This window comes from Streptomyces sp. NPDC085944 (genome assembly GCF_040686295.1).
GTDB lineage: Bacteria > Actinomycetota > Actinomycetes > Streptomycetales > Streptomycetaceae > Streptomyces > Streptomyces salinarius.
Genome location: NZ_JBFBJX010000001.1, coordinates 1 through 224835 on the forward strand (window position 1 = coordinate 1; position 224835 = coordinate 224835).

Below are 224835 nucleotides of genomic sequence, written 5' to 3' on the forward strand. Positions count from 1 at the left end.
CGCCCGGTTACATTTCGAACCCGGAAGCTAAGCCTTACAGCGCCGATGGTACTGCAGGGGGGACCCTGTGGGAGAGTAGGACGCCGCCGAACAATTATTGCGAGGAAGCCCCGCACCGGGAACGGTGCGGGGCTTTCTGCGTTTAGGGTCGGGGTATGTGCTACGACCTGGTTATCTTCGACAACGACGGTGTTCTCGTCGACAGCGAGCCGATTTCCAATCGGTTGCTCGCCGGCTATCTCACCGAGTTGGGGCACCCGACGTCGTACGAGGACTCGCTGCGGGACTACTTGGGGGGTGCCATGCACCGCGTGCACGACCTCGTGTGGGAGCGGACGGGGCGGCGGCTGCCGGAGGACTTCGACGACGTCTTCCACGGGCGGGTGTTCGCCGCCTTCGAACGGGAGCTGGAGCCCGTTCCGGGGGCCGTCGAGGTGCTGGAGAAGCTCGCCGCGGACGGGGTGGCGTACTGCGTGGCGTCCTCCGGGAGCCATGAGCGGATTCGGGTGGGGCATCGGAAGGCCGGGCTCGACCGGTGGTTCGACGACGAGCGGATCTTCAGTTCCCAGGACGTGGGCCGTGGGAAGCCGGCGCCGGATCTGTTCCTGCACGCGGCCGCGCGGATGGGGGTGGCACCGGAGCGTTGTGCCGTGGTGGAGGACAGCCCCCTCGGCGTGCAGGCCGCGGTCGCCGCCGGGATGGACGTGTACGGGTTCACCGCCATGACGTCGGCTGCGAAGCTCGCCGGAGCCACCCGGCTCTTCGGGGACATGGGGGAGTTGGCCGACCTGCTCGTACGCTGACGAACGTCGGCCGGGTCGACGCGACCATCGAAGCTGAGCAGAATTCACCTTTGGCTGGATCTACCCACGGGTAAGCCGGGGCCTTACGCTCGCCGCCATGACTGATGTGCTGCGGCGCGGCAGGGCTTCGCTCGCGTTCGGCTTCTTCGCCCAAGGGGTCGCCTTCGCGCTGCTGGTGACGCGTATCCCGGCCATCCAGGACCGGTACGGCGTCTCCGACGCGCTGCTGCCGGTCTTCCTCGCCGCCGTGCCGGTGCTGGCCGGGGTCGGCAGCGTGGTGAGCGAGCGCCTGGTGCGGCGGGTGCGGCCGAGCCGGCTGCTGCGCTGGTCCCAGCCGGTGGTGCTGCTGGCACTGCTCGGCGTCGGAGCGGGGGACCGGGTGGTGGTGCTGGCCGTCGCCCTCGCCGTCTTCGGGCTGTCCGTCGGTGCGCTGGACGCGTCGATGAACATGCTCGGGGTGAGCCTGCAACGGGCGTACGGGCGCAGCATCATGCTCGGGTTCCACGCGACGTACAGCCTCGGCGGGATCCTGGGGGCCTCGCTGGCGTGGGCGGGGGCGCACTGGGACCTGGCGCTGTGGGTGTCGTATCTGCCCGTGGTCGTCGTGCTGTTGCCGGCCGCGCTGGTCGGGAGCCGGTGGTACGTCGACGGGGACGGCGGCGGTCCGGCCGGGGCGGCGGTGGAGAAGGGGTCGGGCGGGGCCGGGGGCGGCTTCAAGGTGCTGTTGCCGCTGTGCCTGGTGATGACGTTCGCGTACATCGGGGACTCGACCGTGTCCAACTGGAGCGCCAAGTATCTGCAGGACGTGCTGGGGAGTTCGGAGCAGCTGGCCACCGTTCCGTACAACGTCTACATGGTGACCACGCTGGTGGGGCGGGCTCTCGGGGACTTCGGGGTGCGGCGGTTCGGGGCCGTGGCGGTGGTGCGGGGCGGGGCCGTGGTCGCGGCGGGCGGGTTCGCCGTGGTGGCGTCGGCGCCGGGGGCCCGGGTGGGGATGCTCGGGTTCACGCTGCTGGGGCTCGGGCTGTGTGTGCTGGTGCCGCAGACGTTCGCGGCGGCGGGGCGGCTGGCTGCGGAGCGGGACGCTCGTCCGGGGGCGTCCGACGCGGCGGTGGCTCGGCTCAACGTGTTCAACTACGTCGGTTTCCTGATCGGTTCGCCGCTGGTGGGCGCGCTCGGGGACGCCTGGAGCTATCGCGGGGCGATGCTCGTGCCCATGGTGTTGGTGCTGGTGACGGTCGTGTACGCCAGGTCGTTCGGGGATCGGCCGGACCGATACGGTGGCGGGCATGAGCGGCCGCGCACAGCTGATGTGGGACGAGGCAGTAACGGGCTATGACTTCGGTCCGGAACATCCGATGGATCCAATCCGGCTCGCGCTGACGCGAAGCCTGGTCGGCGCCCTCGGGCTCGACCGGGAGGTCGAGGTCGTCGCGGCGCGGCCGGCCGGGGAGTCGACGCTGCGCCTGGTCCACCGGGAGGACTACATCGACGCGGTGAAGGCGGCGTCGGCGGACCCGGGAGCGGCGGACGTGTCGTACGGGCTCGGGACGGTGGACGACCCGGCCTTCGCGGGGATGCACGAGGTGTCCGCGCTGATCGCCGGGCAGTCGGTGGGGGCGGCGGAGGCGGTGTGGCGCGGGGACGCGCTGCACGCGGTGAACTTCGCGGGCGGGCTGCACCACGCCATGCCGGGCGCCGCGTCCGGGTTCTGCGTGTACAACGACGCGGCGCTGGCGATCGCGCGGCTCCTCGAGCTGGGGGCCGAGCGGGTCGCCTACGTCGATGTGGACGTGCATCACGGCGACGGGGTGCAGGCGGCGTTCTGGGAGGACCCGCGGGTGCTGACGGTGTCGCTGCACGAGCATCCGCGGACGCTGTTCCCGCAGACCGGGTGGCCGGAGGAGACGGGCGCGGACTGTGCGGAGGGGTCGGCGGTGAACGTCGCGCTGCCCGCGGGGACCGGGGACGCGGGGTGGGTGCGGGCGTTCCACGCGGTGGTGCCGGAGGTGCTGGCCGACTTCCGGCCGCAGGTGCTGGTGACGCAGCACGGGGCCGACACGCACTTCGAGGATCCGCTGGCGCATCTCGCGGTGTCGCTGGACGCGCAACGGGCGGTGCAGGTGTCCTGTCACGACCTCGCGCACGAGTACGCCGGGGGGCGGTGGGTGGCGCTGGGGGGTGGCGGTTACGCCGTGGTGGACGTGGTGCCGCGGTCGTGGGCGCATCTGGTCGGGATCGCCGCGGGGCGGCCGGTGGAGCCGGAGACGGTGATTCCGGAGGGGTGGCGGCAGGAGGTGTACGCACGGACGCGGCAGCTGGGGCCGATGCGGATGACTGACGGGCGGTGGCCGGTGTCGTGGGCCTCCTGGGAGGCGGGGTACGACCCCGCGGACCGGGTGGATCAGGCGGTGCGGGCGGCTCGGCGGGCGGTGTTTCCGGTGCGGGGGCTTCTGCCGTAGGGGTGGGTGCGCAGCCCGGCGTGGCGGGGTGCCGCTGCGCCCACCCGTGCCGCCCCAGCGGCACGACTGCCCGCAGCTTGAGTGTCGTGTTACGCCGACCGTGCGTAGGTTCTTCCGTTTCTTGGGTCGGGCGCTGGATGACCCGGCAGCATCGGACGGGTGCTGACCCGTGGAGCTCTTCGGGCTCATCTTCTTGATGTTCGGCTGGCCGGGGTGGTGGCGACCTCTCGGGAGGCGAGTCTGCGGAGTTACCGGTTGTTCGCCGCGCGGGATCCCCGGGTGCTGATCGGGATCGATCCGGAGCGGGAGTGGGGGCAGCGGGAGCTGCTGGGGCTGATGGCGGAGAGGTGCGGTGTTTCGGCCGATCCGCGCGAGACCGCCGGTCCGGACCTGATCGACCCCGACCGGACCCTCGCGGCCCTGGACGCTTTCGCCGGCCGGCTCGCGGCGGTCGCCGAGCGGCGTGCTCCGGTGCTGCTGGGCACCGGGCACCCGCATCGACTGCTCGGTTTCTACGTCGCCTTGGCCGAGGCGCTGTCGGCGGCGGGATGTGCTGTCCTCACCCTCGCGCAGGGTCGCTCTGTCGACATAACGACCCGGTTCGGCCTACGCACGTACCACCTCGACTACGTCCGCGGAGTCGCGATGGTGCGGGAACCCGCTGCCGGGCGCGCCGGTGGTGAGCCCGGCGCGCACACGCACTCGCCGCTGCCGGTTCGTACGGCGCTGGCGGCGGCGGCCGAGGGCGGCGGGCCGCTGCCCGAGTTGGTGATCGGGGATCACGGGTGGGTCTGCGGTGCAGGTCAGCTGGGGTTTGAGGCCATCGGGCCGGCCGATACGGACGATCCCGCGCTCTTCGTGGGGGAGGCCGAGGGGCTGGTGTCCGTCGCCGTTCCGCTTGATGACGCTGTGCGGTCCGAGTACTACCGACCGCTCACCCGCTACGTACTCAATCGGGCGTGTCTGTCACGGTAGGGAAGTGATGGGTGCACCTCTTCCCCACTCGCATCACCCGCCCCTACATTGGGGAGTGAGCACGCAGCGACGAAGAGTCACCGGAAGGGGAAGCCGGTGGCCGTCGAGTGCGGAAGGTTCAGGTGTGTCATGGCTGCAGCTGGCGAAAGGCCTCTGAACGAGGTTCAGTTCCTTACCGTGGCGGAGGTCGCCGCGGTGATGCGCGTGTCCAAGATGACCGTGTACCGGCTGGTGCACAGTGGTCATCTGCCCGCGATCCGGGTCGGACGGTCGTTCCGTGTCCCGGAGCAAGCGGTTCATGAGTACCTCCGCGAGAGTTACGTGGGGGTGGAAACGGCCTGACGGACCTCGATTACGACCTCAGCGCTCGGACCGGTAGGCTGGCCCCTCGTAGGTCGTGTGGGCCCATGGCGCTCACCAACCGAGTGATGAGAAGTGAGCGAGGATAGTCGTGGGCTCTGTTATCAAGAAGCGGCGCAAGCGGATGGCCAAGAAGAAGCACCGCAAGCTGCTGAAGCGCACGCGCGTTCAGCGTCGCAACAAGAAGTAGGCGACGCCGCGCCGTCAGCGTGGTCTGTGGCCCCCCACCGCATCCGGTGGGGGGCCACAGTCGTACGGCGGCCCTTTTTCGTCATCTGCCGTGTCCGTCGGTCATCACCGCGCAACACCTACCGGCTAAGTTGGCCGGAGCAGGGCTGGAAGGGCTGGAGCAGGCGGAAGGAAGGCGCTGATCTTGGGCAAGGTCGTGCTCGTGACCGGAGTGGCCCGGCAGCTGGGCGGCCGGTTCGTCCGGCGGATCCAGCGTGATCCCGACGTGGAGCGGGTCGTCGGGGTGGACGCCGTCGCGCCCGAGCACCATCTGGGCGGCGCGGACTTCGTCCAGGCGGACATCCGGCAGTCGGCCATCGGACGGGTCCTCGCCGAGACGCGGGCGGACACGGTCGTCCACCTGGACGTGACGGGCACGCCGCTGGGCAGCGGCAGCCGCACGTCGGTGAAGGAGACCAACGTCATCGGCACGATGCAGCTGCTCGGCGCCTGCCAGAAGTCGCCGACGGTGCGGCGGCTGGTGGTGAAGTCCAGCACGAACGTCTACGGCTCCGCGCCGCGCGATCCCGCCGTCTGCGTCGAGACCACGGCACCCAAGTCCCTGCCCAGCGGCGGCTTCGCCAAGGACGCGGTCGAGGTCGAGGGGTACGTACGGGGCTTCGCGCGCCGACGGCCGGACGTGTCGGTGACCGTGCTGCGGTTCGCCAACATCCTCGGTCCGGCCGCGGACACGCCGCTCGCCTCGTACTTCGGACTGCCGGTGCTGCCGACGGTGTTCGGCTACGACCCCCGGCTGCAGTTCGTGCACGAGGACGACGTGGTCGAGGTGCTGCGGGTCTGCTCGCACGAGGCGCGGCGGGGCACGCTCAACAGCGGGACGTTCAACATCGCCGGGGACGGTGTGCTGCTGCTCTCCCAGTGTTCGCGGCGGCTCGGCCGTCCGACGGTGCCGTTGCTGCTGCCGGCGGTCACCTGGGCGGGATCGCTCGTGCGTACGCTGGGGATGACGGACTTCTCCCCCGAGCAGATCCGGCTGCTCACCCACGGTCGGGTGGTGGACACCACGCAGATGCGCGAGACGCTGGGGTTCCGGCCGACCTACTCGACGGCCGGGGCGTTCGCGGACTTCGCGCGCGGCCGGGGTGCCGGGCTGCTGCCGCCCGAGGCGCTCGCGGGGGCCGTCGACCGGATCGCGGAGCTGTCCCTGCGGGGCAGCGGTCACCTTTCGACGTAGAGCGCCAACTGAGGAGCGCAGCAACGATGGCGGACGCCAAGGTCATTCCGTTCGACGACGACCGTTCGCGGGGGAACCGGCACCGGGCGAAGACGGAGCCGGAGCCGGCGGGTGAGGTGCAGCCGCTGCCCCTGCGCGGAGCAGCCGCGCCCGAGGACGATCGCCGGGACGGTCGCGAGGACGGTCCCGTGACGCCGCCCGGACCGCAGGCGCCGGTGACGTCGTCGGTGCGGTCGTCGGCTGGGGGCGACGGCGACGGCGACGGGGACGGCGGCCTGGAGCGTCGCGTCGCGGCCGGGCTGTCCTTCCTGCGCCGCCGGCTCACCGGGGACTACGAGGTCGACGACTTCGGCTACGACGCCGAGCTGACCGACCAGGTGCTGATGTCCCTGCTGCGGCCGGTGTACGAGAAGTACTTCCGGGTCGAGGTGAAGGGCGTGGAGAACATCCCCGCCGACGGTGGAGCGCTGATCGTCGCCAACCACTCCGGGACGCTGCCGCTGGACGGGCTGATGATGCAGGTCGCCGTGCACGACCACCACCCGGCCGACCGGCACCTGCGGCTGCTGGCGGCGGACCTGGTGTTCGTGCTGCCGGTGGTCAACGAACTGGCGCGCAAACTCGGGCACACGCTGGCCTGTGCGGAGGACGCCGAACGGCTGCTCGCCCAGGGCGAGCTGGTCGGGGTGATGCCGGAGGGCTTCAAGGGCATCGGGAAGCCGTTCGGGGAGCGCTACAAGCTCCAGCGGTTCGGGCGGGGCGGCTTCGTGTCCACGGCGCTGCGGCAGGGGGCGCCGATCGTGCCGTGCTCGATCGTCGGGGCCGAGGAGATCTACCCGATGATCGGCAACTCCAAGACCCTGGCACGGCTGCTGGGCTTCCCGTACTTCCCGCTCACGCCGACCTTCCCGTGGCTGGGGCCGCTGGGCGCGGTGCCCTTGCCGACGAAGTGGACGATCCAGTTCGGTGAGCCGATCCCGACGGACGGCTACGCGCCCGAGGCGGCCGAGGATCCGGTGCTGATGTTCAACCTGACCGACCAGGTGCGGGAGCAGATCCAGCACACGCTCTACAAGCTGCTGGTGCAGCGGCGTTCGGTGTTCTTCTGAGCCGAGGGGGTGCGGTGACTCGCCGGACGGAGTCCGGCGCAGCCGGGCGAAGCCCGCGAAGCGGCGCGAGGCCGGCGGTGTGGGTGGGCTCCAGCACACGCTGTACAAGCTGCTGGTGCGGCGGCGTTCGGTGTTCTCCTGACCGGCCGTACGGCGCGTACGGCGGTGGGGTCGCCCCACCGCCGCACATCCGCCGCGTCGGCTCAGTCCGCGTCCTCCGCCTCGATGCCCAGGCCGGGCAGCAGGCCCGGGAGGAGCGGCGGGAGGGTGACGTCCGGCTTGGGAGCCGGGGTGTCGCCGCCCCCCGCGGGCGGGGAGGAGGTGCCGGTGTCGTCCTTGGGCGGGTCGAACAGGCCGCCGGTGCCGCCGCCGAGCAGACCGTCGTTCTCGTCGCCGGAGCCGGCGGACTCGCTGGGCCGGTCGGAGTGGGAACGCCCGCGCTCGGACGTGCCGTCGTCGGTGCGGGGCGTCGACGAGTGACCGGAGCCGGGGGCGTCGGTGGTCGTCGAGCCGGAACCGCCCGGCCGGCCGTCGTCCCCGCCGTCGTCGTCCTGGGCCGGTGACGACGGCAGCATGGACTCCAGCGGAGCCACGTCGTCGTCTATGGCGTCGAACACCGACGACACCTGCTCACTGACGTCCCCGAGCTGCACGGGCAGCCGGTCGCGCAGTGCTCCCCAGGTCTCCCGGTGGGACTGGGAGAAGGCCGAGAGGGCCTGCATGGGGGCCAGCGAGTCGGGATCGTGGGCGTAGGCCGCGCTGAGCAGGCGGTGGCCCTCGGAGGCGTCGTGCCGCATACCGGACAGGGCGCGCCGGATCTCGCCGAGGGACTCGTGGTCGAGGGGGCCGCCGCGGTCGCGCTCCATCAGTCGGCGTGCCTCGCTGAGCCGGGTCGAGGCGAGGTCCAGGTAGGCCCGGCCCCGCTCGTCGTTGCCGTCGGCGAGGCCGATGCGGAAGTCCTCTATGCCGCGCTTGAGGCCGTACAGCGAGTCGCCGGGCAGGGCGTCGGAACTGGCGGCGGCGACTCCGCCGAAGGCTCCCGCCGCCACGCTCACGCTCAGTCCGCCGGCGGTGAGCCCCTTGGCCAGCCGCGAGCGGGGCCGCAACCTGCTCAGCGGGGCCGCGCGATGGGTGCCGCGCGCCCGGCGCTGCTCAGGAACCGACGTGTCCGCCGCCCCGCCGCTCGCGGTGCCCTCCTGCAGCATGGCCTCGAAGGCGGCCACGAGCTGGGCCCGCTGGACGACCTTGACCTCGGGATCCAGCTCGGGCCGGGGCAGCGACTCCAGACCGCGCGCGAGGGTCGTCAGACGACCCTGCTCGGTCGGTTCCGCGGTGGCCCCGGCGGGTGCCGGCCCTCCGGACTGCTCGGCCGCCGCCCCGGGATCGGACTGCTCCTCCAGAGCCTGGGCGAAGGCGTTCGCCCGCCGGTGTGCCGATACGTTCGCGATCACTGGCGGCACCTCCTCTCGTCATCACGGTCGACTCCCCAGGGGGTCCTGAGGGTTGCACGCCCTGATCGAAACCATCCGATCGGGTGATCGGAGCCGGCCAGGGAGTGACCACAGGGAGCCTGCATCCCGCACAACGAGCGGCGCGGCACTTGGGTTACGGACGGCGGATGATCGGACCGCGGACTCAACAGACTCTCACCGAAGGTGATTTGGGGAATGCGGGCAGTGAACGCCCTCAGCGGGCGTCGTTCGGGAGCAGCCGGGCGAGGGTGCGCACGGCGCGGTACTGGAGCGTCTTGATCGCGCCCTCGTTCTTGCCCATGACACGGGCGGTCTCGGCGACCGAGAGGCCCTGGAGGAAACGCAGGGTGACGCACTCCTGCTGCTGCGGGTTGAGCCGTCGTACGGCCTCCAGCAGGGCGGCGTTGGAGAGCGACTCGAGGACGGAGTCCTCGGGGGAGCGCTCGACCTCGTTGGCGTCGAGCATCTCGCCGGTGGTGACCTCGAGGCGGAAGCGGCTGGACTTGAAGTGGTCGGCGACCAGGTTGCGGGCGATGGTCACGAGCCAGGCGCCGAAGTCGCGCCCCTGCCAGGTGAAGGTGCCGATGCGCCTGAGGGCCCGCAGAAAGGTCTCGCTGGTGAGGTCCTCGGCGGTGGCCTTGCCGCCCACGCGGTAGTAGATGTAGCGGTACACGGTGTCGCTGTACTGGTCGTAGAGCCGGCCGAAGGCGTCGGCCTCGCCGGCCTGGGCCCGCTCGACCAGCTCCATCATGCGGGCGCTGTCGCTGTCCGCGGCGGGGCGGCGGTGGGTGGTGGCGGCGGCCCCGGACGAGGACGACCGCGCTCGTCTGCCGACGGCGGCGCTCCCTTCGGCCAGCGCGTAGCACGGACCGGCGGGCACGGCGGCCGCGGCGAGGGCGGGGACGGCATACGCGGTGGGGACGAAGCCGCGCAACAGGTCTTGGGCTGATTTGACCGTTGCGCGCAGCGTAGCCAGGCCCGAGGCGTCAACCCCGACGTGTGGGTACACGGGACTCCCAGAGGCAGAGCTTCCATCACGTGCAGTACGGAACCATTCACCCGTCGTAGCGAAGGTGGGGCACCGGAATGCGTCTGAGGAGAATAACGCTTCGTACAGGCGCTGCTACGCCCAGTTGCTCAAATCGTCGATTACGTCGCTTCCGTGCCCGATTGACGACCGGTCGGATGCGTCAGATTGATCGATTGATGACCGGAACGGTTCGGATTCCTGGTGACTACAGAGCGTGTTGTGGTCGATGCGAGTAAGGGGGACTGGAGAGCCCGTCCCGCGGGTACGTCATCCCGATTGGGCCGACGCCCGGGTCAACGGCGGCGGCGGTGCAGCGCGATGGCCGCCGCGGTGCCGCCCGCCACCGCGCCGACGCCCGCGGCCGCGGGGATGCCGACCTTGGCCGCCTTGCGGCCGGTGCGGTAGTCGCGCAGCCGCCACTCCAGCTCGCGGGCGTGCTTGCGCAGTTTGGAGTCCGGGTTGATCGCGTACGGATGTCCGACCAGGGACAGCATCGGGATGTCGTTGTGGGAGTCGCTGTAGGCGGCGCAGCGGGACAGGTCCAGGTTCTCCGCCGCCGCCAGGGCACGCACCGCCTCGGCCTTGGCGGGGCCGTGCAGGGGTTCGCCGACCAGCTTGCCCGTGTAGACGCCGCCGATCGACTCGGCCACCGTGCCGAGCGCACCGGTCAGGCCCAGGCGGCGGGCGATCACCTGGGCGATCTCCACCGGGGCCGCCGTGACCAGCCAGACCTTCTGCCCGGCGTCCAGGTGGGCCTGGGCGAGGGCGCGGGTGCCGGGCCAGATCCGCTCGGCCATGTACTCGTCGTAGATCTCCTCGCCGATCGACCTCAGTTCACAGACGCGGTGGCCCTTGACGATGGAGAGCGCCGAGTCGCGGGCGTCCTGCATGTGCTCCGGGTCCTCGAACCCGGCCAGCCGGAACCACGCCTGCTGCCAGGCGAAGCGGGCGAGGTCGCGGGTCTCGAAGAACTTCCGCTTGTACAGGCCCCGGCCGAAGTGGAAGATCGCGGCGCCCTGCATGACGGTGTTGTCGAGGTCGAAGAAGGCGGCTGCTCTCTCGTCGCCGTGCACCGGGAACTCGGGCTCCGCGGCGCCGGAGTCGGTGTCCTGGACGGGCTGTGCGGCCTCGGCGGCCTCCGCGGACTTGCGCGCCGCCTCCGCCGAGGCCTCGCCTGCCAACACGCTCCGCGCCGTGGCGGAACGCCTACGGGGAGTGAGCCATCGAAGAACGGCCATGCCCGTGAGCATAGCCAGTTTGTTCGGGTGCTTCGGAGCCGAGAGGTTTTCGGACGGTGAACCGGGCTGTGAACTCCGGGCGACCCCGTCGGCGGGCGGCCTCCCGCCGTGGGGGCGTCCGCGCGCGCGAGAATGGCCGGCATGAGCCCCCTCTTCCGCCGGAAGCCCGCGCAGCCCGAGCCCTCTGAGCACTCCGAGAACCATCTCGTCACCCTCATCCGCAAACCCGGCTGTCATCTGTGTGATGACGCACAGTCCGTCGTCGAGAAGGTCTGTGCCGAACTCGGGGTCCCCTGGGAGGGGAAGGACATCACCGAGGACCGCCGACTCCACGACCAGTACTGGGAGCAGATTCCGGTCGTGCTGGTCGACGGACGGCAGCACACCTTCTGGCGTGTGAACGAGGAACGGCTGCGCAAGGCACTGACCGATCAGTACAAGTAGTCCGTATGGTCGCTTAGGATCGATGGTGACCAGGTCTCGGGGGCGTTGATCGTGAGGAGCGTGTACGGCTTTGCCCCCGATGAGTGAGGGACGAGGGTCTGTATGCGCCGGTTCCCGTTCGGTGCGCCGGGGGCGCGTGACCCCGGTCACGTTGGCCGGGCAAATCGGACACCATCTTTGTGCACGCGTTCACAAAGACATAGCCTGCATTCGACGGGGCGGTCATGTAGGGACGTATGACCGCCTACAGCCCCGCTCTACCCGCAGGAGCACCGTGGCAACTGGCCGAACACACCGACCGGCGACCCGCAGCCGAGGGATTCCCGAGGCCACCGTCGCCAGGCTTCCGCTGTATCTCCGCGCGCTGACCGCGCTCTCCGAGCGCTCGGTGCCCACGGTCTCCTCCGAGGAGCTGGCCGCCGCCGCGGGGGTCAACTCCGCGAAGCTGCGCAAGGACTTCTCCTACCTCGGCTCCTACGGGACGCGGGGCGTCGGCTACGACGTCGAGTATCTCGTCTACCAGATCTCGCGCGAACTCGGCCTCACCCAGGACTGGCCGGTTGTGATCGTCGGTATCGGTAACCTCGGCGCCGCGCTCGCCAACTACGGCGGGTTCGCCTCCCGCGGTTTCCGGGTCGCCGCACTCATCGACGCCGATCCGGGAATGGCCGGAAAGCCCGTGGCGGGCATCCCGGTGCAGCACACCGACGAGCTGGAGAAGATCATCCAGGACGACGGTGTCTCCATCGGTGTGATCGCGACCCCCGCCGGCGCCGCCCAGCAGGTCTGCGACCGTCTCGTGGCCGCCGGTGTCACCTCCATCCTCAACTTCGCGCCGACCGTGCTGAACGTCCCCGAGGGCGTCGACGTGCGCAAGGTCGACCTCTCCATCGAGCTGCAGATCCTCGCCTTCCACGAGCAGCGCAAGGCGGGTGAGGAGGCCGCGGCCGACGCCGGCGTCGCACCGCCCGTCGCCGCCCGCAAGCAGCAGCACGCCACCGGCTCCGCCGACCAGGGACCCGACGGGGACGTACCCGCCGTGATGCCGGCATGAGCCTCCTCGTCGTCGGGCTGAGCCACCGCAGCGCGCCGGTCAGCGTGCTGGAGCGGGCCTCCCTGAACGCGGACGCGCAGCTCAAGCTGGTCCAGGACACGGTCGCCGCCGAACCGGCCGCCGAGGCCGCGGTGCTGGCCACCTGCAACCGCATCGAGCTCTACGCCGACGTGGACAAGTTCCACGCCGGCGTCGCCGAGCTGTCCACGTTGCTCGCCCAGCACAGCGGGGTCGGCCTGGAGGAACTCACTCCCCACCTCTACGTGCACTACGAGGACCGGGCCGTCCACCACCTGTTCTCGGTGGCCTGCGGGCTCGACTCGATGGTGGTCGGCGAGGGCCAGATCCTCGGCCAGATAAAGGACTCCCTGGCCCGCGCCCAGGACCTGCACACCGCCGGACGGCTCCTGAACGACCTGTTCCAGCAGTCGCTCAGGGTCGGCAAGCGCGCCCACTCCGAGACCGGCATCGACCGCGCCGGACAGTCCCTGGTCACCTTCGGCCTGGAGCAGTTGTCCGCCGGGGCCGACGTCCAGCAGTGGGCTCGGGGCAAGAAGGCCCTGGTGATCGGCGCCGGTTCGATGTCCTCGCTGGCCGCCGCCACGCTGGCGCGGTCCGGGGTCGCCGAGATCGTGGTCGCCAACCGCACCTTCGAGCGCGCCGAGCGCCTCGCGCAGATCCTCTCCGAGGGCGACGACACGGACGTGCTGGCCCGCGCGGTACCGATGGACTCGGTGCCGGTCGAGCTGACACGTGCCGACGTGGCCGTCTCCTGCACGGGTGCGACCGGGCTGGTCCTCACGGCCGACGCCGTGGCGGCGGCGGTGGAGGGGCGCGTCGGCGCGCCGGCCGTCGAACCGGCCGCGGCCGGGCGGCCCGCCGAGGGCAGCGCCGTACGGGCGGCTGCCGAAACGCCACTGCCGGGTGCCGGGACGGCTGCCGCCGGCGACGAGAACTGCCCCCTGGACCTGTCCGCCGTCCCCTCCGTCCCCTCCGGTTTCTCCGTCATGGGCGAGGCCGCCGTGGCCGGCATGGACGCGGCGACGCTGGAGCAGCACGGGGCCTGGGCCGCGGGCGGTACGGCCGTGGACCGGCCGCGCGAGACGGGCCGGCCGGGACCGGAGGCGGACGCCGAGCTGATCGGGGCGCTCGCCGCGACGGCGACCCGCGTCGGCCGCGTCCCCGAGCGCCGCCGCCCGGAGCCGGTCGCCGAGGTGCCGCGTCCCGAGCCGGTGCTCTTCGTCCTCGACCTGGCGATGCCGCGCGACGTCGACGCCGCCGTGCACCGGCTGGCCGGGGCGCGCCTGGTGGACATCGAGTCGCTCGCCGACGCCTCCGCCGACGCACCGATGGCCGCCGACGTCGACATGGTCCGCCGGATCGTCGCCGACGAGGTCGCCGCCTTCGGCGCCGCCCAGCGCGCCGCGCGCATCACGCCCACCGTGGTCGCGCTGCGCAGCATGGCCGCCGAGGTCGTCGCCGGTGAGATCGCCCGCCTGGAGGGGCGGCTGCCGGGGCTCGACGACAAGCACCGCGCCGAGATCACCCAGACCGTCAAGCGTGTGGTCGACAAGCTGCTGCACGCGCCGACGGTACGGGTCAAGCAGCTTGCCGCCGAGCCCGGCGGCGCCGGGTACGCGGACGCGCTGCGCACCCTGTTCGACCTCGACCAGGAGACGGTGGCCTCCGTCTCCCGGGCCGGGAACAGCACCACCACTGAGAAGAACCGAGGGCCGGCATGACTGAGAAGGCACTGAGGCTGGGGACCAGGCGCAGCAAGCTCGCCATGGCCCAGTCCGGGCAGGTGGCGGACGCCGTGAGCCAGGTGACCGGTCGGCCCGTTGAGCTGGTCGAGATCACCACGTACGGCGACACGTCGCGCGAGCACCTGGCGCAGATCGGCGGCACGGGCGTGTTCGTCGCCGCGCTGCGCGACGCACTGCTGCGGGGAGAGGTGGACTTCGCGGTTCACTCGCTCAAGGACCTCCCCACCACGCCCCACGACGACCTGGTCGTGGCCGCGATCCCGGAGCGCGAGGACCCGCGGGACGTGGTCGTCGCCCGGGACGCGCGCAAGCTGACCGACCTCCCGCGCGGGGCGCGCATCGGCACGGGCGCGCCGCGCCGCATGGCGCAGCTGAACGCGTACGCCCGCACCCACGGCATGGAGATCGAGACGGTCCCGATCCGGGGCAACGTCGACACCCGCATCGGATACGTCCGCAGCGGGGAACTGGACGCCGTCGTACTGGCCGCCGCCGGGCTCAACCGGGTCGGCCGCATCGACGAGGCGACCGACTTCCTGTCGGTCGACACGGTTTTGCCGGCCCCCGGCCAGGGGGCACTGGCGATCGAGTGCGCGGCGGACGACGCCTCGCTGATCGCCGCGCTCGCCGAGCTCGACGACCCGTTCACGCGGGCCGCCGTAACGGCCGAGCGGTCACTGCTCGCCGCCCTGGAGGCCGGCTGCAGCGCACCCGTCGGGGCGCTGGCCGACCTTCTGGCCGACGGGCAGACTGTCAAGGAAATGCGCCTGCGCGGCGTCGTCGGCACGACCGACGGCTCGACGCTGGTGCAGCTGTCCACCACCGGTCCCGTGCCCGAGACGCACGAGGCGGCAATGGCACTCGGTCGCGACATGGCCACCGAGATGCTCGCCCAGGGCGCGGCCGGTCTGATGGGGGAGCGAGCACAGTGAGCCCCACCACCCTTCCCGCCGGTCCTGAACACGGGCACGTCACCTTCCTCGGTGCCGGACCCGGAGATCCGGGACTGCTGACTCTGCGCGCCGTGGAGGCGCTGGCCCACGCGGACGTCCTCGTCGCCGAGCACGAGGTGCTCGACGTCGTGCGGACGCACGCGAGGCAGGGCGTGTCGGAGGTGCACACGGATGCCGATCCGTCGGATCCGGGCACAGGCGCGCCCCAGCTGACGGTAGTTGACGGTGCGTCAACGACCCTCGGCGCCCCCGCTGTGCGGGATGCCGCACATCTTGTCATGGAGGCCGCGCGGGGCGGCAGGCGGGTCGTGCGTGCGGTGACCGGTGACCCCGGGCTCGACGCGTACGCCGCCGAGGAGATGCTGGCGTGCGCCGCGGCCGGGGTGCCCTTCGAGGTCGTCCCGGGCATCGCGAACGCCGTCGGCGTGCCCGCGTACGCCGGTGTGCCGCTGCGCGACGCGGAGGGCGCGGACGTGCGGTTCGTGGACGCCCGTACGGCGTCGGACCGCTGCTGGACCGAGGTGGGCGCCTCCGACGGCACGGTGGTGGTGTCGACGACGCTGGACTCGGTGGCCGCGGCGGCCGGCGAGCTGGTCTCGGCGGGCCGCAAGCCGGACACCCCGCTGACGGTGACGATCGCCGGTACGACGACGCGGCAGCGCACCTGGTCCGCCACGCTCGGCACGGTCGCCCAGACCCTGAAGCAGGCGAAGGTGCTGCCGTCCCCGGACGGCGGCCGCCCGGTGATAGCCGTGGTCGGCGAGCGCAGCGCGACCGCCCGGCGCGACCAGTTGTCGTGGTTCGAGTCCAAGCCGCTGTTCGGCTGGAAGGTCCTCGTCCCGCGGACGAAGGAGCAGGCGGCGTCGCTCTCCGACCAGCTTCGGTCCTACGGTGCCGTGCCGCACGAGGTCCCGACGATCGCGGTGGAGCCGCCCCGCACCCCGCAGCAGATGGAGCGGGCGGTCAAGGGCCTGGTCACGGGCCGCTACGAGTGGATCGCGTTCACGTCGGTCAACGCGGTGAAGGCGGTCCGGGAGAAGTTCGAGGAGTACGGCCTGGACGCCCGCGCCTTCGCGGGCATCAAGGTCGCGGCGGTCGGCGAGCAGACGGCCAAGGCCCTCATCGCCTTCGGCGTGAAGCCGGACCTGGTCCCGAGCGGCGAGCAGTCGGCCGCCGGTCTCCTGGAGGACTGGCCCCCCTACGACCCGGTCTTCGACCCGATCGACCGCGTCTTCCTCCCCCGCGCCGACATCGCCACCGAGACGCTCGTCGCCGGCCTGATCGAGCTGGGCTGGGAGGTCGACGACGTCACCGCGTACCGCACGGTGCGCGCCTCGCCGCCCCCGGCCACGACCCGGGAGGCCATCAAGGGCGGCGGCTTCGACGCGGTGCTCTTCACGTCGTCGTCCACGGTCCGCAACCTGGTCGGCATCGCGGGCAAGCCGCACAACGTCACGGTGATCGCCTGCATCGGCCCGGCGACGGCCAAGACGGCCGAGGAGCACGGGCTGCGCGTCGACGTGATGTCCCCCGAGCCGTCCGTCACCAGGCTGGCGGAGGCCCTGGCCGACTTCGGCATGCGCCGCCGCGCGGCGGCCCTGGAGGCGGGGGACCCGGTGACGCGCCCGAGCGAACGGCGACCGGGGTCGCGGCGACGGCGGTCTTCGACCTGAGGTGAATGCGGGGCGTCCCTGGTTCGGGGGCGCCCCGTTGTCGTCGCGCGGCTCAGGTGGTGCCGGGCCAGTCCGGCACGGTCGGCTCGGGCCACTGCCGACGCCGGTGGGCTGCCTTAGCCTCGTCCACCGCGCGTGGTGCGAGGACGGCCTTGAGCGCCGCGAGCTGCTCGTCCGACGGCAGGCGTTCGATCACCGCGTCAGCTCTGCGAGGCGTACGGCAGGAAGGTCGCCCAGGCGGCCGAGCCGAGGTCGAGGCGGGGGCCGGTGGGGTTCTTGGAGTCGCGGACGAGGACGTGGCTCTCGTCCGGGATGGCCACCTCGACGCAGTCGGGACCCTCGTCCGTGCTGTGGCTGCTCTTTATCCGCTCCGGCTTCATGTCTCTCCAAGCACAGTCTCGATGAGGGCCGTTGACTCCCGTGTACTGAGAGCCTGTGCCCGGATGTTCCCATAACGCATTTCGAGGAGCTGCACTTCCTTCGGGTCAGCGATGACCCGGCTGATGTGACCGACACCCGTGGTGACCGGCTGCCGGTCGGTCCTCGCGCGACCGCCGACGCGTGTGCGGAGTCGGGGTACGGACTGCTCCTCGTCGAGGAGTTGGCGGACCGCTGGGGTGTGCGGTGCGAGCCGGTGCCTGCGAAGACCCTGTGGGCCGAGTTGGACCTTTCCCGGTGATCAGCTCTCGGGGTGCTCGGTCGGCGCCGTGCCGCCGCCCGGAATCGCGGGCGGCGGGGCTTCGGGCGGTAAAAGACCAAAGAACCCGGGGAAAAAACCTACCCAACCGACCAAACCCGGTCCCGATCACACGGGCGGGTGAAAAGCGGCTGCATGGGTGGCGTTGTGGGTGCTTCGGCGTGCAGGCTCTGCGGCGAGGCACGTTGATGCCTCTGGAATATCCCAGACGACATGAGTCGGCCCCCACCCGGGACTAGCACTCCCAACGCAGGGGCCTGACCAACGAGGAAGAAGAGAGCTTCCCCATGGCTGAGCAGAAGCCTAACGCCGTCGCGCGCCCGCAGCAGGGTGTTCGCCGGACCGCCACCCACTCGGGAGTGAACCAGATGCGCGTCCATCAGCCGACGCAGTACGTCGTCATCGGCAATCACCTCGCCCAGCACGCCGAGTTGTCGCTCACCGCGATCGGGCTGGCCACGCACATCCTGTCGCTGCCCGATGGCGCGCTCGTCGACATCCGCACCCTGTCCGGGCGTTTCCCCGAGGGGCGGCAGCGGATCGCGGCCGCACTGCGGGAGTTGGAGGAACACGGCTACCTGGAGCGGGTGCGCGAGCGCTCGGAGACGGGGAAGATCGTGACCCGGACGTACGCTCACCACGTTCCCGAGCGCGCGCTGTCGACCGCGGTGGGACAGCGGCCGTTGTCCCTCGTCCGGGAGCGGGAGTCCGTGGCACGCCCCGCGACGTCTACGGCGCCCGAACCGTCCCCGGAGGACGACCAACCCGCCCCGGCACCGCAGCAGTCGCCGTCCCGGATCGATGCTGCCGCAGCCGCCCGCGTACGCGGGAAGGCGCCCGAGGCGGCCGTTGAGGACGTGGCACGGGGGGAAGACGGCGGCCCGTGTCAGGAGGAGGCCGTCGCCCTGCTGGCGGGGCTGCGCCGCGTGGACGAACGGCTCGTCCTCTCGGCCCGGGACGTGAACGCGTTGGTGCCGGGCGTCGTCCGGTGGTTCGAGCGGGGCGCCACGGCCGACGTCGTCCGTCGTGTCCTGACCTCCGGCCTTCCGTCGGACATGCGCCGCGCGGCCGGAGTGCTCGCCTATCGGCTCGTTGAGCTGCTGCCTCCGCCGCTTCCGGTGGCTCCGGCAACGGCACCGACACCGGGCCCGGTGCGCGTGGTCGGTCGGCCGGAGCCCTTCCAGACCTGCGACGGCTGCGAGCGGGCCTTCCGCGCCCCGCAGCCCGGTCGCTGTCGCGACTGCCGGTCGGGTCGGCCGGCGGACGGCCACGCGCCGCTGGCGGCTTGAGCGGGGTTACGGGCGCCCCGGCGGGCCGTGCAGCCCGGTCAGGTCCAGCGGTGGCGCGGGTGGAAGGGGCCCCGGGCGGGACGGCGGGTGGGCCTGGAAGGACTGGAAGAGGTAGGTGAGGAGGCGACGGGCGGCGGGGACGGCGGTTTCGGGCGGTTGGGACGCCAGGCCGGTCACCGCCAGGAGGAGGAGAGGGATGTCGGCGGGGGCGAAGTCCTCGCGGAGCCGGCCGGTGTCGCGGGCGCGCTGGACCAGGTGGGACAGGCGGTCCGCGGCGATGGCGCGTTCCCGGTCGTAGTCCAGGGCCTCGGGGAAGTCGGCCATGAAGACGGTCTCGAAGCCGCGGTCGGCGACCAGGGTGGTGCACACCTTTTCCAGGAGGGCGTACAGGCCGTGGCCCGGGTCGGGGTCGGCCATGGCCTCGTCGAACGCGGTCGCGCACACGGCCAGCTGGTCCTCGAAGGCGGCGGTGACGAGGGCGGAGCGGGTGGGGAAGCGGCGGTAGAGGGTGGCCACGCCGACGCCGGCCCGGCGGGCGACCGCGCTCATCGGGGCGTCCACACCCTGGGCGGCGAAGACCGCTCGCGCGGCATCCAGGACGCGTTCGCGGTTGCGGCGGGCGTCGGCGCGCAGGGCGTCCGGCGCAGGGGCCTCCGCGTCCTCGGTGGTGTGCGCCGAGGGTTTGTGAGAGGGCTGGTCCGGCATGTTTCTCACTTCCGGGTTAAGTGGAGGGCGCCGTCCACTTAGGCGTCTAGCGTGAGGTTAGCGGACGCGGACCCCGTCTCCGCACTTCCTGAACGCGACGTGGACCAGAGGCATGGGTGCGAGACATGGGTGAGATGAAGGCAGTTCTCTTCGACCGGTACGGGCCTCCCGAGGTGCTGTACGTCGGGCGGCGGCCGGTGCCGGGCATCGGACCCGACGAGGTGCTGGTGCGGGTGCGCGCCGCCGGGGTCAACGGCGGGGACCTGCACGACCGGACGGGCAAGTTGCGTCTGGTGACCGGCCGGGCCTTTCCCAAGGGGTGCGGCCTCGACTTCGCGGGGGAGGTGGCCGAGGTCGGGGCCTCGGTGCGCGGGGTCCGGGAGGGCGAGCGGGTGTGGGGGCTGCTGGGGCGCCGTACCGGCAGCATGGCCGAGTACGTCGCCGTCAGCCCCCGGCGGATCGCGCCCGCCCCCGAGAACCTCACCCCGGAGGAGGCCGTCTCGCTGCTCGCCGGTGCGACCACGGCGGTGACCGCGCTGCGCGACAAGGCCGCCCTGCAACCCGGTGAGCGGCTGCTCGTGCGGGGCGGGAGCGGCGGCGTCGGCAGTGTCGCCGTGCAGGTGGGAAAGGTGCTCGGGGCGCGTGTCGTCGCGCTCGCGGGCGGGCGGAACCTCGACTTCGTGCGGGGGCTGGGCGCCGAGGAGGCGCTGGACCACCGGACGACCGCGCTGTCCGCGCTCGGCCGCTTCGACGTCGTCCTCGACACCGTCGGTACCGAGCAGGCCCGGGTGCGGCGGCTGCTGGCGCCGGGCGGGCGCATGGTCGCCGTCGCCCCCGACCTCGACCGGCCGCTGGCGTGGCTCGGTACCGTGCTCGGTTCCGCCGTCCACGGGAAGGGGCGCATCCGCTTCTTCAGCGGCAATCCCGACGGCGCGCTGCTCGCCGAGGCCGCCCGGCTCGCCGAACGCGGTGACATCGTCCCCGTCGTCGACACCGTCCACCCGCTCGACGGGGCCGCCGACGCCCAACGGGCCCTGGCTGCCGGGGGCGTGCGGGGCAAGCACGTCGTACGGGTCGCGTAGGGGTGTGACCGAGATGCACGCCGACCCGGTCGGCTCCGTCGCTCCCGAGGGCTGAAGAGATGATCGAGATCCGGCCTCAGCCGGACCAGGCGTCGGCACACCCACCCGGGTCATGCCCCCGGGTCCTCCGTCACCGGCAGGCACTCGCTGAGCAGGTCGACGACGTCGCGCCAGGCGCGCCGTGCGTGTCGAGGGTGATGGCCGACGCCGGGGACCGTGGGATGGTCGACCGGCGGGTGGTGGAAGGCGTGCAACGCGCCGCCGTAGACCGTGAGGCGCCAGTCGACGCCCGCGGCCTGCATCTCGGCGGTGAACGCGTTCCGTTGCGCGGGCGGCATGATCGGGTCTTCCGACCCGACCCCGGCCCACACCGGGCAGCGGATGCGTGCCGCCTCGCCCGGCCGGCCCGTGGTCAGTGCGTTGACCGTCCCGATCGCGCGCAGGCCGACGCCCGCACGCCCGAGTTCCAGCGCGATGGCGCCCCCGGTGCCGTAACCGACAGCGGCGATCCGGTCGGGGTCGGTCCGCGGTTCGGCGCACAGCACGTCGAGCGCCGCACGGCCGATGCCCCGCATCCGGTCGGCATCAGCGAGCAGCGGCATGCAACGGGCCAGCATCTCCTCGGGATCACCCAGATAGCGCCCGCCGTGAAGGTCGAAGGCCAGCGCCACGTATCCCAGTTCGGCGAGAGCATCGGCCCGGCGGCGTTCGACGTCGCTGAGCCCCATGCCCTCCGGCCCGAGCAGCACCGCGGGCCGGCGGCCGGCATCGGCCGGGAGCGCGAGGTGCCCGATCATCGTCAAACCGTCGGCCGGGTACTCGACCGTACGCGTCGTAGTCGTCGTCATGAGACTGGACCGTAGCGATGGTCGATCCCGGTCCGGCCGTGTTCTGCCGCCGGCAGAGCGGCGCGGGTGCCGTGCGTTGACAGTCCGGTGGGCCGGTGCGTGTAATGAGGGCGGTGCCGCGTGGCGTCGGTCAAAGAGCAGTGGGCCGGCCGGCGATCGGGCGAGCGCCCTTCCTGCAAGGGGTACGCGATGCGTCCATACTCCGCGCCCTGATTCCGAGTCGTCCGACGCGTCGCTTTCGCGCGTCGGTCTCGTGCTTGCCCCCTCATTCTTCGCACGCCGCGGCACGTGACGTCGCCGTTGCCGCGGCCTGCCGTCCTGGAGACTCAGAACCGTATGCCCACGTCGTTCCATCAGTCCGTCATCGACGAATTCCGCGCCAACGAAGGGAAGGTCGGCGGCCCCTTCGAAGGCGGGGATCTGCTTCTGCTGACCACCACCGGTGCCCGGTCGGGGGCCCGGCGGACCACGCCGCTCGGTTACGTCCGCCACGGGGACTCCCTGCTCGTGGTCGGGTCCAACCTCGGCGGGCCGCGGCATCCCGGCTGGTACTACAACCTGCTCGCCCACCCCCTGGTCCGGGTGGAGGTGGGCACGGCGAGCTTCGAGGCGCTCGCGGTGCCCGCCGAGGGGGAGCGGCGCGAGGAGCTGTTCGCGCACGTCGTACGGGAGGCGCCCGGCTACGGCGACTACCAGGCCGGCACCAGCAGGCCGCTGCCGGTCGTGGTGCTGGGGCAGGCCGAGCCCGAGGAGTGGGTGGGGCGGCCCCGTGAGGTCCGCACCCTCGCCGACAAGCTGGTGGAGGTGCACACCTGGTTGCGGGGGCAGTTGCGGCAGGTGCGGGCCGAGGTCGGGGCCCACTTCGCGGCCCCGGGGGCGGCGGCCGGTGCGCCGCCGAGTCTCGGGCTGCAGATCCGGCAGCGGTGTCTGGCGTTCTGCCAGGTGCTGGAGTTCCATCACGACAGCGAGGACGGGCACCTGTTTCCCGGGACCGCCCGGCACCATCCCCAGCTGGCGGACGTGTTCGACCGGCTCGCCGAGGAGCACCGCACGGTCGCCCGAATCCAGGGAGAACTGGCGGCACTGCTGGCGGGCGTCGCCGTCGCCGAGCCGGGGCGCTTCCGGCACGAACTCGCGGCGATGTCCGCGGAGCTGAACGCCCACCTCGACTACGAGGAGGAGGTGCTGCTTCCGCTGCTGGCCGACGTGCCCTGGCCGCCGGTCGCGCCCCCGGCCGGGCCTCCGGCCGCACGTTAGGCGGACTCCAGCAGCTCCTTGAGCCGGGCCAGGTCGGCGGCCACCGTGCCCGCGTCGCGCTCGAAGTCGGCGTCGGTCGTCCCCGGCCGCCGGCGCAGGGTGAACACCACCTCGCTCGCCGTGCCGTCGGCGATGACGCGGACCGGGTTGTAGACGGTCTCCCCGGAGGGGAGCGTGACGTGGTGGTCGAGTACGCCCAGGTCGTTGCGGGGGGCGAAGGTGACCTTGACCCGGCCGAGGGGTGAGGAGTCCGCGATCCATGCGTCCGCGACCCTCTCGATCGTCCCGCCGAGGCCGTGGGCCCACGCGGGCAGGTTGGCCGGGTCCGAGGCGTAGGCGTAGACCTCGTCGACGGGGCGGTCGACGCGGATGCTCAGGTGGCGGGACTCGCTGCCGGTGCCGTTCATGGGGCCGACCGTAGCGGGTCGCCGTCGCCGGTCTCTTGAAGGAATCGGACAGGTCCGGGCCGGGCCGGACGGACCCTAGTGGTGCCAGGCCCGGCCGCCCGTGTTGCGGATGAAGCGCTGGAGCACCTGCATCGTGGTCAGGTACTCCTCGTCGGAGATTCCGGCGTGGCGTTCCTTCCACAGGTCGTCCTGGACGGCGGCGGCCCTCTCGAAGAACGTGCTGCCCTCCGGGGTCAGGGCGAGCCGGTTGCCGGGGGCGGTCTGGACGATCCAGCCCGCCGTGATCGTCGCGTCGATCTCCGACTCCATCGCCTCCGGGCCCGTGTCGAGGTAGTCCCGCAGGAGGCCGGAGACCTCGGCGCGGGTCCTCGGGGTGGCGGCACGGGCGACCTGGGCGAGCACCCACCACTGGGGCTGGGTGGTGCCGAGTTCGGCGAGGGCCGCCCGGGTGCGGGAGACGACGGCCCGGTACGTCGCCCAGCTCCAGTAGCCGACGGGCTGGCGGATCAGTTCGGCGTCGGTGTGCGAGTAGTCCATGGCGCCGACCGTAGAAGCTGAAGTTTGGTTGAGGTCAAGCGTCGCACGGGCGGGTGCGGGCCGACTCTCCGTCGGCAAAGGCACGGGTGGGGCGGGCGTAGCGTAGGTGGTATGACGACGTACGGATCCTTTCCCGGCGCCCGGCCCCGGCGGCTGCGGACCACCCCCGTGATGCGTCGGATGGTCGCCGAGACCCGGCTGCACCCCGCCGACTTCATCCTTCCCGCCTTCGTCCGCGAGGGCGTGAGCGAGCCGGTGCCGATCGCGGCGATGCCCGGTGTCGTGCAGCACACCCGGGACACGCTGAAGAAGGCGGCCGCGGAGGCGGTCGAGGCCGGGGTCTCCGGGATCATGCTCTTCGGGGTGCCGGAGGACGGGAAGAAGGACGCCGCGGGGACCGCCGGGACCGATCCCGACGGAATTCTGCAGGTCGCGCTGCGGGACGTGCGGGCCGAGGTCGGGGACGAACTGCTCGTCATGTCCGACCTCTGCCTCGACGAGTTCACCGATCACGGGCACTGCGGGGTACTGGACGACCGGGGGCGGGTCGACAACGACGCCACGCTCGAGCGGTACGCCGAGATGGCGCAGGTCCAGGCCGACGCGGGCGCCCACGTCGTCGGGCCCAGCGGGATGATGGACGGGCAGATCGGCGTCATCCGGGACGCGCTCGACCAGATCGGGCGGGAGGACGTCGCGATCCTCGCGTACACCGCCAAGTACGCCTCCGCCTTCTACGGGCCCTTCCGCGAGGCCGTCGGGTCGTCGCTCAAGGGCGACCGGAAGACCTACCAGCAGGACGCCGCCAACGCGCGCGACGCGATGCGGGAGCTGGCGCTGGACCTGGAGGAGGGCGCCGACATGGTGATGGTCAAGCCGGCCGGTCCCTACCTCGACATCCTCGCCAAGGTCGCCGAGGCCTCCGACGTGCCCGTCGCCGCCTACCAGATCTCCGGCGAGTACTCGATGATCGAGGCCGCCGCCGAGAAGGGCTGGATCGACCGCGACCGGGCCATCCTGGAGTCCCTCACCGGGATCAAGCGGGCGGGCGCGCGCAACATCCTGACGTACTGGGCGACCGAGGTCGCCCGCACGCTGCGCTGAGCGACCTGTGCCGGCCCTTGCGGCAGGGCGTGCTGGTGCGCTCACCCCTTCAGTACTCGAGGGCGTTCGACGCGCTGGTCTGCCAGTAGGTGACCGTCAGCGCGGTGTCGACGTACACGCCGCCCGAGGGCAGCTTGACCCGGGCGATGGAGCCGTCCTCGAAGGGGATGGTGAGGGCGGTCGTCTCGTAGCCGTTCTCGCCGCTGCCGTCGCCCGACGACAGGCGCACCCCGGCGTAGCCGGGCTCGCCGGGGGCCAGCGTCGTCAGCGACTGCGGCTTGCTGGACTCGGCGACGGGCGGCACCGCCTGGGCCTCGCCGAACCGCGCCGCCGGGTACGGCGGCAGCGCGCACGTCTTCGAGCCGGTGTTGGTGGCGGTCAGCAGCAGGTGGTTGATCGGGCGGGGGGCGTTCGCGGCGGTGATGCGGACGTCGGCGGCGGAGCACGTGCCGGGCGCCTCCGAGTCGGAGCCGTCGGTGCCGCCGGAGCCGGCGGAGGCGCTACCACCGGAGGCCTTGTCGGCTCCGGTGCCGGAGCCCGGTGCCTTGCCGTTCCCGGCGTTGCCGGCCGAGCCCGTCGAGCCGGTCGCCCCGGTGTCACCGGTGTCACCCGCGTCGCCCTTCGCCCCGCCCGCCGGCCGGGCGCTGTTGCCGCCCGCCGGCGCGGAGGTGGAGGACTCGGGAGCCGGGGATCCCGTGAGCTCGTCGCCCTCGCAGGCCGTCAGGGAGAGCGCGGCCAGCGCGACCGTGGTGGCGGCGAACAGACGGGTACGGGTGAGGCGGCGTGCGGACATGGACGTTCTCCTTCACACAAGGGACTTGGGGCGAGCCGCTCGACCGTTCGGCGGGAGCGGCTGCTTTGATGACCACAGCTTGCGGTCGTGCTCGTCCCGGCCGCCAGCGACGGGGGAAGAGACGGGACGGTGGGACGCCGGGAACGCCCTGACCTGCGGGAACGGGGTCCCTCTGGGATGCGGTACGGGGATGCGAGCACAGGGAGGAACGGTGGCGGGGGACGACTTCGCGGGACTGCTTCGGGAGCTGAAGGAGCGGTCCGGACTCAGCTACGGGGCACTCGGCAAGCGGCTGCACATGAGCGGCTCGACCCTGCACCGGTACGTCAGCGGGGAGGTGGTGCCGGTCGAGTTCGCGCCCGTCGAACGCCTCGCCCGGGTGTGCCGGGCGACGCCCGAGGAACTGCTCGAACTCCACCGCCGCTGGATCCGCGCGGACGCGCTGCGCGGCGTGAAGAAGGAGGAGACCGAGAGGTCCGAGGAGCCGGAGGGCCCCAAGGACTCCGAGGGCGCCGGGAGTGAGGAGCCCGAGGAACTGGAGGAGCGCGAGAAGCCGGAGGAGCCCGCGGTCGCGGACAGCGCCCCGGCCGTCCTCACTCCACCCGCCCCACCCGCCCCACCCGTCCCGCCCCGACGTCGCGTTCCGCGTGCCGCGCTCTACGCCGCGACCGGCGTCGTCGCCGTCAGTGCCGCCGTGGCGCTCGTGGCCAGCCTCGTGTCGTCCCCGGACGGCACCGAGGGGCGCCGCCGCCCCGCCGAGGCCGTCGCGCACTCCTCCGCGTCGCCGTCCGGCACCGCGCCGGCGTCCCCGAGTGCGAGCCCCTCCACCTCGTCCTCCCCGTCCGTTTCCCCCGCCCCGTCCGGGTCGCCCTCCGCGTCGCCGACGCGGACGGGCGGCGCCACGCCGAATCGGCAGGCACCGCCCACCGGGACCCCCTTCACCGTGGCGACCAACCCCTACTACTGGTACCTGCCCTGCGACCACGCCTTCCTGGTCGACCGCAGCCCCGAGAACGTGCCGAAGCCGCCGCCGCAGCAGGGTGCCGTCGGCTGGGCGGCTCCCCTCAAGGCGGTCTCCGCGAACCGGCAGGAGGTCGTCCTCACCGTGCAGGGCACCGGTCCGGAGACGGTGATCCTGCAGGATCTGCACGTCCGGGTGGTGAGCAGCGGGCCGGCGCTGGACTGGAACCAGTACGTGATGGGCAACGGCTGCGGTGGCCAGGTGGACACCGAGTCCTTCGACGTCTCGCTCGACCTGGGCACCCCGACCGCGACGCCCATCGGGGGCCAGCGGGACTTCCCGTACAGCGTCAGTGAGTCCGACGCGGAGGTCTTCCACGTCACCGCGCACACCGGCGGGCAGGACGTGCGCTGGTACCTGGAGCTGGAGTGGTCCAGCGGCGGCCGGCACGGGGTCACGCGCGTCGACGACCACGGCCGGCCGTTCCGCACCAGTGCCTCCCGGGACGCCTCCTACTACGCCTACCCGCTCGGCGGCGACGGCGGCTGGGAGCTGGTCGAGGGCGACTGAGGCGAGCCGGACGCCGCAAGTGCGTTCTGAGGATAGGTTGTTGACCATCGAACGGGTCGCTTCGTCAGACGACATGCGAAAGGTGGGACGCCCCGTGCCCGGTGACGCCCTCGGCCAGGACCCCGCGGAGCTGCGGAGGAGGATCGACAGCAGCAAGGCGCATCCGGCGCGCGTCTACGACGTCTTCCTCGGCGGCAAGGACCACTACCCCGCCGACCTCGACGCGGCGGCCGCCGGCCTCGCCGCCAACCCGCGCGGCTATCTCGACGTACGGCACAACCGCGACTTCCTGCGGCGCGCGGTGACCGGGCTCGCCCGCGAGGACGGCATCCGGCAGTTCCTCGACATCGGCACCGGGCTGCCGACCGCCGAGAACGTGCACCAGATCGCCCAGCGCATCGCCCCCGAGTCGCGGGTCGTCTACGTCGACAACGACCCGGTCGTCCTCACCCACGCCCGCGCCCTGCTCACCAGCGGTCCCGAGGGGCGTACGGACTACGTCGACGCCGACCTGAAGAGCCCGGCGCGGATCCTCGAACAGGCTGCCGAGACACTCGACTTCGACCGGCCCGTGGCGCTCTGCCTCGTCGCCGTCCTGCACTTCCTGGAGGACGCCGAGGCCTACCCGATCGTCCGCGAACTGGTCGACGCGCTGCCCGCGGGAAGCAGGCTCGTGCTCAGCCACCTCACGGAGGACCTCAACCCGGAGAACATCCGCGCGGTCCAGCGGACGTACACGGAGCGGGGGTTCACCTTCGTGCTGCGTTCCCGCGCCGGCGTCGAGCGCTTCTTCACCGAGTCCGGTCTCGAACTCGCCGAGCCGGGCGTCGTGCCGGTGCACCGCTGGCGGCCGGACCACGCGGCGCCGGTGCCCGAGCAGCCGGAGGAGTCGTACCTCGCCGGGCTCGACGACATCGAGAAGGTCCGGTACAGGGACATCAACGACGTCACGGACGCGGACATCAACGTGTACGGCGGGCTGGGCGCCAAGGTCTGACGCCCCGGCAGCCGCGCGTCGCGCCCCCCGGTGTCCGGATCGCGGAAAGGCGCTTGTAGGCGGCACGTACTTCTTTACGCTGCCCGCATGACCGTGACTGAGAACGCGCCCACCGCCGCCGCCCCCGTGACCGCTCCGCCGCCGCAGCCGGCCGCGCGGGTCCGGTCGATCGGCGGTTCGCCCGTACGGGACATCCTCGCCGTCACCGCCCGCCCCGAGGTGATCAACTTCGCGGGCGGGCTGCCGGCCCCCGAACTCTTCGACGCCGACGGCATCGCCGCCGCGTACCGGGACGTTCTCGCGGAGCAGCCCGCCCGCGCCCTCCAGTACTCCACCACCGAGGGCGAGCCCAGCCTGCGGGCCGCGCTCGCCGCCCGCACCTCGGCGCGCGGACTGGCCACGGACGCCGAGGACGTCCTCGTCACCACCGGCTCCCAGCAGGCCCTGTCGCTCCTCGCCACCGCGCTGCTCGAACCCGGCGACACCGTCCTCGTCGAGCGCCCCTGCTACCTCGCCGCGCTCCAGGCCTTCGGCTTCGCGGGCGCCCGGGTGGTGGCCGTCCCCGGGGACGAGGACGGGATCGACCCCCGGGCGCTGGAGGAGCTGGTGGTGCGCGAGCGTCCCAAGCTGCTTTACACGGTCCCGACCTTCTCCAACCCCACCGGCCGCACCCTGCCCGCCGCCCGCCGCGCCGCCGTCGCCGAGGTCGCCGGACGGTGCGGCCTGTGGATCGTCGAGGACGACCCGTACGGCGAGCTGCGCTTCGAGGGCGAGCGGGTGCCGTGGATCGCCTCCTACGAGGGTGCCCGGGACCGGACCGTGCTGCTGGGCTCCTTCTCCAAGGTCATGGCGCCCGGCCTGCGCCTGGGCTGGTTGCGGGCCCCCGCCGCCCTGCGCCGGGCCTGCGCGGTCGCCAAGCAGGCCGCCGACCTGCACACTCCCACCGTCAACCAGCTCGCCGCCGCCCGCTACCTCGCCGACCGGGACCTGGACGCCCACGTCGCCCGCGTCGCCGCCGCCTACGGCACACGCCGGGACGCCATGCTCGCGGGCCTCCCGGACGCGCTCCCGGCGGGCGCGACGTGGACCCGTCCCGAGGGCGGCATGTTCCTGTGGGTCCGGCTGCCCGACGCGTACGACACCACCGCCCTGCTCCCCGAGGTCGTCCGGCACGACGTGGCGTACGTCCCCGGCGCGCCCTTCTACGCCGACGACCCCGACCGCGCCACGCTGCGGCTCTGCTTCGTGACGCAGACCCCGGACGAGATCGCGGAGGGGCTGCGACGGCTGGGGGAGGGGCTGGGCGCGGCGTAGGGGCGTCCGGTGACCGCCGCCGGGGCCCGCCGGGTGCCGACGCGGGAGCCCGGCCCCGGCGCGTCCGACGCCGACGCTAACCGGGTGACGGCAGCGCCCGCGTGGTGGCCGATGCGACGTCCACGCGCGCCTCGACGCACTCCCGCTCGCCGTCGGCCGCCGCGGGCCGGAAGCAGGCCCGGATCGTACTGCCTGGACGCACGGCGGCCATGGCGGTGTACACGTAGGTCTCCGTGTCGTCCTGCCGCGCGATGCGCGCGATGTGGACCGGCCCGTTCACTGTCAGCTCCAGCCGGTCGCCGATCCGCGTCCCCCAGGTCCTGGCCCAACTCGCCGCGCACTTCTCGCTGTGCCGGATCTCCACGTGAGCACCCGTGGTGGTGCGGTACGCGGCGAGAGTGCCGGGGCCGATGGCGCAGGTCAGGCGCATGGGATCGCGGCCCTCGCAGTCGGCGCCGTGACACGGCGGGACGCGGGAGTAGGGGAGGGACGCCGACCGCGGCCCGTCCCGTCCGGGGTCCGGGACCGACAGCAGGAAGAGCGCCAGGGCCACGCCGCCGGCGACCACCGTGTACGCCGATGGCAGAACCAGCATCAGCCGCCTCCCGCGGCGGTGCGGCCGGCCGCTCTTAGGCGGCGCCTGCGGCTCCGGTCGATCCGTCGGCCCTGTCTGTTCCGTCGACTTCCACGGGGCCCCCGGGTCCGTGGAGCCTGTCGGTTCCGTCTGCTCGGGCGGGTGTCTCGGGCCCGGTGACTCCGGCGACGGTGGCCGTGGCCGCGTCTTCCCGGTGTCGGCTGCGCGGACCGCGGCGCGTCCCTTCCACTCCGACTCGGCGATCTCCCACAGGGCCGACAGCCGTCCGTCCGGTTCGTCGGCGATCCGGCACAGGTCCCGTACGGCCTGCCGGGGAGGCAGGCTCTTGCCGTTGAGGTAGCGCTCCCAGGACGACTTGCTGTACCCGGTCCGCCCCGCCAGCGACGCCATGCTCAGGCCCGTGCGCGTCCTCAACTCGCGCAGCGCCCCGGTCAGCCGCGCGTGCCCGGTGGTCACTCCGGCTCCACCTCCCGCAGCGCCTTCCAGGTGTGCGGGCCGACGACGCCGTCCACGACCAGCCCCTCCCGAGTCTGGATGCGCTGGACCGCGCGCTGCGTCTTCGGTCCGAACACGCCGTCGATGTCTCCCGGTGGGACGCCCGCCCGGCGCAACAGGCACTGCGCCTCCGCCACTTCGGGCCCGACGTGGGTGTAGGCCAGGATGGCGTCCGAGGTGCGGCTCAGGCCCGCGTACCAGCGGCCGTCGCTCTGCTCCAGCCGACAGGAGTAGACGACCGGCACCAGGGACTCCGACACGGTGGCCGGGGCCGCCGCGGCGGCACGGGCGTCCGCGAGCCGACGGTGCGCGTCGGCGAGCCGTACCGCCAGCAGGAGGCTGGCGGTCACCGACAGCACCAGCGCCACCGCCCCCGCAGTGATCCCCACCCGCAGCGCACGCCCGGACGGCTGCCGCCCGGCGGTCGCGGGTGCCGGTGGCTCCTGGCCGCGCTCCTTCGAGGAGCCCGGGGCGGAAACCGGCCCCTGAGCCCAGCGTTCGGCGGCGATCTCGTGCAGCACCAGGAGCCGGACCGGATCGGCACCGGCGACGCGGGCCATCGCCTCGACGGCGTCCCGGGGCGGCAGCGACCTGCCGTTCAGATACCGCTGCCACGACCTCGCGCTGTATCCGGTCTTCGCCGCCAGCTGGAAGACGTCCAGTTCACCGTGGTCCTTGAGTCTGCGCAGCCGCACGATCAACTGATGCACCTGCGGGTGCAGTTCGGCGGGCAGCATTTTCCACCGCGACATGTTCCCCCCACCACTCGCGTGCGGGGCGGTCGTCCCCGGCATCTCTTACCACGGTGGACGAGGAACGACGGTTCCGTCCACCGGCCCCCGGTCGCCCGCGGCGTCCCGTCGTCCCGCCACTGCGCATGACGTCCCAGCAGGTCGGAGCGCCAGGCGTCCCGGGACGGCGTCACTTCCCCGAAGACGGTGGCCGGGCCGTGCGCGGCTCCCGCAGTCTCGTTGCGGTGCCGGCCGGTGCGGTCGGCACCGCCCATCACGTCCACGGAGGGAACAACAGCATGCGGGCTCTCACGAAGGCTCTCGTCAGTGCCACCACCGCCGTCGGGATCGCGGCCGGCGGCCTGGCGGCCGCGGGCACGGCCACGGCGGCCCCCGAGCCGACCCGGCAGCAGGCGGTGAGCACCGAGGCCGTCGCACCGCTCGCGGTGGTCAACCTGGGGCTGTCCCGGGCGGAGGCCAGGAACGTCCAGCGCTGGCTGGCGAAGCACTGGAACTACAACGACTCGATCGACGGCTACCTGGGCACCAACAGCTGGAAGGCGTTCCAGCGCTGCCTGGCCGAGTACTGGGGCTACAACGACTCGATCGACGGAATCGTCGGCCCCAACACCGTCAAGGCGCTGCAGCGCCTGCTGAAGGCCAACGGCTACTACACCGGCAAGATCGACGGCATCGCCGGCGACAAGACCAAGGACGCGTTCAAGGTGTGGGCCAACAAGATCTGACCGGCCCGCCCGGGCACGCGCCCGTCCGGCCCGTCCTCGCCTGCGGGGCGAGGACGGGCCGCGGTCCGTCGTGCGGGGCTCAGAGCCGCTCGGGCGTCCGGATGCCCAGCAGGGCCATGCCCCGGTGCAGGGTGCGGGCCGTGAGGTCGCACAGGAACAGGCGGTTCTCGACCTGCGCCGGCGTCTCGGCCTTCAGGACCGGGCACTTGTCGTAGAACGTCGTGTACAGCGACGCCAGCTGGTACAGGTACGCGGCCAGCTTGTGCGGGGCGTACTCCGCGGCCGCCTCGAAGACCGTGTCCCCGAACGCGTCCAGGTGCAGGCCCAGCGCGCGCTCCGCCTCGTGCAGCGCCAGCTCCGGGTGGGCGGCGGGGCGGACCTCGCCGGCCTTGCGGAGGATGGACTGGATCCGGGCGTAGGCGTACTGGAGGTACACGCTGGTGTCGCCGTTGAGCGAGACCATCTGGTCCAGGTCGAACTTGTAGTCGCGGCTCGGCGAGGTCGACAGGTCCGCGTACTTCACGGCGCCGATGCCGACCTGCGCGGCCCGCTCCCGGATCTCGTCCTCGGTGAGGTCCCGCGCCTTCTCCCGCACGACCTCCGCCGCCCGCTGCACGGCCTCGTCCAGCAGGTCCTCCAGGCGCACGGTCTCGCCCGCACGCGTCTTGAAGGGCTTGCCGTCGGCGCCGAGCACCGTGCCGTAGCCCATGTTGTGCGCGGTGACCTCGTCGCCGAGCCAGCCGGCCCGGCGGGCCGTCTCGAAGACCATCTTGAAGTGCAGCGACTGGCGCACGTCCACGACGTACAGCAGCGTGGTGGCGTGCAGGTCCTGGACCCGGTTGCGGATCGCCGTCAGGTCGGAGGCCGCGTAGCCGAAGCCGCCGTCCGCCTTCTGCACGATCAGCGGCACCGGCTGGTCGTCCTTGCCGCGGATCTCGTCGAAGAACACCACGAGCGCGCCCTCGGAGCGCACCGCGACGCCCATCTCCTCCAGGAGGCGGGCGGTCTCCGGCATGCCGTCGTTGTACGCGGACTCGCCGACGATCTCCTCGTCGCGGATCTCCATGTCGAGCTTCTCGAAGACGGAGTAGAAGTAGACCTTCGACTCGTCCACGAACTGCTGCCACAGCTCCAGCGTCTCCTTGTCGCCGGACTGCAGGGCGACGACCCGCTTGCGGGCCCGCTCCTTGAACTCCTCGTCCGCGTCGAAGACCGCGCGCGACGCCTTGTACACCCGGTTCAGGTTCGACATGGCCTGCTCGCCGTCGACGTCCTCGGCCGGGGCCAGCTCGCCGGGGTGCTCGAACAGGTACTGGATGAGCATGCCGAACTGGGTGCCCCAGTCGCCGATGTGGTGCCGGCCGATGGTCTTCTCGCCGGTGAAGTCGAGCATGGCGCGCAGGGCGTCGCCGATGACCGCCGAGCGCAGGTGGCCGACGTGCATCTCCTTCGCCACGTTCGGCTGGGCGTAGTCGACGACCGTGACGCCCGCGTCCGCCTTCGGGGGCACGCCGAGGCGCTCGCCGTCCGCGAGGCGCGCGGCGAGGTTCTCGGTGATCGCCCGGTCGGCGACGGTGATGTTGAGGAAGCCGGGGCCCGAGACCTCGACGTCCTTGATCAGCTCGTCGCCGGTGGTGATGCGGGCGACGACCTCGGTCGCCAGCTCCCGCGGGTTGGCCTTCGCCTTCTTGGCCAGCGCGAGGATGCCGTTGGCCTGGTAGTCCGCCCGGTCGCTGCGTCGCAGCAGCGGGTCCGCGCCGGCGGCCTCCGGCCGGGTGGCCGTGAGGGCGGACGCGAGCTGCTGCTGGACGGAGGCGGTGAGGGACGTGACCGAGGCCATGGAGTGGCTGCCGTTCTGCTCGGGTTCGTGGAAGTAGTACAGAAGCCGAGTATCCCATGCGGTGAAAAGCGGTTTTCGCGGATGCGGGCCGGGCTGGGAGAATGGAGCGGTCAGCCGGGCGACCGTACCGGCTGTCTCCCGAGCAGTTCCGAAGACGTCAGAGAAGTTTCAGGGAAGAGGACGTGCCGATCGTGGCTCAGAGCACAGAGACCACCGACTGGGTCTCCCGTTTCGCGGACGAGGTCATCGCCGAGTCGGAGCGTCGTGCTTCGGGCAAACCGGTCGTCGTCGCGTCGGGGCTGTCCCCCTCCGGCCCCATCCACCTGGGCAACCTGCGCGAGGTCATGACCCCCCACCTGGTCGCCGACGAGGTCCGCCGCCGCGGCCACCAGGTGCGGCACCTGATCTCCTGGGACGACTACGACCGCTACCGCAAGGTGCCGGCCGGTGTCCCCGGCGTCGACGAGACCTGGGCCGAACACATCGGCAAGCCCCTGACCTCCGTCCCGGCCCCGAAGGGCTCGGCGTACCCGAACTGGGCCGAGCACTTCAAGGCCGCGATGACCGCCTCCCTCGCCGAGCTGGGCGTGGAGTTCGACGGCATCAGCCAGACCGAGCAGTACACCTCCGGCGTCTACCGCGAGCAGATCCTGCACGCCATGAAGCACCGGCGGGACATCGACGCCGTCCTCGACCAGTACCGGACGAAGAAGGCGCCCGCGAAGAAGCCGCAGAAGTCGCAGAAGCCCGTCGACGAGGCCGAGCTGGAGGCCGCCGAGGGCTCCGGCGCCGCCGCCGAGGACGACGGCAGCTCAGGCTCCGCCGGGTACTTCCCGTACAAGCCGTACTGCGGCAACTGCGAGAAGGACCTGACGACGGTCACCGCCTACGACGACGACTCGACCGAGCTGACCTACGCCTGCACCGCCTGCGGCTTCTCGGAGACCGTGCGGCTGAGCGAGTTCAACCGCGGCAAGCTGGTCTGGAAGGTCGACTGGCCCATGCGCTGGGCCTACGAGGGCGTGATCTTCGAGCCCAGCGGCGTGGACCACTCCTCGCCCGGGTCGTCGTTCCAGGTCGGCGGGCAGATCGTCGGCATCTTCGGCGGCAAGCAGCCGATCGGGCCGATGTACGCCTTCGTCGGCATCAGCGGCATGGCGAAGATGTCCTCGTCCAAGGGCGGCGTGCCCACCCCGGCCGACGCGCTCCGGATCATGGAGCCGCAGCTGCTGCGCTGGCTGTACGCCCGCCGCCGCCCCAACCAGTCCTTCAAGATCGCCTTCGACCAGGAGATCCAGCGGCTCTACGACGAGTGGGACCGCCTCGACGCCAAGGTCGCCGACGGCTCGGCCCTCCCGGCCGACGTCGCCGCCCACGCGCGCGCCGTCCGCACGGCCGCCGGCGAGCTGCCGCGCACGCCCAGGCCGCTGCCGTACCGCACGCTCGCCTCCGTGGCCGACATCACCGCCGGCCACGAGGACCAGGCGCTGCGCATCCTCGGCGAGCTGGACCCGGCCAACCCGATCGAGACGCTGGACGAGGCCCGGCCGCGCTACGACAGGGCCGAGGCGTGGATCAACACCCACGTCCCCGCCGACCAGCGCACCATCGTCCGCCGGGAACCGGACGCCGAGCTGCTGAAGTCCCTGGACGAGCCGAGCCGGCAGTCGCTGCGGCTGCTGCTCGACGGGCTGGCCGACCACTGGTCCCTGGACGGGCTCACCCACCACGTCTACGGCGTCCCGAAGGTCCAGGCGGGCTTCCCCGCCGACGCCACGCCGAAGGAGCTGCCGCCGGAGATCAAGACCGCCCAGCGGACGTTCTTCGCGCTGCTCTACCACCTGCTCGTCGGCCGCGACACCGGGCCGCGCCTGCCCACGCTGCTGCTCGCGGTGGGGCAGGACCGGGTGCGGACCCTGCTCGGGGAGTAGGGGGTACGCGAAGGGGGGCGCCCGGTGTTCGCCGGGCGCCCCCCTTCGTCGTCGGTCGCCCCTAGGCGATGTGCTCCTCCTGGAGCTCCCGCATGTGGCGTTCGCTGAACGCCTTCACCATGCGATCGGCCTCGCGCGCGGCCAGCGGCACTCCGAAGGTCGCCTCCACGTCGCCCCGGAACTGGGCGACCGTGGGGTAGCTGCCGTCGATCGACTTCCGGAAGACCGTGTAGTAGTCCTCCTCCGTCGGGGCCGGCTCGGCCGTGCCACCGCCCTCCCCCAGCTCGCGGGTGCGGCCCGGGGCGACCGGAATCGGGAAGCTGCCCGTCTCCTCCGGCGAGGGCTCCTGGAGCGGGGGCTCCTCCTCGTACTGGTCCCGGTACTGGTCGGCCTGCTGCTGCTCCTCGTACCACTGGGCGTACTGCTCGGCCGGGTCGTACGTGGGGTCGTAACCGCCCTGGTAGGCGACCTGGCGGGTGTTGAACCAGGGGCTCTGCTCGGGGTCGTCCGGGGCCGGCTGCTCCTCGGCGAGCCGCTGCTCGGCCTGTTGCTGCCGGGCTTCCAGCTCCGGGCGCTGCTCGGCGGCAGGCGCCCCGGCGCCCACCTGTGCCGCCTCGGCGGCTCGACCGTCCGCGACCGACTCCGCCTCGGGCGCCGGCGGGAGCAGGGCCGGTTCGATGCCCGCGGCCGCCAGCCCGGAGGGGGCGGTCTGCGCCAGCGGAACGCCGTAGCGGGCCAGCCGCAGCGGCATCAGGGACTCCACGGGAGCCTTGCGCCGCCAGGCGCGGCCGAAGCGGGAACGCAGCCGGGCCTGGTAGACCAGCCGCTCCTGCTCCAGCTTGATCACCTGCTCGTAGGAGCGCAGCTCCCACAGCTTCATGCGGCGCCACAGCAGGAACGTCGGCACCGGCGACAGCAGCCAGCGGGTGAGCCGGACGCCCTCCATGTGCTTGTCGGCGGTGATGTCGGCGATCCGGCCGATCGCGTGCCGGGCGGCTTCCACCGACACCACGAACAGGATCGGGATCACGCCGTGCATGCCCACGCCCAGCGGGTCCGGCCAGGCCGCCGCGCCGTTGAACGCGATCGTCGCCGCCGTCAGCAGCCACGCGGTCTGCCGCAGCAGCGGGAAGGGGATGCGGATCCAGGTCAGCAGCAGGTCCAGGGCCAGCAGCACGCAGATGCCCGCGTCGATGCCGATCGGGAAGACGTAGCTGAAGTTCCCGAAGCCCTTCTGCAGGGCCAGCTCCCGCACCGCCGCGTAGGAACCCGCGAAGCCGATCCCGGCGATGATGACGGCGCCGAAGACGACCATGCCGATGAGAACGCGATGCGCCCGTGTCAGCTGAAGTGGCGCGGCCACCCGTACTCCCCTCCCAGTGCCTGTTGTTGCGCGCAACAGAGTGGCACATGTGTACGGGGAACGGGTGGCCGGTGGGTCGAAGTGACCGTCAGCCCGACTTCTCGGGCGACGCCGAGGCCGACTGGGAGGCCGCGTCGGAGGGGGACTTCGAAGCCGAGGGCGAGCCACTGGACTTGCCGCCCGACGTGCCGCCGTTGGCCTTCGTCACCGCGGCCACCGCCTCCTTGGCCGCCTTCTGCGCGTCCTTCGCCAGGTCGTCGGCGTCCGGGGTCTTGTCGCCCGCCAGGCCCGCGCCGTTGTAGTCGAGGGTGATGACGACGTTCTCGACGCGTGCCACGACCGTCTGCTGCTTGAAGGTGCCTTCCTTCTTCTTCAGGTCGTAGCGCACCATCGACGCCTCGTCGCCCGTGCCGCTCACCGGCGCCGTCTTGACGCTCTTCGCGCCCTCGACGCCCTGCGCGTCCTTCAGCTGCTTCTGGTAGTAGTCATGCGCCAGCTTGTCGCCCTCGCCGCGCGTCACGTCCGACTCGAAACGCAGCATCGACACGCTCAGCCAGCGGAACTGAGAGCCCTTCACGCCGTTGTCGTCGAGACTGTCCCAGGAGCAACTGGCCCGGACCGCCGTGTCGTTGGAAGATCCCTCCTTGCCGGAGTCACTCTTCGGCACCAGGTCGTCCAGCGTCTTCTTGGTCACCACCGAGCACGGCTCCGGAAGCTTACGGAACGCCGCCGCCTGCACCGTGGGGGACGGACTCGCGGACTTGGACGCCGCGGACTCCTCCGCGGCCTTGTCCTTGCCGTCGCCGGAGCCGGAGTCCGAGGAGCAGCCGGCTGCCACCAGCATCACGGGTACGGCGGCCGCGCCGACAAGGACGCGGGTGAGTCGCTTCGCTCGCTTCGCTTGCTGGTCTCGCTGGTCACGCTGGGCTCGTAGCTGCATGGTTCCTTCACTCATGGCACTCGGTGGTTCCTGCGTTCGGAACGGGTCCGAGGGGCCACGGTACGCGGTGAGGAAATCGCGCGGTCGCGCTTCCGGCCCACCTCGCGCGGGCGCGGGGCGGACCGGGGCGGGCTCAGCCGCCCAGCGAATCCGCCAGCTGGGACGCCAGTTTCCGCGCCTTGTCCTGCATTTCCTCGCTGTCCGGCACGACGCCGAGCGTCGCCGACTGCTCCGCGTACTCGATGGTCACCATGACGTTCGACGTGCGGAACGCCACAGTCACGGTGCGCCGCTTCGCCGTCGAACCGGAGCTGCTGAGCGCGTCGTCGACGAACGCCTCCTCGCCCAGGTCGTCCAGGAGCCGGGGCTGGACCTCGGCGGGCGTCGCGTCTGGAGACCCGCTCGACGACGAGGAGGAGGAGGCCGGGGCGGTGCCGCCCGCGTCGGAGGACGGTTCGCCGGAGGACGGGGTGCCCGACGGGGAGTCCGACGGGGATCCGGACTCCCCGGGCTCCGCGGAGTCCTCGGACTCCGAGACCACCGGTTCCGGCAGGTCGGCCGCCTCCACCTGCTGCGCGAACAGCTGCTCGGCCTCGCTGTCGTCGCTCACGGCGCCGTCGTACGACACCACCCGCTCGAAGTCGACGAAGAGGTGGTTGGTGGCCTGTGCCGACTCCACCTTCCAGCGGCAGCCCACCTTGCGGTCGGTGTCGTAGGCGAGCGTCGGCTCACCCGCGTACGCCTTCTCCCGCCGCTCCTCGTCGGTGATCTCCTCGATGCCGGGCAGGAGGGAGTCGAGCGCCTTGTCGCCGACCGCGCCGCAGGGGTCCGGCAGGGTGCGGTACTTGCCCGGTTCGGCCGCCTCGGTCGCGACGCCGGGCTGCCCCGGATTCGAGTCGTCCGCCGTGGCACCGCCCTCCGGGCCGCCGGTGCAGCCGGCCAGCAACGCCGCGAGGAGGGCGGCGACGCCGGGTACGTAGGCCTTCCGCTGCACGGTGCGGCTCCTCTCGCCGGGGTGGCTGTGGTTCGGGAGATACGGGACTCCAGTGTCCCCGCCGGTTATTCGCTTGCCGCACGGGGGCGCTCCCTGCAGACAATGTGTATCGCACGCGCTGCCGTGAACGCCGGTCCATCGTCCCTTTGGCCGACCTTGGCGCCGGTTCTGCGCTTTAAGACTTCTGTATGTTTTCCGGGGGAATGAGGACGATATGTCGTACGTGGAGATACCGGGCGCGAAGGTGCCGATCCGGATGTGGACCGACCCGGCGACGGTCGAGGAGGGCGCGCTCCAGCAGCTGCGCAACGTCTCGACCCTGCCGTGGATCAAGGGCCTCGCGGTCATGCCGGACGTCCACTACGGCAAGGGCGCCACGGTCGGCTCGGTGATCGCGATGCGGGGCGCCGTGTGTCCGGCGGCGGTCGGCGTCGACATCGGCTGCGGCATGTCGGCGGTGAAGACGTCCCTGACGGCGAACGACCTCCCGGGCGACCTGTCCCGGCTGCGCTCGAAGATCGAGCAGGCGATCCCGGTGGGGCGGGGGATGCATGACAGCCCCGTGGAGCCGGGGCGGTTCCACGGGCTGGCCACGGCCGGGTGGGACGACTTCTGGGGGCGGTTCGACGGGGTGGCCGAGGCGGTCAAATTCCGTCACGAGCGTGCCGGAAAGCAGATGGGAACGCTGGGAAGTGGCAATCATTTTGTCGAGTTGTGCACGGACACGACGGGTTCTGTCTGGTTGATGCTGCACTCCGGTTCCCGCAACATCGGCAAGGAGCTGGCGGAGCACCACATCGGCGTCGCCCAGAAGCTCCCGCACAACCAGGGCCTGATCGACCGGGACCTCGCGGTGTTCGTCGCGGACACACCCCAGATGGCGGCGTACCGCAACGACCTGTTCTGGGCGCAGGAGTACGCGAAGTACAACCGCACGCTGATGATGGCGCTCTTCAAGGACGTGGTCCGCAAGGAGTTCAAGAAGGCCAAGCCGGTCTTCGAGCCGGAGATCAGCGCACACCACAACTACGTGGCCGAGGAGCGGTACGACGGGATGGACCTGCTGGTGACCCGCAAGGGCGCGATCCGCGCGGGTTCCGGTGACTACGGGATCATCCCCGGCTCCATGGGTACGGGGTCGTACATCGTGAAGGGCCTCGGCAACGCCAAGTCCTTCAACTCCGCGTCCCACGGAGCCGGTCGGCGCATGAGCCGGAACGCCGCCAAGCGTCGCTTCTCCACCAAGGACCTGGAGGAGCAGACGCGGGGCGTGGAGTGCCGCAAGGACTCCGGCGTCGTGGACGAGATCCCGGGCGCGTACAAGCCGATCGAGCAGGTCATCGACCAGCAGCGTGACCTCGTGGAGGTCGTGGCGAAGCTGAAGCAGGTCGTCTGCGTCAAGGGCTGACTCGAGCGGCCCCCGTCCACCCGGGGGTGGCTCGTCCGGTCACGTGCATCCCGGTCGGGGGCCGTCACGTTGGATGGTGCGGGGCGAGCCCAGGTCGCCGGTTCGACATCCGTTCGGGTCATCGGATCCGCTTCACCCCTGTGCGTTGCCCACCGGTGTCAGCCCTCCCGGTGCACCTTCGTGTTCGAGGCCTGGGCGCGGGGGCGGACGACCAGGAGGTCGATGTTGACGTGGGCGGGGCGGGTGACCGCCCAGGTGACGGTGTCGGCGACGTCGTCGGCGGTCAGCGGGTCGGCGACGCCCCGGTAGACCTTGGCGGCCTTGTCCCGGTCGCCGCCGAAGCGGGTCAGGGCGAACTCGTCGGTCTTGACCATGCCGGGCGCGATCTCGACGACGCGGACCGGGCGGCCGACGATCTCCAGCCGCAGGGTCTCGGCGAGGACGTGCTCGCCGTGCTTGGCGGCGACGTAGCCCGCGCCGCCCTCGTAGGTGGACAGGCCGGCGGTCGAGGAGACGACCACGACGGTGCCGTCGCCGCTCGCCTCCAGCTTGGGGAGCAGGGCCTGGGTGAGGTTGAGGGTGCCGATGACGTTCGTCTCGTACATGCGGCGCCAGTCGTCCGGGTCGCCGGTGGCCACCGGGTCGGCGCCGAGCGCGCCGCCCGCGTTGTTGACCAGGACGCCGACCGTCTTGAACGCGGTCGCGAACTCGTCGACCGCGGCGCGGTCCGTGACGTCCAGGGGGTACGCGGTCGCCTGGTGGCCGGCCGCCCGGATCTCCTCCGCCAGCGCCTCGACGCGGTCCTTGCGGCGCGCGGTGAGGACCACCCGGTAACCGGCGGCGGCCAGCTGCCGGGCCGTGGCGGCGCCGATGCCGCTGCTCGCGCCGGTGACGACGGCGATGCGGGAGGCGGCGGGCGGGGCGGCTGCGGTGGCCATGGGCTGCTCCTGGGTTCGTACGGCGGTGCCGGTCGCCGACCAGGGTAGTCAGCGTGCCGGCCGGCCCCCGGGGTCAGCCGCCGTTGCGCGGGGCCCACAGGAGCAGGGCCATCCCGGCGAGGCAGACCAGCGCCCCGGCGATGTCCCAGCGGTCCGGGCGGTAGCCGTCGGCGACCACGCCCCACAGGATCGAGCCGGCCACGAAGATCCCGCCGTACGCGGCGAGGATGCGGCCGAAGTGGGCGTCGGGCTGGAAGGTGGCGACGAAGCCGTAGGCGCCGAGGGCGAGGACCCCGCCCGCCGCCCACGGCCAGCCGCGCTGCTCGCGCACCCCCTGCCACACCAGCCAGGCGCCGCCGATCTCGAACAGGGCGGCGACGACGAAGAGGGCGGCGGAGCGGAGGACGAGCATGCGGGCAGCTTCCCACGCACCGCCTCCCCGGGCGGCGGACCTGCGGAATAACGGCCGGGGGCGCTCCGTTCCAGGGGTATAGTTGAAGCGTCAACAACCTGGAGGTTGAGCGATCATGCAGTTCGGCATCTTCACCGTCGGCGACGTCACGCCCGACCCGACCACGGGCCGTACGCCGACCGAGCGTGAGCGCATCAAGGCCATGGTCGCCATCGCGCTCAAGGCCGAGGAGGTCGGGCTCGACGTCTTCGCGACCGGCGAGCACCACAACCCGCCCTTCGTGCCCTCGTCGCCGACGACCATGCTCGGCTACGTCGCGGCCCGCACCGAGCGGCTGATCCTGTCCACCTCCACCACCCTGATCACCACGAACGACCCGGTGAAGATCGCCGAGGACTTCGCGATGCTCCAGCACCTGGCCGACGGCCGGGTGGACCTGATGATGGGCCGCGGCAACACCGGACCGGTCTACCCCTGGTTCGGCAAGGACATCCGCGAGGGCATCAACCTCGCCGTCGAGAACTACGCTCTGCTGCACCGGCTGTGGCGCGAGGACGTGGTGAACTGGGAGGGCAAGTTCCGCACCCCGCTGCAGGGCTTCACCTCCACCCCGCGCCCGCTGGACGGCGTCGCGCCCTTCGTCTGGCACGGCTCCATCCGCTCCCCGGAGATCGCCGAGCAGGCCGCCTACTACGGCGACGGCTTCTTCCACAACAACATCTTCTGGCCCGCCGACCACACCAAGCGGATGATCGAGCTCTACCGCAACCGCTACGCCCACTACGGGCACGGCACCCCCGAGCAGGCGATCGTCGGCCTCGGCGGCCAGGTGTTCATGCGGAAGAACAGCCAGGACGCGGTCCGCGAGTTCCGGCCGTACTTCAATGAGGCGCCGGTCTACGGGCACGGGCCGTCGCTGGAGGACTTCACCGCGCAGACCCCGCTCACCGTCGGCTCGCCGCAGCAGGTGATCGAGAAGACGCTCGCCTTCCGCGACTACGCCGGCGACTACCAGCGCCAGCTGTTCCTGATGGACCACGCCGGGCTGCCCCTGAAGACCGTCCTGGAACAGCTCGACCTGCTCGGCGAGGAGGTCGTGCCGGTGCTGCGCGAGGAGTTCGCCAAGGACCGCCCGGCGAACGTGCCGGACGCGCCGACCCACGCGTCCCTGCTGGCCGCCCGGAAGGACGCCCCGTCCCAGGAGGCCGGGGAAGAGGAAGGAGTACGCGCATGAAGCTCGTCGTCGTCTCCGCGGGGCTGAGCGTCCCGTCGTCCACCCGGCTGCTCGCCGACCGCCTCGCCGCGGCCGCCGCCCCGGCCGCCACCGCGCCCGAGCCCGCCCCGGCCGACGTCCGGGTGATCGAGCTGCGCGACCTCGCCGTGGAGATCGCGCACACCTTCACCAACGGCTTCCCGGCACCGGCGCTCGCGGACGCGTTCGCCGAGGTCGCGGCGGCCGACGGGCTGATCGTGGTCACGCCGGTGTTCTCGGCGTCGTACAGCGGGCTGTTCAAGTCGTTCTTCGACGCGCTCGGCGTCACCGACGAGGACGCCCTCACCGGGAAGCCGGTGCTGATCGGCGCGACCGGCGGCACCGCCCGGCACTCCCTGGTGCTGGACCACGCGCTGCGGCCGCTCTTCTCCTACCTGAAGGCGGTCGTCGTCCCCACCGGCGTGTACGCCGCCTCCGAGGACTGGGGCGCGGAAGGGCTCGACGCCCGCATCGGACGGGCCGCGTCCGAGCTGGCCGCGCTGATGGCGGGGCCGGCCGGGCGCTCCGCGGGCCGCCCGCTGCCGAAGCGGGACTCCTTCGAGGAGGTCACGCCCTTCGAGCAGCGGCTCGCCGCGCTGAGCGTTCCGGGCCCGAGCCCGGCGTCCTGAGCGCGGTACCGCCGTACCGCCGCCATTGCCGTACCACGGCACCGCCGTGTCGCACCGTGAGCCGTCGACCGGGTTCCACCGAGCCCGTCGGCGGCTCACCGGCATTCAAGCCCTGGTGAACGTTTCCGGAAACCGGCAATGCGCACGGGCGGCACGCTCACGCATCATGAGTGCACGGGGAGCACTGCGGAAGGGGGCGGACGATGACGAAACGGGTGACGACACACAGTCCCCACGTCCGTTCGCCCCATCCGCTCGACCGGCTCCGACCCGACGAACCCGGCCACGCCCCTTGCGTCGCCGGTGCCGCGGCACAGGACCGCCGCGCCGTCTGACAGCCGCTTTTCGCGCCCCTGCCGGGGCCCCGGCGCGGGCACGGCGAAGGCCTGCCCTCCCGGAACCACGCCTGTCCGCACGGGCGTCACCACACCAACAGTCGCGGCGGCCGGCCGCGCTCGACCGGCCGCCCGACAGCCGTCACTTGCCGTAAGGACGTGTCCCATGGAAGTCATCGGTGTCCTCGCCGTCGTCTGCGTGCTCCTGATCGTCATTGTGCTGTTCGGCGTCTCGCGGCTCTTCCGCAAGGTGGAGCAGGGCAAGGCGCTGATCGTCTCCAAGATGCGCAAGGTGGACGTGACCTTCACGGGTCAGGTGGTGCTGCCGGTGCTGCACAAGGCCGAGGTGATGGACATCTCGGTGAAGACGATCGAGATCACGCGGGCCGGCAAGGAGGGGCTGATCTGCCGGGACAACATCCGGGCGGACATCCGCATCTCGTTCTTCGTCAAGGTCAACAAGACCGTCGAGGACGTCGTGAAGGTCGCCCAGGCGGTCGGCACGGCCCGCGCCAGCGACCGGGACACGCTGCAGGAGCTGTTCCACGCGAAGTTCTCCGAGGCGCTGAAGACCGTCGGCAAGCAGATGGACTTCACCGACCTCTACACCAAGCGCGAGGAGCTGCGGTACCGGATCATCGAGGTCATCGGCGTCGACCTCAGCGGGTACCACCTGGAGGACGCGGCGATCGACTACCTGGAGCAGACGCCGCTGACCCAGCTCGACCCGGCGAACGTCCTCGACGCCCAGGGCATCCGGAAGATCACCGAGCTGACGGCCGTGGAGCACGTGCGCACCAACGAGGCGCGGCGCACGGAGGAGAAGGAGATCACCCGGCAGAACGTCGACGCGCGCGAGGCCGTACTGGAGCTGGAGCGTCGGCAGGCGGACGCCGAGATCAAGCAGAAGCGCGAGATCGACACCACCCGGGCCCGCGAGGAGGCCGAGACGGCACGCGTGGTGGAGGAGGAGCGGCTGCGCGCGCAGACGGCCTTCCTGCGCACCGAGGAGCAGCTCGGCGTGCAGCGCGAGAACCAGGCCCGTGAGGTCGCGGTCGCCGCGAAGAACCGCGAGCGGGTCATCGCCGTCGAGAACGAGCGCATCGAGAAGGACCGCATGCTGGAGGCCATCGGCCGCGAGCGGGAGACCGAACTGACCCGGATCGCCGCCGAGAAGGAGGTCGAGGCGGAGAAGCGGGACATCGCCGAGGTCATCCGGGAGCGCGTCGCGGTGGACCGTACGGTCGCCGAGCAGGAGGAGTCCATCAAGAAGCTGCGGGCCGTCGAGGAGGCGGAGCGCAACCGGCAGGCCGTCGTCATCGCCGCCGAGGCGGAGGCGCAGGAGCGGCTGGTCAAGGACATCAAGGCGGCCGAGGCCGCGGAGGCGGCGGCCACCCACCGTGCCGCCGAGGAAATCACCATGGCCGAGGCCCGGTTGAAGAGCGCCGACCTGGAGGCGCAGGCCAAGCTGCGGATGGCCGAGGGCGTCCAGGCCGAGGCGGCCGCGGCGGGCCTCGCGGCGGTCCAGGTCCGCGACAAGGAGGCCGAGGTCATCGAGAAGGCCGGCCGCGCCGAGGCGGAGGCCACCGAGGCCCGGATGCGTGCCGAGGCCGAGGGCGCGCGGGCCAAGGCGCTCGCCGAGGCCGAGGCGATCGGCGGCAAGCTGAAGGCGGAGGCCGCCGGACTCACCGAGAAGGCCGCGGCGATGGCCGCCCTGGACGACGCCTCGCGCGGTCACGAGGAGTACCGGCTGCGCCTGGAGGCGGAGAAGGACATCCGGCTGGCCGGGCTCGACGTGCAGCGGCAGGTCGCCGAGGCGCAGGCCACGGTCCTCGCCACCGGTCTGGAGAACGCGGACATCGACATCGTGGGCGGCGACTCGGTCTTCTTCGACCGGCTCATGTCCTCGGTCGCGCTCGGCAAGGGCGTCGACGGGTTCGTCAAGCACTCCGAGACGGCGCAGGCCCTCGCCGGGCCCTGGCTGGACGGCTCGTCGAGCTTCACCGACGACCTGAGCCGGGTGCTGGGCTCCGTCTCCACGTCCGACGTGCAGAACCTGACGGTGTCCGCGCTGCTGATGAAGCTGATGAAGTCGGGCGGCACGGACGCGGGGCAGGTGCAGCGCCTCCTGGACCGCGCGGGCGAACTGGGCCTCGCCGACACGCCGCTCACCGCGCTGAACGGCACGGCCAGGGTCTGACCGGTCACCGCGACCGGCCACCACAGACCGGGTGCCGAGGCCGCCGTACGGGGGTCGGCGGCTTCGGCACCCCTCGCATCCTGGAAGGGACCAACCGCTCATGGGCACCGCTGTGGAGACGGGCACGACGACGTCCGTCACGGGTACGGGCGGGTACGACACCGCCGACGCCGGCGCATACGAGGTGCTGCGCGACCGCCTGGCCGCGCAGACCGCGGACCTCGCCCACCGCGCCGAACTCCTCAACGCCCGCCGCATCGAGGAGTTCGGGTCGGCCCGGCTGGAACTCGCCTCCACCGAGCGGCTGCGCACCGAGCGCCCCGTCGTGCCCTGCGACGTCGCCGCCGTCGGCGACACCCTGCTGCTGGGCTCCACCGGCCGCCCGGGGAGCCGCGAACGGGTCGCCGTGGCCGACGTCTTCACCCTGTACGACCGCGACCTGAACCCGCTGCCCGAGTCGGCCGTGCCCGGCCTGCTCGACGATCCGTCCTTCGTGCGCGAGTTCACCGACCTGCACCGCTACTACCGGCAGGCCCGGCTGCTGCGGCTGCGCCCGGTGGACGGCCGGCTGCTCGCCGTCTTCCGCACCGGCGAGAAGGCCGACGACATCCGCGTCCTGCGCTGGGAGCTGACCGAGGACGGGCGGGCCGCCTTCCTGGACGCGCGGGGCGAACGCGACGACGTGTTCCCCCCGGCCCACGACTTCGAGTGGACCGCGGCCACCCGCGAGGACCACCTGCTGGGCCGCCACCCGCACGTGTCCGTGCGCGGCGAGTTCTACGTCAGCGCGGTGGGCGGCACCCTCACCGTCAAGCTGGAGGACGACACCGAGACGGCCGACGGCATCCACTCCGAGCCCGTCGACGAACCCCTCCAGTCCCTGGCCGACGCGGACATCGCGCACGCCCGGGTCGGCGCCCTGATCCTGCTGCGGGTCCGGCCCTACAAGGAGGACACCGACCGCCACCTGGTCTTCAACACCCTCACCAAGTCCGTGCTCCGCCTGGACGGCATCGGCGCGGCCTGCCGCCGGCTGCCCGACGACCAGGGCATCGTCTTCCCCGGCGGCTACTGCCTCGCCACCGGCGCCCACAAGGCGTACGAACTCGACGCGACGGGCCTGGAGTTCGAGCGGGAGATCCGCTCGCCCAACGGCGAGGACGTGTTGTACGCCTTCCATGTGCGCGGCGAGAGCCGGCGCCTGCTGCTGTCGTACAACACCATCCGCAAGGAGGTCGCCAACCCGCTGCCCTGCCGGGGCTGGGCCCTCACCGGCGACGGCACCGTCACCGTGCTGCGCGCGGACGGCGACGAACCGGCCCAGGTGCACCCGGTGCAGCTGTGGCACTCGCCGTACGTCTCCGACACCCACGCCGCGGCCGCGCCCACCGGGAGCGGTCCGCTGGCCCGGGTCGGCAACGCCGACCTCGTGCGCGGCATCTCCGCCTGCCTGTCCGTCGCCGGGGCCGTCGGCGAGGGGATCGGCACGGCCGAGGGCTACCGGGCGCTCGCCGCGTCCTGCGTGCGCGCCGCCGACGCCCACCACTGGCTGGACGAGGCGGAACTGGGCGACCTGGCCGGCGCGCTGGCCGCCGTACGGGAGACCGCCGAGCAGGTGCTGGCCGAGTTCGAGACCGTACGGGACCTGACCCGCCGGGCCGCCGAGGCCCGCGACGAGGCCGCCGAGCGGATCGCGGCGGTGGTGCGGCGGCTGCGCGGCGAGGCGCCCAAGGAGGCCGCCGCCTGGGTGCGGGGCCTGACCGAACTGCGGCACGCCCACGGGCACCTGCTGAACGTCAAGGAGATGCGGTACGCCGACGCCGCCGGCATCGACGCCCTCGCCGAGGAGGCCGAGGCGTCCCTCGCCGAGCTGGGGCGGCGGGCCGTCGCCTTCCTCGCCCGCGAGGACGCCTTCGACGCCCAGCGCGCGGACGTCGAAGCCCTCGTCGCCGACGCGGAGGCCGTCGCGACCGTCGCCGAGGCGGGCCCCGTCGCCGCCCGGCTCGACGAACTCGCCGACGGGCTGCGCACGGTCACCGACGTCGTCGCCGAACTCGACATGGGCGACGCCACCGTCCGCACCGCCCTGCTGGAGCGCGTCGCCGGCGTTCTGGGCGGCGTCAACCGCGCCCGTGCCACCCTCGACGCCCGCCGCCGTACCCTGCTCGACCACGAGGGCCGCGCCGAGTTCACCGCCGAGACGGCCCTGCTCGGCCAGGCGGTCACCGCCGCGCTCGCCGCCGCCGACACCCCCGAGCACTGCGACGACCAGCTGGCCCGGCTGCTGGCCCGCCTGGAGGACCTGGAATCCCGCTTCGCGGAGTTCGACGGCTTCCTCGCCGAACTCGCCGACAAGCGCACCGAGATCTACGACGCGCTCGCCGCCCGCAAGCAGTCCCTCTCCGACACCCGCGCCCGCCGCGCCGAACAGCTCGCCGCGTCCGCCGCCCGCGTCCTGGAGACGATCACCCGGCGGTGCGCCACGCTCGCCGACGCCGACGCGGTCAGCACGTACTTCGCCTCCGACCCCATGCCTGCCAAGGTCAGCCGCACCGCCGACGAACTGCGCGCCCTCGGCGACACCGTCCGCGCCGAGGAACTGGACGGACGCCTCAAGTCGGCCCGCCAGGAGGCCGCCCGCGCCCTGCGCGACCGCACCGACCTGTACGCCGACGACGGCCGCACCCTGCGCCTGGGCGCCCACCGCTTCGCCGTCAACACCCAGCCCCTCGACCTCACCCTGGTCCCCGACGGCGACGGACTCGCCTTCGCCCTCACCGGCACCGACTACCGCTCGCCGGTCACCGACCCGGACTTCGCGGCCACCCGCGCCCACTGGGACCGCACCCTCCCCTCGGAGTCCCCGGACGTCTACCGCGCCGAGTACCTCGCCGCCCGCCTGCTCCGCCGGCACGGCGCGAGCACCCTCGCCGAGGCCGACGACCTGCCCGCCCTCGTCCGCGAGGCCGCGCAGGAGGCGTACGACGAGGGCTACGAGCGGGGCGTGCACGACCACGACGCGACGGTCGTCCTGACCGCGCTGCTGCCCCTGTACGAGAGCGCCGGGACCCTCGTCCACGAGCCGGCCGCCCGCGCCGCCGGCCAGCTGTTCTGGGCGCACGGCACCACGCCGGAGGCACGCGGGGCGTGGACCCGACGCGCCCGCTCCCTGGCCCGGGCCCGGGAGACCTTCGGCCTGTCGGGCGCGATCGCGGACCTGGAGGAGGAGCTGGCGGCGGCCGTCCGGGCGTGGCTGCGCACGGGCCCGGCCGGCGGGCTCGCAGGTTCGGCGGCGAGCGCGGCCGGCGGGACGGCGGGGACGGCCGGTCCGCCCCCGGAGGCGGCTGGTCCGGCCGCCGTGGGAGCCACCGGCCGGGCGGCGGGCACGGTCCGCGCCGCCGGGCGAACGGCCCGCTCGGTCGCCGGCTCTCTCGGGCCCACCGGGATCGCCGGCCCCGTGACCGGCACGTCCGGGGAGCCGTCGGGCTCCCGCGAGGCCACCGCCCGCGCGTCCGCCGCGTACCTCTTCCACGAACTGACCTGCGCCCCCGAGGGCTTCGTCCTCGGCGCGGCCACGCGCACGCTGCTGGAGAAGTTCCGCCGTACGGTGGGCGGCCCGGCCTTCGACGAGGACCTGGCCGCGCTCGACGACCCGGCCGCCCGCGCCCAGCTCGCCGAGGCGTGGATCTCGTCCTACGCCGCCGCCTCCGGCACCGAACTCGCCCCCGGCGACCTGGCCGAGGCGGTCGCCGCCGAGCTCTGCCCGGACCTGCCCCGCTACGACGGCGACACCGCTCCGGCGGCCACCGCGGAGGGGCTGCTGGGCACCCACCCGCGCATCACGGGCGGCCGGCTGCCGCTGCGCCTGGACGAGTTCCTCGCCCGCACCGCGCGCTTCGCGGCCGAGGACGTCCCGGCGTTCCGCGCCTACCAGCGGCACCGCACCGCCCTGGTGGGCGCCGAACGCGAGCGGCTGCGGCTGGACGACCACCGCCCGCGCGTCATGTCCGCCTTCGTCCGCAACCGGCTCGTGGACGAGGTCTACCTCCCGCTCGTCGGGGACAGCCTGGCCAAGCAGCTCGGCACCACCGGCGACGGCAGGCGCACCGACACCGGCGGCCTGCTGCTGCTCCTGTCCCCGCCCGGCTACGGCAAGACCACCCTGGTCGAGTACGTCGCCGAGCGCCTCGGTCTGATGCTGGTGAAGGTGAGCGGCCCCGCGCTCGGCCACGCCGTCACCTCGCTCGACCCGGCCGACGCGCCCAACGCCACCGCACGCCAGGAGATCGAGAAGATCAACTTCGCGCTGGCGTCCGCGAACAACACCCTGCTCTACCTGGACGACATCCAGCACACGTCTCCGGAGCTCCTCCAGAAGTTCATCCCGCTGTGCGACGCCACCCGCCGCGTGGAGGGCGTGTGGGACGGCCGCCCCCGCACCTACGACCTGCGCGGCAAGCGCTTCGCCGTCTGCATGGCCGGCAACCCCTACACCGAGTCCGGCGCCCGCTTCCAGGTCCCCGACATGCTCGCCAACCGGGCCGACGTGTGGAACCTGGGCGACGTCCTGACCGGCAAGGAGGATGCCTTCGCGCTGAGCTTCCTGGAGAACGCGCTCACCGCGAACCCGGTCCTGGCCCCGCTGGCCGGCCGCGACCGGGCCGACCTGGAGCTGCTCGTCCGCCTCGCCGCGGGGGACCCCACCGCCCGCGCCGACCGGCTCGCCCACGCCTGTCCGCCGGCCGAGCTGGAGCGCGTCCTGTCCGTCCTGCGCCACCTCGTCGCCGCCCGCGAGACGGTGCTGGCCGTCAACGCCGCCTACATCGCCTCCGCGGCCCAGTCGGACGACACCCGTACCGAGCCCGCGTTCCGGCTCCAGGGCTCCTACCGCAACATGAACAAGATCGCCCAGCGCATCCGCCCCGTCATGAACGACGCCGAACGCGACGCCGTCCTCGACGACCACTACACCGCCGAGGCGCAGACCCTCACCCACGGGGCGGAGGCCAACCTCCTCAAGCTCGCCGAGCTGCGCGGCACGCTCACACCGGAGCAGGCCGCCCGCTGGGCCGAGGTGTGCGCCGCCCACGTCCGCGCCCGCACCCTCGGCGGCCCCGAGGACGACCCCCTCGTCCGTGCCGTCGCGGCCCTCGGCCTCCTCGCGGACCGCGTCGCCGCCGTGGAGTCCGCCATCACCCGGGCCGCCGACCCCCGCCACCTGCTGGCCAACCCGCACGCGCGGCACGCGGCCGGCGGAACGGAGCGGTGAGGCCGCCGTGCCGGGCGCCGCTCACAGTGCTGCGGCCTCCGTCACGTCGAACACGTGCATCAGGTCCGCAGCGTTTGCCGACGGACCTCCGTCGAGCCGCTGCTCGGACCGGATGGTCTTGGCGTGGCGGCTGTGCCGCACGCCCCAGTGGGTGCTGAGCCGCATCACGACGAACAGCCCGCGGCCGCCCTCGTCGCTCTCCCGCGCCCGGCGCAGGTGGGGACCGGCGCTGCCGGCGTCCGTCACCTCGGTCGGCAGCCGCCCCTGGTCGCGGATGAGCCGCAGCCGCGCCGGGCCCGTGCCGTAGCGGATGGCGTTGGTGACGAGTTCGCTGACGACGAGTTTCGGTGGTGCAGGACGCGTCCTCGAGCTCCCAGGCGGCGAGCTGCCCGTCGACGAGCCGGCGTGCCGTACCCACCACGGAGGCGTCGGCGGGCAGCGTCCAGTGCGCGACGTGCTCCGGCGGCAGGGCACGGGTGCGCGCGAGCAGCAGGACGGCGTCGTCGTTGCGGGAGGGCGACCCTTCGAGGCATGCTCCCTCACCTTCCTCACCTTCTCGCATCGGCACCGCCCGGCGACTCGGCCGGCGGGTGTGCTTGAGTCGAGGCGGCCGCGACCATCGCGGCGGGACCGGGACAAGCCGGGGAACCCGGGGAAGGGAAAGGCCTGCCGTGCACGTGCTGATCCTCGGCGGGACCACGCAGGCCCGCCGCCTGGCCGAACTGCTGGCGGCCGGGCGCCCGGCCGGGCTTCGCGTGACGAACTCCCTGGCGGGACGGGTCTCCGCGCCCAGAACCCCGCCGGGCGAGACCCGCGTCGGCGGCTTCGGCGGCGTGGAGGGACTCGCCGCCTGGCTCCGCGAGCACGCGGTGGACCTCCTCGTCGACGCCACGCACCCCTTCGCCGACACCATCACCCGCAACGCGGTCCACGCCGCCGCCGCGGCCCGCGTCCCCCTGCTCGCCCTGCGCCGCCCCGTCTGGCGGCGGGTCGAGGGGGACGTCTGGCACGACGCGGGTTCGCTCGCGGAAGCCGCCGCACTGCTGCCCGCCCTGGCCGCCCGCCGGGTCTTCCTGACCACCGGCCGCATGGGCCTGGCCGCCTTCGCCCCGCTGGCCGACCCGTGGTTCCTCGTCCGGTCCGTCGACGCGCCCGAGGGGCCCTGCCCGCCCCGCACGGAGGTACTGCGGGCCCGCGGCCCCTTCACCCTCGACGGCGAGCGCGAGCTGCTGCGCCGGCACCGCATCGACGTCCTCGTCACCAAGGACAGCGGGGGAGCGGCCACCGCCCCGAAACTGACGGCCGCCCGCGAGGCGGGGCTGCCCGTGATCGTGGTGCGCAGACCCCCGGTGCCGGAGGGAGTACCGGTCGTGGCCGACCCGGAAGAGGCGGCCCGGTGGGTGAGCGAGGCGCACACGAGGCCCCCGGGCGACCGCTAGCGCTCGTACGGGCCCACGTAGCGCTCGTACGGGCCCACGGTTTCGCCGCTCACTCCTCCTCGTCGGCGATCGCGTTGATCGCGGCGGCGGCCATCGCACTGCCCCCGCGACGGCCCCGTACGACGAGGTGCTCCACGCCAGAGGGGTGGGCGGTCAGCGCGTCCTTGGACTCGGCGGCGCCGACGAAGCCGACGGGGACTCCGATGACGGCGGCCGGGCGGGGCGCCCCCGCGTCGATCATCTCCAGGAGCCGGAAGAGAGCGGTGGGCGCGTTGCCGACGGCGACGACGGCCCCCTCCAGCCGGTCGCGCCACAGCTCGAGGGCGGCGGCGCTGCGCGTGGTGCCGAGCCTCGCAGCCAGCTCGGGGACGGCCGGGTCGGACAGGGTGCACAGCACGTCGTTGTCCGCGGGCAGCCGCTTGCGGGTCACGCCGCTGGCCACCATCCGCACGTCGCACAGGACGGGCGCACCCGCCCGCAGCGCCTCGCGGGCCCGGGAGACGACGCCGGGCGTCCAGGACAGGTCCCGGACCAGGTCGACCATCCCGCAGGCGTGGATCATCCGGACCGCGACCCCACCGACGTCCGCGGGCAGCCCGGAGAGGTCGGCCTCCGCGCGGATGGTCGCGAAGGACTGGCGGTAGATGGCCGCGCCGTCCTTCTCGTACGCGTACTCGTGCTGGTACTCGCGGTCGTGCGGGGTCACGGTGCTCTTCTCGCTGCTCTCGGTCGGCTGACGGCCACGCCGGGGAGCTTACCGACAGGGTCCCGGCGGCTGTTCGCGGTGTGCCGCACGGCGAAACCCGGCAGACATCGACGAGCCGACGTCCTGCTCGGAGAACTGCACACGGCCCTGGCCCGCCACGCCGCCCCACGCGCCGGTCCGTGGACCACGCGTTGACGGACCGCCGCAGGAACAGGCCGGCCTGTTCCTGCGGCGATCCGTCAGTGGTAGGCGTGGAGTCGGCGGACGGGCCGGTGCGGGGTGGACGGCTCGGCGTGCACCCCGCACCGGCGTGGTGCTGTCAGCCCTTGCCGAGCAGCTCGTTCATCTGCTCGATCTCCGTGCTCTGCGTGCTGATGATCGCGCCGGCCATCCTGGTGGCGGGTCCGTAGGCGCCGCCGGCCTGCTCGGTCTTCGCCATCTCGACCGCGCCCTCGTGATGCTTGACCATCATTTCCAGGAAGGCGGTGTCGAACGCCTTGCCCGAGGAGTTCTCGAGCTCGGTCATCTCGTCGGCCGTCATCATGCCGCCCATGTCGTGCACGGAGTGGTCCATGGCACCCTCGGCGGGCACTTCCTCGCCCCAGGAGGTCAGCCACCCGGAGAGCGTCTTGATCTCCGGGTCCTGGGCCTTCTTGATGTCTGCGGCGAGCTTTCGCACCTCGGCCGACCGCGCACGGTCGGGCGCGAGGTCGGCCATCTCGACGGCCTGGCGGTGGTGGGGGATCATCCCCTTCGCGAAGGCGACGTCGGCGGCGTTGTGCTGTCGCTGCGACATCGATGCCGACGCCGAGGCGGAGGGCGAAGCGGTGGCGCCGTGGCCGCTGTGTCCGGCCGTGGTGTCGCCGCTGCCGCCGCAGGCGGCCAGGACGAGTGTCGCCGCGCCCGCGGCAGCGACGGCGGCGGTACGGCGGACGAGGGAACGCGTGCGGATCATGTGCTGCAACTCCTTGGCGGCGGGCCGTTCGCGGCACGCCGTGGGAAGGGATGTCAGGGCATGCGAAGGCCCGGCACCCGTCACCGGGAAAGGAGACACCGGCTACGGGGCTACCGGGCGGGCCGCTCTATATCCGCAGAAGTTGCAGCTCGGACAGGTCGGGCGGGGCCCGGCCGTCATGCGGCGACCCCGACACCGCCGCGGCGGGCGCAGGGGCGGGCGGCGCGTCCAGCAGGGTGCCGGTCAGCGCGGGCGGCGCGTACGCCGACCCGATTCCGGTGGCCGCGCAAGTCCCGTCGGCGTGATCCGGGCGACCCGGTCCGCCGTCCGTGTGCGTACAGCCCCCGCCCGCATGCGGAACACCCTCCGCCGCGGCCGTCGCCCTCTCGTGGCCCGCGCCCTTCTGCGCAGCCGGCGCCGCCCCGGGGGCGAGGCCGTGCATGCCCAGCACGCCGGCCAGCACCGCCATCACCAGCAGCAGGAACAGCCGCCCGGCGAGGCGGCTGCTTGATCGGTTGCTGCTGGACACGCGCCCATCGTACGGGCCCCCCGCGGGGGCGCCCGGGAGCCTCACCACGGAACCGGAACCCGGTCAGCCTGCCGGTCAACGGGCGCCGGTGATCGGTGGGGGTCATGCACCAGTCGTCCGGCGACCTCACGCGGGGACGCCGAGGGGCGGGTGCTCGAGCACGCGGGGCTGGTACTCGACCAGCTGGATGCCGTCGTCGAAGGTGCGGTGCCCGGTCATCGTGAGGGCGACGTCCGGATAGCCGTCGTAGACGCGTTCCTCGCCCGTGGCCCCGGTGATCACCGGGAACATCACGACCCGGAAGCGGTCGACGAGTCCGGCCCGCAGCAGGGACCGGCACAGGCTGAGGCTGCCGATCGTGCTCAGGATCCCCGAACCGCCCGACTTCATGGCCCGGACCGCCTCGACGGCGTCGTCGCGCACGAGCGTGGAGTTGGCCCACGTCAGCGGCGCCTCGAGGGAGGAGGAGAACACCACCTTGGACGCCCGCGTGAGCTCGTCGACGGCGGCCTCCTCCTCGGGCCTGAACTCGTCCTGGCCGCTCGGGACGCTGCCCGCGGCGAAGCCCGACATCAGGCGGTAGGTGTTCGCTCCCATCAGGTAGGTGACCTCGGGCTGCTCACCGAGCCACGCGAGGTACTCCGGGCCCTCCAGACCCCAGAAACCGGGCCACCCCTGCCCCGACGCACAGCCGTCGAGTGAGGTGATGAAATCGACGAGAAGCTCCGACACGGCGGCGTCCTTTCCTCGGGTGTCACGAGCTTGGACCGCCCGGGCGCCGCGAACTCATCGGCCGGGCGCGGAGCAACGCGAAAACCCGTGACGTCGCGGACGATCGGCTCCTCCTCGGCGGGGCGTCACGCCCGTCGCTCCATGCCGATCTCGGCGATGAGGGACTCGACGCGGGTCCTGATCGCGTCGCGGATGGGGCGGACGGCCTCGACGCCCTGGCCGGCCGGGTCCTCCAGCTCCCAGTCCAGGTAGCGCTTGCCGGGGAAGACCGGGCAGGTGTCGCCGCAGCCCATGGTGATGCAGACGTCCGACTCGCGGACCGCGTCGGCGGTGAGGATCTTCGGCGTCTGCTTCGAGATGTCGATCCCGACCTCGGCCATGGCCTCGACGGCGGCCGGGTTGACCCGGTCGCCGGGGGCTGAGCCGGCGGAGCGGACCTCGACGCGGTCGCCGGCCAGGTGGGTCAGCCACGCGGCGGCCATCTGGGAACGGCCGGCGTTGTGGACGCAGACGAACAGGACGGACGGCTTGTCGGCCATGGTGATGGTTCTCTCTCGTCGCACGGCGGAACCCGGCCGCCGATGACTTCAGCCCTCGCTGGTATCAGCGAGTGATGATGTGAAAGTATCAGCGCATGCTGACTTCAGTCGACCCTGACGTGATCCGGGTGCTGGGCGATCCGCTCCGCCTTCGGATCGTGACCCTCCTGGCGCGCGAGACGCTCTGCACGACGCACCTGGTCGAGGAGACCGGAGCCAAGCAGACCAACCTCTCCAACCACATGAAGGTGCTGCGCGAGGCCGGGATCGTGGAGACCGAGCCCTGCGGCCGCTACACCTACTACAAGCTCAGGCCCGAGGTCCTGGCCGGCCTGTCCGAGCAGTTCGCCCAACTCGCCGCCTCCGCCCGCACCGCCGCCGAGAACAAGAGGGCCTGCCCGTGACCTCCACCGAGCCCACCACCCCCGCGCGGACCGGGGGCGGTGACGACTCGATCGTCAAGAAGCTCTCCACCCTCGACCGCTACCTGGCGGTGTGGATCCTCCTCGCCATGGCCGTCGGCCTCGGGTTCGGACGGGCCGTTCCGGGGCTGGACGACGCGCTCGCGAAGGTGGAGGTCGGCGGTGTCTCCCTGCCGATCGCGCTCGGCCTGCTGATCATGATGTACCCGGTCCTTGCCAAGGTCCGCTACGACCGGCTGGACGCCGTCACCGGCGACCGGAAGCTGATGATCTCCTCCCTGGTCGTCAACTGGGTCGTCGGACCGGCGGTGATGTTCGCCCTGGCGTGGATCTTCCTGCCGGACCTGCCCGAGTACCGCACCGGCCTGATCGTCGTCGGCCTGGCCCGCTGCATCGCCATGGTGATCATCTGGAACGACCTCGCCTGCGGCGACCGCGAGGCCGCGGCCGTGCTCGTCGCCCTGAACTCGGTCTTCCAGGTCCTGGCGTTCGGTCTGCTGGGCTGGTTCTACCTCGACCTGCTGCCCGGCCGGCTCGGTCTCGGCGACGGCGAGCACCTGGACATCTCGATGTGGAAGATCGCCCTGAACGTGGTCGTCTTCCTCGGCGTCCCGCTGCTGGCCGGCTTCCTGACCCGCCGGATCGGCGAACGGAGGATGGGCTGCGAGGGCTACGAACAGCGCTTCCTGCCGAAGATCGGGCCGTGGGCGCTGTACGGGCTGCTGTTCACGATCGTCGTCCTCTTCGCCCTGCAGGGCGGGACCATCACCTCGCAGCCGCTGGACGTCGCCCGGATCGCGCTGCCGCTGCTGGTGTACTTCGCGCTCATGTTCTTCGGCACCTTCCTCCTCGGGAAGGGCCTCGGGCTCGCCTACGACCGCACCACCACGCTGGCGTTCACCGCGGCGGGCAACAACTTCGAGCTGGCCATCGCGGTCGCCATCGCCACCTTCGGCGTCACCTCCGGCCAGGCCCTGTCCGGCGTCGTCGGCCCGCTCATCGAGGTCCCGGTGCTGATCGGCCTGGTCCACGTCGCGCTGGCCTGGCGAAGGAAGTTCGCCGCCGGCGCGGTGACGTCGGCGCCGTGACGCGGCACCCGGAGGTGGTGGCCCGCGGCCGGGCCGGGCTCGCCGCGGGCCACCTCCCGGGCCACCTCCGGCGGCCCGGCTCGGGCGGCCGTCAGCCGCGCAGGTCGAGCATCGCGGCCATGGCCGCCACCACGGACGGCGCGACCTGGTAGTAGACCCAGGTGCCACGCCGCTCGGAGGTCAGCAGGCCGGCCTCGCGCAGTTTCTTGAGGTGGTGGGAGACGGTCGGCTGGGACACGCCGACGTCCGCGACGTCGCACACGCACGCCTCTCCGCCCGGATGCGAGGCGATCTTGGAGAACAGGCGCAGGCGCACCGGGTCCGACAGCGCCTTGAACATGGCGGCCATCTTCTCCGCGTCCCTTCGGGACAGCTCTCCCGCGGTGATCGGCGGGCAGCACGGAACGACGTCACCGTCCGGCAAAACCGGAAGCTCCACGACCTCTGAATTCGACATGCGTCTATCTTGACACTCGTCGATGCGAGTGCCAAGCTCCGGGTCGTAGAGGGCATCGATAGGCATCGAATCAAGGAGGTCGTCGTCGCCACCGCCCTCCGCACCGCTCTCACCGCGGCCCGAGTCCGCCGCGCCGCCCGCCACCTGGCCGGCGTCAGTCTCTGCCGACAGCCGCGCCCGGGGCGGCGGCACCGCCGCCCCGGCCGCCGAACGCCGGCGGCACCCTGGCTGGCCGCCTTCGCCCACGCACGCTGACACCCTTCGCCCTTCGAGGAGACCGAGCATCATGAGCACCCAGCAGCTCCCTGTCGTCGTCATCGGGGCCGGCCCCGTCGGGCTCGCCGCCGCCACGCACCTCGTCGAGCGCGGTACCGAGCCCCTTGTCCTGGAAGCGGGCGGCCGGGCGGGCGCGGCCGTGCGTGAGTGGGGCCACGTGCGCCTGTTCTCCACCTGGGGCGAGGTCGTCGACCCGGCCGCCGAGAAGCTGCTGGCCCCCACCGGCTGGACGCGCCCCGACCCGGCGACGTATCCCTCCGGCGGTGAGTGGGCCGAGCAGTACCTGCAGCCGCTCGCGGACGCCCTCGGCGACAAGGTCCGCACCGGGGCCACGGTCACCGGTGTCTCTCGCGCCGGCCGCGACCGGACCGTCGACGCCGACCGGGAGCAGCAGCCGTTCGTCGTGCTCGTCGAGTACGCCGACGGCCGTGAGGAGCGTGTCCTCGCCCGCGCCGTGATCGACGCCTCCGGCACCTGGACCACGCCCGCTCCGGCCGGTGGCAGCGGCCTGCCCGCGCTCGGCGAGAAGGCGGCGGCCGACCGGATCACCTACCGGGTGCCGGACCTGAAGGACCCGGCCGTCCGTGCCCGTTACGCGGGCAGGCGCACGGCCGTCATCGGTTCGGGTGCCTCCGCCTTCACCGCGCTCGCGTACCTCGCCGAGTTGGCGGAGGCCGCCGACGGCGCGGGGACGAAGGGCATGTGGATCCTGCGCCGGGGGATCTCCGCGTCCACCTTCGGCGGCGGCACCGCCGACCAGCTGCCCGCCCGCGGGGCCCTCGGCCTCGCCGCGAAGGCCGCCGTGGACAAGGGGCACGCCGACGCGGTCACCGGCTTCCGCACCGAAGCCGTCGAACGAGGCGCCGACGGCCGCCTCGTCCTGGTCGGCGAGGACGGCCGCCACCTCGAACCGGTGGACGAGGTGATCGTGCTGACCGGCTTCCGCCCCGACCTCTCCTTCCTGGACGAGCTGCGCCTGGGCCTGGACGAACGCCTCCAGGCCCCGGTGGCCCTGGCCCCGCTGATCGACCCGAACCAGCACTCCTGCGGCACCGTCTACCCGCACGGTCGCCGCGAGCTCTCCCACCCCGAGCAGGGTGTCTACCTGGTCGGCATGAAGTCCTACGGCCGCGCCCCCACCTTCCTGGCCATGACCGGCTACGAGCAGGTCCGCTCCGTCGCCGCCGCGATCGCCGGCGACCTCGACTCCGCGGACCGCGTCGAACTCACCCTCCCCGAGACCGGGGTCTGCGGCGGCGCGGGCCTGTTCGACACCCCCGACGCCCAGCCGGCCGACGGCGGCGGCGGATGCTGTGCTGCTCCGGAGCCGCGGCTCGTGCAACTCGTCGCGCCCACGGCGGCGGGCACGGCTGCCGAGGAAGCACGGGAGGGCGGCTGCTGCGGTTCGTGACCGGCCCCGCCACCCGCGACAGCGGGGCCGCGACCGGACGGGGTGTGCTCGAAGGCCCGGCAGGGGCCGGTCAGGTGGTGGCGGGCTGTGCCGACGGACGGTCGACCGCCCGTTGCGTGCCAGCGCGGCGATCGACCCCTGCCGGGGTGTCAGGCGGATCCGAATGACCGCCGGGCCGGGTGACACGGGCTGCCTGGCCATGACCAGGACGGCCGAGGGCGCGACCTCGTGAACCAGGCCCGCCTGCCCCGGCAACCGCCGCCCGCCCGTGTCCCACCAGGGCCGCCGGCCGCCGGCACCGGCCGGGACGGAGCAGACCGCGTGCTCCGCAGTCACCGGGCCGCCGCGAGCGCGGCGCTGCGGCGCAGTGGCCACGGAGTCCGCGGGGGCGTGCGGCGACCACGGCGGCGTGCGGCGGCCACGGCGGCGAGGAAGGCGGCAGTGATCACCGCGGAGGAACTGATTCCTCTATACCCCGCCGGGTACCCGCAGGGCGCCAGGTGGCGCCTGAGCGGGATGGTTTCCACAGGCGGAATACCCCCCCAGGTATAGCTGTTATGGTAGGCATCAGATACCCCCCGGGGTAAATCGTCCGAGAGGAGTCGTGAGCCGTGTTCTTCGTCGACACCCTGGAGTTCGAGGGTCTGGGCAATCGGAGCTACCTGGCCGGCGGACCCAGTGCGGCGGTGGTCATCGACCCGCCGCGCGACATCGACCGGATCATCGCCGCAGCGGCCCGCCGCGGGGTGCGCATCGCGTACGTGGCAGAGACCCACGTACACAACGACTACGTCACCGGCGGCCTGGAACTGGCCCGCGTCACCGGCGCCCGGTACCTGGTTCCGGCGGGGGCCCGGGTGTCCTTCGACCGCACCCCGGTCGCCGACGGTGACACCGTGACGGTGGACCAGGGCCTGGTGCTGCGGGCGATCGCCACTCCCGGGCACACCCCGCACCACACCTCCTACGCCCTCGCGGAGGACGGACGCGGTGTGGCGGCGTTCACCGGAGGATCGCTGCTCATCGGTACCGTCGGTCGCCCCGACCTGGTCGAACCGCGACTGACCGAGCGACTGGCCCGAGCCCAGCACGCCTCCGCCCACCGCCTGGTCGAGGAGCTCGACGACGAGGTGCCGGTCCTGCCCACCCACGGGTTCGGCAGCTTCTGCTCCTCCTCCCAGGCCGAGGGGGACGCGACCACGATCGGCAGGGAGCGCAAGACCAACGACGCCCTGACTCTGGACGTGGACATCTTCGTCGCCCGGATGCTCGACGGCCTGGACGACGTACCCGCCTACTACGCGCACATGGGACCGGCCAACGCGGCGGGCCCCGCACCCGTCGACCTCACCCCGCCCAGGCGTGCGGACGCCGAGGAGATCGCCTCCCGGCTGGCCGCGGGCGAGTGGGTGGTGGACCTCCGCAGCCGCATGGCCTTCGCCGAGGGACACGTGGCCGGGTCGTTCAACTTCGAGGGCGAGGGCAAGCTCGCCACCTACCTGGCCTGGCTGATCCCGTGGGGCAAGCCCGTCACCCTGCTCGCCGACACCCCCGGGCAGGTCGCCGACGCACAGCGGGAGCTGGCCCGGGTGGGCATCGACCGCCCGGCCGCCGCCGCCACCGGCGACCCGGCCGGCTGGGTCCGCGCCGGCGAGGAGCTCGCCTCCTTCCCGCGGGCCCGTTTCGCCGACCTCGCCGGGGTCCGTGAGCGCGGCGACGAGGTGGTCGTGCTGGACGTGCGCCGGGACTCGGAGCGCGCGGGCGGCTACATCGAGGGCTCGGTCCACATCCCGGTCCACGAGCTGCACGGCCGTATCGGCGAGGTGCCGGAGGGGACGGTGTGGGTGCACTGCGCCGGCGGGATGCGCGCGGCGATCGCCGCCTCCCTGCTGGATGCCGCCGGACGCGAGGTGGTCGCCGTCGACGACGGCTTCGACGCGGCGGCGGATGCCGGGCTGTCACTGGTCGCCGGCTGATTCAGACCGTTCCCTCGCAAGGAAGGAAGCGTGTGATGTTCCTCTTTCGCCGAAACGGGCCCCGCGTCACCGTCGACGAGGCACGCAGCCGTACCAGCGGCGATCAGCCCGACGCCGTCCTGCTGGACGTGCGTGAGAAGCCCGAATGGACCGCGGGCCACGCTCCGGGCGCCGTGCACGTACCGCTGACGGAACTGGTCGCCGGTGCCGCCCTGCCCGACCGGGTGCAGGGGTGTCCGCTGGTGGTGATCTGCCGCAGCGGTCACCGCTCCCAGCAGGCGGCGAAGCTCCTCGCCGAGCGCGGAGCGCAGGCGGTGGACGTGGAAGGCGGCATGAACGCGTGGGCCGCCGCCGGGCACCCGGTCGTCGACGAACGCGGGAACAGCGGCCGGATAACGTGACCGTACTTGTTCTCGCCCTCGTCGCCGGGGCCGTCGTCGGTCTCGCCCTCGGAGCCCTCGGCGGCGGTGGCAGCGTCCTTGCCGTACCGGCACTGATCTACCTGCTCGGCTTCACAGCGGCCGCTGCCACCACCGCCAGTCTGATCATCGTCACCGCCACCTCCGTCACGGCCCTGTACGCCCACACCCGCGACGGGAACGTGGCGTGGAAGACAGGGGCGCTGTTCGCCGCGGCGGGCATCGTCCCCGCCTTCCTCGCCGGGTCCGTCGCCGGAAGCCTGCCCGAAGCCGTCCTGACGTCGGCGTTCGCCGTCATCGCCGCGCTGGCGGCCCTGCGCATGCTGCGTCCGTCCGCGGCCGCCCCGCCGGACCGGATCCGTCCCGGCAAGGCGGCCGGAGTCGGTGCCGGACTCGGCGCCGTGACGGGCTTCCTGGGAGTCGGCGGGGGGTTCCTCGCCGTGCCCGCCCTGGTGAGCGTCCTGGGACTGGCCATGCGGCGGGCGGTGGGCACCAGCCTGCTCGTCATCACGGTCAACTCACTCGCCGCGCTGGTCGCTCGCACCGGCACCGACGGCGGGCTCCACTGGGAGATCATCGGCCCCTTCACCGGAGCCGCGATCCTCGGCGCCTGGGACGGAAAACGGCTCGCGACGAAGATCTCCGGCACCACCCTTCAGAAAGTCTTCGCCGGCGTCCTGCTGGCGGTGGCGGCCTTCATGCTCGTCGACGTGATCGTCTGAACACGAAGGCCCTCAACAGCCCTACAACAGACACCGGGAGAGACACCCTGGCCGGCGCACGCATCTCGGGATCGCCTGCTGCCCGGCTCCGGTCTCCCGTCGGATCAAGCTCCACCACCACTTCCGCACCCGTAAGGACATCTGCCATGACCACACCCACGGCCCTCGCCACCGACGAGGCGCGCACCCGACTGCACGAACTGACCGTCATCGACGTGCGTACCCCCGCCGAATACGCCGGCGGTCACCTCCCCGGCGCGCTCAACATCCCCCTCGACCAGATCCGGCGCGCGCTGCCCGACATCCGGCACGCCGCCGAACGCGGCGACGTCCTGGTCGTCTGCGCCTCGGGCGCCCGCTCCGAGAACGCCGGCAGGATCCTCGCCGAGAACGGCGTCACGGCCGCCACCCTGTCGGGAGGCACCGGCGCCTGGGCGGCCGACGGCCACGAGCTGCACCGCCCGCAGGGCGCCTCACGTGCCACCTGGGGCATGGAACGACAGGTGAGGCTCACGGCAGGAGTGATCGTGCTGCTCGGCCTGCTGCTCGGGCTCGTCGTCCACCCGGCCTTCCAGTTGCTCTCCGCCGGCATCGCAGGTGGCCTGGTCTTCTCCGCCCTGACCAATACCTGCGGCATGGCCGCCATGCTCGCCAAGCTGCCCCACAACCGCCCCCGCGCCGCCGACCTCGACAACACGCTTGCCGCACTGCGCAACCGATGAGTCGCGCGAAAAGACGGGGGAGGGACCCGGAACCGGGCCCCTCCCCCGTCGCACGCCAGGCACGCGGCTGAGGGCGCACCATCCGGGGGCGGACGTCACTGCTCGCTTCGTCAGCGATCCCGAGTCCGCCCGGAGACTCAGGCGGATGGTCCGGACGCCGCGGTACCCAAGATCAGGCCAGAGAGAGGAACAGCTTCTCCAGTCGGGCACGCATCTGCTCCCGGTCGCCGGAAGCGGCCATGTCGGCGTCGGTCAGGCAGTGCTGCAGTCCGGTGGCGATGATCGCGAAACCGGCCCTGTCCAGAGCCCGGGACGCCGCGGCGAGCTGGGTGACGACGTCCTCGCAGTCCCGTCCCTCTTCGATCATCTTGATGACCCCGGCGATCTGGCCCTGTGCCCGGCGCAGCCGGTTGACCACCGTCCTCAGTTCCTCAGCCGCCATCGCCAGTTCCACAACCCACACTCCTTCGAGATACCCCCATGGGTACCCTGCGGAAGCGACAACCTCAGGCGGGCAAGGAGAAATTCCCTCGACCGCCTGCGCACCGCCGTGGGTGCCCTCAAGCCGGTCCGGCAAGGGCTGCCGACCCGCTTGCCCGGTCCGCCGTGTGCTGCGCGCTGGCACGTTGGTGACACAACGGACAACCGCCCTCGGCAAGGCGGTCGTTGCCAGTCCTGCCGTGTGGGAAGACGGCAGTCAGCCGAACGGCAGGCTCGTGGCGACGGCGCCCCATCGAGACGACGCCCCATCGAGACGACGCCCCGTCGTGGGGTGCGGCCCTCGCGTCGCGGCTCCGCCGACTGCACGTCCCGGACGTACAGATCGACTGTTGCCTGGTCCACTCGGATCCCGGCTTCATGCTCCGGTCGTCCACGCGCCTGCTGCCGTCCAGCGAGCCCCGATTCCGCAAGGCGACGTGCCCCGGCCGCCTGACGGCCCCTCCCCGGCACGAAAGAGGGCGGGCCCCGAAGAACCCGCCCGGCCCTGACGAAACCCCAGCTCAGGGCCACACCAGGCAGTACGGCTGATGCCCCGCGTCATGCAGCCGGTGCGAGAAGTCCTGCCACTCGTGCAGCAGCTGGTACACGTTGAACGCGTCCCGCGGCCCGCCCCGGTCGGGGACCGTCGACCAGATGAAGGCCGCCGCGCCGACCGCCTCCTCGCCGATGCCGCGCAGGGGGTCGACGACGGTCGTCGGGAGCTTCACGACCGCGTAGTCGGGGTGCAGGACGACCAGTTCCAGCGGGGGCACCTTGTGCAGGGGGACGCCCTCGATGCCGGTGAGGACCATCGCGGCCATGGTCTCCGGCTTGATCTTGGTGAACATGCCGTTCATCCCGAGCTCGTCCCCGCCCAGTTCCTCGGGGCGCATGGAGATCGGGACGCGGGCCGCGGTCGCGCCGTCGGGCGCGCCGAAGTACTTGTAGGTCACCCCCACCCGACCACCATTCCTGCTCCCCGCACCCAGCCGGTCGGCCCGTCCGGAGAGCCGGTCGGGCTCGCTCGGTGTGCCGTGTGCCTGACGTGCTTCGGACGCTTCCTCCGCCTCGCGTCGGTGCCTGCCCCGCCGGGCACGTCGAGGACCCAGGTCGTCGGTCCCCTCGCCCAGTCCGCCACCGCGATGCATATCTCCACCCGACTGCTTTTCTAGGACGCGTGGCCCCCGCCGCGCAACCCGATCATCGTGTCAGTGACCTCCCCCACGGCCGCTCGCCGAAACGTGCGGTGAAACATATGTACGTCATATGTCGGCCGTGCGTTCGCGGGACGGCCGACAGCCGCGCCCGTGCCGCCCCGAGGAGCTGCGTGGATGGGTTCCAGTCTGGCAGACGGCACGACGTTCGGGGCGGTTGTCTACCCTTGTCGAAGTCACCCTGGGCAACCAGCGGCCGAGCGGGACCCGCGCAGGGTCCGATACGTCGGAGAAGGTCGAGAAGGTCGGAGAAGTCGCAGGTCATGAGCGAACTGGCATATCCATACGAAGCACCGGCCTCGCAGGCTCTGTTCGACCGCGCGGCGGCCGTCACGCCCGGCGGCGTGAACTCCCCGGTGCGCGCCTTCCGCGCCGTCGGCGGCACGCCCCGGTTCATGGTGTCCGGCAGCGGGCCGTACCTGACGGACGCGGACGGGCGTGAGTACGTCGACCTCGTCTGCTCCTGGGGGCCGATGATCCTCGGGCACGCGCACCCCGAGGTGATCGCCGCCGTGCAGGAGGCGGTCGCGCGCGGGACGTCGTTCGGCACGCCCGCCGAGGGCGAGGTCGCGCTCGCCGAGGCGATGGTCGAGCGCGTCGCGCCGCTGGAGGAGGTGCGGCTCGTGTCCAGCGGTACCGAGGCCACCATGTCCGCCATCCGGCTCGCCCGCGGATTCACGCAGCGCACCAAGGTGATCAAGTTCGCCGGGTGCTACCACGGCCACGTCGACTCGCTGCTGGCCGCCGCGGGCTCCGGTGTCGCCACCTTCGCGCTGCCCGACACCCCCGGTGTCACCGGCGCCCAGGCGAGCGACACGATCGTGCTGCCGTACAACGACCTGGAGGCCGTGCACGCCGCCTTCGCCGCCCACCCCGGCGAGATCGCCTGCGTGATCACGGAGGCGTCGCCCGGCAACATGGGCGTCGTGCCGCCGCTGCCCGGGTTCAACCAGGGGCTCAAGGACGCCTGCGCGGCGAACGGCGCGCTGTTCGTGTCCGACGAGGTCATGACCGGCTTCCGGACCAGCCGCGCCGGGTGGTACGGGGTCGAGGGGGTCGTTCCCGACCTGATGACCTTCGGAAAGGTGATGGGGGGCGGGTTCCCCGCCGCCGCGTTCGGAGGGCGCGCCGACGTGATGGCGCACCTCGCTCCGGCCGGGCCCGTCTACCAGGCCGGCACCCTCTCCGGGAACCCGGTCGCCACCGCCGCCGGCCTCGCCCAGCTGCGGCTCCTCGACGACGCCGCGTACGAGAAGGTCGACGCGGTCTCCGCGCAGATCCAGTCGCTCGTGACGGAGGCGCTCGGCAAGGAGGGCGTCGCGCACACCCTGCAGACCGCCTCCAACATGTTCTCCGTGTTCTTCACCGACCGGCCGGTCCGCAACTACGAGGACGCCAAGGCACAGGAGTCCTTCCGGTTCACCGCCTTCTTCCACTCCCTCCTCTCGAGCGGCGTCTACCTGCCGCCGTCCTCCTTCGAGTCCTGGTTCGTCTCCACCGCCCACGACGAGCGGGCCGTCCAGCGCATCGCCGACGCCCTCCCGGCGGCGGCCCGCGCGGCAGCGGAGGCGACGGCATGAGCCACGAGAACGGCGAAGAGCTGACGGTCGTCCACGTCATGCGGCACGGCGAGGTCGAGAACCCCACCGGTGTCCTGTACGGGCGGCTGCCCGGCTACCACCTCTCCGAGCTGGGCCGGCGCATGGCTGAGCGGGTCGCCGAGCACCTCGCGCCCCGCGACGTGACGTACGTCGTCGCCTCCCCGCTGGAGCGGGCGCAGGAGACCGCGACGCCGATCGCCAAGACGCACGGGCTCGACCTCGACACCGACGCGCGCCTCATCGAGGCCGAGAACGTCTTCCAGGGCAAGACCTTCGGCATCGGCGACGGCGCGCTGCGTCGGCCCGCCAACTGGAAGCACGTGGTCAACCCGTTCAAGCCGTCCTGGGGCGAGCCGTACGTCGACCAGGTGGTGCGGATGAAGGGCGCGATCGACGCCGCCCGGGACCGGGCGCGCGGGCACGAGGCCGTGGTCGTCAGCCACCAGCTGCCCATCTGGATCCTGCGGTCCTACGTCGAGCGGCGGCGGCTGTGGCACGACCCGCGCAAGCGGCAGTGCACGCTGGCGTCCCTGACGACGTTCACCTACCGGGGCGACCGGATCGTCTCCGTCGGCTACACCGAGCCGGCCCGCGACCTCGTCCCGGCCCACCTCCTCGCGGGCGCCAAGCCCGCGAAGGGGCAGGGGAAGGCGTACGGGGCCTGACGGTCGCCCCGGCCACGAAACCCAGCCGGTTCGCCGCCGCGGAACCGTTTCTGTGTGTTCGCTGTTACCCAACCCGCACATATTTCCGGAACCCGTTCGTTCGTCGCGTCCTCTCACCTAGTGACCACCCAAGGACGCGACGAACGAGGTTGCGATGCGCACTACCAACCGCACTCTCACCCGCAGGGGGATACTCGGACTCGGCGCGGGGGCCGCGGCGGCGGTCGGGCTCGCGGGCTGCGGCACCGGCTCCCACCCCTCGTCGGACGGCTCGCACCAGGCCGGGGACGCCGGGAAGCCGTCGCCCTCCGGCAGCAGCAAGGCCCCGGCGAAGCCCATCGGCGACGGCTCCACGTCGTACACCGGCAAGCAGCCGCACCAGCCCGACGCGCCCGTGCCGCTGGAACCCGGCCAGACGCCGCCGCAGTTCGTCGTCTTCTCCTGGGACGGGGCCGGCGAGGTCGGCAACGGGCTCTTCCCGCGCTTCCTGGACCTCGCCCAGGAACACGGCGCGCACATGACCTTCTTCCTCTCGGGCCTGTACCTGCTGCCCGAGTCCAAGAAGCGCCTCTACGACCCGCCGAACAACCCGCGCGGCGCCTCCGACATCGGCTACCTCACCGACGAACACATCAAGGCGACGCTGAAGAACGTCCACCGCGCGTGGCTCGACGGGCACGAGATCGGCACCCACTTCAACGGCCACTTCTGCTCGGGCGGCGGCAGCGTCGGCAACTGGACGCCCGCGCAGTGGCGCAGCGAGATCGACCAGGCGAAGTCCTTCGTCAAGGAGTGGAAGACCAACAGCGGCTGGACCGACCTGCCCGCCCTGCCGTTCGACTACGACAAGGAACTCGTCGGCGGCCGCACACCCTGTCTGCTCGGCCAGGACAACCTGCTGCCCACCGCCCGCGAACTGGGCTGGCGCTACGACGCCTCCTCGCCCGGCGGCCGCCAGGTGTGGCCGGTGAAGAAGGACGGGATCTGGGACCTGCCGCTGCAGCAGATACCGTTCCCCGGCCACTCCTTCGAGGTCCTCTCGATGGACTACAACATCCTCGCCAACCAGTCGGTGAACTCGACCAAGGCCCCGTCGTACAACTACCCGGGCTGGCGCAAGCAGGCCACCAACTCGTACATATCCGGATTCAAGCGGGCGTACGAGACGAACCGGGCGCCCTTCTTCGTCGGCAACCACTTCGAGGAGTGGAACGGCGGCATCTACATGGACGCCGTCGAGAACGCCCTCAAGCACATCGCGCGGGAGAAGGAGAAGGGCGGGGACATCCGGCTCGTCTCCTTCCGGCAGTTCACCGACTGGCTGGACGTGCAGAAGCCGGAGGTGCTCGCGAAGCTCCGTACGGTCGAGGTGGGGCAGCGACCCGCCGGGGGCTGGAACGCCTTTCTCAAGGGCACGTCCTCCGCGGGCTCGACACCCCCGGGGAACGCCGCCTGAGATGCGGTTTTCCGCCCGCGAGGGGGGTGCGAAAGATCCCCGGAACGGACATGCGAAACTTTTCACATGAGTGCCGCCAGCCGCGCCCCCCTGCGCTCGAACCGCACGAACCGCACCGCCGACCGCACCACCGGCCACGCGTCCGGCCGTGCGTCCCGCCGGGGCCGGTCCCGCGTCCGTAGCCGGGCCGCCCTCGCCGTCGGCGCAGCCGCCGCGGCACTCCTCGTGTCCGCGTGCAGCTCCGGCGGCACCTCGGGCGGCGGCGGCCAGACGGGCTTCATCACCGGCTCGGACGGCATCGCGACCGCGAAGAAGGGCGAGCGCGCCGACGCCCCCGACCTCTCCGGCGAGACCGTCGACGGCGGCCAGGTCGACGTCGCCGACTACCAGGGCAAGGTCGTCGTCCTCAACGTCTGGGGCTCCTGGTGCCCGCCCTGCCGGGCCGAGGCCAAGAACTTCGAGAAGGTCTACCAGGACGTCAAGGACCAGGGCGTCCAGTTCGTCGGCATCAACACCCGCGACACCTCCACCGGCCCGGCCCGCGCCTTCGAGAAGGACTACGGGGTCAGCTACCCGAGCCTGTACGACCCGAGCGGCAAGCTCCTGCTCCGCTTCGAGAAGGGCACCCTCAACCCGCAGGCCGTCCCCTCCACGCTCGTCATCGACCGGGAGGGCAAGGTCGCCGCGCGCACCCTCCAGGCGCTCAGCGAGGAGAAGCTGCGCAAGATGCTCGCCCCGTACCTCGCCGACGAGTCCGACGGGTCCGCCGACTCCGCCACGTCGGAGAAGTGACGTGTCCGCAGCGATCACCCTCGCCGAGACGGCGGGCTACAACGACACGGTGTTCAGCGGCGCCCTGCTGGTGGCCCTCCCGATCGCCGTGCTCGGCGGCCTCGTCTCCTTCTTCTCCCCCTGCGTCCTGCCCCTGGTCCCCGGCTACCTCTCCTACGTGACCGGGGTCACCGGCACCGACCTCGGCGAGGCCCGGCGCGGCCGCATGGTCGCCGGCGCCTCCCTCTTCGTCCTCGGCTTCACCGTCGTGTTCGTCTCCAGCGGCGCGCTGTTCGGCTACTTCGGCCAGACGCTGCAGGAGAACCGGAGCGTGCTGACCGACATCCTGGGCGCGTTCATGATCCTCATGGGCGTGTTCTTCATGGGCCTGATGCCCTGGCTCACCCAGCGCGAGTTCCGCTTCCACAGGAAGCCGGTGAACGGCCTGGTCGGCGCCCCGATACTCGGTGCCCTGTTCGGCATCGGCTGGACGCCCTGCATCGGCCCGACCCTCGCCTCCGTGCTGGCACTCTCCGCCGACCAGGGCACCGCCGGCCGCGGCGCACTACTGACCGTCGCCTACTGCCTCGGCCTCGGCGTTCCCTTCGTCCTCGCCGCGGTCGCCTTCCGCAAGGCGCTCGGCGCCTTCGGCTGGGTCAAGCGGCACTATGTCTGGGTGATGCGCGTCGGCGGCGTCATGATGATCGCGACCGGCCTCCTGCTGCTGACCGGCGTGTGGGACACCCTCGTGCAGGACATGCAGACCTGGTCCAACGGCTTCACTGTGGGGATCTGACCGATGAGCACCACTTCGAAAACCACCCCCGGTACCGACCCCGGCAAGCAGCCGAAGGCCGACGGCGGCGACCAGGACCTCGGCGCCGCCGGCTCCCAGCTCTCCACCGCCCCGGCGGAGGAAGCCCCTAACCTCCCCTCGCTCGGCGTGATCGGCTGGGCCCGCTGGTTCTGGCGCCAGCTCACCTCGATGCGCGTCGCGCTGATCCTGCTCCTGCTGGTGTCGCTGGGCGCCATCCCGGGGTCGCTGATCCCGCAGGAGGGCATCGACGCCGTGAAGGTCGAGGACTTCCGCGACAACCACGACATCCTGGCGCCGGTCTACGACAAGCTCGGCCTGTTCCACGTCTACAGCTCGGTGTGGTTCTCCGCGATCTACATCCTGCTGTTCGTCTCCCTCATCGGCTGCATCGTCCCGCGCACCTGGCAGTTCGTCGGCCAGCTCCGCGGCCGTCCGCCCCGCGCCCCCCGGCGCCTGGACCGGCTGCCCGCCTACACCACCTGGCGCACCGAGGCCGAGCCGGAGGAGGTCCGCGAGGCCGCGCTGAAGCTGCTGAAGAAGCGCCGCTTCCGCGCGGACGCCGCCGGTGACGCGGTCGCCGCCGAGAAGGGCTACCTGCGGGAGGTCGGCAACCTCGCCTTCCACATCGCGCTGATCGTGCTGCTGGTCGCCTTCGCCTGGGGCCAGCTGTTCAAGTACGAGGGCAACAAGCTGATCCTGGAGGGCGACGGCTTCGCCAACACCCTCACCCAGTACGACGACTTCAAGTCCGGCAACCTCTTCGACCCGGACCACGACCTGGCCCCCTTCAGCTTCACCCTGAAGGACTTCCACGGCACCTACGAGGCGACCGGCCCCAACCGCGGCACCCCGCGGGTCTACGAGGCCAAGGTCACCTACACCGAGGGCGCCGACGGCGCCGAGAAGCCGAAGACCATCGAGGTCAACAAGCCGCTGGAGATCGACGGCTCCAAGGTGTACCTCGTCAGCCACGGCTACGCCCCCATCCTCACCGTCAAGGACGGCAAGGGCGACGTGGTGATGGACAAGCAGGCGGTGGCCCTGCTGCCGCTGGACGGCAACGTCACCTCCTCCGGTGCCGTCAAGGTCATGGACGGCTACCGCAACGCCGAGGGCGACAAGGAGCAGCTCGGCTTCAACGCCTTCTTCCTGCCGACCTACGGCGGCGCGGGCAGCGGCATGCGCTCCACCTTCCCGGCGCTGATCAACCCGATGCTCGCCCTCTCCGCCTACCACGGCGACCTCGGCGTGGACGCGGGCATCCCGCAGAGCATCTACCAGCTCGACAAGACCAACCTGGAAGAGTTCAAGGGCTCCGACGGCAAGCTCTTCAAGAAGCAGCTCAAGGTCGGCGAGACCATGACCCTCCCGAACGGCGCCGGCTCGGTCACCTTCAACGGCATCCAGGAGTGGGCCGGCTTCCAGGTCACGCAGCAGCCCGGCAGCGGCTGGGCGCTCGGCGGCGCCGTCACCGCCATCCTCGGCCTGGCCGGCTCCCTGTTCATCCAGCGCCGCCGCGTCTGGGTGCGGGCCGTGCGCGGCGCCGACGGCATCACCGTCGTGGAGATGGCCGGCCTCGGCCGCAGCGAGTCCGCGAAGGTCCCCGAGGAACTCGGCGACCTCGCCGGGGTCCTGTACGACCAGGCACCCGGCGCGCCCGGCGCGTCCGACGCGCCCGAGAACGACGACACCCCCGAATCCCCCGACACCCACGTCGTACCTGCCGAAGGGGCTGAGAAGTGACTCTCGCCGCCGCAACCGAGTTGGCCGCCGCGACCAACGAGCATCTCGCGAACGTCAGCAACACGCTGATCTACTCCGCGATGGCCGTCTACACCCTGGCCTTCTTCGCGCACATCGCCGAGTGGCTCTTCGGCAGCCGCAGCAAGGTCGGCCGCACCGCCGCCGCGCTCACCGCCACGAGCCGGGCCAAGGCGGGCGCCGCCAAGACAGGCCCGGCCGTCACCGTGAAGAAGGCCGGGGGCACCGCCGTACTGGAGCGCCCCGCGGTCGTCGTACGCGCCGCCTCCGGCTCCCGCGACGTGCCCGACGGGCCGGGCGCGCACGGCGGCACCGAGAAGGGCGACCTCTACGGGCGGATCGCCATCTCGCTCACCGTCCTCGCCTTCGCCCTGGAGGCCGGCGGTGTCCTCACCCGCGCCCTGTCGGTGAAGCGGGCGCCGTGGGGCAACATGTACGAGTTCAACATCACGTTCACGACGGTCGCCGTCGGCGTGTACCTCGCGCTGCTCCTCCTGAAGAAGAACATCCGCTGGCTCGGCCTGCCCCTGGCCACCACCGTCCTGCTCGACCTCGGCCTCGCCGTCACGGTCCTGTACACGGCGAGCGACCAGCTGGTGCCCGCCCTCCACTCGTACTGGCTGTACATCCACGTCTCGACCGCCATCTTCTGCGGCGCGGTGTTCTACGTCGGCGCGGTCGGCACCATCCTGTACCTCTTCAAGGACAACTTCGAGAGCAAGCTGGCCTCCGGCGGCACCCCCGGCCGGTTCGCCAGCTCCGTCCTGGACCGGCTGCCCGCCGCCGCCTCCCTCGACAAGTTCGCCTACCGCGTCAACGCCGCCGTCTTCCCGCTGTGGACCTTCACGATCATCGCGGGCGCGATCTGGGCGGGCGACGCCTGGGGCCGGTACTGGGGCTGGGACCCCAAGGAGACCTGGTCCTTCATCACCTGGGTCGCCTACGCCTGCTACCTGCACGCCCGGGCCACCGCCGGCTGGAAGGGCCGCAAGGCCGCCTACCTGGCCCTGGCCGCCTTCGCCTGCTGGATCTTCAACTACTACGGCGTCAACATCTTCGTCTCCGGCAAGCACTCCTACGCCGACGTCGGCCTCGGCGCCCTTCAGTCCGTGGGCTTCTGACCGACCGAGGTGATGATGTCCCGCAGCCGCTCGACGTACAGCCGCAGGTTCTTGTGGGCGACGTCGGTGTCCGGGTAGCGGCTGGCGAACCACAGGCCCTCCGGGAGTCGGGTGACCCAGGCGCACACCTGGTCGCCGTAGGAGACCCGCAGCAGCGCGTACGCCGTCCGGTCCGGCCAGCTGTCGGCGCCCGGGACGCCGCGGGCGTCGACGTACGACACGATCGAGTACAGGTCGGGCGAGGTCGGCCGGAAGTCCGTGCCGAGCAGGCGCAGCACCCGGTCGATCGGCATGCGGGACAGCCGCCGGTTGGCCCGGAGTTCGGCGTGCACAGTGCGCAGGGCGCCGGGGAAGTCGCGGGCCAGGTCCACCGGGACCTCGATCGGCGCGCCGCCCACGTACCAGCCGACGGACTCCGTCCACTGGGACCGCGAGCGGGTGTGGAAGGGCACGACGGTGCGGTAGACGGGCTCGCCCCCGATCTCGTGGACGATCAGCGCGGTGGCGGCCAGCACGCCGACGAGGCTGCCGCCGTAGGGACGGCAGTACGCCTCGAACGCGGCGGCGTCGGCCGCGTCCACCAACGGCTCGCGCAGCAGCCGCTGTTCGGGCAGCGCACTGCCAGGGGTCAGGCCCAGGTCGACGGGGAAGGACGGCAGCCGCCCGTCGCAGCGCCGGATGAACTCCCGCCAGCGGGCGACGATGTCGTGGTCGCCGTCGATCCGGTCCGCGTCCGCCCGCTCCGCCTCGCAGAAGTCGACGTAGGAGCCGACCCGGGGCTGCGGCACGGTCCGCCCCGAGACCCCCGCGGCGTACAGCTCGCCGACCTCGGCGGGGATGCGGTAGATGGAGTAGGCGTCGACGTTGCTGTGGTCGAAGGCCATGTAGACGCTGACCCCGTCGTCGCGGACGACCGCCGTGTAGATGAGGTTGGGCCAGCGCAGCGCGTCCGCGACCCGGTCGAAACGGTCCTGGAGGTGCCGGGCCAGGCAGGTGGCGTCAGTGAATTCGCCGACGTCCTCGCGGTGCAGGGTCACGGCGTCGGCGTCGAGCGTGAACCGCCGCATCGTGTCGCCGCTCTCGCCGCTCCACCGGAACCCGCTGCGCAGCGTCTCGTGGCGCAGGGTCCAGGCGCGCAACGCCTCCTGGAGCACGTCGAGGTCGACCGGGCCGGGGATGTCGAAGGCCGCGCCGAGCCAGGTCGGCACGAACAGGCCGTCCTCGCGCACCGACCGTGCCGTGCGGATGTGCGACTCCTGGATGTACGCGGGCGGTCGCGTGTCCTCGGGCAGCGCCGCCGCGATGTCGAGCGTGCCGGGGCTGAGCGTCCACTCGACGAGGCGCCCGGGACGGATCTCGCAGCGCTGGATGTCGGTCATTCGCACGAGGAGGTCTCCGTTCGCAGATGTACAGACCCGACCAAGGGAATGCCGTCTCCGCGACCGCGCACCGGGTGTGTCGACACTGTTCAACGGAACGGATGGCCTCTCGAACGCCGATACGCCCCCACCGCCCGGCCGCCCTTCACCTTTCCCCCGTGCACCCTTCACGCCTCGCCCGTCACTCCAGATACGCGTGCAGGGCGCCCGCCCCCGCCAGCATCGCCCGCGTCCGCGCGGTGAGGGCCCGCCCGCGCGCCTCGACCGCCGCCCGCAGCACCTCGCTGCTCCCCGCGCGCCGCAGGTCTTCCAGCACGGGCCGGATCTGCTCGAAGAGGTGGTGACTGCGGCGCAGCGCGCGCACCACCCGCGCGTCCCGCACGTCCGCGGGCCCGTACACGCGGTAACCCGTGCCGCGCTCCCGCCCGGGCATCCCCCTGCCGCTCGCCCGCCGCGGAACCGACCGCCGGTCGAGTCTGTCCCGGGTTCGGTCCCCTCAACAAGGACGGAGTCCGGCAGCCCCACCACTGGTTCGGCTTCCGGAACCCGACGGAGGCCCTGGGCTGTGGCGGGGGAGGCCACGGCCCAGGGCCGGTCTGTGGAGGGAGGGGCTGCTAGCGGGCGTCGGCGACGCGGGCGGTGACGCTCTGGACGGCCGTGAGCGCGAGGTCGGGGCGGTCGGTGTGGATGTAGTGGCCGGTGCCCTTGGCCGTGGTGACCTTGCTGTCGGTGGACAGCTTCGTCCACTCCTGCTGGCCGTCGGCCCACATCTTCTCCAGGGCGGCCTCGTACTCGGGGACGACGGAGTACTGGGACTCGTGCTTGAGGATCTCGACCGGGATGTCGCCGGCCGAGTGAACCGGTCCGTCGGCGATGACGAACTGCTCCGGGTTCTGGCCCGCGTTGGCCGCGATCGCGCCGTCCCGGACCTGGGCGGACGTGCCGGTGGCGTCGGCGGGAATGGTGCGCTTCATGTCACGGGTGAGGTGGGGGACGGTGGCGTCCAGAAGGACCAGGCCCTTGACGCGGTCGGTGTGGTCCGGGGTGTAGCGGGCGGCGATGCGGCCGTCCAGGGAATGCCCCGCCAGGACGACCGGGCGGTCGCCCGCGAGGTGGTCGAGGAGCTTGGTGAGCAGCACGCTGGTGTCGGTGATGGTCTGCAGTTCGTCCTTGGCGGGCTTGTCGCTCTCGCCCTCGCCGAGGCGGTCGTAGGAGCACACCCGGTCCGTCGTGCTCAGGGACTTCTGCAGGGCTGCCATGTCGCCCAGGCCCTCGCCGCCGCCCGCCATCAGCACCACCAGCGGCTGGTCCGCGTCCGAGTGGCCGGAGCAGGAGACGTTGACGGTGTGGCCGTCGACGTCGATCTTCTTCGTGCCGGTGAAGGAGGCTCCCGCGGAAGCGGTGCTGTCCTTCGCGCCGGAGTCGTCCTTGCCGTACTCCTCGTTCAGGACGAGTCCCGCGCCGGCCACGGCGCAGACGACGGCGATCGCGGCAATCGCCTTGGCGAAGGTGCGGAACATGGGGGGCCTCCAGCAGGCAAGGGTGGGGTAGGGACGCGGTGTCGGGGGGATTTCTCTCGGTCGGCCTCGGGTGCTCGGCGACTGATGAAGACTCTATGGATCCACCGGCCCCGGATCGTCACCCCGCGGCGGACACCTGCCCGTAGCTCCCTCGGGGGACAAGCCCCACCGCCCCGCGCACCCCCTACGCCCCGTCCGCGCCGATCGACCGCCAGATCCGCTCCGGCAGGATGCGCGCGGCCTCGTCCAGGTCGACGTCCCCGAGGGTCAGCCAGCGGCGGCTGACGCCGACGACGGGGCCCAGGAGGAGGGACTCCAGCAGGGCGGGGGACAGCGGTGCGATCTCGCCGCGCTCGACGTGCCGCAGCACCCAGGAGGTGAGCGGAGGCATCCGGGCCTCCTGGACGTCGCGGAGTTCCCTGCTCTGTTCCATGCCCACCCGGTCGGCTCGCGAGGAGTGCAGGAGTCGGCTCACGTCTGGATGCTCCCGAACGAAGCCGAGGTAGGTGCACACCAGCGCGCGGACGCCGGTGCGCGCGTCGTGGGAACTCCCCACCGCGTCGCCCAGTTCGCCCAGCAGCCGGCCGAGCCAGCGCGTCAGCAACGCGTTGACGAGCCCGTCGATGCTGCCGAAGTGGTGGTAGAGGCTGCCCAGGCTGACACCGCTCGCCCTGGTCACGGCACTGACCGTCAGCCCCTGTTCCCCCGCGTCCGCGTACACGCGCAGGGCGGCGTCCAGGAGGAGGTCGGCGGTGACCTCACCGCGGTGTTGTTTGGGGCTCATGGGCAGGCATGCTTTCATCCCTTTTCTAGAATAATTTTCTAGAACCTTCTTCCAATCCTAGGTCCGTCTGACCCAGACTGTCCCCTGCGGGACGCGCGAGTCCGCCCGGACTTCGGAGGGGAGCGGGCGGGCCGCGGGTCCCGGTCGTCGGGACAACGGGGGGACAGGGTCGACGTGCTGGAGCTGGACGGCAGCGGGGCGGAGCCGCTGAAGGACGGGGACCCGCGGTGGATCGGGTCGATCCCGCTGATCGGACGCCTCGGCTCCGGCGGCATGGGCCGCGTGTATCTCGGCGTCCACGAGGGCCGGTACGCGGCCGTCAAGCAACTCCTGCCCTCGGTCGTCGCCGAGGACGAGGACTTCCTGCGCCGCTTCGGGCACGAGCTGGACAACCTCGCCCGCTTACCCGGGGAGGCGACCGCCCCGCTGCTCGCCGGGGACCGGGAGGCCCGCCCGCCCTGGTTCGCCACCGCCTACGTGCCCGGCCTCACCCTGACCGAGGCACTGGAGGTCCACGGCGGCCCGCTGCCCGCCGGTGCGCTGTGGCTGCTGCTGCGGGAGGCCGCCGAGGGGCTGGCGGCGGTGCACGCGCTGGACATGGTGCACCGCGATCTCAAGCCGTCCAACGTGATGCTGACACTGGAGGGGCTGACCCTCATCGACTTCGGGGTCGCCCGGGCCGCGGAGCAGAGCCGGCTGACGAGGACGGGCATGGTGGTGGGCACGCCTGCCTACATGTCGCCGGAGCAGGCGTCCGGGCGACGGGCGTCCAGTGGAGCGGTGGACGTCTTCGCGCTGGGCTCGGTGCTGGCGTACGCGGCGTCGGGGCGCCCGCCCTTCGGTGACGAGTCCGGGCACGCGGTGCTGTACCGCATCGTGCACGAGGAGCCGGATCTCGGGCCGCTGCGGGAGCTGGACCCGGAACTGGCCGAGGTGGTCGCGTCCTGCCTCGACAAGGACCACGAGGGCCGCCCCACCGCCGCCGAACTGCTCGAGACCGCCGAGCGGCACGGGCCGTACGAGCCGCCGCTGTGGCCGCAGGCCCTCACCGAGCGGCTGACCGAACGGGCGGCCTTCGTCACGAACCTGCCGGAGCGGGCGGACCTCCCGGAGCCCGAACCCGAGCGCGATCCCGATCCCGGGTCCGCTGTCGTCGGGCGGCGGGATCCGGGCCGGTCCGACCGGCGGCGCCGGCACCGCGTTCTCTTCGCCGTCGTCCCGGTCGTGGTGGCCGCCGGGGCGACCCTCGCCGTGCAACTCCTGCCGTACACCTTCGCCCCCGATGACCGTGCGGACGCGTCGCCGTCGTCGTCCGCACCGGTGTCGAGCGCGCCCGTGGCGTCCCCGGCCGGGCCCGGGAAGGCCTCGCGGACGGCGACGCCGGACCAGTCCGCGTCACCCTCCCGATCGCCCGGGGAGCAGGGCGACCGACGGGGCGCCCCGGCCGGTGGGGGCGGTGCCGCGGGTGGTTCGCAGGGGGATGCGGATGCCGGTGGGGCAGGATCGGATTCCGGATCAGGTTCCGAATCCGGTTCCGGTGCCTCCGATGACGGAGGTGCTGGTGCTGGCGCCGGCAGCGGCGCTGGCCTGGGCTCCGACTCCGGTTCCGACTCCGAACCCGGATCTGGATCCGGTTCCGGAGACGGCGACGCGGCCGGATCGGGTGTCTTCATGCTCAAGAACGCCAAGAACGGTCGGTGTCTGACCACCGCCGTCGCCGACGCCCCGTACGACGGCGACTGTACGGGCGACGCGGCCACCTGGACCTTCCGGAGCAGGCCGAACGGCACCGTGTGGATCGTCAACGGGCTTTCCGGCCAGTGCATTTACACCGCTGCGATCGGGCACCCGGTCTTATCGTTCCCCTGCGGCCGCACCACGGGGCAGGAGTGGCGGGTGGGGTCCGGCGGCACCCTCAAGAACGTCGGGACCGGCGGCTGCGTCACCGTCAGCGCGATGAGCGGCACCGGCGTGCGCAACGAGGCTTGCGACCAGTCCGCGTCCCAGCGCTGGACGCGGACCTAGCGAGTGTCGTACACCGCGACCGCGAGCCGGACGAACAAGCGGATCAGCGGGTTCTGGTCGGTCCGGGGCCGGGCCGGTACCACCGGGCTCGGCGGCAGGCCCGTCAGCGGGACCACGGTGAGCCCTTCCGCGGGCACGTGGTCGGCGAGGGTCATGCCGACCGTGCCGTTCCAGAGCACGACCTGCTGACACTCCCGCACCGTCGCACCACCGGTCCCGCCGCGGCTCCCCGCCGTTCCGGTACGCCTGCCACAGCGGGTCCGTGCCCTCCGGGAAGCGGAACCAGCGGCGGTCGGCCGGCTCGGCCGGTGCCAGGCTCCCCCGGTCGGCCAGCGGATCGTCGGCGCGCAGCAGGGCGCCCACCGGCTCGGCGCCAAGGTGTGCGTGGTCAGGCCCGGCGTCGCGCCCTGGCCGGCCGCGGCCGCGGCCGTCGGGTTCGTGGTGCTGCAGATCGGCGCGACCGGGGTTCACCTGCGTCTCGGGGACCGGCAGATCGCCCTCAACCTCACCCTCCTGGTCACCGCCGCGGTCACCGTCTGGCTGGCCGCGGCCCGGCTGTGACCCGGCCTCCCCCGTCAGCCGCGCGGCGGTGGAGTGCCCCGGGCCGCGTCCATGAGCCGGCTCGCGAGGTCCGCGACGAGGCCGCGCAGCTCGTCCGGCCGCTCGACGACGAAGGGGCGGTCCAGCGACGCGAGGAGGCCCGGCAGCCAGTCGAGCCGCTCGGCCCGGATCTCGACCCGGCACCATTCCGCGCTGTCGCTGTCGCCGTCGCTGTCGCTGTCGCCGTCGTTGTCGCCGCGGCCCTCGTCGTCGGCCGCGGCGACAACGACGGCCACGCTGCGCGGCAGCCGGGCGCGGATTTCCTCGGCCGTCCCCCGGACCCGCACCGTGACCTCGTGCCGGTAGGGCGCGGTGGCCAGGGCCGCCAGCACGCGCTCCGCCGGACCGGGCCCCGGCGGCGGTTCGAAGGTGCCGGGCAGGACCCGCGCGCCGTGGACGCGGTCGAGGCGGAACGTCCGGTCCGCCCCGACCGAGAGGTCCCTCCCCGTCACGTACCACCGGCCGGCGTGCGCGACGAGCCCGTACGGGTACACGGTGCGTTCGCCGCTCCCGCCGCTCCCGCCGCTCCCGCCGCTCCCGCCGCTCCCGCCGCTCCCGCCGCTCCCGCCGGTGTAGCGGATCGCCAGCGGCCGGTGATGGCGCACGGCGTCCGCGACCGGGAGCAGGACTGCGGCCTCCGGGGCGGCGGACCCGGCCGGGGCGGTCGTGAAGGTGAGCGAGTCGAGCACCGCGTCCAGACGCCGGCGCAGCCGTTCCGGCAGCACCCGGCGGACCTTGGCCGCCGCCGTCTCGCCCGCCGTGCCCGCCGCCGCCGTGATCCCGGTCCGCCGGCCGGCGACCAGGCCCAGCAGGACGGCCAGCGCCTCGTCGTCGCTCAGCATCAGCGGCGGCATGCGGTGGCCGGGGGCGAGCCGGTAGCCGCCGTAGCGGCCGCGCACCGACTCCACGGGGACGTCGAGGTCGACGAGGTGGTCGACGTACCGGCGCACCGTGCGCTCGCCGACGCCGAGCCGGTCGGCGAGTTCGGCCACGGTCCGCACGCCGCCCGCCTGGAGCAGTTCGAGCAGGGTGAGCACACGGGACACGGGACGGGACATGCCCCCAAGTCTGCCGCCGATACCGGCCGGAAAGTGACCGGTATCGCTCCTAGCGTGTGGAGGACAGCACCGGCCGAACTGGAGTGAACCCATGAACCTCGTATCGATCCGCGTCATCACGGACGACGTGGCCCGCCTCGTCGGCTTCTACGAGCGCGCCACCGGACTGCGCGCGACCTGGGCCACCGAGGACTTCGCGGAACTGCGCAGCCCCTCGGGCACCCTCGCGATCGGCAGCACCCGCACCGTGCCGCTCTTCGCCCCCGGCTCCGCCCACCCCGCCGACAACCGCAGCGTGATCGTCGAGTTCCTGGTGGAGGACGTGGACACCGTGCACCGCAACCTGACCGGATGGGTCGCGGACTTCGTCAAGGAGCCCACGACCATGCCCTGGGGCAACCGGGCGCTCCTCCTGCGCGACCCCGACGGCAACCTGGTCAACTTCTTCACGCCGGTCACCCCGGCCGCCGCCGAGAAGTTCGCCGACGTCGCCCGCTGACCTCCCCCTATGCTGGATTCGCCCGCAGGGGCGAGAACCGCATGCCGGGAGGGATCTGTGTCAGCGCTGGAGCCGGACGACCCGCGCTCCGTCGGGGAGTACCGGCTGCTGGGCCGGCTGGGCGTGGGCGGCATGGGCCGGGTCTTCCTCGGCCGTTCCCCGGGCGGGCGGCTCGTCGCGGTCAAGGTGGTGCACGCCGAGCTGCTGCGCAGACCGGAGTTCCGCGACCGCTTCCGGCGCGAGGTCCAAGCGGCCCGTGCGGTCAGCGGCGCCTTCACCGCCCCGGTCGTCGACGCCGACCCGGACGCGCCCCTGCCCTGGCTGGTCACCAGCTACATCGCCGGGCCCTCGCTGGAGCAGGCGGTGGCCGAGCGCGGGCCGTTCGAAGCGCAGGCGGTGCTCACGCTGGCCGCGGGGCTCGCCGAGGCACTGGTGTCGATCCACGCCGCGCACCTCGTCCACCGCGACCTCAAGCCGTCCAACGTGCTGCTCGCCGAGGACGGACCGCGCGTCATCGACTTCGGCATCGTCCGCAGCGTCGACGCCGACTCCCTCACCGGCACCGGGCACATGGCCGGCTCCCCGGGCTTCATGTCCCCGGAGCAGGTCAACGGGGACGAGGTCACCTGGGCCGGCGACGTGTTCTGCCTGGGCGCCGTGCTGGCCTTCGCGGCGACCGGCGCCAACCCCTTCGGCGCCGGACCGACGCCCGCGCTGCTCTACCGCGTCGTGCACAACGCCCCCGACATGGCCGCGGTCACCGACCCCGCCCTGCGTTCCCTGATCGCCGACTGCCTCGCCAAGGACCCGGCCCGCCGTCCCGCCCCGCGCGAGATCCTCGCCCGCATCGGACCGCTGGGCGGTGAGAGCGCGACGGCCCTGCCGCACGCCCCGCAGTGGACGCCGGCCGTCCGCCCGACCCGCGCGGACGCCGTGCCCACCCAGGTCGTCCCACCGCCCGCCGTGCCCGCGGCCCCTCCGCGGACCAGGGTCGGGCCCGCACGCCCGCCGGCGCCCGCACCGTCGGAGGTACGCCCGACCTCGGCCGGGACCGACGGCCGCCGCAGCCGGCGGGCCTTCCTGCTCTCCGGCGCGGGCGCGCTCGCCGCCCTCGGTGTCGGAACCGGCTTCTGGCTCAACCGCCCGGCCGGCCCGGACACGGCCGACGACTCCGCGCCCGAGTCCTCGCCCTCCCCTTCCGCCGCGACCCCGTTGCCCCCGGGACCGGTCGGGCTCTGGCGCCTCGACGAGGCCTCCGGCCGGATCGCGCGGGACGCCGCGGGCGGCCACGACGGCACCGCGACCGGCGTCGCCTGGCAGGACGCCGGGGGAGGCGCCCTCTTCGACGGCACCGGCAGCCAGATCGTGACCGACGGCCCGGTGCTGGAGACCGGCGCGGGCCGCAGCTTCACCGTCGCCGCCTGGGTCCGCCTCTCCCTCGTGCCGGACCTCTTCGCCACCGCCGTCAGCCAGGACAGCGCCGACGCCAGCGGCTTCTACCTCCAGTACTCCAGCGAGGACCACGGCTGGGCCTTCGCCCGCCCCGGCCTGCGCGCCGTCGGCCGCAGCGCACCCGCCGCGCACGTCTGGACCCACCTGACCGGCGTCTGCGACGGCCCGGCCCGCACGCTGCGCCTGTACGTCGACGGCGTCCAGGAGGCCGTCGTCGAGGACACCGCCCCCGCCCCCGCCACCGGCGCCTTCGTCATCGGCCGGGCCTCCTTCGCCGGAGAGCCCCGCGACTTCTTCCCGGGCGCCGTCCGCGACGTACGGGCCTTCGACCGGGCGCTCACGGCGGGCCGGATCAGAACACTCGCGTGAGGAGCCTCAGTCCCTCCTGGGGTCCTCGTCCCGGTCGTCGTCCAGGGACTTCAGGAAGTCGGGGTTGTCGTCCGGCGCCACCCACTGCCGCCGCCCGCCGCCGCCCTGCCAGGGCGAGGAGCCGGCGGGCTGCCGCTTCTTGCCGGCGATGATCCACGAGATCGAGCCGACCAGCGGGAAGAGCAGCACGAGGATCGCCCACAGCGGCTTGGGCATGTGGCGGATGTCGGCGTCCTTCGTGCTGATGCAGTCGATGAACGCGTAGACGCTCAGGGCCAGGGGGACGAGGAACATCAGCACCCGGAGCATGGGGCCTCTCCAGCGGGAAGCTAGGGGTGGGGACGCGTCATGGCCCCCAGGTACAGGGCCAGGGTAGCCGCTCGGGGATACTGGACGGCATGGCTTACGACGATCTTCGCTCCCTGCTCAGGGCGCTGGAGCGCGAGGGCGACCTCAAGCGCATCAAGGCCGAGGTGGACCCGTACCTGGAGGTCGGGGAGATCGTCGACCGGGTGAACAAGGCAGGCGGCCCGGCGTTGCTCTTCGAGAACGTGAAGGGCTCCGGCATGCCCCTCGCGATGAACGTCTTCGGCACCGACCGCCGGCTGCTCAAGGCCCTCGGCCTCAAGTCGTACTCCGACATCTCGGACAAGATCGGTGGGCTGCTCAAGCCCGAACTGCCCCAGGGCTTCGTCGGCATGCGCGAGGCCTTCGGGAAGCTCGGCACGATGACGCACGTGCCGCCGAAGAAGGTGAAGCCGGGCACCGCGCCCGTCCAGGAGGTCGTCCTGCACGGGGACGACGTGGACCTCGACCGCCTCCCCGCGCTCTTCACCTGGCCGGACGACGGCGGCTCCTTCTTCAACCTGGGCCTGACCCACACCAAGGACCCGGAGACGGGCATCCGCAATCTCGGCCTGTACCGGCTCCAGCGCCACGACCGGCGCACCATCGGCATGCACTGGCAGATCCACAAGGACAGCCGCAACCACTACCAGGTCGCCGCCCGCCGCGGCGAGCGCCTGCCCGTCGCGATCGCCTTCGGCTGCCCGCCCGCCGTCACGTACGCCTCCACGGCCCCGCTCCCCGGCGACATCGACGAGTACCTCTTCGCCGGGTTCCTGCAGGGCAAGCGGATGGAGATGGTCGACTGCAAGACGGTCCCGCTCCAGGTCCCCGCGCACGCGGAGGTGGTCCTGGAAGGCTGGCTGGAGCCCGGCGAGATGCTCCCCGAGGGCCCCTTCGGCGACCACACCGGCTTCTACACCCCGCAGGAGCCCTTCCCGGCCCTGAAGATCGACTGCGTGACGACGCGCAGGCGTCCGCTGCTCCAGTCGATCGTGGTCGGGCGGCCCCCGACGGAGGACGGGCCCCTGGGAAGGGCGACCGAACGCTTCTTCCTCCCGCTCCTCAAGATCATCGTCCCGGACATCGTGGACTACCACCTCCCCGAGGCGGGCGGCTTCCACAACTGCGCGATCGTCTCGATCGACAAGAAGTACCCGAAGCACGCCCAGAAGGTCATGCACGCCATCTGGGGCGCTCACATGATGTCCCTGACCAAGCTGATCGTGGTCGTCGACTCCGACTGCGACGTCCACGACCTGCACGAGGTCGCCTGGCGGGCCCTCGGCAACACCGACTACGGCCGTGACCTCACCGTCGTCGAGGGCCCGGTCGACCACCTCGACCACGCCTCCTACCAGCAGTTCTGGGGCGGCAAGGCGGGCATCGACGCGACGAAGAAGCTGCCCGAGGAGGGGTACACGCGCGACGGGGGCTGGCCGGACATGGTGCTGTCCGACCCGGATACGGCGGCGAAGGTCGACCGCCGCTGGAAGGAGTACGGACTGTGACGTCGGCTTCCGCCGCCCTGCCGCAGCAACCGGGGCGCACCAGGGCGTTCCTGCGCCTGGTGATGATCGAACACTCGGTGTTCGCGCTGCCCTTCGCCTACATCGCCTCGCTCACCGCGATGTACCTGTGGGACGAGAACATCCACTGGGGCCGGCTGCTCCTGGTCACGATCGCGATGGTGGGCCTGCGCACCTTCGCGATGGCGGTCAACCGGATCATCGACCGCGAGATCGACGCCCGGAACCCCCGCACCGCCCACCGCGAGCTGGTCACCGGTGCCATGTCGGTCCGGCACGCCTGGACCGGCGCGCTGGTCGCCCTGGTCGTCTTCCTGGGCGCGGCGGCCCTGCTCAACCCCCTCTGCCTGGCCCTCGCCCCGGTGGCCGTCGTGCCCATGGTGGTCTACCCGTACGGCAAGCGGTTCACCAACTTCCCGCAGGCCATCCTCGGTCTCGCGCAGGCCATGGGCCCGATCGGCGGCTGGCTCGCGATCACCGGCGAGTGGTCCTGGGAGGCCGTGCTCCTCGGCCTCGCGGTCGGCATCTGGATCGGCGGCTTCGACCTGATCTACGCCTGTCAGGACGTCGAGACCGACCGGCAGGTCGGCGTGAAGTCCGTCCCGGCCCGCTTCGGCATCCCCGCCGCCATCTGGGGCGCCCGCGTCTGCCACGCGGTCACCACCGCCCTGCTCGTCTGGTACGCGCTCGCCACCGACGCGGGTGTCTTCTTCTGGCTGGGCCTGCTGATCGTCGCGGGCGCGTTCCTCTACGAGCACACCATCGTCCGCCCCACCGACCTGACCCGCCTCAACAGGGCGTTCTTCAGCGTCAACGGTTTCATCGGTATCAGCCTCTTCGTGTGCGCGCTGATCGATCTACTGAGGCGTGGGCTCACGCTGTAGCCCCTTCAGGCGAGGTCGGCAAGACCGTCGTGTTCACCCGCTCGAAGACTCGTGCGTTGAGCGGACCTCGATCGGTTCTGCTCCCCGCACCAGCGGGGATGGCCCGAGCGCTGTGCCCATGAACCGGTTGACGGTCAAGGTGCTCCCCGCACTTGCGGGGATTGCTGTCCGGCCGCCCGACACACACGGAGGGCGGCCGGATAGGCTCGAGATGTGAACCCAGGAAAATCGCAGCGCGTGCCTTGGATCGTGGGGGTGTCCGGGGCGTCGGGCACCCCGTACGCGGCCGCAGTGCTGCGTGCGCTGCTCGCCGCCGGCGAGAGCGTCGACCTGGTGGTCAGCCGGGCCTCGCGGCTCACCCTGCTCGACGAGACCGGCATCTCCTTCCGCGACGCCCACTGGCAGCAGGACCTGCGCGAGTGGCTGGCCCGCGGCGCCGACGGCAAGCCGGGCACCTTCGACCCGGACGTCTCCGGCGTACGGCACTGGAGCGCGGGCGACCTCGCGGCCGGGCCGTCCTCGGGGTCGTACCCGACGAAGGGCATGCTGATCGTGCCCGCCTCGACGGCCTGCGTCGCGGGCGTCGCGCTCGGACTGTCCAAGGACCTGCTCCAGCGCACCGCGAGCGTGACGCTCAAGGAACGCCGCAGGCTGGTCGTGGCCGTACGGGAGACCCCGCTGGACGGCCGGACGCTGCGGCACCTGGTGACCCTGGACGACGCCGGCGCGAGCGTGGTGCCGGCCTCCCCGGCCTTCTACGCGGGGGCGACGCACATCCAGGACCTGGTGGACTTCGTCGCCGGACGCGTCCTCGACGCGGCGGGCGTCGGACACGACCTCTACCGCCGCTGGCGCGGCGACCTCGGCGGGGCCCGCCCCACCACCTGAGCACCACCTCCCCCCACACGTTTGTTACCCACATCTTCAGAATTCTTCAGTGGAAGGCTTCGATCGCATGGACGCGGTGGACAGGCAGCTCATCCAGGCACTGAGGGAGAACGGCCGGGCCTCCTACGCCGAGCTGGGGCGCCTCGTCGGACTCTCGGGACCCAGCGTCACCGACCGCATCAACCGGCTGGAGGCGGCCGGTGTCATCACCGGCTACCGGGCCACCGTCGACTCCGCCTCGCTCGGCCTCGGCGTCACCGCCCTGATCGGCGTCTCGCTCTCCGACGCCGCCGACCACGAGGACGTGGCCCAGCGCCTCAAGGAGCTGCGGGAGATCGAGGACTGCTGGTTCATCGCCGGCGACGACTCCTACATGCTCAAGGTGCGCGCGGCCGACGTCGACGGACTGGAGAGCATCATCCGCCGGCTGTCGGGCACCAAGGGCGTGTCCCGGACCCGTACCACCATCGTTCTCTCCACCAAGTGGGAGAACCGCGTGGGCGAGCTGCCCGAAGAGGTCCAGTAACCGGGGCGTACGGTTGTCCCGTCTGTCTCAGAAAGAGGTATCGCATGGACGCCGGGCTCAAGCGCGAGCTGGAGCAGAAGGTCCGCTCCGGTGAGCGGCTGACCCGCGAGGACGGCATCGCGCTGTACGAGTCGGACGATCTCGCCTGGCTCGGCGGCCTCGCGCACGAGGTGCGGACGCGGAAGAACGGCGACGTCGTCCACTTCAACGTCAACCGCCACCTCAACATGACCAACGTGTGCACCGCCTCCTGCGCGTACTGCTCCTTCCAGCGCAAGCCGGGGGAGAAGGACGCGTACACGATGCGCATCGAGGAGGCGGTGAAGCTCGCCAAGCAGATGGAGGGCGAGAACCTCACCGAGCTGCACATCGTCAATGGCCTGCACCCCAACCTGCCGTGGCGCTACTACCCGCGCTCGCTGCGCGAACTGAAGGCCGCGCTGCCGGACGTCGCGCTCAAGGCCTTCACGGCCACCGAGATCCACCACTTCGAGACCATTTCCGGGATGTCCGCCTCCGACATCCTCGACGAGCTGATCGACGCCGGTCTGGAGTCCCTCACCGGCGGCGGCGCGGAGATCTTCGACTGGGAGGTGCGGCAGCACATCGTCGACCACCGCACCCACTGGGAGGACTGGTCCCGCATCCACCGCCTGGCCCACGAGAAGGGCCTGAAGACCCCGTGCACCATGCTCTACGGCCACATCGAGGAGCCCCGTCACCGCGTGGACCACGTGCTGCGCCTGCGTGAGCTGCAGGACGAGACGGGCGGCTTCCAGGTCTTCATCCCGCTGCGCTACCAGCACGACTTCGTGGACATGAAGGACGGCAAGGTCAGGAACCGCCTCCAGGCGCGGACGCAGATGGCGACCGGCGCGGAGGCCCTGAAGACCTTCGCGGTCTCGCGCCTGCTCTTCGACAACGTGCCGCACGTCAAGGTCTTCTGGGTCATGCACGGTGTCCAGACGGCCCAGCTGGCCCTCCAGCACGGCGCGGACGACATGGACGGCTCGGTCGTCGAGTACAAGATCACCCACGACGCGGACGACTTCGGCACGCCGAACAAGCTGACGCGCGAGGACCTGCTGGACCTCATCCGCGACGCCGGGTTCCGGCCGGTGGAGCGGAACACGCGCTACGAGATCCTCCGGGAGTACGAGGGGCCCGACCCGGCGCGTCGGGAGTCGCCGCAGCCGATGCGGGTCTGACACGGGCGGTTTCGCTTGTTCGCCGGCTGCGGACCGGTGGGGGTCGTTCGCGCAGTTCCCCGCGCCCCTGAGGGCATGTCCTCACGCCTGCTTGCAAGGCGCCGGGACCGTCCCGACCCAGGGGCGCGGGGAACTGCGCGACCAGCCACAGACCACCCGCGCCCGGCATCGGATCCGAACCGTCCACGGCGGGTACCCCCATGGCCGGTACCGAGGACGCATACACTGCCGAACCCTTCGTTCCACGGCGCGGCGGCCTCCCCGCCCTGCACCGGGCCGCCACCCAGACCGTCTTCGGCGCCGGCAAGCTCCTCGACCGGGCGCTGACGGACGCCGGCATCGACCCGGCGGACGCCTACGTCACCAACGCCGTCAAGCACTTCAAGTTCACGCGGGCCGAACCCGGCAAGCGCCGTATCCACAAGGCGCCCACCCTGCGCGAAACGACCGCCTGCGGTCCCTGGCCGGCGGCCGAGCTGGACCGGGTGGCGCCCGAGCCGGTCGTGGTGCTCGGTGCCACGGCCGGCAAGGCGCTGCTCGGCTCGTCGTTCCGAGTCACGCAGGTGCGCGGCACGGTGCTGGAGGAGGAGATCCACGGGCGCCCGGAACGGCTGGTGCCGACCGTGCACCCTCCCCCAGCTCTCGGCTTCGCTCGAGCCGGGAGGTGCCCCCAGGCGGTGCTGCGGTCCGACGACCGGGACGGGGCCTACCGGGGACTCGTCTCAGACCTCGAAATCGCCGCACGGGCACTTGGGTAATAGCTACAGTGGCTCTGTGTCCCTTACTTTCACTTTCGATCCGGCCGTCACCCCCGACCTCCGCGACGGCGTCCTCGACCTGTGGACCGACGTCTCCAACGCCGGCGGCTCCGTGGGCTTCGTGCCGCCCGTGACGCGGGAGGACATCCGTCCCGAGCTGGTCAAGCACCTGGTGGGCATGGCCGAAGGGCGCACCCGTCTGCTCGTCGGCCACGACGAGGAGGGGCGGGTGGCCGCCACCGCCTTCCTCGCCCTCAACACGCACCGGCTGATGCGGCACTGGCTGTGGCTCTACACCGTCATGGTCCACCCGCGCCACCAGGGCCGCGGCTACGGCCGGGACCTGATGACCGCCGCCGCGGACGCCGCCCGCTCCTGCGACGGCATCGAGGCGATACGGCTCACCTGCCGCGGCGGGCTCGGCCTGGAGCGGTTCTACGAGTCCTGCGGCTACAAGGAGGTCGGCAGGGTCCCCGGCGCGATCCGCGTCGCCCCCGGCGACGACCGGGACGACGTGTTCATGCTGCTGCCCCTGGGCTGACCGCCGCCCCTGCCCCACCCCCGTGCAAGATCGACGGTCCGGCATGTTTCACTGGACAGTGCCTCTTTGTGCCAGAAACGGAAGAGTGGATTGAGATGCTCCGCTACACGCTGATGCGCCTCGGGATCTTCGCAGGCTGCCTCGTGGTCGTCTGGGGGCTCGTCTACGCCGGAGTGTTCCCGCGCGGCCTCGGCGACTCCAACGGCATGTGGATCCTCCTGCTCTCCCTGGTGATCTCCGCCCCCATCAGCTACGTCGCGCTGCGCAAGGAGCGGGACCGGGCCTCGGAGCAGGTCGCCGGCCGCGTCACCCGCATGAAGGCCAACCTGGAGGCCAGCCGCGGCCAGGAGGACACCGCCGACGACACGGCACGGGCCCAGGGTCAGACCTCGTAACGTCCGTCACGCACACGCACGCCCCGGCTTCCGAATACACCGGAAACCGGGGCACTTTGCGTTCTACGGGCGGGAGGCCGCTCCCACCTCTCAAAGTATGGCTTTGAGTGTCCCAAAGCGCTGGTGTTAAAGTCGTGTGCATGAAGCAAGCAGCCGCGCCCACCACACCACAGCGCCTCGCGCTCGTGGCGCGCCTGCACGTGGACCTCTGCCGGAACGCGTCCGCGAACTGTCGCCCCTGACGTTCCCCCTCATCCAGTCGTTCCCACGTCAGCTCAGCGCATCCCATCCCGCGTCCCGTCCCCCTACGGAGCATGTCCGTGTCTTCGCCGTCTTCCTTCACGAAGTACCTCAAGGTGCCCTTCTGGGCCCAGATACTCACCGGTCTCGTCCTCGGCGTCCTGCTGGGCTGGCTGGCCCGCAGCCAGGACGTGTCGTGGCTGGTCACCACCCTGGAGAAGGTCGGTGACACCTTCATCGGCCTGCTGAAGCTGGCCGTCGCCCCGCTGGTCTTCTTCGCGATCCTCGTCTCGATCACCAACCTGCGGAAGGTCAACAACGCGGCCCGCCTGGCGTCCCGCACCCTCCTCTGGTTCATGATCACGTCGCTCATCGCGGTGGCCATCGGCCTCGTCATCGGACTGGTCACCAACCCCGGTGCCGGCACCGGCCTCACCCCGGCCGACGGCGCCAAGCCCGAGCACACCGGGTCCTGGATCGACTTCCTGACCGGCATCGTGCCGACCGACGTCATCACGCCGTTCACCGAGCTGAACGTCCTGCAGATCGTCTTCATGGCCGCCGTCGCCGGCATCGCCGCCCTCCAGCTCGGCGAGAAGGCCCAGCCGATCCTCACCCTGAGCGAGTCCGTCCTCGAACTCCTCCAGAAGGCCCTGTGGTGGGTCATCCGCCTCGCCCCGCTCGGCACCGTCGGCCTCATCGGCAAGGCCATCGCCACCTACGGCTGGGACCTCATCGGCAAGTACGCCACCTTCACCGCCGACATCTACGTCGGCTGCGCCGTCGTGATGTTCGTGGTCTACCCGACGCTGCTCGCCACCGTCGCCAAGGCCAGCCCGCTCCAGTTCTTCAAGGGCGCCTGGCCCGCCATCCAACTGGCCTTCGTCTCCCGCTCCTCGGTCGGCACCATGCCGCTCACCCAGAAGGTCACCGAGCGCCTCGGCGTCCCGAAGGAGTACGCGTCCTTCGCCGTGCCGTTCGGTGCGACGACCAAGATGGACGGCTGCGCCGCGGTCTACCCGGCGATCGCCGCGATCTTCGTCGCGCAGATCTTCGGCATCGACCTCGGGGTCGGCGACTACCTGCTGATCGCCTTCGTCTCGGTGGTCGGCTCCGCCGCCACGGCCGGCCTCACCGGCGCCACGGTCATGCTCACCCTGACCCTTTCCACTCTGGGCCTGCCCATGGAGGGCGTCGGTCTCCTGCTCGCCATCGACCCGATCCTGGACATGATGCGGACGGCCACGAACGTCGCCGGCCAAGTTGTAGCACCGTTGATCGTGTCGGCGCGTGAGGGCATCCTCGACCGGGACAAGTTCAACAACGTGGCCTCGGAACCCGTTGACGCAGGGGAACGACAGGCTTTGCCGGCCGCGGCGTGACCGCTGACTGACAGAACAGATGGCGCCCCGTACACCTGGTGCGGGGCGCCTTTGCGATCTCGCCTCCGGTCGCCGCCCGACCCGGCCCGAACGAACCGCCGCCCCCCCCCCGCACTTCCGGTGCGGGACGCCCGTGTCGGTCCCGGACGCGAGAGCGTCCCCGGCCCGGACGGGGGCCGGTGCACGCAGGACGTGCGCACCGGCCGCATGCCTCCGGCAGCCGAGTCTCGGCCGTCCCGCAGCCTGCCCGGCAGGGCCCTTCCCGGAGACCTCCCCGTCGCGAGGCCGCGGTCGCGGCCGTCCGGTCGGCCTGCGGCGCCGGCCGCGGACGCCCACCCGTGACGACGGCACCACCGCGTTGTCAGTCGGCCATGGCACGGTGACTCACATGATTGCGACCGCACGAGAAGCCGTCCGCGACGCCGGGCGGGCCCTCGGCATACCCGAGCCGGTGACGGAGGCGTACGTCCGTCTCCTGCGCCCCTGCGTCTACCTCTGCCCCTACGACCAACTGCCCCGGGAGCTGCGGGAGAACGCCCGTCCGGCCGCGCAGGCGGCGGGGACCGCCCGTCTGCCGGCGGGTGTGGACGTGCCCGCGTACGTACCGCACGTGGTGACCGTCGACTGCGCCGCCGTACCCACCGGCGTCCTCGACGTCGACTTCCCCGCCGACGGCCACGTGGTGGTCCTCGCCGACGTCACGGATCTCGACGAAGGCTTCGTCTTCCACGTGCCGGCGGGGGCCGAGACCGTCGAGCGCCGGCCGCGCACGGCGGAGCCGGACGCCCCGAAGCCCCACCCGGCGTTCCCGCTCTACCCGGTGCCCGGACTCACCTGCCCCGGCGCTCGCGGCCGTTGGCAGGTGGCGGAGGCCGTCGACTACGCCGAGGGGGACCCCGGGCGGGCCCGCCTCGTGGAGCAGCTGATCGAAGCGGTGCAGGCGGTCCTCGACGTGCGCTGGGGCCACGACATCCAGCTCGGCGGTTTCTCCCCGGCCTGGCACAACCCCGTGGAAGACCGCGGGAACGTGTTGTTCTTGTCCATACCGGAGAGCACGGTGTTCGACGGGGAGCACATCACCTTCGTCTCCGGGACCCGGGAGCAGCTCGCGGAGCGTCGCTACGACGCACTCGCATTCGAGGTCGAGTGCTGACCGGAGCCCCGGACCACGGCCCCGGAGGCCTCCGTGGTCCGCGCCGAGCCGTCCGTGGATACCGACGGGCCCTGGTCCTGCCGCGTTTTCCCGGGTGCGTCCGCGCCGGTGCCCTCCGCGTGCCTGCGGCCGGTTCGGCCACGGGCATCGGCGGCCGGGCTTGCGCGCCGGTGAGCGTCCCGGTCCGTGCGCGGGACCGCTCGGCCGGCGGGGCGCAGGCCGCTGCCCCGGCCTCGCCGACCGCGAGCCGGAGCGGGACGGGCAGATGCCTGAGCCGGTTCCGGTTCGCAGCCGGCCGTCCTGCCGGGGCGACGACGTCCCGGCCGCCGCGGCACGGACCGTACGCTGATGGGCATGGGTGCAGGGAAGACCAAGCGGATGCCGCGTGCGGTCCGTGAGCAGCAGATGCTGGACGCCGCCGTGAGCGTCTTCGGTCGCCGCGGGTACATGGCGGCCTCGATGGACGAGATCGCCGAACTGGCGGGCGTGTCCAAGCCGTTGGTGTACCTGTACCTGAACTCGAAGGACGACCTCTTCAGCGCCTGCATCAGCCGCGAGGCCCGCGCCCTCACCGAGGCGGTGCGGGCCGGCGTGCGTCCGGGGCTGCCGGCCGACGGGCAACTCTGGTCGGGACTGCGGGCGTTCTTCACCCACACCGCGCGGCATCCGGACGCCTGGCGGGTGCTGCACCTGCACGCCCGTACGCACGGCGAGCGGTTCGCCGCCGAGGTCGCGGCGATGCGCGAGGAGATCGTCGCGTTCGTGACGCAGCTGATCGCCGCCGCGGCGCGGGACGCGCACCGGGACCCGCATCTGCCCGAGGGCGAGGTCGCCGGCCTGGCCGAGGCGCTGGTCGGCGCCGCCGAGTCGCTCGCCGACTGGGCGGGCGCCACCGAGGGCGTCACCGCCAAGCAGGCGGCGGCGACCCTGATGAACTTCGCCTGGGCCGGCCTGGGCGACCTGATGACCGGACGGCCCTGGTCCCCGCCGGAGGAATCCGAGCCGGTGCCGGACCCGGATGCCGAGCCCGTGACTCAGGCGGCGGGGTAGGGCCCGACCTCGCCGGACAGATGCAGCCGCCCGTCGCGGGCGCCGCGCAGTTCGAACCGGCCGCCCGCGCCACCGCCCCCGTCACCCTCGGCGCCGTACGTCACCGTCCCCGGCAGCAGCACCGGGGCCCGGAACTCCGCCCGCACCACGGCCGCGTCCGGCGTCCCGTGCTCGGCGAGGCAGCGGGCCACGGTCCACATGCCGTGCGCGATGGCCCGGGGAAAGCCGAAGAGGCGGGCGGTGACCGGGTGCAGATGGATCGGGTTGCGGTCCCCGGACGCGGCGCCGTAGCGGCGTCCGACGTCACCGGCGAGCCGCCACTCGGCGCGGGCGGGCAGCGGCGCACGCGGGCCGGGAGCGGCCTCGGACGATGCCTCGGACGGGTGGGCGGCGGCAGCCGTGGTGGTCCGGTGCCGGGCCAGGTACGTGCTGCGTGACTCCCATACGACGTCCGATCCGTCCCGCAGCTCCGTGACCACCGACGCCTCGGTGCCGCGCCGGTGCGGGGCCAGCCCCTGGACGTACACGGTGAGTTCGTACTCCGCCGTCGCGGGCATCGCGGTCCGCCGGGTGATGCCGATCGAGGTGTGGACGAGCCCGAGCAGGGGCAGCGGGAAGTCCCGGCCGCTCATCAGGCGCATGGCGAGGGGGAAGCCCAGCACGTGCGGATACGTCGGCGCAAGCGCGTCCGCGCCGGTCGCGAACCCGCACACCCGTTCGTAGGCCGCCAGCCGCGCGAGGTTCACGCGCAGGCCGGGCAGCACCAGCCGGGTGCGGGGGAAGTCCGCGCCGGGGCGGGGGCGCTTCAGCGGGGACAGGAGGGCGCCGCGCGCGAGGAGCGGGGCGAGGGCGGGGAGGCCGGTCAGGGTGCTGGTGGCCGGGGCCGCGGTGGTCATCAGGCCCCCAGCAGGCTCTGGCCGCAGACCCGTACGACCTGGCCGTTGACCGCGCCGGAGGCCGGGTGGGCGAGCCACGCGGTGGTCTCGGCGACGTCGGCGGGCAGGCCGCCCTGGGCGAGGGAGTTCATGCGGCGGCCGGCCTCGCGGATGAGGAGCGGGACCGCCGCCGTCATCCTGGTCTCGATGAACCCGGGTGCCACCGCGTTCACCGTCACGCCGTGCCCGGCGAGCGCGCGCGGTGCGAGGGAGCGGACCAGGCCGACGATGCCCGCCTTGCTCGCGCCGTAGTTGGTCTGGCCGGAGTTGCCCGCGAGCCCGGCGATGGAGGCCGTCGCCACGATCCGGCCGCCCCGGTTGACGGCGCCCGCCGTGAGCAGCGCGTCCGTGGTGCGCAGGACGCTCGCGAGGTTGACGTCGAGCACGGAACTCCAGCGTTCGGCGGGCATGTTGACCAGGCGCCGGTCGCGGGTGATGCCCGCGTTGTGGATGAGGACGTCGAGTCCGCCGGGCAGTGCGGCGGCGATGCGCTCACCCGCGTCCGCGGCCGTGATGTCCAGCGCGAGGGCGGTGCCGCCGAGGCGTTCGGCGGCCCGGCGTGCCGCCTCCTCGGCCTGCGGTACGTCGAGGACGACGACCTGCGCGCCCTGCCCGGCCAGCGTCTCGGCGACCGCGGCGCCGATGCCCCGGGCGGCGCCGGTGACCAGGGCGGTGCGCCCGGCGAGCGGCAGGTCCCAGTCGTCCGGTTCCGGGCCCGCGCCGGACGTGCCGACCTCGATCACCTGGCCGCTGACGTAGGCGGAGGCGGGGGAGAGGAGGAAGCGCAAGGTGGACTCGGCGGGCGCCGCGTCGGTGAGACGGACCAGGTTGACCGTCCTGCCCCGCCCGATCTCCTTGCCGAGCGAGCGGGTGAATCCCTCCAACGCCTGCTGCACGGCGGCCTGGTGGTGGTCGGCGGCGTCGATCGGGGCGCCGAGCACGACGACGCGGCCGCTCGTGGCGACGGACCGTACGACGGGATGGAGGGCGGCGTGCACCTCGGCGAGGGCGTCGACGTCCCGTACGCCGGTGGCGTCGAGGACGACGGCGGCGGGGCGGCCGTCGTCCTCGACGCCGAGGCCCGTGCGGGCCAGGACCGGCGCGAGGGCGAGGTCCGACGTGCCCGCCGTGAGGTGGAGCAGGCCGCCGTCGAGCGCGTCCCGCCGCAGCGGAGCGGGCTGCGGCAGTCCCAGCCGGCGGGTGAGGAACCGGCCCGGTGCGGTGCCGGTGAAGCTGAGATAGCGGTCGGCCATGTCTGTCTCCCAGGCGGCTGATGGGGGTCCCCCGCGCGAGTGTGTTCGAGCGTGGGGGAGTGTCCAGGGGCCGGCGGTCGGGCTCGCGCCGCCCACTACTGCTTACTCTGGAGTAAGGTTACCGGAGGTAATCCTATGTCACGGGTGAGGAGCAGGTCGAGATGAGCCCTCTGGCAGCGCAGCCCACGCGCCGCGTCGCGGTCCTCGGCGGAGCACGTGTTCCCTTCGCCCGCTCCGACGGACCGTACGCCACCGCCTCCAACCAGGAGATGCTGACCGCGGCCCTGAACGGCCTGGTCGAGCGGTACGGACTCCAGGAGCCGGGCGCGGTCGGCGAGTTCGTGGCCGGCGCGGTCCTCAAGCACAGCCGCGACTTCAACCTCGCCCGCGAGACGGTCCTCGGCTCGGCCCTCGACCCGCGCACCCCCGCCTACGACATCCAGCAGGCCTGCGGCACCGGCCTCCAGGCCGTGATCGCCGCCGCCAACAAGATCGCCCTCGGCCAGACCGAGTCGGCGATCGCGGGCGGCGCCGACACCGCGAGCGACGCCCCGCTCGGCGTCAACGACCGCCTGCGCCGCATTCTCCTGGAGGCCCGCCGGGCCAAGTCCGCCGGTGGCAGGCTGAAGGCGCTGACCAAGATCCGCCCGGGCCACCTGGTCCCCGACATCCCGCGCAACGCCGAGCCGCGCACTGGCCTGTCGATGGGCGAGCACGCCGCGGTCACCGCACGCGCCTGGGGCATCTCCCGTGAGGCACAGGACGCGTTGGCCGCCACGAGCCACCAACGGCTGGCGGCCGCCTACGAACGCGGCCTCTTCCAGGATCTGGTGATCCCCTTCCGGGGGCTGGCCCGCGACCAGAACCTGCGCCCCGGCTCGACGGTGGAGAAACTGGCCGCGCTCAAGCCGGTGTTCGGCCTCGACGCCCCCGGCCCCACCATGACGGCGGGCAACTCCACGCCCCTGACGGACGGCGCCGCGACGGTGCTGCTCGCGAGCGAGGAGTGGGCCGAGGCCCGGGGCATCGAACCCCTCGCGTACCTCACGGCATACGAGACGGCCGCCGTGGACTTCGCCGGCGGGGACGTGGCCGGCGGGGAGGACGGGCTGCTGATGGCCCCGGCGTACGCGGTCCCGCGGATGCTGGAGCGGTCCGGGCTCGGGATCGGGAACTTCGACCTGGTCGAGATCCACGAGGCGTTCGCGTCCCAGGTGCTGGCCACGCTGGCCGCCTGGGAGAAGCGGGGCCTGGAGCCGGTGGACCGGGCCCGCCTGAACGTGGCGGGCTCCTCCCTCGCCACCGGCCACCCCTTCGCCGCCACCGGCGCCCGGATCGTGGCGACCCTGGCCACGCTGCTCGCCGAACGGGAGGGACCGGGACGCGGCCTGATATCCGTCTGCGCGGCGGGCGGTCAGGGCGTGACGGCGATACTGGAACGAACGTGACTTACGCTCAGGTATCCCCCAACACTGCACACGCCCGGCGCGGGAAGATCGTGAAACGCGCACCAAGCCCCCACGTGCGCACCGTACGATCCCGGAACTGACCGTCGGTAACCCTTGTCCGCGGGACCGGCGATGAACGCCTCGGCGCGCGAGGCACGTACGTCATGCAGCAGAGCGGCGACCGCAGAAGCAGTGACTGCAGGAGCAGCGACCGCAGAAGCAGAAGCAGTGTCTTTGCCGCACGTCCCAGGAGCCGCCCGTGTCCACCCCGCTTCCCTCCTTCGCCGCGTCCGCCGCCTACGCCGACTCGCCGGGCCCCACCCTGGTGGCGCCCGAGACGCGGATGCTGGACGGGGCCGTACGGGAGGCGTACGTACCGCCCTTCGCACCCCCGGTGCGCCGCGGGTCCCTCGCCGACCTGCCCTTCGACAACGCGGCGGCGGTCCCGGGCCAGGTGGTCCTCAGCCGCCGCTCGCCGGACGGTGCCTGGTCCGACGTGACGGCGGCCGAGTTCGCCGGGCAGGTGCTGGCGGTGGCCAAGGGCCTGATCGCCGAGGGCCTGACACCGGGCGACCGCATCGCGATCATGGCGCGGACGACGTACGAGTGGACGCTGCTGGACTTCGCCGCGTGGGCGGCCGGCCTGGTCACCGTCCCGATCTACCCGACCTCCTCGCTCTTCCAGACCCGCTGGATCCTCCAGGACTCCGGCGCCGTCACCCTGGTCACCGAGACGACCGCGCAGGCCGCCGCCCTCGGCCCCGAGCTGGACCGCATCCCCGACCTGGGGCACCTGTGGGTCATGGAGAAGGGGCACGTGGAGCGGCTCGCGGAGCTGGGCGCGCGGGTGCCGGACGCGGAGGTGGAGGTGTGCCGCGGCATGCTGAGCCCGAGCACCCTGGCCACCCTGATCTACACCTCGGGGACGACCGGCCGACCGAAGGGCTGCGCGCTCACCCACGGCAACTTCTTCGCCGAGGTCGACAACGCGATCGAGCTGCTCTACCCCGTCTTCAAGGCGGAGACCGGCGAGGAGCCCTCGATCCTGCTCTTCCTGCCGATGTCCCATGTCTTCGGCCGCATGGTCGCCGTGGCCTGCGTCCGCGCCCGGGTCCGCCTCGGCCACGCGCCGAGTCTGAAGCCGGAGGACCTGCTGCCCGACCTGGCGGCCTTCCGCCCGACCTGCCTGCTGACCATCCCGTACATGCTGGAGAAGGTCTTCAACAGCGCCCGCGCCAAGGCCGAGTCCGGCGGCCGGGCCACGGTCTTCGACCGCGCCGTCTCGGTGGCGGTGCGCTACGGCGAGGCCAAGGAGGCCCGCCAGACCGGCACCGGCGGCGGTCCCGGCCGCGGCCTGAAGACCTCCCGCTCCTTCTACGACCCCCTCGTCTACCGGAAGATCCGGGGCGCCATGGGCGGCCGGGTCAAGTACGCCATCTGCGGCGGCTCCCCGCTCGGCCGCCGCCTGGCCGCCTTCTACGCCGGGGCCGGCATCGAGATCTTCGAGGGCTACGGCCTCACCGAGACCACGGCCGCGGCCACCGTCACCCCGCCGCTCAAACCGCGTCTGGGCACCGTCGGCTGGCCCCTGCCCGGCACCCGCGTCCGCATCGCCGCCGACGGCGAGATCCTCGTCGCCGGCGAGCAGGTCCTGCACGGCTACTGGGACCCGCAGGCGGGCGGCGTCGTCCCGGCCGCCCCCGACGGCTGGTTCGCCACCGGTGACATCGGCAGCCTGGACGACGAGGGGTACCTGACGATCACCGGCCGCAAGAAGGAGCTGCTGATCACCGCGGGCGGCAAGAGCGTCGCCCCGGCCCCGCTGGAGAACTGGCTGCGCGCCCACCCCCTGATCTCCCAGTGCATCGTGCTGGGCGACCGCCGCCCCTACGTCTCCGCCCTGTTCACCCTCGACCTCGACGGCCTCACCCACTGGCGCCGCATGAACGGCAAGTACCCGGTGCCGCCGGAGCTGCTGGTGGACGACGAGGAGGTCCACGCCGTCCTCCAGCGCGCGGTCGACGAGGCCAACAAGCTGGTCTCCCGCCCGGAGTCCATCCGCCGCTTCGCGATCCTGCCCCGGGACTTCACCGAGTGGGAGGGCCATCTGACCCCCTCCTTGAAGCTGCGCCGCGACGTGATCATGCGGGACTTCGCGCGGGCGGTGGAGGGGCTGTACGAGGGGCAGGACGGCCGGGGGATCAGCGGCGGGCGATGAGGCAGGCCTGCGGGACCTGCGAGGACGTGCCCGCCTCCTGGACGCGCACCGTCCGGGACAGCACGGTGAAGCCGGCCTGCTCCAGCAGCCGAGCCATCGGCTCGGGCTGCCGCCGTTCGAAACCGAGGGCGACCGGATGCCCCCAGGGACGGTCGTGGTGGAGGGGCTCGTCGCCGACCTGGAAGCCGAGCAGCAGGTGCCCGCCCGGGGCCAGCACGCGCCCCATCTCCGCGAAGAGGTCGGGCAGCCGCTCCCACGGAGTGTGGATCGACGAGTACCAGGAGACGGCCCCCGCGAGCGCGCCGTCGGGCAGGTCCAGCTCCAGCATGGACCCCTGCTCGAACCGCAGCCCCGGATTCTCCCGGCGCGCGATCGCGAGCATCGACGCGGACAGGTCGAGGCCGAAGACCCTGAGGCCCAGCGAGGCGAGGTGCGCGGTGACCGGCCCGGGGCCGCAGCCGAGGTCGGCCACCTGCCCCTCGGGTCCCACCAGCTCGGCGAAGGCGCCCAGCAGCGCCCGGTCCAGCGGGGCGTCGTCGAGCACGGTGCGGAAGCGGGCGTGGTAGTCCTCGGCGACGGCGTCGTAGAAGGTCCGGGTGGTGGCGACGAAGGCGGGGTCGATGGTCATGGGCGGACCCTAGTGGCAGCCTCCGACAGCCACGGACACAGCCCCTGACACCGCCGTTGACAGCCCGGTTCCGGCGGGAATTCACGGAGAATTCAGAAAGGGCAGGAGCCCCGTCACCGAAAACGGCGCGGGGCTCCTTGGGTACTGCTGTCAATCAGACAGGAGTGACATTCTCCGCCTGCGGGCCCTTGGGGCCCTGCGTGACGTCGAAGGACACCTGCTGGTTCTCCTCGAGGGACCGGAAGCCGGTCGCGTTGATCGCGGAGTAGTGGACGAAGACGTCGGGGCCGCCGCCTTCCTGGGCGATGAAACCAAAGCCCTTTTCGGCGTTGAACCACTTCACGGTTCCGGTAGCCATAAGCCCTCCTTGGGCCCAAAGGGTTGCCCTGCTCCAGAACCAGCAAGTGTGAAGACTGTGAATGCCGCACAACTGCATACGTCTAGGAACGACGAGAGCCCGCGGTCACATGCTCCGCAGGCTCTGTACTGCAAGGGAAACCAAACTGCAACTTGCTGTGAGCCTAGCACGCAGGGGCCCCCGCGCAACAGAGGTCAAGATCACTTCACCCGAACGTTTGAACCCCTGCGCCGTTCGGCTGACGCCGGGGGTCGGCGACCGGCGGATCCGGGGGGAGGGCTAGCCTCGCGATGTGGACAATTCTCGCACCCGGCCGCGCGTCGGCCACATCCAGTTCCTGAACTGCCTGCCCCTCTACTGGGGGCTCGCGAGAACAGGCACGCTTCTCGACTTCGAGCTGACGAAGGACACCCCGGAGAAGCTCAGCGAGCAGCTGGTGCGCGGTGATCTCGACATCGGTCCCGTCACCCTGGTCGAATTCCTGAAGAACGCCGACGACCTCGTAGCGCTCCCCGACATCGCCGTCGGCTGCGACGGCCCGGTGATGTCCTGCGTGATCGTCTCGCAGGTCCCGCTGGACCGCCTCGACGGTGCCCGGGTCGCCCTGGGCTCGACCTCGCGCACCTCCGTACGGCTGGCCCAGCTCCTCCTGGCGGAACGGTTCGGCGTGCAGCCGGACTACTACACCTGCCCGCCGGACCTGAGCCTGATGATGCAGGAGGCCGACGCGGCCGTCCTCATCGGGGACGCGGCCCTGCGTGCCAACATGATCGACGGCCCGCGCTACGGCCTCGACGTGCACGACCTGGGCGCCCTGTGGAAGGAGTGGACGGGCCTGCCGTTCGTCTTCGCGGTCTGGGCGGCCCGGCGGGACTACGTGGAGCGCGAGCCGGTCATCGCCCGCAAGGTGCACGAGGCCTTCCTCGCCTCCCGGGACCTCTCCCTGGACGAGGTGGAGAAGGTCGCGGAGCAGGCCGCCCGCTGGGAGGCCTTCGACGAGGACACCCTCGCGAAGTACTTCACCACGCTCGACTTCCGCTTCGGCGGCCCGCAGCTGGAGGCGGTCACCGAGTTCGCCCGCCGCGTCGGCCCCACCACCGGCTTCCCGGCGGACGTGAAGGTCGAGCTGCTCCGGCCCTGACACGCCCGGGCACCCGGCCCGCGCGGCCCACTACCCTGCTGGCAGACACCGGCCGACGTACGGGGGAGAGGCGGCGCCGTGCGGCCGCACCGGCGGGGGCCGAAGGTACCGACGGCCGCGGGGACCGCGCCCTTCGGACCCCGGGAGGCGTCTGCCCCCGTTCCGCAGCCCTCCGGTCCCGGGGACGCATCCGCCCCGGCCCCGCCGCGCGCCGTGACCGACGGGCGGCTGAAGCCCACGGGTCCCGATGCCCCGGGCTCCCCCGACCCCGCCCCCGATGCCGCCCCCGCCCCCGATGCCGACGCCCGCGCCGCCTTCCACGGCGTCGCCCGTACCCGCGCCTGCGCCTTCCACGGCGTCGCCCGTACCCGCGCCTGCGCCTTCCTCCGTCCCCGGCCCGAGGGATCCGGAACCCGGCGCCGGCCCGGGCCCGTCGCACCCTCCGGGCAGCCTCGCCCTCTCCGTCGCGGCGACCTCCACGCAGGGTGCCGGCGGACGGGGCCGACGGCTCAGCTGCACGGTGGCGCTCGCGGTGGCGGGCGCGCCGGCGGCGGTGACGGTCGGGTCGGTGTTCGTCCTGGACCTGCTGCCGGGCTCGGGCGGCGACGCGAACAACGCGGGCGGCGACGACGGCTCCCACGAGCCGCCCGCCGCCACCGCCGGCACCCTGCCCGGGCGTTACGTCGGCACCTGACAGGGCCGGGCCGCCGCTCTGAACGGCAAGCTGCCGCTGGGCACCTTCCGCATCACCATCGAGCAGGCCGATGTCGGCGAGGAGCTGGGCAGACTCCGCCAGACCGACGCGCTGGGCGGCGTCCGCGTGGACGTGATCGCCCTCAAGAAGGTCACGAAGAAGCAGATCGTCGCCGATTCCGTCGGCGCCGAGGGCAACCACGACGGCTGCAACCCCGCGCCCACCACCGTCACCTTCACCCGGTCGGCGACGACCTCGACTACGCGTCGAGGAGCGAGGAGTCGGGGCACCCGAGGGCACGGCTGTCGAAGATCAAGTAGAGGGGCCGCGAGCGGTGCCGGCCGGCGCGGACTCCTCCCGCAGGACGTAGCGCCAGAGACATGCGACCAGTACGGCCGTCACGACCACGGCGGCCGCCAGCCCGACGGCCCACAGGTACGGGAACTCCTCGTGCACCCAGCAGGCGCCGCCCTCGCGGTGGCAGACCCCGTCCCAGTCGCGGCGGCTCCTGGGCCGCCAGGTCGCTCCGATCAGGCCCGCCACCAGCCAGCCGGCCACGAGCCCGGGCAGTCCGGCGACGGCCCAGGCGAGTGAACGAGGTCTGCTCGCGCGCCACTTCATGCGGGTCAGCGGCGCCACGAGGGCGGTGAACGTCAGCGGCAGGAGCGCCCCCAGGGTGGCGCCGAAGGCGTACCCGCCGCCCGGCCAGGCGGGTGCCAGGGCGCCCCACACCCGGTGACCCCATCGCATGTCGACGAAGACCAGCGGCAGCAGGAGGGCGAGGAACGCGGCAAGGAACCCGACGGCCCCCAGGCAGCCGAAGAGCCCGCCCCGGCCCCGACGCCGGGAGTCGGACCGACGTAGGGACGAACGCCCGTCGCGCCGGTGCTCGTACCGCAGGGCGGGCCCTGCCGCCCGTCGCCGCCTGGGCCGGGCGGAACCCCGGCCACTCACCCCGGCACCACGACCGTCCGCAACTCCCCGTCGCCGAGGTGCAGCATGCCCTTGCCCGGTGTGACCTGGCCGCCGACCATCTGGCGCGAGATGCGCAGCCCGATGAGGTCGCCGCTGGAGGACTCCTGCGGGGAGAGCAGGATGCCGCGGCGGGCCTTCTTGGCGTCGACCTGCCAGCCGGAGAAGCCGCTGCACACGTCCTCCTCGTCACCGGCGATGACGAGGGCGAGGCCGCGTTCGGCACCCCGGGAGACGATCTTCTTCATCTGGCTCTCGGCGTCGCAGTCCTCGAGGATCTCGCCGTCGTCGACGAGGACGGCGATGGGCTCCTCCGGGCTCGCCCCGTCGATCAGCTCCTCGAACTCGTCCTCGTCGATGTCGTCCCCGGTGAAGACCTTCAGCACGCCCTCCGCGCCGTCCAGTTGACGCACCGGCGACTGGCGGGGGGCCGCCACGACCAGGCGGGTGCCCTGGGCGAGGAGCGACTGGGCGACGTTCATCAGCACCGTGGAGCGGCCCGACTTGGCCGGCCCGGCGATGACGAAGGACGGCACGCCGTCGGCGAGGTCGGGGCCGAAGCCGACGATCTCGTCGCCGCCGATGCCGATCAGCGCCCACAGCTTGGAGCGGGACGCCTCCGGGTCACGCATCTCCCAGGCCTCGGGGAAGGAGATCCGGCTGGGCAGGCTGTCGACGCGGAACGGCCGCCGGGCGCGCGGAACGCCGGCGTCGCGCGCGGTGGCGGCCTCGCCGATCGCGCCGATCGCGGCGGCCTGCCCCTGGCCGGTGGTGTCCTCGGAGAGCAGCGCGAACTGCGTCTCCGTACCGGCCTCGTTGCGGAAGGCGCGGCCCGGCGGGATCTCCTCGGGCACCTTGCGCGCCGGGATGCCGAGCGAGGCGAAGTCGCTGCGGTCGGCCAGCCGCAGGCCGTACTTGTCCTCGGTGAGGGTCGCGATACGGCCCACGAGCAGGGTGCGGTCACCAGTGAGGATCAGGTGGATGCCGACGCTGGCACCCTCGCGCATCATGGTCTGCAGCTCGTCGGTCAGCGACCCGTGGTCGACCTCGCCGAGGGTGGGCACCCAGCCCTCCCAACGGTCCAGGAGCACGACGATGTGCGGCAGCCGTTCTCCCTCCGCCACCGAGGCGCGCTGCTCGCCGATGTCCGCGAACCCGGCGTCCGCCAGCAGGTCCTGACGGCGTGACAGCTCGCCCTTGAGCCGGTTGACGAGCCGCACGACCCGCTCGGTCTGGTTGCGGCCCACGACCGCGCCACAGTGCGGCAGCCGGGTCAGCGCGTTGAGCGCGCCGTTGCCGCAGTCGATGCCGTACAGGTGTACGTCGGCGGTCGAGTGGGTGCGGGCCAGCGAACCCGCGATGGTGCGCAGCACCTGGGAACGACCGCTGCGCGGAGCGCCGCCGATCATCAGGTGCCCGAAGCTCGCGAAGTCCACGACGACCGGGCGGCGGGCCTGGTCGGAGGGCAGGTCCTCGATGCCGTACGGGGCGGGCGGCAGCTTGCCCGGGGCGGCGCCGGCGAGAGCGGGGACCTCGATCTCGTCCAGCAGCAGCATCTCGTCGAGGGCCGGCAGCCAGGGGCTGTGCTGGGCGGGAATGCCCATGGACCGGTTGGCGTCGCGCACCGCGTCCACGAGCACCTTGAGGTCGGTGATCTCGTCGTCCTCGCGGGACTCCGTCTTCGGCCTGGTCAGCGCCGCCCGGCCCAGGTCCTCCCAGCCCAGCGGCCCGACCCAGGGCGCGAGGGCGGCGGGATCGGCGGCGCCGGGCCGACGGCCACCGACCCGCCCCGACTGGAACGGGACGAGGGAGGAGTGACCGAGGCGGACGTAGGCGCGGCCGGGGGTGTTCTTGGAGATGTGCCCGGCCTCGGGCGAGTCGATGACGTCGGACGACTCGCCGCCGTCGGTCACGCGCAGCGCGATGCGGAGGTTGGTGTTGGCGCGGATCTCGGGGGAGACCACACCGCTGGGCCGCTGGGTGGCGAGCAGCAGGTGGATGCCGAGCGAACGCCCTCGCTGGGCGATGTTGACGAGCCCGGTCACGAAGTCGGGCAGGTCCCGCACCATGGAGGCGAACTCGTCGATGACGATGAGCAGTCGGGGCACGGGAGCATGCGAGGGGTCGCGCCGTACGAGGTCCTGGTAGTCCTCGATGTCCTTGGCGTCGGCGGCGGCGAGGATGTGCTCGCGCCGCTTCAGCTCGGCTCCGAGCGACTCCAGGGCGCGCTCCACCAGGTGCGCGTCGAGGTCGGTCACCATGCCGACGGTGTGCGGCAGCTTCACGCAGTCCTTGAACGCGGATCCGCCCTTGTAGTCGACGAGGACGAAGGTCATGTTCTCGGGCGTGTTCGCGACGGCGAGGGCGGCCACGATGGTCTGCAGCAGCTCGGACTTGCCGGAACCGGTGGTACCGGCGATGAGGCCGTGCGGCCCGTCCTTGCGCATGTCGATGCCGAAGGGGCCGTCGTACGACTCGCCGATGACGGCCATCGTCGACTGGCCGCCCATCCGCCACCGCGCGCTGATCGCCTCGGCCGTCGGCGGCTCCAGCTGGAGCACGTCGAGCAGCCGGCTGGCGCCGGGCAGCGCGGAGTCCTCGGTCTCGCCGCTGATGTCGCGCAGCGCGGACAGCGACCGTGCCAGCCGCAGGCACCAGGAGGGCGTGACGAAGTCGGGCCGCACGTCGGTGATCCGCTCGACCCCCGCCTCCTCGACCCGAAGCCGCAGTTTCTCGGCGCGAGCCCGCTGCTCGGGCTGGGCGGGGGCGTTGGTGTGCCACGCCTGGAAGGACGGGAAGCCTCCGGCGGCCTGCCGGGCGGGCTGCGGCTCGTCCTGCCGCTGCCCCCCGCTCTCCTCGGCCTTCGGCTCGGCCACGACGAACGCCTGGCACTCGCCCGGCAGAAACCGCTCCTCGGCGTCCAGGCAGACGGCGAACATCGACACGGCCGGCCCCTCGCGCAGCAGTCGTACGACGCCGGGCAACGACCGCAACCGCCGCGACCCGTCCCACACCACCACGATGTCCGGATCGGCGAAGCTGGACCCCTGCGCGCCGCTGCCCTTCTGCTCGGCCGCCTTCTTGCGGGCGTCGAGGATCTGCGTCAGCTCGCCGATGCGGGCGCCGACGGTCTCGGCGTCGGTACCGATCAGGACGTTGACGTCCTGTCCGCCGGAGGGCCGGGAGTGCGGCAGCCACCGCACCCAGTCCCACTCGCTCCGCGCGGAGTTCTCGCTCAGCACGTAGAACTGCACGTCCATCGGGCTGTGCAGCGCGGCGGTCTGCGCGACGGCCCACCGGCCCAGCGACCTGGCCGAGTCCCCGGGCCCGGCGATGCCGACGACGCCGAGGCCGCGCAGCGACAGCGCGACGGGCGCGTCCTCGATCTTCCAGGTGACCTGGCGCCGGTGGTCGTCCTGCTCGGGGTCGTCGAGCACGACCTCGGACGGCAGCCGCCCGGTCCCCACCCGCAGCAACAGGTGATCACGGTCGGTCCGCCGCCGCTCCCAGAGCCGCGTCCGCGGTCCGGTCGCGACGGACAGGACGACCGCCGGGTCGGGGATGGCCTGCCGCCGGTCGTCCCGCTCGGCGACCAGCGCGTCCTGCGCGTCCTTCTCGATCCGCGCCTTCTGCTCCTCGTACTCCTTGACCTGCTTGGCGTGGGACTTGCGCCCGTGCTTCTTGTCGTTGAAGTAGTTGGCGAACAGCAGGATCGGGCTGAGCCCCGCCATGATCAGGTAGTACCAGCGTCCGAACACCGCCACGGCGACCACGGCGCCGACGAGCGGAGTCAACGCCATCAGCCAGGGCAGCGGCCGCGCCTCGTACTCGCGGGGCGGCGAGGGCAGCCGGAAGTTGGTCTGCCGCTCGGGCGGACGCAGCCGGGGCGGCCGGTTGTAGTCCAGTCCCACCCCGTCCTCGGACCACTTGAGCGCGGCGTTGGGCGGCGCGTACCGGGCCAGCTCGACGAGCGAGTTCCCGACCGCTATCTGTCCCCCGAGCGGCCAGTCGTCCCCGTCCCGTTCCTTGACGGACTCCCCGTCGAGGGTGACGCCCTCCTTGCCGCCGTGCACGGCGACCCTGCAGGTTCCGTCGGTGGCGACGGAGAGGGTGAGGGCGCGGGCGTCGACCTCGGGATCCTCGATGCGGACGTACGCGGCCGGTCCGCTCCCGATGTCGTACTTCCCGACCCCGAGCCGGTGCACGAACCCGGCCCCGGGGCCGCCGACGACCCGCAACTCCACGAGCCCGGTGGGCTCCCCGGGCAGACACCCCGAGGGATCCTGGAGACTGACGACGGCACCCTCGCGCAACGGCGACCCGACGACCGTGGCGGACGGATCGACGGCGTACCCGTCGACATAGACGAGCGGTGCGCTGCCGGCACCCGCCTGGCCCTGATGCCCGATCGGAATGACCTGCGCCCCCGCGACCCCGACCTGCTTGGCCAACTCCTCGGCGATGTCCCCGACGGTGGACTCGGGATCGGCGTCGAGCACGACGTCGGCGGTGCTACCGCCGTACGGATCGACGACGGTCAGGGTCAGTCGCACGCTTGTCCTCCCCGGGCGAGCCCCTGCGGCCGCTTCCACACCACGACTCACAGTCCAGGCGACGATATCCGCTGGGTGTCGCGGTCGGGCAACAGGGAGGTGACCGGACGTTCCCGTTGGCAACGCAGGGATGTGACACCACTGGCCTCCCCCGTAAGCTGCTGCCTCAAGAGCGGACGATCACACCGGTCGTGACATGCGACCGGCATGACCGGTGCGCCGGTTCGGTCCGCAAACGAAGGAGCCACGGGGGTTGGCCCTGCGGCGTTGTGAGAGGAAGCGGCTTCATGGCCAAAGACCTTGACATCACATATCAGGACATGCGGGATGCCGCCAAACATGTCGTGAAGGAGAAGGAAAAGCTTCAGGAGAAGCTCGACGGCCTCCGCAAGTACATCGCGAACCTGGTCGAGTCGGGCTACGTCACGAAGTCCTCCTCCAAGGCCTTCGACGACAACTTCGACGAGTTCACCCGCGGCGCCAAGGACACCCTCGACGGCCTCGACGGCATGGGCGACTACCTCACCACGGCCGCCGACAAGTTCGAGCAGATCGACGAGGAACTGGCGAAGCAGGCGCGGAGCAAGTGACTCGCCGCCGGTAGGCGTGCGCGTCTCCGCGCTCAGCGGCCCTTGGAACTCGGTTCCCGGGGCCGCTCGTCGCCGAGGGGCCGCCGACCGCCGGCGCGGGAAGGGCACCGACGGTCGGCGGCCCCTGCGGTGACCGCGGAACAGGACGGCCACCCAGTGCACCGGACCGGAGGGCGACTGCCTGACGGTTCCCGCGTACATCAAGGACGGCCGCGCGGAGCACACTTCCGGTGACGGCGACGTTCGTGCCGACCGCCGCCCAGATCCACCCAGCGGGTGCGGCGCGCTCCAACCGGGGGGTACCTCTCCTTCGGGGTCGTGCAAGACCCGGGCCCGGTCCCCGGGCTATGCGCCACGACAGCCACCGGCCGGTCCCCGCGACGACGGCGCCGCCGTTCCGGCACGGCTCACAGGTCGAGTTGGCCCTAGCCTGCGCCGTGGACGCCACGACGGCGTCGATCCACGTGCCACGCTGCTGCAGGGCACTGGCCGCGGTCGAGTCAAGAGGGCCCCGGCATCAGCGGGAGGTGGGGACGGGCCAGGTCTTCTCCTCCGAGACTCTCGCCCGGGCTTCCCGTAGCGCCCACGTGTAGTGCCGCAGCCCCTTGCCCACGCCCCAGAGGCCGACAGCGGCGATCGCGGCGCCCGCTCCTGTCACGGCCACCTGAGTGTAGGCATCGCCATTCTCCTGGCCGAGGCCCGTCAGGGCGACCAGGACCAGGAGGACCCCGGCCATGAGCGGCGCGACGGGCGCCATCATCCACATGAGGGCCTTGCCGGACAGGAAAACCAGATACCGGCGTCCGTCCAGGGGGACGGTGTGCTTCCAGGGCTGCCCCGCGCGCATCAGGTCCCATGTCGTGGCAAGTGGCGGCGGGATGTTGCCGGGCGGCAGCGCGCGGGCCGGAGGCAGGCGGTCGAGCACCGTCCACGCCTCCAGCAGCCGATGCGCGGCGCGGCCCCGCCGTACCACGCGCCTGAACACGGCGGCGGCCGCTGCCGCTGCCAGGAGCGAGACGATCACGAACACGCCGGCCACGAACAGGTCTGCTCCTTCGGGATCGTCCAGGTCGAGGTACCAGCCGAACCCCACCCACGCGCAGCACCAGCCTCCCGCAACCACCGCCGTGGCCAGCCAGGACCACAGCATGTTCCGCAGCGCCATACTGCGCGGGGCCAGGACGTCTGCCGCGGCGGACCGAGCGGTGAGGAGCGCGGCCCGGTCGTACCAGGCCAGGGTCCGCGGGTCGGGTGGCAGGTCGTGCGGGTTTCCAGGGCTCATGAAGACGCACCGTCCTCGGCGGATTCCGTCTTCTCCGGCATCTCGAAGTCGATGTACAGGGCACCCATGATTCCCCAGGTTCGCTGTCGTCCGTGCTCGCTCTTGCGAACCAACGCTATACAGCCCGTAGGTGGCGGGTCCGGGGGCCGTTGCGGAGCGGCATCGCCCGGCGGTTCTCCGCGCCGACTGGGCAGGCCGGTTGCCGGAGGCGTCGTATGCCACGATGGGCTACCCCGTGCGTGCCGAGGCAGGAGGTAGTCATGGACGAGCGGCATCTCCTGAACGAGCTGATGAAGGCGGTCGCGGAGGAAGCGGAAGAGTTCTCGGTCAGACCGTATTTTCCCGGTCTGAGTAAATTCGCAGCCTTCGCGTATGTTGCCCAGGGTTTCGGATACCGCTATGTCGGACACGCCCCCGGTACCGCGGCGCTGAACAATCCGTTCTTCCTTTTCGCGCGCATGCCCGATGCTCGTGAGCGGGTCGCCGCCCTTCAGGCGGTCCATGGTGATAGTCGAGGCAGGACCCCACTGCCGGGAATGCGCCCGGGACTCGGACTCACGCCGGTTCCGGAGGTGCGACCTCAAGTGGACCTTCTCCACTCGCGGATGGTCGTCGACGCGAGCGGTCGCTACAGTCCGCGCGTACTGAGCAACGTGCTGCTGCTTCCGCTGGTCATGGCCGTGTTTCTCCTCTTTCCGGGGTACACGGTGGAACGGGTGATCGTCGCCCTGGGCATCTGGCTGGTGTTCCTGTTCCTCTACTTCGTCGGGCTCGTCGTGACCCGGCTCCGTCGGGCGAGGCACCTCGCGCGGCTTTCCGCAGCGCTAGGCGAGTGAGGGGTCCGGGGGCCAGTCGACTCCGGAGTCCCGGAGTACGCGACTGTATTTCGCGTACCGGCGTCGCGCGATGACGAGGCCCGTCAGCCACAGTGCGGCGAAGAACAGCCAGATGGCGCCGCACACGAGCAGCGACTCGGCGCTGAAGCCGGTCTGGGACAGGGGAATGAGCATGGCCACGAGGAGGACAAGAAGAGCGGTCAGCCCCCGCCGCCGATGGGTGCGGCTGTAGTCGACCATGATGCGGGCGTGCAGGAGATCGACCTCTTGCTGCACCTCGGGCAGTGGCCGCAAGCGGCTGCCCCCGGGGCGCATGCCGGGCAGTGGTCCGCCCGCCGGGGCGGCGGGGTGGTGCTGCGCGCTCCGCGCCGCCCGCTCTGGTGCGTCCGGCAGCCGGCGGAAGGCGAAGTACGGGTTCGGGCTCCCTTTCGGAGAGAGTGGGGAGAGCCCGTCGTACCGGTACCCGTACTGCTCGGCGACGTAGGCGAAGGCGGCGAACTTCCGCCACGAGCGCTGCAGGTTGCGGGCGTCATGCCGTTCGACGTCCTGGGAGCCGTCCCGCAGCAGTGCTCTGAGCTGGGGCTGCAGGAACATCGGACCAACCTCCTGAGACCGGGTCGTTGTACGGCGCCGGAGCGCCGTTACCGTGTGGTCGGCGAGATGGTGCAACCACTCGCCCCACGGATAGCTTCCTATCACTGGGCCAAGCAAGCTCCCCGCGGTGGGAGGCGTTCGACACACAGGGACACACAGGGGGACAGAAGTGGGTTCGTCCAAGTACCCCAATCTGGGATTCGATCCGGCTCCGGGAGATCTGGAGACGGTGCGGCTGATGGTGGGCGCGATCGGCCGGGTCAGCCGCGAGAGCGGCACGGCGCACACACAGCTCAGCAAGATCGGCACCTCCGACGGTATCTGGTCGGGCAAGGCCGCCGACGCCTTCGCGAAGTCCGTCGACAAGATCCCGCCCTACCTCAAGAAGGCTCTCGACTCGGTCGGATCCGCCCACCGGGCCCTGTCCAACTGGGAGACCAGTCTGGACGGGTTCCAGTCGAGGGCCCGTGCCCTGGAGGAGGAGGCGGCAGCCGCGGCCCGGAAGGTCAGTACGGCCAAGGGGGGCCTGGACGGCTTCCCCGACGACACGTCGGGGATGACGGAAAAGGAGAAGGAAGAGCACGAGAAGGACAAGAAGGGCAAGAAAGCGGCCTACGACTCGGCGAACGGCGAGTTGGAGGCGGTGCGAGGACGGGCGCACACCCTGCACGCGGAGTACGTCATCGCGGCCGACGCGACGGCGCGCACGGTCAAGCAGGCCGCCGACGACGCCCCGCCCGAGCCCGGCTGGTTCGACGACCTCGTGGACGGCTTCACCGAATTCCTGTCCGACGCCTGGAACGTCCTCAGCGACCCCAACTTCTGGAAGCTCGTCGGCGACATCCTCGCCGACATCGCCATGGTCATCGGCGTGGTGTGCCTGGTCGCCCTGATGCTGGGCACCGGTGTGGGGGCGCTCGGGCTGATCGGGTTCATCGTCGGCGTCGGTGCGCTGGCCGCCCACGGTGCCGCTATGGCCGGCGGTGCGGAGGGCGTCACGTGGCAGACCCTGGCCTGGGACGCCCTCGGCGTGGTCGCGGGCGGTGCCTCCCTCGGCGGGGCGAAGCTGGCCCAGGCGGGACGGGCGCTGGTGCAGTCCGGACGCTCCCTGCGCGCTTCGCAGGGGCTCATGGCGACCCTGGGCAGGATCGGCCCCGGCGGGTGGGGCAACATCGCGAAGATCCCCAGCGGCATGGCGAACTCGATGCGCGGGTTCGCGACGGCCGGCAAGGGCTGGGTGCACGTCGCCACGGGCAAGACCCTGGACGTCGTCGGCACCGTGACCGGTGCGGGCTTCGCGTTCGGCTCCAACACCAATGAGGGCCGATGGCTGGACGGCGACTGGAACATCTCCGACATACCCGTCGTCGGTCCCGGGGCCGGTTTCGTAGACTACGAGGCGCCGGACAACGAGCCTAAGGCGATGGCGCCGGGTCCCCTGGGCCCCCGGTTCGACAGCACCGCCACGCTGACGTCGGCCGGCGAGAGCTTCACCAAGGGCCTCCAGCCCGACAACTTCGGGACCGCCGCATGACCCGCTCACCGATCGACGCGGCCGCTGCCCGCCAGATCCCCTACGCGTTCCAGTACACGGTCCCCGACGAATTCGTGCGGCTGCCGGACCCCGCGGCGGTCGAGGGCTGGGACGAGGCGCTCAAACGACTCGTCCCGGACGCCGACGACGAGCAGTTGGCTTCGGCTACGCAACAGATGCGGGCCACGCTCCCTGGACTCTCCGCGGGCGGGGACGACACCGTCGACCTGACGGCGATGTGTCTGGGCACTGAGGACGTCGGTGGCGAGGAGCGACTTTCGATGGGCCTGCTCGCGGTCACCGTGAAGCCGAGCGGGCACCACGACCGGTTGCTGACGGCCGAAGGCATCTACCGGTCCAAGCACCACAGGTTCTTCGCCGACGAGAGCGAGCCGCAGGAGCTGGACTTCGACCTGGGCAAGGGCGTGCAGGGACGACAGGACATGCTCCTGGCGGTCAAACTGCCCTCGGGCCCGGCCGTGATGTCGGCGTCACTGCGGCTGCTCACCCTGCCCGCGAGCTTCGTCACCGAGAGCGGGGTGCTGGACGACACGGGAGCCGACGAGGTCGTACGCCCGACCCTGCCGGTGGCTTCACTTCAGTTGGTCGTCCCCGCGCCGCGCGACTACTGCGTCTACGTGACGATCTCCACGCCGTCGGTGTTCCTGCTCGACTCGTACTGCGGGCGGCTCGCCCAGATCGGCCGGACCTTCACCTTCGACGTGGGGAAAAGCCACCGCTGAAGCCGGTTGCCCGAGGGAAGTGCCAAGCTGCTCGTGCTACTTCTGGCTACTTCTTGCCCTCGTTCTGCTTCTTCTTCAGTTCGTCGTACAACTTCCGGTCGAGCTTGGTGAACTCTTCCGAGGACTTCTTGGCGAACTTGGAGACGCCCTTGGTCAGCTTGGACAGCTGACCGAAGCCGTAATCCCAGGAGTCCGCGAAGTCGTCGCACGCGGACTCGAGCCCGCCGTGTCCGATCTGTTTGGAGTCGGCGTGCTTCATCTCCTTGGAGGCAGACTTCATCTGACCGCCGCTGGTCTCCAACGTGCCCGCCATACCAAGGACCTCATCGCTCGCGAAGCGTAGAAAGGACAACCGGCTCTCCCCTTCCTTGTTCTGTTCTCCCGATGAGCACGGTGGCCGAGCGTACCCCGGCCCATCGGTTGACGGATGGGATCTCCTGGACTGTCGCCGGTGTGGGGCGATGCACGAGTACTCCGCTTCATGGAGTGGGGTGGGGGTCAGTTGTGGCCGTCGAGCAGTGCGCGCAACTGCGGGGAGAGTTCCGGTACACGTGCACCCGCTGCCTGTGCCGCCTCCAGTGCCTTGACGTACCGCAGCGCCTCCTCGCGCAACTCCTCCTTCTCGCGCCCCTGGCGGCGGCCGGCCAGCCAGACCCAGACGGCCAGGGGAACGAGGAGAAGGGCCGCGTATCCGGCCCCGGTGCCCACGGTGGCGGCCCAGGTGGCGCCGCCCGCGCCGGCGAGGACCAGAAGACAGCCCGTCTCGTCGTGCCAGCCGCCCGCGTCTGCCATGTGCTCGTAGTACGCCACGGCCGAGGGCTTCGGCGGTACGGATGCGGAAGCGGTGGTCGGCGCCGGTGAATCCGTTGCCGGTCCCGGGAGCGCCTCCGTTGCCGGTTCCACCGGCGGGTACGTCGGGATCGGGGCCGCGCCCTTCCCGCCGTCGCCCGCAGGCCGGCCCTCCAGCCACGGCGGTATGTGTGCCAGCGGGATGCCGTGGGCCCGGGCGATGCCGAGGACCTCGCGGTAGCCGGCGAGGGGGCCGTTGCGCAGGGCGCGCTTCCACTGGGTTCGCGCGTGGACGAGCAGGGCCGCGCCGACGACGGTCAGGCCGCCCGCGGCACCCACCACGGCGAACAGGTGGGCGTCGAGCGCCGGGGACAGCGGGATGCCGACCGGCAGGAACAGGCCCGCCACCAGTGCCAGCAGCCCCAGCCAGGCCGCCGGTCGGCGATGTTCCCTCTCCAGGGCCTCGCGCCGGTCCGTCAGCAGCGCGGTCACGGCCGCGTCGTCGGTGTAGTCGACGTCGTAGCGGGCGCCGATGTCCCGCGCGGCATCCCGTACCCGGGCGTCGGACCTCAACGCCGCGCCGCTCACCGGCAGTAGACCCATCCCCGTCCCCGCTTCCTCCGCGTACGCGCTCCGTCACCGATCCGAGCGAAGATCATGGCACGGGCGGCCGGGGCCCTCGTGAGTGAATCGTGCAGGGGTCATGGGTGCACCGTGATGAACCGCACGTGGACGGCCTTCAGCTCTGGCCGTCCGTGATTCGCGCGAGCACAGTGGAAGGGGCTGCCCGGTGGGCGGTGCTCAAGGGGGTCCCGCGGGTGCGAAGTTGCAGCTGGGTAACGGTGTAGGGGGTGAGTGTGCAGAGACTGGGCGTGCCTTGAGGGGCCTATGTGCGGCTGATACGGTGCGATGGCTTGACACTCGCCTTACTGCTGGCTATTTACCCAGGTCGGGTGGGTGCGTCAGGGGATGTCCCGGGACGTCATCGGTCGGGCGGGCACGGGTGGAGTGTCCGAAATTGCGGATGATTCTGCTTACTTGGGCGATCGGTGCCCGAGGCGGTACGTGGCAGACAATTTCTTGGTTGTACGGGGAGCGGTTGCGTGAAGATCCAGGAGCGTACGGGGGCGGGCGCGGGACGTTCCGCGGCTCCGGCTCAGCCGTCGGTCGGTGACCGGCTTCCCAGCCCTCCTCGCGAGCGCAAACCGGCGCTGGCCGCGCTGGCGGTGCTGCTGATCCTGCTGGGTGCGCTGGGCGCGACGATGCTGGTGCTGCAGGTCGGTGAGCGGGTCTCGGTCGTCAAGGTGACGGCCGACATCCAGGCCGGCGAGTCCGTCGGTGACAACGTGACGTCCGTGATGGTGGCCTCCGACGACAGCATCAAGTACGTCAAGTGGTCGCAGCTCGAAGCCCTCAAGAAGCTGAAGGCCAAGTCCCCGATCTACGCGGGCACGGTCGTGGTGGGGCAGATGTTCGGCGAGAAGGCGCAGGTGCCCGAGGGGAAGGCGTCGGTCGGTCTGGCTCTCAAGGAGGGCCAGTACTACGCCGGCATCAAGAGCGGTGACACGGTCGCCGCGTACCGCGTCGGTACCAGCGGCTCCAGCGGCTCGGACTCGTCCGACAAAGACTCCTCGGCGTCCTCCTCCGGCAACGGTCTCATCGCGAACGCTTCGGTGGAGAGGGTCAAGGGCGACAGCGGCGCCACCGTGAGCACCGGCAGCACGTCCATCACCCTCCTCGTCGACGAAGGCGACGCGGCCGCTCTCGCGTGGGCCTCGGCCGCGGGCGAGGTCGCCCTCGTGCGCATCCCCGCCAAGTAGAAGGCGACGAAGAAGCCATGGCCCTCATCGCCCTCGCTGCCGACAAGGGTTCCCCCGGCGTCACCACCGCGGCCGTCGCCCTCGCGGCGGTCTGGCCGCGCCGTGTCCTGCTCGCCGAGGCCGATCCGGCGGGCGGCGACCTGGTGTACCGGTCCGCCGCCGCGCACGGCGGTCCGCTGAACCCGAACACCGGCATGCTGTCGATCGCCGCGACTGCCCGCCGCGGTCTCGTGCCCGACCAGCTCTGGGACCACGTGCAGCCGCTCAGCGGTGGCCTCGAGGTCCTCGTCGGACTCGGCATCTCCGAGCAGGCCGCCGGGCTCGCCGGCCTGTGGCCCACGCTCGGCCGGGCCTTCGCCTCGCTCGCCGACTCCCCGAACGCGCCCGCCGACGTCATCGCCGACTGCGGCCGGATCAGCGGGGACTCCCCGGCGACCGAGCTGTTCCCGCACGCCTCCCTCGTCCTCCTCCTCTCCCGCACCGAGCCGGAGGCCATCGCCCGGGTCCGGGACCGGGCGGCGGCGCTGTCCAACAAGCTGCACGGTGGATCGCGCGGGGCATCGAGCCTCGGTCTGCCGCTGATCGGCGTCGTCCTCGTCGCCGACACCAACAACGCCGCGAAACTCTCCGGCCAGGTCACCGACATGCTGGTGCACGCCCAGACCGGCGCCCGCGTGGTCGGCACGATCGCCGACGACCCGGCCGGCGCCGACCAGTTGGCCGGGCGCAGGCGCGGACGGCTGGAGAAGTCGCTGCTCATCCGCTCGGCCCGCAAGGTCACCTCGGACCTGTACCAGCAGTTCGGTGCCGCCTGGTCCGTGCCCACCGGCCCCGCCGGTCACGGTGCCCCAGGTCCCGCCGGGCCGGCCGGCACCGGCATGTCCGGCCACGCGGGGGCCGGCCGATGACCGCTGTCGACCACTCGTTGGTCAAGCGGTTCCGGCAGGACGCCGGCGACCGCATCGCCGAGCAGCGCCGCCAGGACCAGGTCGCCGGCGTCACGCCGATGTCCACCGAGGACGAACGGCACTACGCCCGCGCCGTCATCGCGCAGATACTCGAGGAGTACGCCCGCGCCGAGATCAACGCCGGGCGTACGCCGCTGGACGCGGAGACGGAAGAGGCGTACGCGGCCGCCGTGCACGCCGCGCTCTTCGGCGTCGGGCGGCTGCAGCCGCTCCTCGACGACCCCGAGGTCGAGAACATCGACATCAACGGCTGCGACCACGTCTTCGTCGGCTACTCCGACGGGCGCGAGGTGCGCGGTGAGCCGGTCGCCGAGACCGACGAGGAGCTGATCGAGCTGATCCAGATCCTCGGCGCGTACTCGGGCCTGTCCTCCCGCCCCTTCGACTCGGCCAACCCGCAGCTGGACCTCAGGCTGCCGGACGGTTCGCGTCTGTCGGCGGTCATGGACGTGGCCCGGCGCCCGGCGCTCTCCATCCGCCGCGCCCGCCTGGGCAAGGTCTTCATCTCCGACCTGGTCGGCAACGGCACCCTCACCCCCGAGCTGGGCCACTTCCTGGCCTGTGCGGTCCGGGCCCGCAAGAACATCATGATCGCGGGCGCCACCAACGCCGGCAAGACGACGCTGCTGCGTGCCCTCGCCAACGAGATCCCGCCGCACGAGCGCCTGATCACCGTCGAGCGGGCGTTGGAGCTCGGCCTCGACACCTTCCCCGAACTGCACCCGAATGTCGTGGCGTTCGAGGAGCGGCTGCCCAACTCCGAGGGGCAGGGCGCCATCAGCATGGCGGAACTGGTCCGCCGGTCCCTGCGTATGAACCCCTCCCGCGTCATCGTCGGTGAGGTGCTCGGCGACGAAATCGTGACCATGCTGAACGCGATGTCGCAGGGCAACGACGGCTCGCTCTCCACGATCCACGCCAACAGCTCCCACGAGGTCTTCAACCGCATCTCCACGTACGCCCTCCAGGCGACGGAGCGGCTGCCGATCGAGGCCAGCCAGATGCTGGTGGCGGGCGCCGTCAACTTCGTCGTCTTCGTCCAGCGGCGCAACGACTTCCAGAGCGGCGGCCGTCTCCAGCGCATGGTCACGTCGGTCCGCGAGGTCAACGGCGTCGACGGCCGCGTGCTGTCCAGCGAGGTGTTCGCCGAGACGCCCGACGGCCAGGTCGTCCCGCACGCCCCCATCGCCTGCCTGGAGGAACTCATCGCCTACGGCTACCGGCCCAACGGAACGTGGGGGTGACGGACATGAGTGACACGACCACCACACTCGCGGCACTGGACTCGCTCGGCTCCATGGGCGGACTGTTCTCCACCACGGTCGTCTACGCGCTCGCCTGCGGTGTCGCAGTGGGCGGCGGCCTCGCCCTGTTCCTCCTCGCCGTACGCGGACTGCCCGCCAAGCCCGAACACGAGAAGCGGCAGGCCAGCGAGCGGGTCAACGAGCTGATCCGCTGGGCCGGCCGGCGCGGTTCCGCCGCGGCCCTCGTCGGCCTCGCCGTCCTGCTCCTGACCCGCTGGGCGGTCCTCGGCATCGCGGCCGGTGTCCTCGTCTTCTTCTGGGACCGCCTCTTCGGCGGCGCCGCCGAAGAACGCGCCGCCATGAAGCGGGTCGAGGCACTCGCCTCCTGGACGGAGTCGCTGCGCGACACCATCGCGGGCGCCGTCGGTCTGGAGCAGGCCATCCCGGCGTCCGCCCGAGCCGCTGCGCCCGTACTCCGCCCCCACCTGGACGCCCTCGTCGACCGGCTGCGCTCGCGCACTCCGCTGCCCGACGCGCTCCAGCACCTCGCCGACGAGATCGACGACGCCTCCGCCGACATCATCGTCGCGGCGCTGATCCTCAACGCGCGGCTGCGCGGCCCCGGTCTGCGCCAGGTGCTGGGCGCGCTCGCCAAGTCGGCGCGCGAGGAGGTCGACATGCGCCAGCGGGTGATGGCCCAGCGCGCCTCGACCCGCCGGTCCGTGCAGATCGTGGTCGCGGTCTCGGTCCTCTTCGTGCTCGGCCTGTCCATCTTCAACCGGGACTTCGTCGAGCCGTACAGCTCGCCCGTCGGCCAGCTCGTCCTGGCCTGCGTGTGCGGCCTGTTCGCCCTCGGCTTCTGGTGGATGCGCAAGCTGTCGACCATCGAGACGCCGGACCGCTTCCTGGTCCGGGACGGCTCCGACGTCCGGTTCGTGCGTCCTCGCACACCGGGTCAGCCGGGACCCTCCGGCCAGCCGGGACAGCCCGTACAGCGCCTGCCGCAACCGGCACAGCCGTCTCCGGCGTCTGGTGACGAGGGGGTACGACGATGAACCTGACCATGCCGGTCCTGGTCGGCGCCGTCATCGGCCTGGGCATCTACGTCCTGGTCCGCGCCCTGATGCCGAGCAGACGCAGCCCGATCCAGCAGGTCGCCCGGATCGACGCGATGCGGGCGCGCGGGGCGGCGTACGAATCGTCGTCGTCGCGCACGGCGCAGGACACCGGTCGTCTCGACTCGCTGCGGGCCCGGGTCGGCGCCCGTGTCGCCGAGTTGTACCTGCAGCAGGGCTGGCAGCAGCGTTCGTTGCGGGCGGACCTGGCGGTCCTCGACCGCAGCTGGGAGAAGTTCCTGGCGACGAAGGTGCTGCTGGCCGTGGGCGGCCTGTTCTTCGGTCCGCTCCTGTTCGCCATCGTCTGGCAGCTCGGCTTCGGCAGCGGCCCGATCATCCCGGTCTGGCTGGCGCTGCTCTGCGCCGCGCTCTTCTTCTTCCTCCCCGACCTGGAGGTCCGCAGGGACGCCGCCGACAAGCGTCGTGACCTGCGGCGCGTGATCGGCGCCTACCTGGACCTGGTCTCCATGAGCCTGGCCGGCGGCCGGGGTCTGCCGGAGGCGCTGATGGCGGCGGCGGAGGTGTCGGACGGCTGGGCCACCCAGCGGATCCGCAACGCCCTGTCCGACGCGCGCATCACGGGCATCAGCCAGTGGCAGGCGCTCGGCCACCTCGGTGAGGAACTGGGCGTCGAGGAGCTCAAGGACCTGTCCACCTCGCTCGCGCTCGTGGCGGACGACGGTGCCAAGGTCCGCGAGTCCCTGGCCTCCCGTGCCGAGACCATGCGGCACCGCGAGCTCTCCGAGATCGAGGGCAGCGCGGGTGAGAAGTCCCAGTCGATGCTCGTGGCCCAGCTCCTGCTGTGCGCCGGGTTCCTGGTGTTCCTGATCTACCCGGCGGCGATGCGGGTGTTTCAGGTGTGACTCGACCCTTCCAGCTCCGAGCCGCTTCCAGAATCTGATTCGAGAGGACACATCACCATGAACGGACGGAACTTCCGCACCGGTATCCCGGCCGTGGACTTCCTGGTCACCTTCCTTCAGGGCCGCGTGCAGCGCGCCCGATCCGGCGAACTCGACCGCGGCGCGTCCGCCGTCGAGTGGGTCATCATCTCGGCGGTCGTCGTCGCGCTCGTCGGCGTGGTGGCCGCGATCATCACCAAGGCCATGAAGAAGGGCGCCGAAGGCGTCGGCGACTGCATCGAGGGCGCCGACGCGAGCGGCACCTGCTGAGGCCGGTCGGAGGTACGGGGTACACGGGGATGGCGGCAAGCGTGCTCGGACGGGTACGCCGCAGGGTGGAGACCGCGCGTGAAGCGGCGGCCACCCGCGGCGACTCCGGCATGACCGCGATCGAGTTCGTGTTCCTCACGCCGGTCCTGTTCTTCATGATCTTCGCGACGGTGCAGTTCGGTCTGTACTTTTTCGCCGACCACGTCGCCCAGGCGGCGGCCCAGGCGGGCGCGCGCAAGGCCCGCGCGACGGCGCACGACCAGCCCGGCGGCTGGCGGGGCGAGGCACGGGACGTGGTCGACAGCTACATCAGCCAGCTGGGTCCCCAGCTGGTTCTGGCCCCGGACGTGAAGACGCTCCAGCCCGAACAGGACACGGTCGGCGTGGAGATCACGGCCCGGGTCCCCACGGTCTTCCCGGGACTGGACCTGACGGTGCACGCACAGTCGATGGGCCCGGTGGAGCGGTTCGTGCCGGAGGGGGAGAACCGATGACCGCCCTCTCCCGCGCCGGCACGCGCACGGCCGAGACCGGCGTCGACACCGGCGTCGAGACCGACGACCGGGGCCTGTCCACCATCGAGGTGGTGATCCTCGCCCCGGTGATGATCCTCTTCATCCTCGTCCTGGTCGGCTTCGGCCAGCTCGTCGAAGGCCGCGGCGCCCTGGACGGCGCGGCCCGGGACGCGGCACGCGCGGGCTCGATCCAGAAGGACCACGGCACGGCGATGGCCGAGGCGAGGAAGGCGGCCCGGGCCGATCTGGAGGACGTCTGCTCCGGACCCGTCTCCGTGGTCCAGAAGAGCGCGGGCTTCGAGCCGGACACGCTCTTCACGGTCGAGGTCAGCTGCGAGGTGCGCGGCCTGTCGATGATCGGCCTCGACATCCCGACCACCCTCTCGGCGAGCTTCAGCTCGCCTCTGGACCCGTACCGGAGGACGGCGTGAGACACCTCGTCCCCGACTGGTTGGCGGAGCGCGGCGCCCGCCTGGACGACCGCGGTTCCGGCGCCGGCGCGGTCATCATCTTCGCCCTGGTCTTCCTCACTCTCGCGGCCTTCGTCATCGACGGCGGCATGTCCATCTCCAAGCGGGAACGCGCCGCGGACATCGCCGAACAGGCCGCCCGCTACGCCGCCCAGGACATCGACCGCGAGGCCCTCTACGACGACGTGGGCGGCCCCGCCCCCATCAACTACGAGAACTGCGACGCCCGGGTCAAGGCCTTCGCCGCCGAGATGGACATGACCGGCGCGGACATCGCCGCGACGCACTGCGTGGCAGCCGACGTCGACCGGGTGCAGGTCGAGGTCCAGCTCACGTACTCCCCGGTCTTCACGGGGGCGTTCTACGGCGGCGACGTGGTGGTCCACGGTCGGGCTGTGGCGGAGAACGAGGTGGGCTGACCGATGCCGCCCCGCCCGTAATCGCCTTCCATCCCCCCCACCAACGGAGGTACGACTTCCATGCGCACACGAACGACGACCGCGACCGCTGCCGCCGCCCTGACGACGGCGGTGGCCCTGCTGCTGACCGCCTGCGGCGGCGGCTCGGACTCCGACGACTCGGGCAAGGACGAGATCACGGGCGCGGACACGGGGGCTTCGGCGTCCGCGTCGCCTTCGCCGTCCGCGAGTGAGAAGGGGGTGGACCGGCCGGAGATCAAGCTGCCCGCCGATGTGAAGAACGTGTTCGAGGGCTCCAAGACCGGTGATCCGGTCAAGGACGCGGTGCTTGCCGACAATCAGCGGATGATCGACTCGGTCGACGAGGCGATCACCGTCGACGCCGAGGAACACCCGGCCCTGAAGTTCTACAGCAAGGACAACGCCCTGGTCGCGGCAGCGTCCTACGTCCAGTCCTTCTACGAGGGCGGCACGACCTGGACAGGAACCACGCGGTACTACGACCGCGAGGTCACCCTCGACGGGGAGAACACCGCCACGGTGACGTACTGCGGTGACGAGACGGAGTCGTACAGCAAGGACCGAAAGACCAAGAAGGTCAAGAAGACGCCCGGCGACGCGGACGACTACGTCTCCTACAACGCGCGCATGGAGAAGAACGCCGACGGCGTCTGGCAGACCGTGAACGTGGTGTCGGAGCGGGGAGCGGAGAAGTGCCAGCCGTGAACCGTACACGTCGACAGGTTTTCGTAGTCGCCGCACTCGTGCTCCCGATGGCCCTGGCACCGACGGCCGCGCAGGCCGGAGGGAAGACGGGGGACGGCAGCAGCCTGGGCGATGCCAAGGGCGGCGTCCAGGGCAAGAACCTCACGGTGCAGACCAGGGTCCGTACGACGGTCAACGGCTCGACCGGCTCTGGCAAGACCGGCACGCTCTCGTCCACCGACAGCAACTGGACGCCCCCGGCGTGCTGGTATGAGCCCGCCTTCTCACCCAAGCAGATCGAGGCCACGGTCAAGGCCATGCGGGGCATCAGCGAGCTGCCGTTCATCGGAGACATCGGCGATTTCGTCGGCGACACGCTGGACCAGCGCTTCAAGGACGGCAAGCCGTACAAGAACTACAACCTCGACAAACAGGGCGAGGGTATGTTCTGGGCGGCCGCGGTCAACCCCAACCGCAAGGACGACCCCGAGGCCAGCGCCTGCGACAAGCCGCCGTTCTGGGTGGACAACGGCACCACTCCCGACGAGCCCCTCGCCGTGTCGCCGAAGATCCTCGCCGAGTACGCCTACGACGAACTCCCGGTCCCCGGCACGGAGGTCGAGATGCGGCCGGCCGACGCCACCAAGGTGAACCTGCCCACCTGGCTCTGGCTGGACAAGGCGAGGTTCAAGAAGATCTCGGTCACCGCCGGCCTCCCCGGCACCGGCCTGTCCGCCACCACCACCGCCGAACCGGTCTCCCTGCACATCGACCCCGGCACGAGCGACGCCCGGACGTACCCGGCGTCCGGTGACTGTGAGCTGAACGCCGACGGCAGCATCGGGGAGCCGTACGCGGACGGAAAGGCGAACGACACCCCGCCCTGCGGTGTCACCTACCTGCGCTCCTCCGGCTCCGACGGCTCGTACCCCTTGCGGGCCACCGTCACCTGGAAGATCTCGTGGACCAGCACCACGGGCGAGCGCGGCGGCCTCCCGGACGGCACGTTCGGCGCGACGCAGGACGTGAAGGTCCAGGAGATCCAGTCGGTGAACCGCTAGGACTGGTCACGGCCAGGATCACTCCGGCTTCCACTGGGTGGCCGTGAGGACGTACGTACGCAGGTTGTCGTTCTCGGGGCCCTCGTCGTTGGCCCTGGTGACCCACAGCTGGGTCACCGTGCCCTGGCCGGACTCGATGCACAGGGCGGTGCCCACCTTGAGCAGCGAGTCGTCTCTGATCTTGCTGAGCGGGATCGGGTTCGGCAGTGTCGCCGCGCGGGCGGCGTCGCGGCACTCGGTGGGTGTGGGGCGGCGCTCGGCCAGGATGCCGAACGATCCGCCGCCGTCGGCGAGGCGGATGCCGTTCACCTTGATCGGGTCGGGGCAGTCCGTGTACGTCAGCCACTGCCCGGAGGTCGGGACGTAGGGCCCGTTGGTCTTCAGGTCGAGGTCGTTGACGTCGAGCGTGGTGACGTCGGCCGGGTTGCACAGTGTGCCCGAGCCGACGTCCTGGGCGTTCGCGTAGTACTTGGGCGCCCGCAGGACGAGGTTCTTGTCCCGCACGCTGACCTGCCATCCGGCCTCGGTCTTCGGCCCGTCACCGGCCGAGGACGCACCGGCCCCGGGGGCCTGCTCGACCGCGTCGGCACCGGCCGCGCCGGAGGAGGCCGGGTCCGTGGCGCCGCCGGACGCCGCCCGGTCGTTCCCGCCGGAGCCGTCGTCCGCGGTCAACCGGTAGGCGAGGACCGATCCCCCGCCGACGGCGAGAACACCGACGACGGCGAGAGCGGCGACCAGCGGCCCGCGTCGGCGCCCGGACGGCGTCCCGGGCTCCTGACGGGCCGCGGCGCCCGGGTGCGGGGGGTAGGGCGGAGCGGGGGGTGCCGAGGCCGTGAACGCCTCGCCCGGCGCGCCCGCGGGCCGCGTGGGCGCCGCCGCGGCGAAGGCGGCCCGGGGCGAGAGCCCGGGCTGTGTGGGCACGGGAGGGGCGCTCGGCACGGGAGCCGCGGGGTGCGCGGGCTGCGCAACGGCGTCGACCGGCCCTGGAGCGGCGGCCGAGTACAGGCGCAGCGTCTGCTCCTGCTGCGCGATCTGCTGGGAGACGGCCGTCGGCAGCCACCACCCCTCCTGGCGGGCCAGCCCCGACGTCCCGGCCAGAGTGTGACACGCCTCGACGACGTGCGCGGGAGTCGGCCGTGCGCCCGGCTCCTTGGCCAGGCAGGTGCCGAGGAGACCGCGCAACTCCTGCGGACAGGAGGTCAGATCCGGCTCGTTGGACACGATCCGGTACAGGAGCGCGTGGGAGGAGCCCTCACCGAAGGGGTGGCGTCCGGTGGCCGCGAAACAGGCGACGAGTCCGAGCGCGAAGACGTCCAGGGCCGGGGTGACGTCACCGCCCATGGCCTGCTCGGGCGCCATGTACGCGGGGGTACCGAGTCGTACGTCCGTCCCGGTCAGCGCGGTGGTGTCGGCGGCGCGGGCGATCCCGAAGTCGATGACGCGGGGCCCGTCCGAGGCCAGCAGCACGTTGGACGGCTTGAGGTCGCGGTGGACGACACCGGCCGCGTGGATGGTCTGGAGAGCCTCGGCGATGCCGGCGACCAGTTGCAGCACGGTGGGCAGTGGCAACGGGCCGTGCTGGTACACGGCGGAGGCGAGGGACGGGCCGGGAACGTAGCCGACGGCAAGCCAGGGCTCGGGACCGTCGGTGAGACTGTCGAGGACGGGAGCGGTGTACGGGCCCTGCACACGCCGGGCCGCCGCCACCTCGTGGGTGAAACGCTTGCGGAACTCCGCGTCCTGCGCGTATTCGGGCCGTACGACCTTCAGGGCGACAGGTTGCCCGCCGCGGGTGTGCGACAGGTACACGACTCCCATGCCGCCCTCTCCCAGCCGCGCACGCAATGGGTAACCGGCTATCTCCCGGCGGTCGTCGGGTGACAGGGCTTCCATCGGGGGAGTCCTTCCGCGAGTGGGTCGAGTGAGTCATGGTACGGAAGCCGGGCAGCGGCTTCGTGTCCCCACCGCGATGTGGCCGCCGGGGGAGGCCCAGGTACCGCGCTCACCGCATGGGTGTCCCGAGATCCCCGTCAGAATGTCGACGAGCCTGCTCTCCGGGACCTCCGGGGGCGGTGGTCCAGCCCTTTCACATGCGTGACGAAGTCGTCGGGGAGAGCCAGGTGGTACCTGCCCACGTAGTACGCGAGGTCCTCCCGCCACAGCCGGACACCGTCCGTGGCATCCGGGTGCCCTCGGCCGGGGCGTGGTAGCCCGTCGGTCCGCGCGAGGTCGAGTGCTCGTGCAACGCCGGCCTCCGGGGCCGGGAAACGGGGCGAGGTGTCGTGCCGGATGTCCGCCGAGTCGGAGAACGGGTCCGGCGCAGTTCCCGGCGAGATCAGTACGGGTTCGGCTTCCTCCGGGCTACTTGTCGCCGCCCTTGCCGCCCTTGCCGCCTCTCTTGTCCTCCGTCTTCACGGCGTCGTTGACCTGCTTGGTGAGTTCGTCGTCGAGCTTCTTGAACTCGCGGACCACGGCGTCCGACATGCCGGCGAGGGCGTCGAGCTGCTGGGTGATGTCCTCGCGGCCGTCCTCCCAGTTGGACTCGAAGTCGTCGAGGGCGTCGTTGACGCCGCCGTCGCCGATGTCGTCCTTGTAGGACTCGAAGAGCTTCTTCGTGTGGTTCAGCCGCGTCTTGAGCGACCGCAGCCGGCGCCCGTAGTCCTCCAGTTCGGTCAACGGCAGTGCGAGGTCGCTCTTGCCCATGGCCCGAAGTCCTCTCTGCGGGGCAGACGAAACGGAACGTGCCGGGCACAGCGGGACCTGGCACCGGGCCGACTCCGCCGGCACCCTACGAAGGGTACGACTGACGCCCCGACGGCCTCCGGGAAAACCGCTGGGCGGACGGACTGTCCGTAGCCGGGGCCGGGGCCGGGGCGGAGGTCGCCTCCGTCGCGGGTCCCGGAACGGGCCCGGTGACTCCGACCACCGGAGGGGCTCCCGTGGAGTCCAGGGCGAACTGCCCGACGGCACCTTCGAGACCACACAGGACATGGCTGTGCGGGAGATCTCTTGTCCATGCCGGGGCAGTACGACGGCTTTACGGGTGAAGAGGGAGAAAAGGTGCAGGAGTTGCGGGTCCGGTTCTTCGGGGCCTTCTCCGCTGTCGGCGCCAGTCCATAGGATCTCTGTAGGCTCGACGAGCCCCCGACAGCTCACACAGTTGACTCCTCCCACACTCGACACAGGACACCCGCCATGCCGCGACGCCGCACCACCAGCTCGTCAAGCTCGACGGCTTCCTCGGCACCGAGAAACCGCACGCCCCAGCCCGTGCGGGTGCGGCGGCGGTCGTTCGGGGACTTCGTCAAGGCGTTCCTCGCCTTCGTCGTGCTGGCGGGGCTGGTTCTCGGGGTGCCGTTCGCGCTGGCCGTGACCGCCGGGTGGCCGTTCCCCGGCGGCGCGCCGAGCCTCGACTGGCTCCAGCGCGAGATCACCGTGCAGACCTTCCTGCACATCCTCACCGTCATCGTCTGGCTCGCCTGGGCGCAGTTCACCGCCTGCGTGCTCGTCGAGGTCAAGGCCGCGGTGTCCGGTGTCGGCGTGCCGGGGCGGGTGCCGGGGTCGGGGCCCAGTCAGCTGCTGGCCCGGCAGCTCGTCGCCGCTCTCCTCCTCGTCGGTGCCACCGCGGCGAGCCTCACGCCGGGGCTGTCGCAGCTCGGGCAGAGCCTGGAGGGAAACCAGAAGCCGTCCGTCGCCGCGGCCCAGCAGACGCCGGGACTCTTCGCCCAGCAGCAGGAGCAGGCCGCTGCCACCGCGAGCGCCCTCGCCGAGCAGGCCGGGCAGGCGGGGCAGGCGGCCGCCCGTGCGGACGGCGGGACCTCCGCCGCGCACGGCGACACGAAGTACTACCGGATCCAGCCGCCCGAGGGCCGTCACCACGACTCCCTCTGGGAGGTGGCCGAACGGCACCTCGGTGACGGGCGGCGGTACAAGGAGATCTTCGAGCTCAACAAGGACCGGGTGCAGCCGGACGGGTCCCGGCTGTCCGAGGCCTCCCTCATCCGGCCCGGCTGGATCATGGAGATGCCCGGCGACGCCCGCGGCGGCGAGCTGGTCGAGATGCCCGACGAGGCGCCGAACGTCTCCGAGCAGGTGCAGCAGCAGATCAGCGACTACGCCCGGACCGGGGACCACGCCCAGGGCGGCGGAGCCCAGGGCGGCGGTGACGTCCAGGTGTCCCTGCCCGAGCAGCGGCCCGCGCCGACGCCCGCGAACCCCGTCACGCCCGCGACCCCCGCGCCCGGCCCCGGTCAGGAGCACGCCGCCCCCGCCGCCGGACAGGCCGGCGACTCCTTCGGGCTGCCCGAGGCGCTGCTCGCCGCGCCCCTGCTCGCCGCCGGTCTCCTCGGCGCTCTCGGACGCCGGCGCCGGCAGGCGCTGTGGCAGTCTGCGCTCGGCGCGGTCGGCGGACGGCGTGGCATGGAGCCGCCCACTCCGACCGGCGACGCCCAGGACGTGCAGGACGCGCTGCTGGTCGGCGCCGATCCCGAGGGCGTACGCCTGCTCGACCGGTCGCTGCGCGGGCTGGCCGCCTCCCTCGCCGCGGAGTCCCGCCCGCTGCCCGTCGTCTACGCGGCGTGGCTGAGCGGCAACGGCGACCTGCACCTCCAGCTCGCCCAGCCCGCCGGGAAGCCGCCTGCGCCCTGGCAGCAGGGGCAGGACCAGACCTTCTGGATGCTCGCCCGCTCCGACGCCGAGGGGTACGAGGAGGCCGAGACGGCCGCGCCGTACCCAGGGCTCGTCAGCCTCGGCACCATGGACGACTCCCGGCTGCTGCTCAACCTTGAGGCCGTGCCCGGCATCGTCTCGCTCAGCGGCACCGAGACCGACCGGGCCGCCGTGTTCGCGTCGGTCGCCGCCGAGCTGGCCACCAACGGCTGGTCGGACCGCATGACCATCACCCTGGTCGGGTTCGGGGACGACCTCACTCCCCTCGCGCCCAACCGGATCCGGCATCTCGACGGGTTCGAGGACCTCTTCGAGACCATGTCGGCCGAGACCCGGCAGCGGCGCGGCGCGCTCGGCGCCGCCGGGCACGACTCCGTGCTCACCGGCCGCACCGGGCCCGCCCAGCACACGCGCTGGGCCCCGCACCTCGTCCTGTTCGCCGCCCAGCCGTCCGACGAACAGGCCCTGCAGCTCGCCGAGCTGGCGGCCGACGCGGGCCGGCTCGGCATCGGCTACCTCGTCGGCACCGGGGGCACCGACCTGCCCGGCGCCGCCTGGGAGATGGAGATCACCGGCGAGGGACGGCTGCTCGCGCCGCTGCTCGGGCTGGAGCTGGACGCCCAGCTGCTGCCCGTCGCGCAGCAGCGTGCCGTCGTCGAGCTGTTCACCGACGCCGATCCGGGTTCGGGTCCTGGCTCCGGTCCCGAGGGCGGGCCCCGGCGGGTGGCCAACACCCCGCCGTTCCTCGTCGACATCAGCGAGCAGGGGCGGCCCGCCGTGTACGCCCGCCTCGTCGGCTCGTACGAGATCATCGGTCTGGACGCGCCCGACGGCGAGCGCAGCGCCCTGCTGCACGAGGCGCTGGCGCTGCTCCTGCTGCACCGCGAGGGGGTCCACCCGCGCGTGCTGTCCTCCGCGCTGTGGCCGCGCGGCGTGACGGCGGACGTGCGTGACGCGCTGCTGGAGCGGCTGCGGGCCTGGCTCGGCACCGACCCCGACGGCACGCCGCGGCTCGCCACCGACGCCACCGGACGGCTCACCCTCGCCAAGTCCGTCGTCTCCGACCTCGACGTGTTGCGCTCCCTCTACTACGAGGCCACCCAGGGCCGGGGCGCCGACAGCCGCCAGGTGCGCGGACGGCTGCTCACCGACGCGCTGGTGCTGGTGCGCGGGCCGCTGCTCGCCGACCGGCCCGAGGGCCGCTACCGCTGGCTCACCCACGAGATCGTCGACGCCCAGCTCCCGCTGCTCGTCGCGGACACCGGGCTCGCGCTCTCCGAGTTCCACCTGGAGAAGAACCGCGCGGAGAAGGCCATCGAGGCGCTGAACGCGGCCCTGCGCACCGCCCCCGCCGACGAGCGCCTGTGGCACGAGCTGCTGCGCGCCACCCACGCCACCGACGACCCCGACCGGCTGCGCGCCCTCGCCGCCGACCTCGTCGCCCGCAGCGGGGCGCGCGGGGTGCCGCCGCGCACCGAGGCACTGCTCGACGAGCTGCTGCCGACCTGGCGCGAGGGCGTCGCCGCCGCCGGATGAGCACCGACACCGTCGTCGACATCGATCTCGTGGTCGTCCTCCTCGCCGCGTTGTGGGGCGCGGCGACGGGTGCGGTGCTGCCGCGTGCCGCCTACCGGTTCTCCGCCCCCGCCGGGGAGGCGTGGCACGAGCGCTGCCCGGAAGGGCACCCCGTCCGGGGCTGGCTCGGCCCGGCCGGCTGCGGGCGGTGCGCGGACGGCCCCGCCTCCTACGGCCCCCGCACCGCGTCCCTCGCCGCCGTCACCGCCCTCGTCTGCGCCGCCCTCGCCGCCGCCACCGGGACCCGGCCCGAGCTGGCCGTCTGGCTGCTGCTCGCCCCGGTCGGCGTACTGCTGGCCGTCGTCGACCTGAAGGTACGGCGGCTGCCCGACCCGCTCACCCTGCCGCTCGCCGGCGCCGTGCTGGTCCTGCTCGGGCTCACCGCGCTCGTGCCCGAGCACGCGGGGGAGTGGACCACCGCCCTGCTGGGCGCCCTCGCCCTGGGCGTCGGCTACCTCGTGCTGTTCCTCGTCAACCCGGCCGGCATGGGCTTCGGCGACGTCAAGCTCGCCCTCACGGCCGGTGCCGCCCTCGGCTGGTACGGCTGGCCCACGCTGATGCTGGGCACCTTCGCCGGGTTCCTGCTCGGGGCGTTGTACGGCGGCGCCCTCCTCGTCGCCCGGCGCGCGGACCGCAAGACGGCCATCCCCTTCGGCCCGTTCCTCGTCGCCGGGGCCTTCCTCGGCGTCCTGGCCGGGGCGTACGCGGCCTGACCACGAGCGGGCCGAAGGCCTGGCGTACGCTGGGCAGGTCCGCCCACCCGTCTCCCACCACCCTTGCACCGAGCGCTTCGCGCGCACCTACTGATCAACCCTTACGAACCCTGCGAAAGGGACGCCGGTGACCGAGAAGGCCGACCTTCAGCCCATCCTCGACCGCGCCGCCGCCGGTGGGCGGATCACCCCCGAAGAGGCGCTCGACCTGTACCGCGACGCCCCGCTGCACGCGCTGGGCGCCGCCGCCGACGCCGTACGCCGGCGCAGGTACGCCGGTACCGAGCACATCGCGACGTACATCATCGAGCGCAACATCAACTACACGAACGTGTGCGTCACGGCGTGCAAGTTCTGCGCGTTCTACGCGGCCCCCAAGGACACCGCGAAGGGCTGGAGCCGCGACCTCGACGACATCCTGCGCCGGTGCGCGGAGACGATCGAGCTGGGCGGCACCCAGATCATGTTCCAGGGCGGCCACCACCCGGACTACGGCGTCGAGTACTACGAGAAGCACTTCGCCGCCATCAAGAAGGAGTTCCCGCAGCTCGTCATCCACAGCCTGGGGGCGAGCGAGGTCGAGCACATGGCGCGGATCTCGAAGGTGTCGGTCGAGGAGGCGATCCAGCGCATCCACGCCGCGGGGCTCGACTCGTTCGCCGGGGCCGGTGCCGAGCTGCTGCCCGAGCGGCCGCGCAAGGCCATCGCGCCGCTCAAGGAGTCCGGCGAGCGCTGGCTGGAGATCATGGAGATCGCGCACAACCTGGGCGTCGAGTCGACCTCCACCATGCTCATGGGCACCGGCGAGACCAACGCCGAGCGCATCGAGCACCTGCGGATGATCCGGGACGTGCAGGACCGCACCGGCGGCTTCCGCGCCTTCATTCCGTACACCTACCAGCCCGAGAACAACCACCTGAAGGGCCGCACCCAGGCCACGCTCTTCGAGTACCTGCGGATGATCGCCATCGCCCGCGTGTTCCTGGACAACGTCGCCCACATCCAGGGCTCCTGGCTGACCACCGGCAAGGAGGTCGGCCAGCTCTCCCTGCACTACGGCGCGGACGACCTCGGCTCGATCATGCTGGAGGAGAACGTCGTCTCCTCCGCCGGTGCCAAGCACCGGTCCAACCGGATGGAGATCATCGACCTCATCCGGAAGGCGGGACGGGTGCCCGCCCAGCGGGCCACCACCTACGAGCACCTGGTCGTGCACGACGACCCGGCGAACGACCCCGTCGACGAGCGGGTCGTCTCCCACATCTCGTCCACGGCCATCGAGGGCGGCACAGCCCACCCCGAGCTGAAGCTGCTGGCCTCCAACTGACGTCGCCGTGCAGACGATCCACGTCGCCGAGGCCTCTCCCGAGACGGCCGTCGTGGCCGACGGTGCGCAGCTTGCCGCCGTCGGCCCGTACGAGACACTGGCCGCCGACCACCCGCGGGCGCGGGTGCGCCGGTGGCCCGGCATCCTGACGCCCGGGCTGCTCAACCCGTACGGCCCGGAACTGCTGGAGCAGGCGTACCACCCCGACCCGCGTGAAGCGGACCGGCTGGGCACCGAGCCGGTCTTCGGGGAGCGCGCGCAGGCGCTCCTTGCCGCGAACGCGTCCGCGCGGGGCGCCAGCGCGCGCCGCGGGGTGCAACGCATGCTGGCGCACGGCACGGTCGCCGTCGCCGGTGATCTGCGCAGCCGCGCGGCGCTGGACGCGGTCCGGGGAGCGGGGCTCGCCCTGGCGGGGCGTCCGGCAGGACTGCCCGGGCCCGCGTCGTTCTCACCGGTGCCGCTGGTGCTGCTGCCCGGGCTCGCTCCGGGCAAGCCGGCGCGGTTCGCGGTGTTCGACGTACCCGACCGGGCCGCGCTCGTGCGGGACGGCGCGTCCACGTGCGTGGCCACCGTCGTCGGTGGCCGGCTGGTCTACCGGGGGCGCTGAGCGCGCGGCCCCGCGGCCCGACTCAAGCCGGTCGCCGTCGTCGGCCTGTCGCTCGCGGCGCTCGCCTGCGGTGCCTGGTACGCGTTCGCGCACCGGGCCGAGTGCGGCACGTACGACCTCGACGACATCGCGTTCGCCCAGGCCTTCTGGCCCGCCGGGTTCGTGACGCTGCTGATGTACTCCAAGGCGCGGCTCGGGGTGGACTTCTCCGGACTGGTCCGGCTGCGACGGCTGGACCGGTCGGTGACCGTGTTCAACGCCCGAGCGGTGACGGTCTGCCTCTGGCACGAGCCGGCCCTCGTCCTGGCCGTGCCGCTGATCGACGGGCCCCGGGACGTACCCGCCTTCGAGGCGTACCTGCCGCTGGAGAGCCGGTGGTTCCTGCTGGGCGTCGGGGCCTGATCGCGGTGTTCGTGCTGCTCTTCGGGTGGGTGGAGGACGTCGCCGCGCGCAAGAGGGCCCGGCTGCTGCCGTGAGCCCGTCCGCGGCGGCAGGGGGAGGTGCTGCAACAATGGGGCCGTGACCCGCGCTTCCCTGAACAAGCAGCCGCACGAAGTCGCCTCGATGTTCGACCACGTCGCGGAACGGTACGACCTGACGAACGCCGTGCTCTCGCTCGGCCAGGACCGGGCGTGGCGCAAGGCGGTCGCCCAGGCCGTCGACGCCCGCCCGGCGCAGAAGGTCCTCGACCTGGCGGCCGGTACGGCCACCTCCTCGCTGCCCTTCGCCCGCACCGGCGCCTACGTCGTCCCCTGCGACTTCTCCCAGGGCATGCTCCAGGTCGGCAAGGAACGGCACTCCTGGCTGCCGTTCACGGCCGGCGACGCGACGCGGCTGCCGTTCAAGGACGACGTCTTCGACGCCGTCACCATCTCCTTCGGGCTGCGCAACGTGCAGGACACGGACGCCGCGCTGCGTGAGATGTACCGGGTGACGCGGCCCGGCGGCCGGGTCGTCATCTGCGAGTTCTCGCACCCGACCTGGGCGCCGTTCCGCACCGTCTACACCGAGTACCTGATGCGCGCCCTGCCGCCGGTCGCCCGCGCGGTGTCCTCCAACCCCGACGCGTACGTCTACCTGGCCGAGTCCATCCGGGCCTGGCCCGACCAGGCCGCGCTCGCCGGGCGGCTCGGCAAGGCCGGCTGGTCGAAGGTGGCCTGGCGCAACCTGACGGGCGGCGTGGTGACGCTGCACCGCGGGTTCAAGACGGGCTGAGCGCGGCCCGCCCGGGGCACCTCACGGCAGGCCGGCGGCGGCGCAGCAGGGCGGTGCTTCCCCCGGCTCCGCCAGTTCCCGGCGCAGCCCGCCCAGCGGCGGACGCGGCACGCGCGGCTCGCGGATGTCCCCGCCGCCCTCGCCCTCGCCGAAGTCGAACCACACGTACACCGTCGACTCCCGCGGCACCTGCGCCCCGGGCCGCGGATACCGCCGTACGACGTGGTCGACGACGGCGGCCCGGAGATCGGGCCGGCCCGGCGCGTGCAGGGACAGGCCCCGCACGTGGGCGGTCTCGTACGCGTCCACGGCCATGAGGCCGACCGGGCGCGGGACGCGGACATCGGGCTTCTCGGACACCAGGCGCACGGACGTCACCCCCAGCGGTACCCGGCGGAGTAGCGCAGCAGGCACCACCCGGAAGCATCAAGTTGCCGACTGTGACCGTTTGTTGCGCTGTGTTACGACGGGCTCCGGCTACGGGTGCAGGGAGAGGCGGTAGCAGTGCCCCCGCCGCTCGGAGGACGGGATCGTGAAGACCTCGCCGAGCCGCATGCCCAGGCGCTCCGTGACCGCGATGGACCGGGCGTTGCGCGCGTCGACCATCGCGACCACCTCCGCCACCCCGGCCGCCCGCACCCGTTGGAGGGTCTCCCGCGCCGCCGCCGTGACGTAGCCCTTGCCCCAGTGCGCCCGCCCGAGCCGCCAGCCGATCTCGATCTCGCCCTTGGGGCCCCAGTCCCTGGGCCACGGCTGGGCGCCGGTGAAGCCTATGACCTGCCCGGACTCGTCCACCACGGTCCACAGGCAGAAGCCGTGCTCGGCGTCGTGCCGGCGCTGGCGGGCGGTCAGTTCCTCGTAGACGGACAGCTCCGCGGGCCGCCCGCCGTGGAACTCCATGACGTCCGGGTCGTCGAAGATCCGGTGCCAGACGACGGCGTCCTCGTCGGTGGGAACGCGCAACCGTACGGCGGGGAGAGGTCGCTTCACTGGGCAGCCCTTCAGCCGGGTGATCGGTGACGCTGAATAGACTGCCCATGACCAGTGCCGGTCGGCACGCAGATTCCGAACTTGGGGAGATCCCGCCGTGACCGTCGAGACTGAGCCGCTCTCCGAGAACACCGCCGACGTCATCGTCGTGGGCGCGGGGCCGGCCGGCTCCACCACCGCGTACCACCTGGCCAAGTCGGGACTCGACGTCCTGCTGCTGGAGAAGACCGCCTTTCCCAGGGAGAAGGTCTGCGGCGACGGCCTCACCCCGCGCGCCGTCAAGCAGCTCGTCGCCATGGGCATCGACATCTCCGAGGAGGCCGGCTGGCTGCGCAACAAGGGCCTGCGCATCATCGGCGGCGGCTCCCGCCTCCAGCTGGACTGGCCGGATCTCGCCTCCTTCCCCGACTACGGACTCGTCCGCAAGCGCGACGACTTCGACGAGCAGCTCGCCCGGCAGGCCCAGAAGGCCGGCGCCCGGCTGTACGAGCGCTGCAACGTCGGCGGGCCGATCGTCGACGACCGCACCGGCCGCATCACCGGCGTGAAGGCCAAGCTGGGCGAGGACAAGCGCGAGGTCGCCTTCCACGCGCCGCTGGTCGTGGCCGCCGACGGCAACTCCACCCGGCTGTCCCTGGCGATGGGCCTGCACCGCCGCGAGGACCGTCCCATGGGCGTCGCCGTCCGGACCTACTTCACCTCGCCCCGGCACGACGACGACTACCTGGAGTCCTGGCTGGAGCTGTGGGACCGGCGCGGCCCGCAGGACCGCCTGCTGCCGGGCTACGGCTGGATCTTCGGCATGGGCGACGGCACCTCGAACGTCGGCCTCGGTGTCCTCAACACCTCCGCCGCCTTCAAGGAGCTGGACTGGCGTGAGATCCTCAAGGCCTGGTGCGCGTCCATGCCGGAGGACTGGGGCTACACCCCGGACAACATGACCGGCCCGATCCGCGGCGCCGCACTGCCCATGGCCTTCAACCGCCAGCCCCACTACACCAAGGGCCTGCTCCTCGTCGGCGACGCCGGCGGCCTGGTGAACCCCTTCAACGGCGAGGGCATCGCCTACGCCATGGAGTCCGGCCAGCTCGCCGCCGACGTCGTCGTCCAGGCCCACGCGCGGGCCACGCCGGCCCAACGCGAGATCGCCCTGCAGCGCTACCCGCGTGTCCTCAAGGACACCTACGGCGGCTACTACAACCTGGGCCGCGCCTTCGTGAAGCTCATCGGCAACCCAAAGGTCATGCAGATCGCGACCCAGCGCGGCCTCACCCACCCGGTCCTGATGAAGTTCACCCTGAAGATGCTCGCCAACCTGACGGACCCGACGGGCGGCGACGCGATGGACCGCATCATCAACGGACTGAGCAAGGTCGCGCCGAAGGCCTGACCGGCTGCCCGGTCAGGCGAACGCCGCCGCGTTGGCGGCCCGGCGCGCGAAGACCTCCTCGCGCCGGTCCGCCGACTGCCGCAGCGCCGCCTTCCGTTCCCGGCCGGAGAGCCGGTCCAGGTAGAGGTGTCCGTTCACATGGTCGGTCTCGTGGGCGAGGCAACGCGCGAAGTAACCGGTGCCCTCGACTACGAGGGGAGCGCCGTCCTTGTCCAGGCCCCGCACGACGGCCCGGTCGGGCCGCGGTACGGCCATGACGGCGCCCGGCACCGACAGGCACCCCTCGCCCTCGTCCAGCAGTCGGCGCGCGGCCGGGCCGAGGGGTTCCAGCACCGGGTTGACGATGTGCCCGACATGTCGGACACCTTCGTCGTCCGGGCAGTCGTAGACGAACAGGCGCAGGTCGACCCCGACCTGATTGGCCGCCAGCCCGGCCCCCTCCGCGACGTACATCGTGCGGAACATGTCGTCGACGAGCGCGGCGAGGTCCGGCCCGAACTCCGTGACGTCACGGCACGGCCGGTGCAGCACCCCCTCGCCGACCTCGGTGACGCGCCGCACCGATCCGCGCCGGGCCTCGGGCGCGAACGGGGGGTAGGAGGCGGTGGGCCGCCCCTGTACGAACACACTCGGCATGACGTTCTCTCCTGGACTCGTGGACGGGCCGGAGGGAACCGGCCCGCGCCCGAGCATGCCAGGAGCCCGCGAAGGGCCGCAGCCCCCGAGCGGCTGCGGCCCTTTTCGCGTGTACGAGCGGGTACGGGTGGGTGCGGGTTACAGCACGCGCACCGCGCCGCTCGGCGGGTCGTACGACAGCGGCCTCTCGACGACACCGGTGGAGGAGTTCTGCGCGCCGACGAACATGCCGCCGCCGACGTAGACGCCCACGTGGTAGGCGCTGCCCGCGCCGCCCCAGTACAGGATGTCGCCCGGCTGGAGGTTGTCCAGGCCGACCTGGGTACCGGCCGTCGACTGGGCCTGCGAGACGCGGGGCAGGCTGATGCCGACCTGCTTGAAGGCGGCCTGCACGAGACCGGAGCAGTCGTAGGCGGACGGGCCGGTGGCGCCGGAGACGTACGCCTTGCCGACCTGGGCCTGCACGAAGGAGACGACGGCGGCGGCCGAACCGGTCGCCGTGCTGGTGCTGGTGCTGCTGCCCGTGCCGGTGGAGGAGCCGGTGTCCGAGGAAGCGCTCAGGGTGGTGCGCTCGGCGGCACGCGAGGCGCGCTCGGCGGCCTTCTTGCGTGCGGCCTCCTCGGCCTTCTTCCTGGCTTCGGCGGCCTTCTTCTTGGCCTCGGCGAGGTCCGCCTTGGCCTGCTTGGCGGCCTTGGCGGCAGCCGCGTCACGCTCGGCCTGCAGCTGGTAGCTCGCGGCCGCCTGCTGCGTGACGTCCGCGGACTGGGCGACCTGAGCGGCCAGGTCGGCCGTCAGGGTGGGCAGTTCGAGGGTCTGCGTCACCGGTTCGGCCGCGTGGGCCGCACCCGACGCACCGGCCACTGCCAGGGTGCTGAGGACGCCACCGGCAACTCCGGTCCGCATCGCGATCGTCGACGCGCTGCGGCGGGGCTTCCGGTGGCTGCGTATGTGAGCGGTGTGGGACATAGGGACAACCGGTATCAGTAGCTCCTCCATACCTTCAAGAAACGTGTGCTGCACCACAGTTGTTCAATCAGGCCGCCGAATCCCGGGCGTGTCGCTCTTTATTGACGCCGTAACGGACATTACGGACGGGCTGTAATCGGCCTGTGATCACGGTCTTTGATCGTTACGCCCGAATTGCCCCGCGCTTACCACTTGTTGGGACACTTGGCCAAGCCCGGTTCCCAGACGCCTCTCATGAATGTGGCACAGGTCACGAAACGGTTACCCCGGTGCACGCGTCCGTCGCGTGCGAGGCGCTCGGCCTGCCGCGGCCCACGGGCGGCCGCGCGCTCGTGAACGCGTGCACGTGTCCACATCCCCCCGATCCTCCCCCTCACGTGTGACCGCCTCCTGTATCAAGGGCGGACGTCCGGCGCCAATTTGCATGCAAGGGAACCATCTTGATATTGAGACGCCCCTTGCCCGCCCCCTCTGGCCAGCGGCGACGAGCGAAATTGTCACCTCTGGTGATCAGGTGAACGCTTCTTGTGTGAAGATCACTGCTCATCCGACTTCATGATCGTTCGTCAGGTGGTGGAGATCACAAAGCTTGTGCAATACCCCGTGTCGCAGATCACAGAGCGTCGGGCATAGGATGCGAGGCAGTTGGGCTTGTGACCTGCTTCACATGTTCGCGATCTTCGTCGGGACGGGCGTGGCTCGTGGGGCTGTTGGGGCGGCTGCGAGTCCAGTGCAACCGCCAGCAGTCAGTGCCGACTGAGAGGAGCGAGGAGCGGTGAACGCGTATGCGCCCATCCTCGTACTGGGAGCCCTCGGGGCAGGCTTTGCGATCTTCTCCGTGGTGATGGCCACGCTGATCGGTCCGAAGCGGTACAACCGGGCGAAGCTCGAGGCCTACGAGTGCGGCATCGAGCCGACCCCCACGCCGGCCGGCGGCGGGCGCTTCCCCATCAAGTACTACCTGACGGCGATGCTCTTCATCATCTTCGATATCGAGATCGTCTTCCTCTACCCCTGGGCCGTCACCTTCGACGCCCTGGGGATTTTCGGGCTCGTGGAGATGCTGCTCTTCGTGCTCACCGTCTTCGTCGCGTACGCGTACGTATGGCGGCGCGGCGGCCTGGAATGGGACTGAGGGGCCTTTGACATGGGACTCGAAGAAAAACTGCCGAGCGGCTTCCTGCTGACCACCGTCGAGCAGGCCGCGGGCTGGGTGCGCAAGTCGTCCGTCTTCCCGGCCACGTTCGGCCTCGCCTGCTGTGCCATCGAGATGATGACCACCGGCGCCGGCCGCTACGACCTGGCGCGCTTCGGTATGGAGGTCTTCCGCGGCTCGCCGCGGCAGGCGGATCTGATGATCGTCGCGGGCCGGGTCAGCCAGAAGATGGCGCCGGTGCTGCGGCAGGTCTACGACCAGATGCCGAACCCGAAGTGGGTCATTTCCATGGGGGTCTGCGCCTCCTCCGGCGGCATGTTCAACAACTACGCCATCGTCCAGGGCGTCGACCACGTCGTCCCGGTCGACATCTACCTCCCCGGCTGCCCGCCGCGGCCCGAGATGCTGATGGACGCCATCCTCAAGCTCCACCAGAAGATCCAGGGCTCCAAGCTCGGGGTGAACGCGCAGGAAGCGGCCCGCGAGGCGGAGGAGGCGGCGCTCAAGGCCCTGCCCACGATCGAGATGAAGGGGCTGCTGCGGTGAGCGACGCGAACAACACCGCGGGTGACGCGGGCGACGTCAATCCCGAGAAGGAACTGTCCGCCGAGAACCTCCCGGGCCAGCGCGGCCAGGGCGGCGAGGAGATCCGCGTCCAGCGCGGCATGTTCGGCGCCAACAACGGCGGCGACACCTCCGGCTACGGCGGCCTGGTCCGCTCCGTCCGGCTCCCCGGACCGGCGACCCGCCCCTACGGGGGCTGGTTCGACGAGGTCGCCGACGAACTCGAGGGCGCGCTGGAGGAGCAAGGGCTCCTGCCGGACAACGCCATCGAGAGGACGGTCGTCGACCGCGGCGAGCTGACCTTCCACATCGAGCGCGAGCACCTGGTCCGCGTCGCCCGCACCCTGCGCGACGACCCGGCCCTGCGCTTCGAGCTGTGCACCGGCGTCAGCGGCGTCCACTACCCGCACGACAAGGGCCGCGAGCTGCACGCCGTCTACCACCTGCGCTCGATCACCCACAACCGGCTGATCCGCCTCGAAGTCAGTGCCCCCGACGGCGACCCGCACATCCCGTCGCTGGTCTCCGTCTACCCGACCAACGACTGGCACGAGCGCGAGACGTACGACTTCTTCGGCATCGTCTTCGACGATCACCCGGCCCTGACGCGGATCATGATGCCGGACGACTGGCAGGGCTTTCCGCAGCGCAAGGACTACCCCCTCGGCGGCATCCCCGTCGAGTACAAGGGCGCCCAGATCCCGGCTCCGGACCAGCGGAGGTCGTACTCGTGAGCACTTCCCACGCCTCCCCGAGGGAGACGACCGAAGGCACCGTCTACACGGTCACCGGCGGCGACTGGGACGAGGTGGTCCAGTCCGCGGCCCGCGCCGACGACGAGCGCATCGTCGTCAACATGGGCCCGCAGCACCCGTCCACGCACGGCGTGCTCCGCCTCATCCTGGAGATCGACGGCGAGACGGTCACCGAGGCCCGGTGCGGCATCGGCTACCTGCACACCGGCATCGAGAAGAACCTCGAGTACCGGACCTGGACCCAGGGCACCACGTTCGTGACGCGCATGGACTACCTGACGCCGTTCTTCAACGAGGCGGCGTACTGCCTGGGCGTCGAGAAGCTCCTCGGCATCGAGGACCAGATCCCGGACCGGGCCACGATCATCCGGGTCATGCTCATGGAGCTGAACCGGCTCTCCTCGCACCTGGTGGCCATCGCCACCGGCGGCATGGAGCTGGGCGCCACCACGATCATGATCTACGGCTTCCGTGATCGTGAACTGATTCTCGACATCTACGAGCTGATCACCGGCCTCAGGATGAACCACGCGTACATCCGCCCGGGCGGGCTCGCCCAGGACCTGCCGCCGGGCGCGGTGGACCAGATCCGCGAGTTCGTGAAGAAGATGAAGAAGAACCTCCCGGAGTACGACAAGCTCGCCACCGGGAACCCCATCTTCAAGGCCCGCATGCAGGACGTCGGCTACCTCGACCTGGCCGGCTGCATGGCGCTGGGCGCCACCGGCCCCGTCCTCAGGTCCACCGGTCTCCCGCACGACCTGCGCAAGACCCAGCCGTACTGCGGCTACGAGACGTACGACTTCGACGTCCCGACCGCCGACACCTGCGACTCCTACGGCCGCTTCCTGATCCGGCTGGAGGAGATGCGCCAGTCGCTCCGCATCGTCGAGCAGTGCCTGGACCGGCTCCAGCCCGGCCCGGTCATGGTCGCCGACAAGAAGATCGCCTGGCCCGCCCAGCTCGCCCTGGGGCCGGACGGCCTGGGCAACTCCCTCGACCACATCAAGAAGATCATGGGCACCTCCATGGAGGCCCTGATCCACCACTTCAAGCTGGTCACCGAGGGCTTCCGGGTGCCGCCGGGACAGGCGTACACGGCGGTCGAGTCGCCCAAGGGCGAACTCGGGGTGCACGTCGTCTCCGACGGCGGAACCCGCCCCTTCCGGGTCCACTTCCGCGACCCGTCCTTCACCAACCTGCAGGCCATGGCGGCGATGTGCGAAGGCGGCCAGGTCGCCGACGTCATCGTGGCCGTGGCGTCCATCGACCCCGTGATGGGAGGCGTCGACCGGTGACCACCTCTTCTTCGGAGCGGGGCGTCAGCCTGGGCATGCCGGAACTGCCCGCGCCCGCCTACCCGGACGACGTCCGGGCCCGGCTGGAGACCGACGCGCGCGAGATCATCGCCCGCTACCCGGACTCCCGGTCCGCCCTCCTGCCGCTGCTGCACCTCGTGCAGTCGCAGGAGGGACACGTCACGCGCACCGGGATGCGGTTCTGCGCGGACATGCTGGACCTCACCACCGCCGAGGTCACCGCGGTCGCCACCTTCTACACCATGTACCGGCGCGGGCCGAGCGGCGACTACCAGGTCGGCGTGTGCACCAACACGCTGTGCGCGGTGATGGGCGGCGACGCCATCTTCGAGTCCCTCCAGGAGCACCTCGGCGTCGGAAACGGCGAGACCACCGAGGACGGCAAGGTCACCCTGGAGCACATCGAGTGCAACGCGGCCTGCGACTTCGCCCCGGTCGTGATGGTCAACTGGGAGTTCTTCGACAACCAGACCCCGGAGAGCGTCAAGGCCCTCGTCGACGACCTGCGCGCGGGACGGCCGGTGACGCCCACGCGCGGTGCGCCGCTGTGCACCTTCAAGGAGACCGCCCGGATCCTGGCGGGCTTCCCCGACGAGCGGGACGGCGCCGTCGCGGCCGGCGGCAGCGCGGGTCCCGCCTCCCTGGCCGGGCTCAAGCTCGCCAAGGGCGAGGCGTCCGCCGCGCGCGTGGTGCACCCGCGGGACGGCGGACCGCACGACGCGTCGCAGGACCGGGCCGTGCACGACCCGTCCCCGACGCAGCACCTCAGCTCGCACGACGCGCCGCAGGACACATCGGCATCCGACCCTTCCCACCCGGCAGGGCCCACCGCCGAGGAGGGGGAGTGATGACCGTGGCAGCCGAGATCAGGGGCAGCAGCCCGGAGAAGCTGCTCGCACCCGTGCTGTCGGCCTTCTGGGACGAGGACGAGTCGTGGACTCTCGACGTCTACCGGAGGCACGAGGGGTACGAGGGGCTCCGCAAGGCGCTGGCGATGGCGCCGGACGACCTGATCGCGTACGTCAAGGAGTCCGGTCTGCGCGGACGCGGCGGTGCCGGGTTCCCGACGGGCATGAAGTGGCAGTTCATTCCTCAGGGGGACGGCAAGCCTCACTATCTAGTTGTCAACGCCGACGAATCGGAGCCGGGAACGTGCAAGGACATCCCGCTCCTCTTCGCGAACCCGCACAGCCTCATCGAGGGCATCGTCATCGCGTGTTACGCCATCAGGTCTTCGCATGCCTTCATCTACCTGCGTGGTGAAGTCGTCCCAGTGCTGCGGCGGTTGCACGAGGCCGTGCGCGAGGCCTACGCGGCCGGCTTCCTCGGCGAGAACATCCTGGGCAGCGGACTCGATCTCGAACTCACCGTGCACGCGGGCGCGGGCGCGTACATCTGCGGTGAGGAGACCGCACTGCTCGACTCGCTCGAAGGCCGCCGGGGTCAACCGCGGCTCCGTCCCCCCTTCCCTGCCGTCGCGGGCCTCTACGCGTGCCCGACTGTGGTGAACAACGTCGAATCGATCGCTTCGGTTCCCGCGATCCTGAACAAGGGCAAGGACTGGTTCAGGTCGATGGGCAGCGAGAAGTCCCCGGGCTTCACGCTCTACTCGCTCAGCGGCCACGTCGCGGGCCCCGGCCAGTACGAGGCCCCGCTCGGCATCACGCTGCGCCAGCTCCTCGACATGAGCGGCGGCATGCGGCCCGGCCACCGCCTCAAGTTCTGGACGCCCGGAGGCTCCTCGACGCCGATGTTCACCGACGAGCACCTCGACGTCCCCCTCGACTACGAAGGGGTGGGCGCCGCCGGATCCATGCTCGGCACCAAGGCGCTCCAGTGCTTCGACGAGACGACCTGCGTCGTGCGGGCCGTCACCCGCTGGACCGAGTTCTACGCCCACGAGTCCTGCGGCAAGTGCACGCCCTGCCGCGAGGGCACGTACTGGCTCGTCCAGCTGCTGCGCGACATCGAGGCCGGCAAGGGACAGATGTCCGACCTCGACAAGCTGAACGACATCGCCGACAACATCAACGGCAAGTCCTTCTGCGCCCTCGGCGACGGTGCCGCCTCGCCGATCTTCTCCTCGCTCAAGTACTTCCGCGAGGAGTACGAGGAGCACATCACGGGCCGCGGCTGCCCCTTCGACCCGGCCAAGTCGACGGCCTGGGCCGACCGCACGGAGGTGAAGGCATGACCGTGACCACCAATACTCCCTCGGGAGGGGGAGCTGCGGCGGTCCCGCCGGAGGACCTCGTCACGCTGACCATCGACGGAGCCGAGATCAGCGTGCCCAAGGGCACCCTGGTCATCCGGGCCGCCGAGCAGCTCGGCATCGAGATTCCCCGGTTCTGCGACCACCCTCTCCTCGACCCGGCCGGCGCCTGTCGCCAGTGCATCGTCGAGGTCGAGGGCCAGCGCAAGCCCATGGCGTCCTGCACCATCACCTGCACCGACGGCATGGTGGTGAAGACGCAGCTCACCTCGCCCGTCGCCGAGAAGGCCCAGCACGGTGTGATGGAGCTGCTGCTCATCAACCACCCACTGGACTGCCCGGTCTGCGACAAGGGCGGCGAGTGCCCGCTGCAGAACCAGGCCGTGTCGCACGGCCAGGCCGACTCCCGCTTCGACGGCAAGAAGCGGACCTACGAGAAGCCCGTGCCGATCTCCACGCAGGTCCTGCTCGACCGCGAGCGCTGCGTGCTGTGCGCCCGCTGCACCCGGTTCTCCAACCAGGTCGCGGGCGACCCGATGATCGAGCTGATCGAGCGGGGCGCGCTGCAGCAGGTCGGCACCGGCGAGGGCGACCCCTTCGAGTCGTACTTCTCCGGCAACACCATCCAGATCTGCCCGGTCGGCGCCCTGACCTCGGCGGCCTACCGGTTCCGCTCCCGCCCCTTCGACCTGATCTCCTCGCCGTCGGTGTGCGAGCACTGCTCCGGCGGCTGCGCGACCCGTACCGACCACCGGCGCGGCAAGGTCATGCGGCGCCTCGCGGCCAACGAGCCCGAGGTCAACGAGGAGTGGATCTGCGACAAGGGCCGCTTCGGCTTCCGGTACGCCCAGCAGCGCGACCGGCTCACCACGCCGCTGGTGCGCAACGCCGAGGGCGAGCTGGAGCCCGCCTCCTGGCCGGAGGCGCTGCAGATCGCCGCACAGGGACTGCTCGCCTCCAGGGGCCGCACCGGCGTCCTGACCGGCGGGCGGCTCACCGTCGAGGACGCCTACGCCTACAGCAAGTTCGCGCGCGTGGCGCTCGACACCAACGACATCGACTTCCGCGCGCGCGTGCACAGCGCCGAGGAGGCCGACTTCCTGGCCTCCTACGTCGCCGGGCGCGGCCGTGACCTCGACGGCACCGGCGTCACGTACACGTCGCTGGAGAAGGCGCCCGCCGTCCTGCTGGTCGGCTTCGAGGCCGAGGAGGAGGCGCCCGGCGTCTTCCTCAGGCTGCGCAAGGCCTGGCGGGGGCACGGGCAGAAGGTGTTCTCCCTGGCCACGCACGCCACGCGGGGCCTGGAGAAGGCGGGCGGCACCCTGCTCCCCGCCGCCCCGGGCACCGAGACGGAGTGGCTGGACGCCCTCGCCGCCGGCGTCGGCCTGGAAGAGGGAGGCTCCCAGGCGGCCGAGGCGCTGCGCGCCGAGGGCGCCGTGATCGTCGTCGGCGAACGGCTGGCGTCCGTGGCCGGCGGCCTCACCTCCGCCGTACGGACCGCCGCCGCGACCGGCGCCCGGCTGGTGTGGATCCCGCGCCGGTCCGGGGAGCGCGGCGCGATCGAGGCGGGCGCGCTGCCGTCGCTGCTGCCCGGCGGTCGCCCGGCGACCGACCCGCGCGCGCGTGAGGAGGTCGCCGCCCTGTGGGGCCTGGCCGACCTCCCGCACCGCTACGGCCGCGACACCGGCGAGATCGTCGAGGCCGCGGCCCGGGGCGAACTCCAGGCGCTGCTGGTGGCGGGCGTCGAGGTCGCCGACCTGCCCGATCCCATGCGCGCGCGTGCGGCACTCGACGAGGCCGGGTTCGTGGTGTCGCTGGAGCTGCGGCCCAGCGAGGTCACCGAACACGCCGACGTGGTCCTGCCCGTCGCCGCGGTCGCCGAGAAGCCCGGCACCTTCCTCAACTGGGAGGGCAGGGTGCGCTTCTTCGAGGCCGCACTCAAGCCCGACCAGATGACCCGCCGTCTCGCCCCCACCGACGCCCGCGTCCTGCAGATGCTGGCCGACGCCATGGACGTACATCTGGGCCTGCCCGATCTGCGCACCACGCGCGCGGAGATCGACCGGCTGGGTGCCTGGGACGGGCCGCGGGCCGGCGAGCCGCTGCAGACCGCGGGCGCGCTGCCGCGGCCGGCCGCCGGAGAGGCCGTACTGGCCGGGCACCGGCTGCTCCTCGACCAGGGGCTGTTGCAGCAGGGCGACGAGGCGCTGGCCGGCACCCGGCACGCCGCACGCGCGCGCGTGTCGGCCGCCACGGCCGCCGAGGCGGGCGTCAAGGACGGCGACGTCCTCGCCGTGACCGGCCCAGCCGGAGCCGTCGCGTTCCCGCTGCAGGTCACCGAGATGCCGGACCGGGTGGTCTGGCTCCCGCTGAACTCGGCCGGCACCGGCGTCGCCTCCGACGCCGGTGCACTGCCCGGAACCCTCGTCCGCATCGGTCCGGCGACGCCCGAGGGCGCCGCCCCCAAGGAGGTGGAGGCATGAGCCCGTACCTCGCCGCTGAAGACCTGTCGATGTTCGGCACCGACCCCTGGTGGCTGGTCGTCGTCAAGGCGGTGTTCTGCTTCGCCTTCCTGATGGTGACCGTGCTGTTCTCCATCGTGTGGGAGCGCAAGGTCGTCGCCTGGATGCAGCTGCGCATCGGCCCGAACCGGCACGGCCCCTGGGGCATGCTCCAGTCGCTCGCCGACGGCATCAAGCTGATGCTCAAGGAAGACGTCGTCGTCAAGCGCGCCGACAAGGCGGTCTACGTCCTCGCGCCGATCGTCGCGGCCATCCCCGCGTTCATGGCGATCGCGGTGATCCCCTTCGGACCGGCCGGCAACGAGATCTCGATCTTCGGCCACCGCACCGCCATGCAGCTGACCGACCTGCCGATCGCCATGCTGTTCATCCTGGCGGTCGCTTCCGTCGGCATCTACGGCATCGTGCTCGCCGGCTGGAGCTCCGGATCGACCTACCCGCTGCTCGGCGGACTGCGTTCCTGCGCGCAGATGATCTCCTACGAGATCGCGATGGGCGCCGCGTTCGCCTCGGTGTTCCTCTACTCCGGGTCCATGTCCACCTCGGAGATCGTCGCCCAGCAGAGCGACCGCTGGTACATCGTGCTGCTGCCGGTCTCCTTCATCCTGTACATCGTCACGATGGTCGGCGAGACCAACCGCGCCCCCTTCGACATGCCCGAGTCCGAGGGCGACCTGGTGGGCGGCTTCAACACCGAGTACTCGTCGATCAAGTTCGCGATGTTCATGCTCGCCGAGTACGTGAACATGGTGACGGTCTCAGCGGTCGCCACCACGCTGTTCCTCGGCGGCTGGCGGGCTCCCTGGCCGATCAGCACCTTCTGGGAGGGTGCCAACCACGGCTGGTGGCCGCTGCTCTGGTTCGTGGTCAAGGTCCAGTTGCTGCTGTTCTTCTTCATCTGGCTGCGCGGCACCCTTCCCCGGGTCCGCTACGACCAGTTGATGAAGCTCGGCTGGAAGGTCCTCATCCCGGTCTCCCTGGTCTGGCTGATGCTCGTCGCGACCGTACGGGCCCTCAGGAACGAGAACTACGGCTTCAGCGACATCGCCCTCTACATCGGCGGCGGCGTCCTGGTCCTGCTGCTGTTGTCCTTCCTCGTGGACATGTACCGCGACAAGGGCGCGAAGGCCGCCGACCAACCGGCCGAGAGCGAGGCCGCGTTCGACCCGATGGCCGGCGGATTCCCCGTGCCGCCGATGCCCGGACAGCAGATGCCGCCGGTGCCCAGGCGCCGTCCCCGCCGGGAGCGGGAGCTGATTGCCAGTGGTGGGCCCGATACTCACAGTGACGGACCTGTGGGCGGATCTACGGATGGAAAGGAGGCGTCCGATGGCTGAGGAAGACAAGGGACACGAAGCAAACGCGGAACACCGGGACCACGCGGAACACGGTGAACACAAGGGAACCGACCCCGGTTTCCTGAATCCGGTGGCCGGCTTCGGCGTGACCTTCAAGGCCATGTTCAAGAAGCGGCTGACCGAGCAGTACCCGGAGCAGAAGAAGACCACCGCTCCGCGCTTCCACGGACGGCACCAGCTCAACCGCCATCCGGACGGCCTGGAGAAGTGCGTCGGCTGCGAGCTGTGCGCCTGGGCCTGCCCCGCCGACGCCATCTACGTGGAGGGCGCGGACAACACCGACGAGGAGCGCTACTCGCCGGGCGAGCGGTACGGCCGCGTCTACCAGATCAACTACGCCCGCTGCATCCTGTGCGGCCTGTGCATCGAGGCGTGCCCCACGCGCGCGTTGACGATGACCAACGAGTTCGAGCTGGCCGACTCCAGCCGCGCCAACCTCATCTTCACCAAGGACCAGCTGCTCGCCGGTCTGGAGGAGGGCATGGTCGACTCGCCCCACGCCATCTACCCGGGCACCGACGAGCAGGACTACTACCGGGGCCTGGTCACCGAGGCCGCACCCGGCACGGTCCAGCAGGTCGCCCACTCCAAGGGCGAGGTGGTCCAGGAGGGCGACTCGACCTTCGGCGGGACCGAGCCGGCGTCGGAGGAGGTGATCCGCCGATGAGCGCCCAGCTCGCCGCCTATTCGACGTCCACCGGAGAGGCCGTCCAGTTCTGGATCCTCGGCACCGTCGCGGTGATCGGCGCCCTGTGCACCGTCTTCATGAGGAAGGCCGTGCACAGCGCGCTGTGCCTCGCCGGGACCATGATCGTCCTGGCGGTGTTCTACCTGGCCAACGGCGCCTACTTCCTCGGCATCGTGCAGATCGTCGTCTACACCGGCGCCATCATGATGCTGTTCCTGTTCGTGGTGATGCTCGTCGGCGTCACCGCGGCGGACTCCCTGAAGGAGACCATCAAGGGGCAGCGCTGGCTCGCCCTGCTGTCCGGGCTCGGCTTCGGCATCCTGGTGATCGCCGGCATCGGCAACGCCTCCGTCACCGAGTTCACCGGACTCGCCCAGGCGAACGCGAACGGCAACGTGGAGGGCATCGCGTCCCTCATCTTCACCAAGTACGTCTTCGCCTTCGAGATCACCGGCGCGCTGCTCATCACGGCCGCCGTCGGCGCCATGGTGCTCACCCACCGCGAGCGCACCGAGCGCGCACGCACCCAGCGCGAGCTGTCCGAGCAGCGCGTCCGCGACGGCAAGTACCTGCCGCCGCTGCCCGCCCCCGGCGTATACGCCCGGCACAACGCGGTCGACATCGCGGGCCTGCTGCCCGACGGCACTCCGTCCGAGCTGACCGTCAGCAAGACGCTGCGGGAGCGCGGCCAGATCCGCGACGTGTCGACGGAGGCGCTGAACGACCTGAAGGCGCTGGAGCAGCGGGCCGAGGAGCGGCTGGAACGCAAGGCCGTCGGTCCCGCGGGCTCCGGGCGGCCCGACACGCGGCCCGACTCCAAGCGGTCCGAGGAGGCGTCGAAGTGAACCCCGTGAACTACCTGTACCTCGCGGCCCTGCTGTTCACGATCGGCGCCACCGGCGTACTGATCCGGCGCAACGCGATCGTGGTCTTCATGTGCGTCGAGCTGATGCTCAACGCCTGCAACCTCGCGTTCGTCGCGTTCTCCCGGCTGCACGGAAACCTGGACGGCCAGATCATCGCCTTCTTCACGATGGTCGTCGCCGCCGCGGAGGTCGTGGTCGGGCTCGCGATCATCGTGTCCCTGTTCCGTTCCCGCCACTCGGCCTCGGTCGACGACGCCAGCCTGATGAAGCTGTGAGGGGCTGAAGTGGAGAACCTGATTGCGCTGCTGGTGGCGGCGCCCCTGCTCGGAGCGGTCGTCCTGCTGTGCGGCGGACGCCGACTGGACCGTGTCGGCCACTGGGTCGGCACGCTGCTGGCCGCCGTGTCCTTCGTGATCGGCCTCGTGCTCTTCGCCGACCTGCTCGGCAACGGCGCCGAGGACCGCACCCTGACACAGCACCTCTTCAGCTGGATCCCGGTGGAGGGCTTCCAGGCCGACGTCGCCTTCCGGCTCGACCAGTTGTCGATGACGTTCGTCCTGCTGATCACCGGCGTCGGCTCGCTCATCCACCTGTACTCCGTCGCGTACATGGAGCACGACGAGCGCCGCCGCCGCTTCTTCGGCTACCTGAACCTGTTCCTCGCGGCGATGCTGATCCTCGTCCTCGCCGACAACTACCTGCTGCTGTACGTCGGCTGGGAGGGCGTCGGTCTCGCCTCCTACCTGCTGATCGGCTTCTGGCAGCACAAGCCCAGCGCCGCCACCGCCGCGAAGAAGGCCTTCCTGGTCAACCGCGTCGGCGACATGGGCCTGTCCATCGGCATCATGCTGATGTTCCTGTGGTTCGGCACCTTCGCCTTCGGGCCGGTGCTCGGCGGCCACGGGGAGGCCGGGCTCGCGAGCGGGGCGGACGAGGGCAAGCTCACCGCGATCGCCCTGATGCTGCTGCTCGCCGCCTGCGGCAAGTCCGCCCAGGTGCCGCTGCAGTCCTGGCTCGGTGACGCGATGGAGGGCCCGACCCCGGTCTCCGCCCTCATCCACGCCGCGACCATGGTGACGGCGGGTGTCTACCTGATCGTCCGCTCCGGCGCCATCTTCAACGGCGCGCCCGACGCGCAGCTGGTGGTCACCATCGTCGGCGCGGTCACGCTGCTCTTCGGTGCGATCGTCGGTTGTGCCAAGGACGACATCAAGAAGGCGCTGGCCGGCTCGACCATGTCGCAGATCGGCTACATGGTGCTGGCCGCGGGCCTCGGCCCCATCGGCTACGTCTTCGCGATCATGCACCTGGTCACGCACGGCTTCTTCAAGGCCGGGCTGTTCCTCGGCGCCGGCTCCGTCATGCACGGCATGAACGACGAGGTCGACATGCGCCGCTACGGCGGACTGCGCAAGTACATGCCGGTCACCTTCGTCACCTTCGGCCTCGGCTACCTCGCCATCATCGGCTTCCCGGGCCTGTCCGGCTTCTTCTCCAAGGACAAGATCATCGAGGCGGCGTTCGCCAAGGGCGGCACCGAGGGCTGGATCCTCGGCGCCTGTGCCCTGCTGGGCGCGGCCATCACCGCGTACTACATGACGCGCGTGATGCTGATGACGTTCTTCGGCGAGGAACGCTGGCGCAACGCCCCGACGCCGTCGCCCGCGAAGCCCGACGTGGAGCCCGCCGCCGAGACCCGCGGCGCATACGAGCCGCCGCACCCGCACGAGTCGCCGGGGCTCATGACGATCCCGATGATCGTGCTGGCCGTCGGATCCGTCGCAGGCGGTGCCTTCTTCAGCATCGGCGACCGCTTCCTGCACTGGCTGGAGCCCATCACCGGGCACAGCCACGGCGACGCGCCGATCAGCGCCGGTGCGGTCACCGGGGCGACGGTGGCCTGCATGGTCGTCGGCGTCGCGCTCGCCTGGGCGCAGTACGGGCGCCGTCCGGTCCCGGCCGTCGCCCCGCGCGGATCGCTGCTCACCCGGGCCGCCCGGCGCGACCTGCTCCAGGACGACTTCAACCACGTCGTCCTGGTCCGCGGCGGCGAGCACCTCACGCGCTCCCTGGTCTACGTCGACCACACCCTGGTCGACGGAGTCGTCAACGGCACGGCGGCCTCGTTCGGCGGCCTGTCCGGGCGGATGCGCAAGCTGCAGAACGGCTTCGCGCGCTCGTACGCGGTCTCGATGTTCGGCGGTGCGGCACTCCTCGTCGCCGCGACCCTGCTGATGAGGGCGGTCTGATACCGATGTCCTTTCCCCTGCTGACAGTCACGGCGGCCCTCCCGGCCGTCGGGGCGATCGCCACGGCAGCCGTGCCGGCCGCGCGTCGCACCGCGGCCAAGTGGCTGGCGCTGCTGGTCTCGCTGGCCACGCTCGCTCTGGCGATCACGGTGCTGGTCCGCTTCGACCCCGACGGCGACCGCTACCAGCTCACCGAGTCCCACTCCTGGATCGCGGACTTCGGTGTCCGGTACGAACTGGGCGTGGACGGCATCGCGGTGGCGCTGATCGCGCTGACCGCCCTGCTGATCCCGTTCATCATCCTCGCGGGCTGGCACGACGCCGACCCGCTGGAGACCGGCAGCAGCCGGTGGCGGCCGACGCAGGGCTTCTTCGCCCTGATCCTGGCCGTCGAGGCGATGGTGATCATCTCCTTCGAGGCCACCGACGTCTTCCTCTTCTACATCTTCTTCGAAGCCATGCTGATCCCGCTGTACTTCCTGATCGGCGGCTTCGGGGACCGGGCGCACGAGCACGGCGAGAAGACGGCGGCGACCCAGCGCTCGTACGCCGCGGTGAAGTTCCTGCTCTACAACCTGGCCGGCGGTCTGATCATGCTGGCCGCGGTGATCGGCCTGTACGTGGTCGCCGGGAACTTCTCCCTCACGGAGATCGCCGAGGCGCGGGCCAACGGCTCGCTGGACATGGCGACCAGCACCGAGCGCTGGCTCTTCCTCGGCTTCTTCTTCGCCTTCGCGGTGAAGGCGCCGCTGTTCCCGCTGCACACCTGGCTGCCCAACGCCATGGGGGAGTCGACCGCGCCGGTCGCCGTGCTCATCACGGCGGTCGTCGACAAGGTCGGCACCTTCGCGATGCTCCGCTTCTGCCTCCAGCTCTTCCCGGAGGCCAGCAAGTGGGCGACGCCGGTCGTCCTGGTCCTGGCGGTCATCAGCATCATCTACGGCGCGCTGCTCGCGGTCGGCCAGCGCGACATCAAGCGGCTGATCGCCTACGCGTCGATCTCGCACTTCGGGTTCATCATCATGGGCATCTTCGCGATGACCAGCCAGGGCCAGTCCGGCGCCACGCTGTACATGGTCAACCACGGCATCTCGACCGCGGTGCTGATGCTGATCGCCGGATTCCTGATCTCGCGGCGCGGCTCGCGGCTCATCGCCGACTTCGGCGGTGTGCAGAAGGTCGCCCCGATCCTGGCCGGCACCTTCCTGATCGGCGGCCTGGCGACCCTCTCCCTGCCGGGGCTCGCGCCCTTCGTCAGTGAGTTCCTGGTCCTGGTCGGCACGTTCACGCGCTATCCGGTGATCGGCATCATCGCCACCCTCGGCATCGTCCTCGCCGCGCTCTACACCCTGGTCCTCTACCAGCGGACGATGACGGGCCCGGTGAAGGCCGAGGTGAACGGCATGGCCGACCTCCGGGTGCGCGAGCTGGTGGTGGTGGCACCGCTGGTGGCGCTGCTGATCTTCCTGGGCGTCTTCCCGAAGCCCGTGACGGACATCGTCAACCCGGCGGTGGAGCAGACCATGTCCGACGTACACAAGACGGACCCCCAGCCTGAGGTGGAGGCGGCCAAGTGAGCGCAACAGCCGTCCACAGCCTGTGGACAACGGCGGCGACGGCGGCCGACCCGATCGCCAAGATCGACGCGCCGAAGATCGAGTACGGGCAGCTGTCGCCCGTCCTCATCGTCATCGGTGCCGCGATCATCGGAATCCTGGTCGAGGCCTTCGTGCCGCGCAGGTCCCGGTACTACGCCCAGATGTTCGTGTCGGCCGTCGCCCTGATCGCGGCGTTCGCGGCGGTCGTCGCGCTTGCGGCGCGCGGCTACGGCACGACCAAGGCCGGCATCACGGCGATGGGCGCCGTCGCCGTCGACGGACCCGCCCTGTTCCTTCAGGGCACCATCCTGTTGACCAGCCTGGTCGGCCTGTTCACCTTCGCCGAGCGGCGCCTCGACCCGGAACAGCACGGCAACCGCGTCGACTCCTTCGCCGCGCAGGCGGCCGCCGTGCCGGGCAGCGAGAGCGAGCAGAAGGCGGTCAAGGCGGGCTTCACCACGACGGAGGTGTTCCCGCTCCTGCTCTTCGCCGTCGTCGGCATGCTGGTCTTCCCGGCGGCCAACGACCTGCTGACGCTCTTCGTGGCCCTGGAGGTCTTCTCCCTCCCGCTGTACCTGCTGTGCGCGCTGGCCCGCCGCAAGCGGCTCATGTCGCAGGAGGCCGCGGTCAAGTACTTCCTGCTCGGCGCCTTCGCCTCCGCGTTCACCCTGTTCGGCATCGCGCTGCTCTACGGCTACGCGGGCTCGATGTCGTACGGCACGATCGCCCGGGTCGTCGACGGCACCGTCCAGAACGTCACCCCGGCGCTCGCGAACACCATGGGCAACGACGCGCTGCTGCTCGTCGGCTCCGCGCTGATCGTCATGGGCCTGCTGTTCAAGGTGGGCGCCGTGCCGTTCCACATGTGGACGCCGGACGTGTACCAGGGGGCGCCGACGCCGGTGACCGGCTTCATGGCGGCGGCGACCAAGGTGGCCGCCTTCGGCGCCCTGCTCCGCATCCTCTACGTCGTCCTGCCCGGCCTGCGCTGGGACTGGCGGCCGGTGATGTGGGGCGTGGCGATCGTCACGATGCTGGCCGGTGCGATCGTCGCGATCACCCAGACCGACATCAAGCGGCTGCTGGCGTACTCGTCGATCGCGCACGCGGGCTTCATCCTCGCCGGTGTCATCGCGACCACGCCGGAGGGCATCTCGTCCGTGCTCTTCTACCTGGCTGCGTACTCCTTCGTCACGATCGGCGCCTTCGCGGTCGTCACGCTGGTGCGCGACGCGGGCGGCGAGGCGACGCACCTGTCGAAGTGGGCCGGGCTCGGCCGCCGGTCGCCGCTGGTCGCGGCGGTCTTCGCGGTGTTCCTGCTGGCCTTCGCCGGTATCCCGCTGACCTCGGGGTTCTCGGGGAAGTTCGCCGTGTTCAAGGCGGCGGCGGAGGGCGGCGCGGCTCCGCTGGTCGTGATCGGTGTGATCTCCTCGGCGATCGCGGCGTTCTTCTACATCCGGGTGATCGTGCTGATGTTCTTCAGCGATCCGCGCCCGGAGGGCCCGACGGTCGCGGTGCCGTCCCCGCTGACGATGACGGCGATCGCCGTGGGCGTGGCGGTCACGGTGGTGCTCGGTGTGGCACCGCAGTACTTCCTGGACCTGGCGGGTCAGGCGGGGGTGTTCGTGCGCTGACGCCGTGCTCGCGGCTTTGTGGCCGCACGGCTGTGGTCCGGCCCCTCTTCGAGGAGGTGCCGGACCACAGCCGTGTGTGCCGGGGCTACTCGCCGCCGCGGCGCGGCTTGATGGCCGTCAGGTCCAGATCCATCGGGAAGGGCGCGCTCACCTTCATGCGTTCGTGGAAGATGCCGACGCTGGTGTAGGCGCGGGTGGTGGGCTCCAGCTCGAAGGCGTGGACGACGGCGAGGCCCTTCTCGTTCTCCACCCGCCAGTAGTGGGCGATGCCCGCCCGGGCGTACTTCAGGGGCTTGGTCTCGCGGTCGCGGGACACCGATTCGGGGGAGACGACCTCGACGGCAAGGGTGATGGCCTCGGCGGGGAAGCGGGTCTGCTCCGAATCCCGGACCACCTCTTCCCGCACGACGATCACATCTGGCTCGGGCCGGTTCTGCCGGTCGATGTCGATGGTGAACTCGCGGATGACGTCGAACTCCGCCGGGGCGAGAGAGTGGAGCTGCCACTCGAAGAAGCTCACAGCACGTGAGTGAAAGATGGTCTGGGGGCTTACGAAGACGAGGCTCCCGTCGATCAGCTCCGTGTGAGGAGGCAGGTTCGGAAGCCGGTCCAGGTCGTCCGCGGTCCAGCCGCCCTCCGGCGGGGTCGGCCAGTCGGGTGTGGACGCCTTCGGTGCGAGGCTCATCAGTGCTCCCATGGGACGGAGTCTCACGGGTGCAATCAGACTATCCGCCGGAAACGGGCGGGTCTCCCGCGAACGTGTGAACGATCGTCGTGTCCTGGACGCGGGGCCGCATGGGCAACCTGTGGATAAATCCGGGGCTGTCGGCGCGGACCCCTATCGTTGAGGAAGTGGTCGGGGCAGGACGGACCGGACGGGCGAGGCAGTACGTACGGGGGACGAGACGATGGGCGGGACGGGCGTGATCGGCGAGATGGCAGAGACGGCGCAGGTGAGGGACGGGGACAGCGAGGCGCTGGCCACCCTGCACCGGGTCTTCGGATACGACGCCTTCCGCGGCGAGCAGGAGGCGATCGTCGAGCACGTGATCGCCGGCGGTGACGCCGTCGTGCTCATGCCGACCGGTGGCGGAAAGTCCTTGTGCTACCAGATTCCTTCCCTGGTCAGGCCCGGCACGGGCATCGTGGTCTCGCCACTGATCGCGCTGATGCAGGACCAGGTCGACGCGCTGCGGGCGCTCGGCGTGCGGGCGGGGTTCATGAACTCCACGCAGGACTTCGACGAGCGGCGCGTGACCGAGGCCGAGTTCCTCGCCGGGGAGCTGGACCTGCTGTACCTGGCGCCCGAGCGGCTGCGCCTGGACAGCACCCTCGACCTGCTCTCCCGCGGCAAGATCTCCCTCTTCGCCATCGACGAGGCGCACTGCGTGTCGCAGTGGGGCCACGACTTCCGGCCCGACTACCTCGCCCTGTCCCTGCTCGGCGAGCGCTGGCCGGACGTGCCCCGCCTCGCGCTCACGGCGACGGCCACCGACGCCACCCACCGCGAGATCACCGAGCGGCTGCACATGCCGGCGGCGCGGCACTTCGTGGCCAGCTTCGACCGGCCCAACATCCAGTACCGGATCGTGCCGAAGTCCGACCCCAAGAAGCAGCTCCTGAGCTTCCTGCGGCAGGAGCACCCCGGGGACGCCGGCATCGTGTACTGCCTCTCGCGGAACTCGGTCGGGAAGACCGCCGAGTTCCTCTCGCGCAACGGAGTCGAGGCGGTGCCGTACCACGCGGGCCTGGACGCGGGCACCCGCGCCGCGCACCAGTCGAGGTTCCTGCGCGAGGAGGGCCTGGTCGTCGTGGCGACCATCGCCTTCGGCATGGGCATCGACAAGCCCGACGTGCGGTTCGTCGCGCACCTGGACCTGCCCAAGTCGGTCGAGGGCTACTACCAGGAGACCGGCCGCGCGGGGCGGGACGGCCTGCCCTCCACGGCATGGATGGCGTACGGCCTCAACGACGTCATACAGCAGCGCAAGCTGATCCAGTCCGGCGAGGGCGACGGGGCCTTCCGGCGCCGCGCCCAGTCCCATCTGGACGCCATGCTCGCCCTGTGCGAGACCGCCCGGTGCCGTCGCGGCCAGCTCCTCGCCTACTTCGGACAGGACCCGGACGGGGCCGGCTGCGGCAACTGCGACACCTGCCTGACCCCGCCCGAGACCTGGGACGGCACGGTGGCGGCGCAGAAGGTGCTGTCGACGGTGGTGCGGCTGAAGCGCGAGCGCGGGCAGAAGTTCGGCGCCGGACAGATCATCGACATCCTGCTGGGCAAGCGCACCGCCAAGGTGATCCAGTTCGACCACGACCAGCTCTCCGTGTTCGGCATCGGCGAGGAGTTGACCGAGGGCGAGTGGCGGGGCGTCGCCCGGCAGCTGCTGGCCCAGGGTCTGCTCGCGGTCGAGGGGGAGTACGGCACGCTGGTGCTGACCGAGGCCAGCGGCGAGGTCCTGCGGCGCGAGCGGGAGGTGCCGCTGCGCAAGGAGCCCAAGAAGCCCGCCGAGGCCAGGTCGGCGGGCGGTGGACGCGGCGAGCGCAAGGCGAAGGCGGCCGCGGCCGAGCTGCCCGCGGAGCTGGTCCCCGCCTTCGAGGCACTGCGCGCCTGGCGTGCGGAACAGGCCCGGGAGCAGGGCGTCCCGGCGTACGTCATCTTCCACGACGCCACCCTCCGGGAGATCGCCACCGTCTGGCCCACCTCGGTGGCGCAGCTCGGCGGCATCAGCGGGGTCGGTGAGAAGAAGCTGGCGACGTACGGGGAGGGCGTGGTCGGTGTGCTGGCCGCACTGGAGGGACCGGCCACCGGCGGGGGAGCGGTGGCGGAGGAGGAAGGGGGCCCCGAGCCGGGACCGGAGCCCGAGCCCGACGACTGGGCGTAGGCGACGGGCCGTCGGGCGGTGCCGTCGGGACCGTGTGCTCAGGCCAGGGCGGTCAGGCCAGTGCCGTCAGCCCCGGGGCGAAGGTGATCAGGAGGGGAAGGAGGGGGACCAGGGCGGCTGTCGCCGTGGTCAGGGCGCGCCGGCGGCGGGGCAGGCGGGGCCGGGGCTCCAGCAGGCGGTCGACCCGCTCGCCGAGCAGGCGGTGGCTGGACGCGCAGGAGAGGACGCCGCGGTGCTGGTTCAGCTCGATCAGGGCCAGCGCGGTGGTCAGGTGGCCGCAGCGGCGGGAGGCGGTGTCGTCGGCCGAGAGCTCGACCAGGCGGTGGGTCTGGTCGCAGAAGTGGGCGAAGAGCGGCACGCTGGGGAACCCGGTGGCCAGGGCGGTGGACAGGTGCAGCAGCCAGTCGTGGCGGGCCCGGGCGTGGCCGCGCTCGTGGGTCAGGACCGCGTCCAGCTGATGGTCGGTGAGCCGGTGCAGGGCACCGGTGGTGACGATCAGCTGGGGCGGGTTGCCGGGCATCCACCAGGCGTCCGGGTACTCGTCCTCCAGGACCAGCAGGGGACCGCGGGCGGCGGGGAGCCCGGCGGGCAGGTCGGGGGCGCGCTCGCGCAGATGGGCGCGTGAGCGGGCGCGCCGGCGGCGGGCCTCGACGAGTTCGCGGGCGAGCATCGCGGTCGTCCAGGCGGCACCGCCCGCCAGCAGGAGGGTGAGGACGGCCGCCCAGACCGGTCCGGCGGAGAGGTTGTACGCCGCGGTCACCGCGGGCGGCGCCGGAGCGAAGAGCTGGGCGCGCACGGTGCCGAAGACGGCGGTGGCGCCCAGGACGAGAGCCGTCAGGCAGCACAGCAGCACGGTGGCGACCAGGCACTGCCACACCCACAGCGCGACCACGGGATCCCGCTCGGGCCACGCGGAGCGGGTCAGCGCGCGGGGCACCGGCACCGCGGCGGTCACGGCGACGACGAACAGCAGGAGCAGGCAGACGGTCATGCCACTGGCTCCGGATCCTGGTCGAAGGATGGGCGGCTCTGGCTGTACTGGGGCTGTGCTGTGCTGAGTCGGGTGGTGCCGGCCCGGGTCGTGCGGGACCCCGGGCGCACACCGCCCGACGCCAGTATGACGGGGTCGGGCGGTGTGAGTCAGGTGGCGGCGGGCACCGGACGTGGAATTCGGACGGGGCCCTGTGGGTATGCGCGGGCGCACGGAGGGGGACGCCCCGTCGGACGTCCGTCAGGCCTCCCGGCCGACCACCCGTCCGGTGACCTCGCCCAGTCCGACCCGGACGCCGTCCGGTCCGGGTGCCCAGGCCGACAGGGACACCACGTCGCCGTCCTCCAGGAACGTCCGTTTGCCGTCGGGGAGTTCCAGCGGGTCGCGGCCGTTCCAGGTCAGTTCCAGCAGCGACCCCCGCTCACGCTCGGCGGGCCCGCTCACCGTGCCCGAGCCGTAGAGGTCGCCGGTGCGCAGCGAGGCACCGTTGACCGTCATGTGGGCCAACTGCTGGGCGGCCGTCCAGTACATGGTGGAGAACGGTGGCTCGGAGACGACGTGACCGTTGACGGCGACGGAGATCCGCAGGTCGTAACCGCCGGGTCCGTCCTGGTCGTCGTGCGTGTCGTCCAGGTAGGGCAGCAGCTGGTGCGTACGCTCGGGCGGTGCCACCCGGGCCCCCTCCAGAGCGTCCAGCGGCGTGATCCACGCCGACACGGACGTCGCGAAGGACTTGCCGAGGAACGGGCCGAGCGGGACGTACTCCCAGGCCTGGATGTCCCGCGCCGACCAGTCGTTGAGCAGGCAGAGCCCGAAGACGTGCTCGCGGAAGTCGCCGAGCCCCACCGGGCGGCCCAGGGCGGACGGCGTGCCCACCACGAAGCCCACCTCGGCCTCGATGTCGAGACGGACGGACGGGCCGAAGACGGGAGCGGCGTCGGCAGGGGCCTTGCGCTGCCCCGACGGGCGTACGACGTCCGTGCCGGAGACGACGACCGTGCCGGAGCGGCCGTGGTAGCCGATCGGCAGATGCTTCCAGTTCGGGGTGAGGGAGTCGGCGGCGTCGGGGCGGAAGATCCGGCCGACGTTGCGGGCGTGGTTCTCGGAGGCGTAGAAGTCGACGTAGTCGGCCACCTCGAAGGGCAGATGCAGGGTCACCGACGACAGTGGGTGGAAGAGGGGTTCGAGGACCTCGCGGTGGGAGGGCACCGTCACCCACGCCGTCAGCGCCCGCCGCACGTCCGACCAGGCCGTACGCCCGGCGGCCAGCAGCGGGTTGAGGGTGGGCCGCGCCAGCAGGGACGCGTACGGCGAGCCGAGCGCGTGGGCCGCCGCTCCCGCGTCGAGGACGTGGTCGCCGAGCCGGACACCCACCGTCGGTTCCGTCCGCTCCTGCGAGCCGGGGATCGAGAACACGCCGTACGGAAGGTTGTGCGGGCCGAAGGGGTCGCCCTCGGGGACATCGAAGGGGGGCATCGGGTGCTGCCTCGCTTTCGTGCTCGCCATGTGCGCCGTGCGCGCTGTGTGTCGTGCGGGCCACGTTACGGGTGACCCACCGGTCTTGGGCAGTGCGGCCGGAGGCGGCGTCCGGGCAGGTCGTGCCGTCGTCGACCGGTGCACGGGGCCCCGAGCCGGCCCCGGCCGAGGATGCGTCAGGTTGTGAGCACGATCGGGCGTCGGTGTGCATCGGTGGCCGGGTCCGAACGCACTCGCTACGTCCTCGTTCGGAAGCGGTCGCGGGTGAGTCGGACGGGTGCGGTGTCCGTATTCTCTGATCATGGACCGCACCGCATATTCACTCGTCGCCACCGATCTGGACGGCACGCTGCTCCGCGGCGACGACACCGTCTCCGAACGGTCGCTGGCCGCGCTGGCGCGGGTCGCCGGGGCGGGTGCGCGGCACCTGGTGGTGACGGGGCGGCCGGCCCCCCGGGCGCGCTCCCTGCTCGACCGTCTCGGCTGCACGGGGCTCGCGGTGTGCGGGCAGGGCGCCCAGGTGTACGACGCCGGCGCGCACCGCATGCTGTGGTCGGTCACCCTGGACCGGGAGCTGGCCGAGACCGCGCTCGGCAAGATCGAGGCCGAGGTGGGCCAGGTGCACGCCGCCGTCGACCAGGACGGTGTCGACGGGCTGACGCTCATCGAGCCGGGCTACCTGATGCCCCACCCCGCCCTGCCCGCGGTACGCGTCGAGCGGCGCGAGGAGTTGTGGCGCACGCCCATCACCAAGGTGCTGCTGCGCCACCCCGAGCTGACCGACGACGAGTTGGCGGCGACGGCGCGTGCGGTGGTCGGTTCCCTCGCGACGGTCACCATGTCGGGGCCCGGGACAGTCGAGCTCCAGCCGTGCGGCATCACCAAGGCGACCGGCCTGGCGCTGGCCGCCGAGCACCTGGGCCTGCGGCGGTGCCACACGATCGCCTTCGGGGACATGCCCAACGACATCCCCATGTTCCAGTGGGCGGCCCACGGCGTCGCCATGGCCGGAGCCCACCCCGAACTCAAGGCGGTGGCCGACGAGATCACCACGACGAACGAGGACGACGGCGTGGCCGTCGTCCTCGAGCGGATCTTCCCTGCGTCTTAGGAGCGCACCGCCTTGGAAGCGCACCGTATTGGGGTGCGCACCGTCTCGGGCGCGCGGTGCGGCTCAGTACGCGCTGAAGACGTTGTCCATCGAGCCGTAGCGGTCGGCCGCGTAGTTGCAGGCGGCGGTGATGTTGGCGACCGGGTCGTACGGGTTCCAGGAGGTGCCGGGCACGTGGTACGCCTGGAAGGTCGGGTCGATCACCTGGAGCAGGCCCTTGGACGGGGTGCCGTTGATGGCGTTGATGTCCCAGTTGTTGATGGCGTTCGGGTTGCCGGAGGACTCCCGCATGATGTTGCGGTAAATGCCGTCGTAGGTCCCGGGGATGCCGTGCTGGGCCATGATGTCGAGCGACTCGCGGATCCAGCCGTCGAGGTTGTTCGGGTACGTCGTCGCCGCCGTGGTGGCGGTCGTGGCGGCGGCCGGGGTGGCCGCGGAGGCGGTGGTGGCGCCGATGAGCGGCAGCGCCAGCACCGCGGCACCGGTGCCGGCCACGGCGAGCTTGCGGGCGAGGCGGCCGGTGAAGGCGTGACGGATCTGACCGTTGGCAGACATGTTGTGTCCCTCTCCTTACGCCTACGAGGTGAGCTGTCGGGTTCGGGCGGGGAGGTGCCCGGCCGCGCCCTGACGGGTACGGCTTCACCCCTAGCCGCTCCGGTGCTGACCGGTGCGGCGACTTACCTGGGTCCCCCGCTCCTGCCGGCGAGTGTGTTGGGTGGATGACTGTGCGACGGGCGGTGGCAGGATTCGGCGTCCGCCCGACAGGCCGGGAACGTATGCGAGAGCACATGTCCGGAACAAGTGCAGGAATCACCCAACGCGGCTGTTGACCTTGATCTGGGGTGTTTGTGGCTCTTGATCCTTTGCGGCTGTCAACCCTCAACTGGCTTGCGGGGCAAAGGGAGGGCACAGGTTCAGGCGAGGTTGCCCGTGGAGGGGCCCGAGTGAGCCAACTCACTGGTCTCAATAAGCACGGCAAAACGGGCATTAAACTCAATCGTGGGCCAACCGGCCTTCGCTCGGGACGGCTTCGGGTGTCGAGGGAGGGTGAGGGGGAAGCGGGGAAGGGTGGGCCTGTGGGGCGGGACCGGCGGAAGGGGGGGGTGGCGGGGCGGGGTCGGCAGGGCGGGCGTGTCGCGTCTGCGGGGCGGGCGCGCGTGTCGATCGGGTGACGTTCTCGCAGTGCGGGCCGTTGGGAGGGGTGGTGGGGTCTCGGGCGGCGGCCTCCGGCCCGCTCGCCCCCGGGGTCAGGCTCATCCTCTGGCGATATCGATCAAAATCTGCTCATATCACCTGATCAAAAACATACCGTTCATGATCTGATACCGACCGGCCTGTAGCGGTGGGCGCTAGCGGTGATCGAAACGTGACCGGATACGCTGACTCGAGTGGTGGCAGCGACCTATCGACAAACCAGGTAATCGCCAGTAGACACCAGCAGACAGGAGACCCCTCGTGACCGTCGTCGGGCCGTTCGGGCTGAGCGTGCGGGACCAGGCTCTGGAAGCCGATGTCCAGGCCGGATTGGTTGCTGTCGAGGAAGGGTTGCTTGAGGCAACCAAAAGCGAGGTGCCGTTCATCACGGAGGCCGCCCAGCACCTGGTGCGGGCCGGCGGGAAACGGTTCCGTCCGCTGCTGGTGATGCTCTCGGCCCAGTTCGGCGACCCCTACGCCCCCGGGATCGTCCCCTCGGCCGTGGTCGTGGAGCTGACCCACCTCGCCACGCTGTACCACGACGACGTGATGGACGAGGCCGCCGTGCGGCGCGGGGTGCCCAGCGCCAACACCCGCTGGGGCAACTCGGTCGCGGTCCTCACCGGCGACTTCCTCTTCGCCCGTGCCTCGCAGATCCTCGCCGACCTCGGACCCGAGGCGGTCCGCGTCCAGGCCCTCGCGTTCGAGCGGCTGGTCACCGGCCAGATCCTGGAGACGGCCGGCCCGCAGGACGGCCGCGACCCGGTCGACCACTACCTGGACGTGCTGGGCGGCAAGACGGGCTCGCTGGTGGCGGTCTCCTGCCGGTTCGGCGCGATGATGTCCGGCGCCGACGAGACGGTGGTCGACGTGCTCACCCAGTACGGCGAGCGGCTCGGCGTCGCCTTCCAGCTCGCCGACGACGTCCTGGACATCGCCTCCGACTCCGACGAGTCCGGCAAGACGCCCGGCACCGACCTGCGCGAAGGCATCCCCACCCTGCCCGTGCTGCGGCTGCGCGAGCGGGCGGCCCGGCTGGGGCTCCCCGAGGACATCGCCCTGTGCGAGCTGCTCGACTCGGACCTGAGTGACGACGCGCGGCACGCCGAGGCGCTGCGCCTGCTGCGCGCCCACCCCGCCCTCGAACAGGCGCGCCGGGACACCGTCCGGTACGCCAAGGAGGCCCGGGCCGCGCTGGCCCCGCTGCGGGAGTGCGACGCGAAGGCCGCGCTGGTGGAGCTGTGCGACGCGGTGGTGCACCGCGCCGGGTGACCGCCCCCTGCCCCGCACCCTCCCCAGCCGTCCGCCCCGCCCTCACTGACACGTGCCGTCCGCCGGGTGCCGTACACCGGCCCCTACGGGCCGGGGGAGCCGTCGCCCCTCCGTGTCATCCCGCAGGAGTAGGCGGAGTTGAGTCCGCGGTCTGACGCCTGCGCTCCGGTGATTTGGTCAGATGGACACTACGGACACACACCAATCCTCACCGATTCGGGTGAGAATGGCGGCTCACGGGTGAACACGTGCGAGGTCGTGAGACAGCCGCCGCCGACGACGGAGGTAGGGCACACATGGCACCGATCGATTCCGACGACAACAGGACCGCCGGGGAGGGCGAGGAGCTGCGCGCCGGGCGGCGCAAGGCCGCGCGGTACGTCGTCCCGGTCGCGGTGATGGGAGTGGCGGCCGCGACGATCGGGCTGGTTCCCGCGCTCGCCGACTCCGGGGACCCCGACCTGCCGAAGGTCACGGCGGAGCAGCTCATCGAGAAGATCGCCAAGTCGGACGTCCAGCAGATGTCGGGCACGGTGCGGATCAACACCGATCTGGGCCTGCCGGACCTCGGCGTGCTGGAGAGCGGCCTGATGTCCGGCATGTCCGGAGGTCCGGGGGCGGGCGGGGACGGCGAGGGCTCCGCCGCCGACCCGTCGGCCAAGCTCACCGAGCTGGTGTCCGGCAGCCACACGCTCCGCGTCGCGGCCGACGGCCCCGACCGGCAGAAGCTCTCCCTGCTGGAGAACGCCGCCGAGTACAGCCTGATCCACAACGGCGACGACGTCTGGGGCTACGACAGCAAGTCCAACGAGGTCTACCACTCCACCACCTCCGGCAGCGACGGGCGGCCGGAGAAGGACGTGCCGGACAAGGACGTGCCGGCCACCCCGAAGGACTTCGCCGACCAGGCGCTCAAGGCGGTCGACGACACCACCTCCGTGACCGTCGGCGGCACCGCCCAGGTGGCCGGCCGGGACGCGTACCGCCTCGTCGTCGAGCCCAGGCAGGACGGGTCCACGGTCGGTGCGATCACCGTGGCCGTGGACGCCGAGACCGGCACGCCGCTGAAGTTCACGCTGACCCCGGCGAGCGGCGGCGCCGCCGTCGTGGACGTGGGCTTCACCAAGGTCAGCTTCGCCAAGCCGGACGCGTCGACGTTCGACTTCACGCCGCCCGAGGGGGCGAAGGTCACCGAGGCCGACGAGAGCGCCAAGGCTCCCGAGCACGGGCGCCCGGCCGGGGGCGGGCTCGCCGAAGGGCTGGACGACCTGAAGGTCGTCGGCGAGGGCTGGAACGCGATCGCCACCTTCGACACCGGCGCCCGGGGCGGCCTGCCCACGGCATCCCCCGACGGCGACCTCGGCGCTCTCGGCGGCTTCCTCGGCTCCTTCGGCGACCAGGTCAAGGGTGACTTCGGCTCGGGCACGGTCTTCAAGACCCGCCTCGTCAACGCCCTGATCACCGACGACGGCAAGATCTACGCCGGTGCGGTCACCAAGGACGCGCTGGTGAAGGCGGCCGACACCGCGCAGTAGGACGTACACGGCACGCCCACCGGCGTATGGGGCGCAGGACGAAGCGAGGGAAACGAGGGAGCCGATGGCCGTACCGTCCGCCACGGAGCCGAAGCGCCCGGACCGCGAGCCGGACCGGGGTCAGAGCGCGGACGGCGCCGTCATCGCCACCCGCGGGCTCACCAAGCGCTACCGCGGCGGGCAGCTCGCCGTCGACGGTCTGGACCTGACCGTCCCGGCGGGCAGCGTCTTCGGCTTCCTCGGGCCCAACGGCTCCGGCAAGACCACCACCATCCGCATGCTGATGGGGCTGATCGAACCCACCTCGGGCAGCGCCCGGGTCCTGGGCCTGCCCATGCCGCGCGCGTCCCGCACCGTACTGCCCCGGGTCGGCGCCCTCATCGAGGGCCCGGCCCTGTACGGCTTCCTCTCCGGCCGCGACAACCTGCTGCGCTACGACGCCGCCGACCCGACCGCCGACCCGCGCACCCGGCGCGAGCGCGTCGGCGCGGCGCTCGACCGGGTCGGCCTCGCGGCCGCCGGCGGCAAGAAGGCGAAGGCGTACTCGCTCGGCATGAAGCAGCGGCTCGGTCTCGCCGCGGCGCTGCTCCAGCCGCGCCGGCTGCTCGTCCTGGACGAGCCGACCAACGGGCTCGACCCCCAGGGCATGCGCGAGATCCGCACCCTCGTGCGGGAACTGGCCTCCGACGGCACCACCGTCTTCCTCTCCTCCCACCTGCTGGACGAGATCGAGCAGGTGTGCACCCACGCCGCCGTGATGGCGCAGGGGCGGCTGATCACCCAGGGCGCGGTCGCCGACCTGTCGGCCGGGGCGCGCGGCCGGCTGGTGGTGACCACGCCCGACCCGGGCGACGCGGCCCGGGTGCTGAAGGAACAGGGGGCGGCCGACGTGGTCGTCGACGGGGACCGGGTGACGGCCGAGCCACCGGAGCGCGACCTTGCCGAGGTGAACGCGGCGCTGGTCGCGGCCGGGGTCCGGGTCAGGGGCTTCGCCCTGGAACGCGCCTCGTTGGAGGACGCCTTCGTGGCGCTGACGGGAGAGGGATTCGATGTCGCGGGCTGACGTGCAGGGCGAGCCGGTGGAGGAGTCCGAGGCCACGGCGCCCGGTACGGTGCCGGGCCCGGGCGCCGTGCGGGCCCTGAGCCCGCTGTGGTCGCTCGGGCTGCTCCGCAGCGAACTGCTGATCACATTCCGGCGCTGGCGCACCCTCGCCCTGCTGGCCGTGCTCGCCGCCGTGCCGGTCCTGGTCGGCATCGCCGTGAAGATCGAGACGAGCGACGGGTCCTCGCTGGGCGGTGGCGGCGGTGGCGAGGGGCCGGCGTTCATCTCGCAGATCAGCAACAACGGGCTGTTCCTGGTCTTCACCGCGCTCGCCGCGACCCTCCCGTTCTTTCTGCCGATGGCCGTCGGCGTCGTGGCGGGCGACGCGATCGCGGGCGAGTCGAGCGCGGGCACGCTCCGCTACCTCCTGGTCGCCCCGGCCGGCCGCTCCCGGCTGCTGCTCACCAAGTACGCGACGGTGATCGCCTTCTGCCTGGCCGCCACCCTGGTCGTCGCGGTCTCGGCGCTCGCGGTCGGCGCGCTGCTGTTCCCGGTCGGCGACCTGATCACCATCTCCGGCACCCGGATCACCTACGCGGAGGGTCTGGGGCGGGCGCTGCTGATCGCCCTTGTGGTGGCCGCCTCGCTCGTCGGCGTCGCGGCCCTCGGCCTGTTCGTCTCCACCCTGACGGGCAGCGGCATCGCGGCGATGGCGACCACGGTGGGGCTGCTGATCACCGTCCAGATCCTCGACCAGATCCCGCAGCTCGACGCCCTCCAGCCGTACTTCTTCTCGCACTACTGGCTGTCCTTCGCCGACCTGATGCGCGAACCGGTCTACTGGGACGACCTGGTCAAGAACCTGGGCCTCCAGGCCCTCTACGCGGCGGTCTTCGGCTCGGCGGCCTGGGCCCGGTTCACCACCCGCGACATCACGGCGTGAGGCGGTGCGGCCTCAGCGGGCCTGCCGCACCGACAGGAGCAGGGCGTCGTCGTCCCCCCGCCGGACGAACAGGGCCCCCTTGCCCAGCGCGGCGGCCGGCACCAGGGTGTCCCCGGGCAGCGCCTCGGGCGTCCCGGAGCCCTTCGGCACCACCACGCCCGCACCCGGGCCCGTCATGCCGTACGCGGTGCCGTCGTCGGTGACGGCGGTGACCGTGACGCCCGGCCGGTCGCCCTCGGCCGCCAGGCACCGGCCCGTGCCCGCCCGGACGTCGAACAGGACCGGGCCCAGGCCCAGACGGGTGCCGTTCGGCGAGGCCACCGGCGCGCTCGGGGTGTCCGGGCCGTCGTCGTCGCAGACGGTGCTCGCCAGCAGCCGGCCGCTCGCCAGGTCGTGCGCCGACCACACGTAGGAGCCCGCGGAGCCGGTCGCCCGCCAGCGGGCGACGAACATGCCGTCGCGGACGCCGGCGAGGGTGCCGTTCTGCTCCCCGCCGACGAACGTCCGGCCCGTCTCGACGCCCTCGGGCGCGATGTCCTCGCCGCTCCAGCCGTCCGGCACCCGGATGCCGCCCGACGCGCCGCCCACCACGGGCCCGTCGGGGGTGACCGCCACCACGGTGCTGCCGGCGCACATCGCCGAGTCGCAGTCGGGGATCAGCCCGGCGGGATCGTCGTACCGTGTCACGCGGCCGGTGCCCAGGTCCACGACGGCCCGGTGATCGCCGGCCGAACGCCAGGAGAGCAGCAGCCCGGCGCCGCCGTCCCGGGCCTGGACGGAGCCCTCCTGCGTGTTCACCGGGATCTGGACCTCGTGGAGCGGGGCGACGGAGTCGCCGGAGGCGTCCAGCGGGTAGACCCCGATCCGGACGGTCTCCTTCTCCTTGGTCAGGGCGCCGTCGGTCCGCTCACCGACCGCCCACGCGGCCAGATACGTGCGGTCGCCCTGGCGCACGGCGGTCAGCCGGGGCGCCGAGGGGCCGCCGGGGGCGTCGGGGTCCGCCGCGGGGACCCGGTAGGCGGCGCCGGTCCAGCGCACCTCGCCCGTCGCCGCGTCCCGGACCCGGACCGCGTAGCCGTCACCGGAGGGCTCGACGTAGGCGACCGTGCCGCCGACCGCGACGACCGGCTCGGCCCCGGTGTCCGAGGGCGCCCGGCCCGCTTCCTCGTCCCAGCCCTTCGCCCCGTCGAAGGCGGGGGGAACGGGGAGCCGGGGCGTGGCGTGGCCACCGTCCGGGCCGTGCCCCGCGCCGTCCCGATCCCCGTCGTCGCCCGAGCCGCACCCGGCGAGCAGTACCGCGGCCAGGGCGGCCGCCAGTGCGGTCCTCGTGGTGCGCATCTTCCGTTCCTCCGTGCTGGCTCGTCGTCAGGTGGCCCGGACGCGGATGCGCCGGGCGGCGCGGCCGTCGGCCGTCACCGGGCGGGCCCGCCGCCCCCGCCCGGCTGCGGCGGTTTCGGAAGCCGGGGCGGCGTCGCCGGGCCACCGCCGGCCGGCCCGGTCCCGGGCGCGGTGCCCGGACCGGAGGGTCTGCGCCCGGACTGGAGGCGGGCCGCGCCCGCGATCGGGTTGGTGCCCGCACCGGCGACCGGGTTGCTGCCCGTTCCGGCGGCCGGGGGAGTGGTGCCGGTCCGGGCCGTCGGCGCGTTGCCGGACTGCTCCGCGCGGTGCTTGGCCAGGTGGGAGCCCTGGAGGGCGGTGGCCATGAAACCGGCCGCCACGTTGCCGCTCTCCGGTGGCGCCGTCCTGCGGTCGACGACGGCCAGCCTGGCCATGTCCTTCTCGCTGAAGACGTTGCCGGGCAGCATCCGGGAGGCGGCCCCCGTCACGTCGACGGTGTGCTGCCGGTCACCCGCCTGGAAGTGCAGCCGGTAGCCGAGGTACTGCTCGCTCTTGTCGAAGAGCAGCTCGCCCTTGACCTGGCCGCCCCGCTGCCTGGCCCAGGCGTCGAGGGTGTCCGCGGCCTGCGGCAGCCGGGCCACCCGGCCGAGGCAGGCGACGTAGGCGTCCCCTTCGACGTCGCGGGCCTTGAGCCGGACGCCGCCGTCCGGGGCGCGGACCGTCTCGACGGCGCCCAGCCGCTGATTCGGCACGGTGACCAGGCGCCCGTTGCCGCCGAGTTCGGCGTCGTACTGCCGGCGCATCGCCAGGTACTGGGAGTCGTTGTGGAGGACCCAGGGCGCCGCGGTGCCCACCATGGTCACCCGGGCGTTCGGATTGCCCTCCAGGATGATCTCTGTGTTGGCGATGGCGCCGCCGCCGATGCCGGCGATCACCCAGTTGTCCGCGACCGTCGGGTCGTAGGCACCGTCGCCGACCTCGTCCCCGAGCAGCACCCGCCCGGGAGCCTCGGCGGTCGCCTGCTCCCACTTCGCGGTCGCCTCGACGGTCTCCCTGGCCCGCGCGGCCGGCGAGTCGTCGCCGGCCGCCCGCAAGGCGTCGGCCACCGCCGGCTCGGCCAGGATGTCCAGGGCGGCGGCGGCCCGGCCCTGGCCCTGCGGCAGCGCGGCCAGCCGGTCCCGGGCCTGGAGCGCCTCGGGGGTGGCGACCGTGCCGAGGTGGTCCCCGAGGGCCCGGGCGGCCTCGTCCATCGTCGGCACCTGCCGGTTCACACCCGGTACGACCTCGGGGGGAACGCCGGTGGCCACCAGCGGGGTGCCCACCACTTCGACGGTGACCGGGGGCGAGCCGTCGGCCGGGGAGATCTCGGCGAGCAGCCGCCCGTCGTCGGCGAGGTTCAGCGAGGCACGTCCGTCGACCAGCGGGCCGCGGGCGGCCGCGGTGTCCTCCCACAACTGGAGCGCCGCCAGCGAGACCCGGTCCTTCGGGTCCCCGAACCGGTACGGGTCCCAGCCCACCTCGCGCAGGTGCCGCACCTGGTCGGCGGACTGCACGATGCCCTTGATGGGGTCCACGTGCCAGCGGCCCCGCGAGTCGACCAGCAGGACGTCGGGGTCGCGGCCCGCGAGCGCGGCCCCGCCGCCGATCATGACCTCCCGCTGCGGGTACCGGCCCTCGGGCAGCGCGGCCGCCTCGGCACGCAGCTCCGCCAGCGTCCGCAGCCCGGTGTCGGTGCGCTGCCGGGCCGCCTCGTCCCGGGCGGCGCCGAGCTGCTCCCGGGGGATCGGCGTGCCGTCGGGGCCCAGGCCCGGCAGCGGGAAGGCGGGGGCGGAGCCCAGCGGGGCGCTGTTCGCGCGGCCCTCCGCCACCCGGGACCGGTGCTCCTGGAGCACCTGGGCGTCGGCGGGGGCCAACTGGTCGAGGGGCCTGCCCAGCTCCCGCAGCGCCCGCCGGGCGTCCGTCGTCAGGTGCCGCCCCACCGTGTCGGTGCGGATCGCGACCGCGTACTGCTCCAGCGTCCGGGCCGCCGCGTCGTCGGCCGGCGCGCCCACCCGCAGGCCGGTGTGGTCGATCAACTGGGACAGCTCACCGCGCGCCTCCAGGCGTTGCGCGGCCGTCAGCGCCCCGTCGTTCATGCGTTCCGTGAGGTAGTTCAACTCGCCGACCCGGCCCAGGTCCTCGTCGGACAGCCGCGGTCGTTCCGGCAGCGCGGCACCGCGGCCCAGCATGTCCGCGGCGGCGGGCGCCTCGGCTCGCTCGGCGCGGTCCCGCACGGAGAGCAGCTCGTTGACCTCGTGACTCAGCGCGCGGCCGATCTGCTCGGGCGCGATGCGGTCGGAGAGCTGGACGACGTGGTTGTCGGAGGCGGTGTTCACGAAGCTGCGCGCCACGGTGCGCTCGGGCAGCGACGCGGACTCCAGCCGGACGGTGAGGGTCCTGGCGTTGTCGTCGGACAGTGAGAAGAAGCGGCGTCCGTCCTCCTCGACGAGGCCGTTCACCCGCAGCCGCTCGGAGTACAGCGCCTGGACCACCACGGGCAGTGCCGCCTCGGCCTCGGCGAGGACGCGCTCGTGCGGAAGGCGGGTGCCGCTGTCCGCCCGGAAGCCGGTGCCGAGGACGTCCGTGGCCGTGATGACCGTCTCCTCGGGACGTTCCCTCTCGTCGCGCTGGTTCACTGACGTCTCCCCCCTGCGCCCATGAGCCCCGTAGAATCCTGCCATGTTGATCGCTCGTTCGTTGCAAGAGGCGCACCTCTACATCGACCTCCACCCCTGTGCGTGCGGGGCCGAGCAGTTCGCGCGCGAGCACCGGCTGGAGGATCACGACGGCGTCCTGACCGCGGTCTTCGAGGGCACCTGCCCCCAGTGCGGGCGCGCCCGGTCCTTCGCGTTCCGCATGGCGGACGAACTCCCGCCCGCGCCGCCCGCGTTCGGCGGCGAGGAGCCCTCGAGCATCGTGGACCCGGGCGAGTTCATGTGGGTCAGCGACGAGATCTCCACCGAATCCGGCCTGCGCCTGCTCAACACCGCGCCGGCCGAGCACCGGGCGATGCGCCCGTCGACGGCGTACGCGATCGCCGCGCTGGAGGAGGTCGCCAAGTTCCTTCCCCCGGGCCGCGACCGGGTCCCCGAGGACCGCTTCGTCTCGGAGCGCGGCCGGGCCCTGTACACCAAGGACCCCGAGCGGTTCACCCGGGAGGAGATCGGGGCGGCCCTCGAGCTGAAGCGGTCCATCCTCGCCGGCATCGACCACTTCAGTCCGCCGCGGGGCTGAGGTCCAGCAGCAGTGCCATGACGCCGACCAGCGTGGCACTGCTGACGATCTCCCGGCGGGCGATCATCGCGCCGATCCGGGAGAGGGGTATCCACTCCAGCCGGTCCGACTCGTTGCGCTCGGTCGGTTCGCCGATCCGCACGGCGTCGTCGGTGCGGAAGACGAAGTGCCGGGCGTCGGTGATGCCGGCCGCGGGCTCCGCGCAGACCAGTTCGTGCACCGTTCCCGCACGCCATCCCGTCTCCTCCTCGAGCTCGCGCGCGGCCGCCCGTGCGGGCTTCTCGCCGTCCTCGACCAGCCCCATGGGCAGCTCCCAGGCCCAGGTGTCCGTGACGAAGCGGTGCCGCCACATCATCAGCACCCGCCGCTCGCCGTCGACCGCCGCCGTCACGGCGACGTCGCGCAGCCTGACCACGTGGTAGTCGGTGCGGGTGCCGTCCGGCTGCTCGACGTCCAGCGCGCGCAGCCGCACCCACGGGGTGTCGTGGACGACGCGTTCGGAGTGGACGGTCCAGCGCATGAGGTCCTCCCTGGTCTGTTCGCCGGATGTGTGCCGGGGGCGCGTCAGCCGTCGTACGCCTCGACCGACGGCGCCTCCTTGGGCCGGTGGCCGCCGGGCCGGCACCCGGCGAACGGGCCGTTGGGAGAGCGGAGTTCGCTCATCACCGGGCCGAGGTGGTCCCGGTGCCAGACGGCCGGGCCGGAGACGCCCGCCTCCGGGTCCGTGTACTCCTGCCAGGCCAGCCACAGGCCGTGCAGCCGGGCGACGGCTTCGAGGTGTTCCCACCAGCGCGGGCACCAGGGCTGCGCGGAGGTCACCTCCCGGCCGTAGACGGGCAGCAGCAGGTCGCAGACCCACAGGGCCAGGTTCCGCATCTCCTCGGCGTACTCCTCGCCGTCGAGATAGAGGATGAAGGCCGGCGCCTGCGGCTGCTCCGGCGTGGGGTCCGCGTCGTGGGCGGGGGTCATGGTGGTCACGGGAACGCCTTCTCTGCGGCTCGGGCGGTGATGGCCTTCACTTCGGCCTGGGCGGCGGCCTGGATGCGGTCGGCACCCGGCTCGGCGTACCAGGGCCGAAGCCGTACCAGGGCCGGCCGGACGCCGGTGGCCAGCAGCAGCGCGGTGCCCTTGGGCAGGGCACGGATGCGGTCGGCGGGCATGATGCGCTCCAGGCGGTAGGAGGTGGAGCGCGACCGGCCGTCCCTGCTGCGGGAGACGCTGACCGTCGACACGTCGTGCTCGCCGACCAGCCGGGAGACCTTCTCCACGAAGTCGGCGTCGTCCAGTCCGGCGCCCAGCAGCTTGATGGTGGCGGCGCCCCACAGCGCGTCCATCCCGGCCTCCCCCCAGACCCGTACCCCCTGCCGGTAGCTCTGCAGCAGCGTGACGATGTTGATGCCGCGCGAGCCGAGGTGGGAGTAGAGGTCGGGCAGGTCGGAGATGCGGCAGACGTTGGCGGCCTCGTCCAGCACGGCCGTCATCGGCGGGTCGAGGCGGCCGCCCAGCCGCTCGGCGGCGACCACACCCGCGCGCAGCACCGAGTCCGCCGCCGCCGCGATGACGCCCGCCGCCGAGCCGCCGCCGTCCTTCGAGAGCAGGTACAGCGTGTCGCGGGACAGCGCGTGCTGGTCCGGACGGAACTGCGGCACCGCCGCGTCCGGCGTCACCCAGGCGGCGATGGCCGGGTCGAGGAGGCAGGCCACGCACTGGCGGGCCGTCTCGTAGATGCCGTCCCGGGTCTCGACGGCGCCCTGGACGGTGCCCTGCAACTGGTCGGCGAGGGCCGGCATGGCGGCGTCGCGCAGCAGGTCGACGGGGGTGCGGTCGGCCGGGTCGGCCAGCCAGGACAGGACGTCGACCACCCCGCGCCCGCCGCGGTTGGCGGCGTGGAAGAGCGCGGTGAGCGTGTTCTGCGCCGCCGAGATCCAGAAGTCGCGCTTGGAGGCGTCGTCGTTGACCGCGCCGACGAAGTGCCCGGCCAGGCGCCGGGCGCCCTCGATGGTGGCGGCGTCGGCCAGCATGTCCCACCACATGCCGCGGTGGGTGTGCGCGATGCCCTGCGGATCGAACACCCAGACCCGGCCGGTGCGTTCGCGTTCGGCCCGGGTGACGCTGTAGACGTCGGACTTGTTGGAGGTCAGCAGGACGCTGCCCTGGGCCCGCAGCACGCGGGGGACGGCGATGCCGGTGGACTTGCCCGCGCGCGGGGCCATCAGGTCCAGTTCGACGTCCTCGAAACTCGACCGCAGTTCGGGGCCGTTCGGCTCCAGGTCGCCCAGCAGGTTGCCGGTCTCGTCGGGTTCCAGCCCGGCGGCCTTGGACAGAGACGGGCGCAGCTCCCTGGCCCGGGCCCCGGCGCCCTTGGGCAGCAGCCCGGCCAGTTCCTTGCGGCCGGCGAGACCGTCGGGGCGCCGGCCGCGGCCGCGCACCAGGACCACCACGGTGACCACGAGGGCGAGGAAGGCGCCGAAGACGACGGCGATGCCGGCCGCCACCGCACCGCTGGACGCGTCGGGCCACAGCGCCCCCGGGCCGTCCTGGACCAGGGTGGCCAGGGCGGACAGGGTGAACGGCGGCGGGTTCCAGCCCCCGCCGGCCAGCGCCGCGCCGAGTGTGCCGCCCAGCCAGGCGCCGGCGAAGACGCCGCCGACGAGGACGGCCACGGCCGGGACGATCCACGCCAGCAGGTCGTCCCCGGTGCCGTGACCCTTGCGCGTGGGGCGTGTGCTCATCTCGCTTCCTCCCCTTGCTTGGCGAGGTTCAGCTCGTTGCCGGTCCAGCGGGTGTTGGTGTTGTGCAGGGCGCGCTCGGTGTCGGTGATGGACACCTTGATGGGGATGCCAGGGCGTCCGCCGACCTTGATCAGGAAGCGGCCCCGGCCCGGCGGCTCCTCGTTGATGCCGGTGCCCGCCCAGCCCGGCGGGGACGACCAGGAGGAGACCAGTTCGATCTCGCGTTCCGACATGCCGACGATCTCGCCCAGCTCCCGCATCTCCGTGCGCGGCAGCCCCGCGCACACGACCATGCCGGCCCGCTCCACGAAGCCCCGCGCCTTGGCCCGGTCGGCCTCGCTGCCCAGTGCCTCGGCGTCCTTGAGCGTGTGGGTGATCTTGGCGTCGCCGAGTCCGAGGGAGCGGTTGAGGCGGGTCAGGGCGTCGATCCGCTCGACGATGCCGGAAGCGGCGCGCAGCGGTCGCCACAGCTCGTCCAGGACCGTGAAGAACCAGCGCTGCGGGGCGAGCCCGGCGTCCGCGAGCGCGTGCGCGGCGGCCACCGTGCCGAGCCCGTCGGACCAGGCGGCGAGCATCGCCGCCGCGGTGAGCTGGGTGTCGGCCTCGCCGATGCGGGAGATGTCCACGCAGACGGCCGGTGACGCCGGGTCGATCCGCGTCGAGGTCTCGGTGGCGAAGGTGTCGCCGAGCGGACCGTCCAGGATGCCGAGCAGCGAGCGGTGCAGCGGGTCGACGGCTTCCTGGTAGCGGCCGATGTCGCCCCGGTCCAGCGTGACGGCACGCACCCGGTCGGGGCCCTCGTCCAGGACCCGCAGCAGGTCGGGCAGGAGCGGGGCGCGACCGCGCGCGGTGCGGTCCACGAGGTGGTGCAGGCAGGCCGAGAGCACCGACTGCTCGTGGTCGTCCATGGGCCGGCCGCGGACGATGGTGATGAGCGCGGCGACCATGTTGAGTACCCGGCCGTGGGCCTCGGCGGCCAGGATCCGCCCGCGCTCGCCGCCGAGCCGTACCGCGGCCTCGCCCATGGCGCCGGGGTCGAGGACGTTGATGCCGCCGACGCCGCGCCCGATGGAGATGACCTGGCCGCCGAGGGCGCGCACGGTGTCCGCGTAGTCGGGCTTCAGGTCCCCGAGCACCAGCGGGGTGACGCCGGTCGCCGTGAGACCGATGAGCATCCGGTTGACCAGCGTCGACTTGCCCAGCCCCGGCATGCCCAGCATGAACAGGGAGGGGTTGGAGATGTAACGGGCCCGGGTGAACCAGGAGATGGGGTCGCCGCAGACCGTCGCACCGGTCTGCAGGTGCTGGCCGAGCGGCACGCCGGTCATGGGGGCGCCCGATCCGGCCGCGAACGGCCACAGACCGCAGGCCTGCACGGTGGTCGCCCGCCACATCGCGGGCGGGTCCACATGGGAGACCTGGCCGCCGCCGGGGCCCGGCCAGCCGCGTGCGGGCACCGCGGGCGCCCGGGGCGGTTGCTTCTGCTTGCTCACAGGGCCTCCCGGATCTGGTACGGAACGAGGGTGTGCTCCCACGGCAGCAGCCCGACGGGCAGCGTGCAGGTGAACGCCGATGCCTGCATCCGGTCGGCGGGGCGCAGCACGATGCGGGAGGACGCCTGGAGGTTGCGCATGGTGACGGCCGCGTCCTCCAGGTCCTGCTCGGAGTCGACGGTGACCGTGGCCATCAGCGAGAACTCCACCAGCCCCGCGCCGGACGCCTCCTCGGCCGCCGTCTGCTCGGCCGCCCGCACCTCGGAACTGGCGCGGGCCTGCACCAGCCCGCCGCGCGAGCCGGCCATGAAGTGGGCGGAGCGGCGGTCGGACTCGACGATGCGGGCGGAGGTCGCCGGGTCGATCGGCCGGTAGATCAGCGAGATCCGCTTGCGGCGGGTGCCCGCGGCGGGTTCCAGCAGGCCGCGCAGCACGCTGGAGCGGACGGTGCCGCGCGGCGCGAGCGTCAGCATCCAGGTGCGGGAGACACCGGAGTCGTGCTTGTAGGCGTGCACGGTCTCGACGGCGGCCGCCGGCCCCGCGTCGTCCCACTCGATGCCGGTCGAGGTGTGCTCGGCGCGGGTGCTGAGCACGTCGGGGGCGACCGCGGGGTCGTAGGCGACGCGCACGATCTCGGCGAGCCGCTCCGCCGAGAGCGGGTACGCGGAGCCGCCGCCCGCGGCGATCAGGCCGGACAGCAGGCCCGGCAGCCGCATGGACAGGTCGGTGACGACGTCGTCGGTGCTGCGCCTGGGTCCGGTGGTCGGGCCGTAGGTGAGGGCGACGTAGGTGTGCATCTCCGACGAGGCGGCGGGATAGCGCTCGACGACCTCCTCCATGACGGCACGGGCCGCGGCCGGGGCGTCGGGCGTGATGCGCGGCAGGACCTCGGCCGCGAGCCGGGTGCCGGTGTCCGGGGCGGTCTCGACCACGACCTGGGCGCCGCGCAGACCGGGCTCGTGGGAGAGCCGGGCCAGCCAGTCGCCCCAGGACGCCACCCAGATGTCGACCTGCTCGGGGTCGACGAGCGAGCCGCCGTCCGGATCACAGCCGATGACGAGCGTGTAGAGGTTGCGGCCCGGGTGGTGGAGCACGCCGAACGGACGGTCGTACGCGTCCCGGCCCTCGTGCATCTTGGTGCGGGCGAGGAGACCGGGGGGCTGGAAGCGGCCGCCGGGGCGCCGCGAGAGCGGGCCGGAGACGTACGTGGTCGAGCCGTTGGCCTTGCGCCTCATCCAGCCGATCCGGACGGCCAGGACCTGGTAGACGTTGCGTCCGTCGGCGGTGCGCAGCGCCAGCGGGGCCAGGAAGATCCCGACCGGGACGAGCACGGCGACGGCGAGCATCAGGGAGACCAGCGAGGCCAGCAGTGCCAGCAGGAGCCCGCCGAAGGCGACGACGGTGCCGAGCAGGCCCAGCGGGCCAAGACCGGGGCGGCGCGGCCGCCGCCAGTTCCCGTAGGTGGGACGCGTCATGGCGTCGGTGGACATGGTTTTCCTTCTTCCGGCTTCTGCTCGGTGAGCGCAGTGGTCGGGCGGGTGGAACGGGGCGGTGGCGGCGGGACGGGGGCAGGGGGCGGGGAGCCGGGCCGGGAGGGTGTCCCGGCCCGGTCTCCGCGCCGCCGGACGGCTACTGGTTGTGGCCCTTCATCCCGTCGTTGTCGTCCAGGGAGTTGACGACCTCCGAGGCTGCGGCGACCTGGGTCTGCACGACGACCGCGGCGGCCTGTGCGGCCAGCGCCACTCCTCCGGTGGCAGCTCCGGCAGCCGCGCCTCCCGCGGCGCCTCCCGCACCTCCCGCGGCGCCACCCGCGCCCCCGGCTCCGGCGCCGCCTCCCGCTCCGGCCCCGGCGGACGGGGAGCCCTGCGGGGCCGCGGACGAACCTCCGCCGCCACCCCCGCCCCCGCCTCCGCCGGCGGATCCGCCCGCGATGCTCACGGCGCCGCTGGCGAGGTTGTTGACGGCATTGAGGGCGACCGTGCCGCCGGAGGTGCCACCGAGTGCCGCGGTGGCCGGGACGATGAGCTTGAGCAGCGCGGGCAGGGCGAAGACCGCCAGGATCAGCATGCCCATGCCGGCGATGGTCCGGGTGAGGTCCTTGGTGCCCCTGGCGTCCTGGGTCATCGCCGTCGCCGAGAAGATGATGAGCGCGGCGGCGGGTTTGTAGAGCAGCCAGGCGGCCAGCCAGCCGACGTGCTTCTTCCACCAGCCCTCGCCCCAACCGGTCATGGAGGCGGACGCGGCCAGCGGAAGAGTGCCGATCAGCATGATCATGACGCCGATGCGGATGTACATCAGGACGATCTGGACGAACGCCGACAGCATCACGAGCAGGCCGAAGACCAGCACGAGCCCGGGCTGGCCCAGGGTCATCACGCCGAGCATCTCGGAGGCCTGGCCGCCCAGGTCCGACTTGGCGTAGACCTCCTCGGCGTAGGCGTCCGAGGCCCGCATCAGCGCCCCGGCCGCCGGGACCGCGACGGCCCCGGCGAGGAGTACCTTCCACATGCCCATGAAGGCCACCTTCATGGACTGGCCCCGGCGGTCCAGGGCCATCCGTATCGCCGCCATCAGCAGCGAGGCCACGGCCACGTAGCCGACCAGCCAGTTGAGCTCGCCCTGAATGGTGTTGATGGGTCCGCCGGTCTCGCCGGCCTTGATGCCCAGCCACACGCCGTTGAGCGACTTGAGCACTTCGGACGCGGCCTCGCCGATGGCCTTGGCGAACACCTCGACGGCTCCGCTGGTGACGCCCTCGCCGATCTCGCCGAGGCCCCACTCAAGGCCCTCGCCCACACAGTCGTAGACCTTCCAGGTGCAGGCCATGTCAGGCCTCCCAGGTGACGAAGCCCTGGGTGCCACTCACCTGCGCCATGCCGGAGTACACCGATCCGTCTGCACCGGGCACGATCTTCCAGTCGCCCTCGTGCCACCGCACGGTGACAGAGGCCGTGCCGTACACACCCGCGTTGGGTCCGCGGAGCAGGAGCATCACTGTCGCCTCTTCCTTGTCGTACGCCAGGATCGAGAAGCCCGCGTAGCCACCGGCGTCGGCCTTGCCCGAGGTGGGCTTGTCCTCTTCCTGCGAGCGGCTGGAGACCAGCGCGTCGCGGCCCGGGCCGGGGACGACCTGCCGCTTCATCACGTCACGCCAGCCCGGATAGCTGAAGTGGTCCGTGATGGCCTGGGCGGCGAGCACCGCACCCGTCGGGGTGTGTGCGTAGCAGGACCAGACGGGGCCGTCGTAGGTGCGCGGCCCGGCCGTCCTGGAGACCGGCACGAGGCCCGTTCCGTTGGCCTTCCACTCGAAGTCCTCGGGAACGGCCGTCGGCTTGGTCTGGTCGCTGTCGTCGGTGCGGCAGCCCGCGGGCCGGGCGTCCGGCTGCGCGCTGCCGCTCGGCGTGGGGGTGGCCGGCGGCGGCGTCGGACCGCCGTCGGCGCCCTCCGGCGTGCCGCCGCCGCTCATCAGCGCGATCAGCCCGATGACCAGCAGCGTCGCCAGGAACCCGGCCGACAGGATCCAGCCCCGCTGCTGCCAGAAGGGTTTCTCCCACTCCCCGCTGCCCCCTCGGGATCGACCGGGGTTCACCATGTCGGTACTTCTCTCTGTTGGGACGCGGGGCGCGTCAGCCGAAGACGAAGGTGACGACGGGGCCGGCGGTGGCCACCAGGACACAGCCGCCCAGCACCATGCCGAGGCGGCCCATGTGCTCGGAACCCTCGCCGCGGCGCATGGAGATGGCCATCATGGCGCCGGTGATCAGCACGCCGGCGACACCGGCCGCGGTGCCGGCCCAGGCGAGGATGCCGAGCACGGTGTCGACCTTGCCGGTGAGCGCGCCCGGGGCGTCGCGGGTGGGGTTCGGTACGTCACCGTCCGCCAGGACTATGGTCCGGTGTGCCTTGGTGACGAGCGTGTCCAACATGTTCTCTCCCCGATGCGGTCGGCCTGACGGCCAATCAGATGAACGCTGTCTGCTGTGGTTCGGCCGGTAGTGCTGCCGGCCGGCGGCGTCGACGTGAGTCTTGTGATCCCAGTGGCGTCGCGCCATGTCGTGTGACGAATCAGCACCACGCTGTGACATGTACGTGGCATTCGAGACGGGAAGGTTCCCGTCCGGGGTGCCGACTCGATGCCGACTCGGTGCTGGTGCTGGTGCTGGTGCTGGTGACGGCGTCGGTGTCAGTGCCGTCGTGCGGCCCGTCGTCCGGTCATCCGTTCAGGAGGAACGACACGAGCGGCCCCGCGGAGGCGCCGATGACGCAGGCGCCCATCACCATCAGGAACTCCCGCAGGTGCTCCTCCACGTCGCCCGTCTTCACGGCGAGCGCCATACGGGTTCCGACGATGATCAGTCCCGCGACGCCGGCACAGGTGACCAGCCAGGCCATCCAGCCCAGCACCGTGTCGAGTTCACGGGTGACGTCCGCACCGACGGCGAGTACGGCCGTCGCTCCAGTGCTCATCGGATGCTCCTCATGACATGCGTACGGGTGGGGCGGCCAGCAGGGCGGCCAGGGCGGCCGTCTCCCTGGGCGCCGGCGCGTTCAGGTCCCCGGTACGCCACGCCGGCGTCCAGGGCACGCGGTGCACGTCCGCCGCCGAGCCGATGACCTTGATGCGCTGGTGCAGCGACCGGGGGAGGCGTCCCGGCGCGTCCGCGACCAGGACCACGGCGACGAGTTCGAGGCCCGGCGGCTGGTCCCCGCACCGGAACACGTCCAGGGCGCGGGAGACCGCCTGCAGACCGGCGGCGTGTGTGCGGCCGACCAGCAGTACGCCGTCGGGCTCCCCCTGCTCGGGCCGGGGCCAGGTGCGTCCGCCGTCGACGCCGCCGAGGACGGCCGCGAGAGTGGACGTACCCGCGCCTCCGTGCGCGCCGACCCAGGCCAACTGCCGGGCCGGGGGCGCCGCACGGGGGTCCGGGCCGACGTCCTGCGACGGGGTGCTCCCGTCGAGGGGGCCGCGAGTCCAGATCTCCGGTCCTGTCAGCGCGTTGCTGCTCACCGCCAAATCTCCCCCCGTGTCGGTTCAGCGGAACACCGCGATCATCACTGATGAGCGGGTGGCTGATAACGCCCTGTGAGGCTCTGGGACGAGTCTGTGACGAAGCGGTGACCTGACGGGGCATCGCCTGCGGGGAGACTCAAGCAGGCTTTTCACGACCGGAGTTGGACCCGAGGGGGGTTGATGTCGCAGAACGGGGGAAGCGCGGCGGCCTGGGTGATCGGTGGTTCGGTCGCCCTGGTGCTGACACCCGTGATCATGATGGTCGCGGTCAGCGGCGGCTCGAGTGCCGCGAACGGCGGCGCCGGCAGCGGGGTCGGCGGGGGCCTGAAGGGGGGTGCCGTGCCCGCGCAGTACGTTCCGTGGGTGCTCAAGGCCGGTGCCCTGTGCGACGTGATCAAGCCGGCAGTCGTGGCCGCGCAGATCGAGGCCGAGTCCGGGTGGAACCCGAACGCGGTGTCCCCGGTGGGCGCCGAGGGCCTGTCCCAGTTCATGCCCGGCACGTGGAAGACGTGGGGCCGCGACGACGACGGCAACGGGCGTGTGTCGCCCTACGATCCCGGCGACGCGATCATGGCGCAGGGCCGCTACGACTGCGCGCTCGCCGAACAGGTGGAGGGCTACAAGAAGCGGGGCGAGGCCTCCGGCGAGACGCTGGACCTGGCCCTGGCCGCCTACAACGCGGGCCCCGGAGCCGTCCAGCAGTACCACGGCATCCCGCCGTACACCGAGACGCGCAACTACGTCGCCCGCATCAAGTCCCTGATACCCAAGTACGAGTCGGTCGACGACCCGCCCGGCAAGGTGCCGCCGGGGCAGCGGATGGCCATGCCGCTGCGCGGCAACCCGCCCGTGACCTCGCCCTACGGCATGCGCTTCCACCCGATCCTGCACGTCAACAAGCTGCACACCGGCATCGACTTCGGCGCGACACAGGGCACGCCGTTCCTCGCCGCGCGGGACGGCAAGGTCACCTTCGCCGGCTGGTCCAACGGCTACGGCAACCGGGTGGTCATCTCGCACGGAACCATCGACGGCAAGGAGGTGTCGACCACGTACAACCACATGTCGGCCTTCAGCGTCTCGGTGGGACAGCGCGTCAAGGTGGGCCAGCAGGTCGGCGCGGTGGGCTCCACCGGCTACTCGACCGGTCCGCACGCGCACTTCGAGGTGATCCAGAACGGCGACTACGTCGATCCCGCACCATGGCTGGGGTTGAAGTGACGGCACAGGCCAGGGGGACACGATGAGAAGACGCTCCGCACGGGCCCTGCGCGGGTCCGCGGCCACCGTGCTCACGGTGGCCACCGGCCTCGCCCTGCTCTCCGGGTGCGGCCTGTCCGACCACCGCGAGACCGGCGCCCAGCGCGCGGGCACCGGATCGGCGCAGCCGTCCATCGCCCCGAAGGCGCCGGTGCCGCCCGGAAAGCCGCTGGGGCCCGACGCGCACGTGCCCGACACCGGGGTCGTCGACGACAACGACGCCACGGCGGTCTCCACGGCCTGGGCCGAGACGACGTACGGCTACGACACCGAGTACGACACGAGTCCCCAGGACGCGGTGCTGCGCGGCGTCCGGTGGTGCACGGAGCGCAAGGCGGCGGGCGAGCGGGGGTACCGGCCCGCCGGCGGCCCCGGGAACGAGTGGATCACCTGGGCCCGCCACCGGGCCTGGACCACCGTGGACGTGAGCAGTGAACTCGAGGACGACGCCCCGCCGGACGGGGAACGGATCGCCTACCGGTCCCTGGTCGTGTCCGGCACCGCGCACGGCCGCGACGGCTGGGAGGGAACCGGACCCCGCCTCAACGCCTACGTGAAGCTGGTGCGCGCGGGCGTCGGCAAGCCGTGGCGGGTGGACGACGTGACGGTCGTCGAGGCGGCGAGACCACCCGCGCCGAGCACGTCGGCGACCGCCGGTTCACCGTCCGACGATCCCAGGCAGTGAGGGAACCGATGCCCAGATTCAGTCGCAGCGAGAACAAGCGGCGGAGGAACCAGGCCGCACGGGAACAGGCGCCCGCCTCCGGACTCAAGCCCATCGAGGTGCACGTCACGGCCGACGGGAGGGCCACCGTGGGCGGCCTGCCGGTCGTCGCCGGCGTCGGTGAGAGCGTCCAGAGCGCCGTGCTGGACTACCTCCACCGCCTGGTGCTCGCCACCGGTCACGCCGTCGCGGCCACCGTGCACGACGAGCGGATCGGCTACCTCACGCCCGTCCGCGTCGAGGCGGACGGGTCCAGTGCCTTCGCCGGGGAGCCCGTCCCCCTGTCCCGGGACGTGATGGCGGCCGCGCGGGCCGTGGCCGAGGAGCACGTCTCCGAGCGCGCCCAGGCGGTCGGCGCGCCGGCGGCCGCAGCCGTGTCGGCGGCGGCAGCCGTGCCGGACGAGCACCCGGTGGTGCGCGAGCAGCCGTCCACCATGCCGCTCAGGGCCGTCGCGGAGTCGGCGCAGCCCGTCCGGGACAAGTCGACGAGGGCCCTGCGCGCGGTACCGGACCCGGCTCCAGGCGCACCGCTTCCCACGGTGCGGGAGCCCGAACGGGGCTCGGCGACGGCACCGGTCCCGGCGGCGGAGGCGAAGCCGGTCCCCCGGCCCGGGGCGGCGTGGGGCGAGACGCGGCGGGAAGCCCGGCCGGAGGTGCGGTCCGAGACGCGGCGGGAAGCCCGGCCGGAGGTGCGGTCCGAGGCCCGGCCGGAGGTGCGGCCCGAGACGGTGCCGTCCGGGCCGACGGCACCGGTGGACCCGGCGCCGGCGGATGTCAGGAGCCCGTCCCTGCTGGCGGAGCCCGTCCAGCGGATCAACGAGGCCGTGCGCATGGGCCGGATCGAGTCGGCCGCGGCCATGGCGGAGCAGACCATCGCCTCCGCGGTGCAGCGGCTGGGCGCCGAGCACCCGGAGGTGCTGCAGCTGCGGGAACTCGCGGCCTACATCGCCTACCTGGCCGGTGACGCCCACCGCTCCTTCGTGCTCTCCATGGCGCTCGCACGGGTGCGCCGGGGCAGCGACGACCAGGGCGCCTTCGGCAACGTGATGAGCGCGGCGGCCGCCTGGCGGGCGCTGCGGGACCCCGCGCTGGGGCTGGCCCTCGGACACGAACTGATCGCGCTGTGGGACGCGATGGCCGCAGCAGGCGGTGCCGCGGCGGCCGACCCCTCCCAACTGGAGGCCGCCCGGGCCCGGATGGGCCGCCTCGCCGAGCGGGCGGGCGGCGTGGGCGAAGGCCGGAGCGAAACGGAGGGACCGCGTGCGCAGGACCGGTGACACCGCTCCGGGCCCGGGCGGGGGCCGCCCCCGCACGCCGCCCCCGCGGGGCCCCTTCACGCATCAGGGCCCACCGGGGCGGTCCGGTCCGGCGGCCGCTGCCCCCGCCGAGCAGCGGCACCGGAGCCCTCGGCGGGAGGCCGCCCTGAGACGCTCGCCGCGCCCGCGCGTCGAGGTGACGTTCAACGAACTGACCGGAACCGCGAGCTGGCGCCCCGTCACACCCGGCGGCGGCCCGCCCCGGCACGGACGTGCGCGGGCGGGCGGCGGCGAGGCGTACGCCGGTGCGTCCCGGGCGGCGGCACTGCGCTCGCCGGGCAGCGGCGCGCCGGGGGCAGCCGCCCGGGGTGCCGCGCCGATCCCCGTGCGGCCCGCGACCGTGCGCGCGGTCGTGAGCACGGCAGGGGTGTCCGCCTCGGGGGACCGGCAGGGCGCGCGGCCGGCACAGACCGCCCTGCTCCGGTCGCAGGTCCAGGGCGACCTGTCCCGGGCCGCGCGCATGCCGCGGGCCGTGGCGGCCCGTCTCGGCACCACCGTGCCCGCCCACCTCACCGCCCTCTCCGCGGCCCGTGCGCACACCCTCCGCACGGCCGCCGGCATCCCCCGCCCGGCCGCACCGGCGCCCCCGTCCCCAGCCCGCCCGGGCCCGTCCGGCCGCTGATGCCCGGGAAGCCGCCGACGGGCGGGGCGTGCCCGCCGACGGCTTCCCCGCACCTGGAACGAGCCTGTGACACCCCGGTGACCTGAGAACCGGGAGCGAGCGGAGAGACTCGACGGTAGGTGCACGACAGGCATGACAGGCTCTGGACGGCAGGGAACGAAACCGCCGACGGAAGCCGCCGATGAGTGGGGGAGCGATGTCTCGACTCGGCAGCGACAACCAACGGGAGCACGAGCACGCCGAGCGCTCGCCCGATTCCGTGGCGACGCCGATCGACGTCCGCGTACCGGAGGGGGGCCCCGGCGTACGCGGCGCCTCGGTCGACGGCGCACTGGTGGTGGCGGCCCCGGGCGAGGAGATCCAGAACGCCGTTCTGAACCGCCTCCACCGCCTCGCCCTCGCCGCCGGCCACCCCGTCCTCGCCACCATCCACGACCGGCGCGTCGGCTACTCCGTCCCCCTCCGGGTCGACCCGGACGGCTCCAGCCACCTCGCCGCGGACCCGGTGCCGACGGACCCGGTGCCGACGGACCCGGTGCCTACGGGCCCGGTGCCGACGGGCCCGACCCCGGAGGAACCCGAGGAGGCTCCCGTACGGCAGGACCGGCGCACGCGCGTACTGCGCTCGGTGGCGCCGGTCGGGGACAGCGCGCCGACCTTCACGCTCCGCGCTCTGCCGACACCGGCCGGGGGCACGCCACCCGGCACGGTGGCACCGCCGAGGGGCGTCTTCGGGCCGCCGCCCCGCATGGACGGTGCCGCCACGACCGGCGCCCCGGAAGAGGCGGAGCCGCTGCCCGTACCCGGCCCGGTCGCCGTCACCCGGCCGCCCGCCGGCCCGAAGCCGCCCGCCGACTCCGCACCCGCACCCGTGTCCACGGGGGCCGCCCCCGCCCCGGACCTCGGCCCCCGACCCGACCTCCATCACGACCCGGACCCCAAGCCCACCCCCGCCCGCGGGTTCGACGCCGTGGCCGAGGCCGTGCTCGGGGACGCGCCGCTCACCGCGCCGGGCGACGCCACCAGTCCCGCGCTGCTCGCGGAGCCGACGGCCCGTATCAACGAGGCCGTCAAGGAGGGCCGTACGGAGGCCGCGGCGGGGCTGGCGGAGCGGACGGTGACGGAGGCCTCGGCCACGCTGGGGCCGGAGCACCCCGAGGTACTGCGGCTCCGCGAACTCGCCGCGTACATCGCCTACCTGTCGGGCGACCCGGACCGTGCCTTCGAGCTCTCCCTGGAACTGGCCCGGATACACCGGCGTTCGGGCGATGCCGAGGCCGCGTACGGCAACGTGCAGAGCGCGGCGACCGCCTGGCGGGGCGTACGCGACCCGGCACGGGGCCTGGAACTGGGGCACGACCTGGTCGGCCTGTGGGGCGAACTCGCCGCCGAGGACGGCCCGGCTGCCGAGGACGCCGAGGAACTGGAGTCCGCCCGTACCCGCATGGGCCGCCTCACCGAACGAGCCCGCGCCCGCGCCCAGGTGGGCTGACCCGGGCCGGGCGGGGCCGCCGTTCCTACTGCGACAGTTCCCAGACCGCGTACGCGACGGCGTCGCTGTTGTGGTCCAACGCCGTGTCGTCGATGTTGGCGGTCGTGTCGCAGGACGAGTGGTAGCAGCGGTCGAAGGGCCGGCCCACGGTGCCGCCCCACTTGGCCGCCTGCGCGGACGTCTTGCGGTAGTCGGCGCCGCTGAACAGGCCGCCCACGGGGACGCCCGCGTTCTTGAAGGGCGCGTGGTCGGAGCGGCCGTCGCCCTCGGTCTCGATCTCCGTGGCGATGCCGAGGCCGGCGAAGTAGTCCTTGAACGTCTGCTCGATCGTGGGGTCGTCGTCGTAGACGAAGTAGCCGGGGTTGGGGGAGCCGATCATGTCGAAGTTCAGATAGCCGCTGATCCTGGCGCGTTCGGCCGAGCCGAGGCTGTTGACGTAGGTGCGGGAGCCGACGAGCCCCAGCTCCTCAGCGCCCCACCAGGCGAAGCGCAGGTGCTTGCCGGGCTGGTAGCCGGACCGGGCGACGGCGAGCGCGGTCTCCAGGACCGCGGCGGAGCCGGAACCGTTGTCGTTGATGCCGGGCCCCGAGGTGACACTGTCCAGATGTGACCCGGCCATGACAACCTGATCCGCGTCGCCACCGGGCCAGTCGGCTATCAGGTTGTAGCCGGTGCGGCCGGAGGCGGTGAACCGCTGGACGCGGGTGGTGAACCCGGCGGCGTCCAGCTTGGCCTTCACGTAGTCGAGCGAGGCCCGGTAGCCCGCGCGGCCGTGGGCGCGGTTCCCGCCGTTCGCCGTGGCGATCGACTGCAGTTGCGCCAGGTGGGCCTTGACGTTGGTGAGCGATATGTCGGGCGCCGCGGCGGCCGCCGGGTGCGTCGGCGCGGACGCCGCGCCGGCGGCGGAACCGCCGGTCACCAGTGTGGCGACGGCGACGGCGGCGGCTGTCAGCGCACGCCCGGAGAGGAGGAGCTTCATGTGGGGGGCTCCGAATTCCTAGGGGGTCCCTGGGGGAGGACTCCGCAGTGAATGGGGTGCCTGGATGGTGCGGGCGTGACTGACCCGCCGTCAAGACCGCTATTCGGCCACGGAGTCTCGCATACCGGAGCCCTCTCGCCCCGCCCCGGACGGCGCCGGTCCCTAGTGGACGCAGAACTCGTTTCCCTCCGGGTCCGTCATCACCACCCACTCCCCGCCCGGTTCCTTCACCTCTCGCTGCACGCTCGCCCCCAGCGCCTGCAGCCGGGCGACCTCCTCCGCGCGCCGCCCGTCCGCCGCGTGCACGTCGAGGTGGAGCCGGTTCTTGCCGGTCTTGGCCTCCGGCACGCGCTGGAACAGCAGCCGCCGTCCCAGTCCGGTGCCGCTCTCCTCCTGGACCGGGTCGTCGGGGTGTCGTACGGCGGCGAGGTCCCGCCAGGCGCGGCGGCCGTGGGACTCGACGGTCAGCTCCGCCGGTACCGCCCCGAAGCCGAGCAGTTTCTCGATCAGCGCGCTGTTGTCCTCCACCTCGTAGTGGAGGGCCGCGGCCCAGAAGTCCGCCTGTGCGTGCGGGGCGGCCGCGTCGACGACGATCTTGAAGTGCAGGGGAGCAGGTCTTGAGGTCGATGTCATGTAACCACTTATACTGGTTTCATGAGGGAGCGGGTAGTGGAATCGCCGATTCGGGCGGAACGGCGGGCGGGGGCGGTACGACCGGGGACGGACCGGCCGGAAGCGTCGAGCCCGTCCCGGGGGCGTCCACCCGGACTGACGCTCGTGTCCCACGAGGGCAAGCCGTACCGCTTCGACCCGGGCGCGCTCTGCCTCGAACTGCTGACGACCGGAGGGCCCGGCGCCTTCGCGCGCTGGGAGGTGCTGCACGAGCCCGCAGACCTGGTGGCCTGGACCGACCGCAGTCGGCTGCCGGAGGGACTGGACCTGACCGTGGACCGGACGGACGTGGCACGGGCCAGGACCCTGCGCGACGCCCTCTTCCTCCTCGCCGCCGACCGCGCCCACGGACGGCCGCTCCGCCCCGGGCACCTGGACGCCGTCAACGCCGCGGCGGCCGAGCCCTCGCTCGTCACCCGCCTCGAACCGGACGGCACCCGCGGCTGGGCCCCGGGTGCCACGGGCCCCCGCCTGCTGTCCACGGTGGCGCGCGACGCGATCGAGCTGTTCACCGGTCCGTACGCGGACCGGATCCGCGAGTGCGGCGCCCACGACTGCCATCTGCTGTTCGTCGACACCTCGCGCCCCGGACGCCGCCGCTGGTGCGCGATGGAACACTGCGGCAACCGGGAGAAGGTCCGGGCACACCGCGCGCGGCAGACACCAAAGAAGCGCTGATCCGGCGCCCCGCCCGGAGCTACGGCCGGGCCGCCCCGACGTCGTGCTGCTCGGACGCGTCCGACGCGTCCGACGTGTCCGGGGCGGTGAGGGAGGCCGGGGCCGGCGCTCCGGAGGCCACGACGCCCTGCTCGCGCGCCGCGGCGTCCCCCTTGGCCGGCGCGACGCCCGCGCCCGCCCGGTCCAGCTGCTCCCGCAGCGCCCGCGCGGTCCGGCGAGCCGTGCGCAGCGCGTCCCAGGTGAGCAGCGTCAGCGCCAGCCAGACCAGCCCGAAGCCCGCCCAGCGCTCGGGCGGCATGGCCTCGTGGAAGTACAGGACGCCGAGCGCGAACTGGAAGACCGGCGCCAGGTACTGCAGCAGCCCCAGCGTGGACAGCGGTACGCGGATCGCCGCCGCGCCGAAGCAGACCAGCGGGATCGCGGTGACGACGCCGGTCGCGGCGAGCAGGGCCGCGTGGCCGAGGCCCTCCGTGGTGAAGGTCGACTCGCCCTGCGAGCCCAGCCACAGCAGGTAGCCGAGCGCCGGCAGGAACTGGATCGCCGTCTCGGCGGCCAGCGACTCGACGCCACCCAGGTTGACCTTCTTCTTCACCAGTCCGTAGGTGGCGAAGGAGAAGGCGAGGCAGAGCGAGATCCACGGCGGCTGCCCGTAGCCGATGGTGAGGACGAGCACGGCCGCGAAGCCGGTGGCGACCGCCGCCCACTGCGCGGGCCGCAGCCGCTCCTTGAGCAGCAGCACGCCCATCGCGATGGTGACCAGCGGGTTGATGAAGTACCCGAGCGAGGCCTCGACGACGTGGCCGCTGTTCACGGCCCAGATGTAGACGCCCCAGTTGACGGTGATGACCCCGGCGGCCACCGCGACCAGGGCGAGCCTGCGGGGCTGGCGCAGCAGCTCGCCGGCCCAGGCCCAGCGCCGTACGAAGAGCAGGGCGACGGCGACGAAGGCGAGGGACCACACCATCCGGTGGGCGAGGATCTCACCGGCCCCGGCGGGCTTGAGCAGCGGCCAGAACAGGGGGACGAGCCCCCACATCCCGTACGCCGCGATGCCGTTCAGCAGGCCTATGCGCTGCTCGCTCCTGGACGACCCGGCCACGGGCACCTCCTTCTCGCACACGGCATGCCGGGGACGGGGAGGCATGCCAGGACGAAGGTAGCGCCGTACCCGGCCGCCTGTCATGCCCGTATCGCAATACGGTCATGACAGGCGGGGGGGTGGGGAAGGGCGGAGGTCAGTCCTTGAGTGCGGTGGCGACCGCCTCGGCGAGCGGCGTCGTCGGGCGGCCGGTCAGCCGGGACAGGTCTCCGGTGGAGACGACCAGCTCGCCCTTGGCGATGGCGGCGTCCACGCCCGCGAAGACGTCCGCGAGCGGCCCGGGCACCCCGGCGCCGGTCAGGATGCCGGTGTAGGCCTCGACGGAGACGGGGTTGTAGACGATCTCCCGGCCCGTCTGCCGGCTCAGCTCGGCGGCGTACTCGGCGAAACTCCATGCCTCGTCGCCGCCCAGCTCGTACGAGGAGTTCTCGTGTCCCTCGCCGGTCAGCACGGCGACGGCGGCGGCCGCGTAGTCGGCGCGGGAGGCGGAGGAGACCCGGCCCTCGCCGGCCGCCTGGACGACGGCGCCGTGCTCCAGGACCGGGGCGAGCTGCTCGGTGTAGTTCTCGTGGTACCAGCCGTTGCGCAGCAGTACGTACGGCACGCCGGAGCCGACCAGCACCTCCTCGGTGGCGCGGTGGTCGTCGGCGAGCGCCGCCTTGAGGCTCTCGGGGGCGCTGGTGTAGGCGAGCAGGGCGACGCCGGCCTTCTTCGCCGCGTCGATCACGACCGTGTGCTGCCGCACGCGGCCCTTGTCGAACTCGTTGCCGGAGATCAGCAGGACCCGGTCGCCGGCCGCGAACAGGCCGTCGAAGGTCTCGGGGGAGTTGTAGTCGGCGACCGCGAGCCGTACCCCGAGGGCGGCGAGGTCGGCGGCCCGGTCGCGGTCCCGGACGACCGCGGTGACCTGGTCGGCCGGCACCTTCTCCAGCAGCTGCCGCACGACGTGGCGGCCAAGGTGTCCGGTGGCTCCGGTGACGACGATGCTCATGGTTTCAGGGCTCCTAGTGGGGGTGTGTTGCCACTAACCCTAAGAGCAACGCTAACTAAATGAAAGTGCCCACTTTGAAGTAAGGTACTTACCTTGAAGTAAGCACGAGGGGCCCGGACGGGATGCGTCCGGGCCCCTCGTGCGTGCTGTGAACGGCGGGGTCCTGTGTCAGCCGACGACCGTCCAGGTGTCGTTGCCGGCGAGCAGCGCGGCGAGGTCGCCCTTGCCGTCCCGCTCTACGGCGGTGTCGAGCTGCTCGGACATGAGCGTGTCGTAGACCGGGCGCTGGACCGAGCGCAGCACGCCGATCGGCGTGTGGTGCAGGGTGTCCGGGTCGGCGAGGCGGGAGAGCGCGAAGGCCGTGGTGGGGGACGCGGAGTGGGCGTCGTGGACCAGGACGTCCGCCTCGTTGTCCGCGGTGACGGTGACCACCTCCAGATCACCGGTGCGCGGATCCCGTACGACGCCCTTGGCCCCGTCGGTGCCGAAGCGGATCGGCTGCCCGTGCTCCAGGCGGATCACCGCCTCCTCGGCCTGCTCCCTGTCCTTGAGGGCCTCGAAGGCGCCGTCGTTGAAGATGTTGCAGTTCTGGTAGATCTCGATCAGGGCCGTGCCCGGGTGCTCGGCGGCCTGCCGCAGGACCTCGGTGAGGTGCTTGCGGTCCGAGTCGACGGTCCGCGCGACGAAGGACGCCTCCGCGCCGAGGGCCAGCGAAACCGGGTTGAACGGCGCGTCCAGCGACCCCAGCGGCGTCGACTTGGTGATCTTGCCGACCTCGGAGGTCGGGGAGTACTGGCCCTTCGTCAGGCCGTAGATCCGGTTGTTGAACAGCAGGATCTTGAGGTTGACGTTGCGGCGCAGGGCGTGGACCAGGTGGTTGCCGCCGATGGACAGCGCGTCGCCGTCACCGGTGACCACCCACACGCTCAGGTCCCGGCGCGAGGCGGCGAGCCCGGTGGCGATGGCGGGGGCGCGGCCGTGGATGGAGTGCATCCCGTAGGTGTTCATGTAGTACGGGAAGCGGGAGGAGCAGCCGATGCCGGAGACGAAGACGATGTTCTCCTTCGCCAGGCCGAGCTGGGGCATGAAGCCCTGCACGGCGGCGAGGATGGCGTAGTCGCCGCAGCCGGGGCACCAGCGCACTTCCTGGTCCGACTTGAAGTCCTTCATGGACTGCTTGCCCTCGGCCTTCGGCACGAGCTGGAGCAGTGCGTTGCCGTCAGCCATCGATGGCCTCCTTCAGGACCGTGGCGAGCTGTTCCGCCTTGAACGGCATGCCGTTGACCTGGTTGTACGACTGGGCGTCGACCAGGTACTTCGCCCGGATCAGGGTGGCGAGCTGACCCAGGTTCATCTCCGGGACCACCACCTTGTCGTACCGCTGCAGCACCGCGCCGAGGTTGGCGGGGAAGGGGTTGAGGTGACGCAGATGGGCCTGGGCGATCTCCTCACCGGCGGTGCGCAGCCGGCGCACGGCCGCCGTGACGGGGCCGTACGTCGAGCCCCAGCCCAGCACCAGCGTCCGCGCGCCGTCCGGGTCGTCGACCTCCAGATCGGGGACCTCGATGCCGTCGACCTTGGCCTGCCGGGTGCGGACCATGAAGTCGTGGTTGGCCGGGTCGTAGGAGATGTTCCCGGTGCCGTCCTGCTTCTCGATGCCGCCGATCCGGTGCTCGAGACCCGGGGTTCCCGGCACCGCCCAGGGCCGGGCGAGGGTCTGCGGGTCGCGCTTGTACGGCCAGAACACCTCGGTGCCGTCGTCCAGGGTGTGGTTGGGTCCCTGCGCGAAACGCACCGCCAGATCCGGCAGCTCGTCCGGCTCGGGGATCCGCCACGGCTCGGAGCCGTTGGCGAGGTAGCCGTCGGAGAGGAGGAAGACGGGCGTGCGGTAGGTCAGGGCGATACGGGCCGCCTCCAGGGCGGCGTCGAAGCAGTCGGCCGGGGTGCGCGGGGCCACCACCGGCACCGGTGCCTCGCCGTTGCGCCCGTACATCGCCTGCAACAGGTCGGCCTGCTCCGTCTTGGTCGGCAGACCGGTGGACGGGCCGCCCCGCTGGATGTCCACCACCAGCAGCGGCAGCTCCAGGCTCACCGCGAGCCCGATCGTCTCGCTCTTGAGCGCCACGCCCGGACCGCTCGTCGTCGTCACCGCCAGCGAGCCGCCGAAGGCCGCGCCGAGCGCCGCGCCGATCCCGGCGATCTCGTCCTCCGCCTGGAAGGTGCGCACGCCGAAGTTCTTGTGCCTGCTCAGCTCGTGGAGGATGTCCGAGGCCGGGGTGATCGGGTACGAACCCAGGAACAGCGGCAGGTCCGCCTGCCGGGACGCGGCGATCAGGCCGTAGGCCAGGGACAGGTTCCCGGAGATGTTGCGGTAGGTGCCGGGCGGGAACGCCGTCGCCGCCGGAGCCACCTCGTAGGAGACCGCGAAGTCCTCGGTGGTCTCACCGAAGTTCCAGCCCGCGCGGTAGGCCGCGATGTTGGCGGCGGCGATGTCGGGCTTCTTCGCGAACTTCGACTTCAGGAACTTCTCCGTGCCCTCGGTGGGCCGGTGGTACATCCAGCTCAGCAGCCCGAGCGCGAACATGTTCTTGGAGCGCTCGGCCTCCTTGCGGCTGAGGTCGAACTCCGTGAGCGCCTCGACGGTCAGGGTCGTCAACGGCACCGGATGCAGCCGGTAGCCGTCGAGGGAACCGTCCTCCAGCGGCGAGGTGTCGTAGCCGACCTTCTGCATCGCCCGCTTGGTGAATTCGTCCGTGTTGACGATGATCTCCGCGCCGCGCGGCAGATCGCCGACGTTCGCCTTCAGCGCGGCCGGATTCATCGCCACCAGCACGTTGGGCGCGTCGCCCGGCGTGAGGATGTCGTGGTCGGCGAAGTGCAGCTGGAAGGACGAGACACCCGGCAGGGTGCCGGCGGGCGCCCGGATCTCGGCCGGGAAGTTCGGCAGCGTCGAAAGATCGTTGCCGAACGACGCCGTCTCCGAGGTGAAACGGTCGCCGGTGAGCTGCATCCCGTCGCCCGAGTCCCCCGCGAACCGGATGATCACCCGGTCCAGCCGGCGGACGTCCTTCGCCCCGACCGGTTTGCGCTGCGCTCCCACGACGGTCTCGTCGGTTCCGTCGGTCTGCTCCGCTGGGCTGCTGACCTGGCTGGTCACTTACTGGACCTCCCTCGGGACGGCTGTCCGGGGACTGGTCTCCCACCGACCGTCCCGGGGTCAACACTACGTCCGCACACCGTGACTTCCGGTGGACATTCGCATGATGGACACGACTTCGAGACGGCCCGCGGCCCTGTGTTTCCAAGGCTTCCCGCCCCTGGCACCGACGAGGACGCACCCTGCCGTCCTCCGGTTTCTCATTCGTCCGGATGAGCGTCGAGGTACCGGGCCCGGGCCGGTGCTTTTGAGGCGTGCGCCGCTGATGTCAGGAGTTGAGATACGTGAGCACGGCGAGCACCCTGCGGTGATCACCGTCGCTGGGGGACAGGCCCAGCTTCATGAAGATGTTGCTGACGTGCTTCTCGACGGCCCCGTCGCTCACGACGAGCTGCCGGGCGATCGCCGAGTTGGTCCGGCCCTCGGCCATCAGCCCCAGCACCTCCCGCTCGCGCGGGGTGAGCCCCGCCAGCACGTCCTGCTTGCGGCTGCGCCCGAGCAGCTGCGCGACCACCTCCGGGTCCAGTGCCGTACCGCCCTGCGCCACGCGCACGACCGCGTCCACGAACTCCCGCACCTCGGCCACCCGGTCCTTGAGCAGATAGCCGACGCCCCGGCTGGAACCGGCCAGCAGCTCCGTCGCGTACCGCTCCTCCACGTACTGCGACAGCACCAGCACGCCGAGACCGGGATGCGCCTTGCGCAGCCGCACCGAGGCCCGCACCCCTTCGTCGGTGTGCGTCGGCGGCATCCGCACGTCCGCCACCACGACGTCCGGCAGCTCGCCCTGCGCGTCCAGCTCGGTGATGGTCTTGATCAGTGCCTCACCGTCGCCGACACCGGCCACGACCTCGTGCCCGCGGTCGGTCAGCAACCGGGTCAGCCCCTCTCGGAGCAGCACTGAATCCTCGGCGATGACCACCCGCACCCTGTCCTCCACGATCCTCGGCCCCCCACAGCCCCTGCACCTCCCGGTCCGCGCGGCCCGCGCCGCGTCCACGAACCGTCCGTGCGACAGGTCCAGCATTCCAGCATCCGAGGCCCGACGCCTTCAGGCAACGGAAAGGGAACGCGAAGTCCTGGGCGACGGTCCGGGTTCGACCGCACGATGGCCGATTCTCGACCACGCCGAACCAGCCGGGACGGCCGGGGGAGGGGCCGAGGGGGAGGAGCCGACGGGAGGGGGAGTCGGGGGCGTGGAGAGGGGGAGGGAGGAGGAGCCGGGGCGGGCCGGCGGCGGTAGGGGCGTCCGGTGGCGGCCGCGGCTTGCGCGGCCCGTGCGACACGACGGCCAGACGACGGCGTCCGCGCCGGGGCCCGGGACCGGGGCCCCGGGCCGCCGAACCAGCGCCCGGGTCAGCGCGGGCGCCCAAGCCGGAGTGGGCGCCGCCGGGGCCGGGGACGACCCCGGCGAGGGCCCGGTCTCGGCGGCTCAGCCGGTGGTCGGCTCGGGGCGCCACGGCAGCTCCGCCGTGATCCGCGTCGGCCCTCCGACCGGCGAGTCCACCACGAGGATTCCGTCCACCGCGTCGAGCCGTTCCGCCAGGCCGGCCAGCCCGGAGCCGGCGGACGCGTGCGCGCCGCCCACGCCGTTGTCCACGACCTGGAGCAGCAGCCGGTTCTCCACCCGCCACACCTCCACCGCGGCCGACGTGGCCCGCGCGTGCTTGCTGATGTTCTGGAGCAGCTCCGAGACCGTGAAGTAGGCGATGCCCTCGATCGCCGACGCCGGGCGCTCGGCCAGGTCGACCTCCACCCGCACCGGCACGGTGCAGCGCGAGGCGACCGCCGACAGCGCCGCGTCCAGACCGCGGTCGGTCAGCACCGCGGGGTGGATGCCCCGAGCGAGATCGCGCAGCTCCTGGAGCGCCGTCTTCACCTCGCCGTGCGCCTCGTCCACCATGACGGCCGCGGCCCGGGGGTCCTCCTTCAGCTTCTCCTTGGCCAGCCCCAGATCCATGGCGAGGTTGACCAGGCGGGCCTGCGCCCCGTCGTGCAGGTCGCGCTCGATGCGCCGCAGGTCGGCCGCGGCAGTGTCGACCACGACCCCCCGGTCCGACTCCAGCTCCACGACCCGCGTCGCCAGCCGGGACGGCCCGAGCAGCCCGTGCACCATGACCCGGTCCACCGTCGTCAGCGCCCGCACCAGCCACGGCGTCGCCAGCGTGACCAGCAGGCCGACCAGCGCCGTCACGGTGATCTCGAACGGGTTGTCCAGGTAGACCCGGTGCGTCTCGTCGCCGTACAGCTGAAGCCCGTCCTGGCCGGCGTACATCGGGAACACCCAGAACCACAGCGGGTACGTCAGCATCGCCCACCCCACCGCCCAGAAGTTCACGGCGACGACGAACGAGAACACCGACCACGGGAACTGCACCAGCGCGTACAGTAGGCTCCGCCAGGAGACGCCGCTCTTGAGTACGGCCCCCATCCAGCCCATCGCGCCCTGCTTCTTCGGCCGCAGCGGTTCCGGGTCGGACACCCGCAGCCCCAGCAGGGCCCGGGCCCGCGCCCGCTCCATCGCCCCGAAGCCCCTGCACCCGGCGAGCGCGGCCGCCAGCACCGGCACGCCCAGGAACGTCACGAGCAGGCCCGCTCCCAGCGACACCATCGTGACCGCGTAGGTGAAGAGCAGGATGCCGACCGGCAGCCCCGCCAGGACATAGCCGAACTCGCGCCAGCTGCGCGCCTCGAACGGCGCCCGCAGCCCCACCGGCAGCCGGTGGCGCCGCGCACCGGTGTCCCCGGGGAAGCCGGACCCGTCTCCGAGTCCGTAACTCTGTCCGTAATCCGTGGCCATCGGTGCCGTCCCTCTCCTCGTCGCCCTACGGCTGATCCGTCGTATCTCCACCCTCCTGGACCGCCCCGCCCCGGCCAATGGAGCCCGTCGGCGTCCGGGAAGGGGGGTTTTCCCTACCTCCCGGGTGCGGAGCCGGCCGCGTCGGCCTGCGTACGGTCGCGCCACGGCAGCTCGGCCGTGATCGTCGTCGGGCCGCCCTCCGGCGAGGCGACCACGAAAAGACCGTCGACGGCGGACAGCCGGTCGGCGAGGCCCTTCATCCCCGTCCCGCCGTCGAGGCGCGCGCCGCCGCGGCCGTCGTCCCCCACCTGTATGAGCAGCCGGTCGGACGACCGCCACACCTCCACGGAGGCCGACCTGGCGCCGCTGTGCTTGCTGACGTTCTGGAGCAGCTCCGAGACCGTGAAGTAGGCGATGCCCTCGATGGCGGCCGCGGGGCGCTCCGTCAGGTCGACGGTCACCTTGACCGGCACGGTGCAGCGGGAGGCGACCGAGGAGAGCGCCGCGTCCAGACCCCGGTCGGTCAGGACGGCGGGATGGATGCCGCGGGCCAGGTCCCGCAACTCCTGCAGGGCCAGCTTCACCTCGCCGTGCGCCTCGTCCACCATGGCCGCCGCCGCGTCCGGGTCCTCCAGAAGCTTCTCCTTCGCCAGACCGAGCCCCATGGCGAGGTTGACCAGGCGGGCCTGTGCCCCGTCGTGCAGGTCGCGCTCGATGCGCCGCAGGTCGGCCGCGGCCGTGTCGACCACGACCCCCCGGTCCGACTCCAGCTCGGCGATCCGCCGCTCCAGCTCGTCGGACGGCGACAGCAGAGCGCGTACCATCGCCCGGTCGACGTTGGTCAGGGCTCGTGCGATGAACGGGAGCACCGGCCACAGCACGAACAACGACGTCAACGTGGTGACGAAGGTGAGAACGCCCCAGGGAAACCGGATGACGTCGTACAGGACCGTGCGCCAGCCCACCGGGTCCTTCAAGGACATCCACAACTGCGCGAAGAAGCCGCGCCTGCCCCGCCACGGCAGCGGACTCGGTTCGTCCACCCGCACTCCGAGCAGCGCCCGGGCCCGCGCCCGCTCCAGCTTGCCCAACTGCCGCGCGCCCAGCAGACCGGCCGCCAGCAGCGGGAGCCCGATCACCGTGACCGTCAGTCCCACACCGACGGACAGCATCGTCACGACGTAGACGAAGCCGAGCAGCGCCGCCGGGAAGTTCGCCAGCAGGTGGGCGATCTCCTTCCAGGTGTGCCGGTCGTAGGCGAAACGGGCCGGCGGAAGGCGGTCGTCGGCCGCTGCGCCGGTGGCCCGGGCGAGGCTCGAGGTCGAGAGGCGTTCGGTCATACACGTCAGCGTGCCGTGCGGCGCGGCGCGGCGCCATGAGGTGGACCGCCGGGACGCACTGAGGAAAACCCCACCCCCGTCTCAACGTACGACGGGCTGCTTACCGTCTCTTTATCAGGCTCTAGACTCCCGTGCGTACAGATCGTCGAACGGCAGCACCAAGAGGAACAGCGGCTTCACGACGTTTCACAATGTTCGTGATGTTCACGACGTTCACGACAGGGAGCGAGGGCGCACGTGCCGGAACCGACCGTCGGCGGGGCGACCGCCGGCGCCGTGACCACCGCCGATGCGACCGTCGGGCTCGCCGCGGACTACTTCCAGTCCTACTCGGTCGTCGGCCTGCTCGCCGTCGTCGGGGTGCTCTTCGTCACCGTCGCCTTCGGCGCCGGGCGCCTGCTGCGACCCGTGGTCCCGACGCCCGAGAAGCTGCTCACCTACGAATGCGGCGTCGACCCCGTAGGAGAGGGCTGGGCGCACACCCAGGTCCGCTACTACGTCTACGCGTTCCTCTACGTCATCTTCGCCGTCGACTCGATCTTCCTCTTCCCCTGGGCGACGGTCTTCGCCGACCCTGGTTATGGCGCCACGACCCTCGTGGAGATGTTCATCTTCCTCGGGTTCCTCGCCGTGGGCCTGTTGTACGCATACAAGAAGGGCGTCCTGTCGTGGACGTGAACCCCTCATCTCCCGCACCCGCCGCTGGACCGGTGCCCGCCACCGCACCCGGGCCCGTGCCGCTGCCCGAGCCCAAACGGCTGGGCACGCTCGCACGCCTGGCCCCGGAGCCGATGAAAGTCGTCCTGAACTGGGGCCGCCGCTACTCGCTCTGGGTCTTCAACTTCGGTCTCGCCTGCTGCGCGATCGAGTTCATCGCCGCGTCCATGGCCCGGCACGACTTCATCCGGCTCGGCGTCATCCCGTTCGCACCGGGCCCCCGCCAGGCCGACCTGATGGTCGTCTCCGGCACCGTGACCGACAAGATGGCGCCCGCCGTCAAACGCCTCTACGAGCAGATGCCCGAGCCGAAGTACGTCATCTCGTTCGGCGCCTGCTCCAACTGCGGGGGCCCTTACTGGGATTCCTACTCCGTGACGAAGGGCGTCGACCAGATCATCCCCGTCGACGTCTACGTTCCCGGCTGCCCGCCGCGCCCCGAGGCGCTGCTCCAGGGGATCCTCAAGCTCCAGGAGAAGATCGCGCGGGAGTCCCTGGGGGAGCGGTACGGCGCCTCGCCCCGGCCGTCGACGGCCGCGCTCCAAAGCGGCCCGGTGCGGCCGCCCGCCCCGCCCTCCGACGCGGGGGAGGGACGATGACCGCGGTCGGCTGGCTGCCCGCCGGCGCCGAGGAACTCTTCGGTGCGGACGCCGCGGCGGAGGAGTCGTACGACCTCCTGACCGTCGACGTGCCGCCCGGTTCCTGGATCACCGCCCTGGAGACGGCGCGTGACCGGCTGGGCTGCACGTACTTCGACTGGCTGAGCGCGGTCGACGAACCGGGCGTCGGCTTCCGCGTCGCGGCACACGTCGCCGCGCTGGGACCGGTACGCCGGCTGCTGCTGCGTACGACCGTCCCGCACGAGGCACCGGTCCTGCCCACCGCCGTGGGGGTGTACGCGGGCGCCGCCTGGCACGAACGCGAGACCCACGAAATGTTCGGCGTCGCCTTCGAGGACCACCCCGCCCTCGACCACCTGCTCCTGCCGGAGGGCTTCGAGGGCCACCCGCTGCGCAAGGACTTCGTCCTTGCCGCACGCGTCGCCAAGGCCTGGCCCGGGGCCAAGGAGCCCGGCGAGTCCGACCACGGTGGTCCCCGCCGGCGCCAGATGCTGCCGCCGGGTGTCCCCGATCCCAACGAGTGGGGCCCGCTGAAGGGCCAGCTGCCGCCCGCCCCGGCCCGCCCGGCACGAGGCGCGGGGCGGGCGGCGGGCGAACGCCCGGCCCGCCGTACCCGTACGGCCGCCGAGGGCTCCGTCGGTCAGCAGACGCCCGGCACCGAGACCCCGGCCGCACCGCGCCGCTCCCGTACGGCGGCCGAGGGCTCGGTCAGCCAGGCCTCCCCGGCGGGCGAGCCGACGGCCGCACCGGCGCCCCGGCGGTCGCGCAGCGCGAGCCAGGGCTCCGCGTCCCAGCGCGCGACCGGCCCGACCGGCGGCGCGACCGGCCCGACCGGCGGCGCGACGGACAGCCCGACGGGTAGTCCGACGGACGACTCGGCGGGCAGTCCGACGGGTAGTCCGACGGACGGTTCGATGGCCGGACCCACGGACGGGCCCACGGTCGGCACCGGGTCCGAGCAGCGGGACGTCGCCGGGAACGTCCGCCCCCGGCGTGCCCGGAGCGCGTCGCAGGGTTCGGCGAGCCAGCGGGAAGCCTCGCCCACCGAGGAACCGGCCCGCGAGCCGGCGACCTCGACACCGCGCAGTCCGGACGCCCCCTGGCACCACGCCCGCCCGGCGTTCGACGAGCCTGCGGCGGCGGAGGGGGAGCCGGAAGCATCCCAGCAGCCGCCGGACACTCCCGACGGGACGGAGACCCCCAACGAGCCGGCCCCCTCCGGACAGCCGGACACTCCCAACGAGCCGGCCCCCTCCGGACAGCCGGACACTCCCAACGAGCCGGCCCCCTCTGGAGAGCCGGACACCTCCGGACAGCGGGCCCCCTCCGGAGAGCGGGCCCCTTCCGGAGAGCGGGCCCCCTCCGAAGCGTCCGGCCACTCCGAGGAGTCGGACGCCCCCGAGGAGCCGGGCACATCCGCAGGTCCGGACGCTTCCGGAGCGTCCGACACCGCCGGTGAGTCCGACGTCCCCCGCACTCCACCGAACCCGCCAGGAGGCCCGCAGTGAACGACGCGCTCGACGTCACCCTGCGCCTCCTGGCCGTCTTCGTCGTCTTCCTCGCGTTCCCCCTGATCGTCGGCCAGACCGAACACAAGGTCATGGCGCACATGCAGGGCCGCCTGGGCCCGATGTACGCGGGCGGCTTCCACGGCTGGGCCCAGCTCGTCGCGGACGGCGTGAAGTTCGCGCAGAAGGAGGACGTGGTTCCCGCCGACGCGGACCGTCGCATCTTCCAGCTCGCCCCGGCCGTGGCCCTGCTGCCGTATCTCCTGGTCCTCCTGGCCATCCCCGTCGGGCCCGGAGAGGGCGCGGTCGGTCAGGTCGTCGACGCGGGCGTCTTCTTCGTCCTGGCGGTCATGGGTGTGGGCGTCCTCGGCTCGCTCATGGCCGGCTGGTCCTCCGCCAACAAGTTCTCCCTCCTCGGCGGTCTGCGTACCGCCGCCCAGCTCCTCGCGTACGAACTCCCGATGCTGCTGACCGCGGCCTCCGTGGCCATGGCCGCCGGTACCGTCTCGCTCGTCGGCATCCTCGACGCCTTCGAGTGGTGGTGGCTGCCCTGGCAGATCGTCGGGGCGGTCGTCTTCTTCGTCGCCGGGCTGGCCGAACTGCAACGGCCCCCGTTCGACATGCCGGTGGCCGACTCGGAGATCATCTTCGGTGCCTACACCGAGTACACCGGTCTGCGCTTCGCCCTGTTCCTCCTCGCCGAGTACGCCGGGATCGTCGTCCTGTGCGGTCTGACCACCGTCCTCTTCCTGGGCGGCTGGCACGGACCCTGGGGGGCCGACGGCCTCGGCTGGGTCTGGACCCTGCTGAAGGCGGCCGTCCTCGCCTTCGTCGTGATCTGGCTGCGCGTGACCTATCCGCGCCTGCGCGAGGACCAGCTCCAGAAGCTGTCCTGGACCCTCCTCGTCCCCCTGTCCCTCGCCCAGATCGCCCTCACCGGCATCGTCAAGGTGGTGATCGCGTAATGGCCCCCGTCCCCGGCAGCGGCCTGGCCAAGGGCCTGGCCGTCACCCTGCGCACGATGACGAAGAAGACCGTCACCGAGCAGTACCCGGACGCCCAGCCGGAGCTGCCGCCCCGTACCCGCGGCGTGATCGGCCTGTTCGAGGAGAACTGCACGGTCTGCATGCTGTGCGCCCGGGAGTGTCCCGACTGGTGCATCTACATCGACTCCCACAAGGAGACGGTCCCGGCGGCCACCCCGGGCGGACGCGACCGCAGCCGCAACGTCCTCGACCGCTTCGCCATCGACTTCGCCCTGTGCATGTACTGCGGTATCTGCATCGAGGTCTGTCCTTTCGACGCCCTGTTCTGGTCCCCGGAGTTCGAGTACGCCGAGACCGACATCCGCGACCTCACCCACGAGCGCGACAAGCTGCGCGAGTGGATGTGGACCGTGCCGGCCCCGCCCGCCCTCGACCCCGGAGCCGAGGAGCCCAAGGAACTCGCCGCCGCCCGCAAGGCCGCCGACAAGCTGGCCGCGCAGCAGGAGACGGACGGGCCCGGCCAGGAGGACCGGACATGACCCTTGCCGCCGCATCACACGGATTCCTCTCCCCGACCGGTGTCGAGATCGCCTTCCTCCTCGTCGGCCTGGTCACCTTCGGCGCCGCCGTCGTCACCGTGACCACCCGTCAGCTCGTCCACGCGGCGCTCTGGCTCGTGGTGGCCCTCGGCGGCCTGGCCGTCGAATACCTTTTGCTCACCGCCGAGTTCATCGCCTGGGTCCAGGTCCTCATCTACGTCGGTGCCGTCGTCGTCCTCATCCTGTTCGGGCTGATGCTCACCAGGGCGCCCATCGGCCGGTCCCCGGACGCCGACTCCGCCAACCGCTGGGCCGCCCTCACCGTGGCCGTGGCCTCCGCGGCGGCCCTGGTGTGGGTCGTCGTGGACGCCTTCCGCACCACCTGGATCGACCTGGACGGTCCGGCCACCGGCTCCACCGCCGCCACCGGAGCGAGCCTCTTCCAGAACTGGGTCCTCCCCTTCGAGGCCCTCTCCGTCCTCCTCCTCGCCGCCCTGGTCGGCGCCATCGTCCTGTCCCGCAAGGCCAAGTCGACCCGCGCCGGCGAAGCGTCCCGGGGCGGCGAAGGGTCCCGGGGCGGGGCCTCCCCGTCGGGCACCTCCCTGTCCGGCGTCTCCCGCTCCGGCACTTCCCAGACGGGAGGTGCCCGCTGATGCACCTCGCCTATCCCGCCGTCCTCTCGGTCCTCCTCTTCTGCACGGGCCTCTACGGCGTCCTCGCCCGCCGCAACGCGATCCTGGTCCTGATGTCGGTCGAGCTGATGCTCAACGCCGTCAACCTCAACCTCGTCGCCTTCGACGTCTGGCTCAGCAGGGCCGCGGAGGAGACCCTGCACTCCGGCCAGGCCCTGACCCTGTTCACGATCGCCATCGCGGCCGCCGAGATCGGCATCGGCCTGGCGATCGTCCTCGCCGTCCACCGCAACCGCGGCACCTCGGACATCGACAAGCTCCGCGACACCGCCGAGGGCCACGAGCCGGACGGCCCCGACACCGACACCCCCGCGACCGGGACGGCCGCCGAGAAGGCTGAGGCCACCGCGTGACCACGACCACCCTCGCCGTACTCGTCCCCCTCCTCCCCTTCATCGGGGCAGCCGCCGGTCTCCTGCTGGGCCGGGCGGCGCCCGGATTCGTCCGTCCCCTCGCGGTCCTGCCGGCCCTGGCGGCCCTCGCCCTCGCCGTGGTCGTCGCGGCCCGCCAGGGCGGCGGCGGGGCCGTCAACGCCGTCACGGAGCTGACGCCGACCGGTTCGGTCCCCGTCGAACTCGCCCTGCACATCGACGGCTTCGCCGCCCTCGTCGCCGTCCTCGTCGGCACCGTCGCCACCTGCGTGCAGATCTACTCGACGGGCTACCTGCGCGACGACCCGCGCTACGCCTCGTACGCCGCTCTCGTCTCCCTGTTCACCTCCGCCATGTTCCTCGTCGTCTACTCCGGCGACCTGATGGTGCTGCTGGTCGGCTGGGAAGTCATGGGCATCTGCTCCTACTTCCTGGTCGGCCACTACTGGGAGACCCCTGAGGCGCGCGCCGCCTCCCTCAAGGCCTTCCTGGTCACCAAGCTCGGCGACGTCCCCTTCCTGATCGGCCTGCTGGCGCTGGCCACCGAGGCCGGCTCCTTCCGCATCACCAGAATCCTCGGCGCGGTCGCGAGTGGCTCGCTCGACCACCCGACACTGATCGCACTGCTCCTCCTGGCCGGTGTGGCGGGCAAGTCGGCGCAGTTCCCGCTGCACACCTGGCTCCCCGACGCGATGGCCGGCCCGACGCCCGTCTCGGCGCTGATCCACGCCGCGACGATGGTCGCCGCCGGTGTGTACTTCGTCGCCCGGCTCCTTCCGCTCTTCGAGGCCTCGCGGGCCGCGATGGTCGTCCTCGCCGTCATGGCCGCCGTCACGATGGTCGGCTCCGCACTGGCCGCCCTCGCCCAGGACGACATCAAACGCGTCCTGGCCTACTCGACGATCGGACAGCTCGGGTACATGACCGGCGCCCTCGCCACGGGCGACCGGGGTGCCGCCGTCTTCCACCTCCTGACCCACGGCGCCTTCAAGGCGCTCCTCTTCCTCGCCGCGGGCGTGATCATCCACGCCGCCGGCACCAACTCGCTGGCCGCCATGTCCCGCATGCGGGGCCTGCGCGACCGTGTCCCGGACGCCTACTGGACGATGACCGTGGCCCTGCTCGCGCTCGCCGCGATCCCGCCCTTCAGCGGCTTCTTCTCCAAGGAGTCCGTCCTCGGTGCCGCGGAGCACGTGGCCACCGGCCACACCGGGCACGCGCCCGGCGCCGCGGGCTGGACCGTCCTCGTCGCCGGTCTGATCACGGCCCTGCTGACCGCCGCGTACGCGACCCGCCTGTGGCTGCTTGCCTTCCGAGGCCGGGGCGCCGAGGCCCCCGACCACGGCAGGCAGCCGGTGGTCATGAACGCCGTGCTCTGGGCGCTCGCCATCCCCTCCCTCGCACTGGGCGGGCTCACCTTCCGCCTCCTGCCCGACTGGTTCGACGGCCACGCGCTCACCCCGACCCTGACCACCTCCGTGCTCGGCACGGGAGTGGCCCTGGTGGGCGGCATCGTCACCTACGCCGCCTGGCGGCACACCACGGCGCTCGCGGCCCGCACCCCGCTGGGCGCGGTCGCGGCCCACCCCGAGGGCGACGCCGGCCTGGTGGAGGCCGAGGCCATCGCCAGCCACCGGCCCGCCTACGGCGACCTCGCCTCGGCACCGGACCCGTCCGACCCGGGACGGCTCCTGCTGGGCCCGGTGCACCGGCACGCGGCGGCCGGCTTCCACCTGGACGCGGTGTACACGGCCCTCTTCGTCCGCCCGGTCCGGGCCGGAGCGAGCCTCGTCCGGTTCCTCGACCGCGAGGTCGTCGACACCTACGTACGCGCGGCGGGCGCCCTGCCCCGCTTGCTCGGGGCCGCCGTACGGCGTGCCCAGACCGGCAATGTGCAGACCTATGTGAGCGCGCTGCTCGCCGGCACCGTCGTCCTCGCGGTCGCCGCCGTCCTCGTCGCCACGGGAGCGTGAGCAGGCGTGATCGATATCAACGAGTCCGTGATGCGGGTCCTTCTCGCGTTTCTCGTCGTCGGCCCGCTCCTCGGTGCCGTCGCCGCCCTGCTGCCGGCCCCGCCCGGACTGAAGGGGAAGTCGCCCGAGCAGGCCGTGCTCCGGCACGGTGTCACCGTCACCGGTGCCGTCCTCCTCGCCGCGGTCGTCCTCGTCCTCGGCTTCGACCACGACCATCCGTCGAAGATGCAGGCCAGCACGGACATCAGCTGGATCCCCGCACTCGACGTGCGCATCCACCTCGGCATCGACGGCATCTCCCTCCCCCTGCTGGTCCTGACCGCGCTGCTGACCTTCCTCTGCGCGCTCTACTCGTACTTCAAGCAGCGACACGACCGGCTGACGCCGCGGACTTCGGGCCCGAGCCCGAAGGCATTCGTCGCGCTGCTGCTCGTCCTCGAGTCCGGCACCCTCGCGACCTTCGCCGTCCTCGACCTGATCCTGTTCTTCCTGGCCTTCGAGATGGTCCTCATCCCGATGTACTTCCTCATCGCCCGCTGGGGCGGCGAGGGACGGGCCGGGGCCGCCTGGAAATTCATCCTCTTCACGCTCCTCGGCTCCGTCGTCATGCTGCTCGGCCTGCTCCTGATCGGAATCACGGCGGGCACATTCGACATGGTGGCACTCGCCACTGACAACGGCCGGTCACTGACCGCGTCCGTGCAGGTCATCGCCGTTCTGTCGATCGGGATCGGACTCGCGGTCAAGGCCCCGATGTGGCCGCTGCACAGCTGGCTGCCCGACGCCCACACCGCCGCGCCGACCGTCGGCTCGGTCCTGCTGGCCGGCGTCCTGCTGAAGATGGGCACGTACGGTTTCGTCCGGATCCTCCTTCCGATCGCGCCGGACGGCTTCCGGACCTTCGCGCCCTACCTCGCGGCCTTCGCCGTGGTCGGCATCATCTACGGCTCCCTGGCCTGCCTGGCCCTCGCCAGGAGAGGTGCGAAGGGCGACCTCAAGCGCCTCATCGCCTACTCCTCCGTCGGCCACATGGGCTTCGTCCTGCTCGGCGTCGCGACCATGACCCCGACCGGCGTGAACGGTGCCCTGTTCGCCAACATCGCCCACGGCCTGATCACCGGCCTGCTCTTCTTCGTGGTCGGCGCGCTCAAGGACCGCACCGGCACCACCGACCTCGACGCCCTCGCCGAGGAGTCCGGACACGCCCTGTACGGCAAGGCGCCGCGCCTCGGCGGCCTGCTCGCCTTCGCCGCGGTCGCCTCGCTGGGCCTGCCGGGCCTGGCCGGTTTCTGGGGCGAGATGCTCGCGCTGTTCGGCGCCTTCGACCCGGCCCGGGGCCTGAGCCGTCCCGCCTTCCTCACCTTCCTGGCCGTCGCCGCCTTCGGCACCCTGCTGACCGCCGCGTACCTGCTGATCGTGGTGCGCCGCGTCTGCATGGGCGCCGTACCGCAGGACGCCCCGCAGCCGCGACTCCCCGACGTGCGCACGTACGAGTTCGCCGCCTGGACCCCGCTCGTCGTCCTCACCGTCGTCGCCGGACTGTGGCCCAGGACCCTCCTCGGGCTGACCGACCCGGCCGTGCAGCAGCTCCTCTCAGGAGGCACCCGATGAGCTCCCCGGCCCAGCCCCTCGCCGAAGCGGCCCTCGCACAGCAGCCGCTGGCCCAGAACCTGGTCCAGTCCGTCGACTGGCTCGCCGTCGCACCGCCCACCATCACGGCGGTCGTGGGACTCGTCGTCCTCGTCACCGACCTGTTCGTCAAGGACACCCGCAAGAGCCTGCTCGGCTGGATCTCGGTCGCCGGACTGGCCGCCTCCGCCCTCATGCTGCTGCCCCTGGTCAACGACGACCGCTCGACGTTCTGCCAGAGCGGCGAGCCAGGCGTCTGCAGCTACACCGCGGACACCTTCACCCTCGCCATCCAGTTCCTGGTCCTCGGCGGCGCCCTGCTCACCGCCCTCCTGTCGGTCACCGCCGTCAAGGACGCCGACCGGGGGCTGCCCGAGGGCGAGTTCTGGTTCCTGCTGCTCTCCTCCGCGGCCGGCGCCGCCCTCCTGCCCGCCTCCCGCGACCTCGCGACCCTCATCGTGGCCCTCGAGGTCGCCTCCCTGCCCGCCTTCGCCCTGGTCGGCCTCCGCCAGGGCGACCGCAGGTCCTCGGAAGCGGCCCTGAAGTTCTTCCTGTCCTCGGTCACCGCGACCGCGGTCAGCCTCATGGGCATCAGCTTCGTGTACGCCACCACCGGCACCCTCTACCTCACCCAGGTGGCCGACCGCATCCAGCACGTCGACGGCCAGCTCGCCACCCTCGCCCAGACCGGCGTCGTCCTCACCCTCGTCGGCTTCGCCTTCAAGACGGCCGCCGTCCCCTTCCACTTCTGGGTGCCCGACACCTACGTGGGCGCACCGCTGCCGATCGCGGCCTACCTGTCCGTGATCGGCAAGGCGGTCGGCTTCTCCGGCCTCATCCTCGTGACGGTCGTCGCCCTGCCGTCCTACGCCGACGTCTGGGGCCCCGCCCTCGCGGCCCTGGCCGCGCTCACCATGACCGTCGGCAACGTCGGTGCCCTCCGCCAGCAGGCCACGCGCGCGTACAGCGCGGTCCGGCTGCTCGCCTGGTCGTCCGTCGGCCAGGCCGGCTACCTTCTGGTGCCGATCGCCGCCGCCGCGTACTCCGACGACCCGGAACGCTCGATCGGCTCCACCCTCGCCTACGCGCTCATGTACGCCGCGGTGAACCTCGGAGCCTTCGCGGTGGCCGCGCTCGTGGGCCGCACGAGAGCCCTGAACCGCGTCGCGGACTACCGCGGCCTGTACGCCACCAACCCCCTCACCGCCCTGCTCCTGGCCTTCTTCCTGCTCTGCCTCGCCGGACTGCCGCCCGGCATCATCGGGCTCTTCGCCAAGGTGACGGTCTTCTCCGCGGCCGTCGACGCCGGACTCGGCTGGCTGGCCGTCGTCATGGCCGTCAACGTCGTGATTGCGCTCTTCTACTACCTCCAATGGACGGCACTGCTGTTCCGGGCGCCCAAGGAGGCGACCGTCGGCCACCGTGTCCCGGCCCCCCTCACGGCCGCGATCACCGTGCCCGCCGTCCTCGCCGTCGCCCTGTCCGGGGCACCCCAGCTGATCCTGCGTTTCGCCGACACCGGGCTCTTCTGAACGCGGCCGCCGGACACGCGCGCGTGTGGCCCCCGCCCTCCACGCGTGCGTGCCGCCCGCCACGGCGGTCACCCGTACGGCTCACACGCGCCGCGCCGGGCGCCGGGGAACTGGTGACCCTCGCCTGGCGTTGACCAGTACGGAAGGGTCCACTGGACGTGTCACCCACGGCACCAGTGGCATCCGGAGACCAGGAAGCAACCACAGCGAGCGAGACCAGCAAGCAAAGGGTTCCCCTGCTGCACGACTTGGAGGGCGTACCGTGCACCGCCGGCACAACGGGCTCAGGACCGCAGTACTCCTCGGGGGACTGTCCGCGCTCATCATCGTCATCGGCAGCTTCTTCGGCCGAGCGGGGCTCGTCGTCGCCGTCCTCGTCGCCCTGGGCACCAACGCGTACGCGTACTGGAACAGCGACAAACTCGCACTGCGTGCGATGCGCGCCCGCCCGGTCAGCGAGTTCGAGGCCCCGGCTCTCTACCGCATGGTCCGCGAGCTCTCCACCCAGGCCCGCCAGCCGATGCCCCGTCTGTACATCTCACCGACGGAGGCACCGAACGCCTTCGCGACCGGCCGCAACCCGCGCAACGCGGCCGTGTGCTGCACCGACGGCATCATGCGCCTGCTCGACGAGCGCGAACTGCGCGGCGTCATCGGACACGAACTCAGCCATGTCTACAACCGGGACATCCTGATCTCCTCCGTCGCCGGTGCCCTCGCCTCCGTGATCATGTTCCTGGTCAACTTCGCCTGGCTGATCCCCGTGGGCCGGTCCAACGACGACGACGGCCCCGGTCTGCTGGGCATGCTCCTCATTATGCTGCTCGGACCCCTCGCCGCCACCGTCATCCAACTGGCGATCAGCCGGTCGCGGGAGTACGAGGCCGACGCTTCCGGCGCCCAGCTGACCGGCGACCCACTGGCCCTGGCCGGCGCCCTGCGCAAACTGGAACTGGGCACCAAACAGCTCCCGCTCCCCCCGGAGCCCCGGCTCGAGACCGCCGGCCACATGATGATCGCCAACCCCTTCCGGCCGGGGCAGGGGCTCTCGAAGATGTTCTCCACCCACCCGCCGATGGCGGAGCGAATCGCCCGGCTCGAAAAGATGGCAGGTCGTCAGCAGTGAAGACCATCCTCAACGTCATTTGGCTCGTGCTCAGCGGCTTCTGGCTGTTCCTCGGCTACCTGCTCGCCGGCGCGCTGCTCTGCATCACGGTCATCGGAATCCCGTTCGGCATCGCGGCCTTCCGCATCGGTGTCTACGCCCTGTGGCCCTTCGGGTACACGGCGGTCGAGCGCCGCGACGCCGGGGCGCCCTCCTGCATCGGAAACGTGCTGTGGCTCGTCCTCGCGGGCTGGTGGCTGGCGCTCGGTCACATTGTCACCGGCGTCATGCTGTGCGTCACGATCATCGGCATCCCGCTCGGCATCGCCAACTTCAAGTTGATTCCCGTCTCACTGCTCCCGCTGGGACGCGAGATCGTGCGCACGGACCAGCCCTTCACGGCGGCCGGAACGACACAGCGGAGCGGCTGGTAAACGACACAGCGGACCGGCTGGTAACGGCCTTTGCCGCCTTGGTTGTCCACAGCTTCCGGGTTGTCCACAGCCCCGCCCCGATGTCCGTGAAGGCCTGCATCATGCATGCATGACCGAGACCGAACAGTCGCCGGACCGGATGGCCGTCAAGGCGCGGAACACGTGCAGAGACCGGGGCCCCCGATCACTGCCGGGCAGACGCTTGCCCACGGCGACCTACCGCGACACCTGCTGCCCCCGCACGCCGTACGTCACCACGCCCACCGCCAGGACACCCACGCCCACGAGGACCGAGACGGCCGGCAGCGAGAAGGCGAGCACCGCACAGCCGGTCAGACCCAGCGCGGGTATGACCCGGGACATCCTCGAAGAGTCCAGCGTCCAAGCCGAAGCGTTGGCCACGGCGTAGTACGCCAGAACACCGAAGGAGGAGAAGCCGATCGCCCCCCGTACGTCCACCGTGGCCGCCACGACCGCGCCCACCGCGCCCACCGCCAGCTCCGCCCGGTGCGGCACCTGGAACCGCGGATGCACCGCGGCCAGCGCTCGGGGCAGGTGACCGTCCCGGGCCATGGCCAGGGTCGTCCGTGACACGCCCAGGATCAGCGCCAGCAGCGATCCCAGCGCGGCCACGGCGGCGCCCACCCGCACGACCGGTGCCAGCCCCGGCAGGCCGGCCGCCCGTACCGCATCGGCCAGGGGCGCCGTCGCCTGCCCCAGACCGACGGGGCCCAGCACGGAAAGGACGGCCACCGCGACACACCCGTACACGGCCAGCGTGAGGCCCAGCGCCAGCGGGATCGCCCGCGCGATGGTGCGCCGCGGGTCCCGCACCTCCTCACCGAGGGTCGCGATGCGCGCGTATCCCGCGAACGCGAAGAACAGCAGGCCGGCCGCCTGCAACACCCCGCCGGTGCCGCCCGACAGGCCGATGTCCAGCCGCCCGGCGTCGGCCCGCCCCGACCCCAGGCACACCACCACCACGGAAGCGAGGACAGCGAGGACCACCGCCACGATCACCCGCGTCAGCCAGGCGGACTTCTGGATTCCGCCGTAGTTCACCGCGGTCAGCGCCACTATCGCCGCGACCGCCACCACGTGCGACTGCTCCGGCCAGACGTACGTGCCCACGGTGAGCGCCATGGCAGCACAGGAGGCCGTCTTCCCGACGACGAACGACCAGCCCGCGAGGAACCCCCAGAACTCCCCGAGGCGCTCACGTCCGTAGACGTACGTGCCGCCCGAGGCCGGATACCGGACGGCCAGCCTGGCCGACGACATGGCGTTGCAGTAGGCGACGACCGCTGCCACGGCGAGGGCGAGGAGCAGCCCCGAGCCGGCCGCGTGCGCCGCCGGCGCCAGGGCGGCGAAGATCCCGGCACCGATCATGGAACCGAGTCCCACGACGACGGCGTCGCCCAGACCAAGGGTGCGACGCAGCCCCGAACCCGCAGGTGTCATGGGTCGCACCCTACTGATCGGCGCAACCACCCGGCGCGGCCGGAACGTCCTCTCCACCAAGACGACATGAACACCGCGGAGGAACTGGCCCGCACCACTGGCACAGTGTGGGCACAGCGAGAAAGGGCAAGGTCACGGCATGACCGTCATCAGCTGGATCATCCTCGGACTGTTGGCCGGAGCCATCGCCAAGTTTCTGCTGCCGGGCCGCGATCCCGGCGGGCTCATCGGCACCACGCTCATCGGTATCGCCGGTGCCTTCATCGGCGGCTGGATATCGGCCCGCTGGCTGGACCACCCGATCAGCAAGGACTTCTACGACGGCGCGACCTGGGCCGCGGCGATCGGCGGTTCGCTGGTGCTCCTGGTCGCCTACCGGCTCCTGTTCGGCAACTCGCGCGACTGAACCCGCGCGGACCGGACGGGAAAGGGTGGGCACCCCAGGGCACCCACCCTTTCCCGTCGCCGGCTCAGCACATCACCGGTAGTTCACGAACTGCAGCGCGAAGTCGAAGTCCTGGCCCTTGAGGAGGGCGATCACCGTCTGCAGGTCGTCCCGGCTCTTCGAGGAGACCCGCAGCTCCTCGCCCTGCACCTGGGCCTTCACGCCCTTGGGGCCCTCGTCGCGGATGAGCTTGGCCACCTTCTTCGCGTTGTCCTGGGAGATGCCCTCCTGGATCGACGCGAAGATCTTGTACTCCTTGCCGGAGAGCTGGGGCTCGCCCGCGTCCAGAGCCTTCAGCGAGATGCCGCGCTTGATCAGCTTGGACTGGAAGACGTCGAGGATCGCGTTCACCCGGTCCTCGGAGTTGGCCTCCATGAGGATCTTCTCCCCGGACCACGAGATCGAGGCGCCCACGCCCTTGAAGTCGTAGCGCTGCGAGATCTCCTTGGCGGCCTGGTTGAGGGCGTTGTCGACCTCCTGCCGCTCGACCTTCGAGACGATGTCGAAACTGGAGTCGGCCATGTCCTGTGGCTCCTTGTATCTGGGTGCGTGTCGGGCCGCGTGTCGGGTCCGTACCGGCATACGTGGGCGGCCACCGGGCCCGGCAGGGTCCTCGGCCGCATCCGGACAAGCCTAGCCACCCGCCGCGGTCCGAGCGGCGATCAATCGGGTGGCGAAGCACCCCTCCGCATCGGGTATTGTTTACGTCGTTGCCACGGAGCACCGCCCCAAAGCGGTTCGACGGGCAGCGAACCCCGGCGGTGTGCCCGAGCGGCCAAAGGGAGCAGACTGTAAATCTGCCGGCTCAGCCTTCCCAGGTTCGAATCCTGGCGCCGCCACACGGGAACGAAAGGGCCCCGTGACCTGTTCGAATAGCAGGTCACGGGGCCCTTCGTCATGAGCGGATCCGGAAGGGCGGCCCGTGGGGCGGCTCTGGGGCCGTGCCCGGCGGGCAGACTGGTGCCATGGCCCCGTCCTCCCGTCGCAGAACCTGCCCCGAGTGCCGTCGCGAGATCGCCGTGGTCGCGGGGCGGTACGCGCGCCACGACCCGCCCGGCGCACGGGGGAGCGGCGAGCTCGTGTCCTGTCCCGGTTCGCGCCGGTCGGCGCAACTGGGCGCGGTTCAGCCGTCCTTGGACGGGTACGTCGTCCCGGACTTCCCCGGGCAACTGCCTCTTTTCTGACCGCTCGTTCAATGGCCCCCGGGACACCGAGCCCGAGTCGCCGCCCTCAGTTCCCGGCCACCGACTTCACCGCCACCGACACGGGCGTCGAACCGCTGATCAGCTCCAGGGTCAGGCCGTTGGTGGCCGGGGTGTCGACCAGCTCCGCCAGGACGGCGGCGACGTCGTCGCGCGGAACGGGGCCCCGGCCGGTGTGCGCCTCCAGGCGTACGAGGCCCGTGCCCGCGTCGTCCGTGAGGGCACCGGGGCGCAGGATCGTCCAGTCCAGGGCGTCCAGGGAACTGACGTACGCGTCGGCCTCGCCCTTGGCGCGCAGGTAGACGTCGAAGATCTCGTCCCCCTGGTGCCGGGGGTCGGCGCCCATGGACGACACGACGACGAAACGCCGTACGCCCGCCCGGACCGCCCCGTCCGCGAAGAGGACCGCGGCCGCCTTGTCCACCGTGTCCTTGCGAGCCGCCCCGCTCCCCGGTCCCGCCCCTGCCGCGAAGACCGCCGCATCCGCGCCCCGCAGCCGTTCCGCCACCTCGTCGACCGAGGCCGACTCCAGGTCCAGCACGACCGGTTCGGCGCCCGCCGCACGCAGATCGTCGGCCTGCTCGGCCTTGCGGACGATGCCCGCCACCTCGTCACCGCGCGCGGCGAGCAACCGCTCCAGCCGCAGCGCGATCTGACCATGACCACCAGCGATGACAATGCGCATGTCTTCGACCGTACGCCCCGACGACCGCCCTCGCCGCCCCCACGACCGCCCCCGCCGCCCCCACGACCGCCCCCGCCGCCTCGACGACCGCCCCCGCCCCACGACTTCGCCGCGGCGCCCTGCCCGGGCGTCGGCCTTCAGGTCATGTCCCCGGGCCCGCCCTGCCCGCCGGGTCCCACCTGCCCGCCGTGCCCGTCACGTCGCCCGCGCCCGCCACGCCCCTGCCGGGGCAGCCCCAGGTCGGTCGACGCGGTCGCGTCGCCGTACTCCCGTACCGCGCTGGTGCGCGCCACCACGCGCCCCCGGTGCACCACGAGCCGGCTGTAGGCCAGCGACAGCGCGCCCGCCAGGCGGTCTCCGCGTACGGCGACGAGTTCGGCCGGGAAGCCCGCCTCCACCCGTACCTCGGGCAGCCCGAGAGCCGCCCGCGCCGCCGCGCTCACCGCGTCGTACGCCTCCTCGGGGCGCAGCCCGTGGCGCGAGGCCAGCAGGTAGGCGGCCTCCAGGGGGTCGCCCCGCCCCACCGGGTTGGACACGTCCCGCAGCGCACCGCTTCCCGCCGTGACGCGCACCCCGGCCGCCCGCAGCAGCCGTACCGGAGCCGTGCCGTCGGAGCGGTCCGACGCCCCGCAGGCGCCCTGCGGCAGGCAGACCACCGTCACTCCGGCCGCCGCGAGCCCGTCCGCGGCCCGGGAGACCACCTCGGCGGGGAGCCGGCCCAGCCCGTCGCAGGGACCGACGGCCACCCCGGGACGCAGCCCGCCCGCCATGGCGGCGAGGCGGGCCAGGCGCGCCGGGTCGGCGGCGTCCGTGTGCAGGTCGACCGGGCAGCCGTGCTCGGCGGCGACCTCCAGGACGGCCTCCACGTACCCCGTCGGATCGGGGTCCAGGTCCGGACACCCGCCCACCACGTCCGCGCCCATCTTGACCGCGTCCCGCAGGATCGCCAGTCCGTCGGCACCGGCCACCCCGGTCAGCACCCTCGGCATCGCCACCGCGGTCAGGTCGGCGAGCCCGCGCAGCGAGCGGCGGGTCCGCAGTACGGCGGTCAGCGCGCCCAGTTCCGCGACGTCGCCCACCCGTACGTGCGCCCGGAACGCGGTGGCACCGTGTCCCAGCTGGAGCAGGGCGGCCTCGGTGACCCGGCGCTGGACGTCCTCGGGGTCGTAGGAGACGGGGCCCGGGACGTCGGCCGTGAGGGCCGTGTCGGCGTGGACGTGCGGATCGGCGGGGGCGGGGAGGAGCAGGTATCCGCCCAGATCCAGGTGGCCGCCCGGGTCCGGATGTCCACCGGGGCCGGGAGCACGGCGTGGGGTCAGGCTGCCGGCCGTGCCGACGGCCTCGATGCGCCCGCCGTGGAGCCGTACGTCCACGGTCCGGCCGTCGGCGAGCCGGGCGCCGGAGAGCAGGAGGGAGCCGGGGCCGGCGGAGTCCGAGGGGGAGGGCGAGTGGGGCGGCTGCGGCTGGCTGTCGGGCATCGCGCTCCTCTGGGCTCGGGGCTGCGCAGTGGGGGACGCAAGATCACGCAGAGTGAGTCGAGCCTAGGACGGTGGTCAGCCCGTGGCGCGGAGGAGCGCAATAGTCGTACCGGTGCCGTCCGTCCGGTCGGGGCCGCCCCGCAGCGGTCCGGACGGGTCGGGGCAGGGGCGGCGAAACGGATTTGGGCGAACGGCGGGCGACCGTGTAATGTCTTCATCGCTCGCCCCAATAGCTCAGTCGGCAGAGCGTCTCCATGGTAAGGAGAAGGTCAACGGTTCGATTCCGTTTTGGGGCTCTGGTGTGAGAGGTTCCCGTCGCAAGGCGGGGCCCGATCGCATCACAGCGGTGTAGCTCAGTCGGTAGAGCAAGCGGCTCATAATCGCTGTGTCACCGGTTCAAGTCCGGTCACCGCTACTCTCAGTAGCCGATTGCGGGGTCGGTCCTTCAATCGGCTACTCTTTCCTGCGTTAATAACATCAATCCGTTCGTCAAGGAGCACTCACGTGGCTGCCACCGACGTCCGCCCGAAGATCACGCTGGCCTGCGTGGAGTGCAAGGAGCGGAACTACATCACCAAGAAGAACCGGCGTAACAACCCGGACCGACTGGAGATGAAGAAGCACTGCCCGCGTTGCAACGCGCACACCGCGCACCGCGAGACGCGATAAATAAGGCTCGTACACGAGGCCGTCCCCGAAACCTGGGGGCGGCCTCGTGTCGTTGGCACGGTCGGCCGTCGACCGTCGGCCGTCGGCGCGGTCGGTCGGTGCCACAGTCGCCGTTGTCACCGTCGTCGTTGTCACAGAAACGAAGAGCAGCAGCAGGAGGTTGCGAGCCCATGGCGCTCGACCAGTCGTTCGTGGGGCGGAGTTATCCGCCGACCGCGCCTTATGAGGTGGGCCGGGAGAAGATCCGCGAGTTCGCGGAGGCGGTGGGCGACGCCAATCCGGCGTACACCGACGCGGAGGCCGCGAAGGCGCTCGGTCATCCGGACGTGATCGCTCCGCCGACCTTCGTGTTCTCCATCACGTTCAAGGCGGCCGGTCAGGTCATCGAGGACCCGCAGCTCGGGCTGGACTACAGCCGGGTGGTGCACGGCGACCAGAAGTTCGCCTACACCCGCCCGGTGCGGGCCGGTGACCGGCTCACCGTCACCTCGACCATCGAGGCGATCAAGTCGATGGCCGGCAACGACATCCTGGACATCCGCGGCGAGGTCCACGACGAGGCCGGCGAGCACGTCGTGACCGCCTGGACCAAGCTCGTGGCCCGCGCGGCCGAGGAGGCGTGAGCACCGCATGACGAAGATCGCGTACAGCGACGTCGAGGTCGGCACCGAACTGCCCGCGCAGAGTTTCCCCGTGGACCGCGCCACGCTCGTCCGGTACGCGGGCGCCTCCGGCGACTTCAACCCGATCCACTGGAACGAGAGGTTCGCCAAGGAGGTGGGCCTGCCGGACGTCATCGCGCACGGCATGTTCACCATGGCCGAGGCGATTCGCGTGGTCACCGACTGGACCGGCGACCCGGGCTCGGTCGTGGAGTACGGCGTCCGCTTCACCAGGCCCGTCGTCGTCCCGAACGACGACCGGGGTGCGGTGATCGAGGTCAGCGGCAAGGTGGCGGCCAAGCTCGACGGCAAAACCGTCCGCGTCGACCTCACGGCCACCAGCGCCGGCCAGAAGGTCCTCGGCATGTCCCGGGCGGTCGTCCGACTGGCCTGACGGGCAGCGTCCGGTCCTGCCTCGGGCCGGTCCACGAACCGTCCGGTCCTGCCTCGGGCCGGTCCCCGCACGCGGTGCGGCCGGCCCGGGCGGGCGGATCCGGGTCAGCCGGCGCCGGTGCGCACCGCCGTGGTCGCCAGCGTCGTGTAGCGCATCGTGAAGCGGCCGCCCAGGGCGTCGACGGCGTGGCCGACCGCGCCCAGTACCGCGGCCAGCTGCTCTGGACGCAACCGGGTGAGACCGCCGGTGGTGGGAAGCAGCTCCAGCCACTCCTCGCGGGTGTAGGACCGCTGCCAGTCGAATCGCCACTGCTCCGGGTCCCCGAACCGCCCGGTCTCGCGGATCCGGTCGGCGATCTTCGCGTATCCCGCCTGGTACGTCTCCAGCGGACGACGCGCCGGCTGACCGCTGAACGGCGAGTCGGGCGCCGCCCGGCGGTAGGCGGCCGCGAACGGCTCGGCCACCTCCGCCGGCGGCTCGAAGACGTGCCCGAAGACGGCCAGGCGCCCGTGCGGGCGCAGTACCCGGGCCGCCTTCTCGGCGCCGGCGACCGGGTCCACCCAGTGCCACGACTGAGCGGCGATCACGGCGTCGAAGGTTCGGCCGGCGGGCTCCCAGGCCTCGAAGGTCGCCACCTCCACCGGCAGCCCGCGGGCCCGCGCGAACTCGGCCATCCGCGCGTCCGGCTCGACACCGAGCACGGTGCAACCGGCGGCTGTGAACTGACGGGCCGCTATGCCCGTGCCGCAGCCGACGTCGAGGACGTCGAGGACGTCCGGGACATCGGGGCCCGGGCTCCCGGCGACGATCCGCGCCACCAGGGCGTCGGGGTAGCGCGGCCGGGCCCGGTCGTAGCGTTGCGCGTCCGCGCCGAAGGACTCGGCCGTGTGCCGGGCCCGATGCGGTGGCACGGGCTGCGGTTGCGGGGCCGGTTGCGACTGCTGTGGCACGGGCTCGCACTGCTCCGGAAGCCCCGAAAGCCCCGAAAGCCCCGAAAGCCCCGAAAGCCCCGGAAGGACCGGAAGGACCGGAAGCTCCAGCGGCTCGGTCGGCTCGGTCGGCTCGGTCGGCTCGGGCGGCTCGGGCGGGTCCGGCGGCTCGGACGACGATAGAGTGGGCATGCGTTCACCTTAGTGGGCAAGTGCCCACTCGCCAATGCGCAGTGGGTGGGCAAGCGATGAGAGTGCCAGGGGTGCCTGGCGTGAGGGAGGTTCCGCGAGTGCCGACCGGAGTGCATCTTCGCGACGCGCGGCAGCAACTGTTCGACGCCGCCGAACGCGTACTCCTGCGGGACGGCCCGAACGGGCTGACCAGCCGGGCCGTCACGGACGAGGCGGGCTGTGCCAAGGGCGTCCTGCACCGGCACTTCGCCGACTTCGACGCCTTCCTCGCCGAGCTGGTGCTCGACCGGGCCGCGCAGCTCGAGAACCAGGCACGGGCGCTGCGCGAGGCCGCGGGGACCGGCACCGTGGCCGCCAACCTCACCGACGCGCTGACCACTCTGTTCGGGCCGGTTCCGGTGGCGATCATCCCGCTCATCACCTTCCGGGACGAGCTGCGCGTACGGCTGCGGCAGGCCATGCCCGGCGGCGGCATCGCGATCCTCTCCCAGGTCACGGCCGCCGTCTCCGCGTACCTGACCGACGAGCGCGCGAGGGGGCGCATCTCGGCCGACGCCGACATCGACTCGCTCACCCTCTCCCTGGTCGGCGGAGGGCACCTCCTGTTCGCGGACCGCGATCCCGGCCCGCCGGCCGCGGCGACCGTCGGCAGGCTGGTCAACACGGTGCTCGCCGACGTGGTGCAACGGCGCCCGCGCTGACTCGCCGCCGCCTCCCGCGCCATCCCGGAAGCGAGCCCCTTGACCAAGTTAGTGATTGAGTACTAACTTAAGCTTCATGGTCAGGATGAGCGCAGAGGAGCGGCGTGAGAGCGTCATTCGCGCGGCGACGAGCGAGTTCGCCCGGGGTGGCTACCACGGCACGTCCACGGAGGACATCGCCAAGCGCGTGGGCGTCTCCCAGCCGTACCTCTTCCGTCTCTTCCCGGGCAAGAAGGCGATCTTCCTCGCGGTGGCGGAGCGCTGCCTGCGGGACACGCGGGAGGTCTTCGAGAAGGCGTCCGAGGGACTGCACGGCGAAGAGGCCCTGCACGCCATGGCCGAGGCCTACTCGCAGCTGATCGCGGACCAGCCCGAGAAGCTCCAGATGCAGTTGCAGGTCTACGTCACCGTCGCCGCCGCCGAGGCGGCCGGGGACCACGAGTTCGGCGAGATGGTGCGCAAGGGGTGGCTCGAGATCTGGGACACCGTGCATCTGCCGCTGGGGGCGGACACCGGGCAGACGACGACCTTCCTGGCCTACGGCATGCTGATCAACACCCTGGTCGGGATGGGGTTCCCGCCGGGGCACCGCGTCTACGGCGGCATCTACGAATCCGGGCAGGCCAAGACCGGCCGGGAGGACGCGTAGGGGCGCGCGAACGGCAGCAGGTTTCCGACGCGTTCCGCTGGGAGCGAGTGCTCGTCGCTCAGGCGCGCCCGTAAAAGTTAGTCATCAATTACTAATAAATCAGTCACGCCACGGCAAGTGCACACCCTCTGGGGGAGAGATGTCACAGCACGGAGTACGTCGGAACACACCCCACCCACCTCGCGGGCGAGCCGCCTGGGCCCTCGTCATCACCAGCGCCGCCGGTTTCATGGCGGCCCTGGACAACCTCGTCGTCACCACCGCCCTGCCCTCCATCCGCGAGGATCTGGGCGGCGCGCTGCACGACCTGGAATGGACCGTGAGCGCCTACACGCTCACCTTCGCCGTCCTCCTGATGTTCGGCGCGGCACTCGGCGACCGCTTCGGCCGCCGCAGGCTCTTCCTCATCGGCCTCACCGTCTTCACCGCGGCCTCCGCCGCCGCGGCCGTGGCGCCCGGCATCGACTCGCTCATCGCGGCCCGCGCGGTGCAGGGCGTCGGCGCGGCGATCATGATGCCGCTGACGTTGACCCTGCTCACGGCCGCCGTACCCGCCGAGCGCCGCGGAATGGCGTACGGCATCTGGGGCGCGGTCAACGGGCTCGCGGTGGCCTCCGGGCCGCTGGTCGGCGGCAGCCTCACCGAGCACATCTCGTGGCAGTGGATCTTCTGGCTGAACGTTCCACTGGGCCTGGCCCTGCTGCCGCTCGCCCGCCTCCGCCTCGCCGAGTCGCACGGCACCGGCGCCCCGCTCGACCTACCCGGCACCCTGCTCGCCAGCGGCGGACTCTTCGGCATCGTCTACGGCCTGGTCCGCGGGCCCGCCGACGGCTGGACCGGCGCCGTGGTGCTGACCGCCCTCTTCGCCGGGGTCGCACTGCTGGCCGGCTTCGTCCTCTACAGCACCCGTGCCGAGAACCCCATGCTCCCCATGCGGCTCTTCCGCTCCCGCGCCTTCTCCGGCGTCAACGCGGCGAGCCTGCTGATGTTCCTGGGGATGTTCGGGTCGATCTTCCTGCTCAGCCAGTACATGCAGCTCGTGCTCGGCTACTCGCCCACCGAGGCGGGCCTGCGCATGCTGCCCTGGACCGGCATGCCGATGCTGGTCGCGCCGATTGCCGGCATCCTCTCCGACCGCGTCGGAGGCCGCCCGGTCGTCGCCGCCGGACTCGTCCTCCAGGCGGCCGGGCTCGGCTATCTGGCCTCCGTGATCACGGCCGACGCCTCCTACGCGATCCAACTGCCCGGTCTGATCGTCAGCGGAATCGGCATGGCGCTCTACTTCGCCCCCGCCTCCGCCCTGGTGATGTCCAGCGTCGCCGCGAAGGAGCAGGGCATCGCCTCCGGCGCCAACAACGCACTGCGCGAGGTGGGCGGTGCGCTCGGTGTCGCGGTCATGTCGTCGGTCTTCGCGGCGCAGGGCGGCTACGAGTCGGCGCAGACCTTCGTGGACGGACTGCGGCCCGCGGTCGCCGTGGGCGCCGTGGTGGTGGCCCTCGGCGGTCTCGCGGCCCTGGCGGTCCCGGCGCGCCGCCGGACCGGCGACGGGGGACGGGGCGCCTCGGCCGCACCGGCGACTAAGCCGGCCCCGGAACCGGCCCTCGCCGCGACGCGCCCGACGACCCCCCACTGACCGCGCGACACCTGAAGCCCGCGCACAACGGACACGAGAGGAGTACGACATGCCCACGCTTCCCTGGACCGTGCCGAACCGCCCTCCCCGGGCCACCGAGGTCCACGTCTTCGCCTCCCGCTTCGAGACCCGCACCCTGTGGGGAGCGCTGAAGTTCCTGGCGCGCACGCCGGGCGTGTGGCGTCAGGTCGGGAGTGCACCCGGGGCGTACGGCGCCTCCCTGAAGGCGGAGCCGTTCAAGCGGACCTTCTGGACGCTCTCCGCCTGGGAGTCGCCCGAGGCCCTCAAGGCCTTCGCCCGCTCCGGCACCCACGCGCCGACCTCCCGCGGGCTGTCGGCACAGATGCGGGACTCGAAGTTCGCCTCCTGGCCGGCGTCGAGCGACGAACTCCCGGTGAGCTGGGCGGAGGTGCGCCGGCGCCTGACGTGAGAACGGGCCCGGGCACCCACCCGGCGACGCCCCGGCCGGTCGGTCGGGGCGTTCCCGCGTTCCCCACCGCTCGGTGCCGTGGGTGCCGTCGTCGGCGTCTCGTAGTCTTGAGCGCGTGCAGGAACTCCACGACGCCCCCCTCGCCCCGCTGACCACCTTCCGACTGGGCGGGCCCGCGACCCGGCTGGTCACGGCCACGACCGACGCCGAGGTGATCGACGCCGTCCGCGAGGCCGACGACACCGGGACCCCGCTGCTGCTCATCGGCGGCGGATCCAACCTGGTCATCGGCGACAAGGGGTTCGACGGCACCGCCCTGCACATCGCCACGCGCGGTTTCCGGCTCGACGGCACGAGGCTCGAGCTGGCCGCCGGCGAGATCTGGACCGACGCGGTCGCCCGCACCGTCGAGGCCGGTCTGGCGGGCGTCGAGTGCCTGGCCGGCATCCCCGGCTCGGCGGGCGCGACCCCGATCCAGAACGTCGGCGCGTACGGCCAGGAGGTGTCCGCCACGATCACCGAGGTCACCGCCTACGACCGCCGCAACCGCGAGACGGTCGCCCTCTCCAACGCCGACTGCGCCTTCTCCTACCGCCACAGCCGCTTCAAGGCCGAGCCCGAGCGTTACGTCGTCCTGCGGGTCCGCTTCGAGCTGGAGGACGCCGACGGTCTGTCCGCGCCGCTGCGCTACGCCGAGACGGCCCGCGCCCTGGGCGTCGAGGCCGGCGACCGGGTGCCGCTGACGGCCGCCCGGGAAACGGTGCTGAAGCTGCGCGCGGGGAAGGGCATGGTGCTGGACCCCGAGGACCACGACACCTGGTCGGCCGGGTCGTTCTTCACCAACCCGATCCTCACGGACGAGCAGTTCGCCGCGTTCCGCTCCCGCGTCGCCCAGCGCCTCGGCGACGCCGTGGAGCCGCCCGCCTTCCCGGCGGGTGAGGGCCGCGTCAAGACCTCCGCGGCCTGGCTGATCGACAAGGCGGGCTTCACCAAGGGATACGGCGACGGCCCCGCCCGCATCTCCACCAAGCACACCCTCGCCCTCACCAACCGCGGCGAGGCGACCACCGAGGACCTGCTCGCGCTGGCCCGCGAGGTCGTCGCCGGAGTCCAGGAGGCCTTCGGCGTGACACTGGTCAACGAACCGGTGACGGTCGGCGTCGGCCTCTGACGGCCGGCGTCGGTCGCCGGCGCCCGGTCGGCGGGCCTCAGTAGGCGACGCCCACACCCTGTGCGGGTCGGGGCCGACGCGGACACGTTCGCGGCCGCGTCCCTTCTGCTGGGCGCCTGCGCACAACGGGCCTTCGCGTACGAGGCGACGCCGACCGGCGTACGCCCGCCGGTCGACGCGTTCGCGCGCCGTCTGGCCCGGACGCTGCTCGCGGGACTCGGCTGCCCCGCGCCCCGCCCGCGGCCCCTTCCTAGTTCCAGGACGCCAGCCAGTCGTCCACCCCCGCGAGCAGCTTCGCCTTCGTCCCCTCCGGCGCCGCCGACCCCCGCACCGACTGGCGCGCCAGCTCCGCCAGCTCCGCGTCCGTGAACCCGTGGTGCTCGCGCGCGATCTGGTACTGAGCGGCCAGCCGGGCCCCGAACAACAGCGGATCGTCCGCGCCCAGCGCCATCGGCACCCCCGCCTCGAACAGCCTCCGCAGCGGCACGTCCTCCGGCTTCTCGTACACACCCAGCGCGACGTTCGACGCCGGGCACACCTCGCACGTCACCTGCCGGTCCGCCAGCCGCTTCAGCAGCCGGGGATCCTCCGCCGCCCGCACGCCGTGCCCGATCCGGTCCGCCTCCAGGTCGTCCAGGCAGTCCCGCACCGACGCCGGGCCGGTCAGCTCACCCCCGTGCGGCGCGCTCAGCAACCCCCCGTCCCGTGCGATCGCGAACGCCCGGTCGAAGTCCCGCGCCATGCCCCGCCGCTCGTCGTTCGACAGCCCGAAGCCGACGACGCCCCGCTCCGCGTACCGCACCGCGAGCCGCGCCAGCGTCCGCGCGTCCAGCGGATGCTTCATCCGGTTCGCGGCCACCAGCACCCGCATCCCGATCCCGGTGTCCCGCACGGTCGTCTCCACCGCGTCCAGGATGACCTCCAACGCCGGGATCAGCCCGCCCAGCCGCGGCGCGTACGACGTCGGGTCGACCTGGATCTCCAGCCAGCCCGACCCGTCCTTCAGATCCTCCTCGGCGGCCTCCCGGACCAGCCGCTGGATGTCCTCCGGCGTCTGCAGGCACGACCGCGCCGCGTCGTACAGCCGCTGGAAGCGGAACCATCCCCGCTCGTCCGTCGCCCGCAGCTTCGGCGACTCCCCGCGGCCGAGCGCATCGGTCAGCGTCTCGGGCAGCCGTACGCCGTGCTTGTCGGCCAGTTCCAGCAGGGTGGTGGGCCGCATCGACCCGGTGAAGTGCAGGTGGAGATGGGCCTTGGGCAGTTCAGAGACAT

The 224835-nt window shown here is 72.1% G+C and carries 209 protein-coding genes, 3 tRNA genes, 1 rRNA gene, 8 pseudogenes and 1 riboswitch (1 of these 222 only partly in view); of the genes and pseudogenes, 139 read left to right on the forward strand and 82 right to left on the reverse strand.

Annotated elements, in window-relative coordinates; translation table 11 throughout:
• From rrf to AB0P07_RS00045, 9 genes are all read left to right on the forward strand, one after another.
• Positions 1-92 (forward strand): 5S ribosomal RNA (gene rrf / locus AB0P07_RS00005); the annotation flags it as partial.
• A gap of 63 nt (positions 93-155) precedes the next feature.
• Positions 156-803 (forward strand): HAD family hydrolase, encoded by a 648-nt coding sequence (locus tag AB0P07_RS00010; RefSeq protein ID WP_365542846.1) that lies wholly within the window; start codon positions 156-158, stop codon positions 801-803.
• Between the two features lie 97 nt (positions 804-900).
• Positions 901-2142: an MFS transporter gene (locus AB0P07_RS00015; protein ID WP_365542849.1), complete on the forward strand. Its 1242-nt coding sequence runs from the start codon at positions 901-903 to the stop codon at positions 2140-2142.
• Positions 2093-3265 (forward strand): acetoin utilization protein AcuC, encoded by a 1173-nt coding sequence (locus AB0P07_RS00020; RefSeq protein WP_365542852.1) that lies wholly within the window; start codon positions 2093-2095, stop codon positions 3263-3265. Before AB0P07_RS00015 ends, AB0P07_RS00020 begins: the two co-directional genes overlap by 50 nt.
• Positions 3266-3424: 159 nt before the next feature.
• On the forward strand, positions 3425-4240 hold the full coding sequence (locus AB0P07_RS00025) for a phosphatase (protein ID WP_365542854.1): 816 nt from the start codon (positions 3425-3427) through the stop codon (positions 4238-4240).
• 129 nt (positions 4241-4369) lie between these two features.
• Positions 4370-4582 (forward strand): helix-turn-helix domain-containing protein, encoded by a 213-nt coding sequence (locus tag AB0P07_RS00030; RefSeq protein WP_007443703.1) that lies wholly within the window; start codon positions 4370-4372, stop codon positions 4580-4582.
• A gap of 109 nt (positions 4583-4691) precedes the next feature.
• A complete protein-coding gene (locus tag AB0P07_RS00035) occupies positions 4692-4790 on the forward strand; it encodes an AURKAIP1/COX24 domain-containing protein (RefSeq protein ID WP_003948845.1) in 99 nt (32 codons plus the stop codon).
• A gap of 183 nt (positions 4791-4973) precedes the next feature.
• Positions 4974-6023: an NAD-dependent epimerase/dehydratase family protein gene (locus AB0P07_RS00040; RefSeq protein ID WP_365542858.1), complete on the forward strand. Its 1050-nt coding sequence runs from the start codon at positions 4974-4976 to the stop codon at positions 6021-6023.
• A 26-nt stretch (positions 6024-6049) separates the two neighbouring features.
• On the forward strand, positions 6050-7132 hold the full coding sequence (locus AB0P07_RS00045; RefSeq protein WP_365542861.1) for a lysophospholipid acyltransferase family protein: 1083 nt from the start codon (positions 6050-6052) through the stop codon (positions 7130-7132).
• Positions 7133-7335: 203 nt separating this feature from the next.
• Here the strand turns inward: AB0P07_RS00045 and AB0P07_RS00050 are convergent, their stop codons facing one another.
• The 3 genes from AB0P07_RS00050 to AB0P07_RS00060 all read right to left on the reverse strand — a co-directional run bounded on the left by AB0P07_RS00050 (position 7336) and on the right by AB0P07_RS00060 (position 10872).
• Complete coding sequence (locus AB0P07_RS00050; protein ID WP_365542864.1) at positions 7336-8583, reverse strand: DUF5667 domain-containing protein; 1248 nt, start codon at positions 8581-8583, stop codon at positions 7336-7338.
• A gap of 235 nt (positions 8584-8818) precedes the next feature.
• Positions 8819-9613 (reverse strand): ECF subfamily RNA polymerase sigma factor, BldN family, encoded by a 795-nt coding sequence (locus tag AB0P07_RS00055; protein ID WP_365542867.1) that lies wholly within the window; start codon positions 9611-9613, stop codon positions 8819-8821.
• 314 nt (positions 9614-9927) lie between these two features.
• Entirely contained in the window at positions 9928-10872 is a 945-nt protein-coding gene (locus tag AB0P07_RS00060; RefSeq protein ID WP_365542869.1) for an HAD-IB family hydrolase, read from the reverse strand.
• Positions 10873-11004: 132 nt separating this feature from the next.
• Here AB0P07_RS00060 and AB0P07_RS00065 point away from each other — a divergent pair, with 132 nt between their 5' ends.
• From AB0P07_RS00065 to AB0P07_RS00085, 5 genes are all read left to right on the forward strand, one after another.
• Positions 11005-11316 (forward strand): glutaredoxin family protein, encoded by a 312-nt coding sequence (locus AB0P07_RS00065; protein WP_365542873.1) that lies wholly within the window; start codon positions 11005-11007, stop codon positions 11314-11316.
• A 274-nt stretch (positions 11317-11590) separates the two neighbouring features.
• Positions 11591-12370 carry a redox-sensing transcriptional repressor Rex gene (locus tag AB0P07_RS00070; RefSeq protein WP_365542876.1) on the forward strand — a complete coding sequence of 260 codons (780 nt, stop codon included), beginning with the start codon at positions 11591-11593 and terminating at the stop codon, positions 12368-12370.
• The gene (locus AB0P07_RS00075) at positions 12367-14112 is read left to right on the forward strand and encodes a glutamyl-tRNA reductase (RefSeq protein WP_365542878.1); all 1746 of its coding nucleotides are present in this window, start codon (positions 12367-12369) and stop codon (positions 14110-14112) included. Before AB0P07_RS00070 ends, AB0P07_RS00075 begins: the two co-directional genes overlap by 4 nt.
• Positions 14109-15068, forward strand: a complete 960-nt coding sequence (gene hemC, locus AB0P07_RS00080; RefSeq protein ID WP_365542881.1) for a hydroxymethylbilane synthase — start codon at positions 14109-14111, stop codon at positions 15066-15068. Before AB0P07_RS00075 ends, hemC begins: the two co-directional genes overlap by 4 nt.
• Complete coding sequence (locus tag AB0P07_RS00085; RefSeq protein ID WP_365542884.1) at positions 15065-16762, forward strand: bifunctional uroporphyrinogen-III C-methyltransferase/uroporphyrinogen-III synthase; 1698 nt, start codon at positions 15065-15067, stop codon at positions 16760-16762. Before hemC ends, AB0P07_RS00085 begins: the two co-directional genes overlap by 4 nt.
• 52 nt (positions 16763-16814) lie before the next feature.
• Here AB0P07_RS00085 and AB0P07_RS00090 read toward each other — a convergent pair whose 3' ends face one another.
• From AB0P07_RS00090 to AB0P07_RS00100, 3 genes and pseudogenes are all read right to left on the reverse strand, one after another.
• A complete protein-coding gene (locus tag AB0P07_RS00090; protein ID WP_365542886.1) occupies positions 16815-16958 on the reverse strand; it encodes a hypothetical protein in 144 nt (47 codons plus the stop codon).
• 4 nt (positions 16959-16962) lie between these two features.
• A complete protein-coding gene (locus tag AB0P07_RS00095; protein ID WP_365542889.1) occupies positions 16963-17142 on the reverse strand; it encodes a DUF397 domain-containing protein in 180 nt (59 codons plus the stop codon).
• Positions 17139-17267, reverse strand: a pseudogene (locus tag AB0P07_RS00100) (transcriptional regulator); the annotation flags it as partial. The gene AB0P07_RS00095 and the pseudogene AB0P07_RS00100, both read right to left, overlap by 4 nt.
• Between AB0P07_RS00100 and AB0P07_RS00105 the strand changes: the two are divergent.
• Positions 17265-17441, forward strand: a pseudogene (locus AB0P07_RS00105) (ATP-binding protein); the annotation flags it as partial. The pseudogenes AB0P07_RS00100 and AB0P07_RS00105 sit on opposite strands and share 3 nt — an antisense overlap.
• A 305-nt stretch (positions 17442-17746) precedes the next feature.
• Positions 17747-18748 carry a helix-turn-helix domain-containing protein gene (locus AB0P07_RS00110; RefSeq protein ID WP_365542891.1) on the forward strand — a complete coding sequence of 334 codons (1002 nt, stop codon included), beginning with the start codon at positions 17747-17749 and terminating at the stop codon, positions 18746-18748.
• A gap of 6 nt (positions 18749-18754) precedes the next feature.
• Here AB0P07_RS00110 and AB0P07_RS00115 read toward each other — a convergent pair whose 3' ends face one another.
• A complete protein-coding gene (locus tag AB0P07_RS00115) occupies positions 18755-19453 on the reverse strand; it encodes a helix-turn-helix domain-containing protein (protein ID WP_365542894.1) in 699 nt (232 codons plus the stop codon).
• Between the two features lie 125 nt (positions 19454-19578).
• Between AB0P07_RS00115 and AB0P07_RS00120 the strand changes: the two genes are divergently transcribed.
• Positions 19579-20535, forward strand: coding sequence for an NAD(P)-dependent alcohol dehydrogenase (locus tag AB0P07_RS00120; protein WP_365542897.1), 957 nt, complete (start codon positions 19579-19581; stop codon positions 20533-20535).
• Between the two features lie 110 nt (positions 20536-20645).
• On the opposite strand, the gene AB0P07_RS00125 is transcribed toward AB0P07_RS00120, so the two are convergent.
• Positions 20646-21383, reverse strand: a complete 738-nt coding sequence (locus tag AB0P07_RS00125; protein WP_365542900.1) for a dienelactone hydrolase family protein — start codon at positions 21381-21383, stop codon at positions 20646-20648.
• Positions 21384-21719: 336 nt separating this feature from the next.
• Between AB0P07_RS00125 and AB0P07_RS00130 the strand changes: the two genes are divergently transcribed.
• Positions 21720-22640 (forward strand): nitroreductase/quinone reductase family protein, encoded by a 921-nt coding sequence (locus tag AB0P07_RS00130; protein ID WP_365542903.1) that lies wholly within the window; start codon positions 21720-21722, stop codon positions 22638-22640.
• Here the strand turns inward: AB0P07_RS00130 and AB0P07_RS00135 are convergent.
• Both AB0P07_RS00135 and AB0P07_RS00140 read right to left on the reverse strand, forming a co-directional pair.
• Positions 22637-23047: an SRPBCC family protein gene (locus AB0P07_RS00135; RefSeq protein WP_365542906.1), complete on the reverse strand. Its 411-nt coding sequence runs from the start codon at positions 23045-23047 to the stop codon at positions 22637-22639. The two genes, AB0P07_RS00130 and AB0P07_RS00135, sit on opposite strands and share 4 nt — an antisense overlap.
• A gap of 75 nt (positions 23048-23122) precedes the next feature.
• A complete protein-coding gene (locus AB0P07_RS00140; RefSeq protein WP_365542909.1) occupies positions 23123-23584 on the reverse strand; it encodes a MarR family winged helix-turn-helix transcriptional regulator in 462 nt (153 codons plus the stop codon).
• Positions 23585-23695: 111 nt separating this feature from the next.
• Here AB0P07_RS00140 and hemB point away from each other — a divergent pair, with 111 nt between their 5' ends.
• Positions 23696-24688: a porphobilinogen synthase gene (gene hemB, locus AB0P07_RS00145; RefSeq protein WP_102929620.1), complete on the forward strand. Its 993-nt coding sequence runs from the start codon at positions 23696-23698 to the stop codon at positions 24686-24688.
• A 49-nt stretch (positions 24689-24737) separates the two neighbouring features.
• Here hemB and AB0P07_RS00150 read toward each other — a convergent pair whose 3' ends face one another.
• Positions 24738-25481 (reverse strand): DUF4232 domain-containing protein, encoded by a 744-nt coding sequence (locus AB0P07_RS00150; protein WP_365542912.1) that lies wholly within the window; start codon positions 25479-25481, stop codon positions 24738-24740.
• A gap of 211 nt (positions 25482-25692) precedes the next feature.
• On the opposite strand from AB0P07_RS00150, the gene AB0P07_RS00155 reads away from it, so the two are divergent.
• The 3 genes from AB0P07_RS00155 to AB0P07_RS00165 all read left to right on the forward strand — a co-directional run bounded on the left by AB0P07_RS00155 (position 25693) and on the right by AB0P07_RS00165 (position 29323).
• Positions 25693-27012, forward strand: a complete 1320-nt coding sequence (locus AB0P07_RS00155) for a helix-turn-helix transcriptional regulator (protein ID WP_365542915.1) — start codon at positions 25693-25695, stop codon at positions 27010-27012.
• 94 nt (positions 27013-27106) lie between these two features.
• Positions 27107-28009: an SAM-dependent methyltransferase gene (locus AB0P07_RS00160; RefSeq protein ID WP_365542918.1), complete on the forward strand. Its 903-nt coding sequence runs from the start codon at positions 27107-27109 to the stop codon at positions 28007-28009.
• Positions 28010-28096: 87 nt separating this feature from the next.
• On the forward strand, positions 28097-29323 hold the full coding sequence (locus AB0P07_RS00165; RefSeq protein ID WP_365542921.1) for a PLP-dependent aminotransferase family protein: 1227 nt from the start codon (positions 28097-28099) through the stop codon (positions 29321-29323).
• 76 nt (positions 29324-29399) lie between these two features.
• Here the strand turns inward: AB0P07_RS00165 and AB0P07_RS00170 are convergent, their stop codons facing one another.
• Positions 29400-30374, reverse strand: a complete 975-nt coding sequence (locus tag AB0P07_RS00170) for a helix-turn-helix domain-containing protein (protein WP_365542924.1) — start codon at positions 30372-30374, stop codon at positions 29400-29402.
• On the reverse strand, positions 30371-31165 hold the full coding sequence (locus AB0P07_RS00175; protein ID WP_365542927.1) for a peptidoglycan-binding protein: 795 nt from the start codon (positions 31163-31165) through the stop codon (positions 30371-30373). The genes AB0P07_RS00170 and AB0P07_RS00175 overlap by 4 nt, the downstream gene beginning before the upstream one ends.
• Before the next feature lie 278 nt (positions 31166-31443).
• Between AB0P07_RS00175 and AB0P07_RS00180 the strand changes: the two genes are divergently transcribed.
• Positions 31444-31890, forward strand: a complete 447-nt coding sequence (locus AB0P07_RS00180) for a peptidoglycan-binding domain-containing protein (RefSeq protein WP_365542930.1) — start codon at positions 31444-31446, stop codon at positions 31888-31890.
• A 79-nt stretch (positions 31891-31969) separates the two neighbouring features.
• Here the strand turns inward: AB0P07_RS00180 and argS are convergent, their stop codons facing one another.
• Positions 31970-33730 (reverse strand): arginine--tRNA ligase, encoded by a 1761-nt coding sequence (argS, locus tag AB0P07_RS00185; RefSeq protein ID WP_365542933.1) that lies wholly within the window; start codon positions 33728-33730, stop codon positions 31970-31972.
• 182 nt (positions 33731-33912) lie between these two features.
• On the opposite strand from argS, the gene lysS reads away from it, so the two are divergent.
• Positions 33913-35661: a lysine--tRNA ligase gene (gene lysS, locus AB0P07_RS00190; protein WP_365542935.1), complete on the forward strand. Its 1749-nt coding sequence runs from the start codon at positions 33913-33915 to the stop codon at positions 35659-35661.
• Positions 35662-35722: 61 nt separating this feature from the next.
• Here the strand turns inward: lysS and AB0P07_RS00195 are convergent, their stop codons facing one another.
• From AB0P07_RS00195 to AB0P07_RS00205, 3 genes are all read right to left on the reverse strand, one after another.
• The gene (locus AB0P07_RS00195; protein WP_365542937.1) at positions 35723-37024 is read right to left on the reverse strand and encodes a DUF2637 domain-containing protein; all 1302 of its coding nucleotides are present in this window, start codon (positions 37022-37024) and stop codon (positions 35723-35725) included.
• A gap of 88 nt (positions 37025-37112) precedes the next feature.
• Complete coding sequence (locus AB0P07_RS00200; RefSeq protein ID WP_365542939.1) at positions 37113-37979, reverse strand: DUF3558 family protein; 867 nt, start codon at positions 37977-37979, stop codon at positions 37113-37115.
• A 118-nt stretch (positions 37980-38097) separates the two neighbouring features.
• Positions 38098-38958 carry a DUF3558 domain-containing protein gene (locus tag AB0P07_RS00205; protein ID WP_365542941.1) on the reverse strand — a complete coding sequence of 287 codons (861 nt, stop codon included), beginning with the start codon at positions 38956-38958 and terminating at the stop codon, positions 38098-38100.
• A gap of 214 nt (positions 38959-39172) precedes the next feature.
• Between AB0P07_RS00205 and AB0P07_RS00210 the strand changes: the two genes are divergently transcribed.
• Positions 39173-40366, forward strand: coding sequence for an RtcB family protein (locus AB0P07_RS00210; RefSeq protein ID WP_365542944.1), 1194 nt, complete (start codon positions 39173-39175; stop codon positions 40364-40366).
• A 158-nt stretch (positions 40367-40524) separates the two neighbouring features.
• On the opposite strand, the gene AB0P07_RS00215 is transcribed toward AB0P07_RS00210, so the two are convergent.
• Positions 40525-41304 carry an SDR family NAD(P)-dependent oxidoreductase gene (locus AB0P07_RS00215; RefSeq protein ID WP_365542946.1) on the reverse strand — a complete coding sequence of 260 codons (780 nt, stop codon included), beginning with the start codon at positions 41302-41304 and terminating at the stop codon, positions 40525-40527.
• A 73-nt stretch (positions 41305-41377) separates the two neighbouring features.
• On the reverse strand, positions 41378-41716 hold the full coding sequence (locus tag AB0P07_RS00220; protein WP_365542949.1) for a YnfA family protein: 339 nt from the start codon (positions 41714-41716) through the stop codon (positions 41378-41380).
• A 115-nt stretch (positions 41717-41831) separates the two neighbouring features.
• Here AB0P07_RS00220 and AB0P07_RS00225 point away from each other — a divergent pair, with 115 nt between their 5' ends.
• From AB0P07_RS00225 to AB0P07_RS00240, 4 genes are all read left to right on the forward strand, one after another.
• A complete protein-coding gene (locus AB0P07_RS00225; protein ID WP_365542952.1) occupies positions 41832-42950 on the forward strand; it encodes an LLM class flavin-dependent oxidoreductase in 1119 nt (372 codons plus the stop codon).
• Positions 42947-43597 carry an FMN reductase gene (locus AB0P07_RS00230; RefSeq protein WP_365542955.1) on the forward strand — a complete coding sequence of 217 codons (651 nt, stop codon included), beginning with the start codon at positions 42947-42949 and terminating at the stop codon, positions 43595-43597. The genes AB0P07_RS00225 and AB0P07_RS00230 overlap by 4 nt, the downstream gene beginning before the upstream one ends.
• A 501-nt stretch (positions 43598-44098) precedes the next feature.
• The gene (locus AB0P07_RS00235) at positions 44099-46132 is read left to right on the forward strand and encodes a flotillin family protein (RefSeq protein WP_365542957.1); all 2034 of its coding nucleotides are present in this window, start codon (positions 44099-44101) and stop codon (positions 46130-46132) included.
• Between the two features lie 100 nt (positions 46133-46232).
• Complete coding sequence (locus AB0P07_RS00240; protein ID WP_365542960.1) at positions 46233-51401, forward strand: DNA repair ATPase; 5169 nt, start codon at positions 46233-46235, stop codon at positions 51399-51401.
• 21 nt (positions 51402-51422) lie between these two features.
• On the opposite strand, the pseudogene AB0P07_RS00245 reads toward AB0P07_RS00240, so the two are convergent.
• Positions 51423-51921, reverse strand: a pseudogene (locus tag AB0P07_RS00245) (ATP-binding protein); the annotation flags it as partial.
• Between the two features lie 151 nt (positions 51922-52072).
• On the opposite strand from AB0P07_RS00245, the gene AB0P07_RS00250 reads away from it, so the two are divergent.
• Positions 52073-52840 carry a cobalt-precorrin-6A reductase gene (locus AB0P07_RS00250; protein WP_365542963.1) on the forward strand — a complete coding sequence of 256 codons (768 nt, stop codon included), beginning with the start codon at positions 52073-52075 and terminating at the stop codon, positions 52838-52840.
• Between the two features lie 49 nt (positions 52841-52889).
• Here AB0P07_RS00250 and AB0P07_RS00255 read toward each other — a convergent pair whose 3' ends face one another.
• The 5 genes from AB0P07_RS00255 to AB0P07_RS00275 form a co-directional block, all read right to left on the reverse strand.
• On the reverse strand, positions 52890-53546 hold the full coding sequence (locus AB0P07_RS00255) for a precorrin-8X methylmutase (RefSeq protein WP_365542966.1): 657 nt from the start codon (positions 53544-53546) through the stop codon (positions 52890-52892).
• 319 nt (positions 53547-53865) lie between these two features.
• Complete coding sequence (locus AB0P07_RS00260; RefSeq protein WP_365542969.1) at positions 53866-54501, reverse strand: DUF305 domain-containing protein; 636 nt, start codon at positions 54499-54501, stop codon at positions 53866-53868.
• A 127-nt stretch (positions 54502-54628) separates the two neighbouring features.
• On the reverse strand, positions 54629-55030 hold the full coding sequence (locus AB0P07_RS00265) for a DUF6153 family protein (protein ID WP_365542972.1): 402 nt from the start codon (positions 55028-55030) through the stop codon (positions 54629-54631).
• A 126-nt stretch (positions 55031-55156) separates the two neighbouring features.
• Complete coding sequence (locus AB0P07_RS00270; protein WP_365542975.1) at positions 55157-55762, reverse strand: dihydrofolate reductase family protein; 606 nt, start codon at positions 55760-55762, stop codon at positions 55157-55159.
• 125 nt (positions 55763-55887) lie between these two features.
• Entirely contained in the window at positions 55888-56301 is a 414-nt protein-coding gene (locus tag AB0P07_RS00275; protein ID WP_365542978.1) for an arsenate reductase ArsC, read from the reverse strand.
• Between the two features lie 95 nt (positions 56302-56396).
• Here AB0P07_RS00275 and AB0P07_RS00280 point away from each other — a divergent pair, with 95 nt between their 5' ends.
• Positions 56397-56705 carry a metalloregulator ArsR/SmtB family transcription factor gene (locus AB0P07_RS00280; RefSeq protein WP_365542981.1) on the forward strand — a complete coding sequence of 103 codons (309 nt, stop codon included), beginning with the start codon at positions 56397-56399 and terminating at the stop codon, positions 56703-56705.
• Positions 56702-57811: an ACR3 family arsenite efflux transporter gene (gene arsB, locus AB0P07_RS00285; RefSeq protein ID WP_365542984.1), complete on the forward strand. Its 1110-nt coding sequence runs from the start codon at positions 56702-56704 to the stop codon at positions 57809-57811. The genes AB0P07_RS00280 and arsB overlap by 4 nt, the downstream gene beginning before the upstream one ends.
• Before the next feature lie 91 nt (positions 57812-57902).
• Here the strand turns inward: arsB and AB0P07_RS00290 are convergent, their stop codons facing one another.
• Positions 57903-58268, reverse strand: a complete 366-nt coding sequence (locus AB0P07_RS00290) for a metalloregulator ArsR/SmtB family transcription factor (protein ID WP_365542986.1) — start codon at positions 58266-58268, stop codon at positions 57903-57905.
• A 286-nt stretch (positions 58269-58554) separates the two neighbouring features.
• Here AB0P07_RS00290 and AB0P07_RS00295 point away from each other — a divergent pair, with 286 nt between their 5' ends.
• The 5 genes from AB0P07_RS00295 (at position 58555) to AB0P07_RS00315 (ending at position 63794) form a co-directional block, all read left to right on the forward strand.
• Positions 58555-59955: an NAD(P)-binding domain-containing protein gene (locus tag AB0P07_RS00295; protein WP_365542988.1), complete on the forward strand. Its 1401-nt coding sequence runs from the start codon at positions 58555-58557 to the stop codon at positions 59953-59955.
• Between the two features lie 611 nt (positions 59956-60566).
• Positions 60567-61931 (forward strand): MBL fold metallo-hydrolase, encoded by a 1365-nt coding sequence (locus tag AB0P07_RS00300; protein ID WP_365542991.1) that lies wholly within the window; start codon positions 60567-60569, stop codon positions 61929-61931.
• A gap of 35 nt (positions 61932-61966) precedes the next feature.
• Positions 61967-62332: a rhodanese-like domain-containing protein gene (locus AB0P07_RS00305; protein ID WP_365542994.1), complete on the forward strand. Its 366-nt coding sequence runs from the start codon at positions 61967-61969 to the stop codon at positions 62330-62332.
• The gene (locus AB0P07_RS00310) at positions 62329-63072 is read left to right on the forward strand and encodes a sulfite exporter TauE/SafE family protein (RefSeq protein WP_365542997.1); all 744 of its coding nucleotides are present in this window, start codon (positions 62329-62331) and stop codon (positions 63070-63072) included. Before AB0P07_RS00305 ends, AB0P07_RS00310 begins: the two co-directional genes overlap by 4 nt.
• A gap of 146 nt (positions 63073-63218) precedes the next feature.
• Positions 63219-63794 carry a rhodanese-like domain-containing protein gene (locus tag AB0P07_RS00315; protein ID WP_365542999.1) on the forward strand — a complete coding sequence of 192 codons (576 nt, stop codon included), beginning with the start codon at positions 63219-63221 and terminating at the stop codon, positions 63792-63794.
• A 172-nt stretch (positions 63795-63966) separates the two neighbouring features.
• Here the strand turns inward: AB0P07_RS00315 and AB0P07_RS00320 are convergent, their stop codons facing one another.
• Together AB0P07_RS00320 and AB0P07_RS00325 are read right to left on the reverse strand one after the other, a co-directional pair.
• The gene (locus AB0P07_RS00320) at positions 63967-64248 is read right to left on the reverse strand and encodes a metal-sensitive transcriptional regulator (RefSeq protein WP_365543002.1); all 282 of its coding nucleotides are present in this window, start codon (positions 64246-64248) and stop codon (positions 63967-63969) included.
• A 547-nt stretch (positions 64249-64795) separates the two neighbouring features.
• Positions 64796-65422, reverse strand: coding sequence for a hypothetical protein (locus AB0P07_RS00325; protein WP_365543005.1), 627 nt, complete (start codon positions 65420-65422; stop codon positions 64796-64798).
• Positions 65423-65751: 329 nt separating this feature from the next.
• On the opposite strand from AB0P07_RS00325, the gene hemL reads away from it, so the two are divergent.
• From hemL to ccsB, 7 genes are all read left to right on the forward strand, one after another.
• Complete coding sequence (gene hemL, locus AB0P07_RS00330; RefSeq protein WP_365543008.1) at positions 65752-67068, forward strand: glutamate-1-semialdehyde 2,1-aminomutase; 1317 nt, start codon at positions 65752-65754, stop codon at positions 67066-67068.
• On the forward strand, positions 67065-67754 hold the full coding sequence (locus AB0P07_RS00335) for a histidine phosphatase family protein (RefSeq protein ID WP_365543011.1): 690 nt from the start codon (positions 67065-67067) through the stop codon (positions 67752-67754). Before hemL ends, AB0P07_RS00335 begins: the two co-directional genes overlap by 4 nt.
• 154 nt (positions 67755-67908) lie before the next feature.
• Entirely contained in the window at positions 67909-69210 is a 1302-nt protein-coding gene (locus AB0P07_RS00340) for a hypothetical protein (protein WP_365543014.1), read from the forward strand.
• 66 nt (positions 69211-69276) lie between these two features.
• Positions 69277-70002 (forward strand): TlpA disulfide reductase family protein, encoded by a 726-nt coding sequence (locus tag AB0P07_RS00345; RefSeq protein WP_365543017.1) that lies wholly within the window; start codon positions 69277-69279, stop codon positions 70000-70002.
• A 1-nt stretch (position 70003) separates the two neighbouring features.
• Positions 70004-70777 (forward strand): cytochrome c biogenesis protein CcdA, encoded by a 774-nt coding sequence (locus AB0P07_RS00350; protein ID WP_365543020.1) that lies wholly within the window; start codon positions 70004-70006, stop codon positions 70775-70777.
• 3 nt (positions 70778-70780) lie between these two features.
• Entirely contained in the window at positions 70781-72541 is a 1761-nt protein-coding gene (locus tag AB0P07_RS00355; protein WP_365543023.1) for a cytochrome c biogenesis protein ResB, read from the forward strand.
• The gene (gene ccsB / locus AB0P07_RS00360) at positions 72538-73680 is read left to right on the forward strand and encodes a c-type cytochrome biogenesis protein CcsB (protein WP_365543026.1); all 1143 of its coding nucleotides are present in this window, start codon (positions 72538-72540) and stop codon (positions 73678-73680) included. Before AB0P07_RS00355 ends, ccsB begins: the two co-directional genes overlap by 4 nt.
• Here the strand turns inward: ccsB and AB0P07_RS00365 are convergent.
• The 4 genes and pseudogenes from AB0P07_RS00365 to AB0P07_RS00380 all read right to left on the reverse strand — a co-directional run bounded on the left by AB0P07_RS00365 (position 73662) and on the right by AB0P07_RS00380 (position 77363).
• A complete protein-coding gene (locus AB0P07_RS00365) occupies positions 73662-75065 on the reverse strand; it encodes a condensation domain-containing protein (RefSeq protein ID WP_365543029.1) in 1404 nt (467 codons plus the stop codon). The two genes, ccsB and AB0P07_RS00365, sit on opposite strands and share 19 nt — an antisense overlap.
• 175 nt (positions 75066-75240) lie before the next feature.
• A pseudogene (locus AB0P07_RS00370) lies at positions 75241-75507 on the reverse strand (MerR family transcriptional regulator); the annotation flags it as partial.
• A gap of 166 nt (positions 75508-75673) precedes the next feature.
• Complete coding sequence (locus AB0P07_RS00375; RefSeq protein ID WP_365543032.1) at positions 75674-76579, reverse strand: alpha/beta hydrolase; 906 nt, start codon at positions 76577-76579, stop codon at positions 75674-75676.
• 184 nt (positions 76580-76763) lie between these two features.
• Positions 76764-77363, reverse strand: coding sequence for a TetR/AcrR family transcriptional regulator (locus AB0P07_RS00380; RefSeq protein WP_365543034.1), 600 nt, complete (start codon positions 77361-77363; stop codon positions 76764-76766).
• Positions 77364-77537: 174 nt separating this feature from the next.
• Between AB0P07_RS00380 and AB0P07_RS00385 the strand changes: the two genes are divergently transcribed.
• Positions 77538-79388: a protein kinase gene (locus AB0P07_RS00385; protein WP_365543037.1), complete on the forward strand. Its 1851-nt coding sequence runs from the start codon at positions 77538-77540 to the stop codon at positions 79386-79388.
• Here the strand turns inward: AB0P07_RS00385 and AB0P07_RS00390 are convergent.
• Positions 79385-79760: pseudogene (locus tag AB0P07_RS00390) on the reverse strand (LysR substrate-binding domain-containing protein); the annotation flags it as partial. The gene AB0P07_RS00385 and the pseudogene AB0P07_RS00390 sit on opposite strands and share 4 nt — an antisense overlap.
• Here AB0P07_RS00390 and AB0P07_RS00395 point away from each other — a divergent pair.
• A pseudogene (locus AB0P07_RS00395) lies at positions 79755-79949 on the forward strand (DoxX family protein); the annotation flags it as partial. The pseudogenes AB0P07_RS00390 and AB0P07_RS00395 sit on opposite strands and share 6 nt — an antisense overlap.
• A 14-nt stretch (positions 79950-79963) precedes the next feature.
• On the opposite strand, the gene AB0P07_RS00400 reads toward AB0P07_RS00395, so the two are convergent.
• Positions 79964-81046, reverse strand: coding sequence for a WYL domain-containing protein (locus tag AB0P07_RS00400; protein ID WP_365543040.1), 1083 nt, complete (start codon positions 81044-81046; stop codon positions 79964-79966).
• A 91-nt stretch (positions 81047-81137) separates the two neighbouring features.
• Between AB0P07_RS00400 and AB0P07_RS00405 the strand changes: the two genes are divergently transcribed.
• Together AB0P07_RS00405 and AB0P07_RS00410 are read left to right on the forward strand one after the other, a co-directional pair.
• Entirely contained in the window at positions 81138-81545 is a 408-nt protein-coding gene (locus tag AB0P07_RS00405; RefSeq protein WP_365543043.1) for a VOC family protein, read from the forward strand.
• Positions 81546-81602: 57 nt separating this feature from the next.
• Positions 81603-83366 carry a LamG-like jellyroll fold domain-containing protein gene (locus tag AB0P07_RS00410; protein WP_365543046.1) on the forward strand — a complete coding sequence of 588 codons (1764 nt, stop codon included), beginning with the start codon at positions 81603-81605 and terminating at the stop codon, positions 83364-83366.
• A 6-nt stretch (positions 83367-83372) separates the two neighbouring features.
• Here the strand turns inward: AB0P07_RS00410 and AB0P07_RS00415 are convergent, their stop codons facing one another.
• Complete coding sequence (locus AB0P07_RS00415) at positions 83373-83675, reverse strand: PLD nuclease N-terminal domain-containing protein (RefSeq protein ID WP_365543048.1); 303 nt, start codon at positions 83673-83675, stop codon at positions 83373-83375.
• Positions 83676-83764: 89 nt separating this feature from the next.
• Here AB0P07_RS00415 and AB0P07_RS00420 point away from each other — a divergent pair, with 89 nt between their 5' ends.
• From AB0P07_RS00420 to AB0P07_RS00475, 12 genes are all read left to right on the forward strand, one after another.
• On the forward strand, positions 83765-85222 hold the full coding sequence (locus tag AB0P07_RS00420; protein ID WP_365543050.1) for a menaquinone biosynthesis decarboxylase: 1458 nt from the start codon (positions 83765-83767) through the stop codon (positions 85220-85222).
• Positions 85219-86124: a menaquinone biosynthesis prenyltransferase MqnP gene (gene mqnP, locus AB0P07_RS00425; RefSeq protein WP_365543053.1), complete on the forward strand. Its 906-nt coding sequence runs from the start codon at positions 85219-85221 to the stop codon at positions 86122-86124. Before AB0P07_RS00420 ends, mqnP begins: the two co-directional genes overlap by 4 nt.
• A 237-nt stretch (positions 86125-86361) precedes the next feature.
• The gene (locus AB0P07_RS00430) at positions 86362-87012 is read left to right on the forward strand and encodes a UbiX family flavin prenyltransferase (RefSeq protein WP_365543056.1); all 651 of its coding nucleotides are present in this window, start codon (positions 86362-86364) and stop codon (positions 87010-87012) included.
• A gap of 67 nt (positions 87013-87079) precedes the next feature.
• A complete protein-coding gene (locus tag AB0P07_RS00435) occupies positions 87080-87538 on the forward strand; it encodes an Lrp/AsnC family transcriptional regulator (protein WP_003974456.1) in 459 nt (152 codons plus the stop codon).
• A gap of 44 nt (positions 87539-87582) precedes the next feature.
• Positions 87583-88746, forward strand: a complete 1164-nt coding sequence (gene mqnE, locus AB0P07_RS00440) for an aminofutalosine synthase MqnE (RefSeq protein WP_125629340.1) — start codon at positions 87583-87585, stop codon at positions 88744-88746.
• Between the two features lie 200 nt (positions 88747-88946).
• Positions 88947-89504, forward strand: a complete 558-nt coding sequence (locus tag AB0P07_RS00445) for a uracil-DNA glycosylase family protein (protein ID WP_365543059.1) — start codon at positions 88947-88949, stop codon at positions 89502-89504.
• 16 nt (positions 89505-89520) lie between these two features.
• Complete coding sequence (locus AB0P07_RS00450; RefSeq protein WP_102929594.1) at positions 89521-90045, forward strand: GNAT family N-acetyltransferase; 525 nt, start codon at positions 89521-89523, stop codon at positions 90043-90045.
• 95 nt (positions 90046-90140) lie between these two features.
• Entirely contained in the window at positions 90141-90440 is a 300-nt protein-coding gene (locus tag AB0P07_RS00455) for a DUF4229 domain-containing protein (RefSeq protein WP_125629338.1), read from the forward strand.
• Positions 90441-90580: 140 nt separating this feature from the next.
• Positions 90581-90682, forward strand: coding sequence for a putative leader peptide (locus tag AB0P07_RS00460; protein WP_315978814.1), 102 nt, complete (start codon positions 90581-90583; stop codon positions 90680-90682).
• A gap of 72 nt (positions 90683-90754) precedes the next feature.
• The gene (locus tag AB0P07_RS00465) at positions 90755-92062 is read left to right on the forward strand and encodes a dicarboxylate/amino acid:cation symporter (RefSeq protein ID WP_365543064.1); all 1308 of its coding nucleotides are present in this window, start codon (positions 90755-90757) and stop codon (positions 92060-92062) included.
• 388 nt (positions 92063-92450) lie between these two features.
• Positions 92451-93215, forward strand: a complete 765-nt coding sequence (locus tag AB0P07_RS00470) for a hypothetical protein (RefSeq protein ID WP_365543067.1) — start codon at positions 92451-92453, stop codon at positions 93213-93215.
• A 354-nt stretch (positions 93216-93569) separates the two neighbouring features.
• Complete coding sequence (locus AB0P07_RS00475; protein WP_365543070.1) at positions 93570-94265, forward strand: TetR/AcrR family transcriptional regulator; 696 nt, start codon at positions 93570-93572, stop codon at positions 94263-94265.
• Here the strand turns inward: AB0P07_RS00475 and AB0P07_RS00480 are convergent.
• Both AB0P07_RS00480 and AB0P07_RS00485 read right to left on the reverse strand, forming a co-directional pair.
• Complete coding sequence (locus AB0P07_RS00480; protein ID WP_365543073.1) at positions 94250-95161, reverse strand: MaoC/PaaZ C-terminal domain-containing protein; 912 nt, start codon at positions 95159-95161, stop codon at positions 94250-94252. The genes AB0P07_RS00475 and AB0P07_RS00480 overlap by 16 nt on opposite strands.
• Positions 95161-96453 (reverse strand): 3-oxoacyl-ACP reductase, encoded by a 1293-nt coding sequence (locus AB0P07_RS00485; RefSeq protein ID WP_365543076.1) that lies wholly within the window; start codon positions 96451-96453, stop codon positions 95161-95163. Before AB0P07_RS00485 ends, AB0P07_RS00480 begins: the two co-directional genes overlap by 1 nt.
• Positions 96454-96614: 161 nt before the next feature.
• On the opposite strand from AB0P07_RS00485, the gene AB0P07_RS00490 reads away from it, so the two are divergent.
• Both AB0P07_RS00490 and AB0P07_RS00495 read left to right on the forward strand, forming a co-directional pair.
• Positions 96615-97901, forward strand: coding sequence for an acetyl-CoA C-acetyltransferase (locus tag AB0P07_RS00490; protein WP_365543079.1), 1287 nt, complete (start codon positions 96615-96617; stop codon positions 97899-97901).
• Between the two features lie 259 nt (positions 97902-98160).
• A complete protein-coding gene (locus tag AB0P07_RS00495) occupies positions 98161-100119 on the forward strand; it encodes an AMP-binding protein (RefSeq protein ID WP_365543081.1) in 1959 nt (652 codons plus the stop codon).
• Here AB0P07_RS00495 and AB0P07_RS00500 read toward each other — a convergent pair.
• Positions 100103-100747 (reverse strand): methyltransferase domain-containing protein, encoded by a 645-nt coding sequence (locus AB0P07_RS00500; protein ID WP_365543084.1) that lies wholly within the window; start codon positions 100745-100747, stop codon positions 100103-100105. The genes AB0P07_RS00495 and AB0P07_RS00500 overlap by 17 nt on opposite strands.
• Before the next feature lie 154 nt (positions 100748-100901).
• Positions 100902-101105, reverse strand: coding sequence for a cold-shock protein (locus tag AB0P07_RS00505; protein WP_004984723.1), 204 nt, complete (start codon positions 101103-101105; stop codon positions 100902-100904).
• A 292-nt stretch (positions 101106-101397) separates the two neighbouring features.
• Between AB0P07_RS00505 and AB0P07_RS00510 the strand changes: the two genes are divergently transcribed.
• Together AB0P07_RS00510 and AB0P07_RS00515 are read left to right on the forward strand one after the other, a co-directional pair.
• Complete coding sequence (locus AB0P07_RS00510) at positions 101398-102246, forward strand: menaquinone biosynthetic enzyme MqnA/MqnD family protein (RefSeq protein ID WP_102929603.1); 849 nt, start codon at positions 101398-101400, stop codon at positions 102244-102246.
• 532 nt (positions 102247-102778) lie between these two features.
• Entirely contained in the window at positions 102779-102940 is a 162-nt protein-coding gene (locus tag AB0P07_RS00515) for a hypothetical protein (protein WP_365543087.1), read from the forward strand.
• A 312-nt stretch (positions 102941-103252) separates the two neighbouring features.
• Here AB0P07_RS00515 and AB0P07_RS00520 read toward each other — a convergent pair whose 3' ends face one another.
• Together AB0P07_RS00520 and AB0P07_RS00525 are read right to left on the reverse strand one after the other, a co-directional pair.
• Positions 103253-103894, reverse strand: a complete 642-nt coding sequence (locus AB0P07_RS00520; protein WP_365543089.1) for a hypothetical protein — start codon at positions 103892-103894, stop codon at positions 103253-103255.
• Positions 103891-108465 carry an FtsK/SpoIIIE domain-containing protein gene (locus tag AB0P07_RS00525; RefSeq protein WP_365543092.1) on the reverse strand — a complete coding sequence of 1525 codons (4575 nt, stop codon included), beginning with the start codon at positions 108463-108465 and terminating at the stop codon, positions 103891-103893. Before AB0P07_RS00525 ends, AB0P07_RS00520 begins: the two co-directional genes overlap by 4 nt.
• Before the next feature lie 287 nt (positions 108466-108752).
• Here AB0P07_RS00525 and AB0P07_RS00530 point away from each other — a divergent pair, with 287 nt between their 5' ends.
• Positions 108753-109055 carry a WXG100 family type VII secretion target gene (locus AB0P07_RS00530; RefSeq protein WP_030145321.1) on the forward strand — a complete coding sequence of 101 codons (303 nt, stop codon included), beginning with the start codon at positions 108753-108755 and terminating at the stop codon, positions 109053-109055.
• A 517-nt stretch (positions 109056-109572) separates the two neighbouring features.
• Here the strand turns inward: AB0P07_RS00530 and AB0P07_RS00535 are convergent.
• Positions 109573-110337 (reverse strand): hypothetical protein, encoded by a 765-nt coding sequence (locus AB0P07_RS00535; protein WP_365543094.1) that lies wholly within the window; start codon positions 110335-110337, stop codon positions 109573-109575.
• Between the two features lie 260 nt (positions 110338-110597).
• Here AB0P07_RS00535 and AB0P07_RS00540 point away from each other — a divergent pair, with 260 nt between their 5' ends.
• On the forward strand, positions 110598-111173 hold the full coding sequence (locus AB0P07_RS00540) for a hypothetical protein (RefSeq protein ID WP_365543097.1): 576 nt from the start codon (positions 110598-110600) through the stop codon (positions 111171-111173).
• Here AB0P07_RS00540 and AB0P07_RS00545 read toward each other — a convergent pair.
• The gene (locus AB0P07_RS00545) at positions 111162-111767 is read right to left on the reverse strand and encodes a hypothetical protein (RefSeq protein ID WP_365543100.1); all 606 of its coding nucleotides are present in this window, start codon (positions 111765-111767) and stop codon (positions 111162-111164) included. The genes AB0P07_RS00540 and AB0P07_RS00545 overlap by 12 nt on opposite strands.
• Positions 111768-111936: 169 nt before the next feature.
• Here AB0P07_RS00545 and AB0P07_RS00550 point away from each other — a divergent pair, with 169 nt between their 5' ends.
• Both AB0P07_RS00550 and AB0P07_RS00555 read left to right on the forward strand, forming a co-directional pair.
• Entirely contained in the window at positions 111937-113301 is a 1365-nt protein-coding gene (locus tag AB0P07_RS00550; protein WP_365543103.1) for a putative T7SS-secreted protein, read from the forward strand.
• Positions 113298-114044: a hypothetical protein gene (locus tag AB0P07_RS00555; protein ID WP_365543106.1), complete on the forward strand. Its 747-nt coding sequence runs from the start codon at positions 113298-113300 to the stop codon at positions 114042-114044. The genes AB0P07_RS00550 and AB0P07_RS00555 overlap by 4 nt, the downstream gene beginning before the upstream one ends.
• A gap of 46 nt (positions 114045-114090) precedes the next feature.
• On the opposite strand, the gene AB0P07_RS00560 is transcribed toward AB0P07_RS00555, so the two are convergent.
• Both AB0P07_RS00560 and AB0P07_RS00565 read right to left on the reverse strand, forming a co-directional pair.
• Positions 114091-114396, reverse strand: a complete 306-nt coding sequence (locus tag AB0P07_RS00560) for a hypothetical protein (protein ID WP_365543109.1) — start codon at positions 114394-114396, stop codon at positions 114091-114093.
• A 146-nt stretch (positions 114397-114542) separates the two neighbouring features.
• On the reverse strand, positions 114543-115436 hold the full coding sequence (locus AB0P07_RS00565; RefSeq protein WP_365543112.1) for a hypothetical protein: 894 nt from the start codon (positions 115434-115436) through the stop codon (positions 114543-114545).
• Positions 115437-115936: 500 nt separating this feature from the next.
• On the opposite strand from AB0P07_RS00565, the gene AB0P07_RS00570 reads away from it, so the two are divergent.
• Genes AB0P07_RS00570 through AB0P07_RS00620 form a run of 11 tightly spaced genes read left to right on the forward strand, consistent with a single transcriptional unit; the run spans position 115937 to position 124322 of the window.
• A complete protein-coding gene (locus tag AB0P07_RS00570) occupies positions 115937-116653 on the forward strand; it encodes a hypothetical protein (protein WP_365543114.1) in 717 nt (238 codons plus the stop codon).
• Between the two features lie 17 nt (positions 116654-116670).
• Positions 116671-117561, forward strand: coding sequence for a hypothetical protein (locus AB0P07_RS00575; protein ID WP_365543117.1), 891 nt, complete (start codon positions 116671-116673; stop codon positions 117559-117561).
• Complete coding sequence (locus tag AB0P07_RS00580; RefSeq protein WP_134654610.1) at positions 117558-118865, forward strand: ATPase, T2SS/T4P/T4SS family; 1308 nt, start codon at positions 117558-117560, stop codon at positions 118863-118865. Before AB0P07_RS00575 ends, AB0P07_RS00580 begins: the two co-directional genes overlap by 4 nt.
• A 53-nt stretch (positions 118866-118918) precedes the next feature.
• Positions 118919-119920 carry a type II secretion system F family protein gene (locus AB0P07_RS00585; RefSeq protein ID WP_365544474.1) on the forward strand — a complete coding sequence of 334 codons (1002 nt, stop codon included), beginning with the start codon at positions 118919-118921 and terminating at the stop codon, positions 119918-119920.
• Positions 119917-120843 carry a type II secretion system F family protein gene (locus AB0P07_RS00590; protein ID WP_365543122.1) on the forward strand — a complete coding sequence of 309 codons (927 nt, stop codon included), beginning with the start codon at positions 119917-119919 and terminating at the stop codon, positions 120841-120843. The genes AB0P07_RS00585 and AB0P07_RS00590 overlap by 4 nt, the downstream gene beginning before the upstream one ends.
• Positions 120844-120900: 57 nt before the next feature.
• Positions 120901-121152, forward strand: a complete 252-nt coding sequence (locus tag AB0P07_RS00595) for a hypothetical protein (protein WP_134654608.1) — start codon at positions 120901-120903, stop codon at positions 121150-121152.
• Between the two features lie 29 nt (positions 121153-121181).
• Positions 121182-121646, forward strand: a complete 465-nt coding sequence (locus AB0P07_RS00600) for a TadE family protein (protein WP_365543125.1) — start codon at positions 121182-121184, stop codon at positions 121644-121646.
• Positions 121643-122098, forward strand: a complete 456-nt coding sequence (locus AB0P07_RS00605) for a TadE/TadG family type IV pilus assembly protein (RefSeq protein WP_365543128.1) — start codon at positions 121643-121645, stop codon at positions 122096-122098. Before AB0P07_RS00600 ends, AB0P07_RS00605 begins: the two co-directional genes overlap by 4 nt.
• Positions 122095-122556 (forward strand): pilus assembly protein TadG-related protein, encoded by a 462-nt coding sequence (locus AB0P07_RS00610; RefSeq protein ID WP_365543130.1) that lies wholly within the window; start codon positions 122095-122097, stop codon positions 122554-122556. Before AB0P07_RS00605 ends, AB0P07_RS00610 begins: the two co-directional genes overlap by 4 nt.
• Positions 122557-122616: 60 nt before the next feature.
• Positions 122617-123282, forward strand: coding sequence for a hypothetical protein (locus AB0P07_RS00615; RefSeq protein WP_365543133.1), 666 nt, complete (start codon positions 122617-122619; stop codon positions 123280-123282).
• Entirely contained in the window at positions 123279-124322 is a 1044-nt protein-coding gene (locus AB0P07_RS00620) for a hypothetical protein (protein WP_365543136.1), read from the forward strand. Before AB0P07_RS00615 ends, AB0P07_RS00620 begins: the two co-directional genes overlap by 4 nt.
• A gap of 18 nt (positions 124323-124340) precedes the next feature.
• Here the strand turns inward: AB0P07_RS00620 and AB0P07_RS00625 are convergent, their stop codons facing one another.
• Both AB0P07_RS00625 and AB0P07_RS00630 read right to left on the reverse strand, forming a co-directional pair.
• Positions 124341-126215 carry a serine/threonine-protein kinase gene (locus AB0P07_RS00625; protein ID WP_365543139.1) on the reverse strand — a complete coding sequence of 625 codons (1875 nt, stop codon included), beginning with the start codon at positions 126213-126215 and terminating at the stop codon, positions 124341-124343.
• A 468-nt stretch (positions 126216-126683) separates the two neighbouring features.
• Complete coding sequence (locus AB0P07_RS00630; protein ID WP_365543142.1) at positions 126684-127025, reverse strand: hypothetical protein; 342 nt, start codon at positions 127023-127025, stop codon at positions 126684-126686.
• 492 nt (positions 127026-127517) lie between these two features.
• Between AB0P07_RS00630 and AB0P07_RS00635 the strand changes: the two genes are divergently transcribed.
• From AB0P07_RS00635 to AB0P07_RS00660, 6 genes and pseudogenes are all read left to right on the forward strand, one after another.
• Positions 127518-130526, forward strand: a complete 3009-nt coding sequence (locus AB0P07_RS00635; protein ID WP_365543145.1) for a BTAD domain-containing putative transcriptional regulator — start codon at positions 127518-127520, stop codon at positions 130524-130526.
• Positions 130523-131278 carry an A24 family peptidase gene (locus tag AB0P07_RS00640; RefSeq protein ID WP_365543147.1) on the forward strand — a complete coding sequence of 252 codons (756 nt, stop codon included), beginning with the start codon at positions 130523-130525 and terminating at the stop codon, positions 131276-131278. The genes AB0P07_RS00635 and AB0P07_RS00640 overlap by 4 nt, the downstream gene beginning before the upstream one ends.
• 127 nt (positions 131279-131405) lie before the next feature.
• Positions 131406-132605, forward strand: coding sequence for a cyclic dehypoxanthinyl futalosine synthase (gene mqnC / locus AB0P07_RS00645; RefSeq protein ID WP_365543150.1), 1200 nt, complete (start codon positions 131406-131408; stop codon positions 132603-132605).
• Between the two features lie 7 nt (positions 132606-132612).
• A complete protein-coding gene (locus AB0P07_RS00650) occupies positions 132613-133212 on the forward strand; it encodes a hypothetical protein (RefSeq protein ID WP_365543153.1) in 600 nt (199 codons plus the stop codon).
• An 18-nt stretch (positions 133213-133230) separates the two neighbouring features.
• A pseudogene (locus tag AB0P07_RS00655) lies at positions 133231-133688 on the forward strand (acyltransferase); the annotation flags it as partial.
• A gap of 43 nt (positions 133689-133731) precedes the next feature.
• Positions 133732-134427: a demethylmenaquinone methyltransferase gene (locus AB0P07_RS00660; protein WP_365543156.1), complete on the forward strand. Its 696-nt coding sequence runs from the start codon at positions 133732-133734 to the stop codon at positions 134425-134427.
• A 21-nt stretch (positions 134428-134448) separates the two neighbouring features.
• Here the strand turns inward: AB0P07_RS00660 and AB0P07_RS00665 are convergent, their stop codons facing one another.
• Together AB0P07_RS00665 and AB0P07_RS00670 are read right to left on the reverse strand one after the other, a co-directional pair.
• Positions 134449-134796 carry a PASTA domain protein gene (locus AB0P07_RS00665; RefSeq protein ID WP_365543158.1) on the reverse strand — a complete coding sequence of 116 codons (348 nt, stop codon included), beginning with the start codon at positions 134794-134796 and terminating at the stop codon, positions 134449-134451.
• Positions 134797-134904: 108 nt separating this feature from the next.
• Positions 134905-135417, reverse strand: a complete 513-nt coding sequence (locus AB0P07_RS00670; RefSeq protein WP_365543161.1) for a GNAT family N-acetyltransferase — start codon at positions 135415-135417, stop codon at positions 134905-134907.
• Between the two features lie 97 nt (positions 135418-135514).
• On the opposite strand from AB0P07_RS00670, the gene AB0P07_RS00675 reads away from it, so the two are divergent.
• Complete coding sequence (locus tag AB0P07_RS00675; RefSeq protein WP_365543164.1) at positions 135515-136807, forward strand: geranylgeranyl reductase family protein; 1293 nt, start codon at positions 135515-135517, stop codon at positions 136805-136807.
• 12 nt (positions 136808-136819) lie between these two features.
• On the opposite strand, the gene def is transcribed toward AB0P07_RS00675, so the two are convergent.
• Entirely contained in the window at positions 136820-137443 is a 624-nt protein-coding gene (gene def / locus AB0P07_RS00680) for a peptide deformylase (RefSeq protein ID WP_365543167.1), read from the reverse strand.
• 138 nt (positions 137444-137581) lie between these two features.
• Positions 137582-138409, reverse strand: a complete 828-nt coding sequence (locus AB0P07_RS00685) for a C40 family peptidase (protein WP_365543170.1) — start codon at positions 138407-138409, stop codon at positions 137582-137584.
• Positions 138410-139184: 775 nt separating this feature from the next.
• Between AB0P07_RS00685 and AB0P07_RS00690 the strand changes: the two genes are divergently transcribed.
• Genes AB0P07_RS00690 through nuoN form a run of 14 tightly spaced genes read left to right on the forward strand, consistent with a single transcriptional unit; the run spans position 139185 to position 155330 of the window.
• The gene (locus AB0P07_RS00690; protein ID WP_003974383.1) at positions 139185-139544 is read left to right on the forward strand and encodes an NADH-quinone oxidoreductase subunit A; all 360 of its coding nucleotides are present in this window, start codon (positions 139185-139187) and stop codon (positions 139542-139544) included.
• Between the two features lie 12 nt (positions 139545-139556).
• A complete protein-coding gene (locus AB0P07_RS00695) occupies positions 139557-140111 on the forward strand; it encodes an NADH-quinone oxidoreductase subunit B family protein (RefSeq protein WP_365543174.1) in 555 nt (184 codons plus the stop codon).
• A complete protein-coding gene (locus tag AB0P07_RS00700) occupies positions 140108-140863 on the forward strand; it encodes an NADH-quinone oxidoreductase subunit C (RefSeq protein WP_365543177.1) in 756 nt (251 codons plus the stop codon). Before AB0P07_RS00695 ends, AB0P07_RS00700 begins: the two co-directional genes overlap by 4 nt.
• On the forward strand, positions 140860-142182 hold the full coding sequence (locus AB0P07_RS00705) for an NADH-quinone oxidoreductase subunit D (protein ID WP_102928297.1): 1323 nt from the start codon (positions 140860-140862) through the stop codon (positions 142180-142182). Before AB0P07_RS00700 ends, AB0P07_RS00705 begins: the two co-directional genes overlap by 4 nt.
• A complete protein-coding gene (gene nuoE / locus AB0P07_RS00710) occupies positions 142179-143051 on the forward strand; it encodes an NADH-quinone oxidoreductase subunit NuoE (protein WP_365543180.1) in 873 nt (290 codons plus the stop codon). The genes AB0P07_RS00705 and nuoE overlap by 4 nt, the downstream gene beginning before the upstream one ends.
• Entirely contained in the window at positions 143048-144397 is a 1350-nt protein-coding gene (gene nuoF / locus AB0P07_RS00715) for an NADH-quinone oxidoreductase subunit NuoF (RefSeq protein ID WP_176154238.1), read from the forward strand. Before nuoE ends, nuoF begins: the two co-directional genes overlap by 4 nt.
• Positions 144394-146898: an NADH-quinone oxidoreductase subunit G gene (locus tag AB0P07_RS00720; protein ID WP_365543183.1), complete on the forward strand. Its 2505-nt coding sequence runs from the start codon at positions 144394-144396 to the stop codon at positions 146896-146898. Before nuoF ends, AB0P07_RS00720 begins: the two co-directional genes overlap by 4 nt.
• Complete coding sequence (gene nuoH / locus AB0P07_RS00725) at positions 146895-148274, forward strand: NADH-quinone oxidoreductase subunit NuoH (protein WP_365543186.1); 1380 nt, start codon at positions 146895-146897, stop codon at positions 148272-148274. The genes AB0P07_RS00720 and nuoH overlap by 4 nt, the downstream gene beginning before the upstream one ends.
• The gene (gene nuoI / locus AB0P07_RS00730; RefSeq protein WP_365543188.1) at positions 148267-148962 is read left to right on the forward strand and encodes an NADH-quinone oxidoreductase subunit NuoI; all 696 of its coding nucleotides are present in this window, start codon (positions 148267-148269) and stop codon (positions 148960-148962) included. The genes nuoH and nuoI overlap by 8 nt, the downstream gene beginning before the upstream one ends.
• Positions 148959-149828: an NADH-quinone oxidoreductase subunit J gene (locus AB0P07_RS00735; RefSeq protein WP_365543190.1), complete on the forward strand. Its 870-nt coding sequence runs from the start codon at positions 148959-148961 to the stop codon at positions 149826-149828. The genes nuoI and AB0P07_RS00735 overlap by 4 nt, the downstream gene beginning before the upstream one ends.
• The gene (nuoK, locus tag AB0P07_RS00740; protein WP_006133113.1) at positions 149825-150124 is read left to right on the forward strand and encodes an NADH-quinone oxidoreductase subunit NuoK; all 300 of its coding nucleotides are present in this window, start codon (positions 149825-149827) and stop codon (positions 150122-150124) included. The genes AB0P07_RS00735 and nuoK (AB0P07_RS00740) overlap by 4 nt, the downstream gene beginning before the upstream one ends.
• 9 nt (positions 150125-150133) lie before the next feature.
• On the forward strand, positions 150134-152098 hold the full coding sequence (nuoL, locus tag AB0P07_RS00745) for an NADH-quinone oxidoreductase subunit L (protein WP_365543193.1): 1965 nt from the start codon (positions 150134-150136) through the stop codon (positions 152096-152098).
• A gap of 5 nt (positions 152099-152103) precedes the next feature.
• The gene (locus tag AB0P07_RS00750) at positions 152104-153675 is read left to right on the forward strand and encodes an NADH-quinone oxidoreductase subunit M (RefSeq protein WP_365543195.1); all 1572 of its coding nucleotides are present in this window, start codon (positions 152104-152106) and stop codon (positions 153673-153675) included.
• The gene (gene nuoN / locus AB0P07_RS00755) at positions 153672-155330 is read left to right on the forward strand and encodes an NADH-quinone oxidoreductase subunit NuoN (protein ID WP_365543198.1); all 1659 of its coding nucleotides are present in this window, start codon (positions 153672-153674) and stop codon (positions 155328-155330) included. Before AB0P07_RS00750 ends, nuoN begins: the two co-directional genes overlap by 4 nt.
• 85 nt (positions 155331-155415) lie before the next feature.
• On the opposite strand, the gene AB0P07_RS00760 is transcribed toward nuoN, so the two are convergent.
• Entirely contained in the window at positions 155416-156015 is a 600-nt protein-coding gene (locus tag AB0P07_RS00760) for a Uma2 family endonuclease (protein WP_365543201.1), read from the reverse strand.
• Positions 156016-156238: 223 nt separating this feature from the next.
• Here AB0P07_RS00760 and recQ point away from each other — a divergent pair, with 223 nt between their 5' ends.
• A complete protein-coding gene (gene recQ / locus AB0P07_RS00765) occupies positions 156239-158215 on the forward strand; it encodes a DNA helicase RecQ (protein ID WP_365543203.1) in 1977 nt (658 codons plus the stop codon).
• A gap of 52 nt (positions 158216-158267) precedes the next feature.
• Here the strand turns inward: recQ and AB0P07_RS00770 are convergent, their stop codons facing one another.
• Both AB0P07_RS00770 and fahA read right to left on the reverse strand, forming a co-directional pair.
• Positions 158268-159206, reverse strand: coding sequence for a M56 family metallopeptidase (locus AB0P07_RS00770; RefSeq protein ID WP_365543206.1), 939 nt, complete (start codon positions 159204-159206; stop codon positions 158268-158270).
• A gap of 240 nt (positions 159207-159446) precedes the next feature.
• Positions 159447-160682: a fumarylacetoacetase gene (gene fahA / locus AB0P07_RS00775; protein ID WP_365543208.1), complete on the reverse strand. Its 1236-nt coding sequence runs from the start codon at positions 160680-160682 to the stop codon at positions 159447-159449.
• A 301-nt stretch (positions 160683-160983) separates the two neighbouring features.
• Here fahA and AB0P07_RS00780 point away from each other — a divergent pair, with 301 nt between their 5' ends.
• Entirely contained in the window at positions 160984-161793 is an 810-nt protein-coding gene (locus AB0P07_RS00780) for an HAD family hydrolase (RefSeq protein WP_365543211.1), read from the forward strand.
• A gap of 63 nt (positions 161794-161856) precedes the next feature.
• Here AB0P07_RS00780 and AB0P07_RS00785 read toward each other — a convergent pair whose 3' ends face one another.
• Positions 161857-162348: a transglycosylase SLT domain-containing protein gene (locus AB0P07_RS00785; RefSeq protein ID WP_365543214.1), complete on the reverse strand. Its 492-nt coding sequence runs from the start codon at positions 162346-162348 to the stop codon at positions 161857-161859.
• Positions 162349-162352: 4 nt separating this feature from the next.
• A riboswitch (cyclic di-AMP (ydaO/yuaA leader) is annotated at positions 162353-162508 on the reverse strand.
• A gap of 740 nt (positions 162509-163248) precedes the next feature.
• On the opposite strand from AB0P07_RS00785, the gene AB0P07_RS00790 reads away from it, so the two are divergent.
• The 4 genes from AB0P07_RS00790 to AB0P07_RS00805 all read left to right on the forward strand — a co-directional run bounded on the left by AB0P07_RS00790 (position 163249) and on the right by AB0P07_RS00805 (position 167779).
• Positions 163249-164259 carry a polyprenyl synthetase family protein gene (locus tag AB0P07_RS00790; RefSeq protein ID WP_365543217.1) on the forward strand — a complete coding sequence of 337 codons (1011 nt, stop codon included), beginning with the start codon at positions 163249-163251 and terminating at the stop codon, positions 164257-164259.
• A gap of 296 nt (positions 164260-164555) precedes the next feature.
• Entirely contained in the window at positions 164556-165794 is a 1239-nt protein-coding gene (locus tag AB0P07_RS00795) for a DUF2092 domain-containing protein (RefSeq protein WP_365543220.1), read from the forward strand.
• Between the two features lie 64 nt (positions 165795-165858).
• The gene (locus AB0P07_RS00800) at positions 165859-166857 is read left to right on the forward strand and encodes an ABC transporter ATP-binding protein (RefSeq protein WP_365543223.1); all 999 of its coding nucleotides are present in this window, start codon (positions 165859-165861) and stop codon (positions 166855-166857) included.
• Complete coding sequence (locus tag AB0P07_RS00805) at positions 166844-167779, forward strand: ABC transporter permease (protein WP_365543226.1); 936 nt, start codon at positions 166844-166846, stop codon at positions 167777-167779. Before AB0P07_RS00800 ends, AB0P07_RS00805 begins: the two co-directional genes overlap by 14 nt.
• 12 nt (positions 167780-167791) lie before the next feature.
• On the opposite strand, the gene AB0P07_RS00810 is transcribed toward AB0P07_RS00805, so the two are convergent.
• On the reverse strand, positions 167792-169117 hold the full coding sequence (locus AB0P07_RS00810; RefSeq protein ID WP_365543229.1) for a hypothetical protein: 1326 nt from the start codon (positions 169115-169117) through the stop codon (positions 167792-167794).
• A gap of 74 nt (positions 169118-169191) precedes the next feature.
• Positions 169192-171792, reverse strand: coding sequence for a hypothetical protein (locus tag AB0P07_RS00815; RefSeq protein ID WP_365543232.1), 2601 nt, complete (start codon positions 171790-171792; stop codon positions 169192-169194).
• Between the two features lie 43 nt (positions 171793-171835).
• Here AB0P07_RS00815 and AB0P07_RS00820 point away from each other — a divergent pair, with 43 nt between their 5' ends.
• Complete coding sequence (locus AB0P07_RS00820; RefSeq protein WP_365543235.1) at positions 171836-172390, forward strand: hypothetical protein; 555 nt, start codon at positions 171836-171838, stop codon at positions 172388-172390.
• Here AB0P07_RS00820 and AB0P07_RS00825 read toward each other — a convergent pair.
• The 10 genes from AB0P07_RS00825 to AB0P07_RS00870 form a co-directional block, all read right to left on the reverse strand.
• Positions 172371-172910, reverse strand: coding sequence for an NUDIX hydrolase (locus AB0P07_RS00825; RefSeq protein WP_365543237.1), 540 nt, complete (start codon positions 172908-172910; stop codon positions 172371-172373). The genes AB0P07_RS00820 and AB0P07_RS00825 overlap by 20 nt on opposite strands.
• 44 nt (positions 172911-172954) lie before the next feature.
• Positions 172955-173359: a DUF4913 domain-containing protein gene (locus AB0P07_RS00830; protein ID WP_365544477.1), complete on the reverse strand. Its 405-nt coding sequence runs from the start codon at positions 173357-173359 to the stop codon at positions 172955-172957.
• Positions 173360-173364: 5 nt separating this feature from the next.
• On the reverse strand, positions 173365-175122 hold the full coding sequence (locus AB0P07_RS00835) for a TraM recognition domain-containing protein (protein WP_365543240.1): 1758 nt from the start codon (positions 175120-175122) through the stop codon (positions 173365-173367).
• Positions 175119-176615, reverse strand: coding sequence for an ATP/GTP-binding protein (locus tag AB0P07_RS00840; RefSeq protein ID WP_365543243.1), 1497 nt, complete (start codon positions 176613-176615; stop codon positions 175119-175121). The genes AB0P07_RS00835 and AB0P07_RS00840 overlap by 4 nt, the downstream gene beginning before the upstream one ends.
• Positions 176612-178105, reverse strand: coding sequence for an SCO6880 family protein (locus AB0P07_RS00845; protein ID WP_365543246.1), 1494 nt, complete (start codon positions 178103-178105; stop codon positions 176612-176614). The genes AB0P07_RS00840 and AB0P07_RS00845 overlap by 4 nt, the downstream gene beginning before the upstream one ends.
• 139 nt (positions 178106-178244) lie before the next feature.
• The gene (locus AB0P07_RS00850) at positions 178245-179441 is read right to left on the reverse strand and encodes a hypothetical protein (RefSeq protein ID WP_365543249.1); all 1197 of its coding nucleotides are present in this window, start codon (positions 179439-179441) and stop codon (positions 178245-178247) included.
• A 1-nt stretch (position 179442) separates the two neighbouring features.
• Positions 179443-180207, reverse strand: a complete 765-nt coding sequence (locus AB0P07_RS00855) for a hypothetical protein (RefSeq protein ID WP_365543252.1) — start codon at positions 180205-180207, stop codon at positions 179443-179445.
• A 34-nt stretch (positions 180208-180241) separates the two neighbouring features.
• Positions 180242-180541 (reverse strand): hypothetical protein, encoded by a 300-nt coding sequence (locus AB0P07_RS00860; RefSeq protein WP_061443122.1) that lies wholly within the window; start codon positions 180539-180541, stop codon positions 180242-180244.
• Positions 180542-180827: 286 nt separating this feature from the next.
• Positions 180828-181082, reverse strand: a complete 255-nt coding sequence (locus tag AB0P07_RS00865) for a hypothetical protein (protein ID WP_102932806.1) — start codon at positions 181080-181082, stop codon at positions 180828-180830.
• A 10-nt stretch (positions 181083-181092) separates the two neighbouring features.
• A complete protein-coding gene (locus AB0P07_RS00870; RefSeq protein ID WP_365543256.1) occupies positions 181093-181623 on the reverse strand; it encodes a DUF6668 family protein in 531 nt (176 codons plus the stop codon).
• Between the two features lie 183 nt (positions 181624-181806).
• Between AB0P07_RS00870 and AB0P07_RS00875 the strand changes: the two genes are divergently transcribed.
• The 5 genes from AB0P07_RS00875 to AB0P07_RS00895 all read left to right on the forward strand — a co-directional run bounded on the left by AB0P07_RS00875 (position 181807) and on the right by AB0P07_RS00895 (position 187040).
• On the forward strand, positions 181807-182847 hold the full coding sequence (locus tag AB0P07_RS00875) for a peptidoglycan DD-metalloendopeptidase family protein (RefSeq protein ID WP_365543258.1): 1041 nt from the start codon (positions 181807-181809) through the stop codon (positions 182845-182847).
• A gap of 22 nt (positions 182848-182869) precedes the next feature.
• Positions 182870-183571: a hypothetical protein gene (locus tag AB0P07_RS00880; RefSeq protein ID WP_365543261.1), complete on the forward strand. Its 702-nt coding sequence runs from the start codon at positions 182870-182872 to the stop codon at positions 183569-183571.
• A gap of 8 nt (positions 183572-183579) precedes the next feature.
• Complete coding sequence (locus tag AB0P07_RS00885; protein ID WP_365543264.1) at positions 183580-184887, forward strand: tetratricopeptide repeat protein; 1308 nt, start codon at positions 183580-183582, stop codon at positions 184885-184887.
• Positions 184888-185062: 175 nt separating this feature from the next.
• Complete coding sequence (locus tag AB0P07_RS00890) at positions 185063-185548, forward strand: hypothetical protein (RefSeq protein ID WP_365543267.1); 486 nt, start codon at positions 185063-185065, stop codon at positions 185546-185548.
• 196 nt (positions 185549-185744) lie between these two features.
• Positions 185745-187040 (forward strand): tetratricopeptide repeat protein, encoded by a 1296-nt coding sequence (locus AB0P07_RS00895; protein WP_365543270.1) that lies wholly within the window; start codon positions 185745-185747, stop codon positions 187038-187040.
• Between the two features lie 25 nt (positions 187041-187065).
• Here AB0P07_RS00895 and AB0P07_RS00900 read toward each other — a convergent pair whose 3' ends face one another.
• A complete protein-coding gene (locus tag AB0P07_RS00900) occupies positions 187066-188019 on the reverse strand; it encodes a M28 family metallopeptidase (RefSeq protein WP_365543273.1) in 954 nt (317 codons plus the stop codon).
• Between the two features lie 162 nt (positions 188020-188181).
• The gene (locus AB0P07_RS00905) at positions 188182-188652 is read right to left on the reverse strand and encodes a VOC family protein (RefSeq protein WP_365543276.1); all 471 of its coding nucleotides are present in this window, start codon (positions 188650-188652) and stop codon (positions 188182-188184) included.
• Positions 188653-188796: 144 nt separating this feature from the next.
• Between AB0P07_RS00905 and AB0P07_RS00910 the strand changes: the two genes are divergently transcribed.
• A complete protein-coding gene (locus AB0P07_RS00910) occupies positions 188797-189369 on the forward strand; it encodes a CGNR zinc finger domain-containing protein (protein ID WP_365543279.1) in 573 nt (190 codons plus the stop codon).
• A 19-nt stretch (positions 189370-189388) separates the two neighbouring features.
• Here the strand turns inward: AB0P07_RS00910 and rarD are convergent, their stop codons facing one another.
• The 7 genes from rarD to AB0P07_RS00945 form a co-directional block, all read right to left on the reverse strand.
• Positions 189389-190468, reverse strand: coding sequence for an EamA family transporter RarD (gene rarD / locus AB0P07_RS00915; protein ID WP_365543282.1), 1080 nt, complete (start codon positions 190466-190468; stop codon positions 189389-189391).
• Positions 190469-190604: 136 nt separating this feature from the next.
• Positions 190605-191459 carry an SDR family oxidoreductase gene (locus AB0P07_RS00920; RefSeq protein WP_365543284.1) on the reverse strand — a complete coding sequence of 285 codons (855 nt, stop codon included), beginning with the start codon at positions 191457-191459 and terminating at the stop codon, positions 190605-190607.
• Positions 191460-191627: 168 nt separating this feature from the next.
• Entirely contained in the window at positions 191628-192686 is a 1059-nt protein-coding gene (locus tag AB0P07_RS00925) for a 2-oxoacid:ferredoxin oxidoreductase subunit beta (RefSeq protein WP_365543287.1), read from the reverse strand.
• On the reverse strand, positions 192679-194616 hold the full coding sequence (locus tag AB0P07_RS00930; protein WP_365543290.1) for a 2-oxoacid:acceptor oxidoreductase subunit alpha: 1938 nt from the start codon (positions 194614-194616) through the stop codon (positions 192679-192681). Before AB0P07_RS00930 ends, AB0P07_RS00925 begins: the two co-directional genes overlap by 8 nt.
• Before the next feature lie 268 nt (positions 194617-194884).
• Positions 194885-195544: a response regulator transcription factor gene (locus AB0P07_RS00935; RefSeq protein WP_007443820.1), complete on the reverse strand. Its 660-nt coding sequence runs from the start codon at positions 195542-195544 to the stop codon at positions 194885-194887.
• A gap of 504 nt (positions 195545-196048) precedes the next feature.
• Entirely contained in the window at positions 196049-197416 is a 1368-nt protein-coding gene (locus AB0P07_RS00940) for a sensor domain-containing protein (protein WP_365543293.1), read from the reverse strand.
• A 113-nt stretch (positions 197417-197529) separates the two neighbouring features.
• Positions 197530-198756: a sensor domain-containing protein gene (locus AB0P07_RS00945; protein WP_365543296.1), complete on the reverse strand. Its 1227-nt coding sequence runs from the start codon at positions 198754-198756 to the stop codon at positions 197530-197532.
• Positions 198757-198993: 237 nt separating this feature from the next.
• On the opposite strand from AB0P07_RS00945, the gene AB0P07_RS00950 reads away from it, so the two are divergent.
• The 12 genes from AB0P07_RS00950 (at position 198994) to AB0P07_RS01005 (ending at position 210862) form a co-directional block, all read left to right on the forward strand.
• The gene (locus AB0P07_RS00950; protein WP_365543299.1) at positions 198994-199434 is read left to right on the forward strand and encodes an NADH-quinone oxidoreductase subunit A; all 441 of its coding nucleotides are present in this window, start codon (positions 198994-198996) and stop codon (positions 199432-199434) included.
• 32 nt (positions 199435-199466) lie between these two features.
• Positions 199467-200072, forward strand: coding sequence for an NADH-quinone oxidoreductase subunit B family protein (locus tag AB0P07_RS00955; protein WP_365543302.1), 606 nt, complete (start codon positions 199467-199469; stop codon positions 200070-200072).
• Positions 200069-201601, forward strand: coding sequence for an NADH-quinone oxidoreductase subunit C (locus AB0P07_RS00960; protein ID WP_365543305.1), 1533 nt, complete (start codon positions 200069-200071; stop codon positions 201599-201601). The genes AB0P07_RS00955 and AB0P07_RS00960 overlap by 4 nt, the downstream gene beginning before the upstream one ends.
• Positions 201598-202566, forward strand: a complete 969-nt coding sequence (locus AB0P07_RS00965; protein WP_365543308.1) for a complex I subunit 1 family protein — start codon at positions 201598-201600, stop codon at positions 202564-202566. Before AB0P07_RS00960 ends, AB0P07_RS00965 begins: the two co-directional genes overlap by 4 nt.
• Positions 202566-203126, forward strand: a complete 561-nt coding sequence (locus tag AB0P07_RS00970) for an NADH-quinone oxidoreductase subunit I (RefSeq protein WP_365543311.1) — start codon at positions 202566-202568, stop codon at positions 203124-203126. Before AB0P07_RS00965 ends, AB0P07_RS00970 begins: the two co-directional genes overlap by 1 nt.
• Positions 203123-203779 (forward strand): NADH-quinone oxidoreductase subunit J, encoded by a 657-nt coding sequence (locus tag AB0P07_RS00975; RefSeq protein WP_365543314.1) that lies wholly within the window; start codon positions 203123-203125, stop codon positions 203777-203779. The genes AB0P07_RS00970 and AB0P07_RS00975 overlap by 4 nt, the downstream gene beginning before the upstream one ends.
• A complete protein-coding gene (gene nuoK / locus AB0P07_RS00980) occupies positions 203779-204171 on the forward strand; it encodes an NADH-quinone oxidoreductase subunit NuoK (RefSeq protein WP_365543317.1) in 393 nt (130 codons plus the stop codon). Before AB0P07_RS00975 ends, nuoK (AB0P07_RS00980) begins: the two co-directional genes overlap by 1 nt.
• A complete protein-coding gene (locus tag AB0P07_RS00985; RefSeq protein WP_365543320.1) occupies positions 204168-206162 on the forward strand; it encodes an NADH-quinone oxidoreductase subunit L in 1995 nt (664 codons plus the stop codon). The genes nuoK (AB0P07_RS00980) and AB0P07_RS00985 overlap by 4 nt, the downstream gene beginning before the upstream one ends.
• Positions 206163-206168: 6 nt before the next feature.
• Positions 206169-207773 carry an NADH-quinone oxidoreductase subunit M gene (locus tag AB0P07_RS00990; RefSeq protein WP_365543323.1) on the forward strand — a complete coding sequence of 535 codons (1605 nt, stop codon included), beginning with the start codon at positions 206169-206171 and terminating at the stop codon, positions 207771-207773.
• The gene (locus tag AB0P07_RS00995) at positions 207770-209323 is read left to right on the forward strand and encodes an NADH-quinone oxidoreductase subunit N (RefSeq protein ID WP_365543326.1); all 1554 of its coding nucleotides are present in this window, start codon (positions 207770-207772) and stop codon (positions 209321-209323) included. Before AB0P07_RS00990 ends, AB0P07_RS00995 begins: the two co-directional genes overlap by 4 nt.
• 262 nt (positions 209324-209585) lie before the next feature.
• Positions 209586-210449 (forward strand): zinc metalloprotease HtpX, encoded by an 864-nt coding sequence (gene htpX, locus AB0P07_RS01000; protein WP_365543329.1) that lies wholly within the window; start codon positions 209586-209588, stop codon positions 210447-210449.
• On the forward strand, positions 210446-210862 hold the full coding sequence (locus AB0P07_RS01005) for a YccF domain-containing protein (protein ID WP_365543332.1): 417 nt from the start codon (positions 210446-210448) through the stop codon (positions 210860-210862). Before htpX ends, AB0P07_RS01005 begins: the two co-directional genes overlap by 4 nt.
• A 216-nt stretch (positions 210863-211078) precedes the next feature.
• Here AB0P07_RS01005 and AB0P07_RS01010 read toward each other — a convergent pair whose 3' ends face one another.
• The gene (locus tag AB0P07_RS01010) at positions 211079-212323 is read right to left on the reverse strand and encodes an amino acid permease (RefSeq protein WP_365543335.1); all 1245 of its coding nucleotides are present in this window, start codon (positions 212321-212323) and stop codon (positions 211079-211081) included.
• A gap of 139 nt (positions 212324-212462) precedes the next feature.
• On the opposite strand from AB0P07_RS01010, the gene AB0P07_RS01015 reads away from it, so the two are divergent.
• Positions 212463-212729, forward strand: coding sequence for a GlsB/YeaQ/YmgE family stress response membrane protein (locus AB0P07_RS01015; RefSeq protein WP_030145422.1), 267 nt, complete (start codon positions 212463-212465; stop codon positions 212727-212729).
• A 72-nt stretch (positions 212730-212801) separates the two neighbouring features.
• Here AB0P07_RS01015 and AB0P07_RS01020 read toward each other — a convergent pair whose 3' ends face one another.
• A complete protein-coding gene (locus tag AB0P07_RS01020; protein ID WP_102930249.1) occupies positions 212802-213290 on the reverse strand; it encodes a YajQ family cyclic di-GMP-binding protein in 489 nt (162 codons plus the stop codon).
• Between the two features lie 235 nt (positions 213291-213525).
• Between AB0P07_RS01020 and AB0P07_RS01025 the strand changes: the two genes are divergently transcribed.
• Both AB0P07_RS01025 and AB0P07_RS01030 read left to right on the forward strand, forming a co-directional pair.
• Positions 213526-213607: transfer RNA gene (locus AB0P07_RS01025), tRNA-Tyr, on the forward strand.
• Between the two features lie 126 nt (positions 213608-213733).
• The gene (locus AB0P07_RS01030; protein WP_365543338.1) at positions 213734-213952 is read left to right on the forward strand and encodes a hypothetical protein; all 219 of its coding nucleotides are present in this window, start codon (positions 213734-213736) and stop codon (positions 213950-213952) included.
• A gap of 46 nt (positions 213953-213998) precedes the next feature.
• Here the strand turns inward: AB0P07_RS01030 and AB0P07_RS01035 are convergent, their stop codons facing one another.
• Positions 213999-214655, reverse strand: coding sequence for an SDR family oxidoreductase (locus AB0P07_RS01035; RefSeq protein WP_365543341.1), 657 nt, complete (start codon positions 214653-214655; stop codon positions 213999-214001).
• A 137-nt stretch (positions 214656-214792) separates the two neighbouring features.
• A complete protein-coding gene (locus tag AB0P07_RS01040) occupies positions 214793-216133 on the reverse strand; it encodes a hydrolase (RefSeq protein WP_365543343.1) in 1341 nt (446 codons plus the stop codon).
• A gap of 223 nt (positions 216134-216356) precedes the next feature.
• On the opposite strand from AB0P07_RS01040, the gene AB0P07_RS01045 reads away from it, so the two are divergent.
• The 5 genes from AB0P07_RS01045 to AB0P07_RS01065 all read left to right on the forward strand — a co-directional run bounded on the left by AB0P07_RS01045 (position 216357) and on the right by AB0P07_RS01065 (position 217858).
• Positions 216357-216429, forward strand: a tRNA-Thr gene (locus AB0P07_RS01045).
• A 46-nt stretch (positions 216430-216475) separates the two neighbouring features.
• A tRNA-Met gene (locus tag AB0P07_RS01050) sits at positions 216476-216548 on the forward strand.
• An 89-nt stretch (positions 216549-216637) separates the two neighbouring features.
• Positions 216638-216802 carry a 50S ribosomal protein L33 gene (gene rpmG, locus AB0P07_RS01055; RefSeq protein WP_003948671.1) on the forward strand — a complete coding sequence of 55 codons (165 nt, stop codon included), beginning with the start codon at positions 216638-216640 and terminating at the stop codon, positions 216800-216802.
• Between the two features lie 170 nt (positions 216803-216972).
• Entirely contained in the window at positions 216973-217425 is a 453-nt protein-coding gene (locus AB0P07_RS01060) for a MaoC family dehydratase N-terminal domain-containing protein (RefSeq protein ID WP_365543346.1), read from the forward strand.
• Positions 217426-217432: 7 nt separating this feature from the next.
• Positions 217433-217858, forward strand: a complete 426-nt coding sequence (locus AB0P07_RS01065; protein ID WP_365543349.1) for a MaoC family dehydratase — start codon at positions 217433-217435, stop codon at positions 217856-217858.
• Positions 217859-217962: 104 nt separating this feature from the next.
• Here AB0P07_RS01065 and AB0P07_RS01070 read toward each other — a convergent pair whose 3' ends face one another.
• The gene (locus AB0P07_RS01070; protein WP_365543352.1) at positions 217963-218769 is read right to left on the reverse strand and encodes a class I SAM-dependent methyltransferase; all 807 of its coding nucleotides are present in this window, start codon (positions 218767-218769) and stop codon (positions 217963-217965) included.
• Between the two features lie 308 nt (positions 218770-219077).
• Between AB0P07_RS01070 and AB0P07_RS01075 the strand changes: the two genes are divergently transcribed.
• From AB0P07_RS01075 to AB0P07_RS01100, 6 genes and pseudogenes are all read left to right on the forward strand, one after another.
• Positions 219078-219680, forward strand: a complete 603-nt coding sequence (locus tag AB0P07_RS01075; protein WP_365543355.1) for a TetR/AcrR family transcriptional regulator — start codon at positions 219078-219080, stop codon at positions 219678-219680.
• Between the two features lie 76 nt (positions 219681-219756).
• The gene (locus tag AB0P07_RS01080) at positions 219757-220329 is read left to right on the forward strand and encodes a TetR/AcrR family transcriptional regulator (RefSeq protein ID WP_365543358.1); all 573 of its coding nucleotides are present in this window, start codon (positions 219757-219759) and stop codon (positions 220327-220329) included.
• A gap of 139 nt (positions 220330-220468) precedes the next feature.
• Positions 220469-221962: an MFS transporter gene (locus AB0P07_RS01085; RefSeq protein ID WP_365543361.1), complete on the forward strand. Its 1494-nt coding sequence runs from the start codon at positions 220469-220471 to the stop codon at positions 221960-221962.
• Between the two features lie 49 nt (positions 221963-222011).
• On the forward strand, positions 222012-222392 hold the full coding sequence (locus AB0P07_RS01090; RefSeq protein WP_256109397.1) for a DUF3291 domain-containing protein: 381 nt from the start codon (positions 222012-222014) through the stop codon (positions 222390-222392).
• An 82-nt stretch (positions 222393-222474) separates the two neighbouring features.
• Positions 222475-223563, forward strand: a complete 1089-nt coding sequence (locus AB0P07_RS01095; RefSeq protein ID WP_365544480.1) for a UDP-N-acetylmuramate dehydrogenase — start codon at positions 222475-222477, stop codon at positions 223561-223563.
• Between the two features lie 63 nt (positions 223564-223626).
• A pseudogene (locus tag AB0P07_RS01100) lies at positions 223627-223782 on the forward strand (TetR/AcrR family transcriptional regulator); the annotation flags it as partial.
• Between the two features lie 31 nt (positions 223783-223813).
• Here AB0P07_RS01100 and AB0P07_RS01105 read toward each other — a convergent pair.
• A protein-coding gene (locus AB0P07_RS01105) for an adenosine deaminase (RefSeq protein ID WP_365543364.1) crosses the window boundary here: on the reverse strand, positions 223814-224835 show its 3' portion. It continues 16 nt past the right edge of the window; 1022 of the gene's 1038 nt are visible here — the last part of the coding sequence; its start codon lies beyond the right edge, outside the window — the gene reads right to left on this strand; its stop codon occupies positions 223814-223816.

Excerpts from the sequence above, each read along its gene's own strand:
- AB0P07_RS00200 (WP_365542939.1), bottom strand. The coding sequence starts at position 37,979 with ATGAGTGAAGGAACCATGCAGCTACGAGCCCAGCGTGACCAGCGAGAC.
- AB0P07_RS00315 (WP_365542999.1), top strand. The coding sequence starts at position 63,219 with ATGACCACACCCACGGCCCTCGCCACCGACGAGGCGCGCACCCGACTG.
- AB0P07_RS00905 (WP_365543276.1), bottom strand. The coding sequence starts at position 188,652 with ATGACATCGACCTCAAGACCTGCTCCCCTGCACTTCAAGATCGTCGTC.
- AB0P07_RS00540 (WP_365543097.1), top strand. The coding sequence starts at position 110,598 with ATGGACGAGCGGCATCTCCTGAACGAGCTGATGAAGGCGGTCGCGGAG.
- AB0P07_RS00130 (WP_365542903.1), top strand. The coding sequence starts at position 21,720 with ATGCCCACGTCGTTCCATCAGTCCGTCATCGACGAATTCCGCGCCAAC.
- AB0P07_RS00820 (WP_365543235.1), top strand. The coding sequence starts at position 171,836 with ATGTTGATCGCTCGTTCGTTGCAAGAGGCGCACCTCTACATCGACCTC.
- AB0P07_RS00735 (WP_365543190.1), top strand. The coding sequence starts at position 148,959 with ATGAGCGCCCAGCTCGCCGCCTATTCGACGTCCACCGGAGAGGCCGTC.
- AB0P07_RS00605 (WP_365543128.1), top strand. The coding sequence starts at position 121,643 with ATGACCGCCCTCTCCCGCGCCGGCACGCGCACGGCCGAGACCGGCGTC.
- AB0P07_RS00835 (WP_365543240.1), bottom strand. The coding sequence starts at position 175,122 with ATGAGCACACGCCCCACGCGCAAGGGTCACGGCACCGGGGACGACCTG.
- AB0P07_RS00685 (WP_365543170.1), bottom strand. The coding sequence starts at position 138,409 with ATGTCCCACACCGCTCACATACGCAGCCACCGGAAGCCCCGCCGCAGC.
- AB0P07_RS00565 (WP_365543112.1), bottom strand. The coding sequence starts at position 115,436 with ATGGGTCTACTGCCGGTGAGCGGCGCGGCGTTGAGGTCCGACGCCCGG.
- AB0P07_RS00290 (WP_365542986.1), bottom strand. The coding sequence starts at position 58,268 with ATGTCGAATTCAGAGGTCGTGGAGCTTCCGGTTTTGCCGGACGGTGAC.
- AB0P07_RS00415 (WP_365543048.1), bottom strand. The coding sequence starts at position 83,675 with ATGCTCCGGGTGCTGATGTTCCTCGTCCCCCTGGCCCTGAGCGTCTAC.
- AB0P07_RS00900 (WP_365543273.1), bottom strand. The coding sequence starts at position 188,019 with ATGAAGCTCCTCCTCTCCGGGCGTGCGCTGACAGCCGCCGCCGTCGCC.
- AB0P07_RS00345 (WP_365543017.1), top strand. The coding sequence starts at position 69,277 with ATGAGTGCCGCCAGCCGCGCCCCCCTGCGCTCGAACCGCACGAACCGC.
- AB0P07_RS00110 (WP_365542891.1), top strand. The coding sequence starts at position 17,747 with ATGGCTGAGCAGAAGCCTAACGCCGTCGCGCGCCCGCAGCAGGGTGTT.
- AB0P07_RS00595 (WP_134654608.1), top strand. The coding sequence starts at position 120,901 with ATGAACGGACGGAACTTCCGCACCGGTATCCCGGCCGTGGACTTCCTG.
- AB0P07_RS00770 (WP_365543206.1), bottom strand. The coding sequence starts at position 159,206 with ATGACCGTCTGCCTGCTCCTGCTGTTCGTCGTCGCCGTGACCGCCGCG.
- AB0P07_RS00075 (WP_365542878.1), top strand. The coding sequence starts at position 12,367 with ATGAGCCTCCTCGTCGTCGGGCTGAGCCACCGCAGCGCGCCGGTCAGC.
- AB0P07_RS00860 (WP_061443122.1), bottom strand. The coding sequence starts at position 180,541 with ATGTTGGACACGCTCGTCACCAAGGCACACCGGACCATAGTCCTGGCG.
- AB0P07_RS00555 (WP_365543106.1), top strand. The coding sequence starts at position 113,298 with ATGACCCGCTCACCGATCGACGCGGCCGCTGCCCGCCAGATCCCCTAC.
- AB0P07_RS00600 (WP_365543125.1), top strand. The coding sequence starts at position 121,182 with ATGGCGGCAAGCGTGCTCGGACGGGTACGCCGCAGGGTGGAGACCGCG.
- AB0P07_RS01080 (WP_365543358.1), top strand. The coding sequence starts at position 219,757 with ATGGTCAGGATGAGCGCAGAGGAGCGGCGTGAGAGCGTCATTCGCGCG.
- AB0P07_RS00180 (WP_365542930.1), top strand. The coding sequence starts at position 31,444 with ATGCGGGCTCTCACGAAGGCTCTCGTCAGTGCCACCACCGCCGTCGGG.
- AB0P07_RS00580 (WP_134654610.1), top strand. The coding sequence starts at position 117,558 with ATGACCGCTGTCGACCACTCGTTGGTCAAGCGGTTCCGGCAGGACGCC.
- AB0P07_RS00215 (WP_365542946.1), bottom strand. The coding sequence starts at position 41,304 with ATGGCCACCGCAGCCGCCCCGCCCGCCGCCTCCCGCATCGCCGTCGTC.
- AB0P07_RS01030 (WP_365543338.1), top strand. The coding sequence starts at position 213,734 with ATGGCCCCGTCCTCCCGTCGCAGAACCTGCCCCGAGTGCCGTCGCGAG.
- AB0P07_RS00875 (WP_365543258.1), top strand. The coding sequence starts at position 181,807 with ATGTCGCAGAACGGGGGAAGCGCGGCGGCCTGGGTGATCGGTGGTTCG.
- AB0P07_RS00575 (WP_365543117.1), top strand. The coding sequence starts at position 116,671 with ATGGCCCTCATCGCCCTCGCTGCCGACAAGGGTTCCCCCGGCGTCACC.
- AB0P07_RS00340 (WP_365543014.1), top strand. The coding sequence starts at position 67,909 with ATGCGCACTACCAACCGCACTCTCACCCGCAGGGGGATACTCGGACTC.
- AB0P07_RS00585 (WP_365544474.1), top strand. The coding sequence starts at position 118,919 with ATGGGCGGACTGTTCTCCACCACGGTCGTCTACGCGCTCGCCTGCGGT.
- AB0P07_RS00325 (WP_365543005.1), bottom strand. The coding sequence starts at position 65,422 with ATGCATCGCGGTGGCGGACTGGGCGAGGGGACCGACGACCTGGGTCCT.
- AB0P07_RS00445 (WP_365543059.1), top strand. The coding sequence starts at position 88,947 with ATGGCCGGTACCGAGGACGCATACACTGCCGAACCCTTCGTTCCACGG.
- AB0P07_RS00420 (WP_365543050.1), top strand. The coding sequence starts at position 83,765 with ATGGCTTACGACGATCTTCGCTCCCTGCTCAGGGCGCTGGAGCGCGAG.
- AB0P07_RS00925 (WP_365543287.1), bottom strand. The coding sequence starts at position 192,686 with ATGGCTGACGGCAACGCACTGCTCCAGCTCGTGCCGAAGGCCGAGGGC.
- AB0P07_RS00825 (WP_365543237.1), bottom strand. The coding sequence starts at position 172,910 with ATGCGCTGGACCGTCCACTCCGAACGCGTCGTCCACGACACCCCGTGG.
- AB0P07_RS01010 (WP_365543335.1), bottom strand. The coding sequence starts at position 212,323 with ATGACACCTGCGGGTTCGGGGCTGCGTCGCACCCTTGGTCTGGGCGAC.
- AB0P07_RS00920 (WP_365543284.1), bottom strand. The coding sequence starts at position 191,459 with ATGAGCATCGTCGTCACCGGAGCCACCGGACACCTTGGCCGCCACGTC.
- AB0P07_RS00810 (WP_365543229.1), bottom strand. The coding sequence starts at position 169,117 with ATGCGCACCACGAGGACCGCACTGGCGGCCGCCCTGGCCGCGGTACTG.
- hemL (WP_365543008.1), top strand. The coding sequence starts at position 65,752 with ATGAGCGAACTGGCATATCCATACGAAGCACCGGCCTCGCAGGCTCTG.
- AB0P07_RS01040 (WP_365543343.1), bottom strand. The coding sequence starts at position 216,133 with ATGCCCGACAGCCAGCCGCAGCCGCCCCACTCGCCCTCCCCCTCGGAC.
- fahA (WP_365543208.1), bottom strand. The coding sequence starts at position 160,682 with ATGCCCCCCTTCGATGTCCCCGAGGGCGACCCCTTCGGCCCGCACAAC.
- AB0P07_RS00630 (WP_365543142.1), bottom strand. The coding sequence starts at position 127,025 with ATGGGCAAGAGCGACCTCGCACTGCCGTTGACCGAACTGGAGGACTAC.
- AB0P07_RS00895 (WP_365543270.1), top strand. The coding sequence starts at position 185,745 with ATGTCTCGACTCGGCAGCGACAACCAACGGGAGCACGAGCACGCCGAG.
- AB0P07_RS00750 (WP_365543195.1), top strand. The coding sequence starts at position 152,104 with ATGTCCTTTCCCCTGCTGACAGTCACGGCGGCCCTCCCGGCCGTCGGG.
- AB0P07_RS01085 (WP_365543361.1), top strand. The coding sequence starts at position 220,469 with ATGTCACAGCACGGAGTACGTCGGAACACACCCCACCCACCTCGCGGG.
- AB0P07_RS00010 (WP_365542846.1), top strand. The coding sequence starts at position 156 with ATGTGCTACGACCTGGTTATCTTCGACAACGACGGTGTTCTCGTCGAC.
- AB0P07_RS00335 (WP_365543011.1), top strand. The coding sequence starts at position 67,065 with ATGAGCCACGAGAACGGCGAAGAGCTGACGGTCGTCCACGTCATGCGG.
- AB0P07_RS00995 (WP_365543326.1), top strand. The coding sequence starts at position 207,770 with ATGAGCTCCCCGGCCCAGCCCCTCGCCGAAGCGGCCCTCGCACAGCAG.
- AB0P07_RS01060 (WP_365543346.1), top strand. The coding sequence starts at position 216,973 with ATGGCGCTCGACCAGTCGTTCGTGGGGCGGAGTTATCCGCCGACCGCG.
- AB0P07_RS00635 (WP_365543145.1), top strand. The coding sequence starts at position 127,518 with ATGCCGCGACGCCGCACCACCAGCTCGTCAAGCTCGACGGCTTCCTCG.
- AB0P07_RS00945 (WP_365543296.1), bottom strand. The coding sequence starts at position 198,756 with ATGACCGAACGCCTCTCGACCTCGAGCCTCGCCCGGGCCACCGGCGCA.
- AB0P07_RS00150 (WP_365542912.1), bottom strand. The coding sequence starts at position 25,481 with ATGTCCGCACGCCGCCTCACCCGTACCCGTCTGTTCGCCGCCACCACG.
- AB0P07_RS00140 (WP_365542909.1), bottom strand. The coding sequence starts at position 23,584 with ATGGACTACTCGCACACCGACGCCGAACTGATCCGCCAGCCCGTCGGC.
- AB0P07_RS00380 (WP_365543034.1), bottom strand. The coding sequence starts at position 77,363 with ATGAGCCCCAAACAACACCGCGGTGAGGTCACCGCCGACCTCCTCCTG.
- AB0P07_RS00405 (WP_365543043.1), top strand. The coding sequence starts at position 81,138 with ATGAACCTCGTATCGATCCGCGTCATCACGGACGACGTGGCCCGCCTC.
- AB0P07_RS01020 (WP_102930249.1), bottom strand. The coding sequence starts at position 213,290 with ATGGCCGACTCCAGTTTCGACATCGTCTCGAAGGTCGAGCGGCAGGAG.
- AB0P07_RS00545 (WP_365543100.1), bottom strand. The coding sequence starts at position 111,767 with ATGTTCCTGCAGCCCCAGCTCAGAGCACTGCTGCGGGACGGCTCCCAG.
- AB0P07_RS00165 (WP_365542921.1), top strand. The coding sequence starts at position 28,097 with ATGACCGTGACTGAGAACGCGCCCACCGCCGCCGCCCCCGTGACCGCT.
- AB0P07_RS00480 (WP_365543073.1), bottom strand. The coding sequence starts at position 95,161 with ATGACCACCGCGGCCCCGGCCACCAGCACCCTGACCGGCCTCCCCGCC.
- nuoK (WP_365543317.1), top strand. The coding sequence starts at position 203,779 with ATGCACCTCGCCTATCCCGCCGTCCTCTCGGTCCTCCTCTTCTGCACG.
- AB0P07_RS00640 (WP_365543147.1), top strand. The coding sequence starts at position 130,523 with ATGAGCACCGACACCGTCGTCGACATCGATCTCGTGGTCGTCCTCCTC.
- AB0P07_RS00795 (WP_365543220.1), top strand. The coding sequence starts at position 164,556 with ATGGCACCGATCGATTCCGACGACAACAGGACCGCCGGGGAGGGCGAG.
- AB0P07_RS00280 (WP_365542981.1), top strand. The coding sequence starts at position 56,397 with ATGCTGACTTCAGTCGACCCTGACGTGATCCGGGTGCTGGGCGATCCG.
- AB0P07_RS00940 (WP_365543293.1), bottom strand. The coding sequence starts at position 197,416 with ATGGCCACGGATTACGGACAGAGTTACGGACTCGGAGACGGGTCCGGC.
- AB0P07_RS00615 (WP_365543133.1), top strand. The coding sequence starts at position 122,617 with ATGCGCACACGAACGACGACCGCGACCGCTGCCGCCGCCCTGACGACG.
- AB0P07_RS00485 (WP_365543076.1), bottom strand. The coding sequence starts at position 96,453 with ATGGCCGACCGCTATCTCAGCTTCACCGGCACCGCACCGGGCCGGTTC.
- AB0P07_RS00235 (WP_365542957.1), top strand. The coding sequence starts at position 44,099 with ATGGAAGTCATCGGTGTCCTCGCCGTCGTCTGCGTGCTCCTGATCGTC.
- AB0P07_RS00230 (WP_365542955.1), top strand. The coding sequence starts at position 42,947 with ATGAAGCTCGTCGTCGTCTCCGCGGGGCTGAGCGTCCCGTCGTCCACC.
- AB0P07_RS00490 (WP_365543079.1), top strand. The coding sequence starts at position 96,615 with ATGAGCCCTCTGGCAGCGCAGCCCACGCGCCGCGTCGCGGTCCTCGGC.
- AB0P07_RS00855 (WP_365543252.1), bottom strand. The coding sequence starts at position 180,207 with ATGGTGAACCCCGGTCGATCCCGAGGGGGCAGCGGGGAGTGGGAGAAA.
- recQ (WP_365543203.1), top strand. The coding sequence starts at position 156,239 with ATGGGCGGGACGGGCGTGATCGGCGAGATGGCAGAGACGGCGCAGGTG.
- AB0P07_RS01065 (WP_365543349.1), top strand. The coding sequence starts at position 217,433 with ATGACGAAGATCGCGTACAGCGACGTCGAGGTCGGCACCGAACTGCCC.
- hemC (WP_365542881.1), top strand. The coding sequence starts at position 14,109 with ATGACTGAGAAGGCACTGAGGCTGGGGACCAGGCGCAGCAAGCTCGCC.
- mqnE (WP_125629340.1), top strand. The coding sequence starts at position 87,583 with ATGGACGCCGGGCTCAAGCGCGAGCTGGAGCAGAAGGTCCGCTCCGGT.
- nuoH (WP_365543186.1), top strand. The coding sequence starts at position 146,895 with ATGAGCCCGTACCTCGCCGCTGAAGACCTGTCGATGTTCGGCACCGAC.
- AB0P07_RS00355 (WP_365543023.1), top strand. The coding sequence starts at position 70,781 with ATGAGCACCACTTCGAAAACCACCCCCGGTACCGACCCCGGCAAGCAG.
- AB0P07_RS00780 (WP_365543211.1), top strand. The coding sequence starts at position 160,984 with ATGGACCGCACCGCATATTCACTCGTCGCCACCGATCTGGACGGCACG.
- AB0P07_RS00210 (WP_365542944.1), top strand. The coding sequence starts at position 39,173 with ATGTCGTACGTGGAGATACCGGGCGCGAAGGTGCCGATCCGGATGTGG.
- AB0P07_RS00625 (WP_365543139.1), bottom strand. The coding sequence starts at position 126,215 with ATGGAAGCCCTGTCACCCGACGACCGCCGGGAGATAGCCGGTTACCCA.
- def (WP_365543167.1), bottom strand. The coding sequence starts at position 137,443 with ATGCCGAGTGTGTTCGTACAGGGGCGGCCCACCGCCTCCTACCCCCCG.
- AB0P07_RS00850 (WP_365543249.1), bottom strand. The coding sequence starts at position 179,441 with ATGGCCTGCACCTGGAAGGTCTACGACTGTGTGGGCGAGGGCCTTGAG.
- AB0P07_RS00885 (WP_365543264.1), top strand. The coding sequence starts at position 183,580 with ATGCCCAGATTCAGTCGCAGCGAGAACAAGCGGCGGAGGAACCAGGCC.
- AB0P07_RS00400 (WP_365543040.1), bottom strand. The coding sequence starts at position 81,046 with ATGTCCCGTCCCGTGTCCCGTGTGCTCACCCTGCTCGAACTGCTCCAG.
- AB0P07_RS00530 (WP_030145321.1), top strand. The coding sequence starts at position 108,753 with ATGGCCAAAGACCTTGACATCACATATCAGGACATGCGGGATGCCGCC.
- AB0P07_RS00295 (WP_365542988.1), top strand. The coding sequence starts at position 58,555 with ATGAGCACCCAGCAGCTCCCTGTCGTCGTCATCGGGGCCGGCCCCGTC.
- AB0P07_RS00020 (WP_365542852.1), top strand. The coding sequence starts at position 2,093 with ATGAGCGGCCGCGCACAGCTGATGTGGGACGAGGCAGTAACGGGCTAT.
- AB0P07_RS00240 (WP_365542960.1), top strand. The coding sequence starts at position 46,233 with ATGGGCACCGCTGTGGAGACGGGCACGACGACGTCCGTCACGGGTACG.
- AB0P07_RS00800 (WP_365543223.1), top strand. The coding sequence starts at position 165,859 with ATGGCCGTACCGTCCGCCACGGAGCCGAAGCGCCCGGACCGCGAGCCG.
- AB0P07_RS01090 (WP_256109397.1), top strand. The coding sequence starts at position 222,012 with ATGCCCACGCTTCCCTGGACCGTGCCGAACCGCCCTCCCCGGGCCACC.
- AB0P07_RS00030 (WP_007443703.1), top strand. The coding sequence starts at position 4,370 with ATGGCTGCAGCTGGCGAAAGGCCTCTGAACGAGGTTCAGTTCCTTACC.
- AB0P07_RS00305 (WP_365542994.1), top strand. The coding sequence starts at position 61,967 with ATGTTCCTCTTTCGCCGAAACGGGCCCCGCGTCACCGTCGACGAGGCA.
- AB0P07_RS00505 (WP_004984723.1), bottom strand. The coding sequence starts at position 101,105 with ATGGCTACCGGAACCGTGAAGTGGTTCAACGCCGAAAAGGGCTTTGGT.
- hemB (WP_102929620.1), top strand. The coding sequence starts at position 23,696 with ATGACGACGTACGGATCCTTTCCCGGCGCCCGGCCCCGGCGGCTGCGG.
- AB0P07_RS00695 (WP_365543174.1), top strand. The coding sequence starts at position 139,557 with ATGGGACTCGAAGAAAAACTGCCGAGCGGCTTCCTGCTGACCACCGTC.
- AB0P07_RS00375 (WP_365543032.1), bottom strand. The coding sequence starts at position 76,579 with ATGTTCCGCACCTTCGCCAAGGCGATTGCCGCGATCGCCGTCGTCTGC.
- AB0P07_RS00865 (WP_102932806.1), bottom strand. The coding sequence starts at position 181,082 with ATGAGCACTGGAGCGACGGCCGTACTCGCCGTCGGTGCGGACGTCACC.
- AB0P07_RS00065 (WP_365542873.1), top strand. The coding sequence starts at position 11,005 with ATGGCCGGCATGAGCCCCCTCTTCCGCCGGAAGCCCGCGCAGCCCGAG.
- AB0P07_RS00785 (WP_365543214.1), bottom strand. The coding sequence starts at position 162,348 with ATGTCTGCCAACGGTCAGATCCGTCACGCCTTCACCGGCCGCCTCGCC.
- AB0P07_RS00845 (WP_365543246.1), bottom strand. The coding sequence starts at position 178,105 with ATGTCCACCGACGCCATGACGCGTCCCACCTACGGGAACTGGCGGCGG.
- AB0P07_RS00115 (WP_365542894.1), bottom strand. The coding sequence starts at position 19,453 with ATGCCGGACCAGCCCTCTCACAAACCCTCGGCGCACACCACCGAGGAC.
- AB0P07_RS00095 (WP_365542889.1), bottom strand. The coding sequence starts at position 17,142 with ATGAAGCCGGAGCGGATAAAGAGCAGCCACAGCACGGACGAGGGTCCC.
- AB0P07_RS00805 (WP_365543226.1), top strand. The coding sequence starts at position 166,844 with ATGTCGCGGGCTGACGTGCAGGGCGAGCCGGTGGAGGAGTCCGAGGCC.
- AB0P07_RS00435 (WP_003974456.1), top strand. The coding sequence starts at position 87,080 with ATGGACGCGGTGGACAGGCAGCTCATCCAGGCACTGAGGGAGAACGGC.
- AB0P07_RS00500 (WP_365543084.1), bottom strand. The coding sequence starts at position 100,747 with ATGACCATCGACCCCGCCTTCGTCGCCACCACCCGGACCTTCTACGAC.
- AB0P07_RS00125 (WP_365542900.1), bottom strand. The coding sequence starts at position 21,383 with ATGACGACGACTACGACGCGTACGGTCGAGTACCCGGCCGACGGTTTG.
- AB0P07_RS00045 (WP_365542861.1), top strand. The coding sequence starts at position 6,050 with ATGGCGGACGCCAAGGTCATTCCGTTCGACGACGACCGTTCGCGGGGG.
- AB0P07_RS00720 (WP_365543183.1), top strand. The coding sequence starts at position 144,394 with ATGACCGTGACCACCAATACTCCCTCGGGAGGGGGAGCTGCGGCGGTC.
- AB0P07_RS00015 (WP_365542849.1), top strand. The coding sequence starts at position 901 with ATGACTGATGTGCTGCGGCGCGGCAGGGCTTCGCTCGCGTTCGGCTTC.
- AB0P07_RS01035 (WP_365543341.1), bottom strand. The coding sequence starts at position 214,655 with ATGCGCATTGTCATCGCTGGTGGTCATGGTCAGATCGCGCTGCGGCTG.
- AB0P07_RS00275 (WP_365542978.1), bottom strand. The coding sequence starts at position 56,301 with ATGGCCGACAAGCCGTCCGTCCTGTTCGTCTGCGTCCACAACGCCGGC.
- AB0P07_RS00455 (WP_125629338.1), top strand. The coding sequence starts at position 90,141 with ATGCTCCGCTACACGCTGATGCGCCTCGGGATCTTCGCAGGCTGCCTC.
- AB0P07_RS00060 (WP_365542869.1), bottom strand. The coding sequence starts at position 10,872 with ATGGCCGTTCTTCGATGGCTCACTCCCCGTAGGCGTTCCGCCACGGCG.
- AB0P07_RS00535 (WP_365543094.1), bottom strand. The coding sequence starts at position 110,337 with ATGAGCCCTGGAAACCCGCACGACCTGCCACCCGACCCGCGGACCCTG.
- AB0P07_RS00960 (WP_365543305.1), top strand. The coding sequence starts at position 200,069 with ATGACCGCGGTCGGCTGGCTGCCCGCCGGCGCCGAGGAACTCTTCGGT.
- AB0P07_RS00460 (WP_315978814.1), top strand. The coding sequence starts at position 90,581 with ATGAAGCAAGCAGCCGCGCCCACCACACCACAGCGCCTCGCGCTCGTG.
- AB0P07_RS00830 (WP_365544477.1), bottom strand. The coding sequence starts at position 173,359 with ATGACCCCCGCCCACGACGCGGACCCCACGCCGGAGCAGCCGCAGGCG.
- AB0P07_RS00975 (WP_365543314.1), top strand. The coding sequence starts at position 203,123 with ATGACCCTTGCCGCCGCATCACACGGATTCCTCTCCCCGACCGGTGTC.
- AB0P07_RS00970 (WP_365543311.1), top strand. The coding sequence starts at position 202,566 with ATGGCCCCCGTCCCCGGCAGCGGCCTGGCCAAGGGCCTGGCCGTCACC.
- AB0P07_RS00475 (WP_365543070.1), top strand. The coding sequence starts at position 93,570 with ATGGGTGCAGGGAAGACCAAGCGGATGCCGCGTGCGGTCCGTGAGCAG.
- argS (WP_365542933.1), bottom strand. The coding sequence starts at position 33,730 with ATGGCCTCGGTCACGTCCCTCACCGCCTCCGTCCAGCAGCAGCTCGCG.
- AB0P07_RS01015 (WP_030145422.1), top strand. The coding sequence starts at position 212,463 with ATGACCGTCATCAGCTGGATCATCCTCGGACTGTTGGCCGGAGCCATC.
- AB0P07_RS00220 (WP_365542949.1), bottom strand. The coding sequence starts at position 41,716 with ATGCTCGTCCTCCGCTCCGCCGCCCTCTTCGTCGTCGCCGCCCTGTTC.
- AB0P07_RS00120 (WP_365542897.1), top strand. The coding sequence starts at position 19,579 with ATGGGTGAGATGAAGGCAGTTCTCTTCGACCGGTACGGGCCTCCCGAG.
- AB0P07_RS00590 (WP_365543122.1), top strand. The coding sequence starts at position 119,917 with ATGAACCTGACCATGCCGGTCCTGGTCGGCGCCGTCATCGGCCTGGGC.
- AB0P07_RS00880 (WP_365543261.1), top strand. The coding sequence starts at position 182,870 with ATGAGAAGACGCTCCGCACGGGCCCTGCGCGGGTCCGCGGCCACCGTG.
- AB0P07_RS00760 (WP_365543201.1), bottom strand. The coding sequence starts at position 156,015 with ATGAGCCTCGCACCGAAGGCGTCCACACCCGACTGGCCGACCCCGCCG.
- AB0P07_RS00260 (WP_365542969.1), bottom strand. The coding sequence starts at position 54,501 with ATGATCCGCACGCGTTCCCTCGTCCGCCGTACCGCCGCCGTCGCTGCC.
- nuoI (WP_365543188.1), top strand. The coding sequence starts at position 148,267 with ATGGCTGAGGAAGACAAGGGACACGAAGCAAACGCGGAACACCGGGAC.
- AB0P07_RS00470 (WP_365543067.1), top strand. The coding sequence starts at position 92,451 with ATGATTGCGACCGCACGAGAAGCCGTCCGCGACGCCGGGCGGGCCCTC.
- AB0P07_RS00175 (WP_365542927.1), bottom strand. The coding sequence starts at position 31,165 with ATGTCGCGGTGGAAAATGCTGCCCGCCGAACTGCACCCGCAGGTGCAT.
- AB0P07_RS00225 (WP_365542952.1), top strand. The coding sequence starts at position 41,832 with ATGCAGTTCGGCATCTTCACCGTCGGCGACGTCACGCCCGACCCGACC.
- AB0P07_RS00135 (WP_365542906.1), bottom strand. The coding sequence starts at position 23,047 with ATGAACGGCACCGGCAGCGAGTCCCGCCACCTGAGCATCCGCGTCGAC.
- AB0P07_RS00465 (WP_365543064.1), top strand. The coding sequence starts at position 90,755 with ATGTCCGTGTCTTCGCCGTCTTCCTTCACGAAGTACCTCAAGGTGCCC.